Here is a 229,099-nt window from a genome sequence, read left to right as displayed (position 1 = left end):
CACCGAGGGCATCACCAACTGGGACCCGATCTGGCCCGACCACGGCATCCGCATCCTGCCCGGCCCGTCGTCGATGTGGTTCGACGCCAACGGCCGCCGGCTCAGCGGCATGTCGGGTGTCCCGGGCGCCGACACCAACGGCGCGATGAAGCAGATCCTCGCCACGGGTCACGACTACTCGTGGTTCGTGCTCACGCAGTCGATCATCGAGAAGGAGTTCGCCCTCTCGGGCTCGGAGCAGAACCCCGACATCACCGGCCGCGACATCCGTGTCCTGCTCAAGAGCCGGCTCGCGAAGGGCGCGCCCGGCCCCGTCGAGCGGTTCAAGGAGCACGGCGTCGACTTCGTCGTGGCCTCGTCGCTGGACGACCTGGTGACGGGGATGAACGAGATCGCTCGCGGGCCCGAGCTCGACCCGACGATCCTGGAGCGCCAGATCGTCGCCCGTGACCGGGAGTTCGACAACGCGTTCACCAAGGACGTGCAGGTGATGGCGATCCACAACGCGCGCCGCTCGCGGATGGACAAGATCGTGCGTGTCGCCAAGCCGCACCGGATCCTCGATCCCACGCACGGCCCGCTCATCGCCGTGCGGCTCAACGTGCTGTCGCGCAAGACCCTCGGCGGCCTGCAGACGAACCTCGACTCGCAGGTGATCGGCGCCGACGGCACCCCCGTCCCGGGCCTGTACGCCGCGGGCGAGGTGGCCGGCTTCGGCGGCGGCGGCGTGCACGGCTACAACGCACTCGAGGGCACGTTCCTCGGCGGCTGCATCTTCTCCGGCCGGGCGGCCGGCCTGGCGCTCGCGCGGGACTGAGGTCCGCGCTCCCCTCGACCAGATGTGTGGCGGTATCCACCGAATCCGGCGGTTTGCGGTGACGAGAGGGGTGGATGCCGCTGCACATCTCGGGCCGCGACCCCGGCGGCATTTCGTGGCACCCTGAAGGAGAAGTCTCTCCCAGCTGCACCGGGAGGTGGTGCTCATGCTCCGAGGACGTCGCCCACGCCTCGGCCTGCTGGCGGGACTGGCCCTGCTGCTGTCCGCTGGCCTGCTGTCCGTCGGCCTGCTGCCCGCGGTCGCGGACGAGCCGCGCCTTTCGAGCATCCCGGCCGCCGAGCTCGACGTGGCGCCCGGGACCGAGGCCTGCTTCCCGGGCCACCGTCGCGGGGAGACGCAGGTGCTGACGTGCGAGTACGGGAGCAAGGGACCCCGCATCCTGGCGATCGGCGACTCCCACCTGCGCGCCTTCTCCCCGGCTCTGCGGCGGCTGGCCGAGGAGGGGAGGATCCGCGTCACGCTGGTCATCCGCTCGCGTTGCGGGTGGTCGTCGCGGGTGGTCGAGAACGACACGCGGTGGATCCGCGACGACTGCCAGACCTGGCGCCAGAACGTGGCGCGGTACATCCGCGAGCAGGACGACGTCCGCGCGATCGTCACCCACCATCGCGCCTCGACCATGGCCGGCCGCACCTCCCAGCGAGGACCTGACACGCTGAAGGCGTGGCGCATCGCCCTGGAGCGGGGGATCCCGGTGATCGCCCTCTCCGGCGCCGCCAACTGGCCCTTCTCCGGACCCACGCCGACCCGGTGCCTGCGCGAGAACCGGGCGCCGTCGCAGTGGGACACCTGCTCGGCGAGCGTCCGCAAGGTGATGAAGTTCGACTGGACCGTGCCCGCGGTGGTGCTGGCGCGGCGGGCGTACGGCCCGGCCGCGGCGCACCGGATCGACCTGCGCGACGTCTACTGCCCGCAGCGGCGGTGCCGCGCGGTGACGCCCTCGGGCCAGATCATGTACCGCGACCACCAGCACCTCACGGCGGCCTACTCCCGGTCGCTCGCGCCGCTGCTGGAGCGGCGCCTGCGCGAGACGGGAGTCGTGTTCGCCGGCTCGAAGGCGTCCCGCTCGAAGTGGGCGGCGAGGGCCGTCGCGCGCTGTGCGGAGCTGCACCCGCTGCCCGCCCCCATGGTGTGCTCGTCGCACCACGGCCCGCGTCCCGGCGTGGCACCCTGAGACCGGGGAGGTGCCATGCGCGCTCGGATCGTCGTCGTCCTCGGCCTCGCGGCGCTGGTGCTCGGCGCCCTGCCCGCGACCGCGCAGGACGCGCCCCGGCTCTCGAGCATCCCGGCCGCCGAGCGTGACGTCGCGCCCGGGACCCGCGCGTGCTTCTCGGGCTCGGAGTCCGGCGCGACGAAGGCGCTCACCTGCCACTACGGCCGCAAGGGCCCGAGGCTGCTGGTGATCGGCGACTCGCACATGCGGGCCCTGTCCCCCGCGTTCCGGCGCCTGGCCGACGCGGGCAAGATCCGGGTCACCCTCATCATCCGGTCGCGTTGCGGGTGGTCGTCGCGGCCGATCAAGAACCTCAAGGCCTGGGTCCGTGAGGACTGCCAGACGTGGCGCGCGAACGTCACCCGCTACATCCGGCGCCAGAAGGACGTGCGCGCGATCGTGACGAACCATCGCGCCTCCACGATGCCCGGCACCCGGGCCCAGCGTGGACCGGACACCCTGAAGTCGTGGCGCGTCGCGCTGAACCGGCGGATCCCGGTGGTGGCGGTCTCGGACTCGCCCAACTGGGTGCTCTCCCGCCCCTCGCCGACCCAGTGCCTGCGCACGAACTCCGCCCCCCGCACGTGGCGGAGGTGCTCGGCCGCCGTCGGCGAGGTCATGTGGTTCGACTGGACGGTGCCGACGGTGAAGCTCGCGCGGAAGAAGTACGGAGCACGCTCGGCATTCCGCATCTCCATGAAGGAGACGTACTGCCCGAAGCGCCGGTGCCGCGTGGTCACGCCGCGGGGCCAGATCATGTACCGCGACCACCAGCACCTGACCGCCACCTACACGCGCTCGCTCGCGCCCCTCATGGAGCGGCGCCTGCGAGGCCTCGGGATCCTGCCGTAGCGGCGAAGTGGATCAGAGGAAGAGCTGTCCGACGACGGCGGCGGCGATGACCGCCACCCACACGGGCACGCGACTCCACCACTGGGAGGCGAACACGGCCACGGCGATCGCCAGCGTCCCGAGCGAGATGATGCCCTGCGTGATCACCGGGTCGTAGAGGGCGGCGGCGAGGATCCCGACCACGGCCGCGTTGACGCCCATCACCACCCGGCGCGCCGAGGGCGCCTGGCGCAGCCGGTCCCAGAACGGCAGCACGCCCACCACCAGCAGGCCCGCCGGGAGGAACACCGCCACGAGGGCGATCGACGCGCCGAGCACACCGCTCGGCCCGGACTCCATGCTGGCGCCGAGGTAGGCCGAGAAGGTGAACAGCGGCCCGGGCACCGCCTGCGCCGCACCGTAGCCGGCGAGGAAGGTGTCGGCGTCCAGCAGCCCGGCCTGCACGGTCTGCGTCTCCAGCAGCGGCAGGACGACGTGTCCGCCGCCGAACACCAGCGCACCCGTGCGGTAGAAGATGTCGGCCAGCCGCAGGGTCGGGTCGTCCGTGAAGGCCACGAGGACCGGCAGTGCGACGAGCAGCACCGTGAACACCGTCAGCGCGGCGATCCCGCCGCGGTGCGAGACCCGCGCGAGGTCGCGCACCGTCTCGGGTCGCTCCGCCCGCAGCCAGAGCCAGCCGATCAGCCCGCCCAGCACGATGACGCCCACCTGCGCCACGGGGCTCGCCACGACGAGCAGCACCGCCGCACCGAGGGCGGCGATGACGATCCGCTTGAGGTCGGGCGTCAGCGTGCGCGCCATCTGGATCACCGCCTGCGCGACGACCGCGACCGCCGCCGCCTTCACCCCGTGCAGCCAGCCCGCGCCGGAGACGTCACCGGACGCGGCGACGCCGTACGCGAACGCCACCAGGATGATCGCGGACGGCATCGTGAACGCGAACCACGCCGCCAGCAGCCCCCCGACGCCGGCGCGACGCAGGCCGATCACCATGCCGACCTGACTTGAGCCCGGGCCGGGGAGGAACTGGCACAGCGCGACGAGGTCCGCGTACGCCGCGTCGGTCATCCAGCGGCGGCGCTCGACGAACGCCTCGCGGAAGTACGCCAGGTGCGCGACCGGCCCGCCGAACGAGGTGAGCCCCAGGCGCAGGAACACCCAGAACACCTCGGCGACCGTGCCCTCGCGCGCCGTCCCCGATCCGGTCATCGCGACCATCATGACCTGCCACCGTGCGAACGCGCCTGCCGAGTGGTCCGGTTCGCACGGCTGCGCCCGACCTGATCTCGGATCAGCCCCCGATTGCGGGGGTGTCGGTGGCGGCGGGTCGCCCCGAAGGTGGGTCCATCGGGTCCTCGACGGAGCGGGCCCACAGCGGAAGGACCCCCTCATGACCCCCATCACGATCCTGCGCAACGGAGCCCTCACCGGCGCCGCGGCGATCCTCGGCGTCACGATGCTCGCGGCTCCCCCGAGCCAGGCGGCCGCCTCCTCGAGCCTGTGCTCGAACGTCATCACCGTCGTCGTCCGCGGCAGCGACGAGGCCGCCGGAACGACGAACACCGCCACCACCAACACCGCGCTCTACGCCTACAGGACGGGCATGGGCCGCCCGGGCCCCGTCGCCGGCGACCTGCAGACCGTCAGCAAGAAGACCGTCTACATCGCGGGCCTCAAGTACAACGCGGCCATCGGGATGGCCGGCCTGGCCTACAACAACAGCCGTCACGGCGGTGTGGTGAACCTGCAGAAGTCGCTCAACTACCTCGCCACCAAGTGCCCGAGCTCCAAGACGGTGCTGATCGGCTTCTCCCAGGGCGCCCACGTGATCGGCGACGCCCTGTCGGCCAGCAGCGGCGTGCGACCCAACGCCACCGCGCGCGGCAAGATCGCCGCCGTGGTGTTCTACGGCGACCCGATGTACAACCCCACCGAGCCGTTCGTCGCGACCAAGGGACTCAAGAAGTTCGGCATGCTCGGCACCCGGGCCACGGGTGACCTCAAGGCCTTCGAGGGGCGGCTGCGGTCGTACTGCTTCGCGGGCGACCCGGCCTGCCAGGGCTCGACCAAGCGCGGGGGCCAGAACCTCACTGCACTGAACAACGCGGCGGGCCTGGCGATCCATCGCTCCTACTTCACGGCGCGCTCGACGCCGCGGGTCGGAGCGGTGAACTTCATCGCCGGCAAGACCGGCTGAGCCACACCGCGAGGAGACCTACGCGGTCGGACGTTGTGCCGCTTTGGCCCGTATATGGGCCGAAGCGGCACAACATTTCCATTTTCTGCGGGGAGCTCGCGCCCCTTGGCTCAGCGGCCGAGCACCTCGGCGGCGTCGACGGCGCCGTGCCGACTCTGGATGGCCTCCGCGAGGGCGGTCACGTGGTCGTCGGACACGTCGATGCCCACCTCGGAGAAGCCCTTCCGCAGCTCCTCCTCGACCGTGCCCTCGGTGGCCCCGTCCTGCCAGGACGTGACGCGGTCGACGACGGTCTGGACGGCTTCGAGATCGATGTTCGTGTCAGTCATGCCTGGGACGTACCCGGTCCGGGCGATCGCAAGCGTTCGGGCAGCAGCCGGAACGCGAGTGCCGACTCAGGCGAAGTCGGCCCCGGAGGCGCCGCCGGCGGCGCTCTCGGGCTCGCGCGCCATCGGGGTGAAGCGCGAATAGTGGCCCTGGAAGGACACGGCGACCTTGTTGACCGGGCCGGAGCGGTTCTTCGCGACGATGATGTCGGCCTCGCCGGGACGCTCGGACTCGCCGGCGCCGTGGGCGTCGGGGCGGTTGAGCAGCATGACGATGTCGGCGTCCTGCTCGATCGAGCCGGACTCACGCAGGTCGGAGATCTGCGGCGTCTTGTCGGTGCGCTGCTCGGAGCCACGGTTCAGCTGGCTGATCGCGACGACGGGAACGCCGAGCTCCTTGGCCAGGAGCTTGATCTGACGGGAGAACTCCGAGACCTCGACCTGGCGGTTCTCGACCTTCTTGCCCGAGGTCATCAGCTGCAGGTAGTCGAGCACGACGAAGTCCAGGCCATGCTGCTTCTTGATGCGGCGGGCCTTGGACCGGATCTCGGGCATCGTCATGTTCGGGCTGTCGTCGATGATGATCGGCGCGGCCTGCACCGTGGCCATCGCGCGGCCGATCGCGTCCCAGTCGCGGCCCGACATCGAGCCGGCGCGCATGTGGTGGATGGCCACCTTGGCCTCGGCCGAGAGCAGGCGCATCGCGATCTCCGAGCCCGTCATCTCCAGGCTGAAGATCGCCGAGGTCAGGCCTTGGCGGATCGAGGCGTTGCGGACGAAGTCGAGCCCGAGCGTGGACTTGCCGACGCCCGGTCGCGCGGCGACGACGATCATCTGGCCGGGCTTGAAGCCGGTGGTGAGGCGGTCGAGATCCGGGAAGCCCGACATGACGCCGTGCACCTCGCCGGAGCGGGTCTCCAGCTCCTCCAGCTCGTCGATCGTCGAGGACATGAGGTCGGACAGGACGTTGTAGTCCTCGCCCGACTTGGTGCCGTCGACGTCGAGGACGGCCTTCTGCGCGCGGTCGACGATGTCCTGGATCTCGCCGGTGCCCGACTGGCCGAGCTGGGCGACCTGCTGGCCCACCTCGACGAGGCGCCGCAGCACGGCCTTCTCGTGGACGATCTCGGCGTAGTAGTCGACGTTCGCCGCGATCGGCACGCCCTGGACGAGGTCGTGCAGGTAGGCGGCACCGCCGATGCGGGCGATCTCGCCGCGACGGGTGAGCTCGGCGGCCACCGTGATGGCGTCGGCCGGCTCGCCGCGTCCCGACAGATCGGTGATGACGTCGAAGATCAGCTCGTGCGCGGGACGGTAAAAGTCGCGGCTCTCGAGCAGGTCGGTGGCCGGGTCGATCGCGTTCTTCGACAGGAGCATCGCGCCCAGGACGCTCTGCTCGGCGGCCATGTCCTGAGGCGGAACGTAGCCCGAGCCCGCGGAGTCCGAAGATCGTTCGGACTCGTACAGATCGGTAACGCTCACGGCACTCCTCGACGTGATCGGCAGCTGGGGGAAAACCTACGGGCGGGGTCCGACAGAAGACCGGCTCCCCCCGGTCCAGAACCTCACCTCGGGTGACCTTACGGGCCCGCGGGACCCGGGTCGAGACAGCGGCGCACAGGCCATGTGAACAACTGCGGAGATCCTGTGGAAAACGCCGGTGCGGAGTGTGCACAGTCGGTGGACCACCCTGTGGAAAGTCGTGTGTGGCGCAGGTCACACATGCCTCTGACCTGCGGAAACGTGAGTCACAAGGTGTGGAACGATCAAGGTCGGGTGTGATTTTCGCCCTCGGAGTTTTCCACGGCGGCTACCACGCCGACCGCCGACATGTCGATAAATCCACCACATTCGTCACAGGAGTATCGTCGCCCCGTGCGGAACGCCTCTCTCGACCGTCGGATCCTGGCCATCACCGTTCCCGCGTTCGCCGCGCTGATCTGTGAGCCCCTCATGCTGATGGCCGACACGGCCATCGTGGGCCACCTGGGGCGCGCCGAGCTGGCCGCCCTCGGGGCCGCCTCCACCATCCTCTCCACCGTCGTCGGGCTGTGCGTCTTCCTCGCCTACGGGAGCACCGCCACCGTCGCCCGGCACCAGGGGGCCGGCGATCAGCGGCGGGCCCTCGAGGCGGCTCTCGGCGGCGTCTGGCTGGCCCTGCTCATCGGCGTGGTCCTCGGGACGCTCGCCGCCCTGACGGCCCGCCCCCTGGGCGCCGCCCTGGCCAGCTCCGACCGCGTCGCCGATCTCACCACCGACTACCTCCTGGTGGCCTCCGCCAGCATCCCGGCGGTCCTGCTCGTGCTCGCCGCGACCGGGGCGCTGCGCGGCGTGCTCGACCTGCGCACGCCCCTGGTCGTCATGATCGCCGCCAACGTCCTCAACGTCGTGCTCACCGTCGCCCTGGTCTACGGAGCGGACCTCGGCATGCGCGGGGCGGCGCTCGGGCTCGTGCTCGCGCAGTGGGCCGCCGCGCTCGCCCTCGTCGGGCAGGTGGTCCGACGCAGCCGTCACACGCACGCGTCGGCCCGGCTGCGGTGGCCGGACGTCACCAGGGCCGGGCGCGACGGCGTCCCGCTGCTCCTGCGCACGCTGAGCCTGCGCGCCGTCCTGCTGCTGGCCACGCTCGTCGCGGCGGGCTTCGGCGACGCCTCGCTGGCCGCCCATCAGATCGCCACCACGATCGTGATGCTGCTGGCGTTCGCCCTCGACGCCTTCGCGATCGCCGCCCAGACGCTCACCGGGCACTCTCTCGGCGCGGGCGATGCCGCCGGAACGCGCGAGGTCACCCGGCGCGTGATCGCGTGGGGCTTCGGGTTCGGCCTGGCCGCAGGCGTCCTCCTGGCGGTGTCCGCGCCCTGGGTGGCGCGCGCCTTCAGCCCCGACGCCGACGTCCGCGCCGCCGCCGTCCCGGCCCTGCTGATCGTCGCCGCCATCCAACCGCTGTCGGGCGTCGTCTTCGTGCTCGACGGCGTGCTGATCGGCGCGGGCGACGGGGTCTACCTGGCCTGGGCCGGCCTCGTCGCACTGCTGGTCTATGCGCCCGTCGCGCTGCTGATCCGCGAGACCGATGCCGGCTTCACGTGGCTGTGGGGCGCCTACGCGCTCTTCCAGGCCACCCGGTGGGTGACGTTGTGGCTGCGGCAGCGAGGCGACCGCTGGCTGGTCCTGGGCGCCCGCTGAACTCACGCCGAACGTTCACCTGCGTTTCAGGTGGCTGACAGGTTCGGGGTCTTCCGTGGAGGCATGAGCATTCCCGTCCTGCGGACCATCCCGCGTCTCGCCCGTTCCGGCTCCCACCGCGTCGGGCGCGTGTACGTCCTCACCACCGACGAGCTCGCCGGCGTCCTGCGTGAGACCGGACCCCTCGAGGTCGTGTCATACGAAGGCCTGCGCACCCACATCGTGCGCGGCACCACGCGTCCGGCGGGCCGACGCCTCCCCGGCCGTCGCCGCCTCGTGCCGTGCGGCGACGTCGAGCGGACCGAGCTCGACCTCCCGAACGGCACCGCGTGCCTCGACCACGAGCTGGGCACGGACCGTGTCATGGTGCGCACGTGGGCACCGCGCGACGGCTCGGACCTCGACCAGACGCTGTGGTGGCAGGGCCACCCGGTCGCAGCCCGGCTGCCCGAGGCCGCCTGACCCACCGACCGAGCGGGGTTTCCCCTCGCTATGCGGGGGAAGTTTCCCCCGCATAGCGGTGGATTCCCCGGTTAACCGGGGAAACTTCTACCGGCGCCAGTACCCCGTGGCGTCGAGGCAGTCGCGGGCGACGCCGCGGTCGTCGGCGAGGTGGCGGCGGACCTGGCGGACGGCGCCGGCCTCGCCGGCGACCCAGCAGAAGGTGGGCACGTCGGGCCACGGCAGGGCGCGGACGGCGTCGATCCAGGCGTCGGCGCCGTGCACCCAGCGCACCGCGACGCCCGGCAGCGACGGCAGGTCCTGGATGCCCTCGGGGGACGCCACCTCGATCACGACATCGGCGGTCATCGAGCCCGGCCAGGCGTCCAGCAGCCGCGCGATCGCGGGCAGGGCGGTCTCGTCGCCGGCCAACACCATCCGCTCGATCCCGGCGGGCAGCAGCAGCGAGCGCGTGGGCCCGACGATCCATGCCGGGTCACCGGGGGTGGCGCGCCGCGCCCAGCCGGCCGCGAAGCCACCCTCGTGGAGCACGAAGTCGAGGTCGAGCTCGCCGCCAGCGAACCTTCGCGGCGTGTAGTCCTTGGCCACCGGGCGGCCACCCGCGCCGCCCCACTCGAGCCGGTCGGGGCCCTGCACCGGCAGCGGCGGACGGTCGGTGCCCTCGAGCGGCACGAGCAGCTTCACGTGGTCGTCGAAGCCCTCGGAGCGGAAGGGCGCCGCGGTGCCGCCGGCGACGGCGAACTCCTCGAGCTGCTCGCCAGCAAGGGTGACGCGACGCGTGGTGGGCGTGACGTCGGCGACGCGTACGACGCGCAGCTCACGCAGGATCGTGGGCCAGCCCACCGCCTCGCGCCGGGTGCGCGCCATCAGTCGCCCTTCTTCGCCGCGAATCCGACCGTGGTCCAGTCGAGATGCGCCAGCGCGGCAGGACCGAGGTTGCGCACCGTCGGATCGACGGCCTGCACCTTGGGCATCACGGCCAGCGGCAGGATCGACGCCTGGGCACGCGCGACGGTGTCGACCTCGGCGATCGCGTCGGCCCGCTTCGGGTCGTCCAGCTCCTCGATCGCCGCGTCGAAGGCCTTCCCCGTGGCCTTGGAGGCCTTGCCCGTGAAGTTCATCGGACTGTCGATCGGCGTGAACAGCCGCTTCGTGTCGCCGAGGTCGAAGGGATTGACCTGCCAGGCGAACGTGGTGAGGTCGAAGTCGAGCGGGATCACGAACTTCTCGAAGAAGGTGGCGCCGGGGACCGTGGTGACCTTGACCCGGACGCCGACCTCGGCCAGGTCCTCGGCGATCGCCTCGGCACGCTGGACCGCGCCCGAGCGCGTGTCGGGAACCGGCAGGGACAGGACCAGCGGACGGCCCTTGCGCAGCACCGGGCCGGTGCCGTCCTTGCGCCGCCAGCCTGCCCTCGCGAGCAGCTTCTGGGCCTTCGCGACGTCGCGGGCGATCGGTGCGGTGTCCCGGTACCCGACCTGACCGGGCAGCAGGGCCACCGAGGTCATCGGATCGGTCTCCACGCCGTAGCGCTCCGACGTGTCGGCGACGATGCCGGCGGAGTCCACGGCGAGCGTCACGGCGCGCCGGACGTCGGCATCCTCGAGCGGGCCGGCGCCCCCGTTGATCGTCAGGTGGGACCACTCGGAGCCGCGGGAGGCGCGCAGGTCGGCCTTCGCGAGGTCGGCCCGGGTGGCCGGGGTGACCGGCGCGGACTCGAGCTCGCCGGCGAGGAACGCCCGGGCCAGCACGTCCTCCTCACCGATCCTCCAGACGATGGAGTCCAGCCGCGGCGTGCGGCCCCACCACCGTGGGTTGCGCTCGAGCGTGATCGTGCCGGTACGGCGCTCGATCTTCGAGACGACGTACGGGCCGTTGGCCGAGGGCGCCTTCGCGGACATGCCGCGGTTGAACCTGTCGGCCGACTTCGTGTGGGCCTTCGGCAGCGTGGGATAGACGGCGGCGGGCCAGTCGGCGGTGGGCTCCTCGAAGACCACCTCGTAGGCGAACTTCCCGTCGGGCTCGACGGCCTCGACGAGGTCGTAGGCCGGGGGCGCGGCGGCGGCGTAGTCGTCGTCCTGCAACGCGGCGACCCAGGCGACCATGTCGGCCGAGGTGATCGGGGTGCCGCCCTGCCAGACGGCCTTGCGGTTGAGCTCGACGCGGACGGTCAGCGGATCACGGTCGCTGATCTCGACGCTGGTGGCGTAGTCGGGGTCGGTCGACCACGAGCCGTCCTCAGCCACCCGCACGGCGCTGCCGAGGGTGGGATCGAGGATCTGCGGCGCCGTGCTGGCGACGCCGTCGGTGTGCACGGGGTTGAAGTTCGCCGGGAACGACGAGACGCCCAGGCGCAGGGTGCCGCCGTCGCGCACCGCGTCGGCGTCGGCCGGGTGCACGTCGGCCATGGGCAGCGACGTGTCCTCGGCGGCCTTCGTCTCTGCGGTGCCGCCGTCGTCACCGCCGCCGAAGCAACCGGCGAGCAGCACGCCCGCCAGTGCCCCGACAGCAAGGCGCCGGGCCCCGCGTGAAGCGGGACCCGGCGACTTGAGGATCACTTGGAGGCGACGACGTTCAGCTTGACCGTCGCAGCGACCTCGGGGTGCACGCGGACGGAGACCGTGTGCGCGCCGAGGCTCTTGATCGGGTTGCCGACCTCGATCCGACGCTTGTCGACCTTGACGCCGGCCTCGGCCAGCGCGTTGGCGATGTCGGTGACGGTGACGGCGCCGAAGAGGCGACCGCCCTCACCGGCGTGGGCGGGGACGTTGATCGCGGACGACTCGAGGTTGCCCTTGATCGACTGCGCGGTCTCGAGGTCGTGCACGGCGCGCGCATCGCGAGCGGCCTTGATCGACTCGACCTGCTTGGCGCCGCCCTTCGTCCAACGAATGGCGAAGTTGCGCGGCAGCAGGAAGTTGCGGCCGTAGCCGTCCTTGACCTCGACGATGTCGCCGGGCTGGCCGAGGTTCGTGACCTCGTGCGTGAGGATGAGCTTCATCTGTTCTGTGCTCCTGACTCAGCGACCGCTGGACGTGTAGGGCAGCAGCGCCATCTCGCGCGCGTTCTTGATCGCCTTGGCGATCTGGCGCTGCTCCTGGACCGAGACGCCGGTGACGCGACGGGCGCGGATCTTGCCGCGGTCGGAGATGAACTTGCGCAGCAGCGCAGTGTCCTTGTAATCGATGGTGGTGACGCCGGCGGCCGCGAGCGGGTTGCTCTTCTTCTTCGGCTTCCGGACAACGGGCTTGGCCATGATGCTCCTGGAAATGTTCTTGCTACGTGTGATGGATCAGAAGGGGGGCTCGTCGTTGGAGCCGCCGGCGTTGCCGCCGCCGCCCCAGGGGTCGTTGCCCCCGGAAGGCTGCTGCGGCGCGGAGGGCTGGGCCCACGCGCTGGCATCGGACTGCTGACCGCCCTGCTGGCCGCCACCGAAACCTCCGGAGTTGCCGCCGGCGTTGCCGCCGAAGCCTCCGGAGTTGTTGCCGCCGAAGCCGCCCTGGCCGCCGCCGCCACCCGACGTGCGGGTGACCTGTGCGGTGGCGTTGCGCAGCGACGGGCCGACCTCGTCGACCGTCATCTCGACGCTCGTTCCGCGACCGCCGTCCTGACGCTCGTACTCACGGACCTTCAGCGCGCCGGTCACGATGACCCGGGTGCCCTTGGTCAGCGAGCCGGCGACGTTCTCGGCCAGCTGGCGCCAGGCCGAGCAGCGGATGAACAGCGTGTCGCCGTCCTTCCACTCGTTCGTCTGACGGTCGAACGTGCGCGCGGTGGACGCGACGGTGAAGTCGGCGACTGCCGCGCCCGACGGCGTGAAACGCAGTTCGGGGTCGCGGGTCAGGTTGCCGACGAGGGTGATGGTGGTTTCGCCTGCCATGGATCAGCCTTCTCTCGAGGTGCTCTCGCGACGAGTGTGTCGGATTCGGGGGACGGAATCACTCCGTCCACAGGATCACTTCACGTCGGGACGCGTGACCTTCGTGCGGACGACGGACTCGTTCAGGGAGAGCTGACGGTCCAGCTCCTTGACCGAGGCGGGCTCGGCGGACAGACCGACGACGGCGTAGATGCCCTCGGACTTCTTGTTGATCTCGTAGGCGAGACGGCGCTTGCCCCAGACGTCGATCGCATCGACCGAGCCGCCGTCGGCGACGACCGTGTTGTTGAGGTAGGTCGAGAGGCTCTTCTCGACGGAACGCTCATCGATGTCGGCGTCGAGGATGACCATGACTTCGTACTTGCGCAGTGACACTGCGGATTCTCCTTTGGACTGAGCGGTGACGGGCTTTCCGTCACAGGAGGGTGTTGCCTCGAACGGCAACCTCACGAGTCTAGCAGCGGCCCGTCGTTCCGGACCAATCCGGCGATCGGCCGCTACTCGCCCGTGATGGCGCGCAGCACGTCGAGCTTCGCCGCACGCCGCGCGGGCAGCACCGCCGCGAGGACTCCCACGAGCGCCGAGACCACGACGAACACCGCGAGCGAGCCGGACGGGATCGCCAGGTCGCTGATGCCGTCGTCAGCGAACGACCGCTGCAGCGCGATGCCGAACAGCAGGCCCGCCCCGATGCCGAGGACGGCGCCGAGGATCGCGATCGCCACCGACTCCAGGCGCACCATCCGGCGCAGCTGGGGACGCGTGAGCCCGACGGCACGCAGCAGTCCGATCTCCCGGGTGCGCTCGATGACGCTCAGTGCGAGCGTGTTGATGATGCCGAGCACCGCGATCACGATCGCCAGGCCCAGCAGGGCGTAGATCAGGTAGAGCAGCGTGTTGACCTGCGAGCGCTGCGCCTCGGCGTAGCTCTCCTTGTCCTGGACGACGATCGTGGGGTTCTCGCCCACCGCGCGCTCGAGGTTGGCGCGCACGGTGCGCGTGCCCGTGCCCGGCGTGGCGTTGAGCGCCAGCGTGGTGTCGCCGCGCCGGATGCCCGCGGTGGTGACGGTGGACAGCGGGACGACCGCCTGGCCGACGATGTTGCTGTCGGAGTAGACGCCCGTGACCTTGCCGTCGACCTTGCCGGTGCTGAAGGACAGCTCGACGACGTCGCCCACGGTGCGGCCGAGCGACGCGGCGAGCGACTCGCTCAGGGCGATCGTGCCGTCCGCCGCCGGGGCCTCGCCGGCGGTGTAGTCGAGGTCGAACACCGAGGCCAGCTGCACCGGGTCGGTGGCCGAGGCGAAGACTTGCGAGCCGTCGGCGCGGAACACGATCGCCTGCACGGGGGCGACGCCCGCGACACCGGGCACCTCGGAGACCTTCTTCGAGATCCCGGGCGAGAACGGCTGCCCGCTCACGTTCTGGATGACGAAGTCGGCGGAGAACTCGCGTTCCACGCCGGCGTCGATCGACTTGTTGATGGACGCGCCCAGGATCGACATCGTGGTGACCAGCGCCAGGCCGATCATGAGCGCCGACGCGGTGGCAGCCGTGCGTCGCGGATTGCGCCGAGCATTCTGCGCCGCGAGCTTGCCGACCGACTTGTACAGCAGCCGGTAGAGCGCGCCGAAGACCGCGAGCACCGGGGTGGCGATGATCGGGCTGCCGAGAGCGACGGCCATGAGCACCCCGAAGATGCCGGCACCGACCCAGGCGATCGGCCGCGGGACGTCGAGCCACGAGCCGGCCGCCATCGCGCCCGCCCCGGCGAGCCCGAAGAGCAGCGCCAGCACGAGGCGCCACCGCAGCGAGGACTCGGGCATCGCGATCTCGTCGCGCATCGCGGCCACCGGCGGCACCCGCGCCGCCCGCCGCGCCGGGATCCAGGCCGCCAGCATCGTCACGATCACGCCGACGACGTAGGCGAGCACGATCGTGCGCGTCCGGAACACCAGGGCGGTGCCCGACAGGTCGAGTCCGAAGTTGCTGAACAGCACCTTGAGGAGCATCGCCAGCGCGAACCCCAGCGCCAGGCCCAGCGTGGAGCCGATGACGCCGATGACGAAGGCCTCGGTCAGCACCGACCGACTCACCTGACGACGGGACGCGCCGAGGGCCCGCAGCAGGGCCAGCTCGCGGCTGCGCTGCGCGACCAGGATCGAGAACGTGTTGACGATGAGGAACGTGCCCACCACGAGGGCGATGCCGGCGAAGACCAGCAGGAAGGTGTTGAGGAAGCCGAGCAGCTGGTCGAAGAGGTCCTTGGACTCCTGCGCGACGAAGTCGCCCGTGACCGCCTCGGTCCCCTCGGGGATCACCTCGGCGACCTGGTCGGCGACCTGCTGCTGCGAGGCTCCTGGCTTGGCCTCGATCTGGATGACGCTGTACGCGTCCTCACCGTCGAGGAAGTACTTCTGGGCGCTGACGTCGTCGAACATCACGAGCGTCGCGCCGGCCAGGCCGCCGGACGTGAAGTCGAAGATGCCGACCAGCTCGGCCTTGAGGATCGGCGGGTCGCTGGGCAACGCGATCTTGACCGTGTCGCCGACGCGGTAGCCGGCGACCTCGGCGGAGCGCGCGTCCATCGCGACCTCGCCCTCCTTCGCCGGGGGGCGACCCGCGTCCCAGCTCAGCATCTGCTCGCCCGCGGCGTTGGGGATCGGGTCGGCCGGGCCGGAGTTGAGCGCGATGGTCGGGGCGCCCGTGCCGCCGAGCAGACGGTTGTTCTTCTTGACCACGAACAGGCCACCGCCGTTGACGGCTCCCTCGGCCCGCGCCACGTCGCGCAGCGCCGCGACCTGGTCCACGACCGAGGCCGGGATCGTGCGTGCCTCCCGGTTGACGCTCATCGCGACGGCGTCGCCCTCGCCGGTTTGGGGGCGCACGGCGACGTCGGTGACGGTGCCCAGGGCGATCTGGTCGAAGCTCTTGCCGATCGTGTCGGTGAACACCAGCGATCCCGAGAGGAACGCGATGCCCAGCACGATCGCGAACGCGCTCAGGAGCAGGCGGACCTTGCGGGCGACGAGGTTGCGCCAGGTGACTCGGCGCACGTCACGCGCCGATCCGGCGCTGCACCACGCTCATGCGCTCGAGGACCTTCTCCGCCGTGGGGTGGCGCAGCTCGGAGACCACGCGTCCGTCGGCGAGGTAGACCACGCGGTCGGTGTAGCTGGCCGCGACGGGGTCGTGGGTCACCATGACGATCGTCTGACCGAACTCGTCCACGCTGCGACGCAGGAACGAGAGCACCTCGGCGCCCGACGTGGAGTCGAGGTTGCCGGTGGGCTCGTCGGCGAACACGATCGAGGGCCGGCTGACGAGCGCGCGGGCGCAGGCCACGCGCTGCTGCTGGCCGCCGGACATCTCGTTGGGGCGGTGCTTGAGGCGGTCGGCGAGGCCGACGGCGTCGATGACGTTGCGGTACCACTTCTCGTCGGGCTTGCGGCCCGCGATCGACAGCGGCAGCAGGATGTTCTCCTCGGCCGTCAGCGTGGGCACGAGGTTGAACGCCTGGAAGACGAAGCCGATCTTCTCGCGACGCATCACGGTGAGCGCCTTGTCGTCGAGCTTGGCCAGCGTGGTGGGGCCGATCGTCACGCGGCCGCCGTCGGGAGTGTCCAGCGCGGCCATGCAGTGCATGAGCGTGGACTTGCCCGAGCCCGACGGACCCATGACGGCGGTGAACTCACCCTCGTAGATCTCGAGCGAGACTCCGTCGAGCGCACGGACCTGTGCATCGCCCTTGCCATAGGTCTTCGTCAGCTCGTGCGCGTGCGCCGCGACGGTCTTCTCCATGGGCAGAGCCTAGGCGAGAAAACCTGAGTAGCGGCACGGGGTCACTCAGAGTTACACGATGTGAGCCGAACCACCCCACAGATCGACCCGCGCGTCGGCGTCGTGGCCGACCAGCTCGTCGATCCGTTCGAGCTCCTCGGCGGTGAAGTCGGTGTTGTCCGCGGCGGCGACGTTCTCGTCGAGCTGCTTCGTGCTGGAGGCGCCGATGAGGGCCGACGTGGCTGCCCCCGGACGCAGCACCCACGCGATCGCCAGCTGGGCCAGGGACTGCCCGCGCTCGCGGGCCACGTCGGCCAGGCCGCGCAGGCGGTCGCGGTTCGCCTCGACCACCGAGTCGTCGAAGGACGACCGTCCGCCGGAGCGCTCGACCGGCTCGTCGCCGAGGTAGCGGTCGGTCAGCAGGCCCTGCGCCAGCGGCGTGAAGGCGATCGACCCCATGCCGGTGTCCTCGAGGGTGTCGAGGAGCTCGTCCTCGACCCAGCGGTTCACCATCGAGTAGGCGGGCTGGTGGATCACCAGCGGAGTTCCGAGGTCGGCAGCGACCTCCGCGGCACGGCGGGTGCGCTCGGCCGAGTAGGACGAGATGCCCACGTAGAGCGCCTTGCCCTGGCGCACGGCGGTGTCGAGCGCGCCGACCGTCTCCTCCACGGGCGTGTCGGGATCGGCGCGGTGCGAGTAGAAGATGTCGACGTGGTCCAGGCCCATCCGCTGGAGCGAGGCGTCGAGGCTGGACAGCAGGTACTTGCGCGAGCCGAGGAAGCCGTACGGCCCGGGCCACATGTCCCAACCGGCCTTCGTCGAGATGACCAGCTCGTCGCGGTAGGGCGCGAAGTCGCCGCGCATCATCCGGCCGAAGTTCTCCTCCGCCGAGCCGTACGGAGGGCCGTAGTTGTTGGCCAGGTCGAAGTGCGTGATGCCGAGGTCGAACGCGTGCCGGAGCACCTCACGCTGCGTGTCGAAGGTGCGGTTGTCGCCGAAGTTCCACCACAGCCCGAGGCTGATCGGCGGCAGCAGCAGCCCGGACCGGCCCACGCGCCGGTACTCCAGCCCCTGGTAGCGATCGGCGTCGGCCTGCCAGGGGCGGTTCGTCTCGGGAACGCGGTTGCGGGTCCAGTCGGTGGTCATGGGTCCACGGTAGGGCGCGCGCCCGACACCGGCGACCGCGTCAGGCCAGGCGGGTGATCTCGACCTCGACGGTGGTGCTGACCTCGCCGTCGGTGGAGTAGATGCCGCGCAGGTTGGGGTTGTCGTCGAAGTCGCGCCCGCGCGAGACCACGATGTGGCGCTCGCCGGGAGCCTCGCCGTTCGTGACGTCCCAGCCCACCCAGCGGCCGTCCCACCACTCGAGCCACGCGTGCGGCTCGGCGGCGACCGGGGCGTCGACCTGCGGGTCGGCCTCGGGGTGGACGTAGCCGGCCACGAAGCGCGCCGGGATGCTCGCGTGGCGCAGGGCGCCGATCGCGATGTGCGTGATGTCGTGCGTGACGCCGCGGCCGGTCTCCCACGCCTCCTCGGAGGTGGCGCTGACGTGGGTGGCGGCGACGAGCCGCGTGACCCTCGTGCGCAGCAGCTCCACCACGCGCTCGACGTACGCGCCCGGGGTGGCGGCGTCGGCGCGGATCGCGTCGAGCTCGGCCACGAGCGACGGCGCGGGACGCACCTTGTCCTGCTGGTGCACGAACTCGCAGTAGCGGTCCAGGGTGTTCGGGTCGAGCGCGTCCCAGCCGATCGACTCGCCGGGCTCGGCCGGGTCGGCGGTGTCGACCACCGAGGTGGCCACCACCGTGAGCTCGTCGTGCGGATCGGTGACCTCGAACGCCGTCACCGTGGCGCCCCAGTAGTCGCGGTACTCCTGCGACCACGCGGTGGGCGCGATCTCCAGGCGCGTGCGCCGCACGTACTGATGGGCGGTGGTCTGCGGTGTCAGCCGGGCCTCGCTGTAGGAGGCCATCGTGGGCTCGGAGTAGGTGTAGGTGGTCGCGTGCCGGACCCTCATCCTCAAACTCACAGCGACACCCTCCCTCTCCAGCTGTGCCAGTCCTCCTGGGCGAAGTACCGCGCGGTGATCGCGTCGCTCGCAGCCGAGCAGGCGCGCTGCAGCCGCTCCATCTCGACCGGCATGGTCTCCAGGATCTCGTTCAGGGGGCGGTACTCGATCTCGGTGCGGGCGCGCCCGAGCAGGCGCAGGGCCTCGTCGGAGAAGCCGGCGCGGCGGCCGGTGACGTCGAGCCGGGTGAGCGCCCGCTCGGCCTCGCTCAGGCTGGACACGAGCGACCGGGGGAACCAGCGATCGAGCAGCAGGTACTCGGCCGAGGCGCTGTCGCGCTCGATGCCGCGGTAGGTGCGCAGGAAGCTCTCGTAGCCGCCGCACGCACGCAGCGTGTTCTGCCACGCGATGCCCGACGCCCCGGCGCTGGCCGCGGTGGACAGCAGGCGCGCGGTCATGTCGGTGCGCTCGATGTTGCGGCCCAGGACGTAGAAGTACCAGCCCTGGTCGCGCGGCATGGAGTCGTCGGCGGTGCCCGCGATCATCGCGGTACGGCGGCGGACCCAGTTGAACATCTCCACCGGACGCATCGAGGTGGCCGCCGGGACGCCCTGCCACGTGGTGTTGATCGCCGACCACACGTCGGTGGACAGCGTCTCGCGGGCGCTGCGGGCCGCCTCGCGCATCGACCCGATGACCGACGCGATCGAGCTCGGCGACTTCTGGTCGTAGGCGAGCAGGTCGAGCATCGACCAGCGGTTGGGCACGCCCCCGAAGCTCTCGAGGCCCATCACCGCGAAGAGCTGCTGACAGCTGGTGACCTCGTCGATCGCGGGGTCCTCGACCAGCATCTGCATCTGCACGTCGAGCAGGCGCGCCGTGTCGTCGGCGCGCTCGAGGTAGCGGCCGATCCAGAAGAGGGACTCGCCGATCCGGCTGAGCATCAGGCCTCCCCCCTCAGCGGCGCGTTGATCGGCACCATGGTCTGCGTCTGGGTGACCGGCTCGAGGTCGTCGTCGGGCTCCTCGATCGGCTCGGTGGGCCGGGCCAGCACCCACGTGTCCTTCGAGCCGCCGCCGCGGCTGGAGTTCACGATGAGCTCGCCCTCGGGCAGCGCGACGCGGGTGAGGCCGCCGGGCAGCACCCACACGTCGTCGCCGTCGTTGACCGCGAACGGGCGCAGATCGACGTGGCGGGGACGGATCCCGTCCTCGACGAGCGTGGGCACGGTGGACAGCGAGATCACCGGCTGGGCGATCCAGTCGCGGGGCGCGGCGATCACCTTCGCGCGCAGCTCGTCGAGCTCCTCGCTGGAGGCCGCCGGGCCGATGACGATGCCCTTGCCGCCGGAGCCGTCGACGGGCTTGAGCACGAGCTCGTGGAGCCGGTCGAGGACCTCCTCGCGCTGGTCGTCGTCGCCGCAGCGCCACGTGTCGACGTTGCTCAGGATCGGCTCCTCGTGGAGGTAGTACCGGATCAGGTCGGGCACGTACGTGTAGAGCAGCTTGTCGTCGGCCACGCCGTTGCCGACCGCGTTCGCGATCGTGACGTTGCCGGCCCGCGCCGCGTTGATGAGGCCCGGGACGCCGAGCGCGGAGTCGGCGCGGAACGCCAGCGGGTCGAGGAACTCGTCGTCGATGCGGCGGTAGATGACGTGCACCGGGGCCAAGCCGTCGGTGGTGCGCATCATGACGCGGCCGCCGTGGCAGACGAGGTCGCGGCCCTCCACCAGCTCGACGCCCATGGTGCGCGCCAGGAGGGTGTGCTCGAAGTAGGCCGAGTTGTAGACGCCCGGCGTCAGCACCACGACCGTGGGCTCGCTGACGCCCGCGGGCGCGGCGGCGCGCAGGGCCGACAGCAGCTGGCGCGAGTACCGCGCCACGGGGCGGATGCGGTGGTCGGCGAAGACCTCAGGAAGCCCGCTGGACATCGCGCGCCGGTTCGTCATCACGTAGGAGACGCCCGACGGCACTCGCGCGTTGTCCTCCAGGACGCGGAAGTCGCCGTCGCCGTCGCGGATCAGGTCGATGCCCGAGACGTGGATGCGCACGCCGTTCGCGGGGTCGATGCCGGCGACGACGCGGTGGTAGTGGCTCGAGGTGACCACGGTCTCGCGGGGCACCACGCCGTCGCGGAACAGCTCGCCCGCGCCGTACGCGTCGGCCAGGAACGCCTCGAGCGCCTTGACGCGCTGCTTCACGCCGGACTCGACCTCGTCCCACGCGTCGGCCTCGATGATGCGGGGCACGATGTCGAGTGGGAAGGGACGTTCCTCACCCGCCACACCGAAGGTGATGCCCTGCTCGAGGTAGGACGACGCGAGCCCGTCGGCGCGCTGGCGGACCTCCTCGGGAGGCATCTTCCCGAAGGCCGCGTGGACGGAGGAGTAGAGGTCGCGCAGGCCCTCGTCGCCGTACATCTCGTCAAAGCCCGCGACGGGTCCGTATCCCTCGAACAGTTGCGCCTGGGTCACGGGTTCCACCTTAGGGGCGGATTGTCACTTGCACGTTTCGGCCGGCGGCGCTCCCGAAATGGCCTCTCGCGCGGTTACGCTTCGTAGCGGAAAGGGGCGCGCCCATGACCGCAGGTGACGTCTTGGTGCTCAACGCGAGCTACGAACCACTGCAGCGCGTGTCCCTGCGCCACGCCATCAGGATGCTGGTGCGCGAGGTGGCGGTCATCGAGGAGGCGGCCGACGACTCGTTCGGCCCGTTCCCTCGGCCCCGGGTCCTGCGCCTGGTGCGCTACGTCGTGGCCCGCTGGATGCATCGCCGCAGCCACCTGTGCACGAAGAGCGCGATCAAGGCCCGCGACCGCCGGTGCGCCTACTGCGGCGGCTCGGCCGAGACCGTCGACCACATCGTCCCCCGCTCGCGCGGCGGCGGGCTCACGTGGGAGAACGCCGTCGCCGCGTGCCTGCGCTGCAACCACAAGAAGGGCAACCGCACCCCTGCCGAGGCGGGCATGCCCCTGCTCATCACCCCGGCCCGCCCCACGGCCTGGGTCGCCTGACGGCTGCTGGACAGTCGGGTGACTGACGTCCCCACCTCGGTTAGGCTCGCCTAACTCAACCGAGGAGGAGCCATGGCGAAGGCGAGCGATCTGGTCAGACCCGGCCGTCAGCAGCTGGTCCGGCTGGAGGTCCTGCGCAGCGAACGCATCTCGCCACACTTCCAGCGAGTGACGGTCGGCGGCGGGTCGATCGACCGGTTCACCCCAATGGGGTGGGACCAGTGGTTCCGCATGTTCATCCCCACCGCGGGCGAGACCGGGCTGGACCAGCTGCCCGACAAGGTGAACCTGCTCGGCTACCTGCGCTACCTGCGGATCGACAAGGGCGAGCGGCCGGTGCTGCGGAACTACACCGTGCGGGCGTTCCGGCCGGTCGGTCTCAACGGCCCCGAGCTGGACATCGACTTCGTCCTGCACGGCAGCGCCGAGGACGGCACCGCCGGGCCCGCGTCGACGTGGGCGCAGACCTGTCGGCCCGGAGACCCGATCGGCATCGTCGACGAGGGCATTGCCTTCAACCCCGGACGCGGCACCGACCACGTGCTCCTCCTCGCCGACGAGACCGGCGTGCCGGCGGTCGCGGGCGTCCTCGCCAGCCTCCCGGACACCGCCACGGGCACCGCGATCCTCGAGGTGCCGAGCGACGAGGATCGGTTCGACCTGCCGCACCCGCCCGGCGTCGAGGTCCGCTGGCTGAGTCGCTCGTCCGGGCAGCAGGCGGGCGACCTCGCCCTCCCGGCTCTCGTCGCGGTGACCCCCGAGCCGGCGGTGCACGCGTTCCTCGTCGGCGAGCAGTCCCTCGTCCAGGGAGCGCGGCGCCACCTCGTGTCGGCCGGCGTCCCCAAGGACCGCATCAGCTTCGTGGGCTACTGGCGCAACGGCGCCTCCGGCCAATGAGCGCCTCCGGCGCACGAGATCAGAGGCCGACGGACTCGTAGATGTCTTCGAGCTCGTCGAGGTAGGCGCCCTCGTCCTCGCCGGCGCGCTCGTAGGCGTCCATCGCCTTGGCCTGGACCTGCTCGGCCACCTTCTCGTAGCGGGCGTTCCACTTCTCGCCTTCGATCTGCCAGTAGCCGCACGTGTAGAAAGATGCCTGCGGCCAGCCAAGGTCGCGGCGCAGCAGCTTGCGGGCGGCACGGCCGGCGCGGGCCTCGCCCGCGAGCCAGACGTAGCGACCCGTCGGATCGGCGGGCAGGTCACGCGCGCGCAGGGCGGCCTCGAGGGCGTCGGGGATGTCGTGGTCGTTCTCGACGACCTGCCACTGCGCCGTCACGTCGGCGGTCGACGGCAGCGGCACCTCGTCGGACGCGTCCTTGACCACCACGTGCACGTCGGCCCGGACGCCCGGCTCGAGGCCGCGCAGGATCCGCGCGAGGGCCGGCACGCCGGTCAGGTCGCACACGAACACCTGCTCGGTGGCGTCGGCCGGCGGGCGGTAGAGGCCGTGCGGCTCGAGCAGGCCGACCCGGTCGCCGGGCTCGCACGTGCGTGCCCAGTCGGAGCCGACCCCGTGGTCGTGCAGCGCGACGTCGACGTCCACGCGGACCCGGCCGTCGACGATGCGGTGGTCGGAGATCGTGTAGACCCGCGGCACGAGCTCCTCGGCGCCCTCGGGGTAGGTGACCGACCAGTCCTCGCCGATCTCGGGCAGGACGACGGGGGCATCGGGGCGCGGCGGCAGCAGCAGGCGGACGTACTCGTCGGGGATGCCGGTGGACTCCCACTCGTCGATCTCCCCGAGGGTGATCGAGACGAGGTGCGGGGTCAGGACGCGGCGACCGAGGACGGTCGCGACAAAGGTCTTCACAGGGATCCTCCGATGATCGGCCGCCGGGCGGCCCGGCCCGGGCCGGCCTCCAGGCGCGTCCGGGGTACTGCGTTAGGCCAGCCTAACAAACATCGTTGGATAGCCTCGAGCCGTGACCCTGCACGTACGAACCATCGCGGCCGAACAGCACCTGGCGTTCATCGCCGAACGCGGTTCGGCGAGTTTCCTGCAGACCCCCGCGTGGTCGGCGGTGAAGTCCGAGTGGCGGGGCGAGTCGATCGGCTGGTTCCGCGGCGACGACCTCGTCGGGGTCGGTCTCGTGCTGTACCGCCAGGTGCCGAAGCTCAAGCGCTACCTGGCCTACCTGCCCGAGGGCCCGGTGCTGGACTGGAGCCACGACGTGCCCGAGGCGCTCGACGCGATGAGCGCCCACCTCAAGGCCAACGGCGCCTTCGGCATCCGCATGGGACCGGCTCTGGTGACCCGTCGCTGGGAGGCCGCCACCCTCAAGGCCGCGCTCGCCGACGACGTCCTCAACCGCCTCGGCGACGTCCCCGCCGACCACACCGACGACACCGCGCTCGCCGTGGCCCAGCAGCTCCGCTCCCTCGGCTGGCGCGAGCAGGCGGCCGAGGGCGGCTTCTCCGCCGGGCAGCCCAAGTACAACTTCCAGGTCCCGCTCGCGGGCCGCACCGAGGACGACGTCCTCGCCGGCATGAACCAGCTGTGGCGCCGCAACATCCGCAAGGCCGCCAAGCAGGGCGTCGAGGTCACCGAGGGCACCCGCGACGACCTCGCGGAGTTCCACCGCGTCTACGTCGAGACCGCCGAGCGCGACCACTTCACGCCGCGGCCGCTCTCGTACTTCCAGACGATGTGGGACGCGATGACCGCCGAGGACCCCCAGCGCCTGCGCCTCTACCTGGCCCGTCACGAGGGCGACCTCGTCGCCGCCACCACGCTCGTGCAGGTCGGCACGCACGCCTGGTACTCCTACGGCGCCTCCACCACCGCCAAGCGCGAGGTCCGCGGCTCGAACGCGGTGCAGTGGCAGATGATGCGCGACGCGCTCGCCGGCGGGGCCGAGGTCTACGACCTGCGGGGCATCACCGACACCCTCGACACCGACGACTCCCATGTGGGCCTGCTCCAGTTCAAGGTCGGTACCGGCGGCGAGGCCGTGGAGTACCTCGGCGAGTGGGACCTGCCGCTGAACCGCCCCTTGTACGCCGCGTTCACGGCGTACATGAAGCGTCGCGGCTGACCGTCGCCGCTGCCTGCGCGGTCCCGTCCACGCCGGAGGAGGCTTCTCGGGGCAGGTCGGGAATGATGGGGCCATGGCGTTCGACCTCGAGATCCGTGCCGCCGACTGGCGAGCCCACCTGGCCACGACCCACGCCGCGCTGCCGGGCCTGGTCCCGGTGGTCAAGGGGAACGGCTACGGGCTCGGACGCCAGCGGCTCGCGCGCGAGGCCGGCGGGCTGGGCCTCGACCTGATCGCCGTCGGCACCTACGAGGAGGCCGACGAGCTGCTCGGCGCCTTCACCGGCGACGTGCAGGTGCTGACGCCGTGGCGCCCGTTCTCGCGACGCGTCGCCGATCCCCGACTCGTGCACACGCTCGGCCGGCTCGAGGACATCCCGGCCCTCGCCGCCCAGCTGCCCGGCGCCCGCGTCCTGGTCGAGATCGAGACCTCCATGGCGCGTCACGGCTTCGACCGCCACCGCCTCACCGAGGCTGCCCGCACGCTGGCCGAGGCGGGACTCGTGGTCGAGGGACTCGCGATGCACCTGCCGATGACCGGCGGCAACCTCGATGAGGCCCGCATGTGGTGCGCCGTCCTGGAGACCTCCGCGCTGGAGACGACCACGGTGTTCTGCTCGCACCTGACCGGACCCCAGCTGGAGCAGCTGCGCACCGAGCGGCCGCAGCTGACCATCCGCCCGCGTGTGGGCACGGGCCTGTGGCTCGGACGCCTCGACGCGTTCAGCGTCCGCGCCACCGTGATGGACGTGCACACCGTGCAGCGCGGCGAGCGGATCGGCTACCGCCAGGGCCGCGTGCCCCGGGCGGGCCACGTGCTGGTGATCGCCGGGGGCACGAGCCACGGCATCGGACTCGAGGCCCCGCGTGCGGTGACCGGCGTCGCCGGCCGCGGCAAGGCCGCGGCCAAGGGCGGCCTGGCGGCCGCGGGCCTCGCGCTGTCGCCGTTCACCATCGACGGGAAGCTGCGCTGGTTCGTCGAGCCGCCCCACATGCAGGCCAGCATGGTGCTGCTGCCCGAGGGCGCGACCGTGCCGGCCGTGGGCGACACCGTGCCCGCGCAGGTGCGCTACACGATCGCCAGCTTCGACACGATCCGCGAGGCCTGAGCCGAGCGGGACTCAGTCCCGTCCGCCTCCGCCGCCGGCACCCTCCCCGCCACCGGGCGTGGGCAGGGTCGGGTCGGGCGACGGCGGGGGCGTGGTGGTCGGCGGCGGAGTCGTCGGAGCCGGTGTGGTCGGCGCGGGAGTCGTCGGCTTGGGAGCCGGCGTCGTCGGCCGCTTCGTGGGCTCGGTCTTCTTCTTCTCCGGCTCCTGCTTCTTCGGAGGCGTGTTGGAGATGGCCGTGCCCTTGTCGGCCTTGATGTTCGCCCGCGGCGGGAACGAGCCGCACTCGGAGCCCTCGAGCGCGCTGTTCATGAACGCGCTGAAGGTCTGTGCCGGGTAGGTGCCGCCGAAGAACGGGTTGAGGTAGCCCTCGAGCTCCTCGTTGCCCTTGCCGCGGTTGTACATGACCGCCGTGGCCAGCTTCGGCGTGGCGCCCACGAACCAGGAGGACGAGACGCGCTCGTTGTCGCCGTCACCGTCGGTGGCGGTGGCCGTGCCGGTCTTGCCCGCGGTGGGGCAGAACGTGGCGGCCTGACGGCCCGAGCCGCTGCGCACGACGGTCTGCATCGCGGCCAGCGTGTCGGCCGCGACGTCCTCGTCGATGGCCTGCGTCGTGGCGACGTTGTGCTTGAACACGCGGGCGCCGCTGCGGTCGTTCACGCGCTCGATGACGTACCAGTCGGCGCGCTTGCCCTCGGCCGCGATCGTGGCGTAGGCGTTGGCCATGTCGATCGGCGAGACGGGCGCGTAGCCCAGCGAGACGCCGATGACGGGATCGATCCGTTCGAGCGTGGAGTCGGGGAGGCCGGCCTCGCGGGCCGCCTCGATGATCTTCTCCTCGCCGTCCTTCATCTGGTCGGTGAGGTCGACGAACGCGGTGTTGACCGAGAACTCGGTCGCGCGCTCGAGGTTGATCCGTCCGTAGGAGCGGCCGCCGGAGTCGCCCTGGTTCTGGATCTCGGCGTCGCCGATCCTCAGGGGCGCGTTGCCGTTGAGGCTCGTCTGGAGGCTGTAGCCGTTCTCCAGCGCCGCGATGACCGCGAAGACCTTGAACGTCGAGCCCGGCTGCGTGCCGAGCGTGGCCCAGTTCAGCTGGTTCTTGAGGTAGTCGGGACCGCCGTACATCGAGCGGACCGCGCCCGTGCCGGGCTGCACCGAGACGAGCGCCGTGTTCAGCTCGTCCAGGCCGTCCGGGCGCACCTGCTTGACGGCGTCGATGGCGTCGTCCTGCTTGTCCTTGTCGATCGTGGTGACGACGCGCAGGCCGCCGCCCTCGATCTCGGAGTCGAGGAAGCCCTCGGCGGCCATCTGCTTGCGCACCAGGTCCAGCACGTGGCCCTTCGGACCCTCGAAGCGCTGGTTGGCGCGCTGCTTCTTGAACTTGGGGAACTTGCCCTTGTGGGCGGCGGCCTGCTCGGCTGTGATGGAGCCCTGCTTGACCATGCCGTCGAGCACGTAGTTGTAGCGCGGCAGGACGCGGTCCTTCGCGCCCTCGGCGTAGGGGTCGAAGTACGAGGGGTTGTTGATCACGGTGGCCAGGAACGCGGCCTGGCCGACGTTGAGCTTGGCGGCGGGCTTGCCGAAGTACGTGCGCGACGCGACCTCGACGCCGTAGGAGCCGTTGCCGTAGTAGATCGTGTTGAGGTAGCCCTCGAGGATCTCGGACTTCGTCAGCTGGTTGTGGATCTTGACCGAGAGGATCGCCTCCTTCGCCTTGCGCGTGTAGGAGCGGTCCTGGTTGAGGTAGAGGATCTTGACGTACTGCTGCGTGATCGTGGAGCCGCCGCCGGTGATCTGGCCGCTCGTCGCGTTGTTGCGGGCGGCGCGGACGATGCCGCGGACGTCGATGCCGCGGTTCTCCCAGAACGTGCGGTCCTCGGCGGCCACGACGGCGTCGCGCATGACCTCGGGGATCTCGTCGAACTCCAGGCTCTCGCGGTTCTGCGTGGCGAAGCTGCCGAGCTTGGTCTTGCCGTCGGAGTAGTAGACGTTCGTGGTCTCGGTCTGGAAGTCCGCGTTGGGGTCGGGGATCTTCACGGTCGCGTAGAGGGTCGCGAACAACAGGGCCCCGGCGATGAAGCCGAGGACCGCGAGGAAGAGCATCCACCGCAGCACGCGGACGGGCCACGAACCGTTCCCACCGATCCCTCGGGCGAACCTCGAGAGACGGCCCTGCTTCTTCTTCGTGCGAGTTTTCGCCACGAATCGTTCCTTCCGGACGACGACTACCAACGCAACAGTCTGACGGAACTTCCTGAGAAACCCATGACCGCCGGGGTCGGGGTCTCGATTTTCGCCCGACTCGATGTATCGTACCGATATAGCCGTTCGTGGCATCGAACGGAACTCACGGTGGGGGGAGGCGACGATGGCACGACGTGGAGCAGCACTGGAGCTGGCCGTCCTCGGCCTGCTCGCCGACTCCCCCATGCACGGGTACGAGCTGCGCAAGCACGTCAACGGCCTGCTCGGTTGGACCCGGCTGCTGTCCTACGGCACGCTCTATCCCTGCCTCAAGCAGCTGACCCGTGGCGGTTTCATCGCCGCCGACACCGAGACGTCGCCGCGCGGCAAGCGCCCGCGCATCGTCTACCGGCTCACCGCCGAGGGCAAGGAGTACTTCACCTCCCTGCTCGAGGACGGTGGCCCCTCGGCCTGGGACGACGAGAACTTCGGGGTGCGGTTCGCGCTGTTCGCGCGCACCAGCTCCCCCACCCGGGTGCGCATCCTCGAAGGGCGCCGGTCCCGCCTCGAGGAGCGCCTCGACAACGTCCGCACGGCTGCGGCCCACCGCCGCGAGCGCATGGACGCCTACACCCGCGAGCTCCAGCGCCACGGCCTCGAGTCCGTGGAGCGCGAGATCAACTGGTTGACCGAGTTGATCGACCGTGAACGCGCCGACGCGTTCACGGAGCACGAAGAAACCAGTACGACAGACAAGGAAAAGTGAGGTCTCCATGAGTTCGGAGAACAAGGTCCGCGTGGCCATCGTCGGCGTTGGAAACTGCGCCACGTCCCTGATCCAGGGCGTCGAGTACTACAAGGACGCCGACCCCGAGGGCAACGTCCCCGGGCTCATGCACGTCAAGTTCGGCCAGTACCACGTCAACGACGTGGAGTTCGTGGCCGCGTTCGACGTGGACGCCAAGAAGGTCGGCTTCGACCTTGCCGAGGCCACCCAGGCCAGCGAGAACAACACCATCAAGATCACCGACGTCCCGCCGCTCGGCGTGACGGTCCAGCGTGGTCCGACGCTCGACGGCCTGGGCAAGTACTACCTCGAGACCATCGATCAGTCCGATGCCGAGCCGGTCGACGTCGTGCAGGTCCTCAAGGACACGCAGGCCGACGTGCTCGTCTCCTACCTGCCCGTGGGCTCGGAGGAGGCCGACAAGTTCTACGCGCAGTGCGCCATCGACGCGAAGGTCGCGTTCGTCAACGCCCTGCCCGTGTTCATCGCGTCGGACCCCGAGTGGGCCAAGAAGTTCGAGGACGCCGGCGTCCCGATCATCGGCGACGACATCAAGAGCCAGGTCGGCGCCACGATCACGCACCGCGTCATGGCGAAGCTGTTCGAGGACCGGGGCGTCGCCCTGGACCGCACGTACCAGCTCAACGTCGGCGGCAACATGGACTTCAAGAACATGCTCGAGCGTGATCGCCTGGAGTCCAAGAAGGTCTCCAAGACCCAGGCCGTCACCTCGAACCTGCACGGCTCGCTGGCCGGCAAGGTCGACGACAAGAACGTCCACATCGGTCCGTCGGACTACGTGGCGTGGCTCGACGACCGCAAGTGGGCCTACGTGCGCCTCGAGGGCCGCGCGTTCGGTGACGCGCCCATCAACCTGGAGTACAAGCTCGAGGTCTGGGACTCGCCCAACTCGGCCGGCATCATCATCGACGCCATCCGCGCGGCGAAGATCGCCAAGGACCGCGGCGTCTCGGGCGCCCTGCTGTCGGCGTCGTCGTACCTGATGAAGTCGCCGCCGGAGCAGCGTCCCGACGACGAGGGCCGCGAGCGCCTCGAGGCCTTCATCGCGGGCACCGAGGAGCGCTGAGTCACCGACGCTCCTGATCGGGGAGTTCTGCCGTCACCAGATGACCGCGGAACTCCCCGATCGCCATTTCTGGCGGCAGGTGCAGGCGGTCAGTGCTTGGCGCGGCCGCCGACGAGCCGCTTGACGAGGTTGACGAGGGCCACCACGACGGCGCCGATCGCCAGGCCCAGCAGGGCGGAGGCGGCGGTGTTGGCCACCCACTCGAAGGCGCCGTCGGCGAAGGGCATGACGCCGGCGATCCAGTGCTCGAGGTCGTGCACCCAGCCGTAGATCGTGTGCCAGCCGAGGTCGTCGGTGCCGACGAGGATGATGTGCCCGCCGACCCAGAGCATCGCGGCGATGCCGATGACCGCCAGCGCCGAGAGCACCTTCGGCATCGCCACCACCAGCATCCGGCCCACGCGCTGGGCGAGCTTCGACGGACGACCCGCGAGCCCCAGGCCCACGTCGTCCATGCGCACGATGAGCGCCACCACGCCGTAGACGAGGGCGGTGATGCCCAGGGCCACGATCGCCAGGATCACCGCTCGCGAGACGAGCGACTCGTCGGCCACCTCGTTGAGGGAGATGACCATGATCTCGGTGGAGAGGATGAAGTCGGTGCGGATCGCACCGGAGACGACCTGCTTCTCGGCCTCGGGGCCCTGCGCGCTGCTGGGCTCCTCCTTCTTCTCCTCGTGCGGGTGCAGGACGTGCCAGATCTTCTCGGCGCCCTCGAAGCACAGGTAGGTGCCGCCGAGCATCAGCAGCGGGGTCAGCACCCACGGCAGGAACTCGCTCAGCACCAGCAGTCCGGGCAGGATGAACAGCATCTTGTTGCGCAGCGAGCCCTTGGCGATCCGCCAGATGATGCTCAGCTCGCGCTTCGGGTCGACACCGTGCACGTAGCGCGGGGTGACGGCGGCATCGTCGACGACCACGCCGGCCGCCTTCGCGCTCGCCTTGCCGGCCGCGGCCGCGACGTCGTCGACGGACGCCGCCGCGAGTCGGGCGAGCGCTGCCACGTCGTCGAGCAGGGCGACAAGTCCTCCAGCCATGCGCTCAGGGTACGGCCGTTCGTTGACAGTCACGAGCGGGGACCGGGAGGATGACCGCCATTGTCCGCGATCTCGGGGAGCCTCTCCATGTTCACGCGCCGTCATGGCCTGTCCAGTCGATCCGCCGCGGTGGTGGCTGCCGCCGGGCTCGGCCTCAGCCTGCTCTCCACCACGGCCGCCGGGGCCGCCGCCGAGCCCACGGACCCGATCGACGTCACCAACGCTCCGCGGACCGGCGCGGCAGCCCCGGACGCCGCGAGCAAGGCTGCCCGGTCTCCTGCATCGTCGAGCACCGACCACGCCAACGGGGCCGTCAATCGCTCCGCGCGGATCGCCGACCCGCTCTCGGTGAACGACGGCACCGTGGTGCGCACCGACGTGGTCCAGGACCTTGCCGCGCAACGCCTGAGGGCGACCGTGACACTCCGCCACACCACGGCCGACCCGGTGGTGCTGGTCTACTTCGGGGAGTTCAGCGGATCGACGTGTGTGCGCCGGGCAGCCATCGGCGGGGCTGCCAACAGCGCGGAGACGGCGGGACAGTTCCTCGAGGGCGGCGCCAGCTTCGGCGTGAGCCGATCGCGATCGGGCGCCGTCCTGACCCTGACCTCGCAGGCGAGCTCGACCTTCCGCAGGGCCGCCTACGACTGCGCTTACGTCTACGTCACCGACAACGCGGGGACCACCGTCCGGCAGGCCTTCTACGCAGAGAGTCTGGTCACCCGCTGGACGCCGAAGCTCTCGATCGCCGGTGGCGAGCCGATCAAGGCCGCCCAGAAGGGCAAGTGGGTGCGGGTGCGACTCGAGGTCACGAACAGCGGTCGTGCCGCCGCGGGGAACACGCGCATCTCCGCCAGCGGAAGCGGCCTGAAGATCTCTCCGCGCAGCCGCAGCCTGGGCACGATCAACGCTCGCTCGACGAAGTACGGCGTCACTTTCAAGGTGCGGGTCGCCAAGGGCGCCAAGACGCGCAACGTCCGCTTCACGACCACAGCGAACGGCGCGCGTGCGACCAGGACGTACAAGGTCGGTGTCGCCCCGAAGCCGCGGAAGTACGCGAGCCTCAGCGGCCGCTACTTCTGGGGATTCGCGACCACGTCGCCCTCCGACAGCTCCGGCTGGGACACCCAGGTCGTCTGGTTCCTCAACAAGAAGTGGGCCCACGTCGGCGAGGCGCGGAACGGCGTCGTGCCGAAGTGCCGCAGGACGACCAAGACCTGCAAGAAGTACTCGTACGACCGCAAGCGGGGGATCGCCCGCATCGGCGGCGTGAAGTTCAAGGTCACCACGTACGGCTTCACGTACCGGGCCAACAGGAAGGACGAGAGGCGCTTCTACGAGCCGGCCACCTTCCCCCGCAAGGGCGCGCGCCTCGGCACGAGTCTGACGAACCGCGACTGGAGCGGGAACTGCCTGATCTCGTGCACCTCCACCACGACGAACCTGACGTTCGATCGTGCCGGCCGCTTCGTCCGCAGCAGCGTCTCGATCGGTTCGTGGCCCGGCCTGGGCTCGAACTGGGCCTCGTTCCCGCCCGACCAGCGCGGCACGTACCGGATCATCAGCAAGGGCCGCGTCGAGCTGCGCTTCGCCAATCGCAAGGTCGAGCGGGCGCGGATCGGCCTGCTCCACAACGCGCTGAACCGTCCGTCCGCGACGTCGGGCGTGGTCCTGGGGAAGAAGAACTACTACTTCGACGACTGAGACCGGCGCCGGGCTCGTGGGTGGATCGCCGCCCCGAGAGTGCTGCGTCGGCGCGTCACGACGCTAGGGTTCTGGGCATGGCTCTGGGCTTCGGCATCGACATCGGCGGCACGGGAACGAAGGGAGCCCCGGTCGACCTCGACTCGGGCAGCCTCGTGGGTGAGCGGTTCCGCATCCCCACACCCAAGCCCTCCACCCCCCGCGCCGTGGCCGAGGTCGCGGCTCAGATCGTGGACCACTTCCCCGCCGCGGCCGACGTGCCGCAGATCGGCGTGGCCATCCCCGCGGTCGTGCAGCGCGGCGTGGCCCGTTCGGCGGCGAACATCGACCCCACCTGGATCGACACGGACGTCGACGCCCTGTTCACCGAGGTGCTCGGCCGCCGCGTCCACGTGGTCAACGACGCCGACGCCGCCGGCGTGGCCGAGAACGACCACGGCGCCGCCCGCGAGGAGGACGGCCTGGTCTGCGTCATCACCCTCGGCACCGGGATCGGCTCCGCCCTCATCAACGCCGGCACCCTGGTGCCCAACACCGAGTTCGGCCACCTCGAGGTGGCGGGGCACCCCAACGCCGAGAAGTGGTGCGCCACGAGCGCCCGCGAGCGCGAGGACCTCACGTGGGAGGACTGGGCCGACCGCCTGCAGGTGTACTTCAGTCACCTCGAGCGGATCCTGTCGCCCGACCTCTTCGTCGTGGGTGGCGGCGTCAGCAAGAACAGCGAGAAGTTCCTGCCCCTGCTGAACCTGCGCACCCCGATCGTGCCGGCGGAGCACCGCAACAACGCCGGGATCATCGGCGCCGCCGCGCTCGGCGCCCGCGGCTGAGGCTCAGACCTCAGCGAGCAAGGCGCGCACGGCGCGCTCCATCACCTGACGGCAATGGGCGGCGGGGTAGCCGTGGTCGTCGAACATCAGTGACCATGCGTTCCAGCTGGTGGCGACCGTGATCGCGTCCACCAGCTGCGTGGCGTCCTCGGCCTTCGCGAGCTCGGTGGCGAACGCGTTCTCGACATCGGAGCGCACCCGCCCGATGTGACCGCGGCGGCTCGCCTGGAGCGCCGGGGAGACCGGCTCGCCCAGCACGGCGGCGCGCGCGGCGGGGGCGATGTTGACGAGGCGCCGCTCGCGCTCGGCGCAGAACCGGCTGATCCGCTCGTCCAGCGGCGCGGTCGGGTCGATCACGGTGCGCAGCTGGTCGTCGATGTGGAACCAGTAGTCGACCGTGGCGCCGAGCAGGTTCTCCATGTCGCGGAAGTTCGACCACAGCGTGCGGCGCGACACGCCCGCTCGCTCGGAGATGAGTGCTGCGGTCGGCTTGAGGACGCCCTCGCGCAGGAGGTCGGCGTGCGCCTGGACGATCAGGGCCCGCGTGCGCTCGCTGCGCTGCATCCGACCGTCGGTCTGCCGGTATTCCATTGATCCCACCGCTCCATCGTCGCGGAGAGGATGCCCCGCCTAACTTTCGACACACCGAGTGTAGATATATAGTGACTTGACTCACAACGTATGTGAGGATTGCGTCACCTTCAGTTCGAGGGGGCTGCCAACAATTCAGAGGGAGTGAAGGTTTGCTGACGGTCAAGAACCTGGAAGTCGTCTACAACGACGTCATCCTGGTCCTGCGCGGCGTGAGCCTGTCGGTTCCGGAAGGCCAGATCGTGGCCCTCCTGGGAGCCAACGGCGCCGGCAAGACGACACTGCTGCGCGCCCTCTCGGGCCTGCTCGACATCCACGACGGCGAGATCACCAAGGGTGAGGTCCGGCTGCGCGACACCCCGATCCACACGGCCGACGCGCCGAAGATCGTGGCCGCGGGCCTGGGTCAGGTGCTCGAGGGACGCCGCGTGTTCAGCGAGTTCACCGTGGAGGAGAACCTGCGCGTCGGCGGTCACACGCGCCGCGGCAACCTCTCCGAGGGCATCGAGGAGGTCTACGAGCTCTTCCCCGTGCTGAAGGAGCGCCGCAAGAAGACCGCGGGCTACCTCTCCGGCGGCGAGCAGCAGATGCTCGCGATGGGTCGCGCGCTGGTCGCCCAGCCCGAGATCCTGCTGCTCGACGAGCCGAGCCTGGGCCTCGCCCCGCGCATCGTCGCGCAGATCAAGGACATCGTGGTCCAGATCAACGAGCGCGGCACCACCGTGCTGCTGGTCGAGCAGAACGCCACGATGGCGCTCTCGATCGCGCAGCACGGCTACGTCATGGAGCACGGGAAGATCGTGATGGACAAGCCGGCCGCCGAGCTCCTCGACGACGAGGACATCCGCGACTTCTACCTCGGTCGAGGCGACATGGCCACCAGCTACCGCGACGTGAAGCACTACAAGCGCAGAAAGCGCTGGCTCTCGTGAGCCCCGTGTCCCCCCACCACTCTGCTCTTTCCACACCGTCCCGTCCCGGAGGGTCCCTTGTCTGAACCTGTCGTGAGTGTCCGAGGCGTCGAGTTGTCGTTCAGTGGGGTCAAGGCCCTGCAGGGTGTCGACTTCGACGTGTTCGACAACGAGCTCTTCGCGGTGATCGGCCCGAACGGCGCCGGCAAGACCTCGATCTTCAACGTCCTGTCCGGCGTCTACCGCCCGCAGCAGGGCACGGTCGACTTCGCCGGCACCGACATCCGCGGGATGCGCCCGCACAAGATCGCGAACCTCGGCATGGCTCGCACGTTCCAGAACATCGAGCTGTTCGAGAACCTCGACGTCGTCGACAACCTCATGCTCGGCCGCCATGCGCACGTCGGCTACGGCTGGCCGTCCGCGGTCGCCTGGCTCGGCAAGGCCAAGCACGCCGAGGTCCGCAACCGGCGCCGCGTCGAGGAGATCATCGACTTCCTCGAGATCGAGGGCTACCGCCAGCTGCCCGTCGGGATGCTGCCCTACGGCATCCAGAAGCGCATCGAGCTCGGTCGCGCCCTCGCGATGGAGCCGAAGCTGCTGCTGCTCGACGAGCCGGTCGCCGGCATGAACGGCGAGGAGACCGAGGACATGGCCCGGTTCATCCTCGACATCCGCAACGAGCTGCACATCCCGATGATCCTCGTCGAGCACGACATGGGACTCGTGATGGACCTGGCCGACCGGGTCATGGCGATGGACTTCGGCAAGCCGGTGGCCACGGGCACGCCGCACGAGGTCCAGTCGCATCCCGACGTCATCCGCGCCTACCTCGGCCCGGTGGACGACGCCACGCTGGCCGAGGTGCAGGGGGAGCTCGCATGAACACCATCGCCACGAACACCCTCGCGCGCCGCATCCGCACCCGCGCCGAGGAGACGCCCGACCGCATCGCGATGCGGGAGAAGAACTACGGCCTCTGGGAAGAGGTCACCTGGGCCGACTACTGGGATCGCTCCGCGCTCGTGGGCCACGCCCTGCTCGCGCTCGGCGTCGAGGTCGGCGACCGCGTCGCCGTGCACAGCGAGAACCGGTGCGAGTGGCTGTGGTCCGACGTCGGCATCACCGCCGTGCGCGCCGGCACCGTGGGCCTCTACCCGACCAACCCCGCGCCCGAGGTGCTGCACGTCCTGCGCGACTCCGGTGCCTGCGTCCTCATCGCGGAGGACCAGGAGCAGATCGACAAGTACCTCGAGATCGCGAACGAGCTGCCCGACCTGCGCACCGTGGTCTACATCGACCCGCGCGGCATCCAGGGTCGCTACGACGACCCGCGCCTCATGTCGTGGGACGACTTCCTCGCTCTCGGCGAGCAGCACCGCACCGACCACCCCGCTGCCGTCACCGAGCGACTCGAGGCCGCCCAGACCGACGACCTCGCGACGCTCGTCTACACGTCCGGCACCACCGGGCCGCCGAAGGGCGCGATGCTGTCGATCTCGAACATCGAGTTCGTCATCGAGACGCTCCAGAGCGGCGGCGCGTTCGTCGACCCGCCGGCCAGCGACCGCGACCTCGTCGTCTCCTACCTGCCGCTGTGCCACGTGGCCGAGCGCGTGTTCACCACGTGGTTCAACGCCGCCGTCGGCTCGCAGGTGAACTTCGCCGAGTCGATCGAGACCGTCCAGCAGGCCCTGCGCGAGGTGCAGCCCACGCTGCTGTTCGGCGTGCCCCGCATCTGGGAGAAGATCGCCGCCGGCGTGCACATCCGGATGAGCGGTGCCTCCTGGCTCAAGCGCAAGAACTTCGACTTCTGGATGAAGCGGGCGGCCTGGATCGGTCGCACGCTCGTGGAGAACCAGGGCAACCACACCGCGGCCACCAAGGCGGTCTACGCGATCGGCTGGGTGTGCCTCTACCGCCCCCTGCGCGAGCGCCTCGGCCTGGCCAAGGTCCGCTACGCCGCCTCGGGCGCCGCCCCGATCGCCCCGGAGGTGCTGGAGTTCTTCATGGGCATCGGCATCCCGATGCACGAGGTCTACGGCATGACCGAGAACTCCGCGATCGCCACGGCGAACATGGCGGGCCGCGTGAAGGTCGGCACCGTGGGCGAGCCCCAGGTGGGCGCCGAGATCCGCATCGACGACGAGACCGGCGAGATCCTCACCCGTCACGCCGGCACGTTCGCGGGCTACTGGAACAACCCCGAGGCGACCGCGAAGACGGTCGACGCCGACGGCTGGCTGCACACCGGCGACGTCGGCGAGTGGGTCGACGGCACGCACATCAAGATCACCGATCGGATCAAGGACATCATCATCACGGCAGGCGGCAAGAACATCAGCCCCAGCGAGATCGAGAACAGCCTCAAGTCGTCCCCGTACATCAAGGAGGCGATCGTCATCGGCGACCGTCGCAAGTACCTGACGGCGCTGATCGGGATCGAGCTCGACACGGTGGGCAACTGGGCCCAGGAGCGCAAGCTCGGCTTCACCACCTACCGCGATCTCTCCGAGAAGTCCGAGGTGATCGAGCTCGTCCAGTCGATCGTCGACGAGACCAACCGCAAGTTCGCCAGCGTGGAGACGATCAAGCGCTTCGCGATGCTGCCGAAGGAGCTCGATCACGAGGAGGGCGAGCTGACCGCCACCCAGAAGATCAAGCGCTCGGCCATCAACGAGCGGTTCGCCGAGGCCATCGAGGGCCTCTACTCCGACTCCGACCGCGCTGCTGCCCACGAGGTGAAGGCATGACGACGTTCTTCCAGTCCTTGCTGAGCGGTCTTGCGCAGGGTTCGATCTATGCCCTGCTGGCCCTGGGCTACGTGATGATCTACAAGGCCACGCACGTGATCAGCTTCGCCCAGCCGGCGCTGATGGTCTGTGGCGGACTCTTCGCCTACCACGCCACGAGCGAGTGGGGCCTGGGCTTCTGGCCCGCCCTGATCGTGGCGATCATCCTCGGCGCCCTGCTGGGCATGCTGGTCGAGCGTCTCGCGCTGCGGCCCATGGTCGGCAAGCCGGTGTTCACGCTGGCGATCATCACGATCGGTGTCGACATCGTGCTGCGCATCTTCGCGAACCGGTACATGGGTCCCGACCCGCGCTCGGTGCCCTACCCCGGCGGCAGTGAGCGCTACGAGTTCTGGGGGCTGTCGATCTCCCACCAGCGCGTCGGCCTGATGGCGGTCACCGCGGTCACGGTCATCGCCCTGGCCCTGTTCTTCCGCTACGCCAAGACCGGCCTGGCGATGCGTGCCACGGCCCTCAGCCAGGAGACCGCGCTCGCGCAGGGCATCCGCGTCGGTGCGATCTTCGCGCTGGCCTGGGCCATCGCGGGAGGACTGGCGGCCATCGCCGGCACCTTCGTCGCCGCGACGGGAGCCGGACTCGAGCAGAACACCTGGATCATCGCGCTGAAGGCACTGCCGGCCATCATCATCGGCGGCCTCGACAGCATCCCGGGCGCCGTCATCGGCGGCCTCGCCGTGGGCGTGGTCGAGTCGCTCACCGCGGTGTACCAGCCCGACGTCGCACCGTGGCTGGGCAACAACTTCGCGCTAGTCGCGCCCTACGCCTTGATGTTCGTGGTGTTGCTGGTCAAACCCTATGGACTCTTCGGCACGAAGGAGGTGGAGCGGGTATGAGCACCGTGCTGCGCTCAGCGCCCTCGAAGCAGGCCCGGAAGTCCACCGGCCTGCGTGGCCGCCCGCTGCTGCGGACGAGCTACGACCAGGACCTCACCCTGGCCAACACCCCGGCCAAGCGCCGCGGTGTCATCGGGATCGTCATCGCGTCATTCCTGGTGCCGTTCCTGCTCACCGACGACCTCCTGCAGGTGCTCACGCTCGGCATGATCTCCGCCGTCGGCGCGATCGGCCTGAACCTGGTCACCGGCTACGCCGGCCAGGTCTCGCTGGGCCACGCCTTCTTCATCGGCGTCGGCGCCTACACCGGAGCGGTGCTGGGCGGGGACCCCGACGGTGCCGTGCTCGGCTACGGCCTGCCGATGTGGATCTGGCTGCCGGCCGGCGGCATCGTCGCCGCGCTCGCCGGACTGCTGGTCGGGCCGCTCGCGGTGCGACTCCGAGGCCTCTACCTCGCGATCGTCACGCTCGGCCTGGTGTTCCTGGGTGACCACATCTTCCGTGAGGCCCGGAACATCACCGGCGGGCCCGGCGTCGGCCGCCGCGGTGCCGAGCTGGAGCTGTTCGGCATCGACTTCTCCTCGATGGAGCCCATCGCCGGAGTCTCCCGCGGGCAGGCCCAGTTCTTCCTCGCGCTCGTGTTCCTCATCATCTTCGCGATCCTCGGCCGCAACATCGCCCGCTCGGGCGTGGGCCGTGCGTTCGGTGCCGTGCGCGACCGCGACGTGGCCGCTGCCGTGATCGGCGTCGACCTGACGAAGTACAAGATGATGGCGTTCGCGATGTCGTCGTTCTTCGCCGGCGTCACCGGAGCGCTCTACTACGCCGTGATCGGCGTCTTCGAGCCCGGCGCGTTCAGCCTGCTGCTGTCGATCCAGTACCTCGCCATGGTGCTGATCGGCGGCGTCGCCACCATCAGCGGATCGATCATGGGCGCGCTGTTCATCGCCCTGCTGCCGCGGATCAGCCAGTTCATCGCGCACTACGTGCCGGGTGAGCTGCTGACCGTGTTCCAGCTCGAGGCGATCCTCTACGGCCTGTTGATCATGGGCTTCCTGATCTTCGAGCCGCGCGGACTCTTCGGGATATGGACCCGGATCCGCAACTACTGGAAGGGCTGGCCCTTCTCCTACTAGACCCCGGCCGCGAGGCCGTGGCGGTGCAACCGCACCGTCGAACCACCCAGGAGGAAAAAGATGAAGCAACACCGACAGTGGGCCCGCGTGGTCGCCGGTGCGGCGGTGGCGGCCCTCGTGCTGGCAGGCTGCCGTGGCGGAGGCGACGAGGACAGCGCCTCAGGTCCCGGAATCACCGAGGAGGCATGTCCGGAGGCCGTGAACGAGGACAACGGGTGCATCTACCTGGGTGCGATCTCCGACCTCACGAAGGGCCCGTTCGCTCCGTTGGCCGTGCCGATCACCGAGGCCCAGAAGGCCTTCTGGAACAAGGTCAACCAGGACGGCGGCGTGGGCGGCTACGACGTCAACATCGACAAGTACGTCGCTGACGCCGAGTACAACCCCGAGATCCACAACAAGAAGTACCAGGAGATGCGCAACGACATCCTGGCGCTGGGTCAGACGCTGGGCTCCTCGCAGACCCTGGCGATCCTGGAGGACATGAAGTCCGACAACGTCGTCGGCGTGCCGGCCTCGTGGAACTCCGCGTGGGACTTCGAGGACCAGATCCTCCAGTCGGGCGCGAACTACTGCTTCGAGGCCATGAACGGCGTCGACTGGGCCGTGGAGAACCGTGGCGTCAAGGGCAAGGTGCTCGCGATCCACTACCCGAACGACTACGGCGGAGACGCCGCGGCGGGCGTCGAGGCGGCGGCCGAGGCCAACAACCTCGACTTCAAGGCCATCGAGACCGCGACCGGCCAGGACAACCAGGCCGGTGCCGTCGCGGCGGTGCTGAAGGAGAAGCCCGACCTGATCTACGTCACCACCGGACCGGCCGAGATGGCCACGATCCTCGGTGGCGCGGCAGCGCAGGGGTGGAAGGGCACCGTCGTGGGGTCCAGCCCCACGTGGAACCCGGCCCTGCTGCAGACCGAGGCGGCTCCGGCGCTCGAGGCGATGTACTTCCAGGCAGCTCCGTGGGGCCCGTGGGGCACCGAGTCGGACGGTCACGCTGCCATGCGTGACGCACTGGCCGACGTGGACTCGCCGAGCGACGGCTACACCTCCGGTTGGGTGTGGGAGTACCCGCTGCTCGCCGCGCTCAAGGCTGCTGCCGACATGGACGGTGGCATCACCCGCGAGAACGTGGTGAAGGCCTCGACCGAGCTGGACAGCGTCGACTACGAGGGCATGCTGCCCGACGAGGCGTTCAACCAGACCGGTGAGCCGAACGACGTGGCCTGGCGCCAGAGCGTCATCGGTGGGGTCGACAAGGAGGCGCCGACCGGCGTCTCGATCGTCCAGGAGATGTCGGCCGGCCCGACGGCCGAGGGCTACGACTACACCGAGCCCTGCTTCGCCCTCCAGGGCTGACGCACGGCACGTGAGGGGGCCGGCCCGGTGGGCCGGCCCCTTTCGCGTGCCCGTCCGGTTGTGAAGTTTCCCCGGTTAACAGGGTTTCCCCTCACAGAGCGGGGGAAACTTCCCCCGCATCGTGACAGTTTCCCCTGTTAACCGGGGAAACTTCGGGCCATCTCGATCGTGCGGTCGAGGGACAGGTCGGCGAGGAACGACGCGTCGTGGCTGACCACCAGCAGGGCGCCGCGGTAGGAGTCGAGCACCTCGGTCAGGTGCGCGATGCTGGCCAGGTCGAGGTTGTTGGTGGGCTCGTCCAGGACGAGCAGCTGCGGCGCCGGGGTCGCCAGCAGCAGGCTGGCCAGGGTGGCGCGCCACCGCTCGCCGCCCGACAGCGTGGACGTCACCTGGTCCACGGCGTTCCCGCGGAACAGGAAGCGCGCGAGCTGGGCCCGCACGGTTCCCGGGTCGGCCTCGGGCGCCGCGTCCCGCACGTTCTCGAGCACCGTCCGCTCGGGGTCGAGCAGGTCGACGCCCTGCGGCAGGTACCTCCACGGCACGTGCACCACCGAACGGCCGGACCTCGGCTCCTGCAGCCCGAGCAGGGCGCGCAGCAGCGAGGACTTGCCCGCGCCGTTGCGCCCCACGAGCGCGATCCTCTCGGGCCCACGCAGGTCGAGGTCGAAGGGCTGCGACGTCCCGAACGCGGGGACCAGGCCCTCGGCACGCAACACCTCCCGCCGGGCGGGCACCTCCGTGTCAGGCAGGTCCACCCGAATCCGGCGGTCGTCGCGAACGCGCTCCTCGGCCGTGGCCAGCGCGGCCCGCGACCCGTCGAGCCGGTCCTCGTGCATCCCGCGGAGCCGGCCCGAGGTGACCTCGGCCCTGCGCTGGTACGTCCCCGCGATGATCCTGGGCAGGCTGTCGGCGTTCGCTCGGCCCCTGCGATCGCGGCGCGCCTGCTTGGTCTGCTGGTCCATGAGGTCCTGACGCTGCCGCCGCACGTCGGCCTTCGCCGCCGAGACGGCCCTGAGCGCCGCCTCCTGCTCCGCCTCGACCGCGGCCGCGTAGTCGCTGAACGCCCCGCCGAACCATCGCACCGCGCCCGCTCGGACCTCGCCGATGTGGTCGACACGCTCGAGCAGGCTTCGGTCGTGGCTCACCACGACGAGAACTCCGGTGAACTCGTCCACGATCCGCGCGAGCCGCCCGCGAGCGGCGGCGTCGAGGTCGTTCGTCGGCTCGTCGAGCAGCAGGACCTCCGGCTCGCCGACCATGAGGCCCGCGAGCCGCAGCATCGTCGACTCACCGCCGGAGATCGCCGAAACGGGACGGTCCGGCCCGAGACCACCGAGACCGACCTGCTCGAGCCAGCGCTCGACGCGATCGGGCAGGTCCCAGTCGTCGCCGACGAGGTCGTAGTCGGCAGGGTCGACCGAGCCCTCCTCGATCCGCGCGAGCGCGGCCAGCGCGGGTGCCACGCCCAGGACGTCGGCCACCGTGGAGCCGGCGGAGGCACGGGTCTGGGGGAGGTACGCACGGCGGCCACTCACGTCGACGGCACCCGACGTGGGCTCGAGCTCGCCGGCCAGGAGCCGCAGCAGCGTGGACTTGCCGCTCCCGTTGTCGCCGACGAGTCCGTGCCGACCGGGACCGAGGCCGAAGGTGAGGTCGTCGAGGATCGTGCGTCCCTCGGGCAGCACGAACGAGGCATGGGAAAGAGAGAGGAAGGATGACATGGAGATCTCCGGGTCGCGGGTGGGCGGGGGCGGGATCTCAGTTCTCCATGCGCTCCAGCATACGTGACGCAGCGCCGAGCCCGATAGACTCGACCCTTGTGGCCGAATTGACCGCGCACGAGAAGACGCGCCTCGACGAGTTGCGTGCGACCCATCCCGTGCTGACCCAGCTGGGCGCACGTTTCGACGACGCCGGCCACGAGATCGCCCTCGTCGGCGGACCCGTCCGCGACGCGCTGCTGGGCCGCCCCGTCACCGACCTGGACTTCACCACCTCCGCGTCGCCCGACGAGATCGAGCAGATCGTCAAGGGCTGGGCCGACACCACGTGGGACGTGGGCCGCGCCTTCGGCACCATCGGCGTCCGCAAGGGCACCGAGACGCTCGAGATCACCACGTACCGCGCCGACGAGTACGACCCCCAGTCGCGCAAGCCGGTCGTGGCGTTCGGCACGAACCTGAACGACGACCTCGCGCGGCGCGACTTCACCGTGAACGCGATGGCGGTCCGGCTGCCCGGCCTGGAGTTCGTCGACGTCCACGGCGGACTCGACGACCTCGCCGACCGCACCCTGCGCACGCCGATCGGCCCCGACGTCTCCTTCGGCGACGACCCGCTGCGGATGATGCGCGCGGCCCGATTCGTCGGCCAGCTCGGCTTCATCGCCGCGCCCGACGTCACCGAGGCGATGGTGTCGATGGCCGACCGCATCGGGATCGTCTCGGCCGAGCGCGTGCGCGACGAGCTGAACAAGCTGCTGCTGTCGGACCACCCCGTCCTGGGCCTGCGCGTCCTCGTGGACACCGGGCTGGCCGAGCGGGTGCTGCCCGAGCTGCCGGCGCTGCAGCTGGAGCGCGACGAGCACCACCGCCACAAGGACGTCTACGAGCACTCGCTGACCGTGCTGGAGCAGGCGATCGCGCTCGAGCACCGGCTCGACCAGCGTCCCGACCTCACGATCCGCCTCGCGGCGCTGCTGCACGACATCGGCAAGCCGCGCACCAGGCGGTTCACCGGCGACGGCACCGTCACGTTCCACCACCACGACGTCGTGGGGGCGAAGCTGGCCCGCAAGCGCATGCGCGCGCTGCGCTATCCCAACGAGATCACCGACGACGTCGCCATGCTGGTGGAGCTGCACCTGAGGTTCCACGGCTACGGCAGCGGGGACTGGACCGACTCCGCCGTCCGGCGCTACGTCCGCGACGCAGGCGACCAGCTCGAGCGCCTGCACATCCTCACCCGTGCCGACAGCACCACGCGCAACCAGCGCAAGGCGCTGCGCCTGCAGCGCACCTACGACGAGCTGGAGCAGCGCATCACCCAGCTGGCCGCGCAGGAGGAGCTGCAGTCCATCCGCCCCGACCTCGACGGCAACCGCATCATGGAGGTCCTGGACATCGGTCCCGGCCGCGAGGTCGGCGAGGCGTACCGCTTCCTGCTGGACCTGCGTATGGACCGGGGTCCGCTGCCCGAGGACCAGGCGATCGAGGCGCTGCGCGCGTGGTGGGCCGCGCGCTGAGTCGCAGCCACGGACGCCGACGTCGCTCCCACTACGATGACGTGGTGACGATCCGCGCGTGGCTGACCGCCCTCGTGGTCGCGGTGTCACTGCTCGTGGGTGCTCCGAGCCCCACCGCCACCGCCTCCGACGGCTCGCTGGGCGTCCGCATCGACGGCCTGACCCCCTCGCGCCTCTCCGCCGACGCCACCATCACGATGAGCGGCATCGTCCGCAACACCGGCTCCACCCCCTGGACCTCGGTGCAGGCCTACCTCGTCATCCCGCGCACCCCGTTCCAGTCCCGCGGCCAGATCGAGTCCGCCATCGAGGACGGCCAGTCCTACACCGGCGAGCGCGTGATCGACGCCGGCTCCTTCGCCGAGCTGGGCGACCTCGCCCCGGGAGGGGTGCGCCGGTTCCGGATCTCGGTGCCCGTCTCGCGGCTGGGGCTGGCCGGGCCGGGCGGGGTGTACCCCGTCGGCGTCCAGGTGCTGGCCACCGACGACGAGGGCCAGCGGTCGAACGACGCGGTGGCCCGGGCCACCACCTTCCTGCCGTGGGTGCCGGATCCGGCCGCGCCCGTCCCGGCGGGCATCGTCTGGCCGTTCACGCCCACGTGGGAGCCCGACGGCAGCGAGCTGGAGGAGGCCGCCCGATCGGTGCAGCAGGGCCAGCTGCGTCACTACCTCGACGCCGCAGCCGCCACGCCGCGCGAGGGCCGGTCGATCGTGCTGGACCCCTCGATCCTCGACGACCTCACCCGGCTGACTGATCCCGAGAACCTGCCGAAGGGCGTGGACCTCACCGCGGCCGACACGGCCGCGGTGACCGACTGGCTCGCCGACCTGCGCGAGCTGTCGCTCGACTCGGCCACGTGGATCGTGTCGTACGCGCGCCCCGACGAGCTCGCCCTGAGCCGCTACCCGGAGAACGCCGAAGTGCTGTGGAAGCGGGTCGACCAGGCCACCGACGACAGCCTGGCGGACAACGCCCTGAGCGGACCACGGGCCTCGTGGCCCACGATCGCCGGCACCACGCTGACGATGCTCGAGGACATCCGCGCCCGCGGCGATGGGCCCACGCTCGTCTCGCGCCAGACCCTGCCCGGCTGGGAGCCCCGCCTGGGGTCGGTCGTGAACCTCGAGACCCTCAACGGACCGCTGCCGCTGCTCGTCAACGGCGCGCTGCCCGACGTGCCCGGCAGCGAGACGCCCGTGACGATGCGTCAGCGCATCCTGACCGACGCGGCGCTCGGCGCGGTCTCGCGCGAGAGCGACAAGAACTCCCGGTCCGACGCCCTCACGATCGTGGATCCGAGCTGGGATCCCGGCACCACGGGCGGCCCGGTGGTCGCGGAGGCGGTGACGACCGCCGGCTCGGGTGGCCTCACCCGTCCGGTTACCGCCACGGACCTGACCCGCTCGGCCCCCCTGAACTACAGCGGCGACGTGGTCGAGGACGTCGAGACGCGCTCCTTGGGCGCCGGCTCCCTCGACGCCATCGCGAACCTCTCGGACGTGGCCGACCTCCACGACTCCGTGGTGGTCGATCCCACCCGGCCCGACCACGACCGCGACATCGCGGCGCTGATGTCGGTCCGCTGGCGGTCGAACACCACCGCGCTCGACCAGCGGGTGGATCGCGAGCTCGCGGCGCTGGAGTCCGATCTGGACAGCATCTCGATCGACAGCCCGTCCACCATCACCCTGTCGAGCAGCCGCGGCGGCTTCCCGCTCACCCTGGCGAACGAGACCGACAAGACCGTGCGCGTCGGACTGGACCTGGTCGCCGACAACCCCTCGCTGCAGCTCGACGACATCGACGTCGTCGAGATCGACGCCGGCGAACGACACACGTTCACCGTGCAGGTCGACCTCGGCGACCAGACCTCGAGCACGGTCAGCGCACGCCTGGCGACCGACGCCGGCGTGACCTTCGGCGAGCCGGCCGTGTTCAACATCCGCAGCAGCAACGTGGGGCTCATCGTGTGGGCCGCCATGGCCGCGGCGGGACTGCTCGTGGTCGCCACGTGGGCCCGCCGCTTCCTGGGCCGGCGCCGTCGCAGGGCCGCCGCTCCGGACGCGGAGGCCGACGGCTTCGAGGGCCCCGATGAGTGACCCGAACCTCGCCCGCGCCAGTGCCTGGATGGCGCTCGGGACGATCGTCTCGCGCATCACGGGCCTGCTGCGGTCGCTCGTGCTGCTCGCGGTGGTCGGCAGCGCGCTGAACGGCTCGCTGTTCAACGTCGCGAACTCGATCCCGAACTCGCTGTACATCCTCGTGGCCGGCGGCATCTTCAACGTCGTGCTGGTGCCCCAGCTCGTGCGCGCCATGAAGAACGACCCCGACGGGGGCGACGCGTACGCGAACCGCATCGTCACCCTCGGCCTCCTCGTGCTGGGTGCGGCCACGATCGTGCTGATGATCGCGGTGCCGGTGCTCCTGCGCCTGCTGTTCGGCGCGGACATGTTCACCGACGAGTTCACCCGCCAGCGCGAGTCGGCCTACCTGCTGATGCTGCTGTGCATGCCTCAGGTCTTCTTCTACGGCGCCTTCGTGCTGGTGGGCCAGATCCTGAACTCCCGCCAGCGCTTCGGCCCGATGATGTGGGCACCGATCGTGAACAACCTCGTGGCGCTCGCGGTCCTGGGCGCCTACGCCGTGATCTTCGGCGTGGCCAGCCCGGGCGCCGCCGACGGCTTCAGCACCGCAGAGGCCTGGCTGCTCGGCCTGGGATCGACGCTCGGCATCGCCGTGCAGGCCCTCGTGCTGGTGCCCTTCCTGCGTCAGGTGGGCTTCCGCTACCGCCCGCGGTTCGACTTCCGCGGCGTCGGCCTGGGCCACACGCTGCGGCTCGGCGCCTGGACCCTGGCTTTCATCGTCGTCAACCAGATCGCGTACTTCGTCATCGTCCGGCTCGCGTCCGGCGCCGACATCGAGGGCGTGAAGCAGAAGGTCTCCAGCGCGGGACAGGTCGTCTACGACGTCGGCTTCCTCATCAGCCAGGTGCCGCACGGCGTCATCACGGTGTCCTTGGCCACGGCGATCATCCCCACGCTCGCCGCGCGGGCCGCGGAGCACGACTACGCCCGAATGCGCCTCGAGCTGAGCCGCACGCTGCGCCTGGCCCTGATGCTGATCGCGCCCATCGCGGTCGCGGTGGCCTGCCTCGGACTGCCGATCGCGTCGGTCCTGGCGGGATTCGGCGCGGCGCGCGGCAACACCGACGCCATCGGGACGACCATCTCGGCCTTCGCCCTGGCGCTGGTCATGTTCAGCACCCACTACATCGTCCTGCGCGGGTTCTACGCGCTGGAGGACACCCGGACGCCCTTCTGGATCCAGCTGGCCATCGCCGGCGTGAACATCGCCCTGGCCGTCGCGCTCACCACCGGCGCCGCGCCGATCGAGGTCTCCACGCGGCTGGCCCTGGCCTACGGACTGGCCTACACGGTGGGCCTGGCGATCTCGGCCACGGTGCTGTCACGTCGGATCGGGTCGCTGGCCGATCCCGAGACGGTGCGCTTCGTCGTCAGGCTCGCCCTCGTCTGCCTCGCGGCGGCCGCGGTGATGCTGCTCGGCCGCTGGGGCTGGGGCCGCTTCGTGGCCGAGGGCGACCTCTCGCCGCTTTCCGCGCTGGGCGAGCTCGTCCTGGTGGGCCTGGCCGGCGCGGTCACCACGGTCCTGGTCGCGCGCCTGCTGCGTGTGGAGGAGCTGAGGTATGTGGTCTCAAGCGTCATGCGGCGTGGCTGACGCCCGTACGATGGACGTGGTGCGCCCGCACCCGCCGAGGAGGACTGATGAGCGACCGGAGACCCCACGTCTCCGGCGACGTGCTCGCCTCACGGTACGAGCTCGCCGACCTGGTCAGTGAGAGCCTCGGCGCCTCCAACTGGAGGGCCGTCGACCGGGTCCTGCACCGCAACGTACGGGTGGAGCTGCTCCCCGCCGACGATCCCCGCGGCCCGAACTTTCTCGAGGCCGCCCGACGTTCGACGAGCGTCACCGACCACCGGTTCCTGCGGGTCCTCGACCTGCTCCAGGACGAGGACGGCGTCCATGTCGTGGTGCGCGAATGGGCCAAGGCCACGCCGCTGAGCCGCCTGCTGGCCCAGTCGCCCCTGCCGAACCGGCGCGCCGCCGCGATCGTCGCCGAGGTGGCCGAGTCGCTCGCCCACGCCCACGACCGCGGCCTCGTGCACCGCCGCCTCACGCCGCACCAGATCCTGCTGAAGGAGTCCGGGGCTGTCCGGATCGTCGGCCTCGGCGTCGCCACCGCGCTCGCGCCCGCCGACCACCAGGACTCCGACGACGACCTCGCGGCCTACCGTGCCGCGGACGTGCAGGCCCTCGGCAAGGTGCTCTATGCCTGCCTCGTGAGCCGCTGGCCCGGAGGGCACGTCGACGGGCTGCGCGCCGCTCCCACCGAGCACGGTCACCTCCTGCGGCCGCGGAAGGTGCGTGCCGGCGTCCTGCGGGACGTCGACGACATCTGCGACCGCATCCTGGAGCCGGCCCGCCATCCCCACGACGCGCTCACCACCGCCGGCGACATCGCGCGTGAGCTCTACGAGGCGCGCGAGGGCGACGAGGACCTCTTCGACGAGCCCCTCGGCTACGACGTGACCTCGCCCGACCTGCTGCGCCTCGATCCGGTGGTGGAGCCCTCGGGCCCGCCGCCCGGCCTCGAGCCCCCGCGGCGCCGCCCCAAGGCGTTCGACCCCAAGCCGCCCACACGTCGCGAGCGGTTCGCTGCCCGCATGCAGATGATGACGCACGGCGACCGGGCCCTGGTGCTGCTCGGGCTGGTCACGGCGATCATCCTCTCGGGCTTCCTGGCCTTCCTGGTGGGGCGTGAGGCCGGCCGTGAGGGCGATCCCTACGCCCAGTCCGCCCCGGACGCACCGGTGCGGGTGCTGCCGGTCTCGCGCGTCGTCGACTTCGACCCCCAGGGCGAGGACAAGACCGAGAACCCGGACCAGGCGGAGCTCATCCTCGACGAGGATCCCGACAACGGGTGGCGCACCAGCACGTACTACGGGCGGGCCGACCTCGGCGGGCTCAAGGACGGCGTCGGCCTGATCCTCGACCTCGGCACCGTGCGTCAGGCCGAGCAGGTGCGCCTGCGGCTGGCCGGCAGCCCCACCGACCTGTCGATCCTCACCGCTCCGTCGTCGATCAGCGAGCTGCCGACCTCACTCGACGACCTCCGCGAGGTCGCCACGCTGAACGGCGCGGCCGAGGATCTCTCCGTGGCTCTGCCGCGCGACGTTCGCACGCGCTACGTGGTCGTGTGGCTGCGCGGACTGCCCCAGATCGCCGAGGGCGAGTACCGCGGAGAGATCCGTGCGGCGATCGTCCGCGGCCGGTGAGCCGCCCGCGCCGCCGGGGAACATTCACCACCTAGAATCCGTTGAAGCACGTGAACCCGATCGAAAGCGCTCCTTCATGACCGACGACGTCCGCAGTCTCATCATCATCGGCTCCGGCCCCTCCGGGTACACCGCTGCCATCTACGCCGCGCGTGCCAACCTCAAGCCGCTCGTGTTCGAGGGCTCGGTCACCGCCGGTGGCGCCCTGATGAACACCACCGACGTGGAGAACTTCCCGGGCTTCCCCGACGGCATCATGGGCCCGGCCCTGATGGACAACCTGCGCGCCCAGGCCGACCGCTTCGGCGCCGAGCTGGTGTCCGACGACGTCACCTCGGTGGACCTCACCGGCGACGTCAAGACCGTGGCCCTGGCCAACGGCAGCACGTACCGCGCCCACGCCGTGATCCTCGCGATGGGCTCGGGCTACCGCAAGCTCGGCATCGAGGGCGAGGACGCGCTCTCGGGTCACGGTGTCAGCTGGTGCGCGACGTGTGACGGCTTCTTCTTCCGCGGCAAGGACATCGCCGTCGTGGGCGGCGGCGACTCCGCCGTCGAGGAGGCCCTGTTCCTCACGCGCTTCGCCGACAAGGTCACGCTGATCCACCGACGCGACGAGTTGCGCGCCAGCAAGATCATGGCCGACCGCGCCTACGCCAACGACAAGCTCGAGTTCGCGTGGAACAGCGCCGTCGACCAGATCCACGGCGACGGCATCCTCGAGGGCGTCACGCTGCGCGACACCCGGACGGGTGAGACCCGCCGGCTCGACGTCAGCGGCCTGTTCATCGCGATCGGCCACGATCCGCGCTCCGAGCTGCTGACGGGCCAGGTCGACCTCGACGACGAGGGCTACGTCCTCGTCCAGCCCGGCTCCACCGCCACCAACCTGCGAGGCGTCTTCGCCGCGGGCGACCTCGTCGACCACACCTACCGCCAGGCCATCACGGCCGCGGGCACCGGCTGCCAGGCCGCCCTGGACGCCGAGCGCTTCCTTGCCGACATCGAGCATGCCGGCTTCCCCGAGCCTGCGGTCGCCCTGACCGACTGACCACCACCACCCAGAGGAGAATCCATGGCTGACATCGCCGCCGTCACCGACGCCGACTTCGAGTCCACCGTCCTGAAGGCCGAGGGCCCGGTCCTCGTCGACTTCTGGGCATCCTGGTGCGGCCCGTGCCGCCAGCTCGCTCCGATCCTCGAGGAGATCGCGAACGAGAAGGAGGGCGCGCTGACCATCGTCAAGATGGACGCCGACGCCAACCCGGTCACCCCCGCGCAGTACCGCGTGACCGGCCTGCCGACGATCAACCTGTACTACCAGGGCGAGCTCGTCCGCAGCATCGTGGGCGTCCGCCCCAAGTCCGCGATCCTCACCGAGATCTCGGAGTTCGTGGCCTGACCTGCTGAATCAATAAAGCCACTTGTCGATTTGTCGACAAGTGGCTTTATTGTTTTCTCGACTACTGCTGCGGCTTGGGCGCCGGGTCCATCAGCTCGACGATGCGCTCCAGGTCCCCGATCGTGGCGAACTCGACCACGATCTTGCCCTTGGACTTGCCGAAGTCGACCTTCACCCGGGTGTCGAACCGCTCGGAGAGACGGTGCGCCAGCTCACCGACACGGGCCGAGGTGGGCCGCGTCGACAGCTTCCGTGCCGCGGGGGTGGCCTCCTCGTCGCCGAATCGGACGATCTCCTCCAGCTGGCGTACCGAGATGCCCTCCGCGACCACGCGCGAGGCCAGGCGGTCCTGCAGGTCGGGGTTCGGCACCGAGAGCAGGGCCCGGGCGTGCCCGGCCGAGAGCACGCCGGCGGCCACCCGGCGCTGCACGGCCGGAGGCAGCTTCAGCAGCCGGATCGTGTTCGTGATCTGGGGACGCGAGCGTCCGATCCGCTCGGAGAGCTCCTCCTGGGTGCAGCCGAAGTCCTCGAGCAGCTGCTGGTAGGCGGCCGCCTCCTCCAACGGGTTGAGCTCCGACCGGTGCAGGTTCTCCAGCAGCGCGTCACGCAGCAGGTCCTCGTCGGTGGTCTCGCGCACGACCGCCGTGATGTTCGGCAGCTCAGCCTTCTGGTGGGCGCGCCAGCGCCGCTCCCCCATGATCAGCTCGTACGCCTCCGGGCCGGTCTGGCGCACCACGATCGGCTGCAGCAGGCCGATCTCCTTGATGGAGTGCACGAGCTCGGCCATGGCCTCCTCGTCGAACGCCGTACGCGGCTGGCGAGGGTTCGGCGAGATCTGGCCCACGGGGATGTCGCGCAGACGCGCTCCCTGGACCTCGGCGAGTCCGGACTCCTTCGCCTGGGCGGGCGACGTGGGAATCAGGGCCGAGAGCCCGCGTCCGAGTCCGGGTCGAGGGTTGCTCATGACGATGCTCCTTGCTGCGCGAGGGCCGCGCCGCGCTCAGTGATCTCGCGGGCCGCCTCCAGGTAGGAGAGCGCCCCCGTCGAGGTGGGATCGTACGTGATGATCGTCTGCTGATAGCCCGGTGCCTCGCTGATGCGCACCGATCGCGGGATCGCGGTGGACAGCACTCGATCCCCGAAATGCCCTCGAACCTCAGCGGCCACGCTCGACGAGAGGTTCGTGCGGGCGTCGTGCATCGTCAACAGGATGGTCGACACGTCCAGATCGGAGTTCAGGTGCTGCTGGACGAGCTCGATGTTGCCCAACAGCTGGCTCAGGCCCTCCAGCGCGTAGTACTCGCACTGGATCGGGATCAGCACCTCGCGCGCGGCGACCATCGCGTTCACCGTGAGCAGGCCCAGTGACGGCGGGCAGTCGATGAAGACGTAGTCGATGTCGCGGCCGGGGCCCTCGAGGTAGGCGTCGATCGCCGCGCGCAGCCGGCGTTCGCGCTGCTCGAGCATCACGAGCTCGATCTCGGCGCCCGCGAGGTCGATGGTGGCCGGCACGACGCGAAGGCCCGGTACGTCGGGGCTCGTCTGCACGGCTTCCTGGATCGGCAGGTGGTCCAGGAGGACTTCGTACGTGCCCCGGGTACCCGAGGCATGGGGGATCGCGGCCGCGGTGGACGCGTTCCCCTGGGGGTCGAGGTCGATCAGTAGCACCGACAGGCCGCGGGCTGCCATCGCGGCGGCCAGGTTCACCGACGTCGTCGTCTTGCCCACGCCGCCCTTCTGGTTGGCGACCACGAAGACCCGTGTCTTGCGGGGACGGTCGTACCGGCCGGTGGCGGCCAGACGTTCCATCAGTTGAACGTGGTATCCGGCCTGATCCGCGAGGGGAGTGGACGCTGACGCCTCCAGCGGCTCCTCGGCGAAGTCAGCGGCAGTCGGAATCGTCACTACGGCTCCTGTCATGTTTCACGTGGAACATTCGGCGGTTCCACGGTGTGTCATTGGCGGCGCTGGACTTCGACGAGCGTGGTGGGGACCTCGAGGTCCCACCGGTGCCCGTACGTCGCCACCACGATATCGCCGGCCTTGAGCCGAGCGAGGGTGGCGCGCGCAGTCTCCACCTCTTCGGCCGCACTGCGGCCCTTCAGCGCGAGCATCAGACCGCCCGGCTTCACCAGCGGCATGCACCAGCGCGCCAGCTTGTCGAGCGCGGCCACGGCCCGCGAGGTCACGACATCGAAGGTCTGATCGACCTCCTCGGCACGCGCCCGTACGACGGTCACCTTGCCCTCGAGACCGAGATCGGCCACCACCTCTTCGAGCCACGTGGTGCGGCGGAGGAGGGGCTCGATCAACGTGACGTGCAGGTCGGGACGGGCAATCGCCCACACCAAGCCCGGCAGTCCCGCACCGGACCCGACATCGGCCACCCGAGCTCCCTCGGGAACGCGGGGAACGGGCGCAGCACAATTGAAGAGGTGCCGCTCCCACAACCGGTCGACCTCACGAGGGCCGATCAGCCCTCGCTCGACACCAGAGGTGGCGAGGAGTTCGGCGTAGCGCTCGGCTAGCGGAAGGCGCTCGCCGAACACTGTTTCACGTGAAACAGTCACTCGGCCGGGAGGACCACGACGTGGCGGCCCGGTCCGGCACCGTCGGACTCGCTGCGCAGGCCGGCGTCCGCGACGGCGTCGTGGACGACCTTCCGCTCGAACGGGGACATCGCCGCGAGGGCGACGGACTCACCGTCGGCCTTGACGCGCTCGATGGCCTCGGCGGCGATCTCCACGAGTTCCGCCTTGCGCGTCGCGCGGTGGCCGTCGACGTCCAGCATCAGGCGGCTCCGGGCACCAGTCTCGCGGTACACGGCCAGGCGGGTGAGCTCCTGAAGGGCGTCCAACACCTCGCCCTCACGTCCCACGAGGTGGCCCAGGTTGCCGCCGATGATCTCGACGGCGGCACGGTCGCCGTCCACGTCGATGTCGATGTCCCCATCGAGGTCGGCGATGTCGAGCAGTTCTTCGAGGAAGTCGGCGGCGATATCGCCTTCGCGTTCCAGATCGGTCTCACTCATCGGGATCCTCCTTGGCGGGCTTGGTCGGCTTCGGCGGCGTACCACCGGACTTGCGTCGCTTGTCGCGGGACTGCTTCTTCGGCTGCTGGCGCTTGATGCGCTGCTCCTCCGCCTCGGCCTTGGCCTGGGCGATCGGGTCATCCTGCACGAGCTTGCCCTTGGCCCGGTCGCGATCCTGCTTCGCCTTGAAGGCGGGAGTGCCGGGGGCAGGGTTGTTGCGGATGACCCAGAACTGCTGGCCCATGGTCCACAGGTTCGAGGTCGTCCAGTAGACGAGGACACCGAGCGGGAACGCGACGCCGGAGACGGCGAACACGACAGGCAGGACGTAGAGCAGGATCTTCTGCTGCTGGGCGAAGGGGCCGTTGAGCGCCTCCGGCGGCATGTTCTTGGCCATCAGCTGCTTCTGGGTGAAGAACTGCGTGGCACACATGGCCACGACCATCACCATGGCGATGATCTTCGTCTCGAGGTGCTCGCTGGACAGGAAGGTGTCGGCGATCTTGCCGCCGAGCCACTGGGCGTTGGCGATCGAGTCCGCCTGCTCAGGGGAGAGGAAGCCCTTCGCACCCTCGGATCCCTTGCGCGACGCTTGGTCGATCATGCGGAACAGGGCGAAGAAGATCGGCATCTGCAGCAGCAGCGGCATGCAGGAGGAGAAGGGGTTGGTGCCGGTCTCCTGGAACAGCTTCATCTGCTCCTGGGCGAACCGCTCGCGGTCATGGCCGTACTTCTTGCGCAGCTCCTGCAATTGCGGCTGGATCAGCTGCATGTTCCGGCTGGAGTTGATCTGCTTGACGAACAGCGGGATCAGCATCGCGCGGATCGTGATCGTCAGGCCGACGATCGACAGCACCCAGGTCCATCCGGCGTCGGGGTCCATGCCGATCTGCTCGAACAGCCAGTGCCACCCGAGGATGATCCCCGACACGAAGTAGTACAGCGGCGTCATGATGGCGCTGCCGATGCTGCTTAGGAAGTCGAACATGCTTCTCCTCGTTCATGGGCGCGGGCGGGCACGGGGTCGTACCCTCCAGCGGCCCAGGGATGACAGCGACCCAGACGACGGACCGCGAGCCAGCAACCCTTGAGGGCGCCGTGCGTCTCGACCGCCTCGAGGGCGTAGGCAGAACAGCTGGGGTGGTAGCGGCACACCTGCCCGTACATCGGGCTGATGACCAACCGGTAGGCGCGCAGCAGGCTCGCCACGATCCAGCGCATCATCGCCGGACTCGTGACGACGCGGTGTGCAGTGCTTGGTCAAGCTGGGGTGCGAGCTCTGCGGCCCGCCGCCGTGCCGAGCCGGGAAGCGCACGGATCACGACCCGCGATCCGGTGGGGACGGCGTCGATGCGATCGCGCATGAGGTGCCGCAGGCGGCGCTTCACGCGATTGCGATCGTGGGCGGGGCCCACCTTCTTCGACACGACGAAACCGACGGACGTGGCGTCCGCCGGTTCGACAGGTCCGCCCACGTGGACGACGAGGTCGGGTTGCACACCCTTGCCACCGCGGCGAATCGCCTGGCGGAACACCTCACCGTCGCGCATGCGGTGCACGCGCGGCAGCACGCGGAATCAGGCCGACAGCTTGTCGCGGCCCTTGCGGCGGCGCGCGGCCAGGATCGAGCGGCCGGCACGCGTGCGCATGCGGAGGCGGAAGCCGTGCTTCTTGGCGCGGCGACGGTTGTTCGGCTGGTAGGTGCGCTTGCTCACAGGAGGTCCTTCGGTACGAAAACGTGGCCCAGTTGGAGGAGGCCACCGCTCGCCCACGACTGGAACTGTTCATGGGCACGCGGCGGACGTCGTTCGAGACGACCCCTCCAAGGTACGGGGGGCGGCATGACGCGGTCAAACCGACCCAAAGCGGCCAGTCTTATCCTGATCGCCCAGGTGCGTCCACGCGACACGCCGGAGGGTCCCCACAAATGTGTGAACCCGCTTGTGACTGGTCCGTACCGGCTGCTAGCGTCACGGGATATCCACAGGACACCACCTTGCACGGTCGTGTCATCCATCCGACTCGTACACAGCGTGTGGACAACAGTGTGAACAACCGGCGGCAGCTGCATTCAGTGTCGCTGTCGAACTCGGGAATCTCCTGCTACGGCGGGAAGGAAGGCTGTGCGGTGCGCGACGAGGCTGAGCTGGATCTGGAGACCGTATGGCGCGATTCCGTCGCCACCTTGTCCCCGGGAGCCAAGGTCTTCGTCTACGCGGCCAAGCCCCTCTCGCTCCACAACGGCATCCTCATCGTCGCAGTCCACGACGACCTGTCCCGCGCTCAGCTCGAGTCGCGCGTGCGCCCCGCCCTCGAGCAGTCGCTCACGACCCAGGCCGGCGAGGACATCCGCCTGGTCGTCACGATCGATCCCGAGGTCGTCGACGAGGCGCCCGACCTGCTCTCCTCGCGCATCACGGTCGAGGAGGATCCGGGTGACGACAAGACGACAAGTAGATTTATCGACAAAGATGACGACTTCGAGGACGACGACGATTCGCTGACCCCCAGCTGGGTCAGCCGGCCCACCGCCTCCAAGGGCGGCCCCGGCCCCTCGCACCGCGCCAACATCGCCGAGGCGCGGCTGAACTCGCGCTACCAGTTCGAGAACTTCGTCATCGGCTCGTCCAACCGCTTCGCCCACGCCGCCGCGGTGGCTGCCGCCGAGGCACCGGGCAAGGCGTACAACCCCCTCGTCATCCACGGCGACTCCGGCCTGGGCAAGACCCACCTGCTCCACGCCATCGGCCACTACGTCATCAACCTCTACCCCTCGTCCCGCGTCCGTTACGTCAGCTCCGAGGAGTTCGTCAACGACGTCATCAACGCGATCGGCGAGAACCGCACCCCCGCGCTGCGACGCAAGTACCGCGAGATCGACGTGCTGCTGGTCGACGACATCCAGTTCATCGAGAACAAGGACGCGACGCAGGAGGAGTTCTTCCACACCTTCAACGCGCTGCACAACGAGAACAAGCAGATCGTGATGACGTCCGACCGGCCGCCGTCGGAGCTGCGCACCCTCGAGGAGCGCCTGCGCAACCGGTTCAGCTGGGGCCTGCAGACCGAGATGCTGCCGCCCGACCTCGAGACCCGCATCGCGATCCTGCGCAAGAAGGCCGCCACCGAGAAGCTCACCGCGCCGGCCGACGTGCTCGAGTTCATCGCGAGCAAGGTGCAGACGAACATCCGTGAGCTCGAGGGCGCGCTGATCCGTGCCACGGCCTTCGCCAACCTCAACGGCACCACGGTCGACCTGCAGCTGGCCCAGATCGTGCTGAAGGACCTGATCGCCGAGGGCGACGACCCCGAGATCACCGCCGGCATGATCATGGCCCAGACGGCCGCCTACTCCGAGTACACGATCGAGGAGCTGTGCGGCCCCAACCGCTCGCGCAACCTCGTACTCGCCCGCCAGATCGCGATGTACCTGTGCCGCGAGCTCACCGAGATGTCCCTGCCGCAGATCGGCGGCGAGTTCGGCGGTCGCGACCACACCACGGTGATGCACGCCGAGCGCAAGATCCGCAAGCTCATGGCCGAGAAGCACGCCGTGTACAACCAGGTCACCGAGCTCACGGCCCGGATCCGCCAGCAGGCACGGCAGTCCTGAGCACCTCCGCCCCACCCACACCTGGGGACACACCTGTGCATGAAGGGCCCGAAACGGTGCATCCCGGCGATCTGCATGTGAATGACATGTGAACACGCGATGATCGTCCACAGCCCGAGCGAGTCCCCCCACTGCGCCGAACACAACTTCATCCACCGGCTGAAACGCCGCTGACCAGCACAAACACCGGTTGTCCACCGAATCCACAGGCCCTACTACGACGACGGAAAGTACTAAGACCGAAACCCGAGTCGAAGTCACCAGCACCCATGGGTGTGGAAGAAGGCTCACCGTGGCAGGATTCGACTGACGAATGAGAGGCCCTCGAACGTGAAGTTCCGCATCGATCGCGACACCCTCGCCGACGCCGTCGGCTGGACCGCCCGGAGTCTGCCGACCCGTCCGAGCGTCCCCGTCCTCACCGGTCTGCTGCTCGAGACCGTCGGCGACGAGCTCCACCTCTCGGGATTCGACTACGACACGTCCACGCGGGCCACGCTCCCCGCCGAGGTGAGCGACGAGGGCAAGGCGCTCGTCTCGGGCCGCCTCCTGGCCGAGATCGTCCGATCCCTCCCGGCCGGCAAGCCAGTCGACGTCGCGCACGACGGCACCAAGGTGCAGGTCACGTGCGGCAGCTCGCGATTCAGCCTCCAGACCATGCCGGTCGACGAGTACCCGCAGCTCCCGGCGATGCCCACCTCCTCGGGCACGGTCAAGGCCGACGACTTCGCCACCGCGGTCGGCCAGGCCAGCGCCGCCGCGTCGCGCGACGAGATGCTCCCGCTGCTCACCGGAATCCGCCTCGAGCTCGAGGGCTCCACGATCTCGCTCATGGCCACCGACCGGTTCCGCGCCAGCCTGCGCGACCTGGCCTGGTACCCCGAGGCGTCCGACATCTCCGCGCGAGCCCTCGTGCCCGCCCGCGTGCTGTCCGACACCGCGAAGGCGCTCACCGCCGGCGGCGACATCACGATCGCCGTGTCCACCAGCGAGAACGGCGACGGCCTCATCGGCTTCGAGGGCACGGTCGGCGGCGGCGTCCGCCGCACCACCACGCGCCTGCTCGAGGGCGACTTCCCTCGCGTGCGCCAGCTGTTCACCGCCCAGGCCGAGACGGTCGCCTACGTCGGCACCCAGACCCTCGTCGACGCGGTCAAGCGCGTCGCGCTGGTCGCCGAGCGCAACACGCCCGTCCGCCTGTCGTTCTCCGAGGGTCAGGTCCTCCTCGAGGCCGGCAGCGGCGACGAGGCGCAGGCGTCCGAGAGCGTCGAGGCCACGATCGAGGGCAACGACATCTCGATCGGCTTCAACCCCAACTACATGCTGGAGGGGCTGTCGGTCATGACCGAGCCGGTCGTGCACCTGTCCTTCACGCAGCACACCAAACCCGCCGCGATGTCCGGAGTCGCGGAGGTGGGAGCGGATCCCGATGGCGCATTCCGCTACCTGATCATGCCGGTTCGCCTGCAGAACTGACCGCGCCACGACGTCGGGAGGCGCTCATGCACATCGGACTCGTCGGACTGGGAAAGATGGGCGGCAACATGCGTTCGCGCATGCGCAATGCCGGCCTCACCGTGGTCGGCTACGACCGCGACCCCGAGCTCAGCGACGCCGGCTCGCTCGCCGAGATGGTCGAGCAGCTGCCGTCGCCGAAGGTCGTGTGGGTGATGGTCCCGCACGGCGACCCCACGCACAGCACCATCACCGAGCTCAAGGAGCTGCTGTCAGAGGGCGACGTGGTCGTCGACGGCGGCAACTCGCGCTGGACCGATGACGAGATCCACGCGGCCCAGCTCGCCGAGAAGAACATCGGCTACGTCGACTGCGGTGTCAGCGGCGGCGTGTGGGGCCTGGAGAACGGCTACGCGCTGATGGCCGGTGGCGACGCCGCCGACATCGCGAAGGTGCAGCCGGCCTTCGACGCCCTGCGCCCCGATGCCGAGAACGGCTTCGTCCACGCCGGCAAGGTCGGCGCCGGCCACTTCAGCAAGATGGTCCACAACGGCATCGAGTACGCCATGATGCAGGCCTACGCCGAGGGCTACGAGCTGCTCGAGGCCGTCGACATGGTCGACAACGTCACCGAGGTGCTGAACTCGTGGCGTGTCGGCACGGTCGTCCGCTCCTGGCTGCTCGACCTGCTGGTGAAGGCACTGCAGGACGATCCGCACCTGTCGCAGATCCGCGGCTATGCCGAGGACTCGGGCGAGGGCCGCTGGACCGTCGAGGCCGCGATCGCCAACTCGGTGCCCGCGCCCACGATCGCCGCCTCGCTCTTCGCACGATTCGTGTCGCGCCAGGACGAGTCGGCCGCGATGCAGGCCGTCGCCGCGATGCGCCAGCAGTTCGGCGGCCACGCCGTCCGTGCCGCCGAGGAGAGCCCTGACGTTCCCCCCGCCTGAGCCTGAGGCCCGCGCGCTCGCCGGCCGTAGGCTGGGCCCATGCACGTGACCCGACTCGAGCTGGCCGACTTCCGGTCGTACGGCTCGGTCGAGATCGAGCTGCGCCCGGGGCCGGTGGCGTTCGTCGGTGCCAACGGGCAGGGCAAGACCAACCTGGTCGAGGCGATCGACTACCTCGCCACCCTGGACTCCCACCGGGTGTCGTCCGACACTCCCCTCGTGCGGGCCGGCGCGGAACGGGCGATCGTCCGCGCCCAGCTGCAGCGCGAGGACCGTTCGGCGCTGCTGGAGCTGGAGATCACGCCGGGCCGGTCGAACCGCGCCCGCGTGAACGGCAACCCGCTGCCCCGCGTGCGCGACCTCGTAGGGATCGCGCGCACGGTGCTGTTCTCGCCCGAGGATCTGGCGCTGGTGAAGGGCGACCCGTCCGACCGGCGGCGCTTCCTCGACCACCTCGTCGTCATGCGCACGCCCCGCTTCGCGGGAGTCAAGGCCGATTACGACCGCGTCCTCAAGCAGCGCAACACCCTGCTGAAGACCGCGGGCCGGCGCAGCAACGTGGAGATCTCCACGCTGGACATCTGGGACGAGAACCTCGCGCGCACGGGTGGTCAGCTGGTTGCGGCACGACTGGCCCTCCTCGATGCCCTCGCACCGCACGCCACCGACGCGTACCGCGACGTCGCGGCGGGGGCCGCGGCCGAGCGCCAGGTGGTCTCCCTCGTCTACAAGCCCTCGGTCGAGGGCGTCGAGGAGCTCCGCGATCCCGACGACATCGCCAAGGCCCTGCTCGACGAGATCGGCCGGCGCCGCCGTGAGGAGCTCGAGCGCGGCATCAGCCTCGTCGGCCCGCACCGCGACGACGTGCTGCTCGGGATCGGCGACCTCCCGGCGAAGGGGTACGCCAGCCACGGCGAGTCCTGGTCGCTCGCGCTGGCCCTGCGCCTCGCGGCGTTCGCGCTGCTGCGCGAGGACGGCGACGACCCGATCCTGATCCTCGACGACGTGTTCGCCGAGCTCGACAGCGACCGCCGCTCGCGGCTGGCCGCCCGGGTCGCCGGTGCCGAGCAGGTGCTCGTCACGGCCGCGGTCGAGGGCGACGTGCCGACCGAGCTCGTGGGCCAGTCGTTCGACGTCGCCGGCGCGGTGGTGACGCCGCGTGACTGACGACAACGAGGACGTCCTGCGCCTCGCGCGCGAGATCGCCGACGCCTACCGCAACGGCAACGCCCCGCCCGCGCGCACCCGGCGACCGATCCGCCGGAACGCTCCCGCGCGGCGCCCGGGCCGCGAGGACGGGGTCGCCCTCGGCGACGTGCTCGGCGAGATGGTGAGGAACCAGGGCTGGAACGACCGGCTCGCCGCCTCGCGAGTGTTCTCCGACTGGGCCTCGATCGTCGGTCCCGAGGTGGCGCAGCACTGCAAGGTCGACCACTTCACCGATGGCGTCGTCTACCTCGAGACCAGCTCCACGGCGTGGGCCAAGGAGCTCAAGATGCTCGCGCCGCGGCTCGTCGCGAAGCTGAACGAGGAGCTCGGCGACGGTCAGGTGCTGCGGATCGACGTCCGCGGGCCCCAGGCGCCCAGCTGGAAGAAGGGCCGACGCTCGGTGAAGGGCCGCGGCCCCCGCGACACCTACGGCTGAGTCGTCTCAGGCCTCGGGGCTGATCCACGCCATGGCGGACACCACGAGGGCCGACACGAGCGCGACGGCGCCGAGCACGAGCGACGCGTCGAGGAAACCGTCCATCCCCGCCACCGGACGCACCCCGATCAGCACGATGCCCAGCAGGGAGCAGGCCGCTCCGGCCAGCGCCGTGGGCAGGACGGCCCGCGTGCGGGCCCGCCGCCCACCGTGGATCATCACGGCGATGGCGCACCACGCCAGCACCACCAGCAGGGCCGCCACGACGTCGGCGGGACGGTGCCACCCGGCCACGATCGTGGACAGGCCGGTCAGCCCGGAGGCGAAGGTGCCCAGGCCCGCGATCGGCGCTCGCGCCGCGGCGGGGACGACGATCAGCAGCGCGGCCACGACCGAGACCACCACGGTCACGTGCCCGCTGGGCAGCGAGTTGTGGACCCCGTGGCCGAGGTCGGGACGCTCGAGCAGGCCGTGCTTGAGGACCTGGGTGGTGACGTTCGACCCCACGATGACGACCGCCGCGGCGAAGACGGCGCGCCAGTGGTGGCGCCGCGCGGCCAGCAGCAGGCACACCACGGCGAGCGTCGCGGCCGACCAGATCGGCACGCGTCCCAGGATGGACAGCAGGGTCAGCTCGGCCTCGCGCCCGGCAGCGACGGTGAGCATCGCCTGCTCGTCGGCGGCCTGGCCCCGTGCGGAGGACAACGCCACGCGCACCAGCAGGACGAAGGCGGTGACGGCCGCTGCGCCGGTCACCAGCGCCGGTACCGACACCCGTGCGGGCAGGCGGGTCGTGGAGCTCACGTCTCCAGCCTCCCAGACCGCCGGTGACGCGAACCCGCCACACGGCGCAGGAGCGAGCGAAACCGAGGCCGGACGATGGCCACCTTGGTCGACCCCCTCGTCGCGCCTCCCAGAGCCCTTCTAGCGCCGTTCAGCGGCACCTGTGGACGAAGGAAGAACGCTCCACAGAAGGTGTCGTGGCGTCAGACGCACAGAATGGGCCCGTATACTGATTGGGTGACCCAGGCGCCCGAGACACCCAGCACGTACGACGCGAGCAACATCCAGGTCCTGGAGGGACTCGAGGCGGTCCGCAAGCGGCCCGGCATGTACATCGGCTCCACCGGCGAGCGCGGCCTGCACCACCTCGTCTACGAGGTCGTCGACAACTCGGTCGACGAGGCCCTCGCCGGCTACGCCACCAGCATCCAGGTCGTGCTGCAGGCCGACGGCGGCGTCAAGGTCATCGACGACGGCCGTGGCATCCCGGTCGACGAGCACCCCGAGGAGAAGATCCCGGCGGTCACCCTGGTGCTCACCTCGCTGCACGCCGGCGGAAAGTTCGGCGGCGGCGGCTACAAGGTCTCCGGTGGTCTGCACGGCGTCGGCGTCTCGGTCGTGAACGCGCTGTCCACCAAGCTCTACGTCGAGGTCAAGCGCGACGGGTACCGCTGGACCCAGTCCTTCACCTACGGCGTGCCCGACGGGCCCCTCGTGCGCGAGGAGGAGACCGACGAGACCGGCACCACCACCACGTTCTACGCCTCGGACACGATCTTCGAGACGACCACCTACGAGTACGAGACGCTCAAGACGCGCTTCCGCGAGATGGCGTTCCTCAACAAGGGCCTCCAGCTCACCCTGCGCGACGAGCGCCACGCCGACGACACCGATCCCAACGAGGGCGTCGTCGACGACGTCGAGCGCGAGGTCAGCTTCCGCTACGACAACGGCCTGGTCGACTACGTCAACCACATCAACGTCGGCAGCAAGGCCCCGATCCACCGCGAGATCATCAGCCTCGAGCGCGAGGACGGGGCGAACGGCCTGTCGCTCGAGCTCGCGATGCAGTGGAACGACAGCTTCAGCGAGTCGGTCCACACGTTCGCCAACACGATCAACACGCACGAGGGCGGCACGCACGAGGAGGGCTTCCGGGCGGCGCTGACCTCCACGGTCAACCGCTTCGCCGAGGCCAACAACCTGATCAAGAAGAAGGAAGACCGCCTCACCGGCGACGACATCCGCGAAGGCCTCACCGCGATCATCTCGATCAAGCTCGAGGAGCCGCAGTTCGAGGGCCAGACCAAGACGAAGCTGGGCAACACCGAGGCCAAGGGCTTCGTCCAGCAGGTGCTGAACGACGAGCTGGGTGCCTGGCTCGAGCGCAACCCCACCGAGGGCAAGACCATCATCCGCAAGTCGATCGACGCCGCGGCCGCTCGAGTGGCGGCCCGCAAGGCGCGCGACCTGGCGCGCAACCGCAAGGGCTTCGGCTCCGGCGGCGGCCTGCCGGGCAAGCTGATCGACTGCTCCAGCCGCAACCCGGAGGCGTGCGAGATCTTCGTGGTCGAGGGCAACTCGGCCGGCGGCTCGGCCCGCAACGGCCGCAACCCCGCGACGCAGGCGATCCTCCCGCTGCGCGGCAAGATCCTCAACGTCGAGAAGGCGCGGATCGACAAGATCATGCAGAACACCGAGGTCCAGGCGATCATCAGCGCCCTGGGCACCGGCGTCCACGAGGACTTCGACATCGCCAAGCTGCGCTATCACAAGATCGTGCTGATGGCCGACGCCGACGTGGACGGCCAGCACATCACCACGCTGCTGCTGACGCTGCTGTTCCGCTTCATGAAGCCGCTGATCGACGCCGGCCACGTGTACCTCGCGCAGCCGCCGCTGTACAAGATCAAGTGGACCAACCACCACCACGAGCTGGCCTACTCCGACTCCGAGCGCGACGCCGTCATGGCGGCCGGCCTCGACGCCGGCTACCGACTGCCGAACACGGCTCCGGTCCAGCGCTACAAGGGCCTCGGCGAGATGAACGCCAGCGAGCTGTGGGAGACGACCATGGATCCCGACGGCCGCCTGCTGCGTCAGGTCACGCTGGCCGACGCGGCCGTGGCCGACGAGATCTTCACGATCCTCATGGGCGAGGACGTCGACCAGCGACGCTCGTTCATCCAGCGGAACGCCAAGGACGTCCGCTTCCTCGACATCTGACCCCACCGAACCACCCGGTGGTCGAGGCGCCCGGCTAGTCAGCGGCACGAGACCACGGAACGAAGGACACAGAAGTGACCGACACCCCGATCGAAAGCGACCGCACCGAGCCGGTCGAGCTGCAGGACGAGATGCAGCGGTCGTACATCGACTACGCGATGAGCGTCATCGTCTCGCGCGCGCTGCCCGACGTGCGCGACGGCCTCAAGCCGGTGCACCGCCGCGTCCTGTACGCGATGTACGACGGCGGCTACCGCCCCGATCGCGGCTTCAACAAGTGCAGTCGCATCGTCGGTGACGTCATGGGTCAGTACCACCCCCACGGCGACTCGGCGATCTACGACACCCTCGTGCGCCTCGCGCAGCCGTGGGTCATGCGCGCCCCGATGATCGCCGGGCAGGGCAACTTCGGCTCGCCGGGCGACGACCCGGCCGCGGCGATGCGGTACACCGAGTGCAAGCTCGCGCCGATCGCCATGGAGATGGTCGCCGACATCGACGAGGAGACCGTCGACTTCAAGCCGAACTACGACGGCCGCTCGCAGGAGCCCACCGTTCTGCCGGCGCGCATCCCCAACCTGCTGGTCAACGGCTCGGCCGGCATCGCCGTCGGCATGGCCACGAACATCCCGCCGCACAACCTGCGCGAGGTCGCCGACGGCGTCCAGTGGGCGCTCGAGCACCCCGACGCGACGCGCGAGGAGCTTCTCGAGGCGCTGCTGCAGCGCATCAAGGGCCCTGACTTCCCGACGAACGGCCTGATCGTCGGCACGAGCGGCATCGAGGACATGTACCGCACCGGTCGCGGCTCGGTCCCCATGCGCGCCGTGGTCAACATCGAGGAGGACGCGAAGGGCCGCATGCAGCTCGTCGTCACCGAGCTGCCCTACCAGGTCAACCCGGACGGCCTGATGCGCAAGATCGCCGATCTCGCACAGACGGGTCGCGTCCAGGGCATCAGCGACCTGCGCGACGAGTCCAGCGACCGCGCCGGCCGCCGCATCGTCATCGAGATCCGCCGCGACGCCGTCGCCCGCGTCGTGCTGAACAACCTGTACAAGCACACCGACCTGCAGACGAACTTCAGCGCCAACATGCTGGCGATCGTCGACGACGTGCCGCGCACGCTGACCCTCGACGGGTTCATCTCGCACTGGATCCACCACCAGGTCAACGTCATCCGCCGCCGCACCGAGTACCGCCTGCGCAAGGCCGAGGAGCGCGCCCACATCCTGCGCGGCCTGGTCAAGGCGCTCGACCTGCTCGACGACGTGATCGCGCTGATCCGCCGCAGCCCCACGGCCGACGAGGCCAACGAAGGGCTGCAGGCGCTCCTCGAGATCGACGACCTGCAGGCGCGGGCGATCCTCGACATGCAGCTGCGTCGCCTCGCGGCGCTGGAGCGCCAGAAGATCATCGACGACCTGGCCAAGATCGAGTCCGAGATCGCCGCCTACAAGCTGATCCTGGCCAGCGAGGCGCGCCAGCGCGAGATCGTCGGCGAGGAGCTGGCGGTGATCGTCGACAAGTACGGTGACGACCGCCGCACCCGGATCATCGCCGCCGACGGCGACCTGTCCGACGAGGACCTCATCCCCGATGAGGAGCTCGTCGTCACGATCACCAAGGGCGGCTACGCCAAGCGCACGAAGACCGAGCTCTACCGGGTGCAGGGCCGCGGCGGCAAGGGCGTCCGCGGCGCCTCGCTGCGCGGCGAGGACGTCGTCGAGCACGTGTTCTCCACCACGGCCCACCACTGGATCCTGTTCTTCACCACGGCGGGCCGCGTCTACCGCGCCAAGGCGTACCACCTGCCCGAGGGCGGCCGCGACGCCCGCGGCGGCCACGTGGCCGGCCTGCTGGCGTTCCAGCCCGACGAGGAGATCGCCCAGGTGCTGGCGGTCCGCGACTACGAGCAGGCGCCCTACCTGGTGCTCGCCACGAAGCGCGGGCTGGTCAAGAAGACCCGACTCGTCGACTACAACAGCCCGCGCCAGGCCGGCGTCATCGCGATCAACTTCCGCGACGAGGACGACGAGCTGGTCGGCGCCGAGCTGGTCTCGCCCGAGGACGACATCCTGCTGATCAGCCGCAAGGCGCAGTCGATCCGCTTCCGCGCCGACGACGAGCAGCTGCGTCCGATGGGCCGCGCCACCTCCGGTGTCACGGGCATGAAGTTCCGCGGCGAGGACTCCCTGCTGTCGATGACGGTCATCAAGGCCGGCGCCGACCTGGAGGGCGAGGACGACGAGAGCCAGAAGCTCTACGTCTTCACGGTCACCGACGGCGGATTCGCGAAGAAGACCCGCATCGACGAGTACCGCATCCAGGGCCGTGGCGGACTGGGCATCAAGGCCATGCAGATCACCGAGTCGCGAGGCGAGCTGGTCGGCGGCCTGGTGCTGCGTGACAGCGACGACGTCATCAGCGTGACCGAGTCCGGACAGATCACTCGCAGCCTCGTGTCCGGTGTTCCTGTGAAGGGGCGTGGCACGATGGGTGTGAGTTTCGTGAAGTTCAAGGGCAACGACCGCGTGGTCACCATCGCCCGGAACACCGAGGTCGCCGAGGTGGCGGCACCGGAGTCCACGGACGAAGCCGAGCAGTCGGAGACGAGCGGGGACGACAGTGAGTGAGCAGAAGCCGGACAACGGTCAGCAGAACGGCGTGCCTGCGAAGAACGCCAAGGCGAACGGGACGACCCCGTCGGTCACGGCGCGCCGCCCGCTGACGAAGGCCGAGTACGCCCGCACGACCAAGGCGACCCCGGACACCACTGCGGTGATCCCCGCGGTGCGCGACGACCAGCCCGCTCCGCCCAAGCCCGCGGCCCCGCCCGTGGACGACCGGCCCACGCAGACGATGAAGGCCGTGCCGGCCGATCCGCCGGCCAAGCCCGCGGAGAAGAAGCCGTCGGGCCAGCCGCAGCAGAAGACACCCGAGCGCCCGGCGCCGGCGAAGAAGGACGCGCCGGCGGCTGTCCCGAAGAAGGCTCCGGGTCAGGCCGGCGCTGCTGCCGGTGTGGCCGGCGCGGGTGTCGCTGGCGCCACCGCCGCGGGCGCGACTGCCGCAGCCGCTCCGGCGGTTGCTCCGGCTCCGTCTGCTCCCGCTCCGGCTGCCCCGAAGCCCGAGCAGAAGGCCGCGCCGGAGCCGAAGAAGGCACCGGAGCCCAAGCCCGAGTCGAAGAAGTCCGAGTCGAAGAAGCCCGCGAAGTCCGTCCAGACCACCACGGCGCCCGCCGCCGACTCCGGTCGGTCGGCGCGCCTGAAGCTGAGCCACGTCGAGCCGTGGAGCGTCACGAAGATGTCGTTCGTGGTCTCGGTCGCGCTCATGGTCGTCAGCGTCGTCGCGGTCACCGTGTTCTGGCTCGTCATGCAGATCACCGGCGTGTGGGGCGCCCTCAACGACAGCGTCTCCAACGTGCTCGCCGACGACGCCTCCGGCTTCGACATCACCGAGTACCTGGGCTTCGGCCGCGTCGTGGGCCTCACGCTGCTGGTGTCGAGCCTGAACGTCATCTTCATGACCGCCCTGGCCACGATCGCCGCCCACCTGTACAATCTGGCGGCCGGCATCCTCGGCGGCATCGAGTTGACGTTCGGCGAGCGCAAGTAGTCCGCAGACCCCCGCGCCCACTCCCCGCGAGTGGCGCGAATCGGCCCGCCACTCGTCGAGTGGCGGGCCTTTCTGCGCCACTCGCGGAGGGTGACGGGTCCCTCACGGACCCGATTGGAACTCGTGCCGGACCTTGGGGTAATCTCATCTATTGCTGCCCGGGGCCTATAGCTCAGCTCGGTTAGAGCGCTTCCCTGATAAGGAAGAGGTCGATGGTTCAAGTCCATCTAGGCCCACCGAAGGAGGAGTCGACGTGAAGAAGATCCTCACCCTGGCACTCGCGGTTGCCGGAGCCGTCTGGTTCGCGAACCGCCGCAAGTCCGCAGCGCAGCCCGATGCTTGGGCTCAGCACAGCGATCCGGTCTGACGCTCTCCCACCACGGGGCCTTGGCGCAATTGGTAGCGCACCTGCTTTGCAAGCAGGGGGTTAGGGGTTCGAGTCCCCTAGGCTCCACCACATGACCGGCACGAACCTGCTTCGCACTTCACTGTTCAGCGCGTGCCGAAAAAGATGACCGCCCCCGGGGCGCTTCCTTTCGAATCCAGTTTGTGGCGGCCACTGAGCTGAGAAGCTGGGGCGGTGGATGGGTACGTGCGGCACGTGAAGGCGGCCGTTCCACCTGAACTCTCTGCCGAGCTGGCCCACGTCGATCGTCTGGCGCAGCGACTCGTGGAACACATCGCATCCACGCAGGTTGAGCTTTCGGCTCTCCACGTGCACGGCGCGCCGAGCAAATCTATCCAGGATCACTTCACAGCGCTCCTGTGCGAGGACCTGGGGTTCGGCACGGAGGTGGTGCTCACCCCGCAAAGCGGACTGGTCACACAGGCACGCCCTGATTTCTTCTTCCCGATCGCTGAGGGACGAGGCATCTTGGCTGAGGTCGAACGGGGTGGGACGACGACCAACAATCACGATCTCAAGGACTTGTGGAAGGCGCACGTCGCCGCAGATGCGCATCACTTGTTCCTGATCGTCCCGTACAACAATTGGAAGGCGGACGGCTCGCCGCGAGAGCGACCGTTCCGTATTGTGTCCAGACGCTTGGGTGCTTTCTTCGGGGAACCGCGAAGAGAGATTGACGTTCTCAGCGTCCATGTCTTCGCATATTGATCTTGGGTCCGTTCCACAGGGGTGTTGGACGGGCGTCCCGACAGATCACCCCGAAGGCCCAGCGGGTTCTCCCACGACCCGGCGAGTCCCCGCAGGCACCAACACCCCATCCGCGAGGCTGGACCGATGACCGCCGGCATCGACACCCCTGACCACCGTGGCCGCACGGGCCTGCACCTGACGGGCCGCGAGCTCGACCGCAACCCCGACGTCGTCGTGCGCGACGTGGAGGTGCTGTCGAACGACTGGTACGTCCTGCGCGCGACCACGTTCGACCGACGCGGGTCGGACGGCACGTGGCGCACAGAGCGGCGCGAGACCTACGACCGTGGCGACGGCGCGACGATCTTGCTCTACGACATGGACCGCAGGACGGTGCTGCTCACGCGGCAGTTCCGCTTCCCGGTCTACGTGAACGGCCACCCCGACGGCATGCTCGTCGAGACCGCCGCGGGCCTGCTGGACGAGGACGACCCCGTCGCGGCCATCCGGCGCGAGACCGTCGAGGAAACGGGTGTCGAGATTGGGCCGGTGCAGCACGTGTTCGACGTCTTCATGAGTCCCGGGTCGGTGACCGAGCGCCTGCACTTCTTCGCGGCTCCCTATCGCGCGGACGACGTCGCCGGCACGCAGTACGGCGTCGCGGCGGAGGGCGAGGACATCGAGATCGTGGAGTTGGACATCGACCGGGCCCGCGCGGCCATCGGCACCGAGATCGTGGACGCCAAGACGATCATGCTCGTGCAGTGGGCGCTGCTGGACGGGCCTTTTGCCTGATTCCTCCGACGAGCGGCGGAGCTGCGACTGCGGTACCAAGGAGGGAGGGCTCGGTGCGCCAGCGTCGACCGACGCAGCCGGGGCCCGCGGAGGTGAACCTGATGGACAACGTCGACCCCTGGGTCTGGATCCTGATCGCGGTCGTGGCGCTGCTGCTGGTGGCCGCTCTCGTCTGGGCCCTCACGAATGGCAAGAAGGCCAAGGAGGAGAAGCGGCTCGAGAAGGAGCGCGAGCAGCGCGTCGAAGCCGCCCGCCTGCGCGACGAGGCCCGCGAGGCCTCGGTCTCCGCCAACCAGACCGCGGCCGGCGCCGCCGCTGCTCGTGCCGACGCCGACCAGGCGCGACTCGACGCCGAGCGACTCGAGCGCCAGGCCGCCGAGCTCCAGCAGGAGGCCGCGGAGACCAAGCAGCACGTCGACCACCGCCTGGCCAAGGCCGACGAGATCGACCCCGACGTCACCGACGGTCAGCGTGACGACCGTATGGACGCACAGCGAGATGACCTCGCCGATGGTCGCTCCGACGACGTGGCCCCGGCCCGGCAGGACGCGGTGTCGCAGGATCGTCCCGTCTTCACCGGCAAGCACGGTGGGGACCCGGACGCCGACCTGCGCGAGCCCGGCCCGACGGACGCTCCGCCGGAGGACCCCGACAACACCCGTCGCGTCTGAGCGACGTCGCGCTCGGCGGGCGTTCGTCCCCAGGTGTGGGTAGACCTGTGGACGAAATGACATCGATGTAATTCCTGCCATCGCAGGCTGTCCTGGGCGGGCCCGGGTTCCACGTCCGAAACCCGAGCCCGGCCGCTCTCCAATGTCACGCACGACGACGGAGGCGAGCAGCATGGCCAGGCACACGAAGGCGACCCGATGATCGCGCTGGCGCTCGCGTTCCTGTGCGGCATGGCATTCGCCGTGTCGGTCGCCGTCCTCCTGGCGACCGGCATGGTGAACCGGGCGATGGCCTCGTTCTCCCTCGCCGAGGAGGACGCCGGACTCGACGAGTTCGCCCACCTGCGCTGAGGCGGCGTTGTCCCCACCTGTGCACAGGCATGTGGACGAACCACACGGGTGTAACTCGTGGAATTCCCCGCCGTCAGTAGGATGTCCGAATGCCGTTGATCGTCCCGGACGCCCTGCGCGCCGCCGGCATCGTCAGCGTCGTGGCGGCCACGATCCACGCGGGCTGGATCGGCTTCGCGCTCTTCTTCCTCGTGCTCGGTGCGCTCTTCATCCCTCGCGCGGTCGGCACCGGGCCGGCACTCGACGTCACCTTCTGCGGCGCGCTGCTGCTCGGAGGCTGGGCGGCCCAGCTCGACTGGTACCTCGCCGTCCCCGGCCTCGACCTCGTCGTCCACGCCACCGCCACCGGACTCATCGCGGCCCTCACGTGGCAGGTGCTCGTGAAGGTCGGCGCGCTCGCCACCCACGACGATCCCCGGCTCGCGCGCCCGCGGCTGGGCGCCTTCGTCGTCACCCTGACCACCGCTGTCGCGCTCGCCGTCGCGTGGGAGTTCCTCGAGTGGATGGGCCACACCTGGATCGACGGCCGCATCCAGGTGGGCTACGACGACACGATCGGCGATCTCGCCGCCGGGGCGGTCGGTGCGCTGATCGCCGCCCTCGTGGTGAGCCGCACGTCGGCCGCGGAGCCGAGCCGGTGACCGCCCCGACCGTCTCGGTCGTCATCCCCGTGCACGACGACGCCGACGAGCTCCGCGAGTGCCTGCGACTGCTGGCGCTCCAGACCGCGGCCCCGCTCGAGGTCGTCGTGGTGGACAACGGGTGCACCGACGACTCGGTCGCCGTCGCCGAGGCGGCTGGGGCACGCGTCGTCGTGGAGCCGCGCCTGGGCATCCCTCCGGCGGCTGCCACCGGCTACGACGCGGCCACGGGCGACGTCATCGCCCGGCTCGACGCCGACTCCCGGCCCGGCCCTGACTGGATCGCCCGGGTCTCCCGCGCGATGGCGGATCCCGACGTCGACGCCGTCACCGGGGCGGGCTGGTTCCACGACCTGCCGCCCGTGCTGGCCCGCATCGCCACGGTGGCCTACCTCGGCGCCTACTACGTCCTGACCTACCTCGCCCTCGGGCACCATCCGCTCTGGGGTTCGAGCATGGCGATCCGGCGCACCAGCTGGGAACGTGTGCGCGGCCGCGTGCACCGGTTCGACGACGTGCACGACGACATGGACCTCGCCTTCGCGCTCGGCCCGGAGTCCGTGATCCGCTACGACCGCGGCCTGGGGCTGGGCGTCTCGGGGCGCTCGGTGCGGGGCCGGAGGCAGCTCGCGCGACGCATGGACCGCGCCGTCACCACGCTGAGGCTCAACTGGGCGGAGCGCCCGCCGTGGGTGCGCTGGCAGGACCGGTTCCGGTCCCGCCGCGTCACCGGAGGCTGATCCAGATCAGCAGCTGCGTCACCAGGAACCCGGTGACGAAGTTCAGCCACAGGAAGCGACGCCATCCGGCGTTCGCCTCCTCGCACCGCTCGTCCGTGATCGACAGGAACGGCGCGATGTTGGCGGCGTAGGGCAGGACCAGCAGGGCGGAGAGGGAACCGGGCCACGGCAGCGCCAGCAGGCACAGGCCGCCGACGAGGTAGGCCGCGAAGGCGAACCGGGTGGTGTTGCGGGCACCGAGCACCGTGCCGATCGAGCCGATGCCGGCCGCGCGGTCGGCGGTGACGTCCTGGACGGCGCCGAAAGCGTGCGACCCGACGCCCCACGCGAAGAAGCCCGCGATCGCTGCGACGACCGTGACGCCGAGCTCGACCTCACCACCGCGAGCGGCCGCGAGCGCCAGTCCGAACACCGCGGGGCTGACGAAGTGCGTGCTGGAGGTGAGCGAGTCCAGGAACGGCCGCTCCTTGAACCGCAGGACCGGCGCCGAGTAAGCGATGACGGCGAAGATGCTGATCGCCAGCACGAGGTTCGACAGCGGCGAGCCCATCGCGGCCAGCACCACGACGAACGGCACGTTCGACAGGACCGCCGACCAGATCGTCAGGCGGTGGATCCGGCGGTCGAGCACGATCCCCTCGACCCCGCCCTTGCGCGGGTTGCGCAGGTCTGACTCGTAGTCGAAGACGTCGTTGATCCCGTACATCAGCAGGTTGTAGGGCACCAGGAAGTACGCGCAGCCCACCCAGAACGCGACGTCGAGGCCGCCACCGCCCAGCAGGTAGGCGGCGCCGAACGGGAAGGCCGTGTTGACCCACGACAGCGGGCGCGACGACGCCAGCACCTGGCCGGCGCGGCTCACGCCTGGTCCTGCGAGCGCAGGGCGGGATCGCGGTGGCGCGCGGGAGGCGACAGGAGCAGCAGCAGCGACGACACCAGCACCGTGGCCGCCAGCGGCCACGCGAAGTCCTCGATCGGCGCGAGCCCCACATGGATGCCGGTCAGGGCCGACTCGTCGAACCGGAAGAGGTCGGCGGCGATCATGACGCTGTCGAAGACGGCGGTGAGGACGGCGAGTGCCACGGCGGTGAGCCCCGTGGCGGCCCACCAGCGGCGGTCGGGGCGGCGCGTGACGACCGCGAGGGCCAGAACGGGGAGGGTCGCGGCCGTGAACACCGCGGCGAGCCCGAGATAGGTCATCGGGCGACCGCCCTGCGGTCGAGCAGCATCGTGAACAGCCCGTGCAGGACGCCGGTGACGTAGGTGAGGAAGACGATGAAGAAGAGCTCCTCGAGCGGCAGCTCGCGGGCCACCTCGATCCCGGTCATCGCCGGGGACTCGCCCCGCGCGTAGACCTCGAGCCGGATCGCCACGACGTCCCAGACCAGGAAGAAGACGAAGCCGACGGCGAGGACGACCAGCGCGTACGAGCTCTTCCGGAAGAGGAACAGCCGCCACCGGTGGTCGACCAGCCCCATGCAGAAGCCCGCCCCGATCACCGAGGCGAGGTAGAGCCAGCTCACGCGACCACCGTAGTGCCGGCGAAGGGCTCGGGCGACGGCCCCGCCGACCGGTCGCCCCGCAGGCGCTTGAGGACGAGCTCGGCGCTGATCAGGCACATCGGCAGCCCGATGCCCGGGATCGTGCTGGATCCGGCGTAGAGCAGTCCGTCCACCCGGCGCGAGGCGTTGCGCGCCCGCAGGAACGCACTCTGGCGCAGGGTGTGGGCGGGCCCGAGGGCGCCTCCGGACCACGCGTTCAGGTCGGCGGCGAAGTCACCGGGTCCCACGGTGCGCCGGACCTTGATCCGCGAGGCGAGTTCGGGCACGCCGGCCCACGAGGCGATCTGGCCGATGGCCGCGTCCGCGGTCTTCTCGACGGCGGGATCGCCGGCGCCGTCGACGCCCCCGCGCCCCAATCCCACGTCGGCCGGCACCGGGACGAGGATGAACACGTTCTCGTCGCCCTCGGGAGCGACCGACGGGTCGGTGGCCGACGGCCGGCACACGTAGGAGGACGCGGGGTCCGGCACGCGGCCGGGCCGGCCGAGCACGTCGTCGAAGTTCGCGGCCCAGTCCCGCGTGAAGAACATCGTGTGGTGCGCCAGCTCGGGCAGCTCGCCCTCGACGCCGAGGTACGCCAGCACGGCACCCGGGCCCGGATCGCGGCGCTTCCACCACGACTCCGGGTAGGTCCGGAGGTGCTCCGGCAGCAGTCGCGTCTCGAGGTGGTGCAGGTCCATCGCGCCGACCACGACGTCGGCGTCGATCCGCTCGATCCCCTCGTCGGTGCGGAACGTGACACCCTCGACCCGCGCCCGCGCGCCCGGTGTGGGGACGGCGCGACCGGTGGAGCTGGTGTCGATGCCGATGACGGTGGCGCCGGTGCGGATGCGCACGCCGCGGGCGCGAGCCAGGGCGGCGATCGCGTCGATCAGCGTGGAGAAGCCGCCCTGCGGGTAGAGCACGCCGTCGGCGAGGTCCATCCCGCTCATCAGGTGGTACATGCTCGGAGCGCGCGACGGTGACGACCCGAGGAACACCGCGGGGTACCCCAGGATCTGGCGGAGTCGGGTGTCGTCGAAGCGCGCGGCGACGTGCGACTCCAGCGAGCGGCCCAGCAGCCCGGCCAGGCGGGGAGCCCGGCGCAGCACGTCGGCATGAGCGAGGTTCGCCGGCTGCTCGAAGCTCGTGTAGAGGAAGTGGTCGACGGCCATCTGGTGGGTGTCGGCCGCCGACTCCAGGTATTCCTCGAGACGGCGCCCCGCGCCGGGCTCGATCGCCTCGAACAGCGCGACGTTCTCGGCGCGCGTGGCGCGCACGTCGACCGGCTGCTCGTTGCCCTCGAAGAACACGCGGTAGCCGGGGTCGAGCCGGATGAGGTCGAGCTGCTCGTCGGCCGTGGTGCCGAGCAGCCGGAAGAAGTGCTCGAAGACCTCGGGCATGAGGTACCAGGAAGGGCCGGTGTCGAACCGGAAGCCGTCCTTGCTCCACGAGCCAGCCCGCCCGCCGACGTCGTCCCGCTGCTCGAGCAGGTCGACGGACCAGCCGTCGGCGGCCAGGAGGGCGGCGGTGGCCAGGCCGGAGATCCCCCCGCCGATGACCGTGACGCTCCCCATCAGACGCCGACCGTGACGGCGCGTGCGACGACCCGGGCCTTGGCGGGGCCGGGCACGCGGATGCGCTCGGAGCGGATCCGCGCGGGCGAGGCCTGACGCAGCCGCCGGGACAGCTCCGCGAAGAGCGCGTGCGCGGCGGCGACCGCACGACGGCTGCCGGCGGGAAGGCGCGGGATCACGGCCGCTGCGGCGGCGAGGTCGGCATCGATGTCGTCGAGCAGTCGGTCACGCATCGCGACGTCGAAGTGCTCGGGATCCAGGCCGGGCACGTAGCTGCGGCCGAGGTTGTCGCGGTCGTCGCCGAGGTCGCGCAGGAAGTTCACCTTCTGGAAGGCCGCGCCGAGGCGACGCGCGCCCGGGGCCAGCTCGGCGTACTGGGCCTCGGGCCGGGGCTGGTCGAGGAGGAAGGCCTTGAGGCACATCAGGCCGACGACCTCGGCGGAGCCGTAGATGTAGGTCGCGAAGCTGGCCTCGTCGTGGTCGGTGCGGAAGAGGTCGGTGCGCATCGACTGGAAGAACGGGTCGACCAGGTCGGTGCCGATCCCACACGCGCGTGCGGTGCGCGCGAACGCGTGGACGACGAGATTGGCGCTGTGCCCGGTGCGCATCGCCTCGTGCACCTCGGCGTGGAGCGAGTCCAGCATGCGCAGCTGCTGGTCGTGGTCGCCGTCCGGGCGCGGCGCGTCGACGATCTCGTCGGCCACACGCACGAGCGCGTAGATGTTGCACACGCGCGTGCGCACCGGCTCGTTCAGCAACCGTGACGCCAGCGAGAACGACGTCGAGTAGCGCTTGATCACGAGCGCGGCGGCACCCTCGGCCACGTCGTCGTACAGCGTGTAGGCCTCGGTGGCGGCCGTCGACCCTGAGCGGCCGCGCTCCTCGTGGTGGAGTGCGCTCATGCCGCACCCACCTCCGCGGTGGTGTCCTGCGTCATGGCGGCCATGTGCCAAGCCTGCGCCACGAGGGGGTCGAGGAGCGACCGCTCGAGGTCGAGGGTGCGGGCATGCTCGCGCGCCAAAGCCAGGTGGCCGTCAGCGAGGTCCTCCACGTAGCCCCGCGAGCCGCAGTGCGTGAGTGCCTCGCGCACGCCGGCCGCGGCCGCCTCGGTCAGGTCGGGATCGCCCAGGTGCGGCGCGATCCGCTCCCAGTCGGGCGTCTGCGAAGCGTGCACCATGAGCGGCGTGCGCTTGCCCTCACGGAGGTCGCCGAGCGGGTCCTTGCCCGTCAGCTCGGGGTCGCCGAACATCGCCATCACGTCGTCGTGGAGCTGGAACGCGATGCCCAGGCAGCGGCCGATCTCGCCCAGCACGCGCACGGCGGACTCGTCGGCCCCCGCGAGCACCGCTCCGGCCTGCAGTGGCAGCACGAACGAGTAGACGGCCGTCTTGTGCTCGGTGACGGCGATGGCCTCGTCGGCGCTCGGCATCGCGGTGCCCAGGGCGAGGCGGACGTCGGCCAGCTCGCCGGCGGCGGAGGCGTGCAGCGTGGCGTCGAGGAGGTCCAGCAGGCGGTGGGTGGTGACCGGGTCCACCCCGCACGTCGCCACCGCGCGGATCGCGGCCGCCAGGGCGAGGTCGCCGGCGAGGATCGCACCGGCGCGCGCGTAGGTGTCGTGGTCGTCCGGCGACGTGGCCAGCCCGCTCGCGTCGGAGCGAAACAGGCCCGGCACGCTCGGCCGTCCCCGACGGGTGTCGTCGTTGTCGATCACGTCGTCGTGGATCACGAAGGCGGTGTGCAACAGCTCGGTGGCCGCGGCGACGGCGTCGACCACGGTGTCGGGCTGGTCGCCCGCGAAGGCCGCGTGCACCGTGGTGACGAGCCAGGGACGAAAGCGCTTGCCGCCGGAGCTGCCGAGGTCGAGGGCGGTGAGCAGCGCATGGTGGTCGCGGCTCAGACCCGGGACCCGGGCGGAGTGCAGGAGTGAGTCCAGCTCCGACTGCAGGGTCATGGGCTCGTCTCCGTCTGGTCGGGCGCCAGCACGTGCCAGGCGTCGGCCGCCTCGATCGCGGCGGCCTGCTCGACCAGCCAGGGGCTGAGCGCCCACGGCGCGATCCGCACCGTCTCGCGCAGGTCGGACACGTCGACCCAGCGCAGCTCCTCGACCTCGTCGGGATGGGGCTGCGCGTCGTCGGTCGCCCGCGCGACGAAGACGGGGCACACCTCGTTCTCCACCACGCCGGAGGCGTCGACCGCGCGGTACGCGAAGTCGGGCAGGAACGGGCGGATGGACGCGGGCTCGAGGCCGAGCTCACCGCGACCGTGGCGGCTGACCGCGTCGACGAGGTCCTCTCCCGGCCGCGGGTGACCGCAGAAGGAGTTGGTCCACACGCCGGGCCACGACCGCTTGCCGAGCGCTCGGCGGGTCAGCAGGACACGGCCTTGGCCGTCGATCAGGTAGCAGGAGAACGCCAGGTGCAGGGGCGTGTCGTGACCGTGGACGTCCTGGCGCGGAGCCGTGCCGATGGGGCGCCGCTCGTCGTCCAGCAGGACGACGAGGTCGTCGGGATCGCCGTGCGGAAGGCGGTCGGGAAGGCTCGGGCGCGCGCCGGCTGAGGGCGCAGCGGCGTCCGCTGCACCGGGGGCGTGGTCGAGCACGGGTTCCACAGAGTCCTCCTGGTGACACCTCGAACGGTATTGCTAACCAATCTAGATATCAACTTATAGAAATAGTGCCTATGATGAAGGCGTGCCGATGCGTCCCCTTCCCCGTACCCCCGTGGCACCCGACTACACCGACGACGAGCGCGGCCTGCTGAGGGCGGTCCGCGAACTGGTCCGGGCGGACCGGGAGATGCGCAACCGGCTCAGCGACGCGATGCGGGTCAATCCCACCGACCTGCGATCCCTGCGCCACGTCATCCGCACGGTCGAGCTCGCGGAGTCCGATCCGCAGGGCAGCGCGGTCCCCGGGGTGACCCCGCGCCGGCTCGCCGACCACCTGGGCATCAGCACGGCTGCCGTCACGACCCTCGTCGACCGGCTGGTCGCCTCGGGGCACCTGGAGCGCGTGCCGCACCCCACCGACCGCCGGTCGGTGGTCCTCGTCCCCACCGAGCAGGCCCGCCGCGAGATGTCGGAGCACCTGGCCGACATGCACGAGCGGATGAAGGCCATCGCGGCCAAGGTTCCGGTGGACGCCAGGCCCGCGATCATCGACTTCCTGCAGTCGCTGACGACGGAGATGGAGCGGGGCCGCCTCGAGGTGGGCCCCTCCTGAGCTCGGTTGTCCCCAGGTGGGGACAACGCTGTGGGTAAACCACACCGATGTAATTCTCGATGCCCCGGTGCCGAAACGACAAGGCATCCGAGCCCGGATCGGGGTCGGATGCCTCATCGTTCGTCGGTCCTCAGACGTGCGGCAGGATCTCCTCGGCCACGAGTCGCAGGTGGTCCAGGTCGCCCAGGTCGAGCACCTGCAGGTAGAGCCGCTCCGACCCGGCGTCGGCGAACTCGCCGATCCGGTCGAGGATCTCGGCCGGGGTGCCGGCGAGACCGTTGGTGCGCAGCTCGTCGACCTCGCGGCCGATCGCCGAGGCGCGCCGGGCGATCTCGGCCTCGTCCGAACCAGCGCACAGCACGAGCGCGTTCGACCACGCGAGCGACGACGGATCGCGCTCGGCCTTCTCGCACGCCTCACGCACCCGCCCGAACTGCGTGCGGGTGAAGTCGGCCGACTCGAACGGGACGTTGAACTCGTCGGCGAACCGCGCCGCCAGTGCCGGGGTCCGGCGCTTGCCCTTGCCGCCCACGATCACCGGGATCCGGTCCTGCGCCGGCTTGGGCAGCGCAGGCGACTCGGTCACCGCGTAGTGCTGGCCCTCGAACGAGTAGGCACCCGACGTGTCGGCCCAGAGGCCGGTGATGATCTCCAGCTGCTCCTCGAGCCGGTCGAAGCGCTCGGGGGTGTCGGGGAAGCCGATCCCGTACGCGCGGTGCTCGGAGTCGAACCAGCCCGCGCCGAGCCCGAACTCCACGCGTCCACCGCTCATCTGGTCGACCCCGGCCACGCTGATCGCCAGCGGTCCGGGCAACCGGAAGGTGGCACTCGTGACGAGCGTGCCGAGGCGGATGGTGGAGGTCTCGCGGGCCAGACCGGCCAGCGTGATCCAGGCGTCGCTCGGGCCGGGCAGGCCCTCCCCGCCCATCGCCAGGTAGTGGTCGGAGCGGAAGAACGCGTCGAAGCCCAGCCGCTCGGACTCCTGCGCGACGGCGAGGAGGTCGTCGTACGAGGCGCCCTGCTGCGGTTCGGTGAAGATCCGCAGCCGCATCAGGCGCGGGCGTCGGGGTCGTCGGTGCCCAGCGGGTTCGGCTGGGAGGAGAGGTCGTCCGAGCCGGCCTCGTCGATGTCGAACGGAGCCCGGGCGTCAGCAGCGGCGGCGTCGGCGCGCAGCCCCTCCGAGCTGGTGCTGTACGCGGGAGCGGACGCGTCGGCGTCCGTGCCGGTGCCAGCACCCGCGCCCGTGGCGGTGCCCGAGTCATTCGCGTCGTCGTTGGAGAAGTCGGCGGCGGTCTTCACCTTGTCGCTGACCGTGCCGGAGACGTCCTTGGCCTTCTCGCTGACGACGCCGGAGACGTCCTTCGCCGTCTCGGCGACGCGGTGGCCCACGTCGGACGCCGCCTGCTTCGCGGTGTCCTGCGCCTTGTGGGCCGTGGACTGGACCGGATCGGTGTGCCACACCCTCTCGGCCTGCTGCTTGATCTGCTCATAGCGGCCGCGGCCGGCACGGGTTCCGAGAACGTATCCGACGGCGGCGGCCGTCAGCAGCGCGAGCTTCTTCACGAGCGATCACTCCTTGGTTGGGTGGGGACTCGTCCATTGTGTCGCGGTTCGCCGACATCCTCATGTCGTGGAGCGAGGCGCCGGGGCCATGGCCCATCCGATCGCCCGCGTGACGGCCACGCCGCCGGCGCGCACGGCGGTCGCCTCGGTGACCGGGAGCCACGGCAGGCGCAGCGGCCGGCGGGCCCAGCGCGGGAGCAGGCCCACCGCCGCGGCGGCGAGCAACCCGTAGGGGGCTCGCACCGTCCACGGCACCGGCGGGCTCAGCAGCATGAAGCGGGCGGCCGCACGGGCGGCGGGCGTGCTCCGGAGGTCGGAGCGGTAGGACGCCAGCGCCGCCGCCAGCTCCGCCGTGTCGTGCGGGACGTCGTCCGCGCCGAGCAGCCGAGCGGTGATCCCGGCCTGGGCGACGTAGACGTCGCGCTCCTCGGGGTCGAGGGGGCGGGCGCCGTAGCGATCGTGCGCCCGCAGGAAGGAGTCGATCTCCGCGAGGTGCACCCACCGCAGCAGGTGCGGGTCGGAGGCCGCGTACTCGCCCCCGTCATCGGCGGTGCCCCGGACGCGCTCGTGGATTCGGCGCACGGCACCGATCGCGCGGTCGGCGTGCTCGACGGTGCCGAACGTCGTCTCCGCGATGAACCCGCTGGTGCGCTGCAGCCGCCCCCAGGGATCACCACGGAAGCCCGAGTGCTGGTCGACCCCGGCCATCGCCAGGGGGTGCAGCGACTGCAGCAGGAGGGCGCGGATGCCGCCGACGAACATGGAGGCGTCCCCGTGGACGCGCCAGACGGGGTCGTCGGGGGTGAACCGTCGCTCGCCCTGCGTGCCGTGGATGCGCGCGCGGCGACCCTCGCCCTCGGGACCGGCCACGCGCGCGAAGATCGCGGAGGCGGCCTGGCCACGCACGCGTTCGATCATGGCGCCAACGTAGCCCCGGCGGCGTGGGATCGCCGCCGGGGACGCGGGCTGCCGAGGGCCTCCGGGGGTGAGGCCGGGCAGCGGGCCGGCGCGCGGGGAGGGCGCGGGCTCGGGAAGGGCGGCCGGGAGGGGAAGTCCCGGCGCGCCTCAGTGGCTGACGAGGTCGTCGGCCGAGGCCACGTCCACCGACTCGGCGACGGACGTGGTGGGGACCGCGACCACCACACACTGGGCGTGGGTCAGGCAGTAGTGGCTGACCGAGCCGAACAGCACGCGGCTGATGCCCGTGTGCACGCGCGTGCCGACGACCAGCATGGCCGCGTCGCGCGATGCCTCGACGAGCGTCGGGCCGGGGGCGCCCTGCACGACCTCGATGCGACGCGGGCTGCCGCTCGCGTCCTGGGCACCGATCGTCTCGGTCACCCAGTTTGCGGCGTTCGACCGGGCGTCGGACTCGTAGGCCATCCACGGGACCTCGGCGCCGGCCATGGCGACGGCCGCGTCGATCTGCCACACGTGCACGATCCTCAGGTCCGCGCCGCGGAGGTCGGCCTCCTGCGCGGCCCACGTCAGGGCTGCGGCTCCGGCGGGGGTCTCGTCCACTCCGACGACGATGGTGTTGGTGCTCATCGTGGGTTCCTTTCTCGACACCTCCATCGTGCTGGAGTCCGGCGTCGCGGTGCAGGGCCGAAGGTCCCGAGTTGCCGGGACCTCCGGCCCGGCGGTCTGGGTACGGTGAGCGCGTGGACGAACAGGACCGGAAGCGCTGGGAGAACATCGTCGAGGCCGCCGTCGCGGTGACCTCCGATCTCGACCTGGACAGCCTGCTGGCCCGCATCATCGAGCTCGCCCGCGACCTGACCGGTGCCCGCTACGGCGCGCTGGGCGTGTTGGGGCACGACCCCGCCGAAGGGCTGGCCGAGTTCCTCACCCAGGGCATCGACGACAAGACCGCGGCCCTGATCGGCGACCTGCCGCGAGGGGACGGGGTCCTCGGCGTCGTGCTCCGTGACGGGGTGCCGCTGCGGCTGGACGACGTCGCCTCGCACCCGGCCTCCGTCGGCTTCCCGCCGCACCACCCGCCGATGGGCGCGTTCCTCGGCGTGCCCGTCCGGGTCAACGGCCAGGTGTTCGGCGACCTGTACCTGACCGAGAAGCCGGGCGGCTTCACCGACGACGACGAGCGCCTCGTGTCCGGGCTCGCCGCGGTGGCCGGGACGGCGATCGCCAACGCGCGCCTGTTCGACGAGCTCGCCAGCACACGGGCCGAGCTGGCGAGGATGGCCGTGGTCGAGGACCGCAACCGCATCGCCCGCGACCTCCACGACCTCGTCATCGGACGGCTCTTCGCCGTCGGCCTGTCCCTCGACCGGATCTCGCGGAACGTCGACGAGCCGTGGGCGGGCCGGGCCTCGCAGGCCGTGGACGACGTCGACCGCGCGATCGCCGACCTCCGCGGGGCGATCTTCGCGCTGGGATCCGACGCTGCGACCGACGAAGCGCGCCTCGTCCGGCTCCTGAAGGCCACGGCCGCGCCACTGGGGTTCGCACCCGTCATCGACATCGAGGGCGACCTCGGCCGGCTCGACATCGGTCTGCGCAGCGACGTGCACGCGGTGATGAACGAGGCGCTCGCCAACGTCATCCGGCACGCGAAGGCCTCGTCGGTGCACCTGCGACTCGAGGTGGCCGAGCACGAGGTCGTCGCCACGGTGACCGACGACGGGGCCGGCATGGGCGCCGCCGAGCCGGCCAGCGGACTGGCGAACCTGAGCGAGCGGGCCCAGCGCTCCGGTGGGTCGCTGCGGATCGGTCCCGGTACGGGCGGCAGCGGGACGCGCGTGGTCTGGCGCATCCCGGTCGGAGCCGACGGGACCTCGGCCGCACTTCCGTAGGCTGGCCCCGTGAGCGAACCCATCCGCGTCTTCCTGCTCGACGACCACGAGGTCGTGCGGCGCGGCGTCGGCGACCTCCTCGAGGACTCGGGCGGCATCACGGTGGTCGGCCAGGCCGGCACGGTCGCCGAGGCCGCCACCGCGATCGAGCGGCTCCAGCCCGACGTCGCGGTCCTCGACGCGCGGCTGCCGGACGGCTCGGGCATCGAGCTGTGCCGGCGGGTCCGGCTCTCGTCCGAGCGCACGGCGGTCCTCATCCTGACCTCCTACGAGGACGACGAGGCGCTCTTCGAGGCGATCATGTCCGGCGCCTCCGGCTTCCTGCTCAAGCAGGTGCGCGGCAACGACCTCGTCGACGCCGTCCAGCGGGTCGCCGCGGGCCAGTCGCTGCTCGACCCCGCCGTCACCCGCTCGGTGCTCGAGCGCCTGCGCCGCCAGGCCGAGCCCGACCCCCTCGACGAGCTGACCGCGCAGGAGCGCAAGGTCTTCGACGAGCTGCGGCTCGGGCGCTCCAACCGCGAGATCGCCACCACGCTCTTCCTGTCGGAGAAGACCGTCAAGAACTACGTCTCCACGGTCCTGGCGAAGCTCGGCCTCGAGCGCCGCGCCCAGGTCGCCGCCTGGGACCGCTGACACCCGAAGTTTCCCCTGTTAACAGGGGAAACCACCGCTATGCGGGGGAAACTTCCCCCGCATAGCGACGGGAAACCCCGCACGGTCGAGGTACCGAGCCGCGCTAGGCGCCCGTGAGCAGGTCGCCCCGCTCGGCGCGACGGCGTCGCTGCTCGACCGGATCGGGCACGGGCACGGCCGCGATGAGGCTGCGCGTGTAGTCCTCGGCGGGCTGCCGCAGCACCTGGTCGCGCGGGCCGAGCTCGACCAGCCGCCCGCGCTGCATCACCGCGACCCGGTTCGCGAGCGTGTCGACCACGGCGAGGTCGTGCGTGATGAACAGGCACGCGAACTGCAGGCGCTGCTGCAGCTCCAGGAAGAGCTCCAGGACCCGCGACTGCACCGACACGTCGAGCGCCGAGGTGGGCTCGTCCGCGATGAGCAGGTCGGGGTCGAGTGCCAGCGCCCGCGCGAGGCTGATCCGCTGGCGCTGGCCACCGGAGAGCTCGTGCGGGAACCGCTCGGCGAAGTCGCTCGGCAGCTCCACGGAGTCCAGCAGGCTCTGCACCTTCTCGGTGACCTGCGCGTCGCTGAGATCGGTGTGCACCCGCAGCGGCTCCGCGATGCAGTCGAGGATCGACATCCGTGGGTTGAGGGAGGACGCCGGGTCCTGGAACACGAAGCCGAAGCGGCTCCGGTACGGACGCAGGTCCTTGTCGCTGAGGCCGGAGATGGTCTCGCCACCCACCCGGACGATGCCGGAGGTCGGCTGCTGCAGCCCCACGGCGACGCGACCCAGCGTGGACTTGCCCGAGCCGGACTCGCCCACCAGGCCCAGCACCTCACCGCGGTGCACCTGCAGGCTGACGTGGTCGACGGCGCGGAAGGCCGTCTCGCCCCATCCGCCCGGGAACTCCACCACGATGTCCTCGAGGTCGAGCACCACGGCCGCGCCCTCGAGCGGCGCCGGCCCGGTCGGGTCGTCCTCGCTCACGTGCGTGCGGCCGAGGTGGGGCACCGACTCCAGCAGTGCCTGCGTGTACGGGTGCGCCGGGTGGGCGAACAGCTGGTCGACGGGCGCCTGCTCCACGATCCGGCCGCGGTACATCACGACCACGCGGTCGGCGATGTCGGCGACGACGCCCATGTTGTGGGTGATCAGCACGATGGCCGTGCCGAGGCGCGAGCGCAGGTCGAGCAGCAGCTCGAGGATCGCCGCCTGGACCGTCACGTCGAGCGCGGTGGTCGGCTCGTCCGCCACGATCACGTCGGGCTCGCACGCGATGGCGATCGCGATCACCACGCGCTGCTTCTGGCCGCCCGAGAGCTGGTGCGGGTAGTAGTCGACGCGCTTCTGCGGATCGGGCAGGCCCACCAGCTCGAGCAGCTCGATCGCTCGGCTGCGCGCCTCGGCCTTGCTGGTCTGGCGGTGCGCGCGGATCGCCTCGACGACCTGCCAGCCGACGGTCCGGACCGGGTCGAGCGCGGTCCCGGGCTCCTGGAAGACCATCGAGATCTCGTCGCCACGGATCGGGCGCAGCTCCTGCGGCGTCATCCCGATCAGCTCGCGACGGGCGTCTCCGCTGGTGTGGAGCACCGCCGATCCGTCGACGCTCGCCGTGCTCGGAAGCAGACCCATGACGGCCCGTGACGTGACCGACTTGCCCGAGCCGGACTCGCCGACGACCGCGACGACCTCGCCGGGGGCGACGTCGAAGCCCACGCCGTCGACCGCCACCACGCGGCCGGCGTCGGTGCCGAAGCTCACCCGGAGGTCGGACAGGGACAGCACGGCTGTTCGCCGGGTCTCGATCGACCCGGGTGCGCTGATCGGCGCGGTCTCGGTGGAATCGATGATCTCCGGAGCGGCGCTGAGGTCCTCGGCCAGCTCGATCTCCAGCTCGCCCTCGCCCTTGTCGGCCGCGCGCGTGCGCAGCAGCGGGTTGGTGATGTCGTTGAGGCTCTCGCCCATCAGGGTCACGCCCAGCACGACCAGCACGATCGCCAAGCCCGGGTAGAGCCCCGTCCACCAGATGTCGTTCGTCGCGTCGGGCATCGCCTTGTTGAGGTCGTAGCCCCACTCGGCCGCGGCCGACGGCTCGATGCCGAAGCCCAGGAAGCCGAGCGCGGCCAGGGTCAGGATGGCCTCGGAGGCGTTCAGCGTGGCGATGACCGGCAGGGTCTGCGCCACGTTCGACAGGATGTGCCGGAACAGGATCCGTGGTGTGCGCACGCCCACGACCTTCGCCGCATCCACGTACGGCTCGGTCTTGACCGAGACGGTGGCGTTGCGGATCACGCGGTAGTACTGCGGGATGAAGATGACGGTGATCGAGATCGCCGCCGAGGCGATGCCACCCAGCGCGCCGCTCGATCCGCCCGAGACGACGATGGACACCACGATCGCCAGCAGCAGCGACGGGAACGAGTAGAGCGCGTCCATCACGAGCAGGAGCGTCTTGTCGAGCGCGCCGCCGAGGTAGCCCGAGACGAGTCCCAGCGGCACGCCGATCAGGCTCGAGACGAGCACGGCCAGGACGATGACCTCGACGGCCGTGCGCGCTCCGTAGACCACCCGCGACAGCACGTCGGCCCCGCCGACGGTGGTGCCGAACAGGTGGTCGGCACTCGGCGGCTGCTGCGTGCCGAACAGGACGCCGTCTTCACCGCGCACCTGATTGAAGTCGTACGGCGCGATCCACGGCGCGAAGATCGCCAGGACGAGGAAGAGCACGATCAGCCCGAAGCCCAGCAGCAGCATGAAGCGCTGCAGGCCGTGGGACTGCTGGATGACGGTGCGGCCGGGGTAGCGCATCAGAACCTCACTCGGGGGTCGACGAGCGCCACGATGGCGTCGATCAGGAAGCTCGCGATGCACACGATGAACGCGATGGCGGTGACGATGCCCTGCACGGCGAGGAAGTCGCGACGGATCAGGTACTGGGCCAGCTCGTAGCCGATGCCCTTCCACTCGAACGTGGTCTCGGTCAGCACGGCGCCGCCGAGCAGGATGGCGATCTGCATGCCCATGACCGTGACCACGGGGACGAGGGCGTTGCGGAAGGCGTGCTTGCGCTCGACCTGGCGCTCCGAGACGCCGCGGGCGCGCGCCGCGGTCACGTAGTCGGCGCGCATCGTCTGCAGCAGGTTGACGCGCACGAGGCGCAGGAAGATGCCGCCCGTCAGCATGCCGAGGGCGATGGCCGGCAGGACGGCGTGCTGCAGGACGTCCCAGATGTACTCGGGCTCGCCCCACAAGATGGCGTCGATGATCATGATGTTGGTCTGCGGCTCGACCTTCGCCAGCGTCAGCTCGGTGGCGGTCGAGGCCCGGCCCGAGGTGGGCCAGCCGAACGGGGCGACGGCCAGCTTCAGCAGCAGGCCGACGAAGAAGACGGGCGCGGCGTAGGCGACGATCGCGAACAGTCGCAGCAGGACGTCGCGCCAGCGGTCGCGGTGGCGGGCGGCGATGCGGCCCAGCGGGATGCCGATGGAGAAGGCCACGATCAGGGCCCAGAACGAGAGCTCCAGCGTGGCGGCGCCGTTGACGATGAGGATGTCGGTGACTTCACGGTTGTCGGTCAGCGTCGTGCCGAAGTCACCGTGCAGGATGTTCCAGAGGTACTCGAAGTACTGCACCATGATCGGCCGGTCGAGGCCGGCCTCGGCCTTGCGCTCGGCGATCTGGTCGGGGGTCAGGCGGCCGCCCTGCGCCGCGGTGATCGGGTCACCGATCACCCGCATCAGGAAGAAGACCAGGGTGACCAGCACCCACAGCATCGGGATGATCAGCGCCAGCCTGATCAGCAGGTAGCGCGCGAGCGGGCTCAGCCCCCCGCGGCGGCCGGGTGGTTCGGCCGACGGTGCGTCGGCGGCGACGAGGACGTCAGTGGTCACGCTGTGCTCCTGCCTACGTGGAAGCGGGGCCCCGGCACGCGCAGTGCGTGCCGGGACCCCGGTCCCGGGTGTCCGTTACTTCGACAGCGACGCGAACCGGAACTTGAACGACGGGTCCAGCGTGTCGCTCACGCCCTGCACGTCCTTGCCGGCCACCGCGACCTGCGCGCCGGTCAGCAGCGGCAGGATCGGCACCTGGTCGGCCACCATCTCCTGCGCCTCGGCGAGCTTGGCCTCGCGCGAGGCGGCGTCGGCGTCGACCCTCTGCTCGTCGAGCAGCTTCGTCATCGCGTCGTCCTCATAGTGCGACTGGAGGAAGTTGTTCGGCGCGAAGAACGGCGTCAGGTAGTTGTCGGGGTCCGGGAAGTCCGGGAACCAGCCCAGCTGGAACGCCGGGTAGGCGTCCTTCACGCGCTCCTCGGAGTAGGTGTTCCACTCCGTCGACTGCAGGTTGACGGTGAAGAGCCCGCCTTCCTCGAGCTGGCGCTTGACGGCCTGGTACTCATGGTCGGAGCTGCCGCCGTAGTGGTCGGGGTTCCACTGCAGGTTCAGCTCGACGGGCGTCGAGACGCCGGCGTCGTCGAGGACCTTCTTCGCGGCGGCCGGGTCGGGCGCGTCGCCGTACTTGTCCTTGAACGCCTCGGTCGCGCCGACCTGGCCCTCGGGGACGGCCGAGTAGGCCGGCGTGTAGGTGCCCTTGTAGACCTCGGAGGAGATCTCGTCGCGGTTCACCAGGTACGCGGTGGCTTGGCGGACGGCCTGCTTCTGCGCGTCGTCGTCGCCGGGCATCGTCTTGAGGTTGAACACGATGTAGCGCAGCTCGCCACCGGGGCCGGTGTGGACCGTGACGTCGTCGGACTTCTTCAGGCTGTCGATGTCCGTCGGGGTCAGCGAGCGGTAGGCGACGTCGATGTCGCCCTTCTCCACGTCGAGCTTGAGGTTGTTCGAGTCGGCGTAGTAGCGCATCGTCACGTCCGACTTCGGCTCGCCGTAGGTGCCGTCGTAGTCGGGGTTGACCTTGAACTCGGCCAGCTCGTTCTTCTTGTACTCGCCGATCGTGTACGGGCCGGAGAAGGCGTTGGCCTCGACCGCCGCGTCGTCGTCGAGCAGCTTGTCGGCGGGGTAGGTCTCCTCGTCGACGATCGGGCCGGCAGAGGTCACGAGGACCTGCGCGAAGGTCTGGTCGTTCGGCGCGGCGAGCGTGAATGCCACCGTCGTGTCGTCGCGGGCCTCGACCTTCTTCATGGCGCCGAGCAGCGAGGCCGGACCGTTGGGGTCGTTGATGTCGACGATGCGCTGGAACGAGAAGGCCACGTCCGAGGCGGTCAGCTCGTTGCCGTTCCCGAACTTGAGGCCGGACTTCATGGTGCACACGTAGACCGTGGGCTCCTCGAAGTCGCACTTCTCGGCCGCGTCCGGGGTCAGCTCGGTGCTGCCCGCGGGAAAGTTGAGGAGGTACTGGTAGACCTGCGTCTGCACCGCCATCGAGCCGTTGTCGTACGAGCCGGCCGGATCGATCGAGACCACCTTGTCGGTGGTGCCCACGATCAGGCTGGCGTCGCTGTCGTCGTCGTTGTTCTGTCCTGCCCCGCACGCTGCCAGGACGGATCCGGCCAGGGCCGCGGTCGCCACAGTGGTGACGCGTCGCCGCATCGAGTTCATGTGTTCCTCCCCTTCGGTGTCCACCATCCGGACACTCGCTGTGACGCTACTCCCGTCGCGCGGTGGGGGCCATCCGCAGCGAGGTTGCGTTTTGGTTACGCCCGGAGGGGGCGCGCGGATCTGGGCGTGCGGAGCGGGCGATATCCTCGGACCATGAGCCACGACCAGCATCTCGCCGATTTCGATCCCGACATCGCCGCGCTCCTCGACGCCGAGCTGGGCCGCCAGCAGACGACGCTCGAAATGATCGCTTCGGAGAACTTCGCTCCCGTCGCAGCCCTCGAGGCGCAGGGCAGCGTGCTCACGAACAAGTACGCCGAGGGCTACCCCGGCAAGCGCTACTACGGCGGTTGCGAGTTCGTCGACCAGGTCGAGCAGCTGGCCATCGACCGGCTCAAGCAGCTCTTCGACGCCGAGTACGCCAACGTGCAGCCCCACTCGGGCGCCTCGGCGAACGCGGCCGCGCTGCACGCGATCGCCACCGCCGGCGACACGATCCTGGGCCTCGACCTGGCCAACGGCGGTCACCTCACGCACGGCATGAAGCTCAACTTCTCGGGCCGTCTGTACAACCCGATCGCCTACCACGTCGTCCCCGAGACCGGCCTGGTCGACATGGACGAGGTGCGCTCGCTCGCGATCGAGCACCGTCCCCGCGTGATCATCGCCGGCTGGTCGGCGTACCCGCGCCAGCTCGACTTCGCCGCGTTCCGCGCGATCGCCGACGAGGTCGACGCGATCCTGTGGGTCGACATGGCCCACTTCGCCGGCCTGGTGGCCGCGGGCCTGCACCCGAGCCCGCTCCCGCACGCGCACATCGTCACCACCACGACGCACAAGACCCTCGGCGGCCCGCGTGGCGGCGCGATCCTCACCAACGACGAGACGATCGCCAAGAAGATGCGCTCGGCGGTGTTCCCGGGCCAGCAGGGCGGACCCCTCGAGCACGTCATCGCCGCCAAGGCGGTGGCCTTCAAGATGGCCCTGCAGCCCGAGTTCGCCGAGCGTCAGCAGCGCACGATCGAGGGTGCGCGCATCCTCGCCGACCGGCTGCTCGCCGCCGACGCGGTGGCCGCGGGCGTCCAGGTCCTCAGCGGCGGCACCGACGTGCACCTGGTGCTCGTCGACCTGCGCAACTCCGAGCTCGACGGCCAGCAGGCCGAGGACCGGCTCCACGAGGTCGGCATCACCGTGAACCGCAACGCGGTCCCGAACGACCCGCGTCCGCCGATGGTCACGTCCGGTCTGCGCATCGGCACGCCGGCCCTGGCCACGCGTGGCTTCGGCGCCGAGGAGTTCACCGAGGTCGCCGAGATCATCGCGGCGGCTCTGCAGCCCGGCGAGGTCGACATCGACGGCCTGCGCAAGCGCACGGCCGTGCTGGCCGAGCGCTTCCCGCTGTACCCCGGCATCAAGCCGTTCACCTCGTGAACGACCGGCCGGGGGTGGGTGCGTGGTTCCGCCCGGCCGTCCTCGGCCTGCACCTGTTCGCGATCGCGGCGATCGGCTTCTGCCTGTTCATGGGCACGTGGCAGCTCGGCGCGTACGACCAGCGCCAGGAGGACGAGCGCGCCGAGCAGGGCAGCACCGGCGCCGTCGCCCTCGAGTCGGTGTGGAGCCCGACCGACATCTTCACCACCGACCAGGACCAGCGCCCGGTCACCGTCACCGGCACCTTCCGTCCCGCGGAGGAGCAGCTGTGGGTCACCGGGCGAGAGCACGACGGTGAGGACGGCGTCTGGCTGCTCGCCCCGGTCACGGTCGACGACGCGCAGCTGATGGTGGTGCGGGGCTGGGCCCCTCGCCCCGCAGCCACCTTCCCCGAGGTGCCGGCCGGCGAGGTCTCCTTCGAGGCCGTGCTGCAGCCCGGTGAGGAGTCCGCCGCGGGCTGGGACGCCACCGCGCGCACGATCGGCTCGGTGCGGATCCCCACGCTGCTGAACGAGCTCGGGTATGCCGACCTGTGGTCGGGGTTCGCGATCTCCACCGACGCCGCAGTGGCCGGCGGGCTCGAGGTCGCCGACGTGCCCGAGTCCGACGTGTCCTGGACCGCCGGCGGCCGGAACCTCGGATACGGCCTGCAATGGTGGGTCTTCGCCGCCTTCGCGCTGTTCATGTGGTGGCGGATGGCCCGCGAGATGGTGCTTGGCCGCGATCGGTAATCTGGGGCGGTGAACGACCGACTCCTGCGCGCTTACCAGGTCATGGCGACCATCGTGGGCCTCAACCTGCTGATCGTGATGGCCGGCTTCATCGGCAAGTACGCCACCGACGCGGGCTCGTGGTGGAACCGCAACCAGGACGCCTTCCTGGTCATCGATCAGCTGCACGGCTTCCTCTTCATGGTGCTGATCGTTCTGGTCGCCCGCCTCACGCTGCGCGAGAAGTGGTCCTGGGGCTACATGCTCAGCGTCATCGTTCTGGCCTGCATCCCGCTGGTGTCGTTCTGGTCCGAGCGCCGCACCACGCACCGCGTGCACGCCGGCCGCCAGACCGCCTCCGTCTGAGGCGCTAGGCCTCGTCGGAGCCGGGGACGAACAGGTCCTCGATCCGGCACTCGAACACCGCAGCGAGTCTGAACGCGAGCGGCAGCGACGGGTCGTAGCGCCCCTTCTCGATCGAGATCACCGTCTGGCGCGACACCCCGAGCTCGTCGGCGAGCCGCTTCTGCGACCAGCCGCGCTCCTCCCGTACGCGCACGACGTGGTTGTCCATCAGCCGTCCCGGCGCTTGAGCCACAGCATCCGCAGGCCTGCGTCGGCCATCGCGAACGCGATGACCACGGTGAGCGCGACGTGCGCCGACACGTCGAGGTCGACGAAGACGCCGACGACCAGGGTGACGCCCAGGAGCAGCAGCAGGTCGGTGAACGCCCCACTCTGGGCACGCCGGACCCACTGGACCTCGATCGTCTCCTCGGGGCGGTCCACCGCGTCGCGCAACGACGCCTGGTCGACCAGCGCGACCCAGGCCAGCGCGAACACCGACGGCAGCGCCAGGGAGGCGAACACCAGCACCACGTCCTGCCGCGTTCCCTCGAGGCCCGTGAGCGCGTAGGCCGCCATCGCCCCCGACACGGCCAACGCGATCCCCACGCACGACGCGAGCAGCACCCCCGTGCCCCCGCCGAACCGCGCCCGCCCCCAGTAGCTGCGCTGCTGCGTCTCCAACGACATGCCGTTCCCCTCGTCCCGGCGCCACGCGGCGCCGTGACGACCGTAAGGTCAAGGTCACTTGACTGTCAAGCGACCTTGACCATCGCCGTGTTCTCCGCGAACTGTCAGCGCCCGACGAACGTGGCGTTCCCGGGCCCGTCGGCGAGGAAGGACGCCATGCCGTGCTGGAGGTCCTCGGTGTCGAAGAGCTCGGCGGCGATCTCGGTGGTGCGGGCGACGGAGCCGGGGACGCCACCGGTCTCGAACTCGCGCAGGATCTGCTTGGCGGCGCCAAACGCGCGGGTGGGGCCGGCGGCGAGGTCGGCGGCGAAGGCGGCGACGCCGGCGTCGAGGTCGTCAGGGGCGAAGACACGATTGACGACGTTCCAGCGCTCGAGGGTGGCCGCGTCGTACGGCGTCCCGGTGAAGACGAACTCCTTGGCGCGGGCCACCCCGGCCCGCCCGGCGAGGCGCTGGGTGCCGCCCATCGTGGGCGTGAGGCCGATGACGCGCTCGACGAGGCCGAACTTCGCCTTCTCCGACGCCAGCAGCACGTCGCAGGCCAGCGCCACCTCGAACGCCCACGTGAGGGTCAGCCCGTGGGCGACGAAGACCGTCGGGACGTCCAGGGCCGCGAAGCGCTCGGGCAGCTCCAGCATCCGGTCGTAGAGCTCGCGGGTCTCGACCTTGGACTTCCGCGCATGGAACTGGGCCACGTCGACGCCGCCGGAGACGATCTTGCCCTCGGCGCGCACCACGAGCACGCGCGGCGGGTCGGCCTCGACCCGCTCGAGCGCCGCGTCGAACTCGTCATGGAGCTCCAACGAGTACAGGTTGACCGGCCCGGAAGCGAACGTGAGCGTCGTCACCCCGCCCTCGGTGCGGAGGTCGACGGTCACCGATCGTCCCTCGGATCGTAGGAGCCACCGCGGTCAGCGGTGGCCTTGCGGAAGACCGCGACGGCAGCCGCAGCGGCGATCAGGAGCAACACCAGTCTCGACATGCCCCCACGCTAGCGGCCCGCGCTCGACCGCTCGTGCAAGGATGGAAGCAACCCTTGAAAGGACGTGAAGTGCCCACCATCGCAACGCTCCACACGAATCGTGGAGACATCAAGATCGAGCTGTTCGACCACCAGGCCCCCAAGACCGTGGCGAACTTCGTCGGCTTGGCCGAGGGCACCAAGGAATGGGTCGACCCCGCCACCGGTTCGGTGTCGACGAAGCCCTTCTACGACGGCCTCACGTTCCACCGGATCATCCCCAACTTCATGCTCCAGGGCGGCGACCCGCTCGGCGACGGACGCGGTGGCCCCGGCTACGAGTTCGACGACGAGTTCCACCCCGAGCTCCAGTTCGACCGCCCCTACCTGCTGGCCATGGCCAACGCGGGCACCAAGGCCAACGGCGCCGGCACGAACGGCTCCCAGTTCTTCGTCACCGTCGCCAAGACCGAGTGGCTGAACCGCAAGCACTCGATCTTCGGTGAGGTCAAGGACGCCGACAGCCGGGCCGTGATCGACGCGATCGCCGCCGTCGAGACCGATCGGTTCGACCGCCCGGCGGAGCCCGTCGTGATCGAATCCGTGACCATCGAGAAGTGACCGAACAGGGCGCCGGCCAGACCTGCTACCGCCACCCGGGTCGACCTGCGTTCATCCAGTGCCAGCGCTGCTCGCGCTACATCTGTCCTGAGGACATGCGCGAGGCCAGCGTGGGCTTCCAGTGCCCCGAGTGCGTGCAGAAGGGCCAGGCCGCGGTGCGTCAGCCGCGCACCCTCGCGGGCGGGGCGATCTCCACGAACGCCGCCGCGATCACGATGGCGATCATCGCGATCAACGTGGTCGCGCAGGTGGTGGTCGTGGCCACGGGCGGCGTGCGCAACCCGAGCAACAGCGAGTTCTTCCGGTGGGGCTGGCTCAGCGGCATCGAGGTGGCCGACGGCCAGTACTGGCGGCTGCTCACGGCGGCGTTCCTGCACGGCGGCTGGCTGCACCTGGCGTTCAACATGTACGCGCTGTACCTGTTCGGACCCTTCGTCGAGCAGACGCTCGGGCGGGTGCGTTACGTCATCACCTACCTGACCCTGGCGATCGGGTCATCGGTGCTGGTCTACCTGCTCGAGGACCCCCTCACGCCCACAATCGGTGCGTCGGGCGCCGTCTTCGGCCTCTTCGGGCTCGCGCTGGTGTTCCTCACCCGCACGCGCCAGAACATCACCGGCATGGTGATCCTGCTGGCGATCAACGGCTTCATCAGCCTGCAGGAGGGCATCAGCTGGCAGGGTCACCTCGGCGGATTCGTCACCGGCGTGCTGCTCGGGCTGATGTTCGCCTACGCGCCCCGCGAGCGCAGGACCCTGATCCAGGTCGTCACGTTCGTGGCGCTGTGGGCGGTGTTCGCGGCCGCGGTCGTGTGGCGCACGGACGAGATCATGGGCGCGCTCGCGCCCTGGCTCCCCTGACCTGGACCTGAGTTGTCCACAGGGGTGTGCACAACCTGTGGGGCATGACAGGCGTGTGATTCACTCCCACTTCATGGCGAACCCGAAGGCCGCCAGGATGAAGCCCATGCCGATCGCCAGGTTCCATCCGCCGAGGTCGCTGTAGAGCGGAATCGTCACGTCGGTGTTGCTGATCGTGTAGAAGACCACGATCCACGCCAGGCCGATGACCGCGCACGCGACCATCAACGGAGCCGCCCACCGGTTGCCGATGCGCACGGGCTTGGGACCGTTGTCGTTCACGGACTTGCGCTTGAACCTGTTGAACACGAGCATCTCCCGGTCTGGCGGCTTGGCACGGCCGCGGTGTGTCGTACTCCGCTAGCGTAGTCGTCGTGCCGGGAACGCCACGCGACCAGGGGAAGATCAGGGCCGTCAGCAGGTGGAGCCTGCTCGCCCTGACGGTCGCCTGCGCCTGCGGCGTGGTCGTGGTCGCCGCGGCGGTCACCTCCAACGGCTCCGACCTGCGACCCGCCGGTGGCGACCTCAGCTCCGTGCTGAGCGACCGTGCGCACGAGGTCGAGAACCGTCGGCGCGAGGCGGTCGAGCTCCAGCGCGAGGTCGACGCGCTCACGCGGGGGGTCGACGACGCCGACCTGCGCCGCGAGGCCCGCCGGGTCTCCCGGCTCTCCGACCCCGCGGGGCTCACCCCCGTGGAGGGGCCGGGGGTGCGGATCTCCCTGGAGGACGCCCCCCGCTCGGTGGACATCCCGGGCCTGGACCCGAACCTCCTGGTGGTGCACCAGCAGGACATCCAGGCGTTCGTCAACGCCCTGTGGGCCGGTGGTGCCGAGGCCGTCACGCTGCAGGGTCAGCGCCTGATCACCACGACGGGGATCAAGTGCGTCGGCAACACGGTCGTGCTCGACGGCGTGCCCTACTCGCCGCCCTACGTGATCGAGGCGATCGGCGATCGCAGCCGGCTGCGCGGGGCGATGACCTCCTCACCCGAGGTCATGACGTACACGCAGTACGCGAGCCGGTACGGCCTCGGGCTGGAGCAGCGCGACGTCGACGTGGTGAAGGCGCCCGCCCACGGCGGCAGCGTGGCGATGCGCCACGCCACCGTCGTGGACTGAGCTACGGCGTAGGAACGACCGTCGGCGGGGCGTTCGGGTCCGGCGTGGGCTCCGTGGTGGGAGCCGGCGGGCGCGACACCGTGATGGTGATCGTGGTGCCCGGAGACACCATCGATCCGGGCTCGCGGCTCTGCTCGGTGACGGTGCCGTCGGGCGCGGTGCCGGCGGGATCGTTCTGGACCGAGACCTTCAAGCCGGCGTCCTCGAGCGTCTTCGTGGCGGCGTCGACCGACTGACCCACCACGTTCGGCACGTCGACCTGGCCGCGGGACACGATCAGCGTGACCGTGCTGCCGCGCTCGACCTCGGTGCCCGGAGGCGGGTTGCTGTTGAGGACGCGACCCTTCGGCTCGCTGCTGTCGGTGTTCTGCCGCTTGACGTTCAGCCCGTAGCGGTCGCCCTCGAGCAGGTCCTTGGCCTCGTCGTACGAGTAGCTCGTGAGGTTCGGGATGTCGACCAGCTCGGGACCCGAGCTGACGACGAGATTGATCGCGGTGCCCTCGTCGACCGTGGTGCCGGCCTCGGGATCGGTCGTGATGACCTGGCCCTCGGGGATGTCGGCGCTGGTCTGCTCGGTGGTCTCCCCGACCACGAGGTTCTGCGACTCCAGCCGGTTCGTGGCCGTGGGGACGTCGAGTCCCTCGACGCGAGGCACGTCGACCGTCGGGGTGTTCACCTCGGGATCACGGTCGTTGAGCATGAGGGCGATGCCGATGGCCGCGGCGATCGCCAGCAGCACGAGGGCCAGCGCCCACCACTTGCCCGAGCCCTTCTTCTCCTCCTCCTCGTCCAGCGGCAGGACCGCGGCGGCCGCCGGAGCGACCGCGGTGGCGCCCGGCACGGCGGCGACGGCCTGCGTCGGGGCGTCGACGGATCCACCGGCGAGCACCCGCTCGATGTCCTTGCGCATGTCGCCCGCGCTGGAGTACCGGTCGTCGACGCGCTTGGCCAGGGCCTTGGCGACGACGTTGTCGACCTCGACCGAGACGTCGGGGTTGAGCTGCGACGGGGGCCGGGCCTCCTCGCGCACGTGCTGGTACGCCACCGAGACGGGGCTGTCGCCGACGAACGGCGGGCGGCCCGTGAGCAGCTCGTAGAGCACGCAGCCGGTGGAGTAGATGTCGCTGCGGGCGTCGACCGTCTCGCCGCGCGCCTGCTCGGGCGAGAGGTACTGCGCCGTGCCGATGACCGCCGCCGTCTGGGTCATGGCGCTGGAGGTGTCGGCGATCGCCCGGGCGATGCCGAAGTCCATCACCTTGACCTTGCCCTCGGGCGTGAGCATGACGTTGGCCGGCTTGATGTCGCGGTGGATGATGCCGGCGCGGTGGCTGTAGTCCAGCGCGGCGAGGATGTCGGCGGTGATCGACAGGGCGCGCTCGGGCAGGATCTTGCGACCGTCGCGCAGGACGTCGCGCAGCGTGCGTCCCTCGACGAGCTCCATGACGATGTACGGCACGGTGGCACCGGTGGGATCGGTGGCCTCGCCGGTGTCGTAGACGGCCACGATCGACGGGTGGTTCAGCGACGCCGCCGACTGGGCCTCGCGGCGGAAGCGCTCCTGGAACGTCTCGTCGGCGGCCAGGTCGGCGCGGAGCAGCTTGATGGCGACCGGGCGACCGAGTCGCATGTCGTGGCCGGCCCGGACGTCGGCCATGCCGCCACGTCCGACCAGCTCGCCGACCTGGTAGCGGTCGCCGAGCGGGCTCATGTTCGCGTCACTCTCGGTCATGGTGTCCAGTCTCCCAAAGGGTGGATGAGGTTCATCGGAGCACCGCTTCCATCACGGAGCGGGCGATGGGGCCGCCGAGGCGGCCACCGCCGATGTCGTTGGTGTTCTGTGCGGACTCGACCAGCACGGCGACCGCCACCTGGGGGTCGGTGGCCGGTGCGTAGCTGATGAACCAGGCGTAGGGCGGGCGATCGGGCGCCGACTCGGCCGTGCCGGTCTTGCCGCCGACATCCACGCCGGGGATCGCGGCAGGGGCGCCCGTGCCGTCCTCGACGACCGAGACCATCATGTCGTTCAGCTCGCGGGCGTCGCCGGCCGACATGGCCCGCTCCAGCTCCTGCGGCTCGGGTTGCTCGAGGATCGAGAGGTTGGGCGCGCGGACGGTGCGCACGATGCGGGGCTTCATCAGGACGCCGTCGTTCGCGATCGTCCCGGCGACCATCGCCATCTGCAGCGGCGTGGCGGCCACCTCGTACTGACCGATGCCCGACTGCGCCAACTGGGGCGGCTCGAGCTCGGTGTCGGGGTCGGCCGTGAACCGGCTGGCGGCGGACGCGAGGTCGTCGAGGGGGCGCTCGCCGAAGCCGAACTTGGTGGCCTGGGCGGAGAGCTTGTCCTGCCCGACCTTGCCGGCCATCCAGCCGAAGGAGACGTTGCAGGAGACCTCGAGGGCCCGCTCGAAGCTGATCGGGTTGCCGCCGCAGTTGCTGCCGCCCTGGTTGGTCAGCTGGTAGTCGATGCCGGGGAAGCTCAGCGTGGCGCCGCCGCGCACGTCGTCGTCGGCCTCGAGCCCGAGGTCCTCGATGCCGGCGGCGGCCGTGACGGCCTTGAACGTCGATCCCGGCGGCAGCGTGGTCTGGGCGCCGCGGTTGATCAGCGGGTCGTTCTCGTCGCCCTCGAGCTTGCGCATCGCCGACGTGACGGCGTCCAGGTCGTGGCTCGCGAGCTGGTTCGGGTTGTAGGTCGGCTGGCTGACCATGGCCAGGATGTCGCCGGACTGCGGATCCAGCGCCACCACGGCGCCGCGGGTCTTCTCGCCGAGGTCGGCCAGCCCTTCGAACGCGGCCTTCTGCGCGGCGGGGTCGAGCGTGAGCTCCACGCTGCCGCCCTGGGGCTGGTCGTTGGAGATGACGTCGATGACGCGGTTCACGAAGAGCCGGTCGTCGCTGCCGGAGAGGATGTCGTTGTACGACTGCTCGATGCCGTCGCGGCCGTAGATGTAGGAGAAGTAGCCGGTGACCGGCGCGTAGAGCTCGGGCTGGGTGTACTTGCGCTGGAACTGCCACTTGTCCTTGACGGGCACGGACTGGGCGATGGGCTCGCCGTCGACGATGATCGCGCCGCGCTCGCGGCTGAACTGCTCGTCGATGACGCGCCGGTTGCCCTCCTTCTCGTTCAGGTCCTTGGCCTGGACGAACTGCACGTAGTTGGCGTTCAGCAGCAGGGCGAGGAACATCAGCAGGCACGCGACGGCCATGGCACGGACGGGCTTGTTCATGACAGCTTCACCACCTGTGTCTCGTCGTCGCCGCTGATCGTGGCGACCTCCGGCGCGGGGCGCCGGGTCTGGTCGCTGATGCGCAGCAGCAGCGCGACGATGATCCAGTTCATGATGATCGAGGAGCCGCCGGCGGCCAGGAACGGAGCGGTCAGGCCGGTCAGCGGGATGAGGCGCATGACGCCACCGGCGACGACGAAGACCTGCAGGGCGAAGGACACCGAGAGGCCCACGGCGAGCAGCTTGCCGAACGCGTCACGGCACGTGAGGGCGATCCGCAGGCCGCGCTCGACGATGAGGGCGTAGACCATGATCACGGCCATCAGTCCGGCCAGGCCGAGCTCCTCGCCGATGGACGACAGGATGAAGTCGGAGAAGCCGAAGGGGGTCAGCTCGGGGCTGCCCTGGCCCCAGCCGCGGCCGAGCAGGCCGCCGTGCGCGAGACCGTAGAGCGCCGTGATGATCTGGTAGTTCTTGTCCGGATCGGCCCACGGGTCGAGCCACGCGTCGAAGCGGTCGCGCACGTGGCCGAAGGCGGCGTAGCCGAACCAGGCGCCCACGGCGAACAGCGCGCCGCCGACGACGAGCCAGCCCGGGCGCTCGGTGGCCACGTAGAGCATGACGACGAAGAGGCCGAAGAACAGCAGCGACGAGCCGAGGTCGCGCTGGAACACCAGGATGCCGACGCTGACGAGCCAGCCCAGCAGGATGGGGCCGAGGTCGCGGCCGCGGGGCAGGTCGATGCCGAGGAACCGCCGGCCGGCCAGGGCCAGGGCGTCGCGCTTGGCGACGAGGTAGCCGGCGAAGAAGATGGCCAGCGCGATCTTGGCCGCCTCCGCGGGCTGGAAGCTGAAGGGGCCGAGCTGGATCCAGATCTGCGCGCCGCGCTTGGCGTTGCCGATGATCGGCAGGATCGGGAGCACGAGCAGCGCGATCGCGGCGAGGCCGAACGTGTACGTGTACTGCTGCAGGCGGCGGTGGTCGCGGATCAGCACCAGGACGGCGACGAACATCAGGATGCCCAGGATCGTCCAGCGCAGCTGGCCCTGGGCGAACGGACCGAACCCGGAGCCGTTGGCCTCGAGGCCGAGGTCGATCCGGTAGATCATCACCAGGCCGATGCCGTTGAGGGCCACCACGAGCGGGAGCAGCACGGGGTCGGCGTACCCGGCGAACCTCCGCACGGCCAGGTGGGCGCCCAGCGCCACGACCGCGTAGACGGCACCCACGGTGTAGATGCCAGCGGGAACCGTGCCGTCGAAGCCGAGCCCGACGGCGGCGTACGACCCGATCCCGATCGCGATCGCCAACAGCAGCAGCCCCAGCTCGGCGGTGCGGCGCTTGCGCGGGATCCAGGCGGGAGTGACGCCGCCGGCACTCATGGTGCCTCCGTCGGCGCGGACGTGGCGGGGGTGCGGCGCGGCGTGGGAGTCGGCGTCGGCGTCGGGGTGGGCGTCGGCTCGGTCACCTGGATGCTGAGGTTGGTGACGATGCGCTGGGCCTCGTCGCGGTCGGCGGCGGGGATGCCGGCCGCGACGCGGTCGCGCTGGTACGGCGGCAGCGTGTCGATCTCGATGCGGGTGACCTCGTCGACCGTCTTGAGGCTCAGGCCCGGTACGTCGACGTCGACCCCGCGGTAGATCGCGACCACGTCGCCGGACGGAGCGACGAAGTACTGGCGCTGCGACCAGTCGTAGGCGTAGGCGGCCGCGCCACCGACCAGCCCGAGGATCACCAGGGACGCGAGCAGGTACCGAACCCAGCGGCGTCTCGGCACCGGGAGGGGGGCGTAGCGCAGTTCCTCGGGGTCGGGCTCGACCGCACCGGGTGCGCCGGCGACGTGCACGGCGGGTGCGTTGGACGCCGAGACCGATCCGGTGCGACGGCGGGGCTGGCTGGTGGCGGCGCCCACGAGCTGGGGCTTCCCGTCGGCGCAGACCAAGTCCTCGTCGAGGGGCTCGTCGCCGGGCACGAACTCCGCCAGCACGACGGTGACGTTGTCGTAGCCGCCGGCCTCGAGGGCGAGCCGCACCAGCTCGGTCGCTGCCGCGTCGATCGTCTCGAGCTTCATCGTCCGCTCGATCGTCTCGTCGTCGACCATGTCCGTGAGGCCGTCGCTGCACAGCAGGTAGCGGTCGCCCGCGGCCGGCTGCAGCCACGTGAAGTCGGGCTCGAAGTCGTCGCGGCCCAGGATCGCCTTCAGCAGCAGCGAGCGGTGCGGGTGGACCCGCGCCTCCTCGGGCGTGATGCGCCCCTCCTCCACGAGGCTCTGCACGAAGGTGTGGTCGACGCTGAGCTGGCTGAGGCGGCCGTGGCGCAGCCGGTAGGCCCGTGAGTCGCCGATGTGGGACACGGCCAGCTTCTCGCCGTCCCACAGCATCGCCTCGAGCGTGGTGCCCATGCCCTCGACGGCCGGGTCGTCGGCGATCAGCTGGGCCAGCCGGTGGTTGGCGTTGGCGACCGCCGTGCGCATCGCGTCGAGGGCATCGCCGTCGACGTCGTCGTCGAGCTCACGGTCGAGGTCGCGGATCTCGGCCAGGGCCGCCGAGGAGGCCAGGTCGCCGGCGGCGGCGCCGCCCATCCCGTCGGCGATGACCAGCAGGCGCGGGCTGGCGTACCCGGAGTCCTGGTTGTTCGAACGGCGCAGACCGACGTCGGTCAGCGCTACGTAGCGATAGGTCAGCGGCGCCATCTACTTGCGCAACTCCACGATCGTCTTGCCCAGTCGCACGGACGTGCCGATCGCGACGGGCACCGGCGAGGTGACGCGCTGACTGCCGATGTAGGTGCCGTTCGTGGAGCCGAGGTCCTCGACGAACCACTGCTCGCCGTTGGTGGCGAAGCGGGCGTGACGGGTGGAGACGTAGTCGTCGTCGAGGCGGATGGCGGCGTCGGTGCCGCGACCGAGCAGGATCGGATCGGTGCCCAGGGGGACGCTCTGGCCGGCGTTGGGGCCGTCGACGATCTGGAGCTTGTTGGGGGCGCCGCGCATCCGTCGGCTGCTGCGCGGCGTCTTCTTCTGGGGCTTGGGCTGCTGCTTCTGGCCCTTCGCGGGCTTCGGGGTCTGGACCTTCGTGCCGAAGATGTCGGTGCGGATCACCGAGACCGCGGACAGCACGAACAGCCACAGCACGGCCAGGAAGCCGAGCTTGATCAGCGTGAGGGTCAGTTCACTCACGCGAGCTCCTCGCTGATCTGGACCGCGATCGTCGTGTTGCCCAGGCGGATGGTGGAGCCGTTGCGCAGGAAGGCGGCGTCGACGCGGCGGCCGTCGACGATCACGCCGTTCGTGGAGCCGAGGTCACGGACCTCGACGCCGTTGCCCAGGAACGAGATCTCGGCGTGGTTGCGGCTGATGCCCGGGTCGTCGATCTTCAGGTCGACCGAGGAGCCGCGGCCGATCGTGATGCCGGGCGGGTTCACCGGGTGCCGCAGGCCGCCGATGTCGAGGACGACGCGGGCGCGGCGCACCGCCGTGTCGGTGATCGGCTCGCCGCGCACCGGGGTGACCGACGCGTTCGACGCACTGACGATCGTGAAGCGGCCCGTGTGCAGGGCTTCATCGAGCGCGAACTCGATGTGCAGCGGACCGGCGGCGGTGTAGTGCTGCTCGGCGAGGTGCTCCTTGAGCAGCGTGGCCAGCTCGGTGGCCAGCGTCGCCCCGTAGGGAGCGAGGCGCTCGTGGTCGGCGGGCGAGAGCTCCACCGTGAAGTCGTTGGGCACGAGCGTGCGCTCGCGGCTGAGGATCGTGGCGCTCTGGTCGACCTCGCGCTGCAGGGCGGCGGCGATCTCGACCGGCTGGACCGCGCTGCGGAAGGCGCGCGCGAAGGCCCCGGTGACGGCACCCTCGAGGCGCTTCTCGAAGCGCTGCAGGACTCCGGCCACGGGTGCTCACCTCCTTGGGCATGCGACGTCGACGACGGTTGGTCCTGTCGATCGTATCGACACCGCACCAGATCGGCGGCCTCCGTGCGTGCGACCCGCCGCACACGCGACGCCGATCGGAGGGCGACCCGGGGAGTTCGCGTCCTCCGCCGGTCCTGTTAGACTCTGACGTCGGTCCGGTTCACCGGGCCACTGCGCGAGTGGCGGAATGGTAGACGCGCTGGCTTCAGGTGCCAGTGTCCGCAAGGGCGTGGGGGTTCAAATCCCCCCTCGCGCACCAGATCGACGAAGCCCCTGACCTGCGGAAGCCCGCAGAGCAGGGGCTTTGTCGTGTCTTCGCGCGCCGTCACCCGCCAGCAGCCCTGACTTTTGTGACACGTTTAGCCCTTCGGTGACCGCTCGGGCCGACTCCTGTCACAAAAACTGGGTATGTGAGCCGGTAAGTCACAGAGTGCTCGGGGCCACAGCGCTCACCCGGCGGGACCGGCGGTGGCGACCCTAGGATGGCGGTGACGCGCCCGACGTCGCGCGCGCTGGAACCGAATCCCCATCACCCCCGCGGGAGTCACATGTCCGAGTCCCTGGAAGTCCACGGCGTCGATCTCGACGACCTGACCCTTCCCGAGCCCACCCCCGAGCAGTTCCGCCGCTCCCTGCTGCACCACCTGCAGTACACGGTCGGCACGGACCCCGAGCACGCCTCGAAGTTCGACTGGCGGATGGCGCTGTCCTACACGATCCGCGACCGCGCGCTCGAGCCGTGGTTCAGCGCCACGCGCCGCACGTGGAACGAGGACCGCAAGCGCGTCTACTACCTGTCGATGGAGTTCCTGATCGGGCGCCTGCTCGAGGACGCCACCATCAACCTCGGGCTGCGCGACGTCGCGGTCGAGGTGTTCGACCGCCTGGGCCTGGACTTCGCCGACATCGCCGACGACGAGCCCGACGCCGCGCTCGGCAACGGGGGTCTCGGCCGGCTGGCGGCCTGCTACCTCGAGTCGATGGCCACCCTCGGCTGCCCGGCCTACGGCTACGGGATCCGCTACGAGCACGGCCTGTTCAAGCAGCGCTTCGAGGGCGGCCGACAGGTCGAGGCCCCCGAGGACTGGCTCGTCACCGACAACCCGTGGAGCTTCACCCGCCCCGAGTCGGCCTACCCCGTCGGCTTCCGCGGCGAGGTCGTCGAGCAGGACGGCCGCCAGGTCTGGACGCCGCAGCTGCAGGTCCTCGCCGAGGCCCACGACACCCCCGTCGTCGGCTACGGGCGCCAGTGGGCGAACACGCTGCGCCTCTGGGCGGCCAAGCCCAGCGCCGACCTGTTCGACCTCGAGCGCTTCAACGCGGGTGACTTCACCGCCGCGGCCGAGCCCGAGGCGTGGGCGCGCACCCTCTCGCGCGTGCTCTACCCGAACGACACGACCTCGCGCGGCAAGGAGCTGCGGCTCTCCCAGGAGTACTTCCTGACCTCGGCGTCGGTGCAGGACATCGTGCGCCGCTACCTCGAGACCCACGACGACCTGCGCCGGCTGCCCGAGTACGTCGCGATCCAGATGAACGACACGCACCCGGCGATCGCCGGTCCGGAGCTGATCCGGCTGCTGGTCGACGACCACGGCTTCGGGTTCGACGCGGCGGTCGACCTCTCGACGCAGGTGCTCGGCTACACGAACCACACCCTGCTGCCCGAGGCGCTCGAGCACTGGTCGGTCGGCCTCATGCGCAAGGTGCTGCCGCGCCACCTGCAGATCATCGAGCAGCTGGACCGGCGCGACGCCGAGCTGCACGGGCCGCGGCCCGAGGGCGTCGGCCTGATCCTCGACGACCAGGTCAAGATGGGCGACCTCGCGTTCGTCACGAGCCACAAGATCAACGGCGTCTCGGCGCTGCACACCGACCTCGTGCGCCGCGACCTCTTCCCGGCCCTGGACAGCCTGCATCCCGACCGGATCGTCAACGTGACCAACGGCGTCACGCCGCGCCGGTGGATCGCACTGGCGAACCCGCCACTGGCCCAGCTGCTCACCGACACGCTCGGCTCGGGCTGGGAGACCGACCTCGAGCGACTCCGCGGCCTCGAGGACCACGTGGACGACCCGGCCTTCCGCGAGGCGTTCGGCGCCACGAAGCGCCAGGCCAAGGAGCGGCTCGCCGGCTGGCTGGCCGACCACCACGGCATCGAGGTCCCGAAGGACGCGCTGTACGACGTCCAGGTCAAGCGCCTGCACGAGTACAAGCGCCAGCTGATGAACATCCTCTGGACGATCGCCCACTGGCAGCGGATCAAGCGCGATCCGGGCGCGGGATGGGTGCCGCGGGTCAAGATCTTCGGTGGCAAGGCCGCGCCCAGCTACGACATGGCCAAGGACATCATCCGGCTCATCAACGACGTCGCCGCCGTCGTCAACGCCGATCCGGAGACCCGCGACCTGCTGCAGGTCGTCTACCCGGCGAACTACAACGTGTCGATGGCCGAGAAGCTCATCCCCGCGGCCGACCTCTCCGAGCAGATCTCGACCGCCGGCATGGAGGCCTCGGGCACGGGCAACATGAAGTTCGCGCTGAACGGCGCGCTCACGATCGGCACCCTCGACGGGGCCAACGTCGAGATCCGCGAGCACGTCGGCGCCGACAACTTCTTCCTCTTCGGCCTGACGGCCGACGAGGTCACGGCTCGCCGGAACGAGCCCGACCACGCCCGCACGGCGATCGAGAAGAGCCAGGCGATGCGCGACGTGCTGCAGGCGATCGCCGAGGGGACCTTCAGCCCGGGCGAGCCGAACCGCTACGGCGGCATCCTCGACATGCTGTGGAACAGCGACTGGTTCCTCGTGGCGTCGGACTTCGACTCCTACGACGAGACCCAGCAGGCGGTCGACCGCACCTACCTCGACCACGAGCGCTGGCAGCGGATGGCCATCCTCAACGTCGCCCGGACGGGGTACTTCAGCTCCGACCGCTCGGTGCGCGAGTACATGAGCCACATCTGGAACATCACCCCGGCGCTCTGAGCCCCGTGACGTGACGTCCCGGGCGCAGCGCAAGGGTGCCAACCGGCGCCACCGGTGGTTGTATGAAACAGATGGCAGCCGAGGAGGGACGCATGGCCGGTGAGGACACGACACCGCTCGTGCTCGACGCGGCCGAGGCGTGGCAGCTCGCCCAGGGCCTCCACCGCGATCCGTTCGCGGCCCTCGGTCCCACCGACGACGGTCATCACGTCGTCGTGCACCGCCCGGGCGCCGAGCGTGTCTGGGTCGTCAACGACACCGATGAGATCGAGCTGTCCCGGCACCCGGCCGCCCGCGACGTCTTCGTCGGTCCCTCGCTGCCGTTCTACCGGGTGCGCGTCCAGTGGCCCGAGGCCGGCACCGAGGAGTTCGAGGACCCCTACCGCTTCGGCCCCGTCCTCGGCGAGATCGACGAGTACCTGATCGGCGAGGGCACCCACCGGCGGTTGTGGCAGGTGCTCGGCGCCCGGGTCGTCACCCACGAGGAGGCGACCGGCGTGCACTTCGCCGTGTGGGCACCGAACGCCGAGCGGGTGTCCGTCGTGGGCGACTTCAACGGCTGGAACGGCACCGTCCACCCGATGCGCCCGCGCGGCGCGACCGGCGTGTGGGAGGTCTTCCTGCCCGGGCTCGCTGAGGGCTGCGTCTACAAGTACGACATCCTCGGCCCCGGAGGACGCCAGCTGCCGCTCAAGGCCGACCCGGTCGGCTTCGGCAGCGAGCACCCGCCCCGGACCGGCTCCGTCGTCCGCGAGCTCGGCCGCCACGCCTGGCAGGACGCCGAGTGGATCGCGAACCGTGGGGCCATCCACGCGGTCGACGCCCCGATGAGCATCTACGAGGTCCACCTCGGCTCCTGGCGTCGCGTCGCGGAGGAGGGCAATCGCCCCCTGTCGTACCTCGAGGCGGCCACGCGACTGGTCGACTACGTCGCCGACCTCGGCTTCACCCACCTGGAGGTGCTGCCGGTCAGCGAGCATCCCTTCGACGGGTCGTGGGGCTATCAGCCGATCGGCCTGTACGCGCCGACGATCCGCTACGGCACGCCCGCGGAGTTCGCCGCCTTCGTCGACGCGGCCCACGCGAAGGGCCTCGGGGTGCTGGCCGACTGGGTGCCCGGGCACTTCCCCACCGACCAGCACGGGCTCGGACGGTTCGACGGCACCCCGCTGTACGAGCACGCCGACCCGCGCGAGGGGTTTCACCCCGACTGGAACACGCTGATCTTCAACTACGGCCGTCCCGAGGTGCTGAACTACCTCGTGTCGAACGCGCTCTACTGGCTGGACGAGTACCACCTCGACGGCCTGCGCGTGGACGCCGTCGCCTCGATGCTCTACCGCGACTACTCGCGCCAGCCCGGGGAGTGGATCCCGAACAAGGACGGCGGCCGCGAGAACTACGAGGCGGTCGCGTTCGTGCAGGAGGCCAACGTCGCGGCCTACGGCGAGCACGACGGTGCGGTGATGATCGCCGAGGAGTCGACCACCTTCCCGGGCGTCACCCGCCGCGTCGACGAGGACGGCCTGGGCTTCGGCTACAAGTGGAACCTCGGCTGGATGAACGACTCGCTGACCTACTTCGGCAAGGACCCGATCCACCGCAAGCACCACCAGGACGAGCTCACCTTCGGCCTCACGTACGCGTTCACCGAGAACTTCGTCCTACCGATCAGCCACGACGAGGTCGTCCACGGCAAGGGCTCGATGTACGGCCGCATGCCCGGGAGCCACGCCGACAAGCTCGGGAACCTCAAGTCGTTCTACGGCTACATGTGGGGCTACCCCGGCAAGAAGCTGCTGTTCATGGGCCAGGAGTTCGGCCAGCCCGCCGAGTGGAACCACGACGGCGAGCTCGACTGGGGCGTGCTGCACGACCCGGGCCACGCCGGGGTGCAGAACCTCGTCCGCGACCTCAACCGGCTGTACCGCGAGCTGCCCGCGCTGCACCGCCACGACACCCACGGCCGCGGATTCCAGTGGCTGCTCGTCGATGCCGTCGAGGAGCAGGTCTTCGCCTGGCTCCGACGCGGCGACGAGGGCGACCAGCACGTGGTCGTCGTGCTCAACCTGACCCCCGTCGAGCGCACCGGCTTCCGCATCGGGTTCCCCGTGGCGGGTCGCTGGACCGAGGCGCTCAACACCGACTCGCGCTTCTACGGCGGCGCCGACCGTGGCAACGGCGGCGCCATCGAGACCGAGCCCGTCCCCGCCCAGAACGAGGCACAGTCGGCGATGCTGACGCTGCCGCCCCTGTCCGCTGTCTACTTCGTGGAGGAACGGTCATGACCATCCCGATCTTGACGGGTCGCGACGCCGGCGCGCCGCCCCGACTGTCCAGTCAAGCGATGGCGTTCGTGCTGGCGGGCGGCCGCGGCAGCCGCCTCGAGGAGCTCACCGACCGGCGGGCGAAACCGGCCGTGCAGTTCGGCGGCGAGTGGCGCATCATCGACTTCCCGCTGTCGAACGCGCTGAACTCCGGCATTCGGAAGATGGCCGTCGCCACGCAATACAAGGCCCACTCGCTGATCCGGCACATGCAGCGCGGCTGGAACTTCTTCCAGGCCGAGCGCAACGAGTACCTGGACATCCTCCCTGCGAGCCAGCGTGTCGAGGAGACCAAGTGGTACCTCGGCACCGCCGACGCCGTGACGCAGAACATCGACATCGTCGACGACTACAAGGTCAAGTACGTGATCGTCCTGGCCGGCGACCACGTCTACAAGATGGACTACGAGGTCATGCTGCGCCAGCACGTCGAGACGGGTGCCGACGTGACCGTGGGCTGCCTGACCGTGCCGCGCGAGGAGGCGACGGCGTTCGGCGTCATGCACGTCGACGCGACCGGCCGCATCGTCGACTTCCTCGAGAAGCCGGCCGATCCGCCGGGCACCCCGGAGGACCCGAACGTCGCCCTCGCCTCGATGGGCATCTACGTCTTCGACTGGGACTTCCTGCGCGAGCTGCTGCGCCAGGACGCGGAGGACACCAGCTCGCGGCACGACTTCGGGTTCGACCTGATCCCGGCGATCGTCCGCGGAGGCAGCGCCTTCGCCCACCGCTTCAGCGAGTCGTGCGTCATGACGGGCCTGGAGACCGAGCCCTACTGGCGTGACGTCGGCACGATCGACACGTTCTGGCAGGCCAACATCGACCTGACCGAGTTCATCCCGGCGCTCGACCTCTACGACAACTCGTGGCCGATCTGGACGTACGCGGAGTTCACCCCGCCGGCGAAGTTCGCCCACGACGAGGAGGGCCGGCGCGGCCAGGCGATCCAGTCGCTCATCGCCGGCGACTGCATCGTCAGCGGCTCGGAGGTGCACAACTCCCTGCTGTTCACCGGCACCCGCACCCACTCGTACTCGATGCTCGACCGCGTCGTGGCGCTGCCGCACGTCGACGTCGGGCGTGGCGCCCGGCTGACGAACGCCGTGGTCGACAGTCGCGTCCACATCCCCGAGGGGCTCGTGGTCGGCGAGGACCCGGACGAGGACAACCGCTGGTTCCGCCGGACCGAGAACGGCATCGTGCTGGTCACCCAGCCGATGCTCGACCGCCGCGCGGCATCACTGGAGTAGTCGATGCCCCCTCGTCCGCGCCGCCTGTTGTCGGTCGCGTCGGAGTGTGCGCCGCTGCTCAAGACCGGCGGCCTCGCCGACGTCGTCGGAGCCCTGCCGTCCGCGCTCGCGGAGCAGGGCTGGCGATCGCGCGTCCTGATGCCCGCGTACCCGGGCATCCTGGAGCGCGTCGGCTCCACCAAGGTCGTCTGGGAGGACCCCGACCTCTTCGGTGGTCCGGCGGTCGTGCGCGCCGGGCGCCACGGCGGGGTGGAGCTCCTGCTGCTCGACGCGCCGCACCTGTTCGACCGGCCCGGCGGCCCGTACAACGTCGACGGCCACGATCACCTGGACAACCACGTCCGGTTCGCGGCGCTGTCATGGGCTGGTGCCCGGATCGCGATCGAGGGCACGGCTGACCGCTGGCGCCCCGACGTGGTGCACGCACACGATTGGCAGGCCGGCCTCGTGCCGTCGTACCTGCACTACGCGCAGGCCGACGTGCCGACGGTGATGACGATCCACAACATCGCCTTCCAGGGCATCTTCGGACCCGACCAGCTGGACCTGCTGCGTCTGCCGACGTGGGACTTCCACCACGAGGCGCTGGAGTACCACGGCCTCGTCAGCACGCTCAAGGCCGGCATGGTGCACGCCACGAAGGTGACGAGCGTCAGCCCCACCTACGCGCAGGAGCTGACGACGCCGGAGTTCGGGTTCGGCCTGGAGGGGGTGGCCGCCGCGCGGCGGGACGGCGGCGACCTGATCGGCATCGTCAACGGGATCGACACGACCGTGTGGGATCCCGCGGCGGACCGCGCGGTCGTCCACTACTCCGTCGACGACCCGGCCGCGAAGGACCGCAACCGCCGCGAGCTGCTCGCCGAGTTCGGGCTCGCCGAGCCGGCCGGCCCGCTGGCCGTGGTGGTCACCCGGCTCACTCATCAGAAGGGCGTCGACCTACTCCTCGAGGCGCTCCCGGGCTTCGTGGAGGCCGGTGGGGCGGTGATCGTCCTGGGCTCCGGCGACCCCGGATACGAGTACGCCCTGAACGACCTCGGCGCCCGGTACTCGCAGTCGATCGGCGTGCGGATCGGCTACGACGAGCCGCTCAGCCACCGGATGTACGGCGGCGGCGACCTCGTCCTCGTGCCGTCGCGGTTCGAGCCCTGCGGCCTGACCCAGCTGTACGGGATGAGGTACGGCGCCATCCCCGTCGTGGCATCCACGGGAGGCCTGCGCGACACGGTCGTGGACGCCTCGCCGGAGAACCTCGCCGCGGACGTCGCCACCGGGTTCGCCTTCGCCGACATCGACGCCGGCGGGCTGGCCTGGGCGCTCTCCCGGGCGCGCGAGCTGTACGCCGACCCGCCGGCCTGGCAGCGGTTGCGCCACCGGGCGATGTCCACGCCAGTGGACTGGGGGCCGTCGGCCGAGCGCTACGCGGCGCTGTTCGCGGAGATCATGCGATGACCCGAGCCGTGACCACCGGCCGGCCGTTCCCCCTGGGTGTCACCGTCGACGACGACGGCGTCAACGTGGCGGTCTGGTCCGCGAACGCCGCCCGCGTCGAGCTCTGCCTGTTCGACGAGACCGGTGCCGAGGAGAGGATCGACCTCGTCTTCCGGGACGGCGACGTCCGGCACGCCCACGTGGCCGGAGTCCGACCCGGCGCGCGGTACGGCCTCCGGGCCCACGGCCCCCACCGGCCGGACGAGGGGCTGCGGTTCAATCCAGCCAAGCTGCTCATCGACCCGTACGCCCGCGCGCTCGACCGGCCGCTGCGCTGGGACGAGGCGATGGCCGGGCACGCCGGCGACGACGACCTGACCCTCGACGACCGCGACAGCGCGCCCGTGGTTCCGCACGGCATCGTGCAGGGCGACCCGGCGGGCCCCGACCCGACCACCAACCGCCCGGGTCACGCGTTCAGCGACCTGGTGATCTACGAGGCGCACGTCAAGGGCCTCACCGCGGCGCACCCCGGAGTCCCCGAGGACGTGCGCGGCACCTACGCGGGCCTCGCGTCGCCTGCCGTCATCGACCACCTGACCTCGCTGGGGGTCAACGCCGTCGAGCTGCTGCCGGTGCAGGCGTTCCTCGACGACCGCTTCCTCGTGGCGAAGGGGCTGCGCAACTACTGGGGCTACCAGCCCATCGCGTGGTGCGCTCCCGAGCCGCGGTACGCACGGGCCGACGCGGTCGCGGAGCTCCGTCAGGCCGTCCACGCCCTGCACGAGGCGGGCATCGAGGTCATCGTGGACGTCGTCTACAACCACACCGGCGAGGGCGACGAGCTCGGTCCCACCCTGTCGCTGCGCGGCCTGGACAACACGGCGTACTACCGCCTCGCCGACGACCACCGCCACTACGTCGACGACACGGGCACGGGGAACACCCTCGCGGTGGACCGGCCGCCGGTGCTGCGGCTCGTGATGGACAGCCTGCGGCACTGGGTGGAGGTGCTGGGGGTCGACGGGTTCCGGTTCGACCTCGCCACCACGCTCGGCCGCACCCAGAAGGGCTTCCGCCCCCACGGGCCGTTCTTCAGCGCCATCCGGCAGGACCCGGTGCTGTCCACCGTCAAGCTGATCGCCGAGCCCTGGGACCTCGGGCCCGGCGGCCACCGGCTGGGCCGGTTCCCACACCCGTTCTCGGAGTGGAACGACCGCTTCCGCGACGGGATCCGGCGGGCATGGCAGGTCCGGTCGCTGGGCAGTGCCGACGTGGGCGCCCGCCTGCTGGGCTCGGCCGACCACTTCGACCACGGCTCGCGCGGCGCCACCGCCTCGGTCAACTTCGTCACGGCCCACGACGGGTTCACGGCGGCCGATCTCGCCTCCTACGCGCACAAGCACAACGAGGCCAACGGCGAGGACAACCGGGACGGTCACGACGAGAACCTCTCGGACAACCTCGGGATCGAGGGGCCCACCGACGATCCGGACGTGCTGACCGCGCGGGCGCGCCGGGTGCGAGGCCTCCTCGCGACGCTGCTCGTGTCGCAGGGCGTGCCGATGCTGTTGGCCGGCGACGAGCTCGGCAACAGCCAGGGCGGCAACAACAACGCCTATGCCCAGGACAACGCGCTGGGCTGGATCGACTGGTCGGCGCCCGACACCGAGCTGCTCGACCTGGTGCGCCGACTCGTCCGTCTGCGCCGTGACCAGCCGGTGCTGCGCCAGCGCACCTTCATGCACGGCCGCGAGCGCGCCGACGGCCATCGCGACGTGGCGTGGCACCGGGCCGACGGGGCCGCCCCGACGGCCGAGGACTGGCACGACCCCGAGTGGCGGTCCGTGGGGCTGCTCCTGCGGGGCGCCGCGGGCGACCCGGTGGGCGAGGCGCTCGATGACGCCGTGTTCCTCGTCCTCAACGTGGGCGACGACGTCGAGGTGGTGCTCCCCGAACCCGGACAGGACCGTGCGTGGCGGCTCGAGGTCGACACCGCCCGACCGGGCGACGACGTGTCGTTCGGCTCGACCTACCCCGCGCTGGGGCAGTCGGTCGTCGTGCTCGCGGCGCGCTGAGGACGCCCGAGAACGCGCAATGGCCGCGGGGGGAGTGCCCGCGGCCATTGCCAGAGAGCTGAGGTCGGCAGGAGGAGGGAGCCGGCGTCAGCTGAGAAGGAGACGCTTCAGTCGCCGGGCCACTCGCCCGTCGCCTTGGCGAACGCCTTGGCGCCCTGGCGCTGGACGATCGCCCGCACGCCGGAGAAGATCGCGCCCTGGATCACCGCGGCCAGCAGGATCTCCTTGAGCGGGAACTCCGACTGGGTCGGCGTGGGCGGATCGCCCTCGCTGTTCGGGCTGGCGCGCTTCCACACCTGCTTGAACACCGCCGAGGCGATGAGTCCGGCCAGGATCGACGTGATCAGCCCGACCGGCTGGTAGAGAATCTTGGCGGAGGTGCTGGCCTTCGCCTTCTTCGGCGCCGCCATCAGCCGGCGGCGGCCTGACGGCCGGCCAGGATCTCGGAGCGCTCGGACTCGGTGAGGCCACCCCAGACGCCGTACGGCTCCTGGACGGCGAGCGCATGCTCCCGGCACCGGTCGATGACCGGGCACGTGGCGCAGACGGCCTTGGCGGACTCCTCGCGGCGGTGGCGCTTCATGCCGCGTTCAGCTTCGGGCGAGAAGAAGACAGACGAGTCGACGCCCATGCAGGCGCCTTCCCACTGCCATTCGTAGGACTCGATGATGGGCGACGGAAGTCGCTTGATGTTGACCATGTTTCCTGCCCCTTCCCCAAGGGTGAGGACTGACGCGGGCTGTTTGCGCAACCCGGCAAGTAGTTCGACGGTACTACCTAATCTATTCATTGTGCAACCACCCTGAATAGGTTTTAGGATCGACCGCATGCACCGCCGCTGGACCGTGGGTTCGCTCTCCGAGATGCTCGGAATCGCCGCCCCGACCCTGCGGACGTGGGAGCGTCGCTACGGCGTGGGGCCGACGTTCCGCACCGCCGGGGGCCACCGCCGCTACACGATCGTCGACGCCGACCGGGTCGCCACGATGGCCCGATTCATCGAGTCGGGGGTGACCGCGCACGACGCCGCCGAGCGGGTGAAGCGGCTCTCGCCGCACGAGCTGGCCGCGATCGTGGGCGCCGGACCGGCCGGACTCAGGGCCTCGGCCCACGAGCAGACGGTCTTCGACATGCTCGAGGGCGCGAAGGAGTTCGACGCCGCCAGGGTGCAGCAGGCCGCCGAGAGCGCGATCGAGCGGTTCGGCATCGAGGAGGCCTGGGACTCGGCCATCGCCCCGGCGATGATCGAGGTCGGTCGGCAGTGGGAGGACTGCCGGATCGACGTGGCCGGCGAGCACCTCGTCACCGCCTGCGTCCTGGCAGCGCTGCGGGCGGCGGCGCACCGCTACCCCACCCGCGGCCCGGCGCGGGTCGTGCTGGCCAGCGTCGAGGACGAGCAGCACAAGCTCCCGGTCGTGGCGCTGGGCGCGGCGCTGGCCCGCCACGGCCATGCCTGGACCGAGCTCGGTGCACGGCTGCCGATGGAGTCGCTCGAGACCTTCGTGCGCAGCAGCCGGCCCGACGCCGTGTTCCTGTGGTCCTCGGTGATGAAGCCGGGGCCGGAGACGCTGGAGCGACTCACCGAGCTGGGGCGTCACACCGCCCTGTTCCTCGGTGGCGCGGGATGGCCGCGAGACGTCGTCACGTCGCACACGCTGACCGAGACCGTCCGGCAGTTGCGGAAGGCTCTCGGCGACGATCTACCCTGAGCGCATGACCGAACAGCATGTCGTCACCGAGATCGAAGGGCCCATCGCCCACGTCTGGCTCAACCGCCCCGACAAGCTGAACGGCATCACGTTCGGCGTGCTCGACGGGCTCCTGGAGGCCGCCGACCGGATCGAGGCCGATCCGAACGTCCGCGCGGTGCTGCTCGAGGGCCGCGGCTCGTCCTTCTGCGCGGGCCTGGACTTCGGCCAGGTGATGACCGAGAAGAAGCGCGTCGCGCGGTACTTCACGCCCAACCCGTTCAAGGGCACCAACAAGTTCCAGCAGCCGCTGTGGGCCTGGCGCGAGCTCTCGGTCCCGGTCATCGCCGTCACGCGCGGCCACGTGTTCGGCGGCGGCATCCAGCTGGCGCTGGGCGCGGACTTCCGGTTCACCACCCCCGACTGCCAGTGGTCGATCCTCGAGGCCAAGTGGGGACTGGTTCCCGACATGAGCGGCACCGTGGCGCTGGCGGAGCTGGTCGGCGCCGACCTGGCCAAGCGCCTCGTGATGACCGGCGAGGTGTTCTCCGGCACGCAGGCCGTCGAGTACGGCATCGCCTCGGGCGTCGCCGAGGACCCGACCAAGCCCGCCCTCGAGCTGATCGACCAGCTCCTCGCGCGCTCGCCCGACTCGGTCGCCGCGTCCAAGCGCCTGCTGAACGAGACTCGTCTCGCCAAGCCGCGCCGGGCGTTCGCGCTCGAGCGGAAGTACCAGCGCGCCATGCTCAAGTCGCCGAACACCGCCGTCGCGCGCAAGGCCGGCATGGCGAAGTCCGAGCCCGAGTTCGGCCCGCGCACCTTCGGCCGCTGATCGGCGTCCTGCGATGACCGCCGTTCAGCCCCTGATTGTTAGGGTTGCCCGGTGAACGAGGACAAGCCCAGCAAGAAGGTCGCCGACCAGTACGACCGGGGATACGACTACACCCAGTACTGGAACAACCGCGACTACGAGAACGCCGCCGAGCAGGTCGCGATCCGCCGGCTGCTCAAGGGCCGACGGTTCGCCAAGGCCGCCGACGTGGGCGGTGGCTTCGGCCGGCTCGCGCTGCTGCTGCGCGAGTACGCCGACCAGGTCACGCTGGCCGAGCCCAGCCAGACCCAGCTGGACGCCGCCGAGAAGTTCCTCGAGGGCACCGACGTGGTCAAGGCGCGCCAGCAGGCCGACGCCCTGCAGTTCGGCGACGGCGAGCTCGACCTCATCACGATGGTCCGGGTCATGCACCACATCCCCGAGCCCACCGAGGAGTTCGCCGAGATCGCCCGCGTGCTCGCCCCCGGTGGCACCGCGATCATCGAGGTCGCCAACTACGGCCACTTCAAGAACCGTCGCGCCTTCAAGAAGGCCGGCAAGGCGCTGCCGAAGGAGCCCGTCAGCATCCGCACCGTCGCCGCGGACGAGCCCGACGCGATCGCCTTCGTGAACCACAACATCGACACGGTGGTCGGCCAGCTCGCCGCGGCGGGCCTGGTGCTGCAGCGCAAGCTGTCGGTGTCGAACCTGCGTAGCCAGAAGCTCAAGCGCTACGTGCCCGCCAAGGTGCTCGTCGCGGTCGAGCGCGTGCTGCAGAAGCCCCTCGCGTCCAGCGACTTCGGTCCCTCGATCTTCCTGGAACTGCGCAAGCGCTGAGGGTGGCGACCTACCGCACCATCGACCTCGGCCTCGGCGACACCGCCGAGGCCGAGATCGTGGTGCTGAGGTCGCGATTCCTGGCGCGCGCCGGGCGCGTGGAGGACGAGGCGAGCGCCCGGGCGCTCATCGCCGGCGTCCGCGCGACGCACCACGACGCGCGGCACCACTGCACCGCCTTCGTCATCGGACCCGACGCAGCGCTGCGCCGCAGCAACGACGACGGCGAGCCCTCGGGGACCGCGGGACGGCCCATGCTGGAGGTCATCTCGGGTCGCGAGGTCAGCGACGTCGTCGTGGTCGTGACGCGCTGGTTCGGTGGCACGCTGCTGGGCACGGGTGGCCTCGCCCGCGCCTACGCCGACGCCACCGGGGCCGCGCTCGACGCGGCCGGAACCCGCGAGCGGATCCTGTGGCAACGGGCGCGGCTGACCGTCCCGATCACCGAGGTCGGCGCGATGGAGAGCCGCCTGCGCCGGGACACCGACGTGATCGACGTGGCCTACGGCCCCGACCGCGTCAGCTACGAGGTCGCCGCCGACGACCTCTCGGTCCTCGACCGGCTCCCCTTCGAGCGGCTCGAGCCGGTCTGGCGCGACGCCTGAGCTGAGACCCGGGCGCCGCGCCGCGGCGTCAGCCCTGGACGGTGGCCTTCGCGACGACCAGCTGGTGGTCGGACGGGCTGTCGAGCGCGTTGAACGCCGCGCCCGACTGCGTCCACGGGGTCTTGTTGTTCGAGAAGAACACGTGGTCGATCTTGCGCTTGCCGCTCTGGTCCGTGGCGTTGCCACCGCGGTTGGCGGTCTGCCCCTCGAGCTGCGCCGCCTCGAAGAACTTGCCGTTCGGGGCGTTGCCCTCGTTGTCCACGCCCCGGGCGTACATGCGGTTCAGGACCGGGTCCTTCGGGACGGCGTTGAAGTCACCACCGACCACGACCAGCTGGCCGTTGCCGATGAACGTCGCGGTGATGTCCTTGATCTCCTTGATCTGGGTCTTGCGCGCGTTGAGGGCGGGGTTGCCGACGACGTAGGCCTTGCCCAGTGCGACGTGCACGGAGCAGACGGTGCGCACGGAGGTGTCCGTCCACCGCACGCACACCAGCTCCTGCTGTCGCGTGTGCAGGCTCCCGTCGTCGTTCACCGACTCGTCCTGGGAGAGTGACCGGACGACGTTGTCCGCACCGGCCGCGGTCCGCACGGCGACGGTCATCACGTCGCCTCTGGCGCCGCAGCCGCCGGTACGGCTCTGCTGCGGATGGACCGACCAGGTCTGGCCGACGCTGGCGGCGTAGGACTGGATCAACGGCACGTCGCTCGCACAGACCTCCTGCAGGGTCACCGCCTGCGCACCGAGGTCGTGGGCCTTCTTCAGTGCGTGGGTGATCGCCGCGCCGTTCTTCTCCACGTTGTGCTGGACGACGATGAACTTCGTCGCGGCCTGAGCACTGGTCGGCGAGACGAACGAGATCGCCGTCAGGGCGAGGGCGCCGGCGAGTGCGGTGAAGGCGCTGCGCGCGCGTCGTGGGGTGCTGTGCGTCATGCGGATGCCTCATTCGTCGAAGGACTCGGAGTTTCCCACGATGCGTCAGGTGCGGGTCGGTGTCCACCCGAGCGCCGGCGGAGCCGACCTGCGGCTCAGTGGCCGAGGCGGCCCAGGACCTTACGGACGTGGCCGAGCGCGTCGGGGCTGCCCAGGCCGGTGGTGTCGTCGAAGTAGAGGCCGTCGCCGATGAGCTGGATCGTGCGGGCGAGGGCCTCGTCGCCGAGGTGCTCGTTCAGGACGCCGAACCACGCGTCGCGGATGTCGGCCAGTGCCGTGCGCGCACCGTGGTCGTGCTCCTGGGCGATGCGTGACGCCGCGATCAGGGCGCGGTCGAAGTCGCTCCCGGTGTCCACCGAGGTCTCCAGGTAGAAGCCCACCGGACCCTGCTCGGCCGAGCGCATCAGCTCGACGTCGCGGGCGGCCTGCTCGCGCAGCCGCTCGACCATGCCGTCGACGAGGGCCTCGCGACTGTGGAAGTGGTACAGCAGCCCGCCCTTGGAGACGCCGGCCTCCGCGGCGACGGCGTCCAGCGTGGCGGCACGGCTGCCGGCGCCCACCAGCAGGCGCTCGAAGGCGTCGAGGACGCGATCTCGGGTACTGCGCTCCTCGGCCATGGGCTCAGCCTAGTGATCCGGGTGCCCCCGCGGCCCGGAACCCGAGCTCGGCGTGACCCCGATCACGGAAACCCCTGTGACGCGAGTCATTTTGGAACTGTACCGTCTGGACGGTACAGTAAGGGTGATGTCCACGTTCACTCCTCATGCCGCCCGTGCCGGCCGACGCGAATGGTCCGCGTTGGCGGTGCTGATGCTGCCCGTGCTGCTCGTCTCGGTCGACAACACGGTGCTGTCGTTCGCGCTGCCCGAGATCAGTCGCGAGCTGCGCCCGAGCGGCAACCAGCTCATGTGGATCGTCGACATCTACGCGCTGATGCTGGCGGGCCTGCTCATCGCCATGGGCAGCCTCGGCGACCGCATCGGTCGCCGCCGCCTGCTCGTGGTCGGCTCCGTCGGGTTCGGCGCGGCCTCCGTGCTCGCGGCCTTCAGCACGAGCCCCGAGATGCTGATCGCCGGCCGTGCCCTGCTCGGCTTCTTCGGCGCGACCCTCATGCCCTCGACGCTGTCGCTGATCCGCAACATCTTCGAGGACGCGCGTGACCGTCGCACCGCCATCGCGGCGTGGGCGGCCATGTTCTCCGGCGGCGCCGTCCTCGGCCCGGTGGTGGGCGGCTACCTGCTCGAGCACTTCTGGTGGGGCTCGGTGTTCCTGCTGAACGTGCCGTTGATCATCGCCTTCGTGCCGGCGGCGCTCGCCCTCATCCCCGAGTCGCGCGACCCCCAGCCGGGCCCGTTCGACCCGGCGTCGGTCGTGCTGTCGCTGCTCGCGATGGTGCCGCTCGTCTTCGCGGTCAAGCACGGCGCCACCGCCGGTCTCGACGACACCACGCTCGCCGCGCTGGCCCTCGGCCTCGGTGCCGGCTGGTGGTTCATCCGCCGCCAGCAGCGCAGTGCCACCCCGATGCTCGACCTGAGTCTGTTCCGCAACCCGGTCTTCAGCGGCGCCCTGGCGGCGAACGCCCTCAGCCTCATGGCGCTGGCGGGCTTCCTCTACTTCGGCGCCCAGCTGCTCCAGCTCGTGCTGGGGCTGTCCCCGCTGGAGTCGGCGCTGGTCCTGGTGCCCGGCTCGATCGCCACGATGGCGGCCGGCTTCGCGGCCGTGCGCCTTGTCGAGCGGATCCCGGCGCGCACCCTCGTGCCGTTGAGCTTCCTGCTGTCGTCGAGCGGCTACGCGCTGGCCGCCTTCACGGGCCATCCGACGGTGATCTCGGTGGGCGTGGCGTTCACGATCCTGGGGATCGGCATCGGTCTGGCCGAGACGATCACCAACGACCTCATCCTGTCGAGCGTGCCGCCGCAGAAGGCGGGTGCCGCGTCGGCGATCTCCGAGACCGCCTACGAGATCGGTGCCGTCCTGGGCACCGCGGTGCTCGGCAGCGTGCTGACCGCGACCTTCCGCTCGAACCTGACCGTCCCGGCGGTCGCGAAGTTCGGCGAGCAGGAGAACGCGTTCGAGACCCTCGGCAGCACCCTGCAGTTCGCCGAGCAGTTCGCGGCGCCGGTCGAGGGCTGGATCCATGCCTCGGCCGCCTCGGCGTTCGACCTCGGTGTGCAGTTCACCGCGGGTGCTGCGATCTTCGTCGCCCTGGCCGCGGCGCTGATCTCGCGACGCGCCCTGCGCCACGCCTGAGCGGACCTACACTCGGCCCATGCGGGGTCGTGTCGCGCTGGTCTCAGCACTCCTGGTGGTGGCGGGGTGCTCGGCCGCGCCCGACCTGGAGGACGCGCCGGACGGGTTCACGGCGCAGGTGATGCAGTACCGGAGCAAGCGGCTGACCCGCGACATCGCGATCGCGATCAGCAACGGCACCGGCAGCGAGATCACCCTCTCCGCGATGCGCCTGGAGTCGAACCGCTGGCCCGAGTCGGTCGACTGGGCGGGCACGGAGTCGGTCGGCGCCGGCTTCGGCACGGGGATCGACGTCGACCCGCCCGCCGGCACGTGCCCCGACGGCGAGGACCTCGCGACCGTCGCGGAGTTCACCTACCGGACGGGCGACGAGGAGCGCCGCTCGCGGGTGGACGTCGAGGACCCGTACGGCGTGCTGCGCGACCTGGTGGACGGCGACTGTGGTGAGCAGGCCTTCGAGGCCGCCACCACGGTGACGGCCGGGTCGCCCCAGGTGCGTGGGGACACGTGGTCCGCGACCCTCGACCTGGTGCCGCGCGAGCCGAACGACGTGGTGCTGCTCGGCTTCGCGCCCACGCTGCGCTTCGCGTTCGGGCCGGCCACGCCGGTGGACGTCGAGCTGCCGCTCGACCAGCCGCAGCGCGTGCGGCTCGACGTCGTGATGGGCCGCTGCGATCCGCACGTGGTCGCGGAGGACAAGGTCGGGTCGCGCTTCGGTGTCCGCGTGCGCACCACCGACATCGAGCACGCGTACTTCACGCTGCCGCTGGACGACGCGATCCGGGCGTCGCTGGAGGAGTTCTACGCCGAGCGCTGCACGCCCTGACCCTGCAGCCGACAGCGGTGAGGTCTGGAACACTGGCGACGTGACCGAGCACTACCCCCTGGACGACCACGCCGACTCCCGCTCGCTGCTCGTCGCCGCCGCCTACGTGATCCTGCGCCGCGGCGACGAGGTCTTCGTGCAGCGTCGCGCGGGGACGGGGTACCGCGATGGGTACTGGGCGGTCGTGGCCGGCCACGTCGACCCCGGCGAGTCGGTGCACGAGGCCGCGGTGCGTGAGGCGCTCGAGGAGGCCGGGGTGACGATCGCGCCCCAGGACCTGCGACCCGTCACCGCGATCCACCGCTTCGAGCGCGGCGGCCCGCAGGTCGAGCAGCGGATCGACCTGTTCTTCGAGGTCACCCGGTGGAGTGGCGAGGCCGCCCACCTGGAGGCCGACAAGGCCGCCGAGGCGGGCTGGTACCCGCTGGCGTCCCTGCCCGAGCCGTTCGTGCCCCACGAGCGCGACGTGCTCGACCTCCTCGCGGCCGGAACCGGGGTCCCGGCCGTCATCTCGCTGCCGATGTGACCCCCCGCCGGTGGCGTGATCTCGACGAGGACTGGCAGCGGCCGCCGCTGCGTGAGCCGCCGGGCCCTGACAGCATGATCCGGTGACCCGCCGCGACAGCCTGCTCGCCGTCCTCGTGGCGGTGCTCTGGGGCTGCAACTTCGTCGCCATCCACGTCGGTCTCGCCGACGTTCCGCCGTTCCTGTTCCTCGCGATCCGGTTCGTCCTGGTGGCCTTCCCGCTCGTGTTCTTCGTGGCCCGGCCGAAGGCCTCGTGGCAGGTCGTCGTCGCCGTCGGCTTCTTCATGAGCTTCGGCCAGTTCGGGCTGCTGTACCTGGCGATGGCGATCGGCATGCCCGCGGGCCTGGCCGCCCTCGTCCTGCAGGCGCAGGTCATCTTCACGATCCTCATCGCCGCCGGCGTCCTGGGTGAGCGGGCGTCCCGCCGCCAGGGGATCGGCGCCGCGATCGGCACCGTCGGCCTGGCGATCGTCGCCTGGGGCTTCCATCAGGACGCGCCGCTGGTCCCGCTGCTCGTCACGGTGGGGGCCGCGCTCTCGTGGGCGATCGGCAACGTCGTCGCCCGGGCCGCGAAGGTGTCGTCGGGCCTGTCGCTCGTGGTGTGGTCGGCGCTCGTCGTGCCGCTGCCCGCGCTGGCCGTCTCGCTCACGGTGGAGGGACGGGCCGAGATCTCGGCCGCGCTGGGCCGGTTCGGGATCGAGGCCTGGGTCAGCACGATCTACACCGTGGTGCTGTCCTCGCTCGTGGGCTACACGATCTTCAACGGCCTGATGGCGAAGTACCCCGCGGCCAGCGTCGTGCCCTTCATCCTGCTCGTCCCGCCGGTCGGGGTCCTGTCGGCATGGGTCGCGCTGGACGAGGTGCCCAGCGCGCTGGAGTGGGTGGGCGGCATCGTGATGATGGTGGGCGTGGCGGTCGCCACCGTCTCGCTCAGGTCGCGAGCAGCGCGGCCCGGGCCATCGACGCCAGCAGCCGAGCCATCGCGTCCGCGCTGATCCGCGCCGAGTGCGGCGTGGAGTTGATCAGGCCGAACACGGCCTGGACGGCCGCGCGGGCCGTGGCGCGGTCGAGGTCGGTGCGGAGCTCGCGCAGCGTCTCCACCCACGCGTCGATGTAGGACAGCTGCAGCTCCCGCACGGCGGTCTGGGCGGCCGGCGGGAGGTTCGACCACTCACGATCCTGGATCACGATGAGCGCCGGGTGGGTCAGCGCGAACTCCACGTGCCACGCGATGAGGGCGTCGAGGGCTGCCCCGGGATCGCCGGCCTCGGCGCGACGGAGGCGGCCCTCCGTCAGCAGCCGCTCGCTGATCGAGGTGAGCGAGTGGGCCAGCAGGTCCTCCTTGCCGGTGAAGTGCTTGTAGAGCGCCGGGCCGGAGATCCCGCACGCCTCGCCGATGTCGTTGACCGAGACGCCGTGGTACCCGCGCTCGGCGAACAGTCCGGCGGCGGTGTCGAGGATCTGCTCGCGGCGGCTCACGGCAGGAGCATAGCAGCGCAGGTTAATGAGTGTTAACCTTCGAGCCGTGAACATGAGAGAGCTCGTCGCCGAGCTGAGGGAGCGCACGGCCACCGCGCGGCTGGGTGGGTCGCAGAAGGCTCGCGAGCGCCACGTCTCGCGCGGCAAGCTGCTGCCGCGCGACCGGGTGGACCGCCTGCTCGACCCGGGCTCGCCCTTCCTCGAGATCGGCGCGCTCGCCGCCTACGGCCTCTACGGCGACGATCCCTTCGCCGTCCCGAGTGCCGGCATCATCACCGGCATCGGCACCGTGTCGGGCCGCGCGTGCGTGATCGTGGCGAACGACGCGACGGTCAAGGGCGGCACGTACTACCCGATCACGGTCAAGAAGCACCTGCGGGCCCAGACCATCGCGGCGGACAACCACCTGCCGTGCCTCTACCTCGTGGACTCCGGCGGGGCCTTCCTGCCGATGCAGGACGAGGTCTTCCCCGACCGCGACCACTTCGGCCGGATCTTCTTCCACCAGGCGCAGATGTCGTCGCGCGGCATCCCGCAGGTGGCCGCGGTGATGGGCTCGTGCACCGCGGGCGGCGCCTACGTGCCGGCCATGAGCGACGAGTCGGTGATCGTGCGCGACCAGGGCACGATCTTCCTCGGCGGGCCGCCGCTCGTGAAGGCGGCGACGGGCGAGGTCGTGACGGCCGAGGAGCTCGGCGGCGGCGAGGTCCACGCGAAGGTCTCCGGCGTCGTCGACCACCTGGCCGACGACGACGACCACGCGCTGCAGCTCGTGCGCTCGATCGTCGACACCTTCGCGCGCCCGCAGGAGCCCACGATCACGCGCCGCGAGCCGATGCCGCCGCGTGAGGATCCCGACGGCCTCTACGACGTCGTCCCGGTGGACTCGCGGACCCCTTACGACGTGCGCGAGGTCATCAGCCGCATCGTCGACGACTCGCGCCTGCACGAGTTCAAGCCGCTGTACGGCGACACGCTCGTGTGCGGGTTCGCGCACGTCGACGGCTGGCCCGTGGCGATCCTGGCCAACAACGGGATCCTGTTCAGCGAGTCGGCGCTCAAGGGCGCGCACTTCATCGAGCTGGCCAACCAGCGCGGCATCCCGCTGGTGTTCCTGCAGAACATCACCGGGTTCATGGTCGGCAAGGAGTACGAGCACGGCGGCATCGCCAAGGACGGCGCGAAGCTCGTCACGGCCGTCGCCTCGAGTGTCGTGCCGAAGTTCACCGTGGTCATCGGCGGCTCCTTCGGCGCCGGCAACTACGGCATGTGCGGCCGTGCCTACGACCCGCGCTTCCTGTGGATGTGGCCCAACGCCCGGATCTCGGTGATGGGCGGCGAGCAGGCCGCGTCGGTCCTCGCCACGGTGCGCGGCGACTTCGAGTCGCCCGAGGCCGAGGAGGCGTTCAAGGCGCCGATCCGCGACCGGTACGAGACCCAGGGCTCGCCCTACTACTCCACCGCGCGGCTGTGGGACGACGGGATCATCGACCCCGTCGACACCCGGCGCGTCCTGGCCCTCGGCCTGGCCGCCGCCTCCCACGCCCCCGTTCCCCCGCCGAGCTTCGGCATCTTCCGGATGTGAGTGACATGACCCTCGACTCCGTGCTGGTCGCCAACCGTGGCGAGATCGCCGCCCGCGTGCTGCGGGCGTGCCGCGAGCTCGGCATCCGTGGCATCGCGGTGCACGTCGCCGGCGACACCGCGCACCTCCCGTGGGCCGACGCCGCGGTCGAGGTGCCGTCGTACCTCGACGGTGCCGCCATCGTCGATGCCACCCGCGAGGCCGGCGCCGCCGCCGTCCACCCCGGGTACGGCTTCCTCTCCGAGAACGCCGCCTTCGCGCGCGCCGTCACCGAGGCGGGGCTGGTCTTCGTCGGGCCGGACGCCGACGTCATCGAGCTGATGGGCCGCAAGGACCGCGCGCGCGAGGTCGCCGAGCGGGCCGGGGTTCCGGTCATGCCGCGCTACGAGCCGGACGCGGTCCCGACCGACGCCTTTCCCGTGCTCGTCAAGGCCGCGGCCGGTGGCGGGGGCAAGGGCATGCACGTCGTGCGCGACCCGCAGGACCTCGGCCACGCCCTGGCCACCGCCGCGCGCGAGGCCCGCGCCGCGTTCGACGACGACACGCTGCTGATCGAGCGGTACGTCGAGGGCGGCCGCCACGTGGAGGTCCAGGTCTTCGGCGACCGCCACGGTCATGTGGTGCACCTGCTCGACCGCGACTGCTCGGTGCAGCGACGCCACCAGAAGGTCGTCGAGGAGGCTCCGGCGCCGGGGCTGGACCCCGAGGTGCGCGAGCGGATCCGCTCCGCCGCGGTCGCCCTGTGCCGCGAGGTGGGCTACGTCAACGCCGGCACGGTGGAGTACCTCGTGCACGGCGACGAGGCGTACTTCCTCGAGATGAACACGCGACTGCAGGTGGAGCACCCCGTCACCGAGGAGGTCACCGGCACCGACCTCGTGCACTGGCAGCTGGCGGTCGCGGCGGCCGAGCCGCTGCCACTGCGCCAGGACGAGATCACCGAGCACGGCCACGCCGTCGAGGTGCGCGTCTACGCCGAGGACCCCTACGCGGGCTTCCTGCCCCAGGCCGGCCGGATCCGCGAGGTCTGGTGGCCGGGCGCACGCGTGGAGTCGGTCATCGAGGACTTCGACGGGGCCACCGTGAGCGCCGCCTTCGACCCGATGATCGCGAAGATCGTCACGACGGGCGCCGACCGCGACGAGGCCGTCGACGCGATGGTCGAGGCGCTCGACATGACGGCGGTCTTCGGCATCCGCTCGAACGTCGGGTTCCTGCGCCGCGTGGTCGACTCGGCGCGGTTCCGTGCGGCCGGGATGGACACCGGCTGGCTCGACACGGCGCCCGAGGAGCTGCTGTCGCTGCCGGTCGTGCCCGAGGCAGCGGCGGCCTGCGCGGCGCGCCTGCTGTGGCCCCGGCCCGCGGACGGCTGGCGCGTGGCGGGCCCTCCGGCGCCGCTGCTGCTGCCCGTGGTCGACGAGGAGGGCGAGCGGCACGAGGTCACCACGTGGTCCGACCACGTCCTGCCGGCCACGACGGACGGGGCCCGCGCGTGGGTGGCCGTCCGGGGCGAGACCCACGTCTTCGAGCGGCCCGACGGCACGCGTCGTCCGCGCGCCGTCCACGCCGGCGACGCCGAGGTCACGGCGCCCATGCCCGGCACGGTCATCGCCGTCGAGGTCGAGCAGGGCGATCGGGTGGAGGCCGGGCAGCGGCTCGGTGCCGTCGAGGCGATGAAGATGGAGCTGACCCTCACCGCCGCCCACGCCGGCGTCGTCACCGTGGTGGCCGCCACGGTGGGCCGTCAGGTGAAGATGGGGGACCTGTTGTTCCACGTCGAGGCCGGGGAGGACTGATGGACGCACTGCCGATGGTCGAGCGAGACCCCACCCTGCCCGAGCGCGTCACGATCTACGAGGTCGGTCCGCGCGACGGGCTGCAGAACGAGGCCGGCATCGTCCCGGTCGACGCCAAGGTCGCGTTCATCCGCGACCTCATCGCGGCCGGGCTGCCGGTGGTCGAGGCCACCAGCTTCGTCCACCCGAAGTGGGTGCCGCAGCTCGCCGACGCCGGTGAGGTCGTGGCGCGGCTGCCGATGGACGGCGCGGTTCCGCTGCCCGTCCTCGTGCCGAACGAGCGCGGACTCGATCGCGCCCTGGAGGCCGGGGTCCGGCACATCGCGATCTTCGCCAGCGCCACCGAGACGTTCGCGCGGAAGAACCTCAACAGCTCGGTCGAGGACCAGTTCGCGATGTTCGAGCCCGTCGTCGCGCGCGCCCTCGACGCGGGCGTGGACGTGCGGGCCTACGTCTCGATGTGCTTCGGGGATCCGTGGGAGGGCCCGGTCGATCCCGCGCAGGTCGTGCGCGTCGGCTCGCGCCTGCTCGACCTCGGGGCGACCCAGCTGTCGATCGGCGACACGATCGGCGTCGGCACGGCCGCGCACGTGGCGCGGCTCGTGGCGGAGTTCGCCGCGGCCGGCGTGGGTGCCGAGCGGCTGGCGATGCACTTCCACGACACCTACGGCCAGGCGCTGGCGAACGCGCTCGCGGCGCTGCGCTGCGGGATCACGACCTTCGACGCGTCGGCCGGCGGCCTCGGCGGCTGCCCCTACGCCGAGAGCGCGACGGGCAACCTCGCCACCGAGGACCTCGTGTGGATGCTGAACGGCCTGGGCATCGAGCACGGCGTCGACCTGCCGGCGCTCGTCCGGGCGAGCGTCGCGATGGCGCAGGTGCTCGGCCGCGAGAGCCCCTCCGCGGTCGTCCGCGCCCTCGCCTGATCTCGATATGCGGGCTCGTTCCTCGCCCTGCTACTCGATCACCGGTGGTCGAGTAGCTTGCGAGCGCAGCGAGCGGCGTATCGAGACCACGTGCCGGTTCAGCGACGGAGGCGACGATCCTTGAGCTCGTCCTGGGCGTAGCGGCCGACCTGCCACGTCCCGAAGCCGTCGGCGGTCGCGCCGACGGCGCCGCCGAGCAGCGGGATCTTCTTGCCCGCGAGCATGAGCGCGCGGCGACCGATCGTGCGGCCGACGAGCTCGCCCGTGACCTCCTTGGCGATCCGGTCGTCGAGCACCGGGTCGTGCATCGGCGAGGTCGCGAGCGCCATGGGCGAGGACGGCAGCGTCTGCTTTTTGATCATCTCCGCGACGGTGTCCTCGCCGAGCATCACCGCGAGCACGGCGTTGCGCACGCGGGGGTCCTCGATGTCGTAGCCGCGCAGGTGGGCGATGCTGGCCACCAGGTGGCACTGCACGATCGTCACGCCCACGACGTTCGCCGGGACGCTGACCGGCGCGAGGGCGATGCCGCCCAGGTTGGTCACGAAGCCCTGCAGTCCCGCGAGGCTCGTGTGGGAGCGGACCAGTGCGGCGACCGCCTTCTCGACGTCACCGCCGTGCGCCGCGAGCTTCGCCCCGGCCGTCTCGGCCACCGAACGCAGCGGGCCGACGCCGTCGATGGCGCGGTCGAGCACCGTGCGGACGTACCCGGAGGCCACGTTGGGCACGACACGGGTGCCGGCCTCCTTGGCGATGCGGTCCTTCATACCCATGCGGCAAGCATAGGAAGCCTGAGCGAATCCGCTCACTCGCCGCAAGCGCGCCGCCGCCCCTAGGGTGGCGCCATGGCGCAGGAGCCGTTCTCGACGCAGGTGGCGACGCCCCAGTGGCGCGCCCTCGCGGTGGAGTGGCTCACGGCAGCGCTCGCCGATCACGCGATCGCGGTGACCGGTGAGATCGAGCAGCCCCGGATCCGGCCGTGGTCCACCCAGCTCGTCGTCCCCACGGATGCCGGGCGGATCTGGTTCAAGGCCATGTGCCCGGCGATGGCGTTCGAGGCCCCACTGCAGCAGGCGATGGCGCGCCTCGCGCCGGGTGCGGTGCAGGAGCCCCTGGCCGTGGACGGCGAGCGGGGCTGGATGCTCACGCTCGACCACGGCCCCACCGTCGGCGACCAGCGCACGCCCACGGCGCAGGACTGGTGCCGGGCGGTCGCGCAGGCGGCCCGGGTGCAGCGCGCCCTGGCCGGTCATCGCGACGAGCTGCTCGCCACCGGGCTGCCGGACGCGGGTCCGGAGACGGTGGTCGCGCGATTCGACCGGCTGCTGGAGATCCACGAGCAGCCCTCCGTCGACCACGACGGTCGCGTCTCGCCCGAGCGGATCGAGGAGCTCAGGGCGCGTCGGTCCGAGCTCGTCGACGCCTGCGCCGTGCTCGCCGCGTCGACCGTCCCGTCCACGTGGCAGCACGGCGACCTGCACCCGTGGAACCTGCACGGCACGGGCGACGACATCGCGTTCTTCGACCTCGGCGACGGCATGTGGGCCCACGCGGTCGAGCTGCTCTCCGTGCCCTACGGCGTCGTGACGTCGCAGGACGCCGTGGCGTGGGAGGACGTCGCGCCCGCCTGGTGCGAGGTGTGGGAGGTCGAGCCGCCCGAGTTCGAGCTGCTGTGGCGGGCCTCGGGCTTCACCCACGCCGTGAACCGGGCCGTGACGTGGCATCGTGCGCTGCTGACCGCCACCCGCGACGAAATGGCCGAATGGGGCGGTGCCGTCGAGGACCACCTGACCTCCATGCTTGACGCATGAGACCGGTCCCCCTGCCGCCCTCGCCGTGGGCGTTCGAGCCCGCGGAGTGGCCCGAGGAGGACTGCATCGCGTCGGGGGCCGACCTCGAGCCGTCCACCCTCATCGCCGCCTACCGGCACGGAGCCTTCCCGATGCCCGACCGCAGGCGCCTGCTCTGGTGGTCGCCGATGGACCGCGGCGTCCTCGGGCCGGGCGACCTGCGCGTCTCGCGCTCCTTGCGGCGCTCGATGCGCTCGTTCTCGATCACGGTGGACCAGGACTTCGAGGCGGTGATCGCGGCCTGTGCCGACCCGCGCCGGCCGGGCGCCTGGATCAACCCCGCGATCCGCAAGGCCTACATCCGGCTGTTCGAGCTGGGTCACGCCCACAGCGTGGAGACCCGCGACGAGCACGGACGGCTCGTCGGAGGGCTGTACGGACTGGGGATCGGTGCCCTGTTCGCAGGCGAGTCGATGTTCCACCACCGCACCGACGCCTCGAAGGCGGCGCTGGTCGGCCTGGTCGAGCGGATGTCGGTGCTCCCGGAGTGGCTCATCGACACCCAGTGGCAGACCGACCACCTGGCGACGCTGGGGGTTCGCGAGGTTCCCCGGGCGGACTACCTGGCCGCGATCGAAGCCCTCACGGAGCTCCCCGCACCCGATTGGCCCTGAAATCTCGCGACACGCCCGGGGGGCCCCGGCAGGCGGACCCTCCCGTGTCATCCCTAGACTGACGCAGTACCCATTTCATCCATTTCAGGAGCAGAATCGTGGCACTTTCCCGCAACGATCTCGTGGCCGAGCTGGCCGCCAAGACCGGCAGCACCAAGAAGGACGTCGACGAGTTCGTCACCGCCTTCGCCGAGCTCGTCATCGACTCGGTCGCCAAGGGCGAGAAGATCTCGATCCCGGGTGTCCTCTCGGTCGAGCGCGTCCAGCGCGCCGCTCGCACGGGCCGCAACCCCGCCACGGGCGAGACCATCGACATCCCCGCCGGCTACGGCGTGAAGGTCAGCGCCGGCTCGCGCCTCAAGGCCGCCGCGAAGTGATCTGACGCCTCGCGTCGCGACGCCCCCGCCCCTGTGGTTCCACGAGCTGTGGACACAGGGCCGGGGGCGTCGTTCGTCTGTGTGAGGATGCGGCCGTGAGCACCTCGACGACGTCCTATCCCCGACTGGCGCGTGAGTCCCCCGACTTCGCGCACTGGAAGCTGCCGGTGGCGGCGATCCTGGCGGTCCTGCTCTACACCGTGCTCGTCGTCGGCCTGGTCATCGTCGCCGCGCTCGCCGTCGCCGCCTCCGGGACGCCGTTCGACACGTGGTTCGACACGTCGGACACCGACATCGCCCTCGACGACCCCGGACTCCTGCTCTTCCAGCTCGCCACGATCGTGGCCCTGCTGCCGTGCGTCGTCCTGGCCGTCGCGCTCGTGTGGCGGCGTCACGTCGGCTTCCTGCACTCGGTCGAGGGCCACGTGCGCTGGTCGTGGCTCGGCCGGTGCACCCTGCTGGCGTTCGTGGTCGTCGCGGCCGCGCTCGGCCTCTCGGTGCTGGTGGCCGCGGCGGGCGACGAGCCCGTCAGCGTCGAGGCACCCGACGGGCGCGCCCTGGCCGCCCTCCTGGTCGTGCTACTGGTCGTGCCGTTCCAGGCCGCCGCCGAGGAGTACGTGTTCCGCGGCGGGCTGATGCAGCTGATCGGCTCGTGGACCCGCTGGTCGGCGGTCCCCGTCGTCGCCACGAGCCTGCTGTTCGCCGCCGGCCACCTCTACTCGTTCTGGGGACTCGTCTCGGTCTTCGCCTTCGGTGTCGTCGCGGCACTGCTCACGATCCGCACGGGCGGACTCGAGGCCGCCGTGGCCCTGCACGTGGCAAACAACGTCGTGCTGATGACGCTCGACATCATGGGCGTGATCGACTCCAGCGGCGAGGGTGCGGGGTTCTGGAACGAGGTCGTCCCGTCCACGGTGATGTGCCTGGTCTTCTGGGCGCTCGTCGAATGGTCCGCGCGGCGTCGCGGACTCCGGCGGCGCCGTGCGCCGCTGCCCGCACCGGCGCCCGCACCCGCACCCGCACCCGCACCTTCCTACGTCGTGGTCCCGCCCCCGCCGTACGTGCCGACCTCGCAGCATCCGGCCCCCGCGATGCCGGCGCATCCGCCCGTCACGCCTGCCGCCCCGCAGCCTGTCGTGCCGCCCAACGCGCCGTCCTACCCCGGGGATCCCGGCGTGTGGGGTCGCTGACCGGCGCGGAGACGACGACGGGCTGCCCACGGATTCACCGTGGACAGCCCGTGCAGGCCGAGGATCAGGCGTTCACCTTGGCGTAGTGGTCCTCCAGGTGGGGACGATGCAGGTTCTCCCCCTCGATGTCCACGTTGGGCAGGATCCGGTCCAGCCAGCGCGGCAGGTACCACGCCTTCTCGCCCATGAGGTACATCAGCGCGGGGATCAGCACCATCCGCACCACGAACGCGTCGAAGATCACCGCGGCCGCCAGCGCGAAGCCCATCGACTGCACGATCGGCTCGTCGATGAAGATGAAGCCGGCGAAGACCGAGGTCATGATCAACGCCGCCGCCGTGACCACGCGGGCACTGTTGCGGAAGCCGTCGACGACCGCCTCGCGGTACGAGGCGCCGTGCACGTGGGCCTCACGGATCCGGGTCACCAGGAACACCTGGTAGTCCATCGCCAGGCCGAAGACCACGCCGATCAGGAAGATCGGGATGAAGCTCACGATGGGCTGGCCCGGGAAGATCCCGAACAGGCCCTCCTGGAAGATCGCGACGGTCGCGCCGAGCGTGGCCATCACCGACAGCAGGAACCCGAGCGTCGCGGTGAGCGGCACCAGCAGCGAGCGGAAGACCATGACCAGCAGCACGAAGGCCAGGCCGATGACGATCGCCAGGTAGACGGGCAGCGCGTCGGCCAGCTTCTCCGAGACGTCGGTCTGGATGGCCGTCATCCCGGTGACGCCGATGGACGTTCCGGTCTCGTCCTCGATCGCCTGCTCGCCGTCGCGCAGCGACTGGAGCAGCTCCTCGGTGGCGGTGTCCTCGGCGCCCGACGACGGCGTCAGGAGGATCATCGCGCCCTTGTCGTTGCCGGTCGCCATCATGGCGCTCGCGACGTCCTCCTGGCCGCCAGCCCATTCCGTGACGGCCTGGTAGGCGGCCTGCTGCTCCTGGGGGTCCTCCACGCCGCGCGCGTCGACGACCACGAGCATCGGCGAGAGCCGGCCGGGTCCGAACGCCTCGGTGACGAGGTCGGACGCCTTGCGCTGGGTGGTGTCCTCCGCGGCCGTGCTGTCCGTCGGCAGCGCGAGATGCATGTCCTTCACCGGGATCGCGAGGGCGCCGAGCCCCACGACGACCAGCAGCACCCACACCAGCGGCGCCCTGCCGATGAACCGCGCCCAGCGGACACCGTGGTTCAGGACGTGGCCGTTGGCCTCGCGGGCCGGCGTGTAGCGGCGGAACCGCAGCGAGAAGGCCTTCGTCTTCAGCATGCCCAGGATGGCGGGCAGCAGCGTCAGCGCGACCAGCACCGCGACGGCGACCGTCGCGGCCGCTCCCAGGCCCATGGCCGTCAGGAACGAGATCCCGACGACGCTGAGGGCGACGAGGGCGATGATCACCGTCAGGCCGGCGAACACCACGGCCGATCCGGCGGTGCCGACGGCGATGCCCATCGCCTCCTGGCGGTCGTCGGTGTGCTCGAGCTCGCTGCGGTAGCGGGCCAGGATGAACAGGGCGTAGTCGATGCCGACCGCGAGGCCGAGCATGCTGGCCAGCGCCGTGGTGCTCGACGGGACCTCGGTGACCGCCGTCATCGCGGTGATCGCGGTGAGGCCGATGCCGACGCCGATGCCGGCGGTGACGATCGGCATGCCCGCCGCCACGAGCGAGCCGAACGTCAGGGCGAGGATCACCAGGGCCAGGCCGATGCCGATCAGCTCCGACGAGGCGCCGGCGGGCTCCATGGACTGCATGGCCGATCCGGAGACCTCGACGGTCAGGCCGGCGTCGCGGGCCGTGTCGATGACCTCGGTGACCTCGTCCTGCATCTCGGGCGTCACCTCGAGGACCGTGGGGGTGTCGAAGGTGAATGCGACGGTGCCCACACGGCCATCCTGCGACAGCGGGGTGGCCGCGTCGATCTGCGCGGTCGCCCGGGCCAGTGCGGCGTCGCGGTCGAACGGCTGGCCGGCCGCGGTGGCCTGCTCCTGCGCCTGGTCGACACCGCCCACGGCCTGGGCCTCGAGCCCGGCCGCCGCCTCGACCGGCCCGACGACGCCGTCAGCGACGTCCTCGAGCGCGTTCAGCTCGGAGACGAGCGTCGCCACGGTGGCCGCGTGCGGCTCGTCCGACAGCTGCTCGTCCTCGGGGGCGGCCACCACGATCGTCGCGCTGGGCGCGTCGACCGCTGCGGCGTCCGGGAAGAGCTCCTGCTGCAGCTCGGCAGCCTCGACGGACTCGATGCCGGGGATCGAGAAGGTGTTGGACATCGGCTTGGACAGGTAGCCGGCGACGGCACCGAGGCCGATGAGGGCGATGAGCCATGCGGCGATGAAGATCGGCCAGCGCCGGTAGGCGGTCTTGCCGAGCCGGTAGAGCAGGGTTGCCATGAAGGTCTCTCTGGGGTGGGTGGGCGGATGATCAGGCGCGACGGGTGCCGAACAGGGCGCTCGTCGCGGTGAAGACGCGGTCGAAGTGGTGGGCCATCGTCTGCGACGGGTCGGCGAGCGACTCGTCGAGGGCGGTGTCGCACCACGTGAGGATCAGGTTGCCGATGAGTCGGACCTCGAGCGGATCCACGGCCTTGCCCTCGCGGTGCGCGATCGCCTCGGAGAGCATCCGGGCACGGTCCACGAAGCGCTCGTGCACCGCCTCCATGAGCCGGGTGTCCTGGCGCAGCGTGCGGCGCAGCACGTCCAGCTCGGCCGGATCGGGCACGTCGGCCTCGAGCGAGGCACGGACGAGCTCCTTGACGTCGACCAGGAGGTCGCCTGTCGGACCGCCGGACAGGAAGGTCGAGACGATCGTCTCGTCCGGGCGCTCGTCGGGACCGAGCACGGCGTCGAGCTTGCCGGGCACGTAGTTGAACAGGGTCCGGCGCGAGACGCCGGACGCCTCGGCCAGCTCCTCCATCGTGAAGCCGTCGAGGCCGCACTGATCGGTCAGCTGGCGGGCACAGCGCACGATCGCCGCGAGCGTCCGCTCGCGCCGGGTCGAACTTGCACTCTGCGCCATGGAGTGCATTCTTGCACTCTCATCCAGAAGAGTGCAAAAGTCGTGATGTCGCTCACGCCACGACGGGCCGACCGGCCGCCTCCCAGGCGTCCATCCCGCCCTCGAGGTTCACCGCGTGGTGGCCGATCGAGGTCAGCCAGGCGGTGGCGCGCGCCGAGCGGTGTCCGAGGTGGCACACCACCAGCAGGGGTCGCTGCGGATCGAGCTCTCCGACGTGCAACGGCAGCTGTCCCAGCGGAACGTGCAACGCCGACTCGACGTGCCCGGCGGCCCACTCGTGGGGCTCCCGCACGTCCAGCACGACCCAGTCCGGCGGCAGCGGATCGGGCACCTCGGCGACCGTGACGTGGGGTACGTGGAAGTCACTCATGGGACGCAGCACCTTCCCTGGGGTCTTGAATCCCCGCCGGTTGAATGGTTAATTGTTACTAGTCATGTGGTCGTGGCGCACGGTGCGCCCTGCCCACATGACGGGCGCATGTCGACCGAGGCGTGCTGGGAGGAGGACCCATGGTGGAGAGTCGCGACGTCGTGCGACTGCCCTTCGAGTCTTCCACCCCGGGCATCGCCCGCACGAAGCTCGCCGCGTTCCTCACCCGCAACCGCACCGATCTGGCGGCCATCGACAACGCCCTCATCGTGCTGAGCGAGATGATCGCGAACGCCGTCGCCCACGGCACGCCCGACCACGACGGTGCCATGGAGATCGGCTGGGCGATCGAGGACGGTCACCTGCTGCTGAGCGTGCGCGACTTCGGCCACGGGTCCGGCGCCGATCTCGTGCCGCGCCCCTTCGACGAGGACTCCCTCGGCGGCCGCGGCCTCTCGATCATCAGCCGGGTCGCCGACAGCTGGTCGGTCGACCTGAGCGAGGGCACCTGCGTGCGCGCCGAGCTCACGTTGGCCTGAGCGCCGGACCTACCCCGCCGACGGATACCGTGTCGGCCATGGGCAAGAAGTCGCGAGGAACCAAGCCGGCCAAGCAGCGCATGCCGTTCGTGGCACGCACCTTCGAGGGACTCCCGTCCGAGGGTGACTGGGTCGCGATGCGCGAGTTCGTTCCGTCGGCCACGGCCCTGGTGAGCCTGCGCGACGGCGGAACGGTCCGGATCTGCTCCCTGCTGCCCGGCGCCGGCGCCGGGCTCGTCCGTCCCGACGGCGAGATCTGGGTGGGGCTGCAGGTCATGCACAACCACGGCGACATCAGCCGCGACCTGGCCCACGTGATCGAGACGGCCCGCGAGACCGAGCCGGGCACGCCCATCCGCATGACGCCCCCGGGTGTGGGCGCGCGCCTGCAGGACCTCATCGACCCCGACGGCGCGTTCGAGATCGAGCTGCACGACGGATTCGACTGGTGGCTCGTCGAGGAGGACCGCGGCTCGGCCGAGGCCGCGTCGGCGCTCCAGGAGGCCAACGCCACCGTGGCCCCCACCACGCGCCTGACCGCCACCGACTCCGCCTACGTCACCGAGATGGGCGACCACGCCTACCTGCGCTGGATCATGCTCGACGAGGAGGGCCCGCTGCTCGACGCGTTCGCCCGCCTGCGCGCCGCCGGCACCGACTCGCTCGGCGACGGTGCCAAGCTCATCGGCATCTTCCGCGCGCACGGCCTGCTGGTGCCCGTCTGGGAGCTCGACGGCGTCGGGGCCACCGAGCTGGACGCCGCCGTCCCGGACTTCGTCGCCGTGCTGGACGAGGCGAAGGCGCAGACCGCCGAGCTGTCCGCGGCCGAGCGAACGGCCCGCCGTGACCTGGTGAGCCGCCAGGTCACCATTCGCTGAATCGACGGTCGGATCGACGTGCCGTCGGTCACGGGGTTCGGTGTCACCGCCGTGCAGCCCCTAGGCTGATTGCGTGGACTGGAACGACTACGACGCCGCGTTGTTCGACCTCGACGGAGTGATCACCCCCACCGCCGAGGTCCACGAGACGGCCTGGGGCCGGATGTTCAGCGACTTCCTCGAGGGGCACCCGGACGCCGAGCCCTACACCGACGCCGACTACTTCGCTTACGTCGACGGCAAGCCCCGCTACGAGGGCGTGCGCTCGTTCCTCGAGTCGCGCGGCATCGAGCTGCCGTACGGCGACCCGTCCGACGACCCGGCGGCCGAGACCGTCTGCGCGCTCGGCAACCGCAAGAACGACTACTTCCGCGAGGTGCTGCGCACTGAGGGGGTCGAGGCGTACCCCGGCTCGATCCGGCTGCTCGACGCCCTCGAGGAGCGCGGCGTCAGGGCCGCCCTCGTGTCCAGCTCCCGCAACGCCCGGCCCGTGCTCGAGGCCGCCGGCATCACCGAGCGCTTCGAGGTGATCATCGACGGTGAGGTCGCCGCCGCGGAGCACATCGCCGGCAAGCCCCGTCCCGACACGTACGCCGCCGCCGCCGATCGCCTCGGCGTTCCCACGCAGCGATCGGTCGTCCTCGAGGACGCCGTGTCCGGCGTCCAGGCCGGCGCCGCCGGCGACTTCGGTCTCGTCGTCGGTGTCGATCGCGGCGCCGGTGCCGAGACGCTCCGCGAGAACGGTGCCGACGTGGTCGTCTCGGACCTGGCGGAGCTCCTGTGAGCGAGCCCCAGCGAGTGAGCCGTCCGTACCTTCGCACGCCCACGGTGGTGACGGCATGAGCTCGCACGAGGCTCCCGTGGCCGACGACTTCCTCGACCGCGCGCGCTGGCCCGCCGATCCGTGGCGGCTCGTCGAGACCGAGCCCGACCAGACCGACCTGGGCGTTACCGAGACCCTGTTCGCGGTCGGCAACGGCTACCTCGGCATGCGTGGCAACGTCACCGAGGGCCGCGACTCCCACACCCACGGCACGTTCGTGAACGGCTTCCACGAGACGTGGAAGATCCACCACGCCGAGGAGGCCTACGGTTTCGCGCGGGTCGGCCAGACGATCGTCAACGCCCCCGACGCGAAGGTGATCCGGCTCTACGTCGACGACGAGCCGCTGCTGCTGAGCGTCGCCGACCTGCTCGAGTACGAGCGCGCCCTGGACTTCCGCGAGGGGGTGCTGCGGCGCGAGATCCTGTGGCGCACCCCGTCGAACAAGCGCGTGCGCGTCGTGGCGACGCGGATGGTGTCGTTCGCCCAGCGCCACCTCGCGGTGCTCGAGTTCGAGATCACGATGCTCGACGACCACGCGCCCATCGCGATCTCGTCGCAGATCCTCAACCGCCAGGACGGCGAGGACGAGTACCACGTCCGCTCCAAGGCCATGGGCGAGGGACACGACCCCCGCAAGTCCGAGGGCTTCGACCGCCGGGTGCTCGAGCCGAAGCACAGCTGGGGTGACGCCGACCAGGGCCGGGTCTCGCTGGGCTTCCGTTGCTCGGACAGCGGCATGACCCTGGCCGTCGCGGCCGACCACCGACTCGAGACCTCCCTGGACTACACGACCCGGGTCCAGGTCGAGGACGACCTGGCGAAGCTGACGTACCGGATCGCGGCGAAGCCCGGCGAGACGATCCGCCTCACCAAGCTCGTCGCCTACCACACGTCCCGCGGCGTGCCGGTGCGCGAGCTCGTCGACCGCTGCCGCCGCACGCTCGAGCGCGCCGCGCAGGACGGCGTCGCGCAGCTGCACGAGGACCAGGCCGCGTGGCTCGCCGACTTCTGGGCCCGCTCCGACGTCGAGGTCCCCGGGCACGCCGCCATCCAGCAGGCGATTCGCTGGAACCTGTTCCAGGTGGCGCAGGCCAGCGCACGCGCGGAGGGCGCGGGCATCCCCGCGAAGGGCGTCACCGGCTCGGGCTACAGCGGTCACTACTTCTGGGACACCGAGGTCTACGTCCTGCCGTTCCTGACCTACACGAACCCCGACCACGCCCGCAACGCCCTGCGCTTCCGGCACAGCCTGCTCGACGCGGGCCGGCGCCGCGCGCGGGAGATGTCGCAGTCGGGAGCCCTCTTCCCCTGGCGCACGATCAACGGCGAGGAGGCCTCGGCCTTCTACGCCGCGGGCACCGCGCAGTACCACATCGACGCCGACATCGCGTATGCCGTGACGCAGTACTACCTCGCCACGGGCGACGAGGACTTCATGATCCGCCAGGGCATCGACATCCTCGTCGAGACCGCCCGGATGTGGGTCGACCTGGGGTTCTGGCGCGACGAGGAGGTGGGCACGTTCCACATCCACGGCGTCACCGGTCCGGACGAGTACACCACCGTCGTGAACGACAACATGTTCACGAACGTCATGGCGCGGTTCAACCTCAGCGCGGCGGCGTTCGCCGTGAAGCGCCTCGCCGATCGCGACGTGACCGCCTACGAGCGGATGCTCACCCGGCTCGCGCTGCAGGACCACGAGATCACCGACTGGGAGCGCGCCGCGCGCAACATGGCGATCCCCTACGACGAGGCGCTCGGCGTCCACCCGCAGGACCAGCACTTCCTCGAGCGGGAGGTCTGGGACCTCGACCACACGCCGCTGGACAAGCGGCCGCTGCTGCTGAACTACCACCCGCTGGTGATCTACCGGTTCCAGGTCATCAAGCAGGCCGACGTCGTGCTGGCCCTCTACCTGCAGGGCCACCACTTCACGTCGGAGCAGAAGCGCGCCAACTTCGAGTACTACGACCCGATCACCACGGGCGACTCCACCCTGTCCGCCGTGGTGCAGTCGATCATCGCGGCCGAGGTCGGGTACCGCGACCTGGCCTACCGCTACTTCCTCGGCGCCCTCTTCGTCGACTTGGCCGACCGCCACAAGAACGCCACCGACGGCGTGCACGTGGCCTCGACCGGGGGCGTCTGGGGCGTCCTGGCCAGCGGCTTCGGCGGGTTCCGCGACCACCAGGGCGAGTTCTCGATCGACCCGCGCCTGCCCGAGGCCTGGGACGAGCTGACCTACCGAGTGACGCTCCACGGCACCCGGGTCCGGGTCACCGTGCGTCGCGAGGAGCTCGAGCTGTTCGTCGAGGACCAGCAGCCCGACGCGCAGGGCCGGCTCGTCGACCCCACGTTCTTCGTGCGCAAGCGCTCGATCACCGTGAAGCCCGGCGAGCCCGTGGTGGTGCCGCTGGAGGGTCAGGGTCCCGCGATCGAGGGCACTCCGCCTCCGGTGTCGGGCCGCCGTCGCGCCGACGGCACGATCATCACGGCCATCGTCCCCGGCGGCTGAGTCCTACTCGGCGGGGGCGAGCGCGGCGGGCACCCGCACCAGGACGACGCCCGGGTGGATCTCGGCCGTGATCTCGCGGCCCTCGCCCACCGGGTCGCCGTCGAGCTGCATCGGCACGGGCTTCTCGGCCTTCACGTGCACCCGCTGGGCGCACAGGCGGGTCAGCCGCGCGTCGTTGGTCTTGCGGCGGGTGATCACGCGAGCCACGATCGACAGCCAGCCGATGAAGCGCTTGGGCGCCACGATCACGACGTCGAGCAGCCCGTCGTCGATCTGCGCGTCGGGCAGCAGGGGGATGCCACCCTGCAGGAAGCCCACGTTGCCGATCACCACGGTGCGGGCCCGGAAGTGGCGCGGCTCGTCGTCGTCGAGGGTGATCTCGACCTTGGTGCGCGGGAACGTGATCGCCTTGACGCCCGAGACGAAGTACGCGAGGTACCCGACGCGCTTCTTCAGGTCCTCGTTGACGCCGGTCATGATCATGGCGTCCATGCCCAGGCCCGCCATCACCAGGAACGAGGTCTCGGTGCCGCCGTCGGTGGTGAAGCTGGCCAGGTCGATCGCGCGGTCCTGGCCGCCGAACACGACGTCGAGGGCGTCGCGGGTGTTCACCGGGATGTCGAGGTTGCGCGCCAGCAGGTTGCCGGTGCCGTGGGGCAGCACGCCGATCGCGACGCCGGAGCGGGTCGCCTCCTCGCACACGGCGCGCACCGTGCCGTCGCCACCGGCCGCGATGACGAGGTCGACGTCGGAGTCGAGCGCGGCGCGGGTCTGGCCGTGGCCGGGGTCCTCGATGGAGGTCTCGAACCACTGCGGCTCGTCCCAGCCGTGCGCCGCCCCGACCTGGCGCACCTTCGCCTTGAAGTCCTCGATGTCACCGACCTTGACGGGGTTGAGCACCACCGCGGCGCGGCGGCGGCCCGAGCCCGTGACGACCGCGAGCTCGGACGGCAGCCGTCCGCGCCCGTGGACGAGGAGCTGCCACAGCAGGAGCGTGGCGGTGACGCCGAAGCACAGGCCCGCGGTGACGTCGCTGAGGAAGTGCACGCCGAGGAAGACGCGGTCGGCCGCCACCAGGAGGGCCAGCACGACCCACAGCGTCAGCCAGAGGCGACGGCGCAGCCCGCGGCCGGTGACCACGATCGTCAGCAGGGCCAGGACGGTGAAGAGCAGCCCGGCGCCCGCGGAGTGGCCACTGGGGAACGAGTAGCCGCCGATCTCGTGCAGGGGAAGGTCCCACACGGGACGCTCGCGCTTCACCGCGAGCTTGATCAGCGCGTTGCCGGCCAGGACCACGACACCGGAGACGACCACCCAGATCGCCACGAGCCGCTCGTTGCGCCACCACAGCAGCCCGGCCAGCACGGCGAGCACGACGGCCACGGTCCAGTTGCTGGTGACGATGGCGACGACGTCGAGGAGGTCGACCAGCCAGGCGCGCGACGCCGAGACGTCGTAGGCCCACTCGGCGACCTCCTGGTCGAGGTCCATCAGCGGCTGCCAGCGGATCGACACCAGGATCGTCAGGACGACGAACACGACGCCGCCGATCACCATCAGGGCGGTCGGCAGGAGCGGCCGGTCGCCATCGGCACGGCGCAGGTCGATCGTCACTGCGGTCCTCTCGTCAGAAATGGGGCCCGCCCAGCGTAACCGCGCCGGGACGCCTCGGCCGGTCGCGCCTCGCTAGGCTGGCGGGGTGATCGATCCCCGACTGTTGCGCGACGAACCCGACCTGCTGCGAGCCGCCCAGGAGCGCCGGGGCGAGTCGCCCGAGGTCGTCGACCAGCTCATCGCGGCCGACGAGGCACGTCGTGCCGCCATCGTGCGGTTCGAGGCCGTGCGGTCCGAGCAGAAGCAGCTCGGCAAGCAGATCCCGAAGGCGCAGGGCGACGAGAAGCAGGCGCTGCTGGCGCGCACGAAGGAGCTGAGCACCGAGGTCAAGGCGGCCGAGGCCGCCCAGGCCGAGTCGGCCAAGGCGTTCGAGGCGCAGCTGAAGTCGCTGCCCAACCCCACCGTCGACGCGCCCCCGGGCGGCGAGGACGACTTCGTCGTGCTCGAGGAGATCGGCACCCCGCGCGACTTCGCCGCCGAGGGCTTCGAGCCGCGCGACCACCTCGAGCTGGGCGAGCTGCTCGGCGCCATCGACGTCGAGCGGGGCGCGAAGGTCAGCGGCTCGCGGTTCTACTACCTCACGGGCGTCGGTGCCCAGCTCGAGCTCGCGCTCGTGCAGCTGGCGATGTCCACGGCCGCCGAGTGGGGCTTCACGCCGATGATCCCCCCGGCCCTGGTCAAGCCCCAGGCGATGGAGGGCACCGGCTTCCTCGGCCAGGCGGCCGACGACGTCTACCACCTGGAGAAGGACGACCTCTACCTCGTGGGCACCTCCGAGGTGCCGCTCGCGGCCTATCACGGTGGCGAGATCCTGCCGACCGAGACGCTGCCGCGACGCTACGCCGCCTTCAGCCCGTGCTTCCGCCGTGAGGCCGGGTCGTACGGCAAGGACACCCGCGGCATCTTCCGCGTGCACTGGTTCGACAAGGTCGAGATGTTCGTCTACACCACGCTCGACCAGGCGGCCGCCGAGCACGAGCGGCTGCTGGGCTGGGAGAAGGCGTGGCTCGCGAAGCTCGAGCTGCCGTTCCGCGTCGTCGACGTCGCCGCCGGCGACCTCGGACTGTCGGCCGTGCGCAAGTTCGACTGCGAGGCGTGGATCCCCACGCAGGCCAAGTACCGCGAGCTCTCCTCGGCGTCGAACTGCACCGAGTTCCAGGCGCGCCGGCTCGACGTGCGCACCCGCGGCGCGGCGGACGAGAGCACTTCGCACGTCGCCACGCTCAACGGCACCCTGTGCGCGATGACCCGCACGATCGTGGCGCTGCTGGAGAACGGCCAGCAGGCCGACGGCTCGGTCCGGCTCCCCGCGGCGCTGCACCCGTTCCTCGGCGAGGTCCTGCGGCCGATCGGTCAGGCGTCGGCGTGACCTGGCGCCCGCGGCTCGTCGCGCTCGACGTCGACGGCACGATCGTCGACCACCGCAACGAGCTCAGCCCTGCGGTGAAGGAGGCGATCCTCGGCCTGCGCGAGCAGGGCGTCCCGGTGGTCATCGCCACCGGCCGCGCGGTGCCGGGCGTGTACGACGTGCTCGACAAGCTGGGGTTCCGCGAGGGCCTCGGGGTGGCCAGCAACGGCTCCGTGGTGTTCTCCGTCGACCCGTTCGAGGTCGTCCACACCACCACGTTCGATGCCCGCGAGGCCGTCAAGCGCGTGCTCGAGCGGGTGCCGGAGGCGCTCGTGGCGGTCGAGGAGGTCGGCGTCGGCTACCGCGTGAACCGCGCGTTCCCCAAGGGCGAGATCACCGGGAAGATCATCCTCGACGAGGTCGACCGCATGGTGTCGCAGCCCGTCACCCGCGTGGTCGTGCGCGCCCCCGACCACGACCGCGACGAGTTCTCGAAGCTGGTCGGGGACCTCGGCCTCGATGGCACGAACTACTACATCGGCTACACCGCGTGGCTCGACCTCGCGCCCGAGGGCGTCTCGAAGGCGTCGGGCCTCGACGTCGTGTGCCGCTCGATGGGTCTGACCGCCGCCGACGTCCTCGCCGTCGGCGACGGCAGCAACGACGTCGAGATGATCCGCTGGGCCGGCCGCGGCGTGGCCATGGGCCAGGCCCCCGACGAGCTCATCGCCGTCGCCGACGCCGTCACCGGCCCGGTCGAGGCCGACGGCCTCGCCGAGGAGCTCTCGCGCTGGCTGAGGTGAAGTTTCCCCGGTTAACAGGGGAAACCGTCGCAGAGCGGGGGAAACTTCCCCCGCACAGCGAGGGGAAACCCCGCTCGGTGGTGCGCGGAGAGGCCCGAGAGGGCACCGCTCGCCGCACGACAGGGGCCGCTCGTCGGTGTGGTCTGGCGCACACGGGCCGGGATGGGGCACCGTAAAGTCGTCGGCAGTTGTGACCTGCGACACCAGAAACCCCCACCGCGCCAGGAGGCCCACTCGTGACTCAGACCGGCATCGACAACCTCGCCCACGAGGATCGCATCTTCGAGCCGCCGGCCGACCTGGCCGCGAACGCCAACGTCACCGCCGAGGCCTACGACCGCGCCGAGCAGGACCGCCTCGGCTTCTGGGGTGAGCAGGCGAACCGCCTCACCTGGGACACCCCGTTCACGGACGTCCTCGACTGGTCGAACCCGCCGTTCGCCAAGTGGTTCGTCGGCGGCAAGCTCAACGTCGCGTACAACTGCGTCGACCGCCACGTCGAGAACGGGCTGGGCGACAAGGTCGCGTTCCACTTCGTCGGCGAGCCCGGCGACACCCGCGACATCACGTACGCCCAGCTCAAGGACGAGGTCTCCAAGGCCGCCAACGCGATCACCGAGCTCGGCATCGAGGCCGGCGACCGCGTGGCCATCTACCTCCCGATGATCCCCGAGGCCGTCATCGCCATGCTCGCGTGTGCTCGCCTGGGTGCGCCGCACACCGTGGTCTTCGGCGGCTTCAGCTCCGACGCGCTCGCCAGCCGCGTGGAGGACTGCGAGGCGAAGCTCGTCATCACCGCCGACGGCGGCTACCGCCGCGGCAGCCCCTCGGCCCTCAAGCCCGCCGTGGACGAGGCGATCGCGAAGCTCGGCGACAGGAGCCCCGTCGAGAACGTGCTCGTCGTGCGCCGCACCGGCCAGGAGGTCGCGTTCGACCAGGACATCGACGTCTGGTGGGACGAGCTGGTCGACGAGTCCTCGACCGACCACACCCCCGAGGCGTTCGACGCCGAGCACCCGCTCTACGTCATGTACACGTCGGGCACCACGGGCAAGCCCAAGGGCATCCTGCACACCAGCGGCGGCTACCTGACGCAGTGTGCCTACACGTTCGACGCCGTCTTCGACCACAAGCGCGACACCGACGTGTTCTGGTGCACCGCCGACGTCGGCTGGGTCACCGGCCACTCGTACATCGTGTACGGCCCCACGGCCGAGGGCGCCACGCAGGTGCTCTACGAGGGCACGCCCGACACCCCGCACAAGGGCCGCTGGTGGGAGATCATCGCCGAGAAGGGCGTGACGCTCTTCTACACGGCCCCCACCGCGATCCGCACGTTCATGAAGTGGGGCGACGACATCCCCGCCCAGTACGACCTGTCGACGCTGCGCATCCTGGGCTCGGTGGGCGAGTCCATCAACCCCGAGGCGTACGTCTGGTACCGCAAGAACATCGGCGGCGACCGCACGCCGATCGTCGACACGTGGTGGCAGACCGAGACCGGCGCGCACATGCTCAGCCCGCTCCCGGGCGTGACGACCGCCAAGCCCGGCTCGGCCATGGGCCCGCTGCCGGGCATCAGCGCCGAGGTCGTGAACGACGAGGGCAAGCCGGTGGGCAACGGCGAGGGCGGCTACCTCGTCCTCACCGAGCCGTGGCCGTCGATGCTGCGCACGATCTGGGGCGACGACCAGCGGTTCAAGGACACCTACTGGGCGCGCTTCCCGAACATGTACTTCGCGGGCGACGGCGCCAAGAAGGACGACGACGGCGCGATCTGGCTGCTCGGTCGCGTCGACGACGTCATGAACGTCTCGGGGCACCGGCTGTCGACCACCGAGATCGAGTCCGCGCTCGTGTCGCACCCCACCGTGGCCGAGGCCGCGGTCGTGGGCGCGTCGGACGACATGACCGGCCAGGCGGTCGTGGCGTTCGTCATCCTGCGTGAGTCGGCCGGCGAGGCGGGTGGCACCGACGAGGCGATCGTCGCGCTGCGCAACCACGTGGCCAAGGAGATCGGCCCGATCGCGAAGCCTCGCCAGATCATGGTCGTGCCCGAGCTGCCCAAGACGCGGTCGGGCAAGATCATGCGTCGCCTGCTGCGCGACGTGGCCGAGAACCGTGAGGTCGGCGACGCGACGACCCTGGCCGACTCCTCGGTGATGGACCTGATCACCGCCGGCCTGAAGAAGCCGGCCGCCGACCAGGAGTGAGATCCCGAGTCCGGGGGTGCGGCGGTCACGAAGGGCCGCCGCGCCCGGACTTGGGTACGCTCGGGCCATGACGAAGACCACGGACGACCCCACGATCGGACGGCTCGTCGCAGACGTGACCCGCGACCTCTCGTCGATCGTCCAGCACGAGATCGCGCTGGCGAAGTCGGAGCTGCGTGTCAGCGTGAAGGCGGGAGGCATCGGCATCGCGCTCGTGGCCGTCGCCGCGTTCCTGCTGCTGCTGGTCCTGATCCTCGCCTCGATCACCGTGGCGTACTTCCTGACGATGACCGGGCTGCACCCCGCCTGGGCGTTCCTGATCGTGACGGCGTTCTACCTGCTGCTCGCGGTCGTGCTCGTGCTCGTGGCCTGGACTCGCTTCAAGAAGGTGCGCGCGCCCGAGAACACCATCGGCACGGTGCGCCAGCTCCCGTCGGCACTCAAGCCGGGCACCCCCTCGCCGGGGACGCGCGTCAAGACCGCCGCGCGCGGCTGAGCAGCCCCAGCGCCGTCATCGCGGCGCCGCCGAGAGCCACCCACACCAGGGTCGCGTCGAGCGACGCCACGATCCGCGCGGTCAGCACCTCGTGCAGCTCGCGGCCGTAGGCCGTGGCCGCGGACTGGTCCTCGATGAACTGCGGCAGGGCCACGCGCCCGAGCACCCACCAGGCGGCCGCCGCGGCCAGCACGCCGATGCCGAGCGCGGCCAGCGTGGTCGAGCGGCGGCGCGATGCCGCCAGCGCGAGCACGGCGGCGATCAGCGCGGTCCCCACCGCCACGATCGTGAGGTCGCGGGCTCGGGAGACGGCGGCGACGAGGTCTGCCGGGTCCTCGTCGCTCACGGTGACCGGCAGCTCGCCGGGCCCCGGCAGGGAGATCGGCAGGTCCACCTCGGCGATGGCCAGGTCGACCAAGGGGGCGACGTCGGCGCGGATGTCGGTGGGCGTGGGCTCGGCGAACAGTCGCTGGTGCGTGCTGCGGGTGGTGGCGCGCCAGGCCTCGCTCCAGTCCGGCGACTCCGTCAGGCGCAGGATCGCCCGGCTGACCCCGGAGGCGACCTGGTCGTGCCACACGATCGGCAGCCCGGTCTGGTCGGCGAACGCCTCACCGGCGAGCGCCGCGGCGGCCTCCTGCACCTCGCGGTCGTCGCCGACACGCGACGTGAGCTCGACGAAGCCGCTCTCGTCCAGGAGGTGCGTCGCGGACCACTGGGCGCCGATCGCGACGAACGTGGCCAGGGTCGCGACGCACCACAGCAACGCGGTGGCCAGGGTGCGCATCAGGCGCACGCCCCGGTGGACACGGTCGCCGTGGCCCGCGTCGCCGCCTGCGCGACGGGCAGGGTCTCGGTGGCGGTCACGGCGTAGCCCGTCTCGGGATCGGACAGCGAGGCCGCGAAGATCACGCCGATGACGTCGCCCTGGGCCGAGAGCAGCGGGCCGCCGGAGTTGCCCGAGCGGACGAGCGAGCGGATCGAGAAGACATCGCGCGCCACGCGGCCGTCGCCGTAGATGTCCGGCCCTCGGAGGTCGAGCCGGCCACGCACGCGTGCGGCGCGGGCGTCGAACGGGCCGTTCTCGGGGAAGCCGAGCACGGCGGCGGGGTCACCCTGCTGCGCCCCGGTGTCGAAGCGCAGCGGCGTGCCGTCGAGTCCAGGGACGTCGACGACCGCGAGGTCGAGCTGGGTGTCGAACCACACCGGACGCGCCTGGAGCCTCCGGTCGCCCAGCGTCACCGTGGGCCGGTCGACGCCGGCGATGACGTGGGCGTTCGTCATGACGCGCTCCGGGGCGATGACGAACCCGGAGCCCTCGATCGTGCGCCGGCACTCGGCCTCGCCGAGCAGTCGCACGACGCTCTGGCGGGCCGAGCGGACCGACTTCAGGGCCAAGGTGGCGTCATCCGGCGGCTCGGTGTCGGGGATGATCTCGGTCTCGAACGGATCGAGGTACCGCGGGAAGACGTCGCCGGTGAGCGTGTCGGTGAACGCACGGAGCGCCTCGCCGGCCCGCTCGGGCATCAGGTGGTCGACGCGGGCGAGCACCGAGGAGTCGCGGACCGCCGAGCTGACGTACGGCAGCGTGGAGGCGCTCACCGCGTAGCCGAGGGCCCACGAGGCCGCCATCACCACGACGGCGCCGAAGGCGGCCCCGAAGACGGCGTCGACGGCGCGGCCCGGCCCGCGGCGGATGCGCAGCGACCGCCCGATGAGCGTGCCGACGAAGTTGCCGATCCCGGCCACCACGAAGACCAGGACGATCGACATGACCGCCTGCATCGGGTCGCCCTCACCCTGCGAGAAGAACCGCGGCGCCAGGGCGATGCCCAGCAGGAAACCCAGCAGCAGGCCCCCACCGGAGAAGACGTTCGAGACGAACCCGTGCACCCACCCCGCGTAGGCGTAGATCACGAACGTCACGACCAGGACGACATCGAGCCAGTTCATGTCACTCCGGGATGGGTCGGGTCCGGGTGGCGTCCCAGGGGCGCTCCCACCCGAGACGCTCGAACAGACGGGCGATGATGCCGGCGGTGAAGCCCCAGAGCGGGACGTCGGTGCCGATGTCGAAGGCGGGTCCGGTCCAGCCCGAGGGGTGCACGACGCTGAAGCGGCGGTCGGGATCGAGCAGCAGGTCGAGCGGCGTGGGCAGCACCTTCTCGACCTCGGCGGGGCTGTGCGCGTGCAGGAGGCGCGGGCTGGTCCAGTAGCCGAGCACGGGTGTCACGGCGTGGTTGCTCGGCGGCAGCCACAGCGTGGGCAGGGAGCCGAAGACGACCACCTCGGTCGGGTCGAGGCCGACCTCCTCCTGCGCCTCGCGCAGCGCGGTGTGGACGGGGTCGCGGTCGGTGGCGTCCTGCCGCCCTCCCGGGAAGGAGATCTGCCGAGCGTGGCTGCGCAGCGTGGCTGCGCGCTCGGTGAGCAGCAGCTCGCGCCCCTGCTCGCCGTCGGCGAAGAGCATCAGCACGGCGGCCGGGCGAGCCTCCGGCGGCGGGTGGGGGAACCGGGGCGCCAGGTGCTCGGCCTCGACGGAGTCGAGAATCTCGGCGAGCGGATGCAGCCACTCCGGCAGTCCGACGAGGGGAGCGGCCGCGTGGGAGGAGTCGGTCATGCGGGCCCCTGCGTGGTGACGAGCGCCTCGGCCACCTCGGGGTCGGTGGGCCCCAGTCCGTAGGAGGGGCACCACTGCGCGACGGGGCAGGCGCCGCAGGCGGGCACGCGCGCGTGACAGCGACGGCGACCGTGCCAGATCACGTGGTGGCACAGCATCGTCCAGTCGCTGCGCGGGAACAGGGCGCCGACGGCGTGCTCGGTCTTCACGGGATCCTTCGCGGTCGCCTCGTCGACCCACTCCCACCGGCGCACGAGGCGGGCGAAGTGCGTGTCGACGGTGATCCCCGGGACGTCGAAGGCGTTGCCGAGGACGACGTTCGCGGTCTTGCGTCCGACCCCCGGCAGGGACACGAGGTCGCCCAGCCTCCCCGGGACCTCGCCGTCGAAGCGCTCGACGAGCGCGGACGACAGGCCCAGGATGCTCTCGGTCTTGGCACGGAAGAAGCCGGTGGGCCGGATGATCTCCTCCACTGCCGCGCGGTCGGCGCCGGCGAGCGCGGCGGCGTCGGGATACGCCGTGAACAGGGTGGGCGTGATCGCGTTGACGCGGCGGTCGGTGGTCTGGGCGGAGAGCACCGTGGCCACCAGCAGCTGGAAGGGATTCTCGAAGTCGAGCTCGCACCGGGCGTCGGGATAGGTCTGCGCCAGGACCCGGTTGATCTTGCGTGCGCGCCGCACGAGGGACGTGGCCGGACGCGTGGTCGCGGGCGTCGATTCGGCTGGCACGCTAACACCGTATCCGGACACATCACACACGCGCGGGCCCAAGGTGGGTGTGATCTGGGTTGCATGTGGGAAACTAACGCTGTGACCGATGATGTTCTGCGCCAAGCTCCTCTGTTCAACGGCCTCGACGACGACGCCTCCGGCGCGCTCGAGTCCTCCATGTCGCCGGTGACCCTGCGTCGCGGCGAGGTCCTGTTCGGCGAGGGCGACGAGGGTGACCAGCTCTACGTCGTCATCGAGGGCAAGATCAAGCTCGGCCGTCGCTCGGTCGACGGGCGCGAGAACCTCATCGCGATCCTCGGCCCCGGCCAGATGTTCGGCGAGCTCTCGTTCTTCGACCCGGGCCCGCGCTCGGCCACGGCCACCGCCGTCACCGACACCGAGCTGCGCAGCCTCGGTCACAGTGCGCTCAACCCGGTGCTCCAGTCGCACCCCGACGTCGCCTACGCCCTGCTGAACCAGCTCGCCGGCCGCCTGCGTCGCACCAACGAGGTCGTGGGCGACCTCGTGTTCTCCGACGTCCCCGGCCGCGTCTCGAAGGCGCTGCTCGACCTCGCCGCCCGCTTCGGTCGAGAGGCCGACGACGGCATCCACGTCAACCACGACCTCACGCAGGAGGAGCTGGCCCAGCTCGTCGGCGCCTCGCGCGAGACCGTGAACAAGGCGCTGGCCGACTTCGCCTCGCGTGGCTGGCTGCGCCTCGAGCCCCGCTCGGTCATCATCCTCGACCTCGAGCGCCTCAAGCGCCGCTCGCGCTGACCTCCGCAGCCAGCCGGATCTCGATACGGCGTCTCGCTGCGCTCGCCGCCACTCGATCACCGCGCTCGGTGGTTGAGTAGCTGGCGAGGACGAGCCGCGTATCGAAACCACCCGAAGCTGATCGGGAACGGTCAAGCGCCTTCCAGGTACTCCAGCTGGGCGCGCACCGAGAGCTCGGCGGCGCCCCACAGCACGGGATCGACGTCGGCGTAGACGGTCTCCACCACCTCGCGGGCGGTGCGAGCGCCTCGCGAGACCGCGTCGCGCACCTGGCCGAGGCGTTCCTCGCGGTGCGTGAGGTAGAAGTCCAGGACGGTGCCCGGATCCGTCACGACCGGCCCGTGGCCGGGCAGGATCGTCGAGACCTCTCCGGCGGCCACCAGCGCGCGGAACCGGCGCATGGACTCCAGGTAGGGACCGAGCGCCCCGTCGGGGTGGGCCACGACGGTGGTGCCGCGGCCCAGCACCATGTCGCCGCTGAGCAGGGCACGATCCTGCGGCAGCAGGAACGCCACCGAGTCCTTCGTGTGGCCCGGCGCGGCCACCACGTCGATGAGGAGTCCGTCGAGCTCGATCCGCTCCCCGTCGGTCAGTGGGTCGGCGTCACGCGTGTACTCCGGCGAGATCGCCCGGGTGGGCGCGCCGGTGGCCGCGACGATCGAGGCGAGGGCGTCGGTGTGGTCGCCGTGGTGGTGCGTGAAGAGCACCAACGCGACCTCGCCCGCGGCCTCCACGACGGCATCGAGGTGCTCCGCGAGGTCGGGGCCGGGGTCGACCACGACCGAGCGTGACGCGCCGGGCTCGCGCAGGATCCAGGTGTTCGTGCCGTCGAGGGTCATGATCCCGGGGTTGTCGGCCAGGATGAACGATGCACGGTCGGTGACGTGCTGACGCTCGCTCACAGGTGCTCCTCTCTCTCGAGCTCGAGCCACCACTGGCCGTCCTGCTGGACGAGGCGCGGCTCGATGGGGCGGATCTCGCGCGTGGTGGCCGCCTCGAGCACCTCGGCGGCGGGAAGGGGTGCCAGCTCGCGGCACGTGACGGCGGTGGGCGGCAGCATGGCAGCACGGCCCTCGTCCACGAGGGCGAGCACCTTCGACAGGGGTGCCCACAGGGACTTGTCGGCCTCGGTGCTCACGGTGCCGATCCGCTGGCCGCGCGGCAGGGCCGCGACGAAGAAGCGGGTGTCGTAGCGGCGCGGCTCGAGCGCCGGGGTGATCCAGTGCGCCCACCCGCCGAGCAGGTCGGCGCGCAGGACCAGCCCTTCATCGGCCAGGAACCGCGCGAACGACAGCTCCTTGGTCTCGAGCGCCTCGCGGGCCCACGCGAGGTCGGTGGTGTCGCCCACGATCGAGCTCTCGTCGGGGCCGGCGAGCAGCACACCGGTCTCCTCGAACGTCTCGCGGACGGCCGCCACCACGAGGCGGCCGGCCAGGTCGGGGGCGCAGGTGAACCGCTCGGCCCACGCCTCGGGGGGCGGGCCCACCCACTGCATGGGCTCACCGTCGTCGTCCTGGACCCCGCCACCGGGGAAGACGTACATTCCCGCGGCGAAGGCCATGCCGGAGTGACGGCGCATGAGGAAGGCCTCGAGGCCCTCGGGCCCGTCGCGCACGACGGCGATCGTGGCCGCGTCCTTCGGGGCGGCGGCCGCGGCGGGATCGAAGTCCCGGAGCCGCTCCTGCATGGGTGCCGGCACGGGGACCAGCACGTCAGGCCACCTCGACGACCGCGTCGATCTCGACGGGGGTGTCCAACGGGAGGACGGCGACGCCCACGGCGCTGCGTGCGTGGGAGCCGGCGGCACCGAACGCGGCGGCCATCAGGTCGCTCGCGCCGTTGGCCACGGCCGGCTGGCCGGTGAAGTCGGGCGCGCTGGCCACGAACACGGTCAGCTTCACGACCCGCACGACCGAGTCGAGGTCGACCACCGAGGCGATCGCCGCGATGACGTTCAGGGCGCACAGGCGTGCGTACTCCTGCGCGTCCTCGGGCGAGACCTCCGCGCCGACCTTGCCGGTGCCCGGCAGGACACCGTCGACGAACGGCAGCTGGCCCGACGTGTACACGTGGTTCCCGCTGCGCAGGGCCGGGACGTAGGACGCCACCGGTGCGGCGACCTCGGGCACGCTGATGCCCATCGAGGCGAGGCGTTCGACGACGGCACCCATGTCAGGCCACCGGGCGCTTGAAGTAGGCGACGAGGTTCTCCGGGTTCATGCCCGGCACGATCTGCACCAGCTCCCAGCCGTCGCGGCCGAAGTTGTCGAGGATCTGCTTGGTCGCGTGGACGAGCACCGGGGCCGTCAGGTATTCCCACTTGGTCATGGGGCCGACTGTATCCCGCACGGGCGGGCACGGTTCTCGCCCGACACTTCCGCCCCACCCTCGGTAGTCTCGACGACGTGGCGAACTCGACCCCCCTGCACGTGGTGACGGGCAAGGGCGGCACCGGCAAGACCACGGTGGCCGCCGCCCTCGCCCTCGCCCTCGCCGGGCGCGGACTCACGGTGCTGCTGTGCGAGGTCGAGGGGCGCCAGGGCATCGCCCAGCTCTTCGACGTGCCGCCGCTGCCCTACGAGGAGCGCCGGATCGCCACGAGCGACGCCGGGGGCCACGTCCACGCGCTGGCGATCGATCCCGAGGCGGCGCTGCTGGAGTACCTGCAGATGTACTACCGCCTCGGCCGCGCCGGCCGCGCGCTCGACAAGTTCGGCGTCATCGACTTCGCCACGACGATCGCGCCGGGCGTGCGCGACGTGCTGTTGACGGGCAAGGTCTACGAGGCCGCGCGTCGCCGCAAGGGCGACAAGTCCTCGGACTTCGTCTACGACGCGGTGGTGGTCGACGCGCCGCCCACCGGCCGGATCGCGCGGTTCCTCGGGGTCAACGACGACGTGGCTGGCCTGGCCAAGGTCGGTCCGATCAAGACCCAGTCCGAGTCGATCATGAAGATGATGCGCAGCCCGCAGACGGCCGTGCACCTCGTCACCGTCCTGGAGGAGATGCCCGTGCAGGAGACGCTCGACGGCATCGACGAGCTGACCCGTGCCGGCCTTCCCGTCGGTCATGTCGTGGTGAACCTCGTGCGTCCTTCGCTGCTGTCGGCCGACACCGTCGAGGCCCTCCAGGCGGGGCGGCTCGACGCGAAGGCGGTGGCTCCCGTCCTGGAGCGGGCCGGCCTGCCCCGCGAGGCCGCAGGCACGCTCGTGGCGGACGGCTTCGGCCACGTCGAGCGCCAGCACCTCCAGACCGAGCAGCAGCGGATCATCGACGGCTGCAGTCGGCCCCACGTGTCGATGCCGCTGCTCACCGGTGGCATCGACCTCGGTGCGCTGCAGGACCTCGCGGTGCAGCTCGCGCCGCTCCTGGAGGACGCGCGATGAGCGCCCGGGTGACGACGACGCCCAAGGAGCGTCGCCCGCGCACCGAGCGCCGCCTCTCCAGCACCGAGCAGCCGGCGCGCATCGACGTCGACGCCCTGATCGCCGACCCGAAGACCCGGATCGTCGTGTGCTGCGGCTCGGGCGGCGTCGGCAAGACCACCACCGCGGCGGCGCTCGCGCTGCGCGCGGCCGAGAGCGGCCGCACCGTCTGCGTGCTCACGATCGACCCCGCGCGACGCCTGGCGCAGTCGCTGGGACTGCTCGAGCTGGACAACACGCCCCGCCCGGTGAAGGGGATCGACACGTCGGCCGGCGGCTCGCTGGACGCGATGATGCTCGACATGAAGACCACCTTCGACGAGGTGGTCGAGGCGCACGCCTCGCCCGAGAAGGCCGCGGAGATCCTCGCGAACCCCTTCTACGTCGCGCTGTCGAGCTCGTTCGCGGGCACGCAGGAGTACATGGCGATGGAGAAGCTCGGCCAGCTGCACGCCGAGGACCGGTGGGACCTCATCGTCGTGGACACGCCTCCGTCGCGCTCGGCGCTGGACTTCCTCGACGCCCCCGAGCGGCTCTCGTCCCTGCTCGACGGCCGGTTCATCCGCCTCATGCTGGCGCCCGCGCGCGGTCCGGCGCGGCTGCTCTCGGCGGGCCTGGGCATCGTGACCGCGGCGCTCAACAAGGTGCTCGGCGCCCAGGTGCTCACCGACATGCAGACCTTCATCGCGGCGTTCGACACGCTGTTCGGCGGCTTCCGTCAGCGCGCGGAGGCGACGTTCTCACTCCTGCAGGCGGAGGGCACGGCCTTCCTGGTGATCGCGGCGCCCGAGTCGGCGGCGATGCGCGAGGCGGCCTACTTCGTGGAGCGGCTGGCGGCCGACGACATGCCACTGGCGGGCCTCGTGGTGAACCGCGTCCACGACGAGTCGGCGGCGGGGGTGTCGGCGGCCGATGCCGAGTCGGCGTCGCCCCGGCTGGCCCAGGGCAAGGCGGCCGAGCGCCGGACGGCCGAGCTGCTCGACGTCCATGCCGAGCGGATGCGGCTGGCGGAGCGGGAGAACCGGCTGCGTGAGCGGTTCAGTGCGGCCCACCGGAACGTGGAGGTCGTCCCCGTGCCCGCGCTGGACACGGACGTCCACGACCTCGGGGGCCTCAGGGTGATCGGCGACCACCTCGGCGCCCCGCAGGGCGCCTGAGGCAGGTCAGCTGGCGACGACCAGCAGCTCGCGCCACTTGCGGACGTTGGGCTTGCGGCGCAGCAGCGCACGGCGCTCGCGCTCGGTCATGCCGCCCCACACGCCCCACTCGATGCGGTTGTCCAGGGCTTCGGCGAGGCACTCGGCCCGGACGTCGCAGCCGTTGCAGACGAGCTTGGCGCGGTTCTGCTCAGCGCCCTTGACGAAGAGATCGTCGGACTTTCCCAAGCAGGCGGCGTCCTGAGACCAGTTGTTGTTCCACATGCGCAGAGACCTTTCCCGAGATCCCGCCGGTCCCCGTGACCGGAAGGAGGTTTGTTTCTGCTGTGACTTCAGCGTAGGGATCATCGGGGGAACCGGACAGATTCGTCCGGGTAGTTGATACATAGTTCCAACTAGTCATGCCGAGCCTCGTTCCCGCCTCGTCCCCGCCGCGTCGGCGCTGGCGGATCCGGTTGCCGTTCTCCCGTATCCTCGTGTCCATGGCGTGGCAGGACATGGGTGACTCGATCAAGAAGGTCGCCGAGAGCGAACCGCGGCCGACGTCCAAGCTGGGGGCGATCGGCTCGATCGCGTGGCTCTCGGCGCTGGCTGGCGTGATCGTCGCGGCGATCTTCGTGCCGGGCACCGCCTTCCTGGCGGCCACCTCGAACAAGGCCAGCAAGGACATCGTCGACCTGCCGCTCGCGCTGCAGGACCTGCCGAACCCGCAGACCACCCGGCTGATCGCCTCCAACGGCAAGCGCGTCGCGTACTTCTACCAGGAGAACCGCCAGGACGTGCCGCTCGAGAAGATCGCCCCCGTCATGCAGACGGCGATCATCTCGATCGAGGACTACCGCTTCTACGAGCACGGCGCCCTCGACCTCAAGGGCACCCTGCGCGCCCTGATGAACAACGCCTCCGCGGGCAACACCCAGGGCGGCTCGTCGATCACCCAGCAGCTGGTGAAGCTGACCCTCGTGCAGCAGGCCACCACGAAGGAGCAGCGCGCCGCCGCCACCGAGGTCTCCACCGCGCGCAAGATCCGCGAGCTGAAGCTGGCGATCAACTACGAGAAGAAGTACTCCAAGGACGAGATCCTGGAGCACTACCTGAACATCGCCTACTTCGGCGACGGGGCCTACGGCATCCGCGCCGCGGCCTACCACTACTTCTCGGTCAGCCCCGACAAGCTCTCGACCGCCCAGGCCGCCACGCTGGCCGGACTCGTCCAGAACCCCGAGCAGTTCAACCCGCGCATCTACCCCGAACGCGCGCTGCAGCGCCGCAACACGGTGCTCGGCGTCATGGCCCGGCTGGGCAAGATCCCCGCGGCCGAGGCCGAGAAGCTCAGCGCCACCCCGATCGGGCTGAAGATCACCTCGTTCCCGAACGGCTGCGTCGACTCCGATGCCGCGTTCTCGTGCGACTACATCCGCCGCTACCTGCTGCAGGAGCCTGCGCTGGGCGAGACCGTCAAGGAGCGCCAGGCGATGCTCGAGCGGGGCGGCCTGACGATCAAGACCAACATCGACCTCTCGATGCAGAAGTCGGTCAACAAGGCCGTCACGCAGTACGTCGGCGCGAACGACAAGGCGATCGGCTCGCTGGCCCTCGTCGAGCCCGGAACGGGCAAGGTCCGCGCCATCGGCCAGTCGCGCTCGATGGGCAAGAAGAAGGGCGAGACGTACATCAACTTCACCGTGCCGCGTCGGTACGGCGACTCGAACGGCTTCCAGGCCGGCTCGACCTTCAAGATGTTCACGGCGGCCGCCGCGCTCGAGGACGGCATCCCGGCGAACAAGTCCTACAACTCGCCGCAGACGATGCGGATCCCCACGGGCACCTACTTCGACTGCGACGGCAACGGCACCGGCCAGTGGGAGGTCAAGAACTCCACGGGCGCCGGCGGCTTCAACATGGTCACCGGCCTGCGTCGCTCGGTGAACACCTACTTCGCCCAGCTCGAGCGCGACGCCGGCCTGTGCGAGACGGTCAAGATGGCCAAGCGACTGGGCATCCCCACCGCCGAGCCGGACATCGACAAGGGCAGCCCGGGCAGCTACATCCCGTCCTTCACGCTGGGCCCGATCGACGTCAGCCCGCTGGACATGGCGGCCGCGTACGCCGCGCCCGCCGCGGGTGGCATGTACTGCGAGCCGCTGCCGGTCGCCGAGATCCTCGACCGCAGTGGCAAGACGATCAAGAAGTACAAGCCCGAGTGCAAGCGCGCGATGAGCAAGAAGACCGCCGCCACGGTGAACGCGATCCTCGTGGGCCTGCAGCAGCCGGGCGGCTTCGGCCACAGCAACGGCACCGGCCTGAGCATTCCGTCGGCCGCCAAGACCGGTACGACCAACGACAGCAAGGCCGTCTGGTACGTCGGCTACACCCCCGAGATCTCGGCGGCCTCGATGATCGCCGGCATCAACAAGAAGGGTCAGCCGGCCGGTCTGGTCGGCACCACCCTGCGGGGCGTGCCGGTGTCGTTCGCGCAGGCCGGCGGCTCCTCGCTGGCCGGTCCGCAGTGGAAGGCGGCGATGGGCGAGATCGAGAAGTCGCTCACCCCGGCCAAGTTCGACGCGGTCACGCTTCCCTCGGCGCCGAAGGCGACGAAGAAGAGCGGCGGGGACGACGACGATCGCCGAGGCCGCGGACGCGGTCGCGGCGGGGACGACGATTGAGCCAGAGGCCTGATCCGGGCGTCAGGCGCCCAGCTGGCGCCTGACCTCGGCCGCCACGGCCCCACCGTCGGCCCGGCCCTTGGTCTGCGCCGTCACGGCGCCCATGACCTTGCCCATGGCCCTCATGCCCTCGCCGGCGGCGCCGGTCTGCTCGATGGCGCCGGCCACGAGGGCAGCGATCTCCTCGTCGCCGAGCGGCTCGGGGAGGTACTCGGCCAGGATCGCCGCCTCGGCCCGCTCCTTGTCGGCCAGCTCGGGGCGGTGCCCCTCGTCGAACGCGGTGGCCGACTCGCGGCGCTTCTTGGCCTCGGACGAGAGCACGGTGAGGACGTCGTCGTCGGTCAGCTCTCGTGCCTCCTTGCCGGCCACCTCGGCATTGGTGATCGCGGCGAGCACCATCCGGATCACGGAGGTGCGCAGCGCGTCACGGGCCTTGAGGGCGATGTTGAGGTCGTCGCGGAGACGGTCCTTGAGAGCTGACATGCGTCCATTCTCCCACCACCCGGCGCCTCCGTGTCAGTGCCGCGGCTCCCAGCGGAACAGCCGCTTCGTCAGGTCGTACCCCAGGTAGGTCCACAGGGCCAGCCCCGCGACGGCGACGCCGACGTTGCCGTACACGTCGATCTCGTAGGCGGCCCGGACGAGCGTCACGAGGGCGCCGCCGGGGGTCAGGTCCAGCCACCGGTACTCGGTGATCGGCGAGGCGATCAGGGTGCCGAGCGCGAGCGCCACGAAGGGCATGCTCGAGATCTGGGCGGCGCTGGGGTTGGGGGTCAGAGCGGCGGTCGCGGTGGCCGCTGTGACACAGGCGGCGAGCAGACCGACGAGGGCCAGGACGAGCCACCACCACGCGCCGGGGACACCGTTGCCGAGGGCGACCATGACGACCATGACGACGGCCGTCTGGAGCAGGCAGAGCGCGACCGGCGGCAGCAGGAGTCCGGCCAGGATGACCAGATCGGGCGACTCGCCCGAGCGCAGCCGCTTGAGGAACAGGTCCTGCCGCCGCGTCACGAGGGTCGTCGTGGCCGTGATGTAGACGGTGAACGTCACGAAGAACATGACGACCATCGAGACCATGCCGACGGACGCGACCGCGTCGCCCGAGGCCTCGACGGCGGCGTCGCGCTGCACGAACAGGAACACCGCGAACATCAGTGGCAGCAGCGTGGCGCTGAACAGCACCGCCTTGGATCGGGCGATGAGGCGGAACTCGGAGCCGGCGATGGCCCGGATGCGGGCGATCGACGTCGGCGATGCGGTGGTCGTGGTGCTCATGAGGCATCCTCCATTCGGGTGTGGCTGACGCGGGAGAAGATCTCGGAGAGGCTGGCCTCCGAGGCGTTGATCCGTTCGAGGCGGTGGCCGTGCTGGTCGGCCCAGCGCAGCAGCCGCCCCAGGGAGGTCTGCAGGTCGTCGACGTCGAGCCGGACCCGGCCGGCGGCGATCTGCAGGCCGACGGGATCGACGACGGTGCGTAGCTCGCGGTCCAGGTCGGCTCCCGGACGGTCGGCGATGCTGAACTCGATCGCGGCCGGGGCGGTGCCGATCACCTCGGACAGCGTGCCCTCCGTGGCGAGGCGCCCCTCGTGCATGATCGCGACACGGTCCGCGAGGGCCTCGGCCTCCTCGAGGTAGTGCGTGGTCAGGACGATGGTCGTGCCGCTCGCCTTGAGGTCGGCGACGAAGCGCCAGGCCGACTCGCGCGACTCGGGGTCGAGCCCCGCGGTCGGCTCGTCCAGGAACAGCACCTCGGGACGGTTCAGCGTCGCCAGGACCAGGTCGAGACGTCGCCGCTGGCCACCGGAGAGCTGGACCACCCGCGTGCCTGCGCGGTCCGTCAGGGAGAGGCGCTCCAGCGCCTCGTCGGTCGGGCCGGGGTTGGTCGTCAGGCTGGCCCACAGGTCGACGGTCTCGCGCACCGTGAGGTCGCCGGCGAAGCCCGTCTCCTGCAGCATGATGCCGAGGCGGGGGCGCAGAGCACCGCGATCGGCGACGGGGTCCAGGCCCAGGATGCGGACCTGCCCGCCGTCGGCCGCGCGGTGGCCCTCGAGGGTCTCCATGGTCGTGGTCTTGCCCGCGCCGTTGGTGCCGAGCAGGGCGAAGAGCTCACCGCGGTGCACGGTGAGGTCGACGTCCCGTACGGCGGTGAAGTCGCCGTACGAGCACACGAGCCCTCGGGCCTCGATCACGGTCGTGTCGTTGGTCTCCATGACTCCACCCTCGTCGACCTCCGGCGGGTGTCACCAGAGCGCGGCGTCACCATGACTGATGACATCTGTCATGCGCCTCCTCGGCTACGGTCGAGCCGTGAGCTCGAACCCTGACGGCTTCCTGGCGACGTGGCGCTACACGGCCTCGAGCCTGTGGATCTACGTCGTGATCGGGCTGGTCGGGCCGGTCACGCGGGCGTCGGCGGACCTGATCGAGGGCACGGCGGTGCTCCGCAACGTGCTGCTGCTGGTGGTCATCGCGGCCGTCGTCCTGCTCTCGTGCCGTCCGCTGGTCGCCTCCGCCCGCGCCGGACTCGGGCACGAGCAGCTCACGTGGTCGCAGCGGGCGCGGTACCTCGCTCCGGCGCTCCTGGTCCTGCCGCTGGCGTGGATCCCGCCGGCGTTCCCGGTGGGCATCGTCATGGTGCCGTGGCTCGTGGTGTCGCTGCTGGCGGTCGACCTCGCAGCGCGGCGCCGGAACATGCTGCTCATCGTCACGCTGCCCGCCCTGCTCGGGGTGTACGCCGTCGGGGGATGGGAGCAGCTGCGCGATCTCGATGTCGAGGGGGGCTGGGTCCTGTTCTACCTCGCGCTCATCCTCCCGGCGGTCTGCATCTTCCAGGTCTGGCTGTGGCAGCTCATGCTCCAGGTCCGGTCTCGAGGTCAGGCCGAGGCCGACCTGGCCGCCGTGCGCGAGCGCCTGCGCCTCGCCGCCGATCTCCACGACGTCCAGGGCCACCACCTGCAGGTCATCGCGCTGAAGGCCGAGCTGGCCGAGCGGCAGCTCGACCGCGACCCCGACGCCGCGCGCGCGTCGATGGCCGAGGTCCAGCAGATCGCCCGCGCCGCCATCACGGAGACGAAGGAGATCGTGCGCGGCTACCGGCGCACGAGCCTGCGCGAGGAGATCGCGAACGCTGCCGCCGTGCTCGAGGCCACGGGCGCCGACGTCGTGGTCGAGTGCTCCGAGGAGCTCGACCGGCCGCTGTTCGCGCTGGCGCTGCGGGAGGCGACCACGAACATCCTGCGCCACAGCGACGCGACCTCGGTGCGGATCTCGGCCGTGCCGGATCGGCTCACGATCGTCAACGACGGCGCGGCCGAGCCGACGGCCTCGTCCCACGGTTCGGGTCTCGCGTCGCTCACCGAGCGCGTGGCGGCCGCCGGCGGTCGCCTGTCGGTGCGGCGGGACGGCGACGTCTTCACGGTCGAGGTGTTCACGTGATCCGTGTCGTGGTCGTCGACGACGAGGAGATGATCCGCAGCGCGATCGTGGCACTGCTGGCGCTGGAGGAGGACCTCGAGGTCGTGGGCGAGGCGGCCAACGGCGCCGACGGCCTCGACCTGGTCCGCCTGCACGAGCCCGACGTGGTCCTGCTGGACCTCGAGATGCCGCCGACGGACGGGATCGAGGTGGCGACCCAGATCGACGGGCGCTCCCGCTCGGTGCTGATGACACGGCACGCGCGGCCGGGAGTGCTGCGTCGTGCGATGGCGGCAGGCGTCTCCGGCTTCGTGCCCAAGTCCAGCCCGGTCTCGGCGCTGGCGGAGGTGATCCGCGAGGTGGCCGCGGGCAAGCGCTACGTCGACTCCGAGGTCGCGGCCGCCGCGCTCGAGGCCGAGGCGTGCCCATTGTCGGATCGTGAGCTGGACGCCCTGCGGCTGACCCGGAGGCACCTGTCGGTCGCCGAGATCGCCGGGACGCTGCACCTCGCCGAGGGCACGGTGCGCAACTACCTGTCGAACGCCATGGCCAAGACGGACACGTCCTCGCGTCACGAGGCGGCCGAGCACGCCTACGAGCACGGCTGGATCTGACCCCGGTCCGCACCGCCCCACTAGGCTGGCCGCATGGGACTGGGGCGGCTGCTGACCGCGACGACGGCGCTCGGGCTGGGCACCCTGGCCTACTCCTACGTCGAGGCCACGCGGCGCTTCGTCGTCCGGGAGTTCACGGCACCGGTCCTGCCCGCGGGCCACGACCCGATCCGGGTGCTGCACCTGTCGGACATCCACCTCACGCCGGGCCAGTGGGCCAAGCAGGAGTGGCTGGAGTCCCTCGCCGCGCTGGAGCCCGACCTCGTGGTCGACACCGGCGACAACCTCGCGCACCGCGACGCCGTGGCGCCCCTCGTGGCCTCGCTGGCCGGCCTGCTGCGGGTGCCGGGCGTCTTCGTCTTCGGCTCGAACGACTACTACTCGCCGAAGCTGAAGAATCCCGCGACCTACCTGAGCGGCGGCACCGGCGTGGACGTCGGCGGGGACTGGGAGCGCCCGCGCGACCTGCCGTACGAGGAGCTGCGCACCGTGCTGTCGCACCAGGGCTGGCGCGACCTGAACAACGCCCGCGACGTGCTGACCGTCAAGGGCACTCGCATCGCCTTCACCGGCGTCGACGACCCCCACCTGCGGTTCGACCGGCTCGACCACCAGCCGGCCGACGCGACGGCTGATCTGCGGATCGGCGTCGCGCACGCGCCCTACCTGCGCGTGCTGGACTCCTTCAACGCCGCGGGGAACGAGCTCATCCTGGCCGGGCACACGCACGGCGGGCAGCTGCAGGTACCCGGGTTCGGCGCGCTGGTCACCAACTGCGACATCGACCGGCGGCGGGCGAACGGCCTGCACACCCACCGGACGCCCGGGCACGACGCGTCGTGGCTGCACGTGTCGGCCGGCTGCGGCACGTCGCCGTTCACGCCGTTCAGATTCTGTTGCCGCCCCGAGGCGACAGTCCTCACCCTGACCGGGTAGAATCTCTGAGGTTGCACACGGGGTGTGGCGCAGCTTGGTAGCGCGCGTCGTTCGGGACGACGAGGCCGCAGGTTCAAATCCTGTCACCCCGACCATGCGATGTCTCACGACATCGGCAACAGCCGGACCTGCATCTGCGGGTTCGGCTGCTGTCATTCTCGGGGTCCCTTGCGCGCCGAGGTCCGCCACGACGACAATGAAGGTGATTTCATCTTCACCGCCCGTCGGGTCGGTGACCTTCGACGAGTGACAGAAGAGGCGACGACCATTTCCACCACGCCCGAGATCATCTGGCACCCGGACCCCTCGGTCGAGACCGAACTGCACCGCTTCACAGCGTGGCTCCGCGATGAGCGCGACGTGGACGTTCCGACCTACGACGACCTGTGGAACTGGTCGGTCACGGACATCGAGGGCTTCTGGCACGCCATCTGGGACCGCTTCGAGGTGGGCCCCCCGATCGATCACGCCGACGTGCTTCCCGAGGAGGGAATGCCGAGCCCCGTCTGGTTTCGTGGGTCGCGCGTCAACACCGCCGAGTTCCTGTTGCGCCCGCGAGCCGAGGGGTCGTCGACCGCCATCGTCACGGTGGGCGAGGACGGCTCGGCAGAGACGGTGTCGTGGGACGAGCTGCGTCGTCAGACCGCCAACCTCGCTGCGACCATGCGTGAGCTCGGGGTGAACCGCGGCGACGTGGTCGTGGGCTATCTGCCGAACGTCGCTGAGGCGCTGATCTCCTTCCTCGCCACCGCTTCGCTCGGCGCACTGTGGGCCGGCGTCGGGCAGGACTATGCCGCGCAGGCTGCCACCGATCGCTTCGCCCAACTGGAACCAGTCCTGCTGATCGCGGCCGACGGCCACCTCTTCAACGGACGTGAGCGCGACCAGCGCGAGGCGGTCCGCGAGCTGCGGTCCAGCCTGCCGAGTCTGCGTGGCGTCATCGGCGTGACGCGACTGGGACCCGGCCTCGACGATGTCGTCGACTGGTCCGACGCGGTGGCCACCGACGTTCCGTTCGAGCCGGTGAGCACCGACTTCAACGACCCGCTCTGGGTCCTGTTCTCGTCCGGGACGACCGGCCTTCCCAAGGGAATCGTGCACTCGCACGGCGGTGTCGCGGTCGAACAGGCGAAGTCCGGCAACCTGCATTGGGACATGGGTGTCGACGACGTCTACTTCTGGTACACCTCGCCGAGCTGGGTGATGTGGAACTCGCTCGCGGGTGCGCTCGGCACCGGCACCACGGTCGTGTGCTTCGACGGGGCTCCCAAGCCAACCGGTGAGACGTCCCTGTGGCAGATCGTCGCCGACCAGAAGGTCACGATCTTCGGCACCAGCCCGGGCTTCCTGATGATGTCCCAGGACGCGGGTGTCCGGCCTGCGGCCGAACACGACCTCTCGCACCTGCGGATGATGGGCAGCACCGGTTCGCCACTGGCGCAGCGTTCCTTCCCCTACGTCCGTGACGAGGTCGGGCCCATCCCGCTGTTCTCCCAGTCCGGTGGCACGGACGTGTGCGCGTCCTTCGCGCTGGGTGCTCCCACGGTGCCGATCTGGTCGGGTGAGCTCTCGGTGCGCGGGCTGGGCATCGCCACCGCCGCCTGGGACGACGACGGCCAACCCGTGATCGACCACGTCGGCGAACTCGTCGTCACACGGTCGATGCCGAGCATGCCCCTGCGCTTCTGGAACGACCCGGACGGCGCCAAGTACCGCGCGGCGTACTTCGAGACCTTTCCCGGCGTGTGGCGCCATGGTGACTGGATCACGGTCACGGATCGGGGCACGGTCGTCGTCCACGGGCGCTCCGACTCCACCCTCAACCGCAACGGCGTGCGGATGGGCTCCGCCGACATCTACGCGGCCGTCGAGTCGATGGACGAGATCGTCGAGGCTCTGGTCATCGGTGCGGAGGAGGCCGACGGCGGGTACTGGATGCCGTTGTTCGTGGTGCTGCAGGACCGCACCGAGCTCGACGAGGCTCTGGTCGAGACCATCCGCACCCGGATCAGGGAGAAGGCCTCCCCGCGTCACGTCCCCGACGAGGTCATCGCCGTCCGCGGGATCCCCCACACCAAGACCGGCAAGAAGCTGGAGGTGCCCATCAAGCGGCTCATCCAGGGAACGGCCATGGACCAGGTCGTCGCGCGCACCGCGGTCGACGACTTCAGCTTGATGGAGGAGTTCCAGGACCGTGCCGAGCGCCGCCTGAAGCAGGTGGCCGAGCGCGGCTGAGAGCCGAGCCCGGGACGAGCCGTCGCGATCCCGGGCAGGCAGGGGTCAGCCCGGCGGGACGATCAGGTACTTCTCGCCGGTCTGCTTCCGGACGTACTTCGCCAGCACCTCTGGCTGCAGGGCCTCGGTCAGCGTGATGCGGTGGGCGTAGTCGCTGGCGAACAGCGTCGTCAGCTCGTCGACCACCCGCTGGCGCAGCCGCTGCTCGACCTGAGGACCCGCCGCGGCCAGGAACGGCATCAGCAGCCAACCGCCGCAACTCCACGACATGCCGAAGGTGCGAGTCAGGACCGTCGGGCCCAGGTCCAGGCCGCCGTAGATGTACACCTGCTTCTTCGCGTCCGAGCCGTAGCGGCTGTACGTTCCGTCACCGCGCCGGTTGATCCCGACCTCCATCGCATGCAGGATCTGGCCGGCCAACGTCCCGCCACCGATCGCGTCGAAGGCGATCGTCGCCCCGGTCGTGGTGATCGCGTCGGCCAGCGCCTCGTCGAAGTCCTCGGCCGTGCTGTCGAGTACGTGCGTGGCGCCCGCCTCCCGCAGGAGCGCCACCTGTTCCGGGCTTCGCACGATGGCGACCAGGTCGATCCCATCGGCCAGGCACACGCGCAGCAGCATCTGTCCGAGCGTTGACGCAGCCGCGGTGTGCACGATGGCGGTGTGGCCTTCGGACCGCATGGTCTCGATCATGCTGAGGGCTGTGAGCGGGTTGACGAACATCGCCGCGCCATCGGCCGCCGTGGCACCGTCGGGCAGGACGCTGCACCCGGAGGCCGGCACGACGCAGTACTCCGCGTACATCGCGAGTCCCATGGCGCCGACCTGCTTGCCGAGCAAGTGGGTGGCGTTGACACCCGCCGCCACGACGGTTCCGGCACCCTCGTTGCCGACCGCGAGGGACTGATCGAGCCGCGCCGCCACGGCGGCCAGTCGCTTCGTCGGAACCTCTGCCGTGATGACGGGTCGGTCGGGGGTTCCCGAGCCGTGCATCGTCGACAGGTCGGCCGGGCCGATCAGCAGACCGAGGTCCGAGGGATTGATCGGTGCCGCCTCGACCTGGATGACGACCTCGTCGGGTCCGGGATCGGGCACCGTGACCTCCTCGAGCTCGAGCCGCAGCTCTCCGCCCGCGGTGATCGTGCTGCGGAGCTCGAGGCCCGTCAGCGCGCTCATGAGATCGAACTTCGGGCGGGGGCGGAAGGGGTCCGTGCTCGTGTCATCGCTGCGCCTCGTTCGGTCGAGATCGATGGGTGTGTCCTCCGTCGAGGCTAGTACCTCGGCCGGAAGCTCGAGTGTCGCGTCAGGTTCGGGGTGACCGTCCGGCGTGAGTCCTACACTGCCGACATGCCTGCCGACGTTCTCTGGGAGCCCGCACGCACCGGCGACACCATGATCGAGCGGTTCGCCGCCTGGATCAGCACCACCCGCGGGGTGGAGGTGCCCGACTACGACGCCCTCTGGCAGTGGTCGGTCGACGACCTCGCCGGCTTCTGGGCCGCGTGGGTGGAGTACCTCGACCTGCCTCACGACGGCAGTGCCGAGCCGGTGCTGCCGGACGCGTCGATGCCCGGTGCCCGGTGGTTCCCCGAGCTGCGGCTGAACTACGCCGAGGCGATGCTGCGGATGCCCGGCCGTGCGGACGACGACGTCGTGGTGATCGCGCGCTCCCAGAGTCGCGACGAGGTCCGGCTCACGGCGGCGCAGCTGCGCGACCAGGTGGCGCGGGCGCGCCAGGGCCTGCTCGACCTCGGCGTGGGCCCGGGCGACCGCGTGGCGGCCTACGCCCCGAACATCCCCGAGACCTTCGTCCTGCTGCTGGCCAGCGCCAGCCTCGGCGCGGTGTTCTCGTCCTGCGCCCCCGAGTTCGGTACCCAGAGCGTGATTGACCGGTGGCAGCAGATCGAGCCCGTCGTGCTGCTCGCGGTCGACGGGTACCGCTACGGCGACAAGGGGATCGACCGGCGCGAGCAGGTGGCGACGATCTCCGCCGCCCTGCCGAGCGTGCGCACGCTGGTCTGGCTGCCGTATCTCGACGCGGCCGCACCGGCGCCCGAGGGGGCGATGGCGTGGGAGCGCTTCACGAGCCGCCCCGGCCCGCTGGAGTTCGAGCGGCTGGCCTTCGACACCCCGCTGTACGTGCTCTTCTCCTCGGGCACCACGGGCCTGCCGAAGCCGATCGTGCACGGCCATGGCGGCATCACGATCGAGCACCTCAAGGCGCTCAGCCTGCAGAGCGGGCTGGGGCCCGACGACCGGTTCTTCTGGTTCTCCACCACCGGTTGGATGATGTGGAACTTCCTGGTCTCGGGGATCGGCGTGGGCGCCACCGTGGTGATGTTCGACGGCAACCCGGCCCATCCGGATCTCGGTGCGCTGTGGGAGATGGCCGCAGAGGTGGGCGTCACGTACTTCGGCACGAGCGCACCCTTCCTGCTGCAGTGCCGCAAGGAGGAGCTGCACCCCGCGCAGGTCGCCGACCTCTCGGCGCTGCGCGCGCTCGGGTCCACCGGCGCGCCGTTGCCCGAGGCCGGATTCCGGTGGGTGTACGACGAGTTCGACCCGAAGGTCCAGCTGGCCTCGGTCTCCGGCGGCACCGACACGTGCGCGGCCTTCGTCGGCGCGGCGCCCATCGTGCCGGTCTACGCGGGCGAGATCTCGTGCCGGTCCCTCGGCTGCGACGTCGACTCCTTCGACGAGTCGGGCCACTCCGTGCGCGACCAGCTCGGGGAGCTCGTGATCAAGCAGCCGATGCCCTCGATGCCGGTGGGCTTCTGGGGCGACGCCGACGGCTCGCGCTACCGCGCGGCCTACTTCGAGGACTTCCCCGGCGTGTGGCGCCACGGCGACTGGATCAACCTGACGTCCTACGGCTCGTGCACGATCACCGGCCGCAGCGACGCCACCCTCAACCGTGGCGGCGTGCGGCTGGGCACGTCGGAGTTCTACTCCGTGGTGGAGTCGATGCCCGAGGTGGCCGACAGCATCGTGGTGCACCTGGAGGACACCGAGGGCGGCGCGGGACGGCTGCTGCTCTTCGTGGCACTCGTGGAGGGCGCCGTGCTCGACGACCACCTCACGAAGCGGATCGCCACCGAGCTGCGCACCAAGCTGTCGCCGCGCCACGTTCCCGACGAGGTGCACCAGGTGCGCGGCATGCCGCGCACCCTCTCGGGCAAGAAGCTCGAGGTCCCGGTGAAGAAGATCCTGCGCGGCACCCCGGTGGACGACGCGGCGGCCAAGGGCGCGCTGCAGAACCCCGAGGTCCTCGACGACTTTGCCCGGCTTGCCGGGCAGGTCGAGTAGGGAGGGCGCTCAGCGCCCGAGCGTATCGAGACCCGGTCAGGTGATCTCGATACGCGGGCTGGTTCCTCGCCCAGCTACTCGATCACCGGCCCGGTGATCGAGTAGCCGACGAGCGGAGCGAGGCGCGTATCGAGATCAGACCAGCAGCTCGGCGATCTGGATCGTGTTGAGCGCGGCACCCTTGCGCAGGTTGTCGCCGGACACGAACAGCACCAGGCCCTTGTCGCCGTCGAGCGACCGGTCCTGGCGGATCCGGCCCACGAGGCTCTCGTCGCGGCCCGCCGCGTCGAGCGGGGTGGGCACGTCGGCCAGCTTCACGCCGGGCGCGCCCGCGAGGATCTCGGTGGCCCGTTCGGGGGTGATGTCGTCGGCGAATTCGGCGTGGATCGACAGCGAGTGACCCGTGAACACCGGGACGCGCACGCAGGTGCCGGCCACCCGCAGGTCGGGCAGGCCGAGGATCTTGCGCGACTCGTGGCGGAGCTTCTGCTCCTCGTCGGTCTCGAACGAGCCGTCGTCGACGATCGAGCCGGCCAGCGCGATGACGTTGAACGCGATCGGCGCGACGTACTTGACCGGGTCGGGGAAGGTGACCGCGTGACCGTCGTGGGTCAGCGCATCGGCCTTCTCGACCGTGGCGAGGGCCTGCGAGTGCAGCTCCTCGACGCCGGCCAGGCCGGACCCGGAGACCGCCTGGTAGCTGCTGACGGTGAGGCGCACCAACCCCGCCGCGTCGTGCAGGGGCTTGAGCACCGGCATCGCGGCCATCGTGGTGCAGTTCGGGTTCGCGATGATGCCGCGACCGCGCGCCGAGTCGCCGGCGGGGATGTCGTGCGGGTTGACCTCGCTGACGACCAGCGGGATCGCCGGGTCCTTGCGCCACGCCGACGAGTTGTCGATGACGGTGACGCCGGCCTCCGCGAAGCGCGGGGCCTGGACCTTGCTCATCGTGGCGCCCGCGCTGAACAGCGCGATGTCGAGGTCGGAGACGTCCGCCGTGGCGGTGTCCTCGACGACGATCTCCTCGCCGCGAAACGGGATCGTCTTGCCGGCCGAGCGGGCCGAGGCGAAGAAGCGCACCGAGTCGGCAGGGAAGTTCCGCTCCTCGAGCAGCTGGCGCATGACGGTGCCGACCTGGCCGGTCGCACCCACGACTCCGATCTTGGTCATCGCGCCACCGCCTGGGAAAGGGCACGGTGGGCCGGTGCCGCGATTCCACGCTCTGAATTGTTCGCTCGCTGGCGCTCGCTCATCGTCCGGTCCCTCCGTACACGACTGCCTCGGTGTCCTCGGCGCCCAGGCCGAACGCCTCGTGGGCCGCGTTGACCGCGGCGTCGACCTCGTTCTCGCCGACGACCACCGAGATGCGGATCTCGGAGGTCGAGATCATGCCGATGTTGACGCCGGCCGACGCGAGCGCCTCGAAGAACGTGGCGGTGATGCCCGGCTGCGAGCGCATGCCGGCGCCGACGATCGAGACCTTGCCGACGCTGTCGTCGTACTGCAGACGCTCGAAGCCGATCTGGTCCTTCAGGCGGGCCAGCGCGGTCATCGCGGTCTGGCCGTCGTCGCGCGGCAGCGTGAACGAGATGTCGGTGAGCGCCGTGGCGGCGGCCGACACGTTCTGGACGATCATGTCGATGTTGATCCGGGCCTCGGCGAGGGCGCGCAGGACGGCGGCGGCGTAGCCGACCTTGTCGGGGACCCCGACGACGGTGATCTTGGCCTCGCTGCGGTCGTGGGCGACCCCGGAGATGATGGCGTGCTCCATCGCCTTGCCTTCTTCCGTGTACGTGCTGACGTCTTCGGTGCCCACGACCCAGGTGCCGGTCTTGTCGCTGAAGGACGACCGCACGTGGATGGGCATGGAGTTGCGGCGGGCGTACTCGACGCACCGCAGGTGCAGGATCTTGGCGCCGTTCGCGGCCATCTCGAGCGTCTCCTCGTAGGAGATCGCGGGGATGCGCGTGGCGGTGGGGACGATGCGCGGGTCGGCGGTGAAGATGCCGTCGACGTCGGTGTAGATCTCGCACACGTCCGCGTTCAGCGCCGCGGCCAACGCGACGGCAGTGGTGTCCGAGCCGCCGCGGCCGAGCGTGGTGATGTCCTTCGTGGTCTGCGAGACGCCCTGGAAGCCGGCGACGATCACGATCGCGCCGTCGGCGATGGCCGACTGCAGGCGCCCGGGCGTGACGTCGATGATCTTGGCCTTGCCGTGCACGTCGTCGGTGAGGACGCCGGCCTGCGAGCCGGTAAAGCTGCGGGCCTCCTGGCCGAGGGTCTCGATCGCCATCGCCAGCAGCGCCATCGAGATGCGCTCGCCGGCGGTCAGCAGCATGTCGAGCTCGCGGCCCGGGGGGAGGGGGGAGACCTGGTTGGCCAGGTCGATCAGCTCGTCGGTCGTGTCACCCATCGCGGACACCACGACGACCACGTCGTGACCGGCCTTCTTGGTCGCCACGATGCGTTGGGCGACTCGCTTGATGCTGGTGGCGTCGGCCACCGACGAGCCGCCGTACTTCTGCACGACGATGCCCATGGACATTTCCTTGCTCTGGAGGGACTGCAGGCGCAGTGGGATGACGCCACGCTGCGCCTGGACCAGTCTAGCCCCTGCGCTTCGAGGGCCCGGCCCGCCGTCCGGGCGCTGGACCGGGGAAACTGCGGCGGTCAGCCGACCGCGGTGCGGCCCTCGAAGGCGCGCCCGAGGGTGACCTCGTCGGCGTACTCGAGGTCGCCGCCGACGGGCAGGCCGCTGGCGAGCTTGGTGACCTTCAGGCCGATCGGCACGAGCATGCGCATGAGGTACGTGGCCGTGGCCTCGCCCTCGAGGTTCGGATCGGTCGCGATGATGACCTCGGTGACGACGCCGTCCTGGAGGCGCCCGAGGAGCTCCTTGATGCGCAGCTGGTCGGGGCCGATGCCGGCGATCGGGCTGATCGCACCGCCGAGCACGTGGTACCGGCCGCGGAACTCGCGCGTGCGCTCGATGGCGATGACGTCCTTGCTCTCCTCGACGACGCACAGCACGGTGTCGTCGCGGCGAGGGTCGGCACAGATGCGGCACGTCGTGTCGACCGTGACGTTGCCGCACACCGAGCAGAAGAGCACCTTGGTCTTGGCGTCGACGAGGGTCTGCGCGAAGCGCTTGACGTCCTCGGGGTCGGCGTCGAGCAGGTGGAACGCGATCCGCTGGGCGCTCTTCGGGCCGATGCCCGGCAGTCGTCCGAGCTCGTCGATGAGGTCCTGGATCACGCTTTCGTACACGCGGCCAGCCTAGTCGCCCGCGCCAGCCGTACCGGGCGCCGCGTGCGCGAGTCCGGCCCCGGTCAGTGCGCCATCTTCAGGCCGATGATGCAGCCGATCAGCCCGCCGATGAGCAGGATCTTCGTGAGGGAGACCGGCTCGGTGCCGGTGAGCATCGCGTAGCCCACCGTTCCCACGGCGCCGATGCCGACCCAGACGGCGTAGGACGTGCCGACCGGCAGGTCGCGCATGGCCCAGGCGAGCCCGCCCATGCTGATGACGAGGGCACCGAGGAAGACCAGTGACGGGGCCAGCTTGGTGAAGCCCTCACTGCGGCCCAGAGCGGTGGCCCAGACGGCTTCGAACACTCCCGAGACGACGAGAACGAACCAGGACATGACGTACTCCTTCGTGGCCGTCTTGTCGCGCTCCGGGTACGACTCCACTCGTCCGGCGGCCGGAGGGGCCGTGGCCCCATCCTCTCAAACTTCGGCGCCTCGGCTGAGGAAGGTGGCCAGCAGGTCGTGGCCGCGTGAGGTGAGGATCGACTCGGGGTGCACCTGGACGCCCTCGATCGGCAGGGTGCGGTGGCGCAGCCCCATGACGATGCCGGAGCCGGTGCGCGCGGTGACCTCCAGGATCGGCGGGAGGTCCTCCACGACGAGGGAGTGGTACCGCGCGCAGACCAAGGGCGACGGCAGCCCGGTGAACACCCCGGCACCGTCGTGATGGACGAGGGAGGACTTGCCGTGCACGACCTGCTCGGCGCGCACGACGCGAGCGCCGAAGACCTCGCCGATCACCTGGTGGCCGAGGCAGACGCCGAAGACCGGGACGTGGGCCCCGAACCGGCGCACCACCTCGGCGCTGATGCCCGCGTCGGCCGGGGTGCCGGGGCCGGGTGAGACGACGACGTGCGTGAAGCCGCCGGCGAGGAGGTCGTCGACGGAGGCGGCGTCGTTGCGCACCACCTCGGTCTCGGCGCCCAGCTCGCCGACGTACTGCACGAGGTTGAACACGAACGAGTCGTAGTTGTCGACGAACAGCACCCGCGCGCGGCCCGGGGGGAACGGATCTTTCGACCTTCGGGTCGCCGGGGCGACATCTTGGTACCAAGTTCCGTCCCGCGCCGCCGTGTGCGCCTCGGCGAGACGGGCGGTGAGCGGGCCGGCGGGCCACGCGCCGACGCCCTCGCACGAGGTGACCGGCACGATCCCGCGCAGGGCGTTGGTGGCGAAGACCTCGGTGGCCGCGGCGAGGTCAGCGGTGGTCAGCCGGTGCTGGAACACCGGGATCCCGAGGCCCAGCGCCAGCTCGATCACGCGCGCGCGGGTGGTTCCCGGCAGCAGGCGGCCGTCGAGCGCGGGGGTGTGGAGGCCGTCGTCGAGGACGGCGAAGACGCTCGCCCGGCCAGTCTCGAGGATCGATCCGTCGGCGTCGATCAGCAGCGGCTCACCCCGCTCGGTGGCGGGCACGAGGCCGCGGTCGACCCACTTGTGCTGGCCCAGGCCGCCGGGGACGACGCGCGGCACGAGGTCCCACGATCCGGGCGCCTCGTCGAGCGGCGCGGTGGCCATCGAGACCCGGACGTCGTCCTCGGTCGGAACGGCGTCGATGCGGAGCCGGTGGCGTCCGGTCAGTCCCGCGACCCGGCGCCGCACCGCGTCCTCGAGGCCCGCGCGCACGGTGGTGCCGTAGACGGCGCGGACGCTGGCGTCGAGCCGGGCCAGGTGGGCGTCGAGGTCGAGGGCGCGGTCGTCGTGGACGAGCAAGGTCTCGAAGATCCCGCGGCTCAGGTCGGCCGGCTCGGCGGGCTCACGGACCGCAGGCTCGGCGGGCGAGGTCGGGTCGTGCTCGGCGGCCACGAGGTCGAGGCGGCCGCCGATCGCCGCGATGAGCGGCCGCGCCTTGACGAGGCACTCGGCGTACTCGTCGTCGGGATCGGAGTCGGCCACGATCCCACCGCCGACGCCCAGCCACACGCGGAGGTCACCAGCCTCGTCGCGGGCGAACTCGAACGTGCGGATGACGACGTTGAGCTCCATCCCCGCCGTGGCGCTGACGTGCCCGATCGCGCCCGTGTAGGCCTCGCGCCCGGTGGCCTCGAGCTCGGCGACGAGCTCCATCGCGCGCACCTTGGGAGCACCCGTGACCGAGCCCGGCGGGAAGGTGGCGCGCAGCAGGTGGCCGTCGTCCACGCCCGCCGGCAGGTGTCCGACGACGTCGGAGACCAGGTGCCAGACGGCATGGCGCTCGAGCCGGTTCAGCGCGGGCACGCGGACCGAGCCGGGCACGGCGACGCGACCCAGGTCGTTGCGCATGAGGTCGACGATCATGACGTTCTCGGCACGATTCTTCGCCGAGGCCTCGAGCTCGCGGGGCTCGGCGCTGAGGGGAGCCGTGCCCTTGATGGGGGAGGTGAGCACCTCGTCGCCGGTGCGGCGCAGGAACAGCTCGGGCGACAGGCTGGCGAGCGCGCCCTCGGGGGACGACACGTAGGCGGCGTAGGCGGGGCGGAGCGTCTCGACACCGGCGCAGAACGCGTCGAGCGGATCGCCGTCGAACGACGCCTCGAGGCGGGCGCACAGGTTCACCTGGAAGATGTCGCCGGCGCGAATGTGCTCGAGCGCACGGCCGACGGCGGCCCGGTGCTCCTCGGGACTGGGCGTCATCGCGAACGTGCCTGCCGTGAACGGCTGGGGCTGCGCCGGGGTCGCGATCGCGTGCAGGAGAGCGTCCACCCGCGCGGGGTCGGGATCGCCGAGCGACTCGAGCCACCACACCCCACGCACCCGGCGCAGGACGAGGTCGTAGAAGCCGACGCGGTGATCGGGCTGGGGAATCGGGCGCACGGGGCCCTCGGGCAGGTGCTCCACCCGGCGGCCCAACCGGTAGCCCCACGCCCCGATCCAGCCGCCCCCGAACCCGTCGGAGTCCTGGCGGGGGAGGTCGACGTCGTCCCAGGCATCGAGCAGGCGCACCGGCTCGCACGCGATGAGCGCCTCGCCCTGGTGCCAGGCCCCGATGAGCGCGACGAGGCGCTCGCGGCCGCGCAGCCGTCGCACGACGTCGGTGGGCGACGCGTCGAGGTCGAGGCGCCGGCGCACCGGCGCGGGCGGCTCAGCCGTGGGTGGTCTCGTCAATGATCTCGGCTCCGAGGTGCTCGGCCAGGAGCGCCTCGGCGTCCTGCGAGCCGTCGTCGACCACCGGGTCGTCGGGATCGACCCCGGCGTCGGGGTTCACCCGCTCGACCGGGACCGGTCCCTGGCGCAGCGCCTCGCGCACCGACTCGGGCACGCGCGACTCCTGGGTGGCGGCGGCCTGCGGCGACGCGGCCGGCGCGCTGGGGGCGGAGCCGGTGGGCGCGGCCGACGGGTCGACGATCGCCTCGAGGCGCCACTGCACGGCCATGACGTCGGACAGCGCCTGCTGCACGATCTGGTCGGAGCCGCTCTTGACGAACGAGTCGCGGGCACCGGTGTTCACCAGCGCGAGCGTGAGGGTGGAGCCGTCGAGCGAGGCGACCTGGGCGTTCTGGCTGAGCATGACCCACGTGAATCGGCGCAGCTGCTGCACGCGGTCGAGCACCTGGGGCCACATGCGTCGGACGTCGGCGGTGGTGAGCTGGCCGGGCGTCGCGGGCGCCGGCTCGGCGGCGGGCTCCGGAGTGGGTGCCGCCGGCTCGGGCTCGGGCTCAGGTGCGGCGGCGACGGGCTCGGGCGTGGGGGCGGCCGGCTGCGGCTCGGCTGCCGCCGGCGCGGAGGGCTGAGGTGCGGGAGCCTCCGCGACGGCCGGCTCCGTTCGAGCCGGCTCGGGATCGGCGGCCGGCTGGGGCGTCACAGGGGCGGAGGTGGGGGCCGAGGCCGGCGCGGACGTGATCTCCGGCGCCGGGGCGGCTCCGGAGAGGCGCCGCTCGAGCCGGTCGAGGCGGGCGTGGAATCCCTCGACCGAGTTGTCGGCGCCGGGCACGAGGATCCGCGCACACATCAGCTCGAGCATGAGTCGCGGCGCGGTGGCACCGCGGAACTCGGTGAGGGCGGCGCTGACGAGATCGGCGGCCCGGGTGAGCTCGGTGGGCTCGAAGCCGGCGACCTGACGCTGCAGCACCGCCGTGCGGTCGGCCGGAGTGTCGATCAGGCCCGTCTCGGCCGCGCCGGGGACGGCCTTGAGGATCACGAGGTCGCGGAAGCGCTGGAGCAGGTCCTCGGCGAAGCGGCGGGGATCCTGGCCGGACTCGATGACCTTGTCGACGACACCGAACACGGTGGCGGCATCGTCGGCGGCGAACGCCTCGACGGCCTCGTCGAGCAGGGAGTCGGGGGTGTAGCCGAGCAGCTGGACCGCGAGGTCGTAGGTGATGCCGTCGGGGCCGGAGCCGGCGAGGAGCTGGTCGAGCACGCTGAGCGAGTCACGCACCGAGCCGCCGCCGGCACGCACCACGAGGGGCAGCGCGGTGGGCTCGAGGCCGACGTCCTCGCTGCGGCACAGCTGGAGCATGTAGTCGCTGAGCAGCTTCGGCGGCACCAGCCGGAAGGGGTAGTGGTGGGTGCGCGAGCGGATCGTGCCGATGACCTTGTCGGGCTCGGTCGTGGCGAAGATGAACTTGAGGTGCGGCGGGGGCTCCTCGACCAGCTTGAGCAGCGCGTTGAAGCCCTGCGGGGAGACCATGTGGGCCTCGTCGATGATGTAGACCTTGTAGCGGCTGCTGACGGGGGCGAAGAACGCGCGCTCGCGCAGGTCGCGGGCGTCGTCGACGCCACCGTGGCTGGCGGCGTCGATCTCGATGACGTCGATGCTGCCGGGCCCGCCTCGCGCGAGGTCGCGGCAGCTCTGGCACTCGCCGCACGGGTCGGAGATCGGGGCCTGCTCGCAGTTCAGCGCACGCGCCAGGATCCGGGCGCTCGTGGTCTTGCCGCAGCCGCGCGGCCCACTGAAGAGGTAGGCGTGGTTGACCCGGTTGTTCGCCAGCGCGTGACGCAGCGGATCGGTGACGTGGTCCTGGCCGATGACCTCGGCGAACGTCTCGGGCCGGTAGCGCCGGTAAAGAGCCAGGGGTGCGTCCACGGAGACCACCCTAGACGCCCGTACCGACAGCGGTCATCGTCGCCGCACGCGCCAGACGAGGCCGCCACCGGCGAGCAGGAGGGCCAGGGCGCAGGCGAGCCACCAGGCGGCGATGGTGCCGCCGGTGTCGGCCAGGTCGGCCTCCTTCGGCGACGGCTTCGCCGCGGTCTGCTCGCCATCGTTCTCGGATGCGTCATCCCCGGCCGGGCCGTCGGTGTCGACCTGCGGCTCGTCCACGACGGGGAGGGCCTCGACCTCGATGAGCAGGGTCGAGACCGAGCCGTTGGCGTGCGTCGCCGTGATGGTGTGGGGCGAGGCGTGCGGGAACGTGATCCGGTGGCCGTCGATGACGTCGGTGGCGACCGAGCTGGTGAAGGTGACGTCGCTCGTGACGTCGCCGAGGTCGTTGCCGAACCGGTCGGTTCCGGTGACCGTCATCGCGACCGTGTCACCTTCGCGGGCTGCGCCGCTGAAGCCGAGCACCATCCGGGCGACCTCGTCGAGGACCACGGCGACGTCGACCACGAGGGTCGCGGTGGTGCCGTTCGCGTGAGTGGCGGTGATGGTGCGCTCGCCGGCCTGCGTGAAGCTGATCTCGTCGCCGTCGATGACGTCGCTGGCGTTCGAGCTGGTGAAGGTGACGTCGCTGGTGACGTCGCCCAGGTCGTTGTCGAACCGGTCGGTGCCCTCGGCGCTGAGGGTGAGGGTCTCGCCCTGCGCCGCGGTGCCGGTGGAGTCGAGGGTCATCTCGGTGACGACGTCGTGGACCACGGCCACCGTGACGAGCTGGAGCGCCGTCGTGCCGTTGGCGTGGGTCGCCGTGACGGTCCGCGGTCCGGCGCGGGTGAACGAGATCTCGTTGCCGTCGATGACGTCGCTGGCGTTCGAGCTGGTGAAGGTGACGTCGCCGGTGACGTCACCCAGGTCGTTCCGGAACGCGTCGGCACCCGTGACGGTCAGGGTGATCGTCTCGCCCTGCGCCGCCGTGCCGGTGTGTGACACGACGACGCTCGCGACGGCGGCCGCGTTCACCGTCACGTCGAACTCAGCCGTGTACGTGCGTCCGCCGACCACGGTCGAGGCGGTGACGGCCCCGGTCCCGATGGTGGTGCCGGTGACCGTCCAGCGCGTGCCGGTGGAGTGGACCAGCGAGACGCCCGCGGGGAGGGTGATGTTCCAGTCGGAGGCCGCGACCTGGACGAGTGCGCCGTCGCCGTCGGTCAGGGTCAGGTCGAGGACGGCCGAGTTCCCGGCCGTCAGGGTCACGGCGGACGTGTCGAAGGCGGCGGCACCGTCGACCCACGCGGCGGTCAGGTCGACGCGCACCGGGTCGCCGTCGCTGCTCGTGCCGGGCAGGGTCGTGGCTGCGGTGAACGGGTCGCCGTCGAGGGTCCAGCCCGTGAAGGCGTCGACGCCCCGGGTCGGGTCGGAGGGCATCGTGCGGTGACCGGCCTGGACCGTCGGTCCGTAGACCTTCACCGTTCCGGTGGGCGCGGCGACCTCGTAGTGGTGGCCGGTGACGCCGACCGTGCCCGCGACTCCGGTCAGGGCGATGACCCCGCCGTTGGCGACCGTTCCGGTTCCGGTGATCGACGCCCCTGTCGTCGGTTCGGCCGCCGTGCCGACGAGCCGGCCGGTGGCGCCGATGGTGAGGTCGTTGCGCGAGGTGAGGAACGTCCCCGACGGGGCGCGGACGAGTCCGTCGATCCGGATCGATCCGTGCGTGCCAGCGGTCGCATCGGCGTTGCCGAGGACGGTCTCGGCGGCACTTCCGCCGACGACCGTCACGTGGGCGTCGGCACCGATCTCGATGTCGGCACGTGCGCTGGACAGCGATCCCGTACCGATGCCGGGCGCCGACTGGCCTCCGGTTGCGACGACGGTGCCGCCCGAGACGACGACCACCGTCGGCGCAGTCGACTGGAGTCCCGAACCGATGCCGGTGCCGCGTGCGGCACCGGTGGAGTGCACCACTCCGCCCGTGATGTGGACCGTGCCGCCCGTGCTCTGCCACCCTCCGCCCATCCCGGTACCTGCGTAGCCCACCGCCCTGGCGGTGATGTCGCCCCCGGTGATGGTGATGGTGCCGGCGGAAGCGCGGGTGCCGCCGCCGATGGCCGCTCCGTCGTGAGGACTGCGAGCGTCCACCACGCCGCCGTTGATGGTGATCGTGCCGCCGGAGCCGCCGAAGCCGCCGCCGATGCCCGCGGAACCGGTGGAACTGCCCGTCGCCTCGACCGTGCCGTCGTTGATCGTGACGGTCCCGCTCGAGTCGTTGGGCCCACCGCCGATGCCGGCAGCGGAGGGGCCACCCGTGGCGCGGACCGTGCCACCGTCGATCACGAGCGCGGCACCGGTCGTGCGGATGCCGGCGCTGGTCGCCGAGGTGCTGGTGAGCATCCCGTCGCCGGCGGAGTCGTCGATGGTGAAGGTCCGGCCATCGGCGACCGTGATGCCGCTGACGGTGAGATCGTGTCCGGCCAGGTCGAGGGTGACGTCGCAGGAGACGGTGACCGGGCTGCTGACGGTGAGGTCGGCCGCCATCGCGACGGTCGAGTCGGGGCAGGTGGACAGAGCCGTCGAGAGGTCTGCGGTGGTGCGGATGCCCCACCGAGCCCTCAGCCCGACCTCGACGGGCCGCCCGTCGGTGGATCCGGCACCGAGGTCCGTGGACGCGTCGAACGCCGCGCCGCCGCGCTCCCAGCCCAGGAAGCTCAGGCCGGCCCGGGAGGGGACCGGAAGCGAGGCGAGTCCGTCGGCGAGGGCCGGCGCCAGGACGGTGAGGGGATCGAACGCCGGTCCGCCGGCGGAGTCGAGGGTCAGCCGGTAGTGATGTCCGGTGATGGACGCGGCCGGGTCGACACTCGACGCGATCAGGACGCCGTCGTTGACGACTCTCGCATCGGCCGCGACGGCGACCCCGTCGCGCGGTGCCGCGGCCGGGCCCGAGATCGAGCCGGTGCTGCCGATCGTGACGAGCCCGCCCAGCACGCCGGACTGCACGTGCACGGTGCCGTCGACGGTCGCGCGGGGACTCGCACCGCGGATCACGGGGGTGCCGGTCGCGGCGCGGAGCGTCACGTCGGCGCCTGCGCCGATCGTGATCGTGCCGGACGTGCCGGTGACGTCGCCGCCATTGCCGAGGGCGGGGGCGTTGCCCGTCGTGGTGGCCGAGACGGTGCCGCCGTTGATGGCGATCGACGTCATGTACCGCCCGTACCCACCGCCGATGCCGGCGCCCATCTCGCCACCCGTCGCGTTCACGGTGCCGCCGTTGACGACGACCGTGCCGCCGGACCCCCATCCGGCGCCGCCGATGCCGGCCGCGAAGTAGCCACCGGTGGCCGTCACGGTTCCGCCGTTGATCGTCACCACGCCGTTGGGCCCCAGGCTGGAGGGGTCGCTGGGGTCGCTCTCGCCTCCGCCGATCGCGGCGGCGTAGATCCCTCCGGAGGCCTGGACGTGGCCGCCTTCGATCGTGAGTCGCGCGCGCGTCGTCCGGATCCCGGCGCGCTGTCCGGTCGTCGTGGCGGCGACGAGGCGCCCCCCGGTCCCGGAGTCGTCGACGGTCAGGTGGCGGTCCCAGGCGATGTCGATGCCCGGCGCAACCAGGGTGTGCCCCGCCAGGTCGATCGTCAGGTCGCACCCGATCGCGGATCGCGCCGACACGGTGACGTCGGCACCGAGGGTCACGACGTCATCGGTCGCGCAGGCGCTGAGTGCGGCCGTGAACTCGGCGGCGGTCAGAACGGTGCTGGGTGCCGCTGCCACCGCGAGACGCCTGGCCTGCGGCGTCGCCTCGTCATCAGTGGGAGGAGTCGCCGTGGGTTGCGTGGGTTGCGTGGGCTGCGTGGGCTCGGGCGTGGGCTCGGCCTCCGGCGTCGGCACCTCGGAGGGCTCGGGCGACGGCTTCGCCGAGGGCTCGGCCACGGGCTCGGTGGGCACGGTCGCGGTCTCGATCACCGGATCGGACTGCGCTGCGGTGTCGTCTGCGACAGCGGGCGCTGACGCACCGATGACGAGAGCGAGGACGAAGGGCACGAACAGACGCTGACGCGTGGGCATGACGAGTCTTCCGACGGCGTGGTGTGGGCTCCCCCGAGCGCTCACAGCCTACGTCCCATCAGCCCCACGCGTTGCCGTTTCGCACGTGATGCCGAACTCGGATTCACCGTCTGGACAGAGGACGGTCAGCCCGAGCTCAACCCAGGAGGGCGACCACCGCGGTGAGGTCTCCCACGACGTGGTGGGCACCCGCCGCGCGCAGCTCGTCGGCCGAGGACGGGCCGGTGGTCACCGCGAGGCCCGTGACGCCCGCGATCCGCGCGGCGTCCATGTCGTGCACGTGGTCGCCCACGTACGTGTCGGCGGCCTCGCGCACCAGGACCTCGGCCTTCTGCTCGCGCCAGGCGTCCCCGATCACGGCGTCGTGGGGCAGCCCCAGGTGGTCGAGGTGCAGGGCGGCGTTCGGGCCGGCCTTCGCGGTGATCACGATCGCGCGCCCCAGCTCGCGGGCGGCCGCGAGCGCCTCCGCGGCACCGGGCATCGCGAGGACCCGCGGAACGGCGATCTCCGGGTACATGGCTCGGTAGCGGGCGAACATCTCGGGCACGGCCTCGGCGGGGAACCAGTGCTCGAGCTCCCAGGTCAGTGGCGGCCCGAGGCGCGAGACGGCCAGCTCGGCGTCGATGAGCACGCCCGTCTGGCGCGAGAGCTCCTCGTACACGGCGCGGATCCCCGGACGCGAGTCGATCAGCGTCATGTCGAGGTCGAACCCGATCGTGCGAGCCGGCGTCGGCGTGCTCACTCCGCCACCCCCACTCCACTCTTGGAAGCGGATTCACGTGGATGGACCGGATTCGGGTGAATCCGTTTCCAAAAGTGGCACGGGGGCGCGGTCACGGGATCCAGCGCTCGAGCCACTCGCCGGTCAGCCGGTAGGCCTGCGCCCGCGGCTCGTCGTTCGAGAGGTAGACGTCGTGGCGCGCGTTGCGCACCTCCAGGGACGTGACGTCACCGCCCAGGCACCCGGCCCAGCGGCCGATCTGCCGCACGTCGAGCACTGCATCCGAGGTGTCGGTCTTCTCGTGGTGCTGGAAGCTGAACCAGGAGCGGTGGGAGCGCAGCACGAGCGAGGGCACCCCGATGTCGAGCCCGCGGTGCAGGGTCGCGTGGCCGCGCCGCACGGCCGTCAGCCACCCGTACGTCACGGGGAACCCCGCCAGCGGCTTCCACGCAAGGTCGTAGTCCCACAGGCCACCGTGCTCGCGGTAGAGGCTGACGCCGTAGGCCTCGGCGAGCGGCAGCCGCATCCGGTCCTTGGGGCGCACCTTGGAGAACGCGCGGATCGCCTGGGTGCCGACCGAGCGCATCCACGCCGCGCCCTGGAGGTCGAACCACGGGCTGTTCAGCACGAGGCCGGCGATGCCGCGGCCGTGCGTGCCCCCGGGCTCGAGGTTGAGGCGGTCGAGCCACAGCGGCAGCACCAGGCCGCCCGTGGAGTGCGCCGACAGCACCACCGGCACGTCGGGGACCTCGCCGCGCACGATGCGCAGGGTCTCGTTCAGCTCCTGGTCGTAGAGCGCGAGGTCGGAGACGAAGTGCGGCGTGTGCCCGTCACCGAGGGAGCGCCCGCACTTGCGCAGGTCGAGGGAGTAGAAGGCGTAGCCGCGGTCGGCGTAGAACTCGGCCAGCTCGGTCTGGAAGAAGTAGTCGCTGAACCCGTGCACGTAGACCAGCGCGGCACGCGGAGTGCCGTCGAACCGGCGCCGGACCAGGGTCGCGGTGATCGGGCCCTCGCCGTCGGGATCGGCACCCAGGTCGATCGTCCGACGCTCGTACGGGTCGCCCAGGATGTCCTCGGTCCACGCGGTCATGGGTGCTCCTCACACTCGAATCCCCGACCACCCTAGGCCCCGGCATCGCTGCTGTTCGCGGCTCTGCTCGAACGGCTCGAAGCCGCTCGTGACGGTTGCAGTCGGGTGGACCGTTCCGGTCATCATCTTCGGGGGAAAGGAACCACCATGTCTCGTCCGCGCACCAGGCTCGCGACGGGGGGCGGCAAGCCGTACGTGAGGAAGGTGCTGAAGCGCGGGTGACGCCGTCGCGCGTCATCAGTCAGGGTGGAGGCATGACGACCTCGGCGCCGCAGACCCTGCGGATCATGGACCTGGCCCTGAGGGCGGGCGAGATGCTCCTGTCCAACGGGGCGGGCACGGCCGACGTGTCCGCGACGATGTCGTCGATCGCCCGCCACTTCGGCCTGCGCGGCACCTACGTCGACGTCACCTACATCATGCTGACGATGGTGCACGACCAGCAGCTCGACGAGCCGCCGCTGATCCTGCGTCGCAACGTGGTCCGGCGTGAGACCGACTTCGAGGACGTCACCGCGATCGACCGGCTGGTGAGCGACCTGCTGAACGACGAGATCGACCTCGACGAGGCGCGCTCGCGGCTCGCCTCGATCTCCGCGAGCGGTCACGCGCGCCCCCGGTGGGTCGTCATCGGCGGGGCGGGCCTCGTCGGCGCCGGGGTCGCGATGATGCTGGGCGGCGAGGCGATGGTCACGGCGATCGCGTTCCTCGCCGCGGTGGTGATCGAGTACGTGCGCCGGCCCCTCGAGGTCCGCCGCCTGCCCGACTTCTACATCCAGGTCGTCGGTGGCCTGTGCGCCTCCCTCATCGCCGTCACGGCGGCGGCCGCCTCGGTCCCCTCCCCGCCGTCGCTGGTCATCGCGGCGAACATCGTCGTGCTGCTGGCCGGACTGGGCCTGATGGGCGCGATCCAGGACGCGCTGACCGGCTACCACCTGACGGCCGTGGCGCGCCTGCTCGAGGTCGTGCTGGCCACGGGCGGCATCGTCGCGGGCGTCTCGGGCGGCATCATGGTCGGCCGGATGCTGGGGGTCGACCTGGGCTCGGGCACGAGCTGGCCCGACATCTCGCACCTGCCGTTCGTCACGATCGGTGCCGGGCTCGCGGCCGCGGGCTTCGCCGTCCAGACCTACGCCCCGTGGTCGTCCGTGCCGGTCATCGCGGCGATCGGCGCCGGGGCGGGTGCCCTGTCGGCGGCCATGTTCCAGAACAACATCGACCGGCCGTGGGCGGCCGGGATCGCGGCGTTCCTCATCGGCGTGGTCAGCTACCCGGCGTCGCGCGCGCTGCGGATCCCGGCCCTGGTTCTCGTGGTGCCCGCGATCGTGCCCCTGCTGCCCGGCCTCACGATCTACCGGTCGCTGGCGCAGCTGTCGGAGGAGAGCCTCTCGGGCATCTTCGCGGGGATCACCGCGATGGCGGTGGCGGTGGCGCTCGCGGCCGGCGTGATCCTCGGTGAGTATGCTGCGCAACCGTTGGGACGCGAGACTCGACGCCTCGAACGCCGCCTGTCCGGACCCCGCCTCGTGGGGCCCTTCCGTGCCAAGTCGAGGCGGAAGTGACTCGCTGGTGTCAACGGCAGTTGCACAGTATTCTCAAGACTAAGCAAGCGCTTAGTGCGAAGGGGCACTCATGAGACTTCAGTTGTCAGCCGAGGACCAGGCATTCCGCGAGGAGATGCGTGAGTTCTTCACCACCCAGGTGCCGCAGGACATCCGCGACGCCGTGATCAGCCGCGGTGAGATCACGCGCGACCAGATCGTGCGTTCGCAGCAGGCGCTCAACGCCGGCGGCCTGGCCGTTCCCGGCTGGCCGGTCGAGTGGGGCGGCAAGGACTGGACCCAGCTCCAGCGCCACATCTGGCACGAGGAGATGCAGCTGGCCGGCGTCATGCCGCCGCTGGCGTTCAACGCCTCGATGGTCGGTCCGGTCATCGCGACCTTCGGCTCGCAGGAGCTCAAGGAGCGGTTCCTCCCGGCCACCGCCAACCTCGACATCTGGTGGAGCCAGGGCTTCTCCGAGCCCGACGCCGGCTCCGACCTCGCGGGCCTGCGCACCACCGCCGTCCGCGACGGTGACGAGTACGTCGTCAACGGCCAGAAGACGTGGACCACGCTCGGCCAGTTCGGCGACTGGATCTTCACCCTGGTCCGCACCGACCCCGATGCGCCCAAGAAGCAGATGGGCATCAGCTTCCTGCTGATCGACATGAGGACCGAGGGCCTCACCGTCCGCCCGATCGAGCTGATCGACGGCGGCCACGAGGTCAACGAGGTCTTCTTCGACAACGTGCGCGTCCCCGTCGAGAACCTCGTCGGCGAGGAGAACAAGGGCTGGACCTACGCCAAGTTCCTGCTCGGCAACGAGCGCGTCGGCATCGCCCAGGTCGGCGCGAGCCAGCTGCACCTGTCCACGGCCAAGGCGAAGGCCAAGGAGTTCGGCGTCTTCGACCAGTACGCGTCGCGGATCGCCGACATCGAGAGCCAGCTCACCGCGCTCGAGCTCACGGCCCTGCGCGTGGCCGCCGGCTCCGCCGGCGACAAGCCGCACCCGGCCTCGAGCGTGCTGAAGATCAAGGGCTCGCAGCTGACGCAGGCCGTCTCTGACCTGCTCGTCGACCTCGAGGGTCCTGCGGCGCTCACCAGCCGCGACACCCGCGTCTTCCTCAACAACCGCAAGGTGTCGATCTACGGCGGATCCAACGAGATCCAGCGCCAGATCATCGCCGGCACGATCCTGGGACTGTGACATGGACTTCACCATCGATTCGGAGCAGAAGGCTCTCGTCAAGGCCGTCCGCGGCCTGATCACCAACGTCTACGAGTCCTCCGAGGCCCGTCGCGAGGTCACCAAGACCGATCCCGGCTTCGCCGCGTGGGAGAAGCTCGCCGAGATGGGCGTGCTGAGCCTGCCGTTCGAGGCCAGCCCCGTCGAGGTCTCGCTCGCCGCCGAGGAGCTGGGCAAGGTCATCGCGCCCGACCCGTTCGTCGAGGCGATCGTCCTGGCCGGCGGCCTGATCGACGCGCTGGGCACCGACGAGCAGAAGAAGCAGTACGTCGACGCCGTCGCCGGCGGCGAGGTCCTGCCGATCCTGGCGTGGATGGAGCCCGGCCAGCGCTGGTCGACCGAGGCGTCGGTGACGTTCGCGGACGGCAAGCTCAACGGCGTCAAGGGCCCCGTGGTCCAGGCCGAGCGGGCCGACCTCCTACTGGTCACGGCCGCGCTGCCCGAGGGCGGCACCGGCGTGTTCCTCGTCGAGGGCGCCACCGCGGTGGAGACCGCCATCACGAACGACGGCGGCCGCGCCGCGACCGTCACGTTCGGCGACACCCCGGCGGTCCAGCTGGGCGAGGGCGGCGACCAGACCGCCGCGATCGAGGCGGCCCTGGATCGTGCGCGCATCGCGTACGCCCACGAGGCGCTCGGCGCGATGGAGACGGCGCTGAACATCACGGTCGGCTACCTCAAGACGCGCAAGCAGTTCGGCGTCACGCTCAACACGTTCCAGGCGCTCAACCACCGTGCCGCGGACATGTACGTCGCGCTCGAGCTGGCCCGCAGCACCATCACGTGGGCCACGATCGTCGCGGCCGACGAGTCCACCACGCCCGAGCAGCTGGCCACCGCCGCCTCGCACTCGGCGCTGCAGGTCAGCGTGGCCGGTCGCCACATCGGCCTCGACGCGATCCAGCTGCACGGCGGCATCGGCATGACCGCCGAGTACTCGGTCGGTCACTACGCCAGCCGCCTCATCGCGATCGAGCACCTGATCGGCGACGGCGAGTTCCACCGGGCGCGCCTGGCCGCCCAGGTCGGCGACCACGCGGTCTTCGACCCGATCGGCTGAGCTTCCGCTCAAACGACACGACCCGCCGGCCCTCAGGGGCCGGCGGGTCCTCTCGTTCTGGCGTGGTTGCCGCCCTCCACTTTTGTGACACCGTTCGGCCGGGTTCGACGACTCGGGGCGAACAGCGTCACAAAAGTGGCCTCTGGGGGCGGTCAGGGCACCCGGTGGGTCCACTCCCGGGTCGAGAACTTCTCGTCGACGAGGCGCTGCGCCTCGCTGAGCTCGGCCTCGGTGTAGTCCGACTCGTTCGTGGCGTAGCGGCGGCGGAACGTCTCGAGGAAGCTGTCGAGGATGGCCTCGCGGGTGAGCCCGGTCTGCGAGCGCATCGGGTCGACGCGCTTGTTGGCCGAGCGGGTGCCCTTGTCGCTCATCTTCTCGCGGCCGATCCGCAGCACCTCGGTCATCTTGTCGGCGTCGATGTCGTACGCCATCGTCACGTGGTGCAGCACCGATCCGCCGACGAACCGCTTCTGCGCGGCGCCGCCGATCTTGCCCTGGTCGCTCGCGATGTCGTTGAGCGGCACGAAGTGGGCCCGCACGCCGACCTCGGCCAGCGCCTCGATCACCCAGTCGTCGAGGAACGAGTACGAGCGCTCGAAGCTCAGGCCTTCCACGAGGGAGCCGGGGACGACCAGCGAGTACGTGATGCAATTGCCCGGCTCCATGAACATCGCCCCGCCGCCGGAGACCCGGCGCACCACGTCGATGCCGTGCTTCGCGGCACCCTCGGCGTCGATCTCGTTGACGTAGCTCTGGAAGGACCCGATCACCACGAGCGGGCTGTCCCAGTCCCAGATGCGGAACGTGGGCGGCCGGGTGCCGTCGGCGACCTCGCGGCCGATGATCTCGTCGAGGGCGACGTGCATGGCCGGGTCCATGGTCACCGGGCCGATGACGTCGAAGGTGTGGTCGTGCCAGCCGGTGGCCTTGCCGAGCGCCCGGCGGACGGCGATGCCGACGGCCTCGGGCGTGAAGCCGATGAAGGCCGTGTCGGGCCCGACCGCCCCGGCGATGGAGGACGTGAGCTGGTCGACGGACGCGTCGACCGAGAGACCGGTCAGGGCGGCGTTGACGTCGAGGAGCGCCTCCTCGGGTTCGAGGAAGAAGTCCCCCGAGACGCTGACGTCGACGAGCCTGTCGTTCTGGACTTCGAGGTCGACCGCGACGAGCTTGCCGCCGGGGACCTTGTATTCACCGCGCATGTCCGGTTCAACACCCCCTGACGGCGGATGCTTCCGCCGGTCGAACCGGACCTGCGCGGTGAGGGGTCAGCGAGCCGGCGGCAGGTCGTCGCGGCGCGTGTCACGCACCGCGTGGTCGCGCCGGCTGTTGACGATCAGGCTGAGCACGATGCCCAGGGCACCGGCCGCCATGCAGATGTAGCCGACCATGGTCAGATCGACGCCGTTGATGGCGTCGGTCACCGCGAACGCGAGGATCGCGCCGATCGCGATGAGAGCAATGGATCCACCGAAGTACATGTCAGGTCCCTTCCCTCGATGACGGCCGGCGCGGCTGCGACGACCGTTTCGGTCGGGAACGACGGTGCCACGGTTCCGGCGTGTCCGCATTCTGAGCAGTTTCGGCGATCCGGCTCGTCAGCACGCCCAGAGGAGGAACTGCTTCTCGGTGAGGGTGCGGTTCCGTGGGCCCGCGGTTCCCGGCTCGGAGACCAGCCACAGGCCAGACGGCACCGCCTGCCACTCGGGGATCGACGAGCGCACGGCCCGTGTGTTCACCGATCGCACGAGCAGGGTCGCGGTCGAGGTTGGGTCGGGGAGCCCCAGGTCGACGCTGATGGTGGGTGCCGCGGAGAACGACGCGACGACGTCGCTGCCCGCTCGGCCGGAGGTGTTGCGGGAGATCACGACCTCGCCCCGGCTCCGCTCACCGTCACACGTCTGCGTGCGGACCAGCAGCGTGCCGTCGGCGCTGGTCCCGAGGGCGGTCGCTCCGCGCCGTGACGCGTCGGGGCCGGCGGAGAGGTGGGTCATGAAGGCCTGGGCCGCCAGGAACGCCGCGGCGGTGGCGAGCACGGCCGCGGCGCCCAGGTGCCACGTCTTCACGCGCCCGAGGCTAGTGGCGCCGTGGACCGCGCCGGCGGGAAACGAGGAATCCGGTGGCGGAAGGCAGGCGTCCGCCCATTCACCCCGACTTTTGTGACGCCGTTCGGTCCGGTTCGACGATTCGGGGCGAACGGCGTCACAAGAGTTGCGCGGAGGTGAGCCTGCCTCGAGGTCTGGGAAGACACCAGCGGGCGGCACGCTGTGCGTGCCGCCCGCTGACTTCGTCCTTGCTGGCGGAGGATAGGGGATTCGAACCCCTGAGAGCTTTCACTCAACCCGCTTTCCAAGCGAGCGCACTAGGCCACTATGCGAATCCTCCGCCGAGGAGTCTACGTGGCACCGACCGCCAGCGACGAATCGGCCCCGCCGCTCAGTCGGCGGTCTGGCCCGGGCAGACCTCCTCGTAGTCGAGCGGGACGCTCGTCTCGAGTCCGAGCGACTCGGCCCGGCTGCGTCCGAGGTTCCACTCGAGCCACGTGGCGGGCTCGCGACGATCGGTGGTCAGCGCGCAGTTCTGCTGTCCCTCGAGGCGCGACGCCAGCGTCGGGACGGCGTCGTCCGACAGCTGCGAGAGGAAGTACCAGTCGACCTTGCCGGTCGTCTCGTAGCGGTCGAGGTTGTGGTCGGCGATCCACGCGTCGGGGTTGATCGCCGCGATCCCCAGCAGCAGCACGGCGCCGCTGATCAGTCCGAACCTCGGCAGCCACCGACCGCGCAGCCTCCAGCCGGCCGCCAGTGTGGCCAGGACGAGCAGGCCGAGCCAGCCCTCGAAGACGTCCACCAGCAGTCGCAGCTGCGTGAACCCGTACGCCTCCTGGTAGAGCGCCATCCGGTTCAGCGCCGAGGCCACCACGAGCAGCGTCATGACGCACAGCAGGCCCAGCGCGACCCGCAGCCACGTCCGGTCGGCGACCGTCTCCCGTGAGGCCTTCCGCGAAGCGGCCCAGACCACGAACAGCGTCAGCACGGTGGCGACGGTCAGCTGGCCGAAGCCCTCGTGGACGTACTCGGCGTACGTGAGGCCGGTGGTGCGCTCGAAGTAGTCGCGCCCGCCGAAGATCGCCGCGGCCTGGGCCACGAGGAAGGCGGCGAACACGGCATCGACGACCAGCACGGGCACCAGCCACTCGAACCGCTTCGCGACCGGGCGGCTGTCCCAGCGCACCGCGTCCACCTCCGGCGGGTTGAGCGCGAGGTACGTGCCGGCCAGCGCGATGCCGCCGACGGCGATCGCCACGAAGATCCGCACCGCGAAGTCCGGCGAGCCGAGGTCGGGGACCAGGCCGCTGAACCACTCGGCGAACAGCGCGTCGGCCGACATGAACAGGAACGCGAAGATCGTCAGGCCGAGCACCGACCACAGCACGGTGCGCACCACGGCGATCCCGTGCCCCGTACCGGTGAGCATCCGCATCGTGCGCCCGAGCCACGGGATGCCACGCAGCCCGGCGACGGGCCACGAGATCGCCGAGACCACGAACGACGGCACGTTGCGGGCGTCCGTGAGCGCCATCGTGGCGATCGCGCCTCCGGCCATGAGGCACAGGATCACGATCCACTCGGCATCGCGGAACAGCGCCGTCGCCGCGAGCGCGGTGCACAGCACGGCGCAGGCGATCGTGAACGGTCGACGCCGCTTCGGACTGGCCGCGAACAGCAGCAGGCCCGCCGCCATCAGCACGAGGAAGGTGCCGAGGCCAAGGTCGTGGAACGGCAGCGCGATCCCGGCCAGGACGCCCACGCCCACGGCCCACGTGAGCAGCCGAGGGCGGCCGGGGACTCCGCGGTCGGGCCAGAACCCGCCGAACAGGGAGTCCGTCATCGAGGGCAGGGGCGGGGCGCTGGCCGGCGGGGGCTTCGGCAGGGGCGCGGGAGCGGAGGTCTCGGGCACGGGGGTCTCCTTGGGTGCGGGCGCGGGGCCACGGTCGGGGGTGGTGGGCAGCGCGGCGCGGACGCGAGCGCCCGATCGGCCGGGCTCGGGGTCGACGAAGCGGATGGTGCCGCCGTGCAGGTCGGTCACCCAGCGGGCGATGGCCAGGCCGAGCCCGGTGCCACCTCCGCCCTCGGTCTCGGTGAGCGTGCCGAAGCGCTCGAAGGCCCGTTCGCGCGAGCCCGGCTCCACGCCGGGCCCCTCATCGGCCACCTCGAGCAGCCAGCCCTCGTCGGCGGCGGTCGCACGGATCGACACGGTTCCGCGCGCGGGGGAGTGGCGCGTCGCGTTGTCCACGAGGTTCGCCACCAGCTGCCGCAGCCGGGCCGGGTCGGCGTCGACGGTGAGGTCGGCGGGTTCGACGGTCACGGCGATCTCGACGTCGCGCTCGCCGTACTGGAACTCGTCGGCCGCGGACTCGAGCAGCGCGCGCATCTCCACCGGCTCGAGGTGCAGCGGCACCGCCCCGGCGTCCACGCGGGACAGGTCGAGCAGGTCGGCGACGAGGGCCGACAGCCGCTCCGCCTGGGCCAGCGCACTGCGCAGCGTGGCCGGGTCGGGCTCGCTCACGCCGTCGGCGAGATTCTCCAGCAGTGCGCACATGGCCGTGAGCGGCGTGCGCAGCTCGTGGCTGACGTTCGCGATGAGGTCCCGGCGCTGGCGGTCGACCTGCTCGAGGTCGGCGGCCATCCGGTTGAAGGCGCGGGCGAGCTCGCCGATCTCGTCGCGGGAGGTGTCGGTGATGCGGGTGCTGTGGTCGCCGCGCGCCATCCGCGCCGCCGCGACGGTCATCTGGCGCAGCGGCGACGTCATGCCCGAGGCCAGCAGCTGGGTCACCGCGAGCGCCAGCGTGACCGTCACCGGAATGGTGAGCCACGTGGGGACGCCGCCCGATGCCCCGGCCGTCGCGACCACCGCGGCCACCGAGACGCTGGCCGCGACCAGCAGTCCCAGCTTGAACTTCACGGACCTGATCGCGTCGAGAGGCCCACCTCGGGGAGGGCAGGGTGGATCCGTGGCGCGAGGCGCAGTCCTGGCCGGCCCGGGCTGCGGCCGCTCGCTGCTCATCGCTCGGCTCCGACCTCGAGCGCGTACCCGACGCCGTGCACGGTGCGGATCCGATCGGCACCGATCTTCGCCCGCAGTCCCTTGACGTGGCTGTCGACGGTGCGGGTGCCGGACGCCTCGGCCCAGCCCCACACCTCGGCCAGCAGCCGCTCACGCGAGAGCACGTCGCCGGGCGCCGCGGCCAGGCACACGAGCAGGTCGAACTCGGTGGGCGTCAGGTGGATCTCGTCGCCATCGATCCAGACCCGGCGCGCGCCGACGTCGAGGCGCAGGTCGCCCCACTCGCGCACCGAGCCCTGCGCGGAGGCAGCCAGCTCGGCCGCCCGGTCCACGCGGCGCAGCAGCGCGGCGACGCGCGCCACCAGCTCGCGCATGCGGAACGGCTTGGTCAGGTAGTCGTCGGCGCCCACGGCCAGCCCGACCAGGACGTCGGCCTCGTCGTCGCGGGCGGTCAGCATCAGCACCGGCACCGGCCGGATCGCCTGGATGCGGCGGCACACCTCGTGACCGTCGAACCCCGGCAGCATCACGTCCAGCACCACGAGGTCGGGGTCGTGCTCCTCGAACGCCGCGACGGCGCCGGGCCCGTCCCAGGCCCTCACGACCTCGTGGCCGTGGGCGGTCAGGCGGTCGGTGACGGCGGCCCCGATCGTGGGCTCGTCCTCGACGAGAAGGATGCGACGCTCGCTCATGACAGCACCCCCGAGGGAAGGGCAGAGTACGGCGGCGCCGTCATGACTGTTCTGCTGTTCACTCGCTGGCGCTCGCTCATGACCCCAACCTAGGAGGCCGGGTCGCCGGATAGCGGGGACGAATCGTGAAGATCCTGTGCAGATCGCCCGCGCGAGTTCGGGCGCCCGCTTCAGGTCATCACGCCGGGGCCCGTATATTGGTGTGCAGCCCCTCGCGTGGCGGCACATCACCCAACTCCCCCAGGGCAGGAATGCAGCAAGGGTCAGTGGTCCCTGCCGGGTACGCGAGGGGTCCTTGCGTTCCTAGGGGTGCACGCGCGCCGCGCGCATGATGTCGCGGCTGGCGCCCTTGACGTAGCCCGACGAGGGCCGGGCGCCGTACTCCACCGTGATCGCCGTGCCGTGCCTGCCGTGGTAGCGGTTGTACCAACCGGTCATCGTCGGCGAGGTGCCCTTGCCCTGCGAGACGCCGAAGTGCTTGCGCTTCAGCCCGAGCTCCTTCGCCAGCCTCTTCTCGAACGCGACGTCCTTGCCCGACGTGCCCACGCCCTTGAGCGGCTGGTGCAGTGAGACGATGTAGTCGGGCTTGCGGCTCTTCAGGAACTTCATGAGGGTGCGGGTCTCGCGCTCGCTGGCCCGCTTCGAGCCACCGTACGTACGAGATCCCTTCGTGCCGCGGATCCAGCCGCTGGTGGGCCAGTTGCGGTTGAGGTCGACCCCGCGCGCGTTCGTGCGGGTGCCGCGGGCGGCGCCGTCGGGGTTCATCGTGGGGATGATCCACAGGCCGGTCCCGGCCTTGGGCCTCACCCGCTTCACGGCGTGCTGGGCGGTCCTGCGTCCCGCGGGCTCGTCGCCGTGCATCTGACCGAGGATCAGGAGCACGCGCTCGGGCTGCCTGGCGCCGCGGTAGAACGCGACGATGCTGCGCCCCTGGTGGCTCGTGCCGATCACGACCTTGCGCGTGGTGTAGGTCGAGTCCGCGGCCTGCGCGGGCACGATCACGAGGGCCGGCGCGACCAGCCCCATCGACACGACGACCCCTGCTGCTGCCTTCACGACCCCCGACATGTGATCACCGCTTCTTCTTGAAGATCGCCTTGATGAGCTCACGGGCGGCGGTGCGACTCGCCTCCCCGATCGCCCGGTCCATCGGCGACATCCGGCTCGAGCCGCGGCTGCGGCTCTTCGTGCGGGTGCCGGGCGAGCGGTTCCGGGCCAGGTCCTTCTCGAGTCTCTCAGCCTCCTCCGCGGCCCGCTTCCGGTCAACCTCCGCGGCGGCGGCCTCGGCGGTCGCGCGCGTGCGCTCGGCCATCGCGGCGGCGGCTCCGTCGCCGGACGCGACGGCGGCGTACTTCGCGGTCAGCGGCGAGGCGGCGACGGCGGAGGTCATCGTGGCCGAGGGCGTGGGCTCCATCGAGCCCTGGGGCGCACGGACGCGGGTCCACGCGACCGGGGACGGCGCGCCCTTCTCGTTCATCACGGTCACGATCGCCTCGCCCGTGGCCAGCTGCGTCAGCACCTCCTCGAGGTCGTACCCCGAGTGCGGATACGTCGAGACGGTGGCCTTGAGCGCCTTGGCGTCCTGCGGCGTGTGGGCGCGCAGCTGGTGCTGCACGCGCGAGCCGAGCTGGGCCAGCACGTCGTCGGGCACGTCCTTGGGCGTCTGGGTGACGAAGAAGATGCCCACGCCCTTGGAGCGGATGAGCCGGACGGTCTGCACGACGATCTCGAGGAAGTCCTTCGACGCGCCCTTGAACAGCAGGTGCGCCTCGTCGAAGAAGAACACCAGCTTCGGCTTGTCGGTGTCGCCCACCTCGGGCAGCGTCGCGAACAGCTCGCGCAGCAGGTACATCAGGAACGTCGAGAACAGCTGGGGCTGGTCCTGCACGCCCGGGACCTCGAGCAGCGAGACGATGCCGCGGCCGGCGTCGTCGGTGCGGAGCACGTCGGTCACCTCGAAGGCCGGCTCGCCGAAGAACACGTCGGCGCCGGAGTCGGCGAAGGTCACGAGCTCACGCAGGATGACGCCGACCGTGGCGCTGGACAGGCCGCCGATCGCCTTGAGCTCGGGCTTGCCCTCGGCGCTGTCGAGGAACGCCACGACCGACCGCAGGTCCTCCAGCGTGACGAGGCGCAGCCCGGCCTTGCGGGCGTAGTGGAAGACCAGCGAGAGCGAGGACTCCTGCGTGGTGTTGAGGTCGAGCACCTTCGACAGCAGGATCGGCCCGAACGACTCCACGGTGGCGCGGATCGGCACGCCGATCCCCTTCGAGCCGAGCGCGTAGAACTCGGTGGGGAACGCCGTCGCCTGCCAGTCCTGGCCGATGCTGGCGGTGCGGGCGAGCAGCTTCTCGTTCGAGGCGCCCGGGGTGGCGATGCCCGAGAGGTCGCCCTTGATGTCGGCGGCGAAGACCGGCACGCCACCGGCCGAGACCTGCTCGGCGAGCACCTGGAGGGTCTTGGTCTTGCCCGTGCCGGTGGCGCCCGCGACGAGGCCGTGGCGGTTCAGCATGCCGAAGGGGATCCGCACGGGGACGTCGGCCCGCGGCTCCCCGCCGTCGACGAGGGCGCCGATCTCCAGGGCTGGGCCGTCGAAGGAGTACCCGGCGCGGATCTGGGCGACCTGCTCGGTGTCGGTGTCCGGAGCGGGGGCGCCCGCGGGAGTGTCGGTGGGTCCCTGCTCCGCGGCCTCCTGCGCGGCCTCGGCGGCGGCGGCCAGCTCGTCGGCGTGCCGCTGGGCTGCCTCCGCGGCGGCGCGCGCCTCGGCGGCTGCCCGGGTGGCCGCAGCGACGTCGTCGGCGGAGGGATCGGTCTCGGTCATGTGCTCAGGCTAGTTGTCCTCGGCGTGATCGCGGCGTTCCTCGACGCGCCGGGAGGCGAACCGCGGGAATCGTCGGTGGCGCCGTCGCTTCGGCGGGCCCCTTAGACTGGACAGGTGATCTTTCGCCGCGTGGGGGACGGGCGGCCGTACCCCGACCATGGACTGACCCAGAGTCAGTGGGCTGCCATCGCGCCCACCCAGGTCCGGCTCGACGACCTCACGACCACGAAGACCACCCTCGATCTCGAGACGCTGCTCGACACCGACTCCACCTACTTCGGCGACCTCTTCGCCCACGTCATCGGCTGGAAGGGCGAGCTCTTCCTCGAGGACGGGCTCCACCGGGCCCTCCGGGCCGCGTTGCAGCAGCGGACGATGATGCACGCGCGCGTCCACACGATCGGGAAGCAGTCATGAGCAAGGCAGTCGAGCGGCTGGTCGTCGCGGCCACCGCGGGCGTGTTCGTCGCGGGCACGGCGCTGGGCGTCAACCTGGCGTTCTCCAAGCCCGAGCCCGTCGCCGCCGAGCCCACCTGCGAGGTCAAGACCGTCGCGACGGGCGAGGTGCTCAGCAGCAACCTCGTCATGGTGCACGTCTACAACGCCAGCCAGCGCGCCGGCATCGCCAACCGCGTGAAGATCAACCTCGAGCGCCGCGGCTTCCTCGGTGGCGTCGCGCAGAACAACCCCGGCCAGCTCAAGGCCAAGAACGTCATCGTGCTCACGAGCGACCCGACGGACCCGCGGGCCAAGCTCGTCGCGCGCCAGTTCAAGGGCAAGGTCATCTTCAAGGGTGCCGACTTCGAGACCGAGGACGGCATCTCGGTGCTGATCGGCCCGGACTACGCGGGTCTCAAGAAGGCCAGCACGAAGCTCAAGGCCGGACGCGACGTCTCGGTCTGCGTGCCCACGATCACCCTGCCGTAGCGGCTACGTGCCCTGACCGGGGCGCGGATCGAGGTCCCAGCCGGCCAGGCGACCGTGCCGTGCCACAGCGCGCAGGCGCCGCTCCACCGACTCGCGCAGCTCGCGCGTGGTGACGATGAGCAGCTCGTCGCCCACGCGGATCCGCGTGGTGCGGTGCGGCACGAGGGTCGAGTCGTCGCGGACCACCATCGTCACCGAGGCTCCCTGCGGCAGGCGCAGCTCGCCCACCTCCACGCCGGCCAGTCGCGAGGTCGGCGGCACGTGGATCTGCAGGAGGTCGGCCGAGATGCGCTCCAGCGGGGCCGCGTCGATCTCGACGTCGCGCCCGCGATCGCTCTCGACTCCGCACCAGCGGGCCAGCCGGCCCAGCGGCGCGGCCTGGATGATCGTGTAGACCACGACCGCCACGAAGGTCATGTTGAACAGGTCGATCGACTGAGTGACCCCGTTCGCCAGCGGGATCGTCGCGAGCACGATCGGCACCGCGCCACGCAGCCCGGCCCAGCCGATGAAGAGCTGCTCGCGCCAGCCCACGCGGAACCACGCCGCGCAGGCGGCCACCGAGGCCGGACGGGCCACGAAGGTGAGCAGCGCGCCGATGCCCACGCCCGCCCCGATGTGCCACAGCTCGATGTCGCTCGGGTGCACCAGCAGGCCGAGCATGACGAACAGCCCGATCTGCGCCAGCCAGCCGATCCCCTCGACGAACGAGCGGGTGGCCGAGCGGTGCGGCAGCTCGGTGTTCCCCAGCACCACCGCGGCCACGTAGACCGCGGCGAAGCCGCTCGCATGGATGAACGCGGCCGAGGCGTACGCCAGGACGGTGACCGCGAAGACCACGAGGGGGTACAGGCCGGCCGCGGGCAGCGCCGCGCGGCGCAGCAGGCGCGCGCCGCCGCCGCCCACGAGGAGCCCCAGCAGGGCGCCGATCACGAGCTCGAAGACCACCAGCGCAAAGAATCCCGCGATGCCGTAGTCCGCGATCTCGCCGACGCTGATCGCCGTGACGAGCACGACGATGGGGGCGTCGTTGAGGCCCGACTCGGTCTCCAGGACTCCGGAGACGCGCGACTTCAGTGGCACCGTGCGCAGCACCGAGAAGACGGCGGCGGCGTCGGTGGGCGACAGCACCGCGGCGATGAGCACGGCCAGCTGCCAGTCCAGCCCGAACAGGTAGTGCGCGCCCGCGGCCACGATCCCGACGCTGATCGAGGTGCCCACCGTGGCCAGCAGCACGCCGAACCCCAGCGCGGGCCGCATCGTGGACCAGTTCGTCGTGAGGCCGCCCTCGGCCAGGATCAGGATGAGCGCCGAGAGGCCGAGCACGAGCGCGATGTTCGGGTCGGCGAACTCGACCCCCGCCCCGTCGTAGCCGATGAGGACGCCGAGGCCCAGGTACATCAGCAGGGACGGCAGCCCGATGCCGACCGAGAGGCGGACGGCCAGGACGGCCAGGATGAGGACCCCTGACCCCGTCAGCAGGATGACGTCGAGGTCATGGGAGGTCACATCATCCCCTTCCCTCGCGTCGGTGGGCCGATCCTATCGGGCCTCGACGTGGGCGATCAGCCGATCGGTGGCGGTGCGGTAGCCCGGCACGCCCTCGCCGATCACGTGCACGACGGCCACGTCGGCGACGTAGGAGTGGTGCCGGAACGGCTCGCGCGCCATCACGTCGGAGATGTGCACCTCGGCCACCGGGAGGGCCACGCCTGACAGGGCGTCGCGCAGCACGACCGAGGTGTGGGTGAGCCCGCCGGGGTTGATGACGATGCCGGAGCAGTCGTGGCGGGCCGCGTGGATCGCGTCGATCAGCACGCCCTCGTGGTTGCTCTGCACGGCGCGCACCTCGTACCCGTGGGCGGTGGCGGCCTCCGTCACGAGCGCCTCGACGTCGTCGAGCGTCTCCGAGCCGTAGATCGCGGGCTCGCGCGTGCCGAGCAGGTTGAGGTTGGGCCCGTTGACGAGCAGCAGCCGGCGCGTGGTCACGCGGCCAACCTACCGGGGCCGGCACTCGGGCGGCGCAGGTGAACCTGTCGCCGCCCTAGCCTCGGAGTGTGAAGACTCTCGTGGTCCACGCGTCCAAGTACGGCTCGGCCGAGCGGTACGCCGAGTGGATCGGCGAGGCGCTCCACGCCCCGGTGGTGGCCGACGACGAGGTCTCGCCCGAGCAGCTGGCGGCGCAGGGGACGGTCGCGTTCTGCGCACCGATCTACGGCCCGAGCCTGCGCGGCAGCAGCCTCCTGCGGCAGGCCATGGAGCTGTTCACCGACACGCGCTGGGTGCTGGTGACCGTCGGGCTCAGCGATCCGGCGCTGACGACGAAGCGGGACGAGCTCGTCGCGACGAAGTTCCCCGCCGACCTGCGCGAGCGGATGGAGGTGGCCCACCTGCGCGGCGCGATGGACCGGCGCCGGCTGAGCCTCGTGGAGCGCACGATGATGTCCACGATCCGCCGTGGCCTGGCCGCCAAGCGGACCCGCACGGCTGAGGAGCAGGCGATGCTGGAGGCGCTCGAGCCCGACCGGATCGACCTCACCGACCGCGCTGCGGTCGCCGTCGTCGTCGAAGCGTGCCTACGCTGAGGAATGCGTTTCAGCGTTCACGTCTACAACTTCACGATTCCCGGCGAGCCGCAGTCGCTCGCCCCGACCCTCGCCGAGACGGCACGCCGTGCCGAGCAGGCCGGTGCCGACGCCGTCACCCTGATGGACCACTACTTCCAGATGGAGACGGTCGGCCGCTCCGAGGACCCGATGCTCGAGGGCTACACGGGCCTGGGCTACCTGGCCGGCGTGACCGAGCGGGTGAAGCTCGGTCTGCTCGTCACCGGTGTCACCTACCGGCATCCGGGCCTGCTGGCGAAGATCGTCACCACGCTCGACGTGCTCTCCGGCGGCCGGGCCATCCTCGGCCTCGGTGCCGCCTGGTACGAGCGCGAGCACCAGGGCCTCGGCGTGCCCTACCCGTCGATGGGGGAGCGGTTCGAGCGGCTCGAGGAGACGCTGCAGATCGTCCACCAGATGTGGAGCGACGACGACGGTCCGTACGAGGGCAAGCACTACCAGCTCGCCGAGACGATCTGCCATCCTGCGCCCATCCAGCAGCCGCGTCCGCCGATCCTGCTCGGCGGCATGGGGGAGAAGAAGACGCTGCGCTTCGTGGCCGAGTACGGCGACGCCTGCAACCTGTTCCCCGCCGGCACCGACGTCATCCGCCACAAGCTCGACGTCCTCGACCAGCACTGCGCCGACGTGGGCCGCGACCCCTCCGACATCCTGCGCACCCTGCAGGGTCCGGGCGACGCCGTGAAGGATCCCGAGAAGTTCCTCGAGGAGATCGCCGCCTACGCCGAGCTGGGCATCCAGTCCGTCTCGGTCTCCCCGCACGGGCCCGACCCGGTGGGCTGGGTCAGCGAGTTCGCCGAGAAGGTGGCGCCGCGGCTCGCCGCGATCTGAGCGGCACCGACCGACCGACGACGAAGGCCCCGGGGAACCCCCGGGGCCTTCGTCGTTCACCCACGGCTCAGCGCTTCACCACCCGCAGGGTGATCGCGGTGTTGCGAGCTCCCACGCGGTCGTTGCCGAGGTAGCTGACCACGAGGCGGTGCTTGCCCGCCTTCAGCTTCGGCAGCCGCACCGAGACCTTGCCGTTGCGCACCGTCCCGTCGGCGACGACGCGACCCTTCACCTTCACGAGGACCTTGCCGTTGGCCTGGGCCGGCGCTGCGACCCGGACCGTCACCCTGGCCCGCTGCGTGGTCTTGATCCGCTTCTTCGACAGCGAGGCGCGGACCGTGGCCTTGGCCTTCGCGACGCGCGAGGCCGTCGAGGTGGCGGTCACCGGCTGGTGGCCGACCGTCGTGGCGGTCACGCGCACGCTGATCGCCCGGCCGATGTCGGCCGCGGTCACGCGGTAGTCACCGCCCGTCGCGCCCCGGATCGGCTGGCCGTCCCGCAGCCACTGCGCCTGGAGCGTGGCGGCCTCGGTGTTGGACCACGTGCCGATGCTGGCGCGCAGGATCGAGCCGACGCGCAACGAGCCGCTCACCTTCGGCCGGGCCGTGTTGACCGGAGCCTTCGCACCCTTGACCTCGACGATCCGGGTGACCATCGACTGGTTGCCGTTCGCGTCCGCGACCGAGTACGTGAGCGCGTAGGTGCCGGGCTTCGCGGTGTCGACCTCGCCGAGGACCTGGACGTTCTCGGTGACGTCGCCGTCCACCGCGTCGACCGCCTTCACGCCGGCCATCGGGTCGAACACCTCGTTCAGCTCGACGGAGCCGTTCTTCGGGACGGTCAGGGTCGGCGCGGTCGTGTCCGTGCCGCTCGAGCCGGCCGTGAACAGCGAGATCTGGCTGACCTCGCCCGGCAGCTCCTCACCCGAGGCGGCATCGACGCTCGTGGCGTGCCAGGCGTAGGTCCGGCCCGCCTCGAGCCCGTCCCAGGTGACCGTCGCCGGCCAGCCCGAGCGCACCGTCTCCTCGCCGATGACCCGATCGGTCGGGTCGACCACGACGAGCCCGTCGGAGCTGAAGCTCGTCCTGCGGGTCGTGAGGTTGATCGGCAGGCGCGTGTCGTCCTCGGTGCCGTTGTAGCGGAAGCGGTCGTCGTACTCGGTCGCGCCGAAGTTCTTCAGCAGCGGCGAGTAGGTGTCCACCGCGACCTCGCCGGCGTCGAGATCGAACTGCAGCAGGCGGAAGAACGACGAGCCGAACTGCAGCGGCGTGTTGCTGTCGTAGCCGACTCCCGTCAGCCCCAGCTCGTCCGAGCTCACCTTGTAGAACTGGTAGTCGGCGAGCAACTCGACCACGTGGTGTCCCTTGCGGGCGACGTCGCGGCGCAGCTCGATGCTGACGCCGTGCTCGTGCCCGGACAGCACGAGGGCGACGTTCGGGTTCTTCTTGATGACGGCGTCCAGCACCTGGCGGCCGTCGAAGGAGAACCCGCTGCCGCGCCCGTCGGGGTTGACGCTCGGGGTCAGGTAGGCGTGCGTCAGCAGGATCGCGTTGCGGTCGGGGAACTGCTTGAGCACGCTGTCGGCCCACGCGGACTCCTCGGCGTCGACCCCGAAGCCGAGGGACACGACGACGAAGTCCAGGTCGCCCTCGCTGAACAGCACGTAGTTGTTGCTGCTGTCGCCGGCCTTCCACGGCTTGTACTCGGCCCGTGCCTTCTTCCAGGCGTCGCTCTGCTCGAGGGCGGCGTAGCGCTCGGGACCGAAGTAGTCGTTGTACAGCGCGTCGGGCCCGGTGTCGGCTCCGTAGAGGTTGTCGTGGTTGCCGGGCAGCGCCGTGTTGACCATGCCCGCGTCGTCGAGGACCTTCTGCGCCTCCGACGCGACCTCGAACTCGGCGCGCGCGTTCGGCTCGTCGGAGCCGACGTTGTGCCAGTTCTCGATGACGTCGCCGGTGTGGGCCGTGAACGCGATCTTCCGCTCGTCGGCGTTCGCCGCGATCCACTCGGTGATGCCGCGGTAGGCGTTGCGCCAGACCTCGCGCTCCTGCGCGGTCTCCTGCTCCACTGCGCCCTCGGACAGGTACTGGGTGTCCGTGAGGTGGGCGATCGAGAAGTCGTAGTCGCCGGGGCTCTCGAAGGAGTCCTTGACCTCGTTGGGCAGGTCGTCGGCGAAGGGGTCCTCGCCGGTCACCAGGACCGGGACGCTGCCGTCGTGACGGTGACGGCTGCGCAGGTCGCCGGTCAGCTGGACCTGCCCCTCGGCGTTGCCGCGGGAGCGCGCGAGCTCGTCCCAGGCCTCGCCGTCCCAGACGCGCAGGACCACCTCGCGCGCGGGATCGACGCGACCGCTCCAGATCACCTGCTGGTCGGAGTTCGAGGTGACGGGCACGTCGAACTGCTGGAACGGCATCTCGGCGGCGGACGGCGAGTCGATGAACGTGTCGTCGCCGGGGGCGGCGGCGTCGGCGATCGGCTTCTCGTCGGTGCCCGTGAAGTCACGACCCTCCGGGATCTCGGTCAGGACGCCCTGGCGCCCCTGCTGCGCCACCACGACGTCGGCCTCGCGGAAGGTCGTGCGCACCCGGTCGCCCGAAGGGTTCGTCGCGTTGGCCGAGAGGCGCACCGAGCCACCACCCTGCTCGGTCTCGGTGCCGCCCGGGGTCGGCACGTTGGCGGTCGTGAAGGTCGTCGTGTGCTCGATCGGCGTGCCGAACACGTCGTGCCCCTCCACGGTCAGCGCGTGCTCGCCGGCCTTGAGCCCCGCGCCGATCTCGTCGCCGGGCTTGATCGGGTCGCCGTCGAGCTCGTACCGGACGTCGCGGCCGACGCCCTCGGGGTTCGTGAACTCGACGCCGAAGCGGGTGCGCTTCGTGAGGCGCTCGCCGGCGGCCGGGGTGGTCGAGCTGACCTTGACGTTGTAGTTCGCGGGGCGGCCGGCGAAGGCGTCGCGGCCCAGCGCGAGCACGCCGTCGGCGTCGACGGCCTCGCTGAAGATGCGCACGCGGCTGATCGTGGACGGGGAGAAGTAGGCCGGGCGGTCGCGGCCGCTGGCGTCGCCACCGACCACGAGGTTGCGGGCGCCGGCGCTCGGCGAGCTCAGCGTGCCGGTCGCGGGGGTGCTGGCGGCGAGGACGCCGTTCACGTAGAGCCGGACCATCTCGCCGTCGTACGTGCCGACCGCGTGGTACCAGCGCCCGCTCTCGACCTGGACGCTCGTGTTCCGGTAGGCGCCGCCGATGTGGGGGTTGAACGAGAGCCGGTCGCCGTACATGACGACGGCGAAGCCGCCCGCCTCCTTGGCGCCGCACAGGTTGCCGCGCGTCTCCACGCCGCTGGCCTGGAAGTCCTCGTTGTACTTGAAGACGCACTCCACGGTCATCTGGTTCGCGAGCTTGGGGAACTGCGCCTCGAACGGGTAGAGGTAGGCCGAGCCGGCGCCGTCGAACTCGGCGACCTTGGTGCCCATGGGTGCGTCGTCGCGCACCTGCGGCGAGCCGAAGGTGCGCGGGCTCAGGCCCTGCGCGCCGTCGACCGGGGCGCCGGACGAGAAGTCGAGGTCGAGGACGTCGGCCTTGGGTGCCGCGGGTCCCTCGCGGTCGGCGTCGGCGAGCGCCGACACCTGCTCGGCGCTGAGCGGGTCGCTGTAGATGCGGCTCGTGCGCAGGGTCGAGGCGGCGAAGAACTGGGGCTTGTTCGCGGTGCTGACGTCGGCCGCCAGCATCATCGAGTCGGCGCCGGCGGTCGAGTGCTTGAACGCACCCGCCGCGGCGACGTCCCGGACCAGCTCGCCGTCGAGGTACAGCTTGAGTCGGGTGCCGTCCCACGTCGCGACGGTGTGGTGCCACGTCCCGGTGGTGATGGGGACGCGGACGCTCTTGTAGCCGCCCCCGACGTGGATCATGAAGTGGACGTCGTTGCCCGACACGACCGTGGCGAACCCGCCCGACTCCTTCGAGGAGCACAGGGCCGCCTCGGTGCTGGCCGCGGTGCGAGGCCCGTCGAACCGGAACGAGCACTCGAGCGACATGCCCTGCTCGAGCTTGGAGAACTCGGAGCGGATCGGGTAGCTGACCGCGTCCTTGGTGCCGTCGAAGCTCAGGACCGAGCGACCGGTGGCGAGGTCGGCGCCGGCCTTCGGCTCGCCGTGGACGGTGGGCTCGAGGCCCTGCGCCTTCTCGGTGAGCTTCCCGCCCCGGAAGTCGACGTCGAAGACGTCCGCGGTCGGCAGGTCGACCGCTTGGCGCAGTGCCGTCGCCGCGGCCGGCGACGCGGCGATGGTCGCCATCGAGCTCACCGCCGCATCGGCGAGTCGGGGCGTTGCGAGGGCGGGCGCGGTGGAGAAGGTACCGAATCCCACCGCCGCGGCGAGCGCGAGGCTGGAGGTCGTGCGAAGGGATCGCATGGGCAGTGTGCTCCTACGGGAAGGCCATCAAGACGCACTGAGACTGGCGGCGTGAGGTTCCTCCCGGTGAACGCCAGGTGAGCACCCGGCGCAGGGCGCGTGAGCACTCGGTGCGTTCGGGAACCGTTCGTCCGGCGTTCGCCGGGCGACGCGCGGCAAAGCGAGAACCCCGCCGAGCTCTCGCTCGACGGGGTCCTGATCTTGCTGGCGGTGGCGGTGGGATTTGAACCCACGGTGGGCGTGAACCCACACACGCTTTCGAGGCGTGCTCCTTAGGCCGCTCGGACACGCCACCGCCGAGGAGTTTACGTCAGTCACCCCGCCGCGGCCCAATCGGGGCACGTCGTGGTGCGAGGCCCTAGGGTCGGGGCGTGGCTTGGGCACTCGTGGCGCTGCTGGCGCTCGCCGCGGGCGTGGCCGCCTGGCAGGACCCGCGCCGGCTGCGGATCGGCGTGTACCTGACCCTCGCGATCGGACTGGCATCGATCGGCATCGCCGGGCGGCTCGCGATCCTCCTGGACGACTCCGACGATCCGCTGCGCCTGGCCTGGGCGCTGCTCGGTGCCGTCGTCCTGGCGATCCTGGCCCTGGTCGCGCTCGGCGTGGCGAGTGTCTTCAACGGGTTCACCATGCTGCGGCGCGAGGGCCGTCGCCCCTCGAACCTGCTGTCGCTCGTCTTCGGTGTCGTGGTGCTCGCCTACTGCGCACTGATCGTGGCGGTGTGGTGGTTCGACCGGAACCACACCGACGTGGCGCTCGAGCTGTTCTTCTGGCTCGTCGCGATCGGGACGCCCTTGATGTACCTCGGCTTCGTCTTCGTCGCGTTCGTCGGCTACGGCCTGGTCTACGGCTGGGCCGCGAACCGCTGGGCGCGCCCCGTCGACGCGGTGATCGTCCTCGGCGCGGGGCTGATGGGCGAGCGCGTGACCCCGCTGTTGGCGTCGCGGCTCGACCGAGGCCGTCAGGCGCTCGACCGCTCGCGGGCGCGCGGCAAGGACACGCGGCTGATCTGCTCGGGCGGGCAAGGACCGGACGAGGTGGTCCCGGAGGCCGTGGCGATGGCGAACCACCTCGTCGAGTCCGGCGTCGATCGCGACCTTCTCTGGCTCGAGGACGCGTCGACGTCGACGGAGGAGAACCTCAGGCTGAGTGCCCGGGTCGCCGCCGAGCATGGAGTGGAGGACGGCCGCTTCGCGGTGGTCACGAACGACTTTCACGCCCTGCGGGCCGCGCTGCTCATGCGCCGAGTCGGGCTGGACGGTTTCGCCCTGGGCGCGGCCACGGCGCGCTACTTCTGGCCGAGCGCGATCCTGCGCGAGTTCGCCGCCATCTTGTGGGAGCACCGCAGGCTCAACATCGCGCTGGTGGCGGTGGCGGGCGTCCCGTTGGTCCTGCTGCTCGCGCGCGCCGTCGTCTCGCTGGCCTGAACGCCCGCCGCCCGCCCGACCGCGATCCACTTTTGGAGCGCTTTCCACGTCACTCGGCGGCGAGAAGGTGGATTCTGTTCCAAAAGTGGCCGGGGAGGACGGGCGGACGGGTGGCCGAGCGAGCTCAGCCGGGCTGGCTGATCGAGAGCATCGTCTCGCTGAAGAGGTCGATCGCGTCGTCCTTCGAGCGACCCGAGCCGGTGCCGCCGACGAGGCTCGCCAGCTCACCCGCGGCGCGCTCGATGCGCGACTGCAGGGTGCCCTCGCCGGAGGAGCCCCAGTCGTGCGGGCTCGCGAACACGCCGGTCGGCACGACCACGGACTGCAGGTACGCGAACAGCGGCCGCAGCGCGAAGTCGATCACCAGCGAGTGGCGTGCCGTGCCGCCGGTCGCCGCGAGCAGCACGACCTTGCCGATCAGCGCGTCGTTGTCGAGCGCGTCGACGAACGACTTGAACAGCCCGGGGTACGACGCCTTGAACGTCGGGACGACGACGATCAGCGCGTCGGCCTCCCCGAGCTGGTCGTACACGTGCTGCAGCCGCGGGGCCGCGAAGCCCGTGAGCGCCGCGTCGGTGATCTCGTGCGCGAAGTCGCGCAGGTTGACCACCTCGACGCTGGCGCCCCCGAGGGCGGTGCCGGAGGCCGCGGCGAGGCGGTCGGCCAGCATGCGCGTGGTCGACGGCTCGCCGACGCCCGCGGACAGGGCGACGATGCGGGTCATGCCGTCACCCCCGTGGAGAAGCGAAGGTACGCGGATGCCGGCATGACGTGTCCGATGTTCACTCGCTGGCGCTCGTTCATACGGCAACCTCCTCGGTCAGGGCCGCGTCGCGGGCGGCGACGCGGGCGGCGTGCGTGGGGGCGTCCGGCACGTCGGCCGGGCGTCGCGCGTCGAACTCGGCGCGCATGGTGGGCAGGATCTCGCCGAGTAGGTCGAGCTGCTCGAGCACGGTCTTGAGCGGCAGGCCCGCGTGGTCGACGAGGAACAGCTGGCGCTGGTAGTCGCCGAAGTAGTCGGCGAACGCCAGCGTGCGCTCCAGCACCTGCTGCGGGCTGCCGACGGTCAGCGGCGTCTGCTCGGTGAAGTCCTCCATGCTCGGGCCGTGCCCGTAGACGGGCGCGTTGTCGAAGTACGGCCGGAACTCGTTCACCGCGTCCTGGCTGTTCTTGCGCATGAAGAACTGGCCGCCGAGGCCGACGATCGCCTGCTCCGGTGTGCCGTGCCCGTAGTGGGCGTAGCGCTGCCGGTAGAAGTTGATCAGCCGGATGTAGTGCTCCTTCGGCCAGAAGATGTTGTTGGCGAAGTAGCCGTCGCCGTAGAACGCGGCCAGCTCGGCCACCTCGGGCGTGCGGATCGTGCCGTGCCACACGAACGGCGCGACGCCGTCGAGCGGCGCGGGCGTCGAGGTGTAGCCCTGCAGCGGTGTGCGGAACTTGCCCTCCCAGTTGACGACCGGCTCGCTCCAGAGCTTCTGCAGCAGCTGGTAGTTCTCGATCGTCAGCTCGACGGCCTTGCTGATGTCCTTGCCGAACCACGGGTACACCGGCGCGGTGTTGCCGCGGCCGAGCATGAGGTCCATGCGGCCGTCGACGAGGTGCTGCAGCGTCGCGTAGTCCTCCGCGATCTTGACCGGGTCGTTGGTCGTGATCAGCGTCGTCGACGTCGAGAGGATGATCTTCTCGGTCTGGGCGCCGATGTAGGCCAGCGTCGTCGTGGGGCTCGAGGGGACGAACGGCGGGTTGTGGTGCTCGCCGGTGGCGAACACGTCCAGGCCGACCTCCTCGGCCTTCTTCGCGATCTCGACCGTGGCCTTGATGCGCTCGTGCTCGGTGGGGGTCGAGCCGTTCGTGGGGTCGGTCGTGACGTCGCCGACGGTGAAGATGCCGATCTGCATGCTGCTCATGGCTCCAGTCTCCCAGAAGTTAGTTAAAGTTTCAACTACTACAACGCAGCGCGGCTCGGACTATTCCGCGGAGGCCTCAGCGACCGAAGAAGGACCGCAGCAGGGTGGAGGAGTCGTCGGGCAGGACGTCGGCGAGCACCTCGGGACGGTGGTTGAGCCGGCGGTCGCGCACCACGTCCCACAGGGAGCCGACGGCGCCGGCCTTCTCGTCCCAGGCGCCGAACACGAGCCGGTCGACGCGGGACGCCACGACGGCCCCGGCGCACATCGTGCACGGCTCCAGGGTGACCACGAGGGTGCAGCCGTCGAGCCGCCAGCGCCCGAGCGCCTCCGCCGCCGCGCGCAGGGCCACGATCTCGGCGTGCCCGGTGGGGTCGGCGTCGCGCTCGCGGGTGTTGCGGCCCTCGCCGACGATCACGCCCTCGTGGACGACGACGGCACCGACCGGCACGTCACCCTCGGCGGCCGCCTCGCGCGCCAGGTCGAGGGCCCGCCGCATGAACGGGTCCCACGTCACCCGATGATCGCCTCGAACTGCTCGCCGAAGCCCAGCCTCTCCGCGAGGTCGGCCAGCGCCTCGTCGGGGAACAGGTCGTCGTCGTCGCACAGCAGGCTCAGCTCGACGGAGGCCAGCCCGAGGTCGCTCACGATGTCGAGGTCGCCGACGGGCATGGGCTCCTCGTCGCCGTCGGCGGCGTTCACGAGCTCGGCGAGGTCGGCGGCGAGCGGCCAGTCCCACACGGCGGTGGCGTCGGACAGCAGGGCGCGCACGTGCTCGCCGCTGCGGCGCACGATCACGAAGAAGTCGTCGTTGACCGAGGCCAGACCGAGCACGCCGACGTCGGACGGGAAGCGGGCGAGCGCGTCGGAGAAGCCGTCGAAGTCCTCGCCCAGCCGGGGCGGGAGTTCGACGACGGTCCACGCACCCTCGTCGCGGTACGCGGCGATCACGAAGTCGACGTCGTCCTCGGCCACTCTGCGATGGTGACAGACGGCTGCACGAGGCCGCTACCCTCGACGCATGCGTGTTCACGTCGCCGACCACCCCCTGATCTCCCACAAGCTCTCGGTCCTGCGCGATGCGCGCACCGATTCGCCGACCTTCCGGCGGCTCACCGAGGAGCTGGTGACCCTGCTGGCGTACGAGGCCACGCGTGAGGTCAGCGTCGAGACCGTCGAGGTCACCACGCCCCTCACGACCACGCAGGGCGTCCGGCTCACCAGCCCCGGACCGCTCGTCGTGCCGATCCTGCGCGCCGGACTCGGCATGCTCGAGGGCATGCAGCGGCTGCTGCCCACCGCCGAGGTCGGCTTCCTGGGCATGATCCGCAACGAGGAGACCTTCGTCGCCGAGACCTACGCCGAGCGCCTCCCGGACCGCCTCGACGGCCGCCAGTGCTACGTCCTGGACCCCATGCTGGCCACCGGCGGCACCCTCGCCATGGCGATCGACTTCCTCGTCGAGCGCGGCGCCCGCGAGATCACCGCGATCACGCTCCTGTCCGCACCCGAGGGCATCGAGCGGCTCGAGCGGGACACGGCGCACATCGACGCGCCGGTCACCCTCTTCAGCGCCGGTCTCGACGAGCGCCTCGACGAGAACGGCTACATCGTGCCGGGCCTCGGTGACGCGGGGGACCGGCTCTACGGCATCGTCGACTGATGCGGGAGTTCATCGCGTCCCTGCCCAAGGCCGAGCTGCACGTGCACCACGTCGGCTCCGCCTCGCCCGAGACCGTCGCCGAGCTCGCCGCGCGCCATGCCGACTCGCCCGTCCCGGCCGATCCCGCAGCGCTGGCCGAGTACTTCACCTTCACCGACTTCGGCCACTTCATCGAGGTCTACCTGTCGGTCGTCGACCTCCTGCGCACGCCCGAGGACCTCTGGACGCTGACCCACGAGGTCGGTCGCGATCTCGCCGCGCAGAACGTCCGCTACGCCGAGCTGACGATGACGCCCTACACGTCGATCGTGCGCGGCATCGCGGCCGAGGCCTACGTCGAGGCGATCGAGGACGCCCGCCGCGCCGCGGAGCGCGACTTCGGCGTGGCCCTGCAGTGGATCTTCGACATCCCCGGCGAGTCCGGCCTTCCGGCGGCCGACGTCACCCTCGACACGGCCCTGAGGCTCGGCCCGGGATCCCTCGTCGGCTTCGGCCTCGGTGGGCCCGAGATCGGCGTGCCCCGACCGCAGTTCGCGTCGCACTTCGAGCGGGCCCGCGCGGCCGGCCTGCACAGCGTGCCGCACGCGGGCGAGTCCACCGGCCCGCAGTCGATCTGGGACAGCCTCGACCTGCTGGGCGCCGAGCGCATCGGACACGGCATCGCCGCCGCCCAGGACCCGCTGCTGATGGAGCGCCTCGCCGCCGACGGCATCGCGCTGGAGGTGTGCCCCACGTCGAACGTGCGCACGCGGTCGGTGCCGTCGCTGAAGGAGCACCCGCTCCCCACGCTCGTCGAGGCCGGAGTCACCGTCACGATCAACTCCGATGACCCGCCGATGTTCGGCACGACGCTGAACGACGAGTACGCGATCGCGGCCGACCTGCTCGGACTCGACGAGTCCGGCCTCGTCGCCCTGGCCACGGCCGCCGTCGACGCCAGCTTCGCGCCCGAGCCGATGAAGGCCCATCTGCGTGCCGAGATCGAGGCCGCCGGGCGCTGACGCCCGAGATGTGAAGCGCTCCCCACCCCTGGCCCCGAATCAGGGCTCAAGGAGGTGGAGAGCGCGTCACATCTGGCCCGCTGAAGGCGGGCTGGCGGTCAGAGGGCCTTGATGATGTCCTCGACGCGGTCCTTCGCGTCGCCGAACAGCATCTGGCTGTTCTCGCGGAAGAACAGCGGGTTCTGCACGCCCGCGTAGCCGGCGGCCATCGAGCGCTTGAACACGATGACGTTCTTGGCCTCCCACACGTGCAGGACGGGCATGCCGGCGATCGGGCTGGTCGGGTCCTCGGCCGCGGCCGGGTTGACCGTGTCGTTGGCGCCGATGACGAGCACGACGTCGGTCGCGGCGAGGTCGTCGTTGATCTCGTCCATCTCCAGGACGATGTCGTACGGGACCTTGGCCTCGGCCAGCAGCACGTTCATGTGACCGGGCAGGCGGCCGGCGACGGGGTGGATGCCGAAGCGGACGTCGACGCCCTTCTCGCGCAGGCGGCTGGTGAGGTCGGCCACGGGGTACTGCGCCTGGGCCACGGCCATGCCGTACCCGGGCGTGATGACGACGCTCTTGGCGTCGGCGAGCAGCTCGGCGGCGGCCTCGGCGGTGATCTCGCGGTGGTCGCCGTAGTCGGTGTCGTCGCCGGGGCCGGCCTCGATGCCGAAGCCGCCCGCGATGACCGAGATGAACGAGCGGTTCATCGCCTTGCACATGATGTAGGACAGGTAGGCACCGGAGGAGCCGACGAGCGCGCCGGTGATGATCAGCAGGTCGTTGCTCAGCAGGAAGCCCGACGCGGCCGCGGCCCAGCCGGAGTAGCTGTTGAGCATCGACACGACGACCGGCATGTCGCCGCCGCCGATCGAGGCGACCAGGTGCCAGCCGAGAGCCAGGGCGACGACCGTGACGGCGACCAGCAGCCACAGCGCCGGGTCGATGACGAACCAGATCGTCAGGATCACGAAGAGCGCGAGCGCGCCGAGGTTGATCCAGTTCTTGCCCGGCAGCACGAGCGGGGCGCTCTTCATCTTCGCGCTTAGCTTGAGGTACGCCACGATCGATCCGGTCAGCGTGACCGCGCCGATGAAGACGCCGATGAAGACCTCGGCGTTGTGGATGTCGAGCAGGGTGCCGGCGTCACCGAGGTCCGTGCCGGGCTCGAGGTGCTCGAGGAATCCCGCGAGCGCGTTCGCGCCCCGGTACTGCAGGTAGCCGTTCCAGCCGACGAGCACGGCGGCCAGCCCGACGAACGAGTGCAGCAGCGCGATGAGCTCGGGCATGCCGGTCATCTCGACGATGCGGGCGCGCCACAGGCCGATGGCGGCACCGATGACCATGGCGACGATCAGCAGGACGAGGCCGATGCCGGGCTCGGACTTGGTCACGAGGATGAAGGTCGCCGCGAGGGCGATCGCCATGCCGGCGATGCCGAAGGCGACGCCGCGGCGGGCCGTCTCGTGCTTGCTCAGCCCCGCGAGGCTGAGGATGAACAGCAGTGCGGCGACGAGGTACGCGGCATTGGCCAGGGAGATGGCGGTCACAGGTCAGTCAGCCCTTCACTTCGAGAACATGCTGAGCATGCGTCGGGTCACGGCGAAGCCGCCGAAGACGTTGATGCTGGCGACGAGCACGGCCACGAAGGCCAACGCGCGGATCACCGCGTCGTCCGTGCCGATCTGGAGCATGGCGCCGACCACGATGATGCCGCTGATGGCGTTGGTCACGCTCATCAGTGGCGTGTGCAGCGCGTGGTGGACGTGCCCGATGACGTAGTAGCCGATCACGATGGACAGGGCCAGCACGGTGAAGTGCTGGGGCAGCTGACCCGGCGCGGTGGCCAGGACCCACAGGAAGACCAGGACGCCGACGGCGATGGCGCCGATCTTGACCGCGGGGTTGACCGGCTTCTTCGGCTCGGGCGCGGGCTTCGGCTCGACGGCCACGGGCGCCGGGGCGGCCGAGACCTGCACGGGCGGCGGCGGCCACGTCTTCTCCCCGTCGCGCACGACGGTGACGCCGCGCTGGACGACGTCGTCGAAGTCGAGGACGATCTGGCCGTCCTTGCCCGGCGTGAGCAGCTTCATCAGGTTCACCAGGTTGGTGCCGTAGAGCTGCGAGGCCTGGGTGGGCAGGCGACCGGCGAGGTCGGTGTAGCCCAGGATCGTGACGCCGTTCTCGGTGACGACCTTCTGGCCGGCGACCGAGCCCTCGACGTTGCCGCCCTGGGCCGCGGCCATGTCCACGATGACGCTGCCGGACTTCATGGTCGCCACGTCGGCGGCGGTCAGCAGGCGCGGCGCGGCGCGGCCCGGGATGAGGGCCGTCGTGATGACGATGTCCACGTCGGCCGCCTGCTCGGAGTAGACCTCCGCGGCGCGCTGGTCGTAGGCCTCGCTCGTGGCCTTGGCGTAGCCGTCGGAGGAGACCTCCTTGGCCTCCTCGGGCACGACGACCTCGAGGTACTCGCCGCCGATCGACTTCACCTGGTCGGCGACCTCGGGACGCGGGTCGGTGGCGCGCACGATGGCGCCGAGGCTGGAGGCCGCACCGATGGCGGCGAGGCCGGCCACGCCGGCGCCGGCCACGAGGACCTTCGCCGGGGGCACCTTGCCCGCCGCGGTGACCTGGCCGGTGAAGAAGCGGCCGAACTCGTGCGCGGCCTCGACCACGGCACGGTAGCCGGCGATGTTGGCCATCGAGGAGAGCACGTCCATGGACTGGGCGCGCGAGATGCGGGGCACCGCGTCCATCGCCAGCACGGTGATGGGGCGCGACGCCAGCTTCTCGACCAGGTCGGGGTTCAGGCCCGGGCTGATCATGCTGATGAGGGTCGCGCCGTCCAGCATGAGCGCGATCTCGATCTCGGTGGGCGCGTTGACCTTGAAGATCACGTCGCTGGCCCACGTGTCGGGCTTGTCGCTGACCGTGGCGCCCGCGGCCGCGTAGGCCGCGTCGCTGAAGCTGGAGGCCACGCCGGCCCCGCTCTCCACGTTGACCAGATAGCCCAGATCGATCAGCTGCTTCACCGTCGCCGGAGTCGCGGCGACACGAGTCTCGCCGGGGGCGGACTCCTTCACGACGCCGATCCTCATCGAGCCAAGCTCGGTTGGGGGGGTGCTCATCCCGCAGACAATAGCCGGGTGTCCCGGGGGTCGGCGCATGAGGTGTGTCACGTTACGGACAAGTAACAGCCTGCGGTGTCGGTCGAGAGTGAATATGACATCGGCAGTGGCACATTTCACATACCGCCGGTATCTTGGCGGCCATGTCCTCTCTGAAGCCCCAGCAGTTCCGCGGCCAGGTCGCGCTCATCACCGGTGCGGCCCGCGGCATCGGCGCGTCCGTCGCCCGTGCCTACGTCGCGCACGGCGGGCGGGTCGCCCTCGTCGGACTCGAGCCCGACCTGCTCGCCCAGCTGGCCGACGAGCTCGGCGAGTCGGCGGCCTGGTGGCAGGCCGACGTCCGCAGCAGCGACGAGGTGCAGAGCGCCGTCAACGCCGCCGCGGCCCACTTCGGCCGGCTCGACCACGTGCTGGCCAACGCGGGCATCGCGTCCTACGGCACGGTCCGCCAGATCGAGGACGAGGCGTTCGAGCGCGTCATCGACGTCAACCTCAACGGGGTCTTCCGCACCGCCAAGTACGCGATCCCCCACCTCCAGGCGTCGAAGGGCTACCTCCTGGTGGTCTCCTCGCTCGCGGCCTTCTCCAACATCGCCGGACTCAGCTCCTACAGCGCCAGCAAGGCGGGCAACGAGGCACTGGCCCTCGCGCTGCGGCAGGAGGTCGCTCACCTGGGCGTGAAGGTGGGCATCTGCCACCCGTCGTGGATCGACACCGACATCGTCCGCAATGCCGAGGCGGACCTGCCCACGTTCAAGGCGATCCGCCGCAGGCTCCCGTACCCGGCCAACACGACCACCGACGTGGAGACCTGCGCCGAGCGGATCCTCGTGGGACTGGCGAAGCGCAAGACCCGGGTCTACGTCCCGCGCGCGGTGCTGCTGGCCAACTGGAGCAAGGCGTTCGTGAACTCGCCCGCCACGTGGCCCTACGTGCGGCTGCTGACGCGCAAGACCGTGCCGGCGCTGGAGCGCGAGGTCACGGCGCTCGGCCGCTTCCACCACGCGCACACCCCGGTGACGCAGAAGAAGCCGTAGGTCAGTCGCCCTCGGTCTGCACCGAGGCGGCGAGGGACACCATGTGGCCCAGTCGGGCGATCTCCGAGGCCAGGAACTCCGGTCCGCCGTGGCGGCCCACCGCGACGAAGAACTGCAGGCCCGAGCGGGTCGTCCCGGGGGAGCCGGCCAGCACGGTGGAGTCCCACGCGGTCACGTCGGGCAGGCTCTGCGCCTTGCCCACCGCGAGCCAGTCGTCGCAGTCGGGCACGACGCGGGGTGCGGCCGACGAGCCGAAGAGGAACGCCGCGCCCTCCTCGCCGGGGCCCACGGCCATGGCCCAGTCGGTGCGGAACGTCGAGGGGATGACCTCGATGAGGCGCTCGATCGCGAGGTCGGGCTCGTCGGTGAAGGCCTCCACCGCCTCGAGGTCCATGCTGAGGTTCGCGCCCGCGGTGTACCGGCTGATCCAGTGCACGTGAACGCCCTCAAGGCCCTGGCAGGCCGTGATGAGGGCGTCGGGCATGACCGCGCTGGGCAGCTCGAGGAGCACGTCGTCCACCGCGACCCCGTCGGCCCGGTGCTCCACGATCTCGATCGCCTCGATGTCGGCTCCGGCCCCACCGAGGGCCGTCGCGAGTGCGCCGAGGGAGCCCGGGACGTCGGGAAGCTCCACGCGCAACAGAAACGCCATGCCAACCATTGTCGCGCGTCCCGATTGCGGAGAGGTAAACGGCGAGACGGGCGAGTCGCGGCGCGCCGCTGGCCCTAGGCTGGCGCCGTGGTGGAGCATGCGCGCGGAACCGAGGGCCTGCGACTCGTCGGGTCGTCCCAGCTGCTGGCCGAGCCCCCGATCCGGATGCTCGGCGACCTGCTCGTCCGGGGCGGCCTCACCCGCGTGGGTGCGTTCACGAGCCTCGCGCACGGCATCGAGTCGCAGTCGGCCACGATCGGCCGGTACTGCGAGTTCGCCCCCGACATCCTCATCGGCGCCACGGGGCACCCGCTGACCTGGCTGGGCGTGAACTCGTTCCAGTACAAGAGGGCCACGTGGGGGTGGCACCCGTCGGCCGCCGAGTCCGAGGTCATCGACCCCGAGGCCGACGGGCGGCCGTCGTTCCGCGGCGAGCCCTCGGTGATCGGGAACGACGTCTGGATCGGCGCGAAGGTGGTGATCCTGCGCGGCGTGACGATCGGTGATGGCGCGGTGGTCGCGGCCGGCGCCGTCGTCACGGAGGACGTGGCGCCCTACTCGATCGTCGGCGGGATCCCCGCGCGGCCGATCCGCGACCGGGTCGATCCCGCCACCCGCGAGCGCCTCCTCGACCTCGCCTGGTGGCGGTTCTCGCCCAACCAGCTGGCGGGCGTCGCGTTCGACGACCTGCCGCGCGCGCTCGACCAGCTGGGCGAGCGCGTCCCCGACCTGGAGCCCTACGAGCCCGGGTTCGTCCCGATCGAGCGACCGGCGGGCAGCGGGTCGAAGCGCTCGCGTTGGCGGCGCTGAAGGCGGATACTGGCTGGATGCGAGCCATCTGGAAGGGCGCGATCAGCTTCGGGCTGGTCCATGTGCCGGTGAAGGTCTACTCCGCCACCGAGAGCCACGACGTGTCGCTGCACCAGGTCCACGACGAGGACGGGGGGCGGATCCGGTACGAGCGCCGCTGCGAGATCTGCAAGGAAGTCGTCCCCTACAAGAACATCGACAAGGCCTACGACGACGGTGAGCGGACGATCGTCCTCACCGACGAGGACCTCAAGTCCCTGCCCGCCGAGCGCAGCCACGAGATCGACGTGGTCGAGTTCGTCCCGGACGACCAGATCGACGTCCTGCGGCTGGGCAACCCCTACTTCCTGGAGCCGGAGGAGAAGGCGCTCAAGCCCTACTCCCTGCTGCGCCAAGCCCTCGAGGAGACCGAGCGCACGGCCGTCGTCACGTTCGCGCTGCGCCAGCGCACGCGGCTGGGCGCCCTGCGCGTGCGCGACAACGTGCTCGTGCTGCAGACGCTGCTGTGGGACGACGAGGTCCGCACGGCCGACTTCCCCGTGTTGGAGAACACCGCGAAGGTCACCCAGAAGGAGCTCGCGATGGCCGGCCAGCTGATCGAGTCGCTCGCCGGCGACTTCGACGCGAGCCAGTTCACCGACGACTACCAGGAGCAGCTCAAGACCCTCATCGAGGCGAAGCAGAAGGCCGGCGAGGGCATCGACACCGAGGCCACGTTCGGCCCGCAGGAGGACGAGGGCGGCGAGGTCGTCGACCTCATGGAGGCGCTGCGCCGCAGCGTCGAGGCCCGCAAGGGCGATGCCGCGGCGGACCAGCCCAAGAAGAAGGCGGCGAAGAAGAAGTCGTCGGCCTGAGCCCGGCTCAGGCGGGCTGGTGGTCGCCGTCGGACGACGAGGCGACGTCCGCCAGATCCACCCGCACGGTGGCGGGGAACTCCGACACGGGGCGCTTGCGGTTCTCCACGACCCAGGTGGCCACGGCGTGCAGCTTCTGGTTGTGGTTCTGCGAGTAGCGCCTCAGCACGTCGAACGCCCGGTCGGACTCGATGTCGAAGCGCTCCATCAGGATGCCCTGCGCCTGGCCGATCACCTTGCGCGCGTCGATCGCGGTGAGCAGGCCGGCCTCGTGGTGCGCGTTGGCCAGCGCGATGGACGCGTGCCGCGCGAAGATCATCGCGGTGGCGAGATCGTTGGAGTCGAACGCGTCGGGGCGATCGGCGTAGAGGTTCAGCGAGCCGTACCGGCGATCGCGCGTCTCCAGCAGCACGCTCATCGCGCTGTGGATGCCCAGCTCGGCGGCGGCGCGTCCCCAGCGGGGCCAGCGCTCGTCGGTCTGGACGTCGGTGCACAGGAAGCTGCCACCAGACTCCAGGGCGTCGAGGCAGGGGCCCTCGTCGAGCTCGCGCTGCAGCTCGTGCGAGCGCGTGACGCGCGACGAGGTGGACGCAGCGGTCTCGATGCGCGTGCGCGAGTGCACCAGCATGATGCCGGCATCGTCGCACTCCGCAGCCGTCCGGGCGTGCTCGGTGATGCGTTCTACGGTTTTCTCAGCGGTGGGCTGCTGGTGCAGGTCGAGCGCCACCTCGGAGAAGAAATCGGGCACGGACACGTCCGCTCCTTCACACTAGGAACTCCAAAGAGTACGCGCAGGGGGTATCAGCAGTGGCAGGCCCACCCACCCAGACCGTCTCCGTCGACGGCAGGCTGCTGCGCCTGACGAACAGCGACAAGATCATGTATCCGGCGTCCGGCACCACCAAGGCCGAGGTCATCGCCTACTACGCGCAGGTCGCCCCGTGGCTGCTGCCGCATCTCGCCGGGCGCACGGTCACGCGGAAGCGGTGGGTCAACGGAACGGGACCCGATGCCGAGGTGTTCTTCGAGAAGAACCTGCCCGACTCCGCGCCCGACTGGATCCGGCGCGTCACGATCAAGCACCGCTCGCGCACGAACGTGTATCCCGTCTTCGAGTCCGTCGCCGACCTGGCGTGGGCCGGGCAGGTCGCGGCGCTCGAGCTGCACGTCCCGCAGTGGCGCGTCGACGCCACGGGCGTGGCGCTGAACCCGGACCGGCTCGTGATCGACCTCGACCCCGGACCGGGCACCGGCCTGCCCGAGTGTGCGGAGGTCGCCCACGCCGCGCGGGCGCTGCTGGCGGACGTCGGGCTCGAGTGCATCCCCGTGACGAGCGGCAGCAAGGGCATCCACCTGTATGCGCAGCTCGACGGCACCCACGACTCCGACTACGTGAACGCGTTCGCCAAGCAGGTGGCCCAGGCGCTCGAGGCGTCGATGCCCGAGCTGGTCGTCAGCGACATGTCGAAGGCGAAGCGCCGGGGCAGGGTGCTGGTGGACTGGAGCCAGAACAACGGCAACAAGACCACGATCTCGCCCTACTCGCTGCGCGGTCGCGAGGAGCCGACGGTGGCCGTGCCGCGCGACTGGGACGAGGTCGACGCGGACCTGCGGCACCTGACGATCGACGAGGTCCCCGCCAGGCTGGCCGAGAGGGGCGACCCGATGGCGGCGCTCGCGGCGCCGGTGGCCGACCGTCTCGCGACCTACCGCTCGATGCGCGACGCGAACCGCACGCCCGAGCCCGTGCCCGACTCGGTCGTCCGGGGCCGCGACGGCGACCCGACGTTCGTGATCCAGGAGCACCACGCCCGGCGCCTGCACTGGGACTTCCGGCTCGAGCGCGACGGCGTGCTGGTGTCGTGGGCGCTGCCGAAGGGCGTGCCCGACTCGACGACCGGCAACCACCTCGCGGTGCAGACCGAGGACCACCCGCTGGAGTACGCGACCTTCGCGGGCACGATCCCGAAAGGTGAGTACGGCGCGGGCGAGGTCACCATCTGGGACCACGGGCACTACGACCTGGAGAAGTGGAACGACCACGAGGTCATCGCGACACTCCACGGCACGCGCGAGGGTGGCCTCGGCGGACCGAAGCGCCTCGCGTTGATCAAGACCGGAGAGAACTGGCTGATCCACCTCATGAAGGAGCAGTCGCCGCACGCGGCCGCGAAGGAGCCGGCACCCGCGAAGGAGTCAACCGCGAAGCGGACGAGGAAGAAGCCGGCATCGGCCCGGGCCGGATTCGTCCCGCCGATGCTCGCGGTGCTGGCCGGAGGGCGCGACGCCTCGGGCGACTCGTGGGCCTACGAGCTGAAGTGGGACGGGATCCGGTGCGTCGCGGTCGTGAGCGGCGAGCAGGTGAGGCTCTACTCGCGCAACCACAACGACGTCAGTGCCAGCTATCCGGAGCTGGTCGAGGAGCTGGCCGGCCTCGGGCTCGACGTGGTGCTCGACGGCGAGATCGTCGCCCTCGACGAGAAGGGCATCCCGAGCTTCGGCCGGCTGCAGCAGCGGATGGGAGTCACGAAGGCGGGTGACCTCGACCGGCTGCGGCGCACCGTGCCCGTGCAGCTGATGCTCTTCGACGTGCTGGAGCGCGACGGAGCCTCGCTCCGCGACCTCACGTACGACGAGCGGCGCGAGGCACTGGACGACCTCGGGATCGGCACGGGCCTGGTCCACGTGCCCCCGGCCCACGGCGGCACGCTCGACGAGGCCGTCGCGCTGAGCCGCAGCCACAAGCTGGAGGGTGTCGTGGCCAAGCGTCGGTCCTCCACCTACGATCCGGGGTCGCGCTCCACGGACTGGCTCAAGATCAAGAACCAGGACACGCAGGAGATCGTGATCGGCGGGTGGCGACCCAGCAGCGGGGGGCGCGGGATCGGGTCACTGCTCGTCGGGGTCCCCGTCGAGGGCGGGCTGAAGTACCTCGGGCGCGTGGGCACGGGCTACAGCAACGCGGAACGGCTCAAGCTCCGCTCGCTGCTGGACCCGCTGGAGCGCGCCACCTCGCCGTTCGTCGACGACGTGGAGACGGCCGCATCACGGGACGCGACGTGGACGACCCCGAAGCTGGTGGGCGAGGTCGTCTACGGCGACTGGTCGCCCGCGGGGCACCTGCGCCACGCCAGCTGGCGGGGTCTGCGACCGGACAAGGACGCCGCCGACGTCGTCCTGGAGACCTCGGCCGAGGTGCGACTGACCCCTCCGTGAGCCACGATGGAAGTCCGACGACATCTGTGCGAAGGAGCCATCGTGGGCAAGGGCAAGAAAAGCGTGAAGGATCACGTCGACACCGTCGTGGAGCAGCTGCCGGACGCATCCGAGCTGCGCGACCTCAGGGACCAACTGGTCGAGCGTCTCCCCGACCGGGGCGAGTGGCTGGCCCTGCGCGACGACCTGCTGGAGAAGCTGCCGGACAAGTCGGAGCTGCTGGACCTGCGTGACAACCTGGTCGAGAAGCTGCCGGCCGAGGTCAGCGAGAAGCTGCCGGTCGAGACGAAGAAGCAGAAGCGGTTCAAGGGTGTGAAGAAGGTGGCCTTCGTGGGCCTGCTCACCGCGGGCGCCGCCGGCGTGGCGGCCTTCCTCAAGGCCAAGTCGGCCGACCAGCCCACCTACACCGCGTCGACCTACACGACGCCGGGACAGCCGACCACCACTGCGGCACCGACGACCACCACGACCCCGACCACGCCCACGGGCGACGTCGGAGCCACGGGCACGGCCACGCCGCCGCCGACCGTCTGACGACGCTGTTCGTCTGAGACCAGACGCACGAGGGCCCCGGGAGTGATCTCCCGGGGCCCTCGTCGTCAGCACATGGTCAGTGCTTCGTCAGGTCAGTGCTTGAACGCGTCCTTCACGTTCTCGCCGGCCTGCTTGATGTCCGACTTGGCCTGGTCGCCCTTGCCCTCGGCTTCGAGCTTCTCGTCGTCGGTCGCCTTGCCGGTGGCTTCCTTGCCCTTGCCCTTGAGGTCTTCAGCGGCGTTCTTCAACTTGTCATCAAGTCCCATGATCTCCACCTTTCCTCTGGTCTTCTTCTCTCCTCCATGCCAACACGGATGGGACGACGGCGCATCTCGTGGCGGTCGTGGTCCGCGTGTTGCGGGCGTGTGAAACCTCACCGCTTCAGCGGACGAGTGACACCCGTCACGGGCAGGATGGGCGAAAGCCCCCCGACGAGAGAGCCATGATGTCCTTTCCTCCTTCCCTCACCCGGCCGGCCCGTGCCGTCGCGGTCGCGGCCCTGAGCGGAGCGCTGTGCGTCGGCGCCCTCGGCGCGACCACGGCCACCGCCGCCGCGGCCGATCCGGTCGCCGGTGCCCGCACCTCCGGCGACTCCCTCTTCCCGAACGTCGGCAACGGCGGGTACGACGTCCAGCACTACGACCTGGACATCGCGTGGACGCCGGGTGCGCCGGTCGCGTCGGCCAGCACGATCGTCGCCACGGCGAAGATCAGCGCCACCGCGGCCGCTCCGCTGTCGGAGTTCTCGCTGGACTTCGAGGGCCTCACGGTCGACTCGATCACCGTGGACGGGGCGCCCGCCACGTGGGAGCGCGACATCGACGCCGCCACCACCAAGTACAAGCTGGTCGTCACGCCCGCCGAGCCCGTCGAGGGCGACTTCACCGCGGTGGTCGCCTACTCCGGCTCCCCGGTCGCCCACATCGATCCGGACGGCTCGCGTGAGGGCTGGATCGCCGGCGACGACGGCGCCACCGCCGTCAACGAGCCGGTTGGCGCGATGACCTGGTACCCGGTCAACAACTCGCTCAAGGACAAGGCGAAGTACGACATCAAGCTGACGATCCCGCGGCTGATGGACGGCGAGTCGATGGCTGCGGCGAGCAACGGCTCGCTCCACTCCAAGACCCGCAACGGCGCCCTGGAGACGTGGCACTGGAAGCAGCCGAACCAGATGGTGCCGTACCTGTCGATGGTCTCCATCGGCAAGTACGAGGTCCGCGAGTCCGTGATCGAGCTCGAGAGCGGCACGTACCGCGACTGGACGTTCCTCGACGCCGCGATGACCTCCAGCCAGCGCACGACGACGCTGGCGAGCCTCGCGCAGACGCAGGACATCATGCGCTGGATGGAGTCGAAGTTCGGTCCGTACCCGGGCGTGGCCACCGGCGCGGTCGTCGACCGCATCAACGTGGGCTACGCGCTGGAGACGCAGGACCGCTCGTTCTACCAGAACTCGGTGAGCAAGGGCACGCTCATCCACGAGATCGCCCACCAGTGGTTCGGCAACGCGGTCTCGCCCAGCGACTGGAGCGACCTGTGGCTGAATGAGGGGATGGGCGACTACGCGCCCCGCGCCTACAACTACGACACCGGCGCGACGACGACCTCGCCGGAGACGTCCTACTACAACTCGTGGAATGCCAGCGCGCCGACCGCGGGCCAGTGGCAGGTGCCGTTGGCGGGCTTCACCGACCCGGCGATCCTGTTCGACTACGTGTACGGACGCGGCGGCATGACGTTCGAGACGCTGCGCACGATCGTGGGTGACGCGTCCTGGTTCGAGATCCTGCGCACCTGGGTCGCGGAGAACAACGGCTCCGACGCGTCGACGGCCGACTTCGTCGCCCTCGCCAACCGGATCTCGGGCACGGACGTCACGCCCGTGCTGAACCCGTGGCTGTACGGCACGGCGAAGCCGGCGTGGGCCTCGAAGTGGAACCTCTCGGTCGCCTCCGACTCCGCGGGTCCGCTCGCGCCGGGTGACACCGTCGCCCACACGCTGACGGCCCAGAACACCGGCAAGGTGGCCATCGCCGGCCAGACCGTGACCGTCGACGTCGCCGACCTCGTCGACGACGCCCGGCTCGGCACGCTGCCGGCCGAGCTGGCGAACCTGGGCGGCAAGCTCAGGTGGACCATCCCGGCCACGGCGGCCGGGCAGACGGCGACCGTCACGTTCCCCGCCACCGTCAAGGAGGCGGCGTCCGGCGGCACGGTGGGCATCTCGGCGAGCACGAGCGCACTCGGCTCCTCCTGTGTCACGTGCAGCGCCTCCACGGCGATCGCCGACCAGGCCGACGCGTGGACGCTGGGCCTGTCGGCCGACCCGCTGCCGGGTGCCGTCGACGCCGGCGACGAGATCACCTACACGGTCTCGGCGAGGAACACGGCGGTCCACGCGCTCCTGGGCGCGACGGCTGAGATCGACCTGGCCGACGTCCTCGACGACGCCTCGGTGGTCTCGCTGGGTGCGGGGCTCGAGCTCGACGGCACCACGCTCCGGTGGTCCGTTCCGCGGGTCGCGAGCGGCCAGACGGCGCGCGCCGAGTTCACGGTCGAGGTCGAGTCGGAGTCCGGTGCCACGCTGAAGGTCTCGGCCGCTCCGGCCACGGCCGGAGGTTCGGGGGAGCCCACGCTGACCCACACCGTCGGCCTCAAGCCCCTCAGCCCGGCCCCGGTGCCGGTCGTGAGCGGCACGGGTCGCGTCGGCACGGTCCTCACGGCCCGCGCCGGCACGTGGCCGTCCGGCACCGCGCTGGCGTTCCAGTGGTCGGTCGGCGGGAAGGTCGTCCCCGGTGCCACCGGCGCGACCTACCGCCTCACGCCGAGGGACGTGGGCCGCGTCGTGACCGTCGCGGTCACGGGCACGAAGTCCGGCTGGGCGCCGGTGACCAAGGTCAGCGCTCCGCTCAAGGTCGCCCCGGGCCTGCTGACGCGCAAGCCGCAGCCCTTCCACGTCGGACTGCCGAAGGTGGGCCGCACGCTGAAGGTCAAGGCGGGCACGTGGGACTCGGGCGTCAAGCTGTCGTACCGCTGGTACCGCGGCAGCAAGGCCATCAAGGGCGCGACGAAGACGTCGTACAAGCTCAAGAAGGCCGACGCGGGTCAGCGGATCCGGGTGAAGGTCACGGCCACGAAGCCCGGCTACGCCACGGTGGTCAAGTACACGCCGCGCACGTCGCGCGTCCTGCGCTGACTCACCGCTGAGGGCCACGAGCGCCCCGGTCCGCCACGGCGGGCCGGGGCGCTCTCGTGTCCGGGTTCCCAGCCCGCGCGACACATCGCACGTCCACCGAGCGGGGTTTCCTGCCGCTATGCGGGGGAAACTTCCCCCGCATAGCGATGGGTTCCCCTGTTAACAGGGGAAACTTCGACGCCCGCCCACCGGAAAGGGCGAGGCCCCGGCAGCAGCTGCTGCCGGGGCCTCGCTCCGCAGAACGTCAGCGCACGCGCACCGACTTCACGACCGAGCTGCTCGAGCCGTAGTTCGCGTCACCGGAGTAGACCACCTTCACCCGCAGGCTCTGGCGCTTCTTGGGCGCCTTCACCGTGAAGGACGCCTTGCCGGTGGACGGGACCCGCACGGTCCTGGACAGCTTGTAGCCGCCCTTGCCGCTCGCGACGTAGACCTTGGCGGTGCCCGTGGGCGCCACGCCGGCCACGCCGCCGCGGATGGCGAACTTGCCGCTCAGGGTCTTGCCGGGCTTGACCACGGACTTCGCCGAGAGGCTCGCCGTGGTGCCCTTCTTCGCCACGGTCAGCGTGGACGAGATCCGCGCGGAGCCGTCGGTGCGGTCGGTGCCGTCGTACGCGGCGGAGACCGTGTGACGACCCGGCTTCAGGGTGGCCGGCAGCGTGAGGGCCGCCGATCCGTCCGAGGCCAGCGCGACGGTCCTGCTCACCGAGCCGTAGCGGAAGGTGACGGTGCCGCCGTCCGCGCCGCCGACGATCGCCGACAGCCTCGCGGCCTGCCCGAAGGTGGTGGAGGCGCTCGAGAGCGACATCACCATCGTGGGCTTGCCCTTCACCAGGGTGAAGGTCACCGCGCCGGACGTCGAGCCCGCGGTGACGCCGGTCTCGGCGAACTCCGCGACGATCGCGTGGGTCCCGGCCTTGAAGCCCGGGACGTCGAGGGTGGCCTCGCCGTCCACGACCTCGCCGGTGCCCAGGACCGTGTCACCGTCGCGGAACTCCACGGAGCCCGTGGTGTCGCCGCCCTCGACCGTGGCCGTCAGCGTGACCGGCTCGTTGATCGACGGTGCCTCGGGCGAGATCGACAGGCTCGTCGAGCTCGCGTCCAGGACCGCGAGCGAGCCCGTGCCCGTGCGGTCGGTGCCGCTGCCCACGACCGAGATCTCGGCCGTGCCCCGGACCGCCGTGGCCGGGATGGCGACGACGGCGTTGACCACGCCGGTCGCGTCGGCGACGGCGACGACCGGGTCGATCCCGGCGACGGTCACCGTGACGCCCTCGCCGGAGCGGAAGCCGCCGGCCGTGACCGTGACGGACTCGCCGGGCTGCGGCTTCGCGTCGCTGACGGAGACCTCGGCCTGCTGGCCCTTGGCGGCCAGCTCGGCGCACGCGTCGCCCTGGACGCCGGCCGACGGCAGTGCCGTCGCCGAGCCCGTGACGCCGTCGTCCTCGCGCACGACCAGCCAGTCGAGGGCGTTGGTGCCCAGGACGCCGCCGGCCGTGTTGATGACCGAGACCTTCACCGAGGTGGAGTTCGTCGTGCTGGAGGCCGCGTCGCCGAGCACCGGAGCGCTGACGACCTTGCAGGTCTCGCCCGGGGCGAAGGTGACCTTCTCCATCGCGATGCCCCCACGGCCGGTGGCCGAGCCGAGCGCCGACACGTAGCCGGTGACCGGGATCGAGGCCGCCTCGTCGAGGTACACCGCGATGTCGGCCGTGCCGGGGGCGTTGCCCTCGTCGACGTTCGGGGCGTCGACGTTGATCGTCGGGACGGTCTTGCTGTCCGCGGTGCCCACGGCCGAGCTCTCGAACGCGAGGTCGGACAGGAACACGCCACCGGCGGCCAGGGCGTCCGGACCGGCGAGGGCGCCGAAGCGGACCTCACGGATGTCCGAGACCTTCAGGCCGGCGGTCTCCAGCGTGGCGACCGGGAGGTCGACCTGCTGCAGGATGATCTTCTTCAGCAGCGCGCTGGTCGACGCGGGGAACCGCGTCGTGGCCAGCGGGTTGAGGTCGGCCACCGGCGTGGTGAACGACGCGCCCGTGCCGTCGACGACGGTGAGCGAGAGCGCCGTGCTGCTGGCGACCGTGTCGTCCGCGGCGACCTTCACCGACAGGCGCTCCGACTTCGACGCGTCGCGCGCCTTCGCGGGAACGCTGACGCGCACCTCGCTGGGCGTGATGGTCGACGTGCCCGTGCCGAGCGCGGTCCACGAGAACTTCGTGACCGGCGTGGCCGGGACGTTGCCGCCGTTGCTGGCGGGCGTCCAGTGCGGCTGGGCGCTCGTGCCGAGTGTCGAGGCCGTGCAGGCCGGGAGGACCTGGGTCACGGTGCGACCCGCGGCACTCGCGCAGACCGTGGCCGTCGCGGCACCCTGGACCCGCACGAGCGAGCTGGGCGACTCGAAGGACGCGATCGTCTGACGCGCCGAGGCCGGAGCCGTCGACATGCTGCGGATGTCGGGCGTGCCCAGCACCTCGGGCACCTCGGCGGAGCCGTCGAACATGGGCAGGAACTGCTTCTCGTCGCCCATCGTCAGGCGGAACCAGCCGGCCATGTAGGCGGTGCCGGCGTCGTACTGCGCGTCGGCGCTGAGTCGGATGTTCGTCTCCGAGCGCGGGCCGCAGACCGCGTCGGCGGAGGTCGCGCCCCAGTCGTCGGAGACCGAGTACGCGTACTTCCCGGGCGTCCAGACGGTGTTGTAGAAGTTGTGGTTCGCACCCATCATCCACACGCCGCTGCGCAGCACGTCGTCGTCGAACGCGTAGCGCGAGTCGTCGAGCATGTGCTGGCCCTGCTGGTTCGAGACGTCGCCGTCGCAGTAGGGCAGGATCACGTTCATCGGCACGTTCGGCACCGTCATGCGGGCGAAGTCGACCGGCGCCAGGGGCAGGATCGACGTGATCTTCCACGGCTTGTCCAGACCCTGGTTGAGCGTGGCGGCCGAGGTGACACCCTCACCGCCGCGCGAGTGGCCCATCATGCCGATGTTCGAGAAGTCGAAGCGGCCCACGAGCTCGGCGGGGGAGAGACCCGCGGTGCCCTCGGTGAGGCCGGGCAGCGGGTCCTGGTTCGCCAGGGCCTGCGCCAGCGTGACGTCGGCGTCGGTCTGCGCGTCGTGGTGGACGACCTCGGCGCCCTCGTTCGCCTTCTTCAGCATCGAGAGGGTGTCGAGCAGCAGCTGGCCGCGCGCCTGGGCGCCCTGGTCCAGCGCGAGCTGGTTGTCGTTGGAGTTGATCGCGTTGGCGGCGATCGAGACGACCGCGTACCCGTGGCTGGCCAGCGCCCGTGCCGTGCCGTCGTAGCCGGCGAAGCTCGGGATGTTGATCTGGTTCGCGCCGCAGGGCCAGCGGTTCGGGTTGGCCGTGCCGGTGGAGCAGGAGGTGTGGCGGCCGTGGAGCAGCAGCACCACGGGGCGCGCGCCGCCGGTCTTGGGCAGGTAGACCTTGCCCTGCAGCTCGCCGCGGATGCCGCCGATCGCGGCCAGCGGGACGGACTGGGCGCCGAAGTTGTAGACGGCCTCGGTGTGCTCGTAGGAGCCCAGCGAGGCGGGGTTCGCGTCGAGCGGCTCGGGCTCGGCCGCCGCGATCTCGGCCAGCTCGGTGGCCCGCAGCGGCGCGCTCGACGGCTTGCTGAACCAGCCGGCCTCGATGTCGTCGGCCTTCACCACGGCGGAGTCGGCGGTGAAGACGGACAGGCTGCGGCCGTCGGCGGACTCGGTCGCGATGCCAATCGGCTTGCCGTCGACCTCGATCGTCGGGGCGTCGGAGACCATGGGCAGCTTCTTGGCCAGGTCGACCGTGACCAGGTAGCCACCGGCGGCGCGGCTGACCGACCAGTCGTCGCCGGAGGCCAGGGCGCCGTCGTCGGCGTGGGCGGGCACCGCGGCCAGGGGCAGCGCCAGCAGGGCTCCCACGGTGGCGAGTCGCCATCCTCTTTGGTTGAACACGTGATCCCTCTCGGGTGGGGGAAGCTCGCACCCGAGGGCGCGGAGCGGGGACCACCTGAGTCTGGGCACGGCTCGTTACGCGGACGTGTCGGCAGCCGCTCATCCAGATGTTCTGACGGCGTGTCAGGTAACAATCCGCGCACGGTCGGCTCGAGGGCCGAAAAAGACGAACCCCGGCGACCTGGTGGTCGACCGGGGGAGGTGGTGCGCCCGAAGGGATTCGAACCCCTAACCTTCTGATCCGTAGTCAGATGCTCTATCCGTTGAGCTACGGGCGCGCGCCCTTGCGGGCCTCGACGAGTCTAACGTGTGACCTCGTGAGGTGGGAAATTGGGTCTGCCGGACGTGCTGCCCGCGATCCCGTACGTTGGACACGATGGACGATTCCCCCCGCGTTCCACAGCGTCGCGATGCCGTCGCGAACCGCGAACGCCTGATCGACACCGCCGAGGTGTACTTCGCCGAGAACGGCCTCGACGCGCCTCTGCACACCCTGGCAGCGACGGCGAAGGTGGGCACGGGGACGCTCTACCGGAACTTCGCGTCGCTCGACGAGCTCGTGCGCGCCCTCTACGACCGGTACATCCGCTTCTTCGACGACCTGGCGGACCGTGCCGTGCAGATGGAGTCGGGCTGGGAGGGCATCGAGCTGGTGCTCAACGAGTGCATGAGGATGCTCCTCGACAAGCGCATCGTGTCGGAGGTCATGCGGCGCCAGGCGATCAACGATCCGGAGTATCGCCCGAGCCAGCGATGGATCGAGCCCCTGGGGAACCTCGTCGGCCGTGCGATCGACGAGGGTGCCGCCCGCCCGGACCTCTCCGTCTCCGACCTCAGCGCCGTGGCGGTCATGCTGGGCGAGGTCAGGACCTTCGCGCCCGAGCACCACGAGTGGATCGCGGCGCGGATCCGTGGCCTCGTGCTCGACGGCATGCGAGCCCACCCGCACCCGCCCACGCCCCTGCCCGAGCTGCCCGAGGACTTCGACCAGATGAGCACCTCGATCATCAAGCGCTCGCCCTGATTCGTTGACTGAGGGTCGGGGTGGGTATCCTGATGCGGTTGTCTGGAGATGTCGCATAGTGGCCTAGTGCGCCCGCCTGCTAAGCGGGTTGAGGTTCAAACCTCTCGAGGGTTCAAATCCCTCCATCTCCGCCAACCAAGGTGGGAGCAGGTCAGCCTGCTCCCACCTTTCACGTCTGCTGGTGTCCACGGACCCGGGCAGGGCGGAGCTCGTTCCGCCAACCAAGGTGGGAGCAGGTCAGCCTGCTCCCACCTTTCACGTCTGCTGGTGTCCTCGGAGGTCAGCCCTCGGTGGGATCGAAGCGCCGGTAGCCGTTGGCCTGGTTGAGGCGGTCGTAGACCTCGCGGATGAGCTCGGCACGCCGGGTGCGGTCCACGAGCGACAGCGGGAACGCGGTGACGGTGCCCGTGCCGTCGGTGAACCGCAGCATGCCGTCGCTGACGCCGACCGACTCGACCTGCTTCCACGTCACGTCGCCGTGGCGCCCGCGGGCGATGAACCCGGCGGGGTCCAGGGTGACCACGGTGGGGGGCCGCAGGTTCATGACGGCGGCCACGAGCAGCGCGACCACCGCGACGACCGCGGCGAGGATGGTCACGGTGGTGCGCACGTCGCTGCCCGTCCCGGTGAGGAACGCGACGAGGACGCCCGCGGCAGCGACGATGAAGCACACTCCGGCAAGCACCATGAGGTGCGACCGGTCGAGTCGATAGCGAGTCACGCAGAGGGGGCGGGATTCGAACCCGCGGCTGACACTGCTGCCAGCGACCGCTTTCAAGGCGGTTCCGATCGGCCACTCCGGCACCCCTCCAGGCCCGCCACCGAGGCGACGGGACCTGCGTCGATTCTCGCATTCCGCCGCACCGGCGCCCCGACGTGGGACCCGAGCCCTCCACTTTTGGAAGCCGATGCACGTCCCACGGCCCCGGGAACGTGCATCCGCTTCCAAAAG

General features: G+C 70.8%; 209 protein-coding genes, 9 tRNA genes, 1 other RNA gene and 1 riboswitch (1 of these 220 running past the window's edge). Of the genes, 109 read left to right on the top strand and 110 right to left on the bottom strand.

Features of this window, described 5'->3' with window-relative positions; all coding sequences use genetic code 11:
• The 3 genes from B5D60_RS08030 to B5D60_RS08020 all read left to right on the top strand — a co-directional run.
• Window positions 1-817, top strand: the 3' end of a protein-coding gene (locus B5D60_RS08030) for an FAD-binding dehydrogenase (protein WP_078701341.1). Its footprint begins 848 nt before the window's first position; the window shows 817 of its 1,665 coding nt (coding positions 849-1,665); the start codon falls outside the window, past its left edge; the stop codon is at window positions 815-817.
• Window positions 818-983: 166 nt separating this feature from the next.
• On the top strand, window positions 984-2,012 hold the full coding sequence (locus B5D60_RS08025; protein ID WP_153302922.1) for an SGNH hydrolase domain-containing protein: 1,029 nt from the start codon (window positions 984-986) through the stop codon (window positions 2,010-2,012).
• Window positions 2,013-2,027: 15 nt separating this feature from the next.
• Window positions 2,028-2,903, top strand: coding sequence for an SGNH hydrolase domain-containing protein (locus B5D60_RS08020; protein WP_078699666.1), 876 nt, complete (start codon window positions 2,028-2,030; stop codon window positions 2,901-2,903).
• Between the two features lie 12 nt (window positions 2,904-2,915).
• On the opposite strand, the gene chrA is transcribed toward B5D60_RS08020, so the two are convergent.
• Window positions 2,916-4,112: a chromate efflux transporter gene (chrA, locus tag B5D60_RS08015; protein WP_153303114.1), complete on the bottom strand. Its 1,197-nt coding sequence runs from the start codon at window positions 4,110-4,112 to the stop codon at window positions 2,916-2,918.
• A 181-nt stretch (window positions 4,113-4,293) separates the two neighbouring features.
• Here chrA and B5D60_RS08010 point away from each other — a divergent pair, with 181 nt between their 5' ends.
• Window positions 4,294-5,100: a cutinase family protein gene (locus B5D60_RS08010; RefSeq protein WP_172806296.1), complete on the top strand. Its 807-nt coding sequence runs from the start codon at window positions 4,294-4,296 to the stop codon at window positions 5,098-5,100.
• A gap of 110 nt (window positions 5,101-5,210) precedes the next feature.
• Here B5D60_RS08010 and B5D60_RS08005 read toward each other — a convergent pair whose 3' ends face one another.
• Both B5D60_RS08005 and dnaB read right to left on the bottom strand, forming a co-directional pair.
• Complete coding sequence (locus tag B5D60_RS08005) at window positions 5,211-5,429, bottom strand: hypothetical protein (protein ID WP_078699663.1); 219 nt, start codon at window positions 5,427-5,429, stop codon at window positions 5,211-5,213.
• A gap of 66 nt (window positions 5,430-5,495) precedes the next feature.
• Window positions 5,496-6,833, bottom strand: coding sequence for a replicative DNA helicase (gene dnaB, locus B5D60_RS08000; protein ID WP_153302920.1), 1,338 nt, complete (start codon window positions 6,831-6,833; stop codon window positions 5,496-5,498).
• A gap of 468 nt (window positions 6,834-7,301) precedes the next feature.
• Between dnaB and B5D60_RS07995 the strand changes: the two genes are divergently transcribed.
• Both B5D60_RS07995 and B5D60_RS07990 read left to right on the top strand, forming a co-directional pair.
• Entirely contained in the window at window positions 7,302-8,609 is a 1,308-nt protein-coding gene (locus B5D60_RS07995; RefSeq protein ID WP_231949002.1) for an MATE family efflux transporter, read from the top strand.
• A gap of 63 nt (window positions 8,610-8,672) precedes the next feature.
• Complete coding sequence (locus B5D60_RS07990) at window positions 8,673-9,071, top strand: hypothetical protein (RefSeq protein WP_078699660.1); 399 nt, start codon at window positions 8,673-8,675, stop codon at window positions 9,069-9,071.
• 87 nt (window positions 9,072-9,158) lie between these two features.
• Here the strand turns inward: B5D60_RS07990 and B5D60_RS07985 are convergent, their stop codons facing one another.
• The 12 genes from B5D60_RS07985 to B5D60_RS07930 form a co-directional block, all read right to left on the bottom strand.
• The gene (locus B5D60_RS07985) at window positions 9,159-9,938 is read right to left on the bottom strand and encodes a siderophore-interacting protein (RefSeq protein ID WP_078699659.1); all 780 of its coding nucleotides are present in this window, start codon (window positions 9,936-9,938) and stop codon (window positions 9,159-9,161) included.
• Window positions 9,938-11,560 (bottom strand): ABC transporter substrate-binding protein, encoded by a 1,623-nt coding sequence (locus B5D60_RS07980; RefSeq protein WP_078699658.1) that lies wholly within the window; start codon window positions 11,558-11,560, stop codon window positions 9,938-9,940. The genes B5D60_RS07985 and B5D60_RS07980 overlap by 1 nt, the downstream gene beginning before the upstream one ends.
• 65 nt (window positions 11,561-11,625) lie before the next feature.
• Window positions 11,626-12,072, bottom strand: coding sequence for a 50S ribosomal protein L9 (gene rplI, locus B5D60_RS07975; RefSeq protein WP_078699657.1), 447 nt, complete (start codon window positions 12,070-12,072; stop codon window positions 11,626-11,628).
• Window positions 12,073-12,090: 18 nt separating this feature from the next.
• The gene (gene rpsR / locus B5D60_RS07970; RefSeq protein WP_067861076.1) at window positions 12,091-12,327 is read right to left on the bottom strand and encodes a 30S ribosomal protein S18; all 237 of its coding nucleotides are present in this window, start codon (window positions 12,325-12,327) and stop codon (window positions 12,091-12,093) included.
• A 36-nt stretch (window positions 12,328-12,363) separates the two neighbouring features.
• Window positions 12,364-12,951, bottom strand: coding sequence for a single-stranded DNA-binding protein (locus B5D60_RS07965; protein ID WP_078699656.1), 588 nt, complete (start codon window positions 12,949-12,951; stop codon window positions 12,364-12,366).
• Window positions 12,952-13,026: 75 nt separating this feature from the next.
• The gene (rpsF, locus tag B5D60_RS07960; protein ID WP_078701340.1) at window positions 13,027-13,320 is read right to left on the bottom strand and encodes a 30S ribosomal protein S6; all 294 of its coding nucleotides are present in this window, start codon (window positions 13,318-13,320) and stop codon (window positions 13,027-13,029) included.
• Window positions 13,321-13,448: 128 nt separating this feature from the next.
• Window positions 13,449-16,007: an ABC transporter permease gene (locus tag B5D60_RS07955; RefSeq protein WP_078699655.1), complete on the bottom strand. Its 2,559-nt coding sequence runs from the start codon at window positions 16,005-16,007 to the stop codon at window positions 13,449-13,451.
• Between the two features lies 1 nt (window position 16,008).
• On the bottom strand, window positions 16,009-16,752 hold the full coding sequence (locus B5D60_RS07950; RefSeq protein ID WP_078699654.1) for an ABC transporter ATP-binding protein: 744 nt from the start codon (window positions 16,750-16,752) through the stop codon (window positions 16,009-16,011).
• 51 nt (window positions 16,753-16,803) lie between these two features.
• Window positions 16,804-17,877, bottom strand: a complete 1,074-nt coding sequence (gene mgrA / locus B5D60_RS07945; RefSeq protein WP_078699653.1) for an L-glyceraldehyde 3-phosphate reductase — start codon at window positions 17,875-17,877, stop codon at window positions 16,804-16,806.
• 40 nt (window positions 17,878-17,917) lie between these two features.
• Complete coding sequence (locus B5D60_RS07940) at window positions 17,918-18,748, bottom strand: transglutaminase family protein (RefSeq protein ID WP_078699652.1); 831 nt, start codon at window positions 18,746-18,748, stop codon at window positions 17,918-17,920.
• A gap of 8 nt (window positions 18,749-18,756) precedes the next feature.
• Entirely contained in the window at window positions 18,757-19,683 is a 927-nt protein-coding gene (locus B5D60_RS07935) for an alpha-E domain-containing protein (RefSeq protein WP_078699651.1), read from the bottom strand.
• On the bottom strand, window positions 19,683-21,212 hold the full coding sequence (locus tag B5D60_RS07930) for a circularly permuted type 2 ATP-grasp protein (RefSeq protein WP_231949001.1): 1,530 nt from the start codon (window positions 21,210-21,212) through the stop codon (window positions 19,683-19,685). Before B5D60_RS07930 ends, B5D60_RS07935 begins: the two co-directional genes overlap by 1 nt.
• A 104-nt stretch (window positions 21,213-21,316) precedes the next feature.
• Here B5D60_RS07930 and B5D60_RS07925 point away from each other — a divergent pair, with 104 nt between their 5' ends.
• Window positions 21,317-21,751 carry an HNH endonuclease gene (locus B5D60_RS07925; RefSeq protein WP_078699650.1) on the top strand — a complete coding sequence of 145 codons (435 nt, stop codon included), beginning with the start codon at window positions 21,317-21,319 and terminating at the stop codon, window positions 21,749-21,751.
• Window positions 21,752-21,823: 72 nt separating this feature from the next.
• The gene (locus B5D60_RS07920) at window positions 21,824-22,648 is read left to right on the top strand and encodes a siderophore-interacting protein (protein ID WP_078699649.1); all 825 of its coding nucleotides are present in this window, start codon (window positions 21,824-21,826) and stop codon (window positions 22,646-22,648) included.
• 19 nt (window positions 22,649-22,667) lie between these two features.
• Here B5D60_RS07920 and B5D60_RS07915 read toward each other — a convergent pair whose 3' ends face one another.
• On the bottom strand, window positions 22,668-23,558 hold the full coding sequence (locus B5D60_RS07915; protein WP_078699648.1) for a siderophore-interacting protein: 891 nt from the start codon (window positions 23,556-23,558) through the stop codon (window positions 22,668-22,670).
• 112 nt (window positions 23,559-23,670) lie between these two features.
• On the opposite strand from B5D60_RS07915, the gene B5D60_RS07910 reads away from it, so the two are divergent.
• Both B5D60_RS07910 and B5D60_RS07905 read left to right on the top strand, forming a co-directional pair.
• Window positions 23,671-24,783, top strand: a complete 1,113-nt coding sequence (locus B5D60_RS07910) for a lipid II:glycine glycyltransferase FemX (protein WP_078699647.1) — start codon at window positions 23,671-23,673, stop codon at window positions 24,781-24,783.
• A 73-nt stretch (window positions 24,784-24,856) separates the two neighbouring features.
• Window positions 24,857-25,891: an alanine racemase gene (locus B5D60_RS07905; RefSeq protein WP_078699646.1), complete on the top strand. Its 1,035-nt coding sequence runs from the start codon at window positions 24,857-24,859 to the stop codon at window positions 25,889-25,891.
• A gap of 12 nt (window positions 25,892-25,903) precedes the next feature.
• Here B5D60_RS07905 and B5D60_RS07900 read toward each other — a convergent pair whose 3' ends face one another.
• A complete protein-coding gene (locus B5D60_RS07900; RefSeq protein ID WP_172806295.1) occupies window positions 25,904-28,090 on the bottom strand; it encodes a transglycosylase domain-containing protein in 2,187 nt (728 codons plus the stop codon).
• A 166-nt stretch (window positions 28,091-28,256) separates the two neighbouring features.
• Between B5D60_RS07900 and B5D60_RS07895 the strand changes: the two genes are divergently transcribed.
• Both B5D60_RS07895 and B5D60_RS07890 read left to right on the top strand, forming a co-directional pair.
• Entirely contained in the window at window positions 28,257-28,838 is a 582-nt protein-coding gene (locus tag B5D60_RS07895) for a PadR family transcriptional regulator (RefSeq protein WP_078699644.1), read from the top strand.
• A gap of 7 nt (window positions 28,839-28,845) precedes the next feature.
• Window positions 28,846-29,946: an inositol-3-phosphate synthase gene (locus tag B5D60_RS07890; RefSeq protein WP_078699643.1), complete on the top strand. Its 1,101-nt coding sequence runs from the start codon at window positions 28,846-28,848 to the stop codon at window positions 29,944-29,946.
• Window positions 29,947-30,035: 89 nt separating this feature from the next.
• Here the strand turns inward: B5D60_RS07890 and B5D60_RS07885 are convergent, their stop codons facing one another.
• The gene (locus B5D60_RS07885) at window positions 30,036-30,983 is read right to left on the bottom strand and encodes a DUF808 domain-containing protein (RefSeq protein ID WP_078699642.1); all 948 of its coding nucleotides are present in this window, start codon (window positions 30,981-30,983) and stop codon (window positions 30,036-30,038) included.
• 87 nt (window positions 30,984-31,070) lie between these two features.
• Between B5D60_RS07885 and B5D60_RS07880 the strand changes: the two genes are divergently transcribed.
• Together B5D60_RS07880 and ppgK are read left to right on the top strand one after the other, a co-directional pair.
• Complete coding sequence (locus B5D60_RS07880) at window positions 31,071-32,687, top strand: hypothetical protein (protein ID WP_153302916.1); 1,617 nt, start codon at window positions 31,071-31,073, stop codon at window positions 32,685-32,687.
• Between the two features lie 77 nt (window positions 32,688-32,764).
• The gene (gene ppgK, locus B5D60_RS07875; protein WP_078699640.1) at window positions 32,765-33,514 is read left to right on the top strand and encodes a polyphosphate--glucose phosphotransferase; all 750 of its coding nucleotides are present in this window, start codon (window positions 32,765-32,767) and stop codon (window positions 33,512-33,514) included.
• Between the two features lie 3 nt (window positions 33,515-33,517).
• On the opposite strand, the gene B5D60_RS07870 is transcribed toward ppgK, so the two are convergent.
• Window positions 33,518-34,114: a TetR/AcrR family transcriptional regulator gene (locus tag B5D60_RS07870; RefSeq protein ID WP_153302915.1), complete on the bottom strand. Its 597-nt coding sequence runs from the start codon at window positions 34,112-34,114 to the stop codon at window positions 33,518-33,520.
• A 143-nt stretch (window positions 34,115-34,257) separates the two neighbouring features.
• Between B5D60_RS07870 and B5D60_RS07865 the strand changes: the two genes are divergently transcribed.
• The 6 genes from B5D60_RS07865 to B5D60_RS07840 all read left to right on the top strand — a co-directional run bounded on the left by B5D60_RS07865 (window position 34,258) and on the right by B5D60_RS07840 (window position 41,157).
• Window positions 34,258-35,037 (top strand): ABC transporter ATP-binding protein, encoded by a 780-nt coding sequence (locus B5D60_RS07865; protein WP_078699638.1) that lies wholly within the window; start codon window positions 34,258-34,260, stop codon window positions 35,035-35,037.
• A 72-nt stretch (window positions 35,038-35,109) separates the two neighbouring features.
• Window positions 35,110-35,901 (top strand): ABC transporter ATP-binding protein, encoded by a 792-nt coding sequence (locus B5D60_RS07860; RefSeq protein ID WP_231949000.1) that lies wholly within the window; start codon window positions 35,110-35,112, stop codon window positions 35,899-35,901.
• A complete protein-coding gene (locus tag B5D60_RS07855) occupies window positions 35,898-37,769 on the top strand; it encodes an AMP-dependent synthetase/ligase (protein ID WP_078699636.1) in 1,872 nt (623 codons plus the stop codon). The genes B5D60_RS07860 and B5D60_RS07855 overlap by 4 nt, the downstream gene beginning before the upstream one ends.
• Complete coding sequence (locus tag B5D60_RS07850; protein WP_078699635.1) at window positions 37,766-38,662, top strand: branched-chain amino acid ABC transporter permease; 897 nt, start codon at window positions 37,766-37,768, stop codon at window positions 38,660-38,662. The genes B5D60_RS07855 and B5D60_RS07850 overlap by 4 nt, the downstream gene beginning before the upstream one ends.
• The gene (locus B5D60_RS07845; protein ID WP_078699634.1) at window positions 38,659-39,798 is read left to right on the top strand and encodes a branched-chain amino acid ABC transporter permease; all 1,140 of its coding nucleotides are present in this window, start codon (window positions 38,659-38,661) and stop codon (window positions 39,796-39,798) included. Before B5D60_RS07850 ends, B5D60_RS07845 begins: the two co-directional genes overlap by 4 nt.
• A gap of 60 nt (window positions 39,799-39,858) precedes the next feature.
• Entirely contained in the window at window positions 39,859-41,157 is a 1,299-nt protein-coding gene (locus tag B5D60_RS07840; protein ID WP_078699633.1) for an ABC transporter substrate-binding protein, read from the top strand.
• 137 nt (window positions 41,158-41,294) lie between these two features.
• Here the strand turns inward: B5D60_RS07840 and B5D60_RS07835 are convergent, their stop codons facing one another.
• Complete coding sequence (locus B5D60_RS07835; protein ID WP_078699632.1) at window positions 41,295-42,878, bottom strand: ABC-F family ATP-binding cassette domain-containing protein; 1,584 nt, start codon at window positions 42,876-42,878, stop codon at window positions 41,295-41,297.
• A gap of 47 nt (window positions 42,879-42,925) precedes the next feature.
• Between B5D60_RS07835 and B5D60_RS07830 the strand changes: the two genes are divergently transcribed.
• The 6 genes from B5D60_RS07830 (at window position 42,926) to trxA (ending at window position 51,157) form a co-directional block, all read left to right on the top strand.
• On the top strand, window positions 42,926-44,401 hold the full coding sequence (locus tag B5D60_RS07830) for a CCA tRNA nucleotidyltransferase (RefSeq protein WP_078699631.1): 1,476 nt from the start codon (window positions 42,926-42,928) through the stop codon (window positions 44,399-44,401).
• A 44-nt stretch (window positions 44,402-44,445) separates the two neighbouring features.
• Window positions 44,446-46,500: a DUF6049 family protein gene (locus B5D60_RS07825; protein ID WP_153302914.1), complete on the top strand. Its 2,055-nt coding sequence runs from the start codon at window positions 44,446-44,448 to the stop codon at window positions 46,498-46,500.
• On the top strand, window positions 46,493-48,136 hold the full coding sequence (gene murJ / locus B5D60_RS07820; RefSeq protein WP_078699629.1) for a murein biosynthesis integral membrane protein MurJ: 1,644 nt from the start codon (window positions 46,493-46,495) through the stop codon (window positions 48,134-48,136). Before B5D60_RS07825 ends, murJ begins: the two co-directional genes overlap by 8 nt.
• A gap of 47 nt (window positions 48,137-48,183) precedes the next feature.
• Window positions 48,184-49,755 carry a protein kinase family protein gene (locus B5D60_RS07815; RefSeq protein WP_078699628.1) on the top strand — a complete coding sequence of 524 codons (1,572 nt, stop codon included), beginning with the start codon at window positions 48,184-48,186 and terminating at the stop codon, window positions 49,753-49,755.
• 76 nt (window positions 49,756-49,831) lie between these two features.
• Complete coding sequence (gene trxB, locus B5D60_RS07810) at window positions 49,832-50,806, top strand: thioredoxin-disulfide reductase (RefSeq protein WP_078699627.1); 975 nt, start codon at window positions 49,832-49,834, stop codon at window positions 50,804-50,806.
• A 24-nt stretch (window positions 50,807-50,830) separates the two neighbouring features.
• Window positions 50,831-51,157: a thioredoxin gene (trxA, locus tag B5D60_RS07805; RefSeq protein WP_078699626.1), complete on the top strand. Its 327-nt coding sequence runs from the start codon at window positions 50,831-50,833 to the stop codon at window positions 51,155-51,157.
• A 61-nt stretch (window positions 51,158-51,218) separates the two neighbouring features.
• Here the strand turns inward: trxA and B5D60_RS07800 are convergent, their stop codons facing one another.
• From B5D60_RS07800 to rpmH, 8 genes are all read right to left on the bottom strand, one after another.
• A complete protein-coding gene (locus tag B5D60_RS07800) occupies window positions 51,219-52,121 on the bottom strand; it encodes a ParB/RepB/Spo0J family partition protein (protein ID WP_078699625.1) in 903 nt (300 codons plus the stop codon).
• Window positions 52,118-52,966 carry a ParA family protein gene (locus B5D60_RS07795; RefSeq protein WP_153302913.1) on the bottom strand — a complete coding sequence of 283 codons (849 nt, stop codon included), beginning with the start codon at window positions 52,964-52,966 and terminating at the stop codon, window positions 52,118-52,120. The genes B5D60_RS07800 and B5D60_RS07795 overlap by 4 nt, the downstream gene beginning before the upstream one ends.
• 146 nt (window positions 52,967-53,112) lie before the next feature.
• Window positions 53,113-53,706, bottom strand: coding sequence for a 16S rRNA (guanine(527)-N(7))-methyltransferase RsmG (gene rsmG / locus B5D60_RS07790; protein WP_197684427.1), 594 nt, complete (start codon window positions 53,704-53,706; stop codon window positions 53,113-53,115).
• A gap of 17 nt (window positions 53,707-53,723) precedes the next feature.
• Window positions 53,724-54,188 (bottom strand): Jag family protein, encoded by a 465-nt coding sequence (locus B5D60_RS07785; protein WP_078699622.1) that lies wholly within the window; start codon window positions 54,186-54,188, stop codon window positions 53,724-53,726.
• Window positions 54,181-55,176: a membrane protein insertase YidC gene (gene yidC, locus B5D60_RS07780; protein WP_078699621.1), complete on the bottom strand. Its 996-nt coding sequence runs from the start codon at window positions 55,174-55,176 to the stop codon at window positions 54,181-54,183. Before yidC ends, B5D60_RS07785 begins: the two co-directional genes overlap by 8 nt.
• A complete protein-coding gene (gene yidD / locus B5D60_RS07775; protein WP_078701338.1) occupies window positions 55,161-55,409 on the bottom strand; it encodes a membrane protein insertion efficiency factor YidD in 249 nt (82 codons plus the stop codon). The genes yidC and yidD overlap by 16 nt, the downstream gene beginning before the upstream one ends.
• Entirely contained in the window at window positions 55,409-55,759 is a 351-nt protein-coding gene (rnpA, locus tag B5D60_RS07770; protein ID WP_078699620.1) for a ribonuclease P protein component, read from the bottom strand. The genes yidD and rnpA overlap by 1 nt, the downstream gene beginning before the upstream one ends.
• Window positions 55,760-55,765: 6 nt before the next feature.
• Complete coding sequence (gene rpmH / locus B5D60_RS07765) at window positions 55,766-55,903, bottom strand: 50S ribosomal protein L34 (RefSeq protein ID WP_078699619.1); 138 nt, start codon at window positions 55,901-55,903, stop codon at window positions 55,766-55,768.
• A 413-nt stretch (window positions 55,904-56,316) separates the two neighbouring features.
• Here rpmH and dnaA point away from each other — a divergent pair, with 413 nt between their 5' ends.
• From dnaA to B5D60_RS07740, 5 genes are all read left to right on the top strand, one after another.
• On the top strand, window positions 56,317-57,801 hold the full coding sequence (dnaA, locus tag B5D60_RS07760; RefSeq protein ID WP_231948999.1) for a chromosomal replication initiator protein DnaA: 1,485 nt from the start codon (window positions 56,317-56,319) through the stop codon (window positions 57,799-57,801).
• A gap of 330 nt (window positions 57,802-58,131) precedes the next feature.
• Window positions 58,132-59,277, top strand: a complete 1,146-nt coding sequence (gene dnaN / locus B5D60_RS07755; protein WP_078699617.1) for a DNA polymerase III subunit beta — start codon at window positions 58,132-58,134, stop codon at window positions 59,275-59,277.
• Between the two features lie 26 nt (window positions 59,278-59,303).
• Complete coding sequence (gene gnd / locus B5D60_RS07750; protein WP_078699616.1) at window positions 59,304-60,206, top strand: phosphogluconate dehydrogenase (NAD(+)-dependent, decarboxylating); 903 nt, start codon at window positions 59,304-59,306, stop codon at window positions 60,204-60,206.
• A gap of 39 nt (window positions 60,207-60,245) precedes the next feature.
• Window positions 60,246-61,373, top strand: a complete 1,128-nt coding sequence (gene recF / locus B5D60_RS07745; RefSeq protein ID WP_078699615.1) for a DNA replication/repair protein RecF — start codon at window positions 60,246-60,248, stop codon at window positions 61,371-61,373.
• Window positions 61,366-61,851, top strand: a complete 486-nt coding sequence (locus B5D60_RS07740; RefSeq protein WP_078699614.1) for a DUF721 domain-containing protein — start codon at window positions 61,366-61,368, stop codon at window positions 61,849-61,851. Before recF ends, B5D60_RS07740 begins: the two co-directional genes overlap by 8 nt.
• A gap of 6 nt (window positions 61,852-61,857) precedes the next feature.
• On the opposite strand, the gene B5D60_RS07735 is transcribed toward B5D60_RS07740, so the two are convergent.
• Window positions 61,858-62,655: a phosphatase PAP2 family protein gene (locus B5D60_RS07735; protein ID WP_078699613.1), complete on the bottom strand. Its 798-nt coding sequence runs from the start codon at window positions 62,653-62,655 to the stop codon at window positions 61,858-61,860.
• A gap of 195 nt (window positions 62,656-62,850) precedes the next feature.
• Between B5D60_RS07735 and gyrB the strand changes: the two genes are divergently transcribed.
• The 11 genes from gyrB (at window position 62,851) to B5D60_RS07685 (ending at window position 72,769) form a co-directional block, all read left to right on the top strand.
• Window positions 62,851-64,860: a DNA topoisomerase (ATP-hydrolyzing) subunit B gene (gene gyrB, locus B5D60_RS07730; RefSeq protein ID WP_078699612.1), complete on the top strand. Its 2,010-nt coding sequence runs from the start codon at window positions 62,851-62,853 to the stop codon at window positions 64,858-64,860.
• A 74-nt stretch (window positions 64,861-64,934) separates the two neighbouring features.
• Window positions 64,935-67,496 (top strand): DNA gyrase subunit A, encoded by a 2,562-nt coding sequence (gene gyrA / locus B5D60_RS07725; protein WP_078699611.1) that lies wholly within the window; start codon window positions 64,935-64,937, stop codon window positions 67,494-67,496.
• Complete coding sequence (locus tag B5D60_RS17050) at window positions 67,489-68,475, top strand: DUF3566 domain-containing protein (protein WP_231948997.1); 987 nt, start codon at window positions 67,489-67,491, stop codon at window positions 68,473-68,475. Before gyrA ends, B5D60_RS17050 begins: the two co-directional genes overlap by 8 nt.
• A 161-nt stretch (window positions 68,476-68,636) precedes the next feature.
• Window positions 68,637-68,711, top strand: a tRNA-Ile gene (locus B5D60_RS07715).
• A gap of 145 nt (window positions 68,712-68,856) precedes the next feature.
• A tRNA-Ala gene (locus B5D60_RS07710) sits at window positions 68,857-68,932 on the top strand.
• A gap of 144 nt (window positions 68,933-69,076) precedes the next feature.
• Window positions 69,077-69,589, top strand: a complete 513-nt coding sequence (locus tag B5D60_RS07705) for a hypothetical protein (RefSeq protein WP_172806293.1) — start codon at window positions 69,077-69,079, stop codon at window positions 69,587-69,589.
• Between the two features lie 126 nt (window positions 69,590-69,715).
• Window positions 69,716-70,366, top strand: a complete 651-nt coding sequence (locus tag B5D60_RS07700) for an NUDIX domain-containing protein (protein WP_078699609.1) — start codon at window positions 69,716-69,718, stop codon at window positions 70,364-70,366.
• Between the two features lie 101 nt (window positions 70,367-70,467).
• Entirely contained in the window at window positions 70,468-71,037 is a 570-nt protein-coding gene (locus tag B5D60_RS07695; RefSeq protein ID WP_153302912.1) for a hypothetical protein, read from the top strand.
• Window positions 71,038-71,235: 198 nt separating this feature from the next.
• A complete protein-coding gene (locus tag B5D60_RS16705; protein ID WP_153302911.1) occupies window positions 71,236-71,388 on the top strand; it encodes a hypothetical protein in 153 nt (50 codons plus the stop codon).
• A gap of 89 nt (window positions 71,389-71,477) precedes the next feature.
• Window positions 71,478-72,029 (top strand): hypothetical protein, encoded by a 552-nt coding sequence (locus B5D60_RS07690; RefSeq protein WP_078699607.1) that lies wholly within the window; start codon window positions 71,478-71,480, stop codon window positions 72,027-72,029.
• Window positions 72,026-72,769, top strand: coding sequence for a glycosyltransferase (locus tag B5D60_RS07685; protein ID WP_078699606.1), 744 nt, complete (start codon window positions 72,026-72,028; stop codon window positions 72,767-72,769). The genes B5D60_RS07690 and B5D60_RS07685 overlap by 4 nt, the downstream gene beginning before the upstream one ends.
• On the opposite strand, the gene B5D60_RS07680 is transcribed toward B5D60_RS07685, so the two are convergent.
• The 7 genes from B5D60_RS07680 to idi are packed head-to-tail and all read right to left on the bottom strand — an operon-like array spanning window position 72,756 to window position 78,494.
• Window positions 72,756-73,631: a prenyltransferase gene (locus tag B5D60_RS07680; protein WP_078699605.1), complete on the bottom strand. Its 876-nt coding sequence runs from the start codon at window positions 73,629-73,631 to the stop codon at window positions 72,756-72,758. The two genes, B5D60_RS07685 and B5D60_RS07680, sit on opposite strands and share 14 nt — an antisense overlap.
• Window positions 73,628-73,969 carry a lycopene cyclase domain-containing protein gene (locus B5D60_RS07675; protein ID WP_078701336.1) on the bottom strand — a complete coding sequence of 114 codons (342 nt, stop codon included), beginning with the start codon at window positions 73,967-73,969 and terminating at the stop codon, window positions 73,628-73,630. Before B5D60_RS07675 ends, B5D60_RS07680 begins: the two co-directional genes overlap by 4 nt.
• Window positions 73,966-74,292 (bottom strand): lycopene cyclase domain-containing protein, encoded by a 327-nt coding sequence (locus B5D60_RS07670; RefSeq protein ID WP_153302910.1) that lies wholly within the window; start codon window positions 74,290-74,292, stop codon window positions 73,966-73,968. Before B5D60_RS07670 ends, B5D60_RS07675 begins: the two co-directional genes overlap by 4 nt.
• On the bottom strand, window positions 74,289-75,887 hold the full coding sequence (crtI, locus tag B5D60_RS07665) for a phytoene desaturase family protein (protein WP_078699604.1): 1,599 nt from the start codon (window positions 75,885-75,887) through the stop codon (window positions 74,289-74,291). Before crtI ends, B5D60_RS07670 begins: the two co-directional genes overlap by 4 nt.
• Window positions 75,887-76,789, bottom strand: coding sequence for a phytoene/squalene synthase family protein (locus tag B5D60_RS07660; RefSeq protein WP_078699603.1), 903 nt, complete (start codon window positions 76,787-76,789; stop codon window positions 75,887-75,889). Before B5D60_RS07660 ends, crtI begins: the two co-directional genes overlap by 1 nt.
• The gene (locus tag B5D60_RS07655; protein ID WP_078699602.1) at window positions 76,786-77,838 is read right to left on the bottom strand and encodes a polyprenyl synthetase family protein; all 1,053 of its coding nucleotides are present in this window, start codon (window positions 77,836-77,838) and stop codon (window positions 76,786-76,788) included. Before B5D60_RS07655 ends, B5D60_RS07660 begins: the two co-directional genes overlap by 4 nt.
• On the bottom strand, window positions 77,835-78,494 hold the full coding sequence (idi, locus tag B5D60_RS07650) for an isopentenyl-diphosphate Delta-isomerase (protein ID WP_231948996.1): 660 nt from the start codon (window positions 78,492-78,494) through the stop codon (window positions 77,835-77,837). Before idi ends, B5D60_RS07655 begins: the two co-directional genes overlap by 4 nt.
• An 88-nt stretch (window positions 78,495-78,582) precedes the next feature.
• On the opposite strand from idi, the gene B5D60_RS07645 reads away from it, so the two are divergent.
• Complete coding sequence (locus tag B5D60_RS07645; RefSeq protein ID WP_078701334.1) at window positions 78,583-79,107, top strand: MarR family winged helix-turn-helix transcriptional regulator; 525 nt, start codon at window positions 78,583-78,585, stop codon at window positions 79,105-79,107.
• Window positions 79,108-79,237: 130 nt separating this feature from the next.
• Here B5D60_RS07645 and B5D60_RS07640 read toward each other — a convergent pair whose 3' ends face one another.
• The 4 genes from B5D60_RS07640 to B5D60_RS07625 all read right to left on the bottom strand — a co-directional run bounded on the left by B5D60_RS07640 (window position 79,238) and on the right by B5D60_RS07625 (window position 82,218).
• The gene (locus B5D60_RS07640; protein WP_078699601.1) at window positions 79,238-80,158 is read right to left on the bottom strand and encodes an LLM class F420-dependent oxidoreductase; all 921 of its coding nucleotides are present in this window, start codon (window positions 80,156-80,158) and stop codon (window positions 79,238-79,240) included.
• On the bottom strand, window positions 80,158-80,670 hold the full coding sequence (locus B5D60_RS17045; protein ID WP_197684495.1) for a hypothetical protein: 513 nt from the start codon (window positions 80,668-80,670) through the stop codon (window positions 80,158-80,160). Before B5D60_RS17045 ends, B5D60_RS07640 begins: the two co-directional genes overlap by 1 nt.
• A 60-nt stretch (window positions 80,671-80,730) precedes the next feature.
• Window positions 80,731-81,588: an oxygenase MpaB family protein gene (locus tag B5D60_RS07630; protein WP_078699600.1), complete on the bottom strand. Its 858-nt coding sequence runs from the start codon at window positions 81,586-81,588 to the stop codon at window positions 80,731-80,733.
• A gap of 147 nt (window positions 81,589-81,735) precedes the next feature.
• On the bottom strand, window positions 81,736-82,218 hold the full coding sequence (locus tag B5D60_RS07625) for a universal stress protein (RefSeq protein WP_197684426.1): 483 nt from the start codon (window positions 82,216-82,218) through the stop codon (window positions 81,736-81,738).
• Window positions 82,219-82,331: 113 nt separating this feature from the next.
• Between B5D60_RS07625 and B5D60_RS07620 the strand changes: the two genes are divergently transcribed.
• A complete protein-coding gene (locus B5D60_RS07620; protein WP_197684425.1) occupies window positions 82,332-83,483 on the top strand; it encodes a GAF domain-containing sensor histidine kinase in 1,152 nt (383 codons plus the stop codon).
• Between the two features lie 9 nt (window positions 83,484-83,492).
• Window positions 83,493-84,116 carry a response regulator gene (locus B5D60_RS07615; protein ID WP_231948995.1) on the top strand — a complete coding sequence of 208 codons (624 nt, stop codon included), beginning with the start codon at window positions 83,493-83,495 and terminating at the stop codon, window positions 84,114-84,116.
• Between the two features lie 103 nt (window positions 84,117-84,219).
• On the opposite strand, the gene B5D60_RS07610 is transcribed toward B5D60_RS07615, so the two are convergent.
• The 3 genes from B5D60_RS07610 to B5D60_RS07600 all read right to left on the bottom strand — a co-directional run bounded on the left by B5D60_RS07610 (window position 84,220) and on the right by B5D60_RS07600 (window position 89,654).
• A complete protein-coding gene (locus B5D60_RS07610) occupies window positions 84,220-86,910 on the bottom strand; it encodes an ABC transporter ATP-binding protein/permease (protein WP_078699597.1) in 2,691 nt (896 codons plus the stop codon).
• The gene (locus tag B5D60_RS07605) at window positions 86,910-87,992 is read right to left on the bottom strand and encodes an ABC transporter permease (protein WP_231948994.1); all 1,083 of its coding nucleotides are present in this window, start codon (window positions 87,990-87,992) and stop codon (window positions 86,910-86,912) included. The genes B5D60_RS07610 and B5D60_RS07605 overlap by 1 nt, the downstream gene beginning before the upstream one ends.
• 75 nt (window positions 87,993-88,067) lie before the next feature.
• Window positions 88,068-89,654: an ABC transporter substrate-binding protein gene (locus B5D60_RS07600; protein WP_078699596.1), complete on the bottom strand. Its 1,587-nt coding sequence runs from the start codon at window positions 89,652-89,654 to the stop codon at window positions 88,068-88,070.
• 153 nt (window positions 89,655-89,807) lie between these two features.
• Between B5D60_RS07600 and glyA the strand changes: the two genes are divergently transcribed.
• From glyA to B5D60_RS07585, 3 genes are read left to right on the top strand one after another with little or no spacing between them, the layout of a single operon-like run.
• On the top strand, window positions 89,808-91,085 hold the full coding sequence (gene glyA, locus B5D60_RS07595; RefSeq protein WP_078699595.1) for a serine hydroxymethyltransferase: 1,278 nt from the start codon (window positions 89,808-89,810) through the stop codon (window positions 91,083-91,085).
• Window positions 91,082-91,816 carry an SURF1 family protein gene (locus B5D60_RS07590; RefSeq protein ID WP_153302907.1) on the top strand — a complete coding sequence of 245 codons (735 nt, stop codon included), beginning with the start codon at window positions 91,082-91,084 and terminating at the stop codon, window positions 91,814-91,816. The genes glyA and B5D60_RS07590 overlap by 4 nt, the downstream gene beginning before the upstream one ends.
• 9 nt (window positions 91,817-91,825) lie before the next feature.
• Window positions 91,826-92,161 carry a DUF3817 domain-containing protein gene (locus B5D60_RS07585; protein WP_078699593.1) on the top strand — a complete coding sequence of 112 codons (336 nt, stop codon included), beginning with the start codon at window positions 91,826-91,828 and terminating at the stop codon, window positions 92,159-92,161.
• A gap of 4 nt (window positions 92,162-92,165) precedes the next feature.
• Here the strand turns inward: B5D60_RS07585 and B5D60_RS07580 are convergent, their stop codons facing one another.
• From B5D60_RS07580 to B5D60_RS07570, 3 genes are all read right to left on the bottom strand, one after another.
• Window positions 92,166-92,369: a helix-turn-helix transcriptional regulator gene (locus B5D60_RS07580; protein ID WP_078699592.1), complete on the bottom strand. Its 204-nt coding sequence runs from the start codon at window positions 92,367-92,369 to the stop codon at window positions 92,166-92,168.
• On the bottom strand, window positions 92,369-92,830 hold the full coding sequence (locus B5D60_RS07575) for a hypothetical protein (RefSeq protein ID WP_078699591.1): 462 nt from the start codon (window positions 92,828-92,830) through the stop codon (window positions 92,369-92,371). The genes B5D60_RS07580 and B5D60_RS07575 overlap by 1 nt, the downstream gene beginning before the upstream one ends.
• Window positions 92,831-92,934: 104 nt before the next feature.
• Window positions 92,935-93,708, bottom strand: a complete 774-nt coding sequence (locus B5D60_RS07570) for an enoyl-CoA hydratase/isomerase family protein (RefSeq protein ID WP_078699590.1) — start codon at window positions 93,706-93,708, stop codon at window positions 92,935-92,937.
• 173 nt (window positions 93,709-93,881) lie between these two features.
• Between B5D60_RS07570 and B5D60_RS07565 the strand changes: the two genes are divergently transcribed.
• Window positions 93,882-94,412 carry a peptidylprolyl isomerase gene (locus B5D60_RS07565; RefSeq protein ID WP_197684424.1) on the top strand — a complete coding sequence of 177 codons (531 nt, stop codon included), beginning with the start codon at window positions 93,882-93,884 and terminating at the stop codon, window positions 94,410-94,412.
• Window positions 94,409-95,272 (top strand): rhomboid family intramembrane serine protease, encoded by an 864-nt coding sequence (locus tag B5D60_RS07560; RefSeq protein WP_078699588.1) that lies wholly within the window; start codon window positions 94,409-94,411, stop codon window positions 95,270-95,272. Before B5D60_RS07565 ends, B5D60_RS07560 begins: the two co-directional genes overlap by 4 nt.
• A 60-nt stretch (window positions 95,273-95,332) precedes the next feature.
• On the opposite strand, the gene B5D60_RS07555 is transcribed toward B5D60_RS07560, so the two are convergent.
• Complete coding sequence (locus tag B5D60_RS07555) at window positions 95,333-95,581, bottom strand: cell division protein CrgA (RefSeq protein ID WP_197684423.1); 249 nt, start codon at window positions 95,579-95,581, stop codon at window positions 95,333-95,335.
• 65 nt (window positions 95,582-95,646) lie between these two features.
• Between B5D60_RS07555 and B5D60_RS07550 the strand changes: the two genes are divergently transcribed.
• Complete coding sequence (locus B5D60_RS07550) at window positions 95,647-96,390, top strand: DUF881 domain-containing protein (protein ID WP_172806290.1); 744 nt, start codon at window positions 95,647-95,649, stop codon at window positions 96,388-96,390.
• 1 nt (window position 96,391) lies between these two features.
• On the opposite strand, the gene pknB is transcribed toward B5D60_RS07550, so the two are convergent.
• Genes pknB through B5D60_RS07520 form a run of 6 tightly spaced genes read right to left on the bottom strand, consistent with a single transcriptional unit; the run spans window position 96,392 to window position 103,502 of the window.
• Entirely contained in the window at window positions 96,392-98,119 is a 1,728-nt protein-coding gene (gene pknB, locus B5D60_RS07545; protein WP_078699585.1) for a Stk1 family PASTA domain-containing Ser/Thr kinase, read from the bottom strand.
• Window positions 98,120-98,150: 31 nt separating this feature from the next.
• Entirely contained in the window at window positions 98,151-99,617 is a 1,467-nt protein-coding gene (locus B5D60_RS07540) for a peptidoglycan D,D-transpeptidase FtsI family protein (RefSeq protein ID WP_078699584.1), read from the bottom strand.
• Window positions 99,614-100,999, bottom strand: coding sequence for an FtsW/RodA/SpoVE family cell cycle protein (locus B5D60_RS07535; protein ID WP_078699583.1), 1,386 nt, complete (start codon window positions 100,997-100,999; stop codon window positions 99,614-99,616). Before B5D60_RS07535 ends, B5D60_RS07540 begins: the two co-directional genes overlap by 4 nt.
• The gene (locus tag B5D60_RS07530) at window positions 100,996-102,309 is read right to left on the bottom strand and encodes a PP2C family protein-serine/threonine phosphatase (protein WP_078699582.1); all 1,314 of its coding nucleotides are present in this window, start codon (window positions 102,307-102,309) and stop codon (window positions 100,996-100,998) included. Before B5D60_RS07530 ends, B5D60_RS07535 begins: the two co-directional genes overlap by 4 nt.
• Entirely contained in the window at window positions 102,310-102,795 is a 486-nt protein-coding gene (locus B5D60_RS07525) for an FHA domain-containing protein FhaB/FipA (protein ID WP_078699581.1), read from the bottom strand.
• Entirely contained in the window at window positions 102,792-103,502 is a 711-nt protein-coding gene (locus B5D60_RS07520; protein ID WP_078699580.1) for an FhaA domain-containing protein, read from the bottom strand. The genes B5D60_RS07525 and B5D60_RS07520 overlap by 4 nt, the downstream gene beginning before the upstream one ends.
• Before the next feature lie 194 nt (window positions 103,503-103,696).
• Here B5D60_RS07520 and B5D60_RS07515 point away from each other — a divergent pair.
• The 6 genes from B5D60_RS07515 (at window position 103,697) to glgX (ending at window position 113,599) form a co-directional block, all read left to right on the top strand.
• Window positions 103,697-103,782: transfer RNA gene (locus B5D60_RS07515), tRNA-Leu, on the top strand.
• A gap of 289 nt (window positions 103,783-104,071) precedes the next feature.
• Complete coding sequence (locus B5D60_RS07510) at window positions 104,072-106,510, top strand: glycogen/starch/alpha-glucan phosphorylase (RefSeq protein ID WP_078699579.1); 2,439 nt, start codon at window positions 104,072-104,074, stop codon at window positions 106,508-106,510.
• 92 nt (window positions 106,511-106,602) lie between these two features.
• On the top strand, window positions 106,603-108,798 hold the full coding sequence (gene glgB / locus B5D60_RS07505) for a 1,4-alpha-glucan branching protein GlgB (protein ID WP_078699578.1): 2,196 nt from the start codon (window positions 106,603-106,605) through the stop codon (window positions 108,796-108,798).
• Window positions 108,795-110,090, top strand: coding sequence for a glucose-1-phosphate adenylyltransferase (gene glgC, locus B5D60_RS07500; protein WP_078699577.1), 1,296 nt, complete (start codon window positions 108,795-108,797; stop codon window positions 110,088-110,090). The genes glgB and glgC overlap by 4 nt, the downstream gene beginning before the upstream one ends.
• Window positions 110,091-110,093: 3 nt before the next feature.
• A complete protein-coding gene (gene glgA / locus B5D60_RS07495; RefSeq protein ID WP_078699576.1) occupies window positions 110,094-111,542 on the top strand; it encodes a glycogen synthase GlgA in 1,449 nt (482 codons plus the stop codon).
• On the top strand, window positions 111,539-113,599 hold the full coding sequence (gene glgX, locus B5D60_RS07490; RefSeq protein WP_078699575.1) for a glycogen debranching protein GlgX: 2,061 nt from the start codon (window positions 111,539-111,541) through the stop codon (window positions 113,597-113,599). Before glgA ends, glgX begins: the two co-directional genes overlap by 4 nt.
• Window positions 113,600-113,706: 107 nt before the next feature.
• Here the strand turns inward: glgX and B5D60_RS07485 are convergent, their stop codons facing one another.
• Both B5D60_RS07485 and B5D60_RS07480 read right to left on the bottom strand, forming a co-directional pair.
• Window positions 113,707-114,009: a DUF4235 domain-containing protein gene (locus B5D60_RS07485; protein WP_078699574.1), complete on the bottom strand. Its 303-nt coding sequence runs from the start codon at window positions 114,007-114,009 to the stop codon at window positions 113,707-113,709.
• On the bottom strand, window positions 114,009-114,299 hold the full coding sequence (locus B5D60_RS07480) for a WhiB family transcriptional regulator (RefSeq protein ID WP_078699573.1): 291 nt from the start codon (window positions 114,297-114,299) through the stop codon (window positions 114,009-114,011). Before B5D60_RS07480 ends, B5D60_RS07485 begins: the two co-directional genes overlap by 1 nt.
• A gap of 127 nt (window positions 114,300-114,426) precedes the next feature.
• Between B5D60_RS07480 and B5D60_RS07475 the strand changes: the two genes are divergently transcribed.
• From B5D60_RS07475 to B5D60_RS07460, 4 genes are read left to right on the top strand one after another with little or no spacing between them, the layout of a single operon-like run.
• The gene (locus tag B5D60_RS07475) at window positions 114,427-115,308 is read left to right on the top strand and encodes a MerR family transcriptional regulator (protein ID WP_078699572.1); all 882 of its coding nucleotides are present in this window, start codon (window positions 114,427-114,429) and stop codon (window positions 115,306-115,308) included.
• A 4-nt stretch (window positions 115,309-115,312) separates the two neighbouring features.
• Window positions 115,313-116,119: a crotonase/enoyl-CoA hydratase family protein gene (locus B5D60_RS07470; RefSeq protein ID WP_078699571.1), complete on the top strand. Its 807-nt coding sequence runs from the start codon at window positions 115,313-115,315 to the stop codon at window positions 116,117-116,119.
• A gap of 51 nt (window positions 116,120-116,170) precedes the next feature.
• Window positions 116,171-116,935 (top strand): class I SAM-dependent methyltransferase, encoded by a 765-nt coding sequence (locus tag B5D60_RS07465; RefSeq protein WP_078699570.1) that lies wholly within the window; start codon window positions 116,171-116,173, stop codon window positions 116,933-116,935.
• A gap of 2 nt (window positions 116,936-116,937) precedes the next feature.
• On the top strand, window positions 116,938-117,540 hold the full coding sequence (locus B5D60_RS07460; RefSeq protein WP_231948993.1) for an IMPACT family protein: 603 nt from the start codon (window positions 116,938-116,940) through the stop codon (window positions 117,538-117,540).
• A gap of 28 nt (window positions 117,541-117,568) precedes the next feature.
• On the opposite strand, the gene B5D60_RS07455 is transcribed toward B5D60_RS07460, so the two are convergent.
• Window positions 117,569-118,474: an endonuclease/exonuclease/phosphatase family protein gene (locus B5D60_RS07455; RefSeq protein WP_078699568.1), complete on the bottom strand. Its 906-nt coding sequence runs from the start codon at window positions 118,472-118,474 to the stop codon at window positions 117,569-117,571.
• A gap of 95 nt (window positions 118,475-118,569) precedes the next feature.
• Window positions 118,570-119,091 (bottom strand): TetR/AcrR family transcriptional regulator, encoded by a 522-nt coding sequence (locus tag B5D60_RS07450; RefSeq protein ID WP_078699567.1) that lies wholly within the window; start codon window positions 119,089-119,091, stop codon window positions 118,570-118,572.
• Window positions 119,092-119,218: 127 nt separating this feature from the next.
• On the opposite strand from B5D60_RS07450, the gene B5D60_RS07445 reads away from it, so the two are divergent.
• The 4 genes from B5D60_RS07445 to B5D60_RS07430 all read left to right on the top strand — a co-directional run bounded on the left by B5D60_RS07445 (window position 119,219) and on the right by B5D60_RS07430 (window position 123,070).
• Window positions 119,219-120,724 (top strand): MFS transporter, encoded by a 1,506-nt coding sequence (locus B5D60_RS07445; RefSeq protein WP_078699566.1) that lies wholly within the window; start codon window positions 119,219-119,221, stop codon window positions 120,722-120,724.
• Between the two features lie 19 nt (window positions 120,725-120,743).
• Window positions 120,744-121,550 (top strand): hypothetical protein, encoded by an 807-nt coding sequence (locus B5D60_RS07440; protein WP_078699565.1) that lies wholly within the window; start codon window positions 120,744-120,746, stop codon window positions 121,548-121,550.
• A 40-nt stretch (window positions 121,551-121,590) separates the two neighbouring features.
• Window positions 121,591-122,076 (top strand): NUDIX hydrolase, encoded by a 486-nt coding sequence (locus B5D60_RS07435; protein WP_078699564.1) that lies wholly within the window; start codon window positions 121,591-121,593, stop codon window positions 122,074-122,076.
• Between the two features lie 82 nt (window positions 122,077-122,158).
• A complete protein-coding gene (locus tag B5D60_RS07430) occupies window positions 122,159-123,070 on the top strand; it encodes an EamA family transporter (RefSeq protein ID WP_078699563.1) in 912 nt (303 codons plus the stop codon).
• Here B5D60_RS07430 and B5D60_RS07425 read toward each other — a convergent pair.
• A complete protein-coding gene (locus B5D60_RS07425; protein WP_231948992.1) occupies window positions 123,006-123,554 on the bottom strand; it encodes a TetR/AcrR family transcriptional regulator in 549 nt (182 codons plus the stop codon). The two genes, B5D60_RS07430 and B5D60_RS07425, sit on opposite strands and share 65 nt — an antisense overlap.
• Window positions 123,555-123,606: 52 nt before the next feature.
• On the opposite strand from B5D60_RS07425, the gene B5D60_RS07420 reads away from it, so the two are divergent.
• From B5D60_RS07420 to B5D60_RS07410, 3 genes are read left to right on the top strand one after another with little or no spacing between them, the layout of a single operon-like run.
• On the top strand, window positions 123,607-125,139 hold the full coding sequence (locus tag B5D60_RS07420; RefSeq protein ID WP_172806289.1) for a carboxyl transferase domain-containing protein: 1,533 nt from the start codon (window positions 123,607-123,609) through the stop codon (window positions 125,137-125,139).
• Between the two features lie 5 nt (window positions 125,140-125,144).
• Window positions 125,145-126,935 carry an acetyl/propionyl/methylcrotonyl-CoA carboxylase subunit alpha gene (locus B5D60_RS07415; protein WP_078699561.1) on the top strand — a complete coding sequence of 597 codons (1,791 nt, stop codon included), beginning with the start codon at window positions 125,145-125,147 and terminating at the stop codon, window positions 126,933-126,935.
• Window positions 126,935-127,861: a hydroxymethylglutaryl-CoA lyase gene (locus B5D60_RS07410; protein ID WP_078699560.1), complete on the top strand. Its 927-nt coding sequence runs from the start codon at window positions 126,935-126,937 to the stop codon at window positions 127,859-127,861. Before B5D60_RS07415 ends, B5D60_RS07410 begins: the two co-directional genes overlap by 1 nt.
• A gap of 98 nt (window positions 127,862-127,959) precedes the next feature.
• On the opposite strand, the gene B5D60_RS07405 is transcribed toward B5D60_RS07410, so the two are convergent.
• Window positions 127,960-128,634, bottom strand: a complete 675-nt coding sequence (locus B5D60_RS07405; RefSeq protein WP_078699559.1) for an EcsC family protein — start codon at window positions 128,632-128,634, stop codon at window positions 127,960-127,962.
• A 72-nt stretch (window positions 128,635-128,706) separates the two neighbouring features.
• Here B5D60_RS07405 and B5D60_RS07400 point away from each other — a divergent pair, with 72 nt between their 5' ends.
• From B5D60_RS07400 to B5D60_RS07385, 4 genes are all read left to right on the top strand, one after another.
• Entirely contained in the window at window positions 128,707-129,672 is a 966-nt protein-coding gene (locus B5D60_RS07400) for a phosphotransferase (RefSeq protein WP_078699558.1), read from the top strand.
• A complete protein-coding gene (aat, locus tag B5D60_RS07395) occupies window positions 129,669-130,325 on the top strand; it encodes a leucyl/phenylalanyl-tRNA--protein transferase (protein ID WP_078699557.1) in 657 nt (218 codons plus the stop codon). Before B5D60_RS07400 ends, aat begins: the two co-directional genes overlap by 4 nt.
• Before the next feature lie 98 nt (window positions 130,326-130,423).
• Window positions 130,424-130,702, top strand: coding sequence for an HU family DNA-binding protein (locus tag B5D60_RS07390; RefSeq protein ID WP_078699556.1), 279 nt, complete (start codon window positions 130,424-130,426; stop codon window positions 130,700-130,702).
• A 95-nt stretch (window positions 130,703-130,797) separates the two neighbouring features.
• A complete protein-coding gene (locus B5D60_RS07385; RefSeq protein WP_078699555.1) occupies window positions 130,798-131,892 on the top strand; it encodes a CPBP family intramembrane glutamic endopeptidase in 1,095 nt (364 codons plus the stop codon).
• 64 nt (window positions 131,893-131,956) lie between these two features.
• On the opposite strand, the gene B5D60_RS07380 is transcribed toward B5D60_RS07385, so the two are convergent.
• Genes B5D60_RS07380 through B5D60_RS07370 form a run of 3 tightly spaced genes read right to left on the bottom strand, consistent with a single transcriptional unit; the run spans window position 131,957 to window position 135,273 of the window.
• Window positions 131,957-134,278 carry an MMPL family transporter gene (locus B5D60_RS07380; RefSeq protein ID WP_078699554.1) on the bottom strand — a complete coding sequence of 774 codons (2,322 nt, stop codon included), beginning with the start codon at window positions 134,276-134,278 and terminating at the stop codon, window positions 131,957-131,959.
• A 31-nt stretch (window positions 134,279-134,309) separates the two neighbouring features.
• On the bottom strand, window positions 134,310-134,903 hold the full coding sequence (locus B5D60_RS07375) for a TetR/AcrR family transcriptional regulator (RefSeq protein WP_172806288.1): 594 nt from the start codon (window positions 134,901-134,903) through the stop codon (window positions 134,310-134,312).
• Between the two features lie 52 nt (window positions 134,904-134,955).
• Window positions 134,956-135,273, bottom strand: coding sequence for a rhodanese-like domain-containing protein (locus tag B5D60_RS07370; RefSeq protein WP_078699552.1), 318 nt, complete (start codon window positions 135,271-135,273; stop codon window positions 134,956-134,958).
• A gap of 140 nt (window positions 135,274-135,413) precedes the next feature.
• Here B5D60_RS07370 and B5D60_RS07365 point away from each other — a divergent pair, with 140 nt between their 5' ends.
• From B5D60_RS07365 to B5D60_RS07350, 4 genes are all read left to right on the top strand, one after another.
• A complete protein-coding gene (locus tag B5D60_RS07365) occupies window positions 135,414-135,812 on the top strand; it encodes an ATP-binding protein (RefSeq protein ID WP_078699551.1) in 399 nt (132 codons plus the stop codon).
• A gap of 38 nt (window positions 135,813-135,850) precedes the next feature.
• Complete coding sequence (locus B5D60_RS07360) at window positions 135,851-136,690, top strand: DUF5926 family protein (RefSeq protein WP_078699550.1); 840 nt, start codon at window positions 135,851-135,853, stop codon at window positions 136,688-136,690.
• A gap of 73 nt (window positions 136,691-136,763) precedes the next feature.
• Window positions 136,764-137,474: an HAD family hydrolase gene (locus tag B5D60_RS07355; RefSeq protein WP_078699549.1), complete on the top strand. Its 711-nt coding sequence runs from the start codon at window positions 136,764-136,766 to the stop codon at window positions 137,472-137,474.
• A gap of 55 nt (window positions 137,475-137,529) precedes the next feature.
• Window positions 137,530-140,034, top strand: a complete 2,505-nt coding sequence (locus B5D60_RS07350) for a glycoside hydrolase family 65 protein (protein ID WP_078699548.1) — start codon at window positions 137,530-137,532, stop codon at window positions 140,032-140,034.
• Window positions 140,035-140,037: 3 nt separating this feature from the next.
• Here the strand turns inward: B5D60_RS07350 and B5D60_RS07345 are convergent, their stop codons facing one another.
• A complete protein-coding gene (locus tag B5D60_RS07345) occupies window positions 140,038-141,648 on the bottom strand; it encodes a YegS/Rv2252/BmrU family lipid kinase (RefSeq protein WP_078699547.1) in 1,611 nt (536 codons plus the stop codon).
• A gap of 85 nt (window positions 141,649-141,733) precedes the next feature.
• On the opposite strand from B5D60_RS07345, the gene serS reads away from it, so the two are divergent.
• The 4 genes from serS to B5D60_RS07325 all read left to right on the top strand — a co-directional run bounded on the left by serS (window position 141,734) and on the right by B5D60_RS07325 (window position 146,508).
• On the top strand, window positions 141,734-143,017 hold the full coding sequence (gene serS, locus B5D60_RS07340) for a serine--tRNA ligase (protein WP_078699546.1): 1,284 nt from the start codon (window positions 141,734-141,736) through the stop codon (window positions 143,015-143,017).
• Window positions 143,014-143,799 carry an HAD family hydrolase gene (locus tag B5D60_RS07335; protein WP_078699545.1) on the top strand — a complete coding sequence of 262 codons (786 nt, stop codon included), beginning with the start codon at window positions 143,014-143,016 and terminating at the stop codon, window positions 143,797-143,799. The genes serS and B5D60_RS07335 overlap by 4 nt, the downstream gene beginning before the upstream one ends.
• Before the next feature lie 236 nt (window positions 143,800-144,035).
• Window positions 144,036-146,012, top strand: a complete 1,977-nt coding sequence (gene acs / locus B5D60_RS07330) for an acetate--CoA ligase (protein WP_078699544.1) — start codon at window positions 144,036-144,038, stop codon at window positions 146,010-146,012.
• Window positions 146,013-146,079: 67 nt separating this feature from the next.
• Window positions 146,080-146,508, top strand: coding sequence for a phage holin family protein (locus tag B5D60_RS07325; protein ID WP_078699543.1), 429 nt, complete (start codon window positions 146,080-146,082; stop codon window positions 146,506-146,508).
• Here B5D60_RS07325 and B5D60_RS07320 read toward each other — a convergent pair.
• From B5D60_RS07320 to nth, 4 genes are read right to left on the bottom strand one after another with little or no spacing between them, the layout of a single operon-like run.
• Entirely contained in the window at window positions 146,486-147,292 is an 807-nt protein-coding gene (locus tag B5D60_RS07320) for a hypothetical protein (RefSeq protein WP_153302906.1), read from the bottom strand. The two genes, B5D60_RS07325 and B5D60_RS07320, sit on opposite strands and share 23 nt — an antisense overlap.
• On the bottom strand, window positions 147,292-148,458 hold the full coding sequence (locus B5D60_RS07315; protein ID WP_078699541.1) for a MarP family serine protease: 1,167 nt from the start codon (window positions 148,456-148,458) through the stop codon (window positions 147,292-147,294). The genes B5D60_RS07320 and B5D60_RS07315 overlap by 1 nt, the downstream gene beginning before the upstream one ends.
• Before the next feature lies 1 nt (window position 148,459).
• On the bottom strand, window positions 148,460-149,122 hold the full coding sequence (locus B5D60_RS07310; RefSeq protein ID WP_078699540.1) for an NUDIX hydrolase: 663 nt from the start codon (window positions 149,120-149,122) through the stop codon (window positions 148,460-148,462).
• The gene (gene nth, locus B5D60_RS07305; protein WP_153302905.1) at window positions 149,119-149,850 is read right to left on the bottom strand and encodes an endonuclease III; all 732 of its coding nucleotides are present in this window, start codon (window positions 149,848-149,850) and stop codon (window positions 149,119-149,121) included. Before nth ends, B5D60_RS07310 begins: the two co-directional genes overlap by 4 nt.
• An 81-nt stretch (window positions 149,851-149,931) precedes the next feature.
• Here nth and B5D60_RS07300 point away from each other — a divergent pair, with 81 nt between their 5' ends.
• Window positions 149,932-150,609, top strand: a complete 678-nt coding sequence (locus tag B5D60_RS07300) for a Crp/Fnr family transcriptional regulator (RefSeq protein ID WP_231948991.1) — start codon at window positions 149,932-149,934, stop codon at window positions 150,607-150,609.
• Between the two features lie 131 nt (window positions 150,610-150,740).
• On the opposite strand, the gene B5D60_RS07295 is transcribed toward B5D60_RS07300, so the two are convergent.
• From B5D60_RS07295 to B5D60_RS16695, 4 genes are read right to left on the bottom strand one after another with little or no spacing between them, the layout of a single operon-like run.
• Window positions 150,741-151,511, bottom strand: coding sequence for an MBL fold metallo-hydrolase (locus B5D60_RS07295; protein WP_231948990.1), 771 nt, complete (start codon window positions 151,509-151,511; stop codon window positions 150,741-150,743).
• Window positions 151,508-152,320 carry an NUDIX hydrolase gene (locus B5D60_RS07290; RefSeq protein ID WP_153302904.1) on the bottom strand — a complete coding sequence of 271 codons (813 nt, stop codon included), beginning with the start codon at window positions 152,318-152,320 and terminating at the stop codon, window positions 151,508-151,510. Before B5D60_RS07290 ends, B5D60_RS07295 begins: the two co-directional genes overlap by 4 nt.
• Window position 152,321: 1 nt before the next feature.
• On the bottom strand, window positions 152,322-152,780 hold the full coding sequence (locus B5D60_RS07285) for a RidA family protein (protein ID WP_078699537.1): 459 nt from the start codon (window positions 152,778-152,780) through the stop codon (window positions 152,322-152,324).
• A gap of 1 nt (window position 152,781) precedes the next feature.
• Window positions 152,782-152,937 carry a DUF4177 domain-containing protein gene (locus tag B5D60_RS16695; RefSeq protein ID WP_153302903.1) on the bottom strand — a complete coding sequence of 52 codons (156 nt, stop codon included), beginning with the start codon at window positions 152,935-152,937 and terminating at the stop codon, window positions 152,782-152,784.
• A 77-nt stretch (window positions 152,938-153,014) separates the two neighbouring features.
• On the opposite strand from B5D60_RS16695, the gene B5D60_RS07280 reads away from it, so the two are divergent.
• Together B5D60_RS07280 and B5D60_RS07275 are read left to right on the top strand one after the other, a co-directional pair.
• Window positions 153,015-153,995, top strand: a complete 981-nt coding sequence (locus B5D60_RS07280; protein ID WP_078699536.1) for an ArsA-related P-loop ATPase — start codon at window positions 153,015-153,017, stop codon at window positions 153,993-153,995.
• Window positions 153,992-155,191, top strand: a complete 1,200-nt coding sequence (locus B5D60_RS07275) for an ArsA family ATPase (protein WP_078699535.1) — start codon at window positions 153,992-153,994, stop codon at window positions 155,189-155,191. Before B5D60_RS07280 ends, B5D60_RS07275 begins: the two co-directional genes overlap by 4 nt.
• Before the next feature lie 6 nt (window positions 155,192-155,197).
• On the opposite strand, the gene B5D60_RS07270 is transcribed toward B5D60_RS07275, so the two are convergent.
• On the bottom strand, window positions 155,198-155,455 hold the full coding sequence (locus B5D60_RS07270) for a WhiB family transcriptional regulator (RefSeq protein ID WP_078699534.1): 258 nt from the start codon (window positions 155,453-155,455) through the stop codon (window positions 155,198-155,200).
• A 218-nt stretch (window positions 155,456-155,673) separates the two neighbouring features.
• On the opposite strand from B5D60_RS07270, the gene B5D60_RS07265 reads away from it, so the two are divergent.
• Window positions 155,674-157,857, top strand: coding sequence for a transglycosylase domain-containing protein (locus B5D60_RS07265; RefSeq protein ID WP_153302902.1), 2,184 nt, complete (start codon window positions 155,674-155,676; stop codon window positions 157,855-157,857).
• A 21-nt stretch (window positions 157,858-157,878) separates the two neighbouring features.
• Here the strand turns inward: B5D60_RS07265 and B5D60_RS07260 are convergent, their stop codons facing one another.
• Genes B5D60_RS07260 through B5D60_RS07250 form a run of 3 tightly spaced genes read right to left on the bottom strand, consistent with a single transcriptional unit; the run spans window position 157,879 to window position 160,070 of the window.
• Entirely contained in the window at window positions 157,879-158,340 is a 462-nt protein-coding gene (locus B5D60_RS07260) for a GatB/YqeY domain-containing protein (protein WP_078699532.1), read from the bottom strand.
• A 33-nt stretch (window positions 158,341-158,373) separates the two neighbouring features.
• Window positions 158,374-159,135 (bottom strand): ABC transporter permease, encoded by a 762-nt coding sequence (locus B5D60_RS07255; protein ID WP_078699531.1) that lies wholly within the window; start codon window positions 159,133-159,135, stop codon window positions 158,374-158,376.
• Entirely contained in the window at window positions 159,132-160,070 is a 939-nt protein-coding gene (locus B5D60_RS07250; protein WP_078699530.1) for an ABC transporter ATP-binding protein, read from the bottom strand. Before B5D60_RS07250 ends, B5D60_RS07255 begins: the two co-directional genes overlap by 4 nt.
• 97 nt (window positions 160,071-160,167) lie before the next feature.
• On the opposite strand from B5D60_RS07250, the gene B5D60_RS07245 reads away from it, so the two are divergent.
• The 5 genes from B5D60_RS07245 (at window position 160,168) to B5D60_RS07225 (ending at window position 165,059) form a co-directional block, all read left to right on the top strand.
• On the top strand, window positions 160,168-161,295 hold the full coding sequence (locus B5D60_RS07245) for a sensor histidine kinase (RefSeq protein ID WP_153302901.1): 1,128 nt from the start codon (window positions 160,168-160,170) through the stop codon (window positions 161,293-161,295).
• Window positions 161,292-161,888 (top strand): response regulator transcription factor, encoded by a 597-nt coding sequence (locus B5D60_RS07240; RefSeq protein ID WP_078699528.1) that lies wholly within the window; start codon window positions 161,292-161,294, stop codon window positions 161,886-161,888. Before B5D60_RS07245 ends, B5D60_RS07240 begins: the two co-directional genes overlap by 4 nt.
• 33 nt (window positions 161,889-161,921) lie before the next feature.
• Window positions 161,922-162,824 (top strand): metallophosphoesterase, encoded by a 903-nt coding sequence (locus B5D60_RS07235; protein WP_078699527.1) that lies wholly within the window; start codon window positions 161,922-161,924, stop codon window positions 162,822-162,824.
• A gap of 18 nt (window positions 162,825-162,842) precedes the next feature.
• A tRNA-Pro gene (locus B5D60_RS07230) sits at window positions 162,843-162,919 on the top strand.
• Window positions 162,920-162,923: 4 nt separating this feature from the next.
• Window positions 162,924-165,059: an acetoacetate--CoA ligase gene (locus tag B5D60_RS07225; RefSeq protein ID WP_078699526.1), complete on the top strand. Its 2,136-nt coding sequence runs from the start codon at window positions 162,924-162,926 to the stop codon at window positions 165,057-165,059.
• A 45-nt stretch (window positions 165,060-165,104) separates the two neighbouring features.
• Here B5D60_RS07225 and B5D60_RS07220 read toward each other — a convergent pair whose 3' ends face one another.
• Window positions 165,105-166,232, bottom strand: coding sequence for a zinc-binding dehydrogenase (locus B5D60_RS07220; protein WP_078699525.1), 1,128 nt, complete (start codon window positions 166,230-166,232; stop codon window positions 165,105-165,107).
• 171 nt (window positions 166,233-166,403) lie between these two features.
• Here B5D60_RS07220 and B5D60_RS07215 point away from each other — a divergent pair, with 171 nt between their 5' ends.
• Window positions 166,404-168,362, top strand: a complete 1,959-nt coding sequence (locus B5D60_RS07215; RefSeq protein ID WP_078701328.1) for an acetoacetate--CoA ligase — start codon at window positions 166,404-166,406, stop codon at window positions 168,360-168,362.
• A 135-nt stretch (window positions 168,363-168,497) separates the two neighbouring features.
• Here B5D60_RS07215 and B5D60_RS07210 read toward each other — a convergent pair whose 3' ends face one another.
• The 9 genes from B5D60_RS07210 to B5D60_RS07170 all read right to left on the bottom strand — a co-directional run bounded on the left by B5D60_RS07210 (window position 168,498) and on the right by B5D60_RS07170 (window position 182,548).
• Complete coding sequence (locus B5D60_RS07210; protein WP_078699524.1) at window positions 168,498-169,532, bottom strand: aspartate-semialdehyde dehydrogenase; 1,035 nt, start codon at window positions 169,530-169,532, stop codon at window positions 168,498-168,500.
• Window positions 169,533-169,611: 79 nt separating this feature from the next.
• The gene (locus B5D60_RS07205) at window positions 169,612-170,901 is read right to left on the bottom strand and encodes an aspartate kinase (protein ID WP_078699523.1); all 1,290 of its coding nucleotides are present in this window, start codon (window positions 170,899-170,901) and stop codon (window positions 169,612-169,614) included.
• Between the two features lie 131 nt (window positions 170,902-171,032).
• Window positions 171,033-171,629, bottom strand: a complete 597-nt coding sequence (gene recR, locus B5D60_RS07200; RefSeq protein ID WP_078699522.1) for a recombination mediator RecR — start codon at window positions 171,627-171,629, stop codon at window positions 171,033-171,035.
• Between the two features lie 62 nt (window positions 171,630-171,691).
• Window positions 171,692-172,006, bottom strand: coding sequence for a DMT family transporter (locus B5D60_RS07195; protein ID WP_078701327.1), 315 nt, complete (start codon window positions 172,004-172,006; stop codon window positions 171,692-171,694).
• 10 nt (window positions 172,007-172,016) lie between these two features.
• Window positions 172,017-172,082: riboswitch (guanidine-III (ykkC-III) riboswitch) on the bottom strand.
• An 8-nt stretch (window positions 172,083-172,090) separates the two neighbouring features.
• Window positions 172,091-174,751 carry an aminodeoxychorismate synthase component I gene (locus B5D60_RS17040; protein WP_197684422.1) on the bottom strand — a complete coding sequence of 887 codons (2,661 nt, stop codon included), beginning with the start codon at window positions 174,749-174,751 and terminating at the stop codon, window positions 172,091-172,093.
• Entirely contained in the window at window positions 174,729-176,702 is a 1,974-nt protein-coding gene (locus B5D60_RS17195) for a DNA polymerase III subunit gamma and tau (protein ID WP_407922764.1), read from the bottom strand. The genes B5D60_RS17040 and B5D60_RS17195 overlap by 23 nt, the downstream gene beginning before the upstream one ends.
• A gap of 3 nt (window positions 176,703-176,705) precedes the next feature.
• A complete protein-coding gene (locus tag B5D60_RS07180) occupies window positions 176,706-180,737 on the bottom strand; it encodes a hypothetical protein (protein WP_078699521.1) in 4,032 nt (1,343 codons plus the stop codon).
• A 136-nt stretch (window positions 180,738-180,873) separates the two neighbouring features.
• Entirely contained in the window at window positions 180,874-181,479 is a 606-nt protein-coding gene (locus B5D60_RS07175) for an HAD family hydrolase (protein WP_231948989.1), read from the bottom strand.
• Between the two features lie 91 nt (window positions 181,480-181,570).
• Entirely contained in the window at window positions 181,571-182,548 is a 978-nt protein-coding gene (locus B5D60_RS07170; RefSeq protein WP_078699520.1) for an alpha/beta hydrolase, read from the bottom strand.
• Between the two features lie 254 nt (window positions 182,549-182,802).
• Here B5D60_RS07170 and B5D60_RS07165 point away from each other — a divergent pair, with 254 nt between their 5' ends.
• The 3 genes from B5D60_RS07165 (at window position 182,803) to B5D60_RS07155 (ending at window position 186,395) form a co-directional block, all read left to right on the top strand.
• Window positions 182,803-184,110, top strand: coding sequence for a threonine/serine exporter family protein (locus tag B5D60_RS07165; RefSeq protein WP_078699519.1), 1,308 nt, complete (start codon window positions 182,803-182,805; stop codon window positions 184,108-184,110).
• A 70-nt stretch (window positions 184,111-184,180) separates the two neighbouring features.
• Window positions 184,181-185,296: an acyl-CoA dehydrogenase family protein gene (locus tag B5D60_RS07160; RefSeq protein WP_078699518.1), complete on the top strand. Its 1,116-nt coding sequence runs from the start codon at window positions 184,181-184,183 to the stop codon at window positions 185,294-185,296.
• Window position 185,297: 1 nt separating this feature from the next.
• Window positions 185,298-186,395, top strand: a complete 1,098-nt coding sequence (locus B5D60_RS07155; protein ID WP_078699517.1) for an acyl-CoA dehydrogenase family protein — start codon at window positions 185,298-185,300, stop codon at window positions 186,393-186,395.
• Between the two features lie 152 nt (window positions 186,396-186,547).
• Here the strand turns inward: B5D60_RS07155 and B5D60_RS07150 are convergent, their stop codons facing one another.
• From B5D60_RS07150 to B5D60_RS07125, 6 genes are all read right to left on the bottom strand, one after another.
• The gene (locus B5D60_RS07150) at window positions 186,548-187,597 is read right to left on the bottom strand and encodes a lipoate--protein ligase family protein (protein ID WP_078699516.1); all 1,050 of its coding nucleotides are present in this window, start codon (window positions 187,595-187,597) and stop codon (window positions 186,548-186,550) included.
• 66 nt (window positions 187,598-187,663) lie between these two features.
• The gene (locus B5D60_RS07145) at window positions 187,664-187,876 is read right to left on the bottom strand and encodes a DUF6458 family protein (protein WP_078699515.1); all 213 of its coding nucleotides are present in this window, start codon (window positions 187,874-187,876) and stop codon (window positions 187,664-187,666) included.
• 117 nt (window positions 187,877-187,993) lie between these two features.
• The gene (locus B5D60_RS07140; protein WP_078699514.1) at window positions 187,994-188,461 is read right to left on the bottom strand and encodes a hypothetical protein; all 468 of its coding nucleotides are present in this window, start codon (window positions 188,459-188,461) and stop codon (window positions 187,994-187,996) included.
• A gap of 231 nt (window positions 188,462-188,692) precedes the next feature.
• Window positions 188,693-188,780, bottom strand: a tRNA-Ser gene (locus tag B5D60_RS07135).
• A gap of 51 nt (window positions 188,781-188,831) precedes the next feature.
• The gene (locus tag B5D60_RS07130; RefSeq protein WP_231948988.1) at window positions 188,832-191,357 is read right to left on the bottom strand and encodes a DUF4153 domain-containing protein; all 2,526 of its coding nucleotides are present in this window, start codon (window positions 191,355-191,357) and stop codon (window positions 188,832-188,834) included.
• A gap of 98 nt (window positions 191,358-191,455) precedes the next feature.
• Entirely contained in the window at window positions 191,456-192,151 is a 696-nt protein-coding gene (locus B5D60_RS07125; protein ID WP_078699512.1) for a response regulator transcription factor, read from the bottom strand.
• Between the two features lie 203 nt (window positions 192,152-192,354).
• Between B5D60_RS07125 and ffs the strand changes: the two genes are divergently transcribed.
• Window positions 192,355-192,451: signal recognition particle sRNA small type (gene ffs, locus B5D60_RS07120), an RNA gene on the top strand.
• Between the two features lie 3 nt (window positions 192,452-192,454).
• On the opposite strand, the gene B5D60_RS07115 is transcribed toward ffs, so the two are convergent.
• Together B5D60_RS07115 and B5D60_RS07110 are read right to left on the bottom strand one after the other, a co-directional pair.
• Window positions 192,455-193,219, bottom strand: coding sequence for a M14 family metallopeptidase (locus B5D60_RS07115; protein ID WP_078699511.1), 765 nt, complete (start codon window positions 193,217-193,219; stop codon window positions 192,455-192,457).
• Between the two features lie 4 nt (window positions 193,220-193,223).
• Complete coding sequence (locus B5D60_RS07110) at window positions 193,224-194,972, bottom strand: helicase HerA-like domain-containing protein (RefSeq protein WP_078699510.1); 1,749 nt, start codon at window positions 194,970-194,972, stop codon at window positions 193,224-193,226.
• A 114-nt stretch (window positions 194,973-195,086) separates the two neighbouring features.
• Here B5D60_RS07110 and B5D60_RS07105 point away from each other — a divergent pair, with 114 nt between their 5' ends.
• Together B5D60_RS07105 and B5D60_RS07100 are read left to right on the top strand one after the other, a co-directional pair.
• Complete coding sequence (locus B5D60_RS07105; RefSeq protein ID WP_078699509.1) at window positions 195,087-195,389, top strand: type II toxin-antitoxin system VapB family antitoxin; 303 nt, start codon at window positions 195,087-195,089, stop codon at window positions 195,387-195,389.
• Window positions 195,386-195,898: a LytR C-terminal domain-containing protein gene (locus B5D60_RS07100; protein ID WP_078699508.1), complete on the top strand. Its 513-nt coding sequence runs from the start codon at window positions 195,386-195,388 to the stop codon at window positions 195,896-195,898. Before B5D60_RS07105 ends, B5D60_RS07100 begins: the two co-directional genes overlap by 4 nt.
• A 3-nt stretch (window positions 195,899-195,901) precedes the next feature.
• Here the strand turns inward: B5D60_RS07100 and B5D60_RS07095 are convergent, their stop codons facing one another.
• Together B5D60_RS07095 and aroQ are read right to left on the bottom strand one after the other, a co-directional pair.
• On the bottom strand, window positions 195,902-197,407 hold the full coding sequence (locus B5D60_RS07095) for a potassium/proton antiporter (RefSeq protein ID WP_078699507.1): 1,506 nt from the start codon (window positions 197,405-197,407) through the stop codon (window positions 195,902-195,904).
• A gap of 33 nt (window positions 197,408-197,440) precedes the next feature.
• Window positions 197,441-197,887 carry a type II 3-dehydroquinate dehydratase gene (aroQ, locus tag B5D60_RS07090; protein WP_078699506.1) on the bottom strand — a complete coding sequence of 149 codons (447 nt, stop codon included), beginning with the start codon at window positions 197,885-197,887 and terminating at the stop codon, window positions 197,441-197,443.
• Between the two features lie 68 nt (window positions 197,888-197,955).
• On the opposite strand from aroQ, the gene B5D60_RS07085 reads away from it, so the two are divergent.
• Both B5D60_RS07085 and B5D60_RS07080 read left to right on the top strand, forming a co-directional pair.
• Window positions 197,956-198,483, top strand: coding sequence for a flavodoxin domain-containing protein (locus tag B5D60_RS07085; protein ID WP_078699505.1), 528 nt, complete (start codon window positions 197,956-197,958; stop codon window positions 198,481-198,483).
• Between the two features lie 3 nt (window positions 198,484-198,486).
• The gene (locus B5D60_RS07080; RefSeq protein ID WP_078699504.1) at window positions 198,487-199,356 is read left to right on the top strand and encodes an LLM class F420-dependent oxidoreductase; all 870 of its coding nucleotides are present in this window, start codon (window positions 198,487-198,489) and stop codon (window positions 199,354-199,356) included.
• Window positions 199,357-199,423: 67 nt separating this feature from the next.
• Here the strand turns inward: B5D60_RS07080 and B5D60_RS07075 are convergent, their stop codons facing one another.
• Window positions 199,424-203,758 carry a LamG-like jellyroll fold domain-containing protein gene (locus tag B5D60_RS07075; protein WP_078699503.1) on the bottom strand — a complete coding sequence of 1,445 codons (4,335 nt, stop codon included), beginning with the start codon at window positions 203,756-203,758 and terminating at the stop codon, window positions 199,424-199,426.
• Window positions 203,759-203,963: 205 nt separating this feature from the next.
• Window positions 203,964-204,053: transfer RNA gene (locus B5D60_RS07070), tRNA-Ser, on the bottom strand.
• Window positions 204,054-204,129: 76 nt separating this feature from the next.
• On the opposite strand from B5D60_RS07070, the gene B5D60_RS07065 reads away from it, so the two are divergent.
• Window positions 204,130-205,185 carry a YdcF family protein gene (locus tag B5D60_RS07065; RefSeq protein ID WP_153302899.1) on the top strand — a complete coding sequence of 352 codons (1,056 nt, stop codon included), beginning with the start codon at window positions 204,130-204,132 and terminating at the stop codon, window positions 205,183-205,185.
• 124 nt (window positions 205,186-205,309) lie between these two features.
• Here B5D60_RS07065 and B5D60_RS07060 read toward each other — a convergent pair whose 3' ends face one another.
• From B5D60_RS07060 to B5D60_RS07045, 4 genes are all read right to left on the bottom strand, one after another.
• Window positions 205,310-205,909, bottom strand: a complete 600-nt coding sequence (locus tag B5D60_RS07060) for a CE1759 family FMN reductase (RefSeq protein ID WP_078699501.1) — start codon at window positions 205,907-205,909, stop codon at window positions 205,310-205,312.
• A 76-nt stretch (window positions 205,910-205,985) separates the two neighbouring features.
• Entirely contained in the window at window positions 205,986-207,083 is a 1,098-nt protein-coding gene (locus B5D60_RS07055) for an LLM class flavin-dependent oxidoreductase (protein ID WP_078701324.1), read from the bottom strand.
• An 85-nt stretch (window positions 207,084-207,168) separates the two neighbouring features.
• Window positions 207,169-207,591, bottom strand: coding sequence for a tRNA adenosine(34) deaminase TadA (gene tadA / locus B5D60_RS07050; protein ID WP_078701323.1), 423 nt, complete (start codon window positions 207,589-207,591; stop codon window positions 207,169-207,171).
• Window positions 207,592-207,605: 14 nt separating this feature from the next.
• The gene (locus B5D60_RS07045) at window positions 207,606-208,067 is read right to left on the bottom strand and encodes a tRNA adenosine deaminase-associated protein (RefSeq protein ID WP_078699500.1); all 462 of its coding nucleotides are present in this window, start codon (window positions 208,065-208,067) and stop codon (window positions 207,606-207,608) included.
• 46 nt (window positions 208,068-208,113) lie between these two features.
• Here B5D60_RS07045 and upp point away from each other — a divergent pair, with 46 nt between their 5' ends.
• Both upp and B5D60_RS07035 read left to right on the top strand, forming a co-directional pair.
• Window positions 208,114-208,755 (top strand): uracil phosphoribosyltransferase, encoded by a 642-nt coding sequence (gene upp, locus B5D60_RS07040; protein ID WP_078699499.1) that lies wholly within the window; start codon window positions 208,114-208,116, stop codon window positions 208,753-208,755.
• The gene (locus B5D60_RS07035) at window positions 208,755-209,756 is read left to right on the top strand and encodes an adenosine deaminase (RefSeq protein WP_078699498.1); all 1,002 of its coding nucleotides are present in this window, start codon (window positions 208,755-208,757) and stop codon (window positions 209,754-209,756) included. The genes upp and B5D60_RS07035 overlap by 1 nt, the downstream gene beginning before the upstream one ends.
• A gap of 98 nt (window positions 209,757-209,854) precedes the next feature.
• Here the strand turns inward: B5D60_RS07035 and pntB are convergent, their stop codons facing one another.
• Together pntB and B5D60_RS07025 are read right to left on the bottom strand one after the other, a co-directional pair.
• On the bottom strand, window positions 209,855-211,294 hold the full coding sequence (gene pntB, locus B5D60_RS07030; protein WP_078699497.1) for a Re/Si-specific NAD(P)(+) transhydrogenase subunit beta: 1,440 nt from the start codon (window positions 211,292-211,294) through the stop codon (window positions 209,855-209,857).
• Between the two features lie 15 nt (window positions 211,295-211,309).
• On the bottom strand, window positions 211,310-212,845 hold the full coding sequence (locus B5D60_RS07025; protein WP_153303109.1) for a Re/Si-specific NAD(P)(+) transhydrogenase subunit alpha: 1,536 nt from the start codon (window positions 212,843-212,845) through the stop codon (window positions 211,310-211,312).
• A 173-nt stretch (window positions 212,846-213,018) separates the two neighbouring features.
• On the opposite strand from B5D60_RS07025, the gene B5D60_RS07020 reads away from it, so the two are divergent.
• Window positions 213,019-213,912 carry an SDR family oxidoreductase gene (locus B5D60_RS07020; RefSeq protein ID WP_078699495.1) on the top strand — a complete coding sequence of 298 codons (894 nt, stop codon included), beginning with the start codon at window positions 213,019-213,021 and terminating at the stop codon, window positions 213,910-213,912.
• Window position 213,913: 1 nt separating this feature from the next.
• Here B5D60_RS07020 and B5D60_RS07015 read toward each other — a convergent pair whose 3' ends face one another.
• Window positions 213,914-214,564, bottom strand: a complete 651-nt coding sequence (locus B5D60_RS07015; protein WP_078699494.1) for an ACT domain-containing protein — start codon at window positions 214,562-214,564, stop codon at window positions 213,914-213,916.
• A gap of 87 nt (window positions 214,565-214,651) precedes the next feature.
• Between B5D60_RS07015 and B5D60_RS17290 the strand changes: the two genes are divergently transcribed.
• Both B5D60_RS17290 and ku read left to right on the top strand, forming a co-directional pair.
• A complete protein-coding gene (locus tag B5D60_RS17290) occupies window positions 214,652-215,374 on the top strand; it encodes a DapH/DapD/GlmU-related protein (RefSeq protein ID WP_078699493.1) in 723 nt (240 codons plus the stop codon).
• Between the two features lie 17 nt (window positions 215,375-215,391).
• Window positions 215,392-216,228, top strand: a complete 837-nt coding sequence (gene ku / locus B5D60_RS07005) for a non-homologous end joining protein Ku (RefSeq protein WP_078699492.1) — start codon at window positions 215,392-215,394, stop codon at window positions 216,226-216,228.
• A 7-nt stretch (window positions 216,229-216,235) separates the two neighbouring features.
• Here ku and B5D60_RS07000 read toward each other — a convergent pair whose 3' ends face one another.
• Entirely contained in the window at window positions 216,236-216,982 is a 747-nt protein-coding gene (locus B5D60_RS07000; RefSeq protein ID WP_078699491.1) for a GAF and ANTAR domain-containing protein, read from the bottom strand.
• A gap of 53 nt (window positions 216,983-217,035) precedes the next feature.
• Between B5D60_RS07000 and B5D60_RS06995 the strand changes: the two genes are divergently transcribed.
• Both B5D60_RS06995 and B5D60_RS06990 read left to right on the top strand, forming a co-directional pair.
• Window positions 217,036-219,444: an ATP-dependent DNA ligase gene (locus B5D60_RS06995; protein WP_078699490.1), complete on the top strand. Its 2,409-nt coding sequence runs from the start codon at window positions 217,036-217,038 to the stop codon at window positions 219,442-219,444.
• A 63-nt stretch (window positions 219,445-219,507) separates the two neighbouring features.
• On the top strand, window positions 219,508-219,978 hold the full coding sequence (locus B5D60_RS06990; protein ID WP_172806202.1) for a hypothetical protein: 471 nt from the start codon (window positions 219,508-219,510) through the stop codon (window positions 219,976-219,978).
• A 92-nt stretch (window positions 219,979-220,070) separates the two neighbouring features.
• Here B5D60_RS06990 and B5D60_RS06985 read toward each other — a convergent pair whose 3' ends face one another.
• Window positions 220,071-220,244 (bottom strand): CsbD family protein, encoded by a 174-nt coding sequence (locus tag B5D60_RS06985; protein ID WP_078701322.1) that lies wholly within the window; start codon window positions 220,242-220,244, stop codon window positions 220,071-220,073.
• A 176-nt stretch (window positions 220,245-220,420) separates the two neighbouring features.
• Between B5D60_RS06985 and B5D60_RS06980 the strand changes: the two genes are divergently transcribed.
• Window positions 220,421-223,177 (top strand): M1 family aminopeptidase, encoded by a 2,757-nt coding sequence (locus B5D60_RS06980; RefSeq protein WP_078699488.1) that lies wholly within the window; start codon window positions 220,421-220,423, stop codon window positions 223,175-223,177.
• A 244-nt stretch (window positions 223,178-223,421) separates the two neighbouring features.
• Here B5D60_RS06980 and B5D60_RS06975 read toward each other — a convergent pair whose 3' ends face one another.
• Entirely contained in the window at window positions 223,422-227,123 is a 3,702-nt protein-coding gene (locus B5D60_RS06975) for an Ig-like domain-containing protein (RefSeq protein ID WP_153302897.1), read from the bottom strand.
• A gap of 202 nt (window positions 227,124-227,325) precedes the next feature.
• A tRNA-Arg gene (locus tag B5D60_RS06970) sits at window positions 227,326-227,401 on the bottom strand.
• 98 nt (window positions 227,402-227,499) lie between these two features.
• On the opposite strand from B5D60_RS06970, the gene B5D60_RS06965 reads away from it, so the two are divergent.
• The gene (locus tag B5D60_RS06965) at window positions 227,500-228,147 is read left to right on the top strand and encodes a TetR/AcrR family transcriptional regulator (RefSeq protein ID WP_078699486.1); all 648 of its coding nucleotides are present in this window, start codon (window positions 227,500-227,502) and stop codon (window positions 228,145-228,147) included.
• 44 nt (window positions 228,148-228,191) lie between these two features.
• Window positions 228,192-228,281: transfer RNA gene (locus tag B5D60_RS06960), tRNA-Ser, on the top strand.
• 146 nt (window positions 228,282-228,427) lie between these two features.
• Here B5D60_RS06960 and B5D60_RS06955 read toward each other — a convergent pair.
• Together B5D60_RS06955 and B5D60_RS06950 are read right to left on the bottom strand one after the other, a co-directional pair.
• Window positions 228,428-228,868: a hypothetical protein gene (locus tag B5D60_RS06955; RefSeq protein ID WP_153302896.1), complete on the bottom strand. Its 441-nt coding sequence runs from the start codon at window positions 228,866-228,868 to the stop codon at window positions 228,428-228,430.
• Window position 228,869: 1 nt separating this feature from the next.
• A tRNA-Ser gene (locus B5D60_RS06950) sits at window positions 228,870-228,958 on the bottom strand.
• Window positions 228,959-229,099: the final 141 nt, after the last annotated feature.

This window comes from Aeromicrobium choanae (assembly GCF_900167475.1).
Lineage (GTDB): Bacteria > Actinomycetota > Actinomycetes > Propionibacteriales > Nocardioidaceae > Aeromicrobium > Aeromicrobium choanae.
Note: the sequence above shows the minus strand (reverse complement) of the source record. Positions and strands in the feature narration are given on the sequence as shown.

Coding starts and splice junctions, on each gene's coding strand:
- B5D60_RS07205 (WP_078699523.1), bottom strand. CDS start 170,901: ATGGGCATCGTCGTGCAGAAGTACGGCGGCTCGTCGGTGGCCGACGCC.
- B5D60_RS07610 (WP_078699597.1), bottom strand. CDS start 86,910: ATGCGCTACCCCGGCCGCACCGTCATCCAGCAGTCCCACGGCCTGCAG.
- B5D60_RS07830 (WP_078699631.1), top strand. CDS start 42,926: ATGCGCTCCAGCATACGTGACGCAGCGCCGAGCCCGATAGACTCGACC.
- glgA (WP_078699576.1), top strand. CDS start 110,094: ATGCCCCCTCGTCCGCGCCGCCTGTTGTCGGTCGCGTCGGAGTGTGCG.
- B5D60_RS07895 (WP_078699644.1), top strand. CDS start 28,257: ATGGCACGACGTGGAGCAGCACTGGAGCTGGCCGTCCTCGGCCTGCTC.
- recF (WP_078699615.1), top strand. CDS start 60,246: ATGCACGTGACCCGACTCGAGCTGGCCGACTTCCGGTCGTACGGCTCG.
- B5D60_RS07365 (WP_078699551.1), top strand. CDS start 135,414: ATGGTGGAGAGTCGCGACGTCGTGCGACTGCCCTTCGAGTCTTCCACC.
- B5D60_RS08025 (WP_153302922.1), top strand. CDS start 984: ATGCTCCGAGGACGTCGCCCACGCCTCGGCCTGCTGGCGGGACTGGCC.
- B5D60_RS07170 (WP_078699520.1), bottom strand. CDS start 182,548: ATGACCGCGTGGACCGAGGACATCCTGGGCGACCCGTACGAGCGTCGG.
- rplI (WP_078699657.1), bottom strand. CDS start 12,072: ATGAAGCTCATCCTCACGCACGAGGTCACGAACCTCGGCCAGCCCGGC.
- B5D60_RS07600 (WP_078699596.1), bottom strand. CDS start 89,654: ATGAACTCGATGCGGCGACGCGTCACCACTGTGGCGACCGCGGCCCTG.
- B5D60_RS07855 (WP_078699636.1), top strand. CDS start 35,898: ATGAACACCATCGCCACGAACACCCTCGCGCGCCGCATCCGCACCCGC.
- B5D60_RS07260 (WP_078699532.1), bottom strand. CDS start 158,340: ATGTCAGCTCTCAAGGACCGTCTCCGCGACGACCTCAACATCGCCCTC.
- B5D60_RS07645 (WP_078701334.1), top strand. CDS start 78,583: ATGCGTCCCCTTCCCCGTACCCCCGTGGCACCCGACTACACCGACGAC.
- B5D60_RS07100 (WP_078699508.1), top strand. CDS start 195,386: ATGAGCAAGGCAGTCGAGCGGCTGGTCGTCGCGGCCACCGCGGGCGTG.
- yidC (WP_078699621.1), bottom strand. CDS start 55,176: ATGTTCGACTTCCTAAGCAGCATCGGCAGCGCCATCATGACGCCGCTG.
- B5D60_RS07410 (WP_078699560.1), top strand. CDS start 126,935: ATGGACGCACTGCCGATGGTCGAGCGAGACCCCACCCTGCCCGAGCGC.
- B5D60_RS07270 (WP_078699534.1), bottom strand. CDS start 155,455: ATGTGGAACAACAACTGGTCTCAGGACGCCGCCTGCTTGGGAAAGTCC.
- B5D60_RS07125 (WP_078699512.1), bottom strand. CDS start 192,151: ATGAGCGAGCGTCGCATCCTTCTCGTCGAGGACGAGCCCACGATCGGG.
- B5D60_RS07690 (WP_078699607.1), top strand. CDS start 71,478: ATGCCGTTGATCGTCCCGGACGCCCTGCGCGCCGCCGGCATCGTCAGC.
- B5D60_RS07640 (WP_078699601.1), bottom strand. CDS start 80,158: ATGCGGCTGCGGATCTTCACCGAACCGCAGCAGGGCGCCTCGTACGAC.
- B5D60_RS07415 (WP_078699561.1), top strand. CDS start 125,145: ATGACCCTCGACTCCGTGCTGGTCGCCAACCGTGGCGAGATCGCCGCC.
- B5D60_RS07925 (WP_078699650.1), top strand. CDS start 21,317: ATGACCGCAGGTGACGTCTTGGTGCTCAACGCGAGCTACGAACCACTG.
- B5D60_RS07580 (WP_078699592.1), bottom strand. CDS start 92,369: ATGGACAACCACGTCGTGCGCGTACGGGAGGAGCGCGGCTGGTCGCAG.
- B5D60_RS07540 (WP_078699584.1), bottom strand. CDS start 99,617: ATGAACAAGCCCGTCCGTGCCATGGCCGTCGCGTGCCTGCTGATGTTC.
- glgB (WP_078699578.1), top strand. CDS start 106,603: ATGGCCGGTGAGGACACGACACCGCTCGTGCTCGACGCGGCCGAGGCG.
- B5D60_RS07485 (WP_078699574.1), bottom strand. CDS start 114,009: ATGGCGGCGCCGAAGAAGGCGAAGGCCAGCACCTCCGCCAAGATTCTC.
- yidD (WP_078701338.1), bottom strand. CDS start 55,409: ATGCGCTGGATCGTGGCGAGCCTGCTGCGCGCCTACCGGTTGGTCATC.
- B5D60_RS07630 (WP_078699600.1), bottom strand. CDS start 81,588: ATGATCGAACGCGTGCGTGGCCAGGCCGCCTCCGCGATCTTCGCGCGC.
- B5D60_RS07450 (WP_078699567.1), bottom strand. CDS start 119,091: ATGGCCGAGGAGCGCAGTACCCGAGATCGCGTCCTCGACGCCTTCGAG.
- B5D60_RS07625 (WP_197684426.1), bottom strand. CDS start 82,218: ATGAGCACCAACACCATCGTCGTCGGAGTGGACGAGACCCCCGCCGGA.
- B5D60_RS07225 (WP_078699526.1), top strand. CDS start 162,924: ATGTCTCACGACATCGGCAACAGCCGGACCTGCATCTGCGGGTTCGGC.
- B5D60_RS07220 (WP_078699525.1), bottom strand. CDS start 166,232: ATGAGCGCGCTGACGGGCCTCGAGCTCCGCAGCACGATCACCGCGGGC.
- glgC (WP_078699577.1), top strand. CDS start 108,795: ATGACCATCCCGATCTTGACGGGTCGCGACGCCGGCGCGCCGCCCCGA.
- B5D60_RS07510 (WP_078699579.1), top strand. CDS start 104,072: ATGTCCGAGTCCCTGGAAGTCCACGGCGTCGATCTCGACGACCTGACC.
- B5D60_RS08005 (WP_078699663.1), bottom strand. CDS start 5,429: ATGACTGACACGAACATCGATCTCGAAGCCGTCCAGACCGTCGTCGAC.
- B5D60_RS07145 (WP_078699515.1), bottom strand. CDS start 187,876: ATGTACTTCGGTGGATCCATTGCTCTCATCGCGATCGGCGCGATCCTC.
- B5D60_RS07015 (WP_078699494.1), bottom strand. CDS start 214,564: ATGGCGTTTCTGTTGCGCGTGGAGCTTCCCGACGTCCCGGGCTCCCTC.
- B5D60_RS07405 (WP_078699559.1), bottom strand. CDS start 128,634: ATGGGTATGAAGGACCGCATCGCCAAGGAGGCCGGCACCCGTGTCGTG.
- gyrB (WP_078699612.1), top strand. CDS start 62,851: ATGGGCCCGTATACTGATTGGGTGACCCAGGCGCCCGAGACACCCAGC.
- rpsR (WP_067861076.1), bottom strand. CDS start 12,327: ATGGCCAAGCCCGTTGTCCGGAAGCCGAAGAAGAAGAGCAACCCGCTC.
- B5D60_RS07880 (WP_153302916.1), top strand. CDS start 31,071: ATGTTCACGCGCCGTCATGGCCTGTCCAGTCGATCCGCCGCGGTGGTG.
- B5D60_RS07020 (WP_078699495.1), top strand. CDS start 213,019: ATGTCCTCTCTGAAGCCCCAGCAGTTCCGCGGCCAGGTCGCGCTCATC.
- B5D60_RS07210 (WP_078699524.1), bottom strand. CDS start 169,532: ATGACCAAGATCGGAGTCGTGGGTGCGACCGGCCAGGTCGGCACCGTC.
- tadA (WP_078701323.1), bottom strand. CDS start 207,591: ATGCGGCGGGCCCTCGACCTGGCGCGCGAGGCGGCCGCCGAGGGTGAC.
- B5D60_RS07950 (WP_078699654.1), bottom strand. CDS start 16,752: ATGGAGAAGACCGTCGCGGCGCACGCGCACGAGCTGACGAAGACCTAT.
- B5D60_RS06980 (WP_078699488.1), top strand. CDS start 220,421: ATGATGTCCTTTCCTCCTTCCCTCACCCGGCCGGCCCGTGCCGTCGCG.
- B5D60_RS07235 (WP_078699527.1), top strand. CDS start 161,922: ATGGGACTGGGGCGGCTGCTGACCGCGACGACGGCGCTCGGGCTGGGC.
- B5D60_RS07700 (WP_078699609.1), top strand. CDS start 69,716: ATGACCGCCGGCATCGACACCCCTGACCACCGTGGCCGCACGGGCCTG.
- B5D60_RS07695 (WP_153302912.1), top strand. CDS start 70,468: ATGGACAACGTCGACCCCTGGGTCTGGATCCTGATCGCGGTCGTGGCG.
- B5D60_RS07940 (WP_078699652.1), bottom strand. CDS start 18,748: ATGAGGGTCCGGCACGCGACCACCTACACCTACTCCGAGCCCACGATG.
- B5D60_RS07310 (WP_078699540.1), bottom strand. CDS start 149,122: ATGACCGACTCCTCCCACGCGGCCGCTCCCCTCGTCGGACTGCCGGAG.
- B5D60_RS07480 (WP_078699573.1), bottom strand. CDS start 114,299: ATGGTCAACATCAAGCGACTTCCGTCGCCCATCATCGAGTCCTACGAA.
- B5D60_RS07375 (WP_172806288.1), bottom strand. CDS start 134,903: ATGGCGCAGAGTGCAAGTTCGACCCGGCGCGAGCGGACGCTCGCGGCG.
- B5D60_RS07080 (WP_078699504.1), top strand. CDS start 198,487: ATGCGTTTCAGCGTTCACGTCTACAACTTCACGATTCCCGGCGAGCCG.
- upp (WP_078699499.1), top strand. CDS start 208,114: ATGCGTGTTCACGTCGCCGACCACCCCCTGATCTCCCACAAGCTCTCG.
- B5D60_RS07530 (WP_078699582.1), bottom strand. CDS start 102,309: ATGGCGCCGCTGACCTATCGCTACGTAGCGCTGACCGACGTCGGTCTG.
- B5D60_RS07315 (WP_078699541.1), bottom strand. CDS start 148,458: ATGAACTGGCTCGATGTCGTCCTGGTCGTGACGTTCGTGATCTACGCC.
- B5D60_RS06985 (WP_078701322.1), bottom strand. CDS start 220,244: ATGGGACTTGATGACAAGTTGAAGAACGCCGCTGAAGACCTCAAGGGC.
- B5D60_RS07360 (WP_078699550.1), top strand. CDS start 135,851: ATGGGCAAGAAGTCGCGAGGAACCAAGCCGGCCAAGCAGCGCATGCCG.
- B5D60_RS07660 (WP_078699603.1), bottom strand. CDS start 76,789: ATGAGCGCACTCCACCACGAGGAGCGCGGCCGCTCAGGGTCGACGGCC.
- B5D60_RS07840 (WP_078699633.1), top strand. CDS start 39,859: ATGAAGCAACACCGACAGTGGGCCCGCGTGGTCGCCGGTGCGGCGGTG.
- B5D60_RS07675 (WP_078701336.1), bottom strand. CDS start 73,969: ATGACCTATCTCGGGCTCGCCGCGGTGTTCACGGCCGCGACCCTCCCC.
- B5D60_RS07935 (WP_078699651.1), bottom strand. CDS start 19,683: ATGCTCAGCCGGATCGGCGAGTCCCTCTTCTGGATCGGCCGCTACCTC.
- gnd (WP_078699616.1), top strand. CDS start 59,304: ATGCACATCGGACTCGTCGGACTGGGAAAGATGGGCGGCAACATGCGT.
- B5D60_RS08010 (WP_172806296.1), top strand. CDS start 4,294: ATGACCCCCATCACGATCCTGCGCAACGGAGCCCTCACCGGCGCCGCG.
- B5D60_RS07060 (WP_078699501.1), bottom strand. CDS start 205,909: ATGACCCGCATCGTCGCCCTGTCCGCGGGCGTCGGCGAGCCGTCGACC.
- B5D60_RS07285 (WP_078699537.1), bottom strand. CDS start 152,780: ATGGGTGCCGTCGTCGAACGCCTCGCCTCGATGGGCATCAGCGTGCCC.
- B5D60_RS07250 (WP_078699530.1), bottom strand. CDS start 160,070: ATGGAGACCAACGACACGACCGTGATCGAGGCCCGAGGGCTCGTGTGC.
- B5D60_RS07325 (WP_078699543.1), top strand. CDS start 146,080: ATGACGAAGACCACGGACGACCCCACGATCGGACGGCTCGTCGCAGAC.
- B5D60_RS07655 (WP_078699602.1), bottom strand. CDS start 77,838: ATGACCCTGCAGTCGGAGCTGGACTCACTCCTGCACTCCGCCCGGGTC.
- B5D60_RS07785 (WP_078699622.1), bottom strand. CDS start 54,188: ATGAGTGAGACCGATCTGGAACGCGAAGGCGATATCGCCGCCGACTTC.
- B5D60_RS06965 (WP_078699486.1), top strand. CDS start 227,500: ATGGACGATTCCCCCCGCGTTCCACAGCGTCGCGATGCCGTCGCGAAC.
- B5D60_RS07885 (WP_078699642.1), bottom strand. CDS start 30,983: ATGGCTGGAGGACTTGTCGCCCTGCTCGACGACGTGGCAGCGCTCGCC.
- B5D60_RS07890 (WP_078699643.1), top strand. CDS start 28,846: ATGAGTTCGGAGAACAAGGTCCGCGTGGCCATCGTCGGCGTTGGAAAC.
- pknB (WP_078699585.1), bottom strand. CDS start 98,119: ATGACCGAGAGTGACGCGAACATGAGCCCGCTCGGCGACCGCTACCAG.
- B5D60_RS07160 (WP_078699518.1), top strand. CDS start 184,181: ATGAGACTTCAGTTGTCAGCCGAGGACCAGGCATTCCGCGAGGAGATG.
- B5D60_RS07845 (WP_078699634.1), top strand. CDS start 38,659: ATGAGCACCGTGCTGCGCTCAGCGCCCTCGAAGCAGGCCCGGAAGTCC.
- ppgK (WP_078699640.1), top strand. CDS start 32,765: ATGGCTCTGGGCTTCGGCATCGACATCGGCGGCACGGGAACGAAGGGA.
- B5D60_RS16695 (WP_153302903.1), bottom strand. CDS start 152,937: ATGACCAAGTGGGAATACCTGACGGCCCCGGTGCTCGTCCACGCGACC.
- ku (WP_078699492.1), top strand. CDS start 215,392: ATGCGAGCCATCTGGAAGGGCGCGATCAGCTTCGGGCTGGTCCATGTG.
- B5D60_RS07320 (WP_153302906.1), bottom strand. CDS start 147,292: ATGCGCACCCTGGCCACCGCGTTGCTGTGGTGCGTCGCGACCCTGGCC.
- glyA (WP_078699595.1), top strand. CDS start 89,808: ATGAGCCACGACCAGCATCTCGCCGATTTCGATCCCGACATCGCCGCG.
- B5D60_RS07475 (WP_078699572.1), top strand. CDS start 114,427: ATGCACCGCCGCTGGACCGTGGGTTCGCTCTCCGAGATGCTCGGAATC.
- B5D60_RS07905 (WP_078699646.1), top strand. CDS start 24,857: ATGGCGTTCGACCTCGAGATCCGTGCCGCCGACTGGCGAGCCCACCTG.
- B5D60_RS07215 (WP_078701328.1), top strand. CDS start 166,404: ATGCCTGCCGACGTTCTCTGGGAGCCCGCACGCACCGGCGACACCATG.
- B5D60_RS07455 (WP_078699568.1), bottom strand. CDS start 118,474: ATGACGCACAGCACCCCACGACGCGCGCGCAGCGCCTTCACCGCACTC.
- B5D60_RS07800 (WP_078699625.1), bottom strand. CDS start 52,121: ATGAGCAACCCTCGACCCGGACTCGGACGCGGGCTCTCGGCCCTGATT.
- B5D60_RS07255 (WP_078699531.1), bottom strand. CDS start 159,135: ATGAGCACCACGACCACCGCATCGCCGACGTCGATCGCCCGCATCCGG.
- B5D60_RS07850 (WP_078699635.1), top strand. CDS start 37,766: ATGACGACGTTCTTCCAGTCCTTGCTGAGCGGTCTTGCGCAGGGTTCG.
- trxB (WP_078699627.1), top strand. CDS start 49,832: ATGACCGACGACGTCCGCAGTCTCATCATCATCGGCTCCGGCCCCTCC.
- B5D60_RS07380 (WP_078699554.1), bottom strand. CDS start 134,278: ATGGCAACCCTGCTCTACCGGCTCGGCAAGACCGCCTACCGGCGCTGG.
- B5D60_RS16705 (WP_153302911.1), top strand. CDS start 71,236: ATGATCGCGCTGGCGCTCGCGTTCCTGTGCGGCATGGCATTCGCCGTG.
- B5D60_RS07990 (WP_078699660.1), top strand. CDS start 8,673: ATGAGCATTCCCGTCCTGCGGACCATCCCGCGTCTCGCCCGTTCCGGC.
- B5D60_RS07275 (WP_078699535.1), top strand. CDS start 153,992: ATGAGCGCCCGGGTGACGACGACGCCCAAGGAGCGTCGCCCGCGCACC.
- B5D60_RS07965 (WP_078699656.1), bottom strand. CDS start 12,951: ATGGCAGGCGAAACCACCATCACCCTCGTCGGCAACCTGACCCGCGAC.
- dnaB (WP_153302920.1), bottom strand. CDS start 6,833: ATGGCCGCCGAGCAGAGCGTCCTGGGCGCGATGCTCCTGTCGAAGAAC.
- B5D60_RS07150 (WP_078699516.1), bottom strand. CDS start 187,597: ATGCGCGGTGAATACAAGGTCCCCGGCGGCAAGCTCGTCGCGGTCGAC.
- murJ (WP_078699629.1), top strand. CDS start 46,493: ATGAGTGACCCGAACCTCGCCCGCGCCAGTGCCTGGATGGCGCTCGGG.
- B5D60_RS07835 (WP_078699632.1), bottom strand. CDS start 42,878: ATGTCATCCTTCCTCTCTCTTTCCCATGCCTCGTTCGTGCTGCCCGAG.
- B5D60_RS07420 (WP_172806289.1), top strand. CDS start 123,607: ATGAGAGAGCTCGTCGCCGAGCTGAGGGAGCGCACGGCCACCGCGCGG.
- B5D60_RS07400 (WP_078699558.1), top strand. CDS start 128,707: ATGGCGCAGGAGCCGTTCTCGACGCAGGTGGCGACGCCCCAGTGGCGC.
- B5D60_RS07025 (WP_153303109.1), bottom strand. CDS start 212,845: ATGAGGATCGGCGTCGTGAAGGAGTCCGCCCCCGGCGAGACTCGTGTC.
- B5D60_RS07155 (WP_078699517.1), top strand. CDS start 185,298: ATGGACTTCACCATCGATTCGGAGCAGAAGGCTCTCGTCAAGGCCGTC.
- aat (WP_078699557.1), top strand. CDS start 129,669: ATGAGACCGGTCCCCCTGCCGCCCTCGCCGTGGGCGTTCGAGCCCGCG.
- B5D60_RS07265 (WP_153302902.1), top strand. CDS start 155,674: ATGGCGTGGCAGGACATGGGTGACTCGATCAAGAAGGTCGCCGAGAGC.
- B5D60_RS07535 (WP_078699583.1), bottom strand. CDS start 100,999: ATGAGTGCCGGCGGCGTCACTCCCGCCTGGATCCCGCGCAAGCGCCGC.
- B5D60_RS07575 (WP_078699591.1), bottom strand. CDS start 92,830: ATGTCGTTGGAGACGCAGCAGCGCAGCTACTGGGGGCGGGCGCGGTTC.
- B5D60_RS07180 (WP_078699521.1), bottom strand. CDS start 180,737: ATGCCCACGCGTCAGCGTCTGTTCGTGCCCTTCGTCCTCGCTCTCGTC.
- B5D60_RS07055 (WP_078701324.1), bottom strand. CDS start 207,083: ATGCAGATCGGCATCTTCACCGTCGGCGACGTCACGACCGACCCCACG.
- B5D60_RS07920 (WP_078699649.1), top strand. CDS start 21,824: ATGGCGAAGGCGAGCGATCTGGTCAGACCCGGCCGTCAGCAGCTGGTC.
- B5D60_RS07440 (WP_078699565.1), top strand. CDS start 120,744: ATGCGGGGTCGTGTCGCGCTGGTCTCAGCACTCCTGGTGGTGGCGGGG.
- B5D60_RS07350 (WP_078699548.1), top strand. CDS start 137,530: ATGAGCTCGCACGAGGCTCCCGTGGCCGACGACTTCCTCGACCGCGCG.
- chrA (WP_153303114.1), bottom strand. CDS start 4,112: ATGACCGGATCGGGGACGGCGCGCGAGGGCACGGTCGCCGAGGTGTTC.
- B5D60_RS07370 (WP_078699552.1), bottom strand. CDS start 135,273: ATGAGTGACTTCCACGTACCCCACGTCACGGTCGCCGAGGTGCCCGAT.
- B5D60_RS07985 (WP_078699659.1), bottom strand. CDS start 9,938: ATGGCGCGCACCCGGCGCGAGGCGGTGGGCTGGCCCACGATCCTGCGT.
- B5D60_RS07445 (WP_078699566.1), top strand. CDS start 119,219: ATGTCCACGTTCACTCCTCATGCCGCCCGTGCCGGCCGACGCGAATGG.
- B5D60_RS07795 (WP_153302913.1), bottom strand. CDS start 52,966: ATGGAACGTCTGGCCGCCACCGGCCGGTACGACCGTCCCCGCAAGACA.
- B5D60_RS07815 (WP_078699628.1), top strand. CDS start 48,184: ATGAGCGACCGGAGACCCCACGTCTCCGGCGACGTGCTCGCCTCACGG.
- B5D60_RS08020 (WP_078699666.1), top strand. CDS start 2,028: ATGCGCGCTCGGATCGTCGTCGTCCTCGGCCTCGCGGCGCTGGTGCTC.
- B5D60_RS07075 (WP_078699503.1), bottom strand. CDS start 203,758: ATGCGATCCCTTCGCACGACCTCCAGCCTCGCGCTCGCCGCGGCGGTG.
- B5D60_RS07470 (WP_078699571.1), top strand. CDS start 115,313: ATGACCGAACAGCATGTCGTCACCGAGATCGAAGGGCCCATCGCCCAC.
- B5D60_RS07110 (WP_078699510.1), bottom strand. CDS start 194,972: ATGACCGAGACCGATCCCTCCGCCGACGACGTCGCTGCGGCCACCCGG.
- B5D60_RS07195 (WP_078701327.1), bottom strand. CDS start 172,006: ATGTCCTGGTTCGTTCTCGTCGTCTCGGGAGTGTTCGAAGCCGTCTGG.
- glgX (WP_078699575.1), top strand. CDS start 111,539: ATGACCCGAGCCGTGACCACCGGCCGGCCGTTCCCCCTGGGTGTCACC.
- B5D60_RS07035 (WP_078699498.1), top strand. CDS start 208,755: ATGCGGGAGTTCATCGCGTCCCTGCCCAAGGCCGAGCTGCACGTGCAC.
- crtI (WP_078699604.1), bottom strand. CDS start 75,887: ATGGGGAGCGTCACGGTCATCGGCGGGGGGATCTCCGGCCTGGCCACC.
- B5D60_RS07165 (WP_078699519.1), top strand. CDS start 182,803: ATGACGACCTCGGCGCCGCAGACCCTGCGGATCATGGACCTGGCCCTG.
- B5D60_RS07115 (WP_078699511.1), bottom strand. CDS start 193,219: ATGTCGGGGGTCGTGAAGGCAGCAGCAGGGGTCGTCGTGTCGATGGGG.
- mgrA (WP_078699653.1), bottom strand. CDS start 17,877: ATGACCACCGACTGGACCCGCAACCGCGTTCCCGAGACGAACCGCCCC.
- trxA (WP_078699626.1), top strand. CDS start 50,831: ATGGCTGACATCGCCGCCGTCACCGACGCCGACTTCGAGTCCACCGTC.